At 54.7% G+C, this 230,686-nt stretch carries 217 protein-coding genes, 7 tRNA genes and 6 pseudogenes (1 of these 230 cut by a window edge); 117 read left to right on the top strand and 113 right to left on the bottom strand.

All coding sequences use genetic code 11. The annotated features are described in order from the left end of the window. From rnd to F0319_RS07600, 5 genes are all read right to left on the bottom strand, one after another. A protein-coding gene (rnd, locus tag F0319_RS07620; RefSeq protein WP_149366621.1) for a ribonuclease D crosses the window boundary here: on the bottom strand, nt 1–570 show its 5' portion. It extends 558 nt beyond the left edge of the window; 570 of the gene's 1,128 nt are visible here — the first part of the coding sequence; its start codon is at nt 568–570; its stop codon lies beyond the left edge, outside the window. Between the two features lie 71 nt (nt 571–641). Beyond that, nucleotides 642–2,327 carry a long-chain-fatty-acid--CoA ligase FadD gene (gene fadD / locus F0319_RS07615; RefSeq protein ID WP_072253790.1) on the bottom strand — a complete coding sequence of 562 codons (1,686 nt, stop codon included), beginning with the start codon at nt 2,325–2,327 and terminating at the stop codon, nt 642–644. A 203-nt stretch (nt 2,328–2,530) separates the two neighbouring features. After that, the gene (locus tag F0319_RS07610) at nt 2,531–3,112 is read right to left on the bottom strand and encodes a Slp family lipoprotein (RefSeq protein WP_111964786.1); all 582 of its coding nucleotides are present in this window, start codon (nt 3,110–3,112) and stop codon (nt 2,531–2,533) included. Between the two features lie 37 nt (nt 3,113–3,149). Then, the gene (gene tsaB, locus F0319_RS07605) at nt 3,150–3,845 is read right to left on the bottom strand and encodes a tRNA (adenosine(37)-N6)-threonylcarbamoyltransferase complex dimerization subunit type 1 TsaB (protein WP_149366594.1); all 696 of its coding nucleotides are present in this window, start codon (nt 3,843–3,845) and stop codon (nt 3,150–3,152) included. Nucleotides 3,846–3,911: 66 nt separating this feature from the next. Beyond that, complete coding sequence (locus F0319_RS07600) at nt 3,912–5,822, bottom strand: DNA repair helicase YoaA (RefSeq protein ID WP_023293935.1); 1,911 nt, start codon at nt 5,820–5,822, stop codon at nt 3,912–3,914. A 133-nt stretch (nt 5,823–5,955) separates the two neighbouring features. On the opposite strand from F0319_RS07600, the gene F0319_RS07595 reads away from it, so the two are divergent. Next, nucleotides 5,956–6,300 (top strand): RidA family protein, encoded by a 345-nt coding sequence (locus tag F0319_RS07595; RefSeq protein WP_008500498.1) that lies wholly within the window; start codon nt 5,956–5,958, stop codon nt 6,298–6,300. Nucleotides 6,301–6,306: 6 nt separating this feature from the next. Here F0319_RS07595 and F0319_RS07590 read toward each other — a convergent pair whose 3' ends face one another. After that, nucleotides 6,307–6,489 (bottom strand): YoaH family protein, encoded by a 183-nt coding sequence (locus F0319_RS07590; RefSeq protein ID WP_008500497.1) that lies wholly within the window; start codon nt 6,487–6,489, stop codon nt 6,307–6,309. Between the two features lie 61 nt (nt 6,490–6,550). On the opposite strand from F0319_RS07590, the gene pabB reads away from it, so the two are divergent. The 4 genes from pabB (at nt 6,551) to F0319_RS07565 (ending at nt 11,739) form a co-directional block, all read left to right on the top strand. Further along, nucleotides 6,551–7,876 (top strand): aminodeoxychorismate synthase component 1, encoded by a 1,326-nt coding sequence (gene pabB, locus F0319_RS07585; RefSeq protein WP_149366620.1) that lies wholly within the window; start codon nt 6,551–6,553, stop codon nt 7,874–7,876. 6 nt (nt 7,877–7,882) lie between these two features. Next, on the top strand, nt 7,883–8,461 hold the full coding sequence (locus F0319_RS07580; RefSeq protein ID WP_111964789.1) for a CoA pyrophosphatase: 579 nt from the start codon (nt 7,883–7,885) through the stop codon (nt 8,459–8,461). Nucleotides 8,462–8,645: 184 nt separating this feature from the next. Further along, a complete protein-coding gene (sdaA, locus tag F0319_RS07575; RefSeq protein ID WP_149366593.1) occupies nt 8,646–10,010 on the top strand; it encodes an L-serine ammonia-lyase in 1,365 nt (454 codons plus the stop codon). A 130-nt stretch (nt 10,011–10,140) separates the two neighbouring features. Then, the gene (locus F0319_RS07565; protein WP_149366592.1) at nt 10,141–11,739 is read left to right on the top strand and encodes an EAL domain-containing protein; all 1,599 of its coding nucleotides are present in this window, start codon (nt 10,141–10,143) and stop codon (nt 11,737–11,739) included. A 6-nt stretch (nt 11,740–11,745) separates the two neighbouring features. Here F0319_RS07565 and yoaE read toward each other — a convergent pair whose 3' ends face one another. Further along, the gene (yoaE, locus tag F0319_RS07560; protein WP_111964792.1) at nt 11,746–13,305 is read right to left on the bottom strand and encodes a CNNM family cation transport protein YoaE; all 1,560 of its coding nucleotides are present in this window, start codon (nt 13,303–13,305) and stop codon (nt 11,746–11,748) included. Nucleotides 13,306–13,768: 463 nt separating this feature from the next. Here yoaE and manX point away from each other — a divergent pair, with 463 nt between their 5' ends. The 5 genes from manX (at nt 13,769) to mntP (ending at nt 17,924) form a co-directional block, all read left to right on the top strand. Beyond that, complete coding sequence (gene manX / locus F0319_RS07555) at nt 13,769–14,734, top strand: PTS mannose transporter subunit IIAB (RefSeq protein ID WP_111964793.1); 966 nt, start codon at nt 13,769–13,771, stop codon at nt 14,732–14,734. A gap of 46 nt (nt 14,735–14,780) precedes the next feature. After that, nucleotides 14,781–15,581 (top strand): PTS mannose transporter subunit IIC, encoded by an 801-nt coding sequence (gene manY, locus F0319_RS07550; RefSeq protein ID WP_008500490.1) that lies wholly within the window; start codon nt 14,781–14,783, stop codon nt 15,579–15,581. Nucleotides 15,582–15,593: 12 nt separating this feature from the next. Next, the gene (locus tag F0319_RS07545; protein ID WP_028018668.1) at nt 15,594–16,445 is read left to right on the top strand and encodes a PTS mannose transporter subunit IID; all 852 of its coding nucleotides are present in this window, start codon (nt 15,594–15,596) and stop codon (nt 16,443–16,445) included. Between the two features lie 55 nt (nt 16,446–16,500). Beyond that, complete coding sequence (locus tag F0319_RS07540) at nt 16,501–16,959, top strand: DUF986 family protein (protein WP_149366591.1); 459 nt, start codon at nt 16,501–16,503, stop codon at nt 16,957–16,959. A 398-nt stretch (nt 16,960–17,357) separates the two neighbouring features. Next, entirely contained in the window at nt 17,358–17,924 is a 567-nt protein-coding gene (gene mntP, locus F0319_RS07535; protein ID WP_047074362.1) for a manganese efflux pump MntP, read from the top strand. Here the strand turns inward: mntP and rlmA are convergent. From rlmA to mgrB, 7 genes and pseudogenes are all read right to left on the bottom strand, one after another. Then, nucleotides 17,921–18,736 (bottom strand): 23S rRNA (guanine(745)-N(1))-methyltransferase, encoded by an 816-nt coding sequence (rlmA, locus tag F0319_RS07530; protein WP_149366590.1) that lies wholly within the window; start codon nt 18,734–18,736, stop codon nt 17,921–17,923. The two genes, mntP and rlmA, sit on opposite strands and share 4 nt — an antisense overlap. Before the next feature lie 65 nt (nt 18,737–18,801). Next, nucleotides 18,802–20,508 (bottom strand): peptidoglycan glycosyltransferase FtsI, encoded by a 1,707-nt coding sequence (ftsI, locus tag F0319_RS07525; RefSeq protein ID WP_149366589.1) that lies wholly within the window; start codon nt 20,506–20,508, stop codon nt 18,802–18,804. A 231-nt stretch (nt 20,509–20,739) separates the two neighbouring features. Continuing rightward, nucleotides 20,740–20,949 carry a transcription antiterminator/RNA stability regulator CspE gene (gene cspE, locus F0319_RS07520; protein ID WP_001062678.1) on the bottom strand — a complete coding sequence of 70 codons (210 nt, stop codon included), beginning with the start codon at nt 20,947–20,949 and terminating at the stop codon, nt 20,740–20,742. 13 nt (nt 20,950–20,962) lie between these two features. Further along, a pseudogene (locus F0319_RS07515) lies at nt 20,963–21,107 on the bottom strand (DUF2627 domain-containing protein). A gap of 525 nt (nt 21,108–21,632) precedes the next feature. After that, nucleotides 21,633–22,622 (bottom strand): MBL fold metallo-hydrolase, encoded by a 990-nt coding sequence (locus F0319_RS07510; protein ID WP_149366588.1) that lies wholly within the window; start codon nt 22,620–22,622, stop codon nt 21,633–21,635. A gap of 23 nt (nt 22,623–22,645) precedes the next feature. Further along, nucleotides 22,646–22,936 carry a YebO family protein gene (locus tag F0319_RS07505; RefSeq protein ID WP_111964798.1) on the bottom strand — a complete coding sequence of 97 codons (291 nt, stop codon included), beginning with the start codon at nt 22,934–22,936 and terminating at the stop codon, nt 22,646–22,648. A gap of 74 nt (nt 22,937–23,010) precedes the next feature. Next, nucleotides 23,011–23,154 (bottom strand): PhoP/PhoQ regulatory lipoprotein MgrB, encoded by a 144-nt coding sequence (mgrB, locus tag F0319_RS07500; RefSeq protein WP_013096124.1) that lies wholly within the window; start codon nt 23,152–23,154, stop codon nt 23,011–23,013. Between the two features lie 161 nt (nt 23,155–23,315). On the opposite strand from mgrB, the gene F0319_RS07495 reads away from it, so the two are divergent. After that, a complete protein-coding gene (locus F0319_RS07495; RefSeq protein WP_111964799.1) occupies nt 23,316–23,555 on the top strand; it encodes a YobH family protein in 240 nt (79 codons plus the stop codon). 61 nt (nt 23,556–23,616) lie between these two features. On the opposite strand, the gene kdgR is transcribed toward F0319_RS07495, so the two are convergent. Next, nucleotides 23,617–24,408, bottom strand: a complete 792-nt coding sequence (gene kdgR, locus F0319_RS07490; protein ID WP_111964800.1) for a DNA-binding transcriptional regulator KdgR — start codon at nt 24,406–24,408, stop codon at nt 23,617–23,619. A gap of 179 nt (nt 24,409–24,587) precedes the next feature. On the opposite strand from kdgR, the gene F0319_RS07485 reads away from it, so the two are divergent. After that, nucleotides 24,588–25,961, top strand: coding sequence for an MFS transporter (locus F0319_RS07485; RefSeq protein ID WP_149366587.1), 1,374 nt, complete (start codon nt 24,588–24,590; stop codon nt 25,959–25,961). A gap of 50 nt (nt 25,962–26,011) precedes the next feature. Here F0319_RS07485 and htpX read toward each other — a convergent pair whose 3' ends face one another. The 4 genes from htpX to F0319_RS07465 all read right to left on the bottom strand — a co-directional run bounded on the left by htpX (nt 26,012) and on the right by F0319_RS07465 (nt 30,435). Beyond that, entirely contained in the window at nt 26,012–26,893 is an 882-nt protein-coding gene (htpX, locus tag F0319_RS07480; protein WP_014884290.1) for a protease HtpX, read from the bottom strand. A gap of 193 nt (nt 26,894–27,086) precedes the next feature. After that, nucleotides 27,087–29,135 (bottom strand): carboxy terminal-processing peptidase, encoded by a 2,049-nt coding sequence (gene prc, locus F0319_RS07475; protein ID WP_149366586.1) that lies wholly within the window; start codon nt 29,133–29,135, stop codon nt 27,087–27,089. Nucleotides 29,136–29,154: 19 nt separating this feature from the next. Beyond that, nucleotides 29,155–29,841 carry an RNA chaperone ProQ gene (proQ, locus tag F0319_RS07470; protein WP_028018656.1) on the bottom strand — a complete coding sequence of 229 codons (687 nt, stop codon included), beginning with the start codon at nt 29,839–29,841 and terminating at the stop codon, nt 29,155–29,157. 96 nt (nt 29,842–29,937) lie between these two features. Then, on the bottom strand, nt 29,938–30,435 hold the full coding sequence (locus F0319_RS07465) for a GAF domain-containing protein (protein ID WP_149366585.1): 498 nt from the start codon (nt 30,433–30,435) through the stop codon (nt 29,938–29,940). A gap of 132 nt (nt 30,436–30,567) precedes the next feature. Between F0319_RS07465 and yebS the strand changes: the two genes are divergently transcribed. The 4 genes from yebS (at nt 30,568) to F0319_RS07445 (ending at nt 36,320) form a co-directional block, all read left to right on the top strand. Continuing rightward, nucleotides 30,568–31,851, top strand: coding sequence for a membrane integrity lipid transport subunit YebS (gene yebS / locus F0319_RS07460; protein ID WP_045908227.1), 1,284 nt, complete (start codon nt 30,568–30,570; stop codon nt 31,849–31,851). Continuing rightward, nucleotides 31,820–34,453 carry a PqiB family protein gene (locus tag F0319_RS07455; protein ID WP_164850633.1) on the top strand — a complete coding sequence of 878 codons (2,634 nt, stop codon included), beginning with the start codon at nt 31,820–31,822 and terminating at the stop codon, nt 34,451–34,453. The genes yebS and F0319_RS07455 overlap by 32 nt, the downstream gene beginning before the upstream one ends. A 77-nt stretch (nt 34,454–34,530) precedes the next feature. Then, a complete protein-coding gene (rsmF, locus tag F0319_RS07450; RefSeq protein ID WP_149366584.1) occupies nt 34,531–35,973 on the top strand; it encodes a 16S rRNA (cytosine(1407)-C(5))-methyltransferase RsmF in 1,443 nt (480 codons plus the stop codon). Nucleotides 35,974–36,080: 107 nt separating this feature from the next. Continuing rightward, the gene (locus tag F0319_RS07445; protein WP_008500472.1) at nt 36,081–36,320 is read left to right on the top strand and encodes a YebV family protein; all 240 of its coding nucleotides are present in this window, start codon (nt 36,081–36,083) and stop codon (nt 36,318–36,320) included. A gap of 34 nt (nt 36,321–36,354) precedes the next feature. Here the strand turns inward: F0319_RS07445 and pphA are convergent, their stop codons facing one another. Beyond that, nucleotides 36,355–36,999 (bottom strand): protein-serine/threonine phosphatase, encoded by a 645-nt coding sequence (pphA, locus tag F0319_RS07440; RefSeq protein WP_149366583.1) that lies wholly within the window; start codon nt 36,997–36,999, stop codon nt 36,355–36,357. A 167-nt stretch (nt 37,000–37,166) separates the two neighbouring features. Here pphA and F0319_RS07435 point away from each other — a divergent pair, with 167 nt between their 5' ends. Next, the gene (locus F0319_RS07435) at nt 37,167–38,108 is read left to right on the top strand and encodes a VirK/YbjX family protein (protein WP_133294682.1); all 942 of its coding nucleotides are present in this window, start codon (nt 37,167–37,169) and stop codon (nt 38,106–38,108) included. A 173-nt stretch (nt 38,109–38,281) separates the two neighbouring features. Continuing rightward, on the top strand, nt 38,282–39,178 hold the full coding sequence (locus F0319_RS07430; protein ID WP_149366582.1) for a glycosyltransferase family 17 protein: 897 nt from the start codon (nt 38,282–38,284) through the stop codon (nt 39,176–39,178). Nucleotides 39,179–39,618: 440 nt separating this feature from the next. Here F0319_RS07430 and F0319_RS07425 read toward each other — a convergent pair whose 3' ends face one another. The 3 genes from F0319_RS07425 to yobA are packed head-to-tail and all read right to left on the bottom strand — an operon-like array spanning nt 39,619 to nt 41,216. Next, nucleotides 39,619–39,957, bottom strand: a complete 339-nt coding sequence (locus tag F0319_RS07425) for a YebY family protein (RefSeq protein ID WP_111964807.1) — start codon at nt 39,955–39,957, stop codon at nt 39,619–39,621. A gap of 16 nt (nt 39,958–39,973) precedes the next feature. Continuing rightward, entirely contained in the window at nt 39,974–40,843 is an 870-nt protein-coding gene (copD, locus tag F0319_RS07420; RefSeq protein WP_149366581.1) for a copper homeostasis membrane protein CopD, read from the bottom strand. A gap of 1 nt (nt 40,844) precedes the next feature. Further along, complete coding sequence (gene yobA, locus F0319_RS07415; RefSeq protein ID WP_111964809.1) at nt 40,845–41,216, bottom strand: CopC domain-containing protein YobA; 372 nt, start codon at nt 41,214–41,216, stop codon at nt 40,845–40,847. A gap of 137 nt (nt 41,217–41,353) precedes the next feature. Here yobA and F0319_RS07410 point away from each other — a divergent pair, with 137 nt between their 5' ends. The 3 genes from F0319_RS07410 to exoX all read left to right on the top strand — a co-directional run bounded on the left by F0319_RS07410 (nt 41,354) and on the right by exoX (nt 43,032). Then, nucleotides 41,354–41,584, top strand: a complete 231-nt coding sequence (locus F0319_RS07410; protein ID WP_008500465.1) for a DNA polymerase III subunit theta — start codon at nt 41,354–41,356, stop codon at nt 41,582–41,584. 110 nt (nt 41,585–41,694) lie between these two features. Further along, nucleotides 41,695–42,345, top strand: coding sequence for a carbon-nitrogen hydrolase family protein (locus F0319_RS07405; RefSeq protein WP_149366580.1), 651 nt, complete (start codon nt 41,695–41,697; stop codon nt 42,343–42,345). Between the two features lie 24 nt (nt 42,346–42,369). Beyond that, entirely contained in the window at nt 42,370–43,032 is a 663-nt protein-coding gene (exoX, locus tag F0319_RS07400) for an exodeoxyribonuclease X (protein WP_010432611.1), read from the top strand. Here the strand turns inward: exoX and ptrB are convergent. Then, nucleotides 43,029–45,089: an oligopeptidase B gene (gene ptrB / locus F0319_RS07395; protein WP_111964811.1), complete on the bottom strand. Its 2,061-nt coding sequence runs from the start codon at nt 45,087–45,089 to the stop codon at nt 43,029–43,031. The genes exoX and ptrB overlap by 4 nt on opposite strands. Before the next feature lie 85 nt (nt 45,090–45,174). Continuing rightward, entirely contained in the window at nt 45,175–45,822 is a 648-nt protein-coding gene (locus tag F0319_RS07390; protein ID WP_111964812.1) for a tellurite resistance TerB family protein, read from the bottom strand. A gap of 171 nt (nt 45,823–45,993) precedes the next feature. Here F0319_RS07390 and purT point away from each other — a divergent pair, with 171 nt between their 5' ends. Beyond that, nucleotides 45,994–47,172, top strand: coding sequence for a formate-dependent phosphoribosylglycinamide formyltransferase (gene purT, locus F0319_RS07385; RefSeq protein WP_149366579.1), 1,179 nt, complete (start codon nt 45,994–45,996; stop codon nt 47,170–47,172). 41 nt (nt 47,173–47,213) lie between these two features. Here purT and kdgA read toward each other — a convergent pair whose 3' ends face one another. The 3 genes from kdgA to zwf all read right to left on the bottom strand — a co-directional run bounded on the left by kdgA (nt 47,214) and on the right by zwf (nt 51,415). Continuing rightward, nucleotides 47,214–47,855, bottom strand: coding sequence for a bifunctional 4-hydroxy-2-oxoglutarate aldolase/2-dehydro-3-deoxy-phosphogluconate aldolase (gene kdgA, locus F0319_RS07380; protein WP_063409039.1), 642 nt, complete (start codon nt 47,853–47,855; stop codon nt 47,214–47,216). Between the two features lie 39 nt (nt 47,856–47,894). Next, nucleotides 47,895–49,706 (bottom strand): phosphogluconate dehydratase, encoded by a 1,812-nt coding sequence (gene edd, locus F0319_RS07375; RefSeq protein ID WP_115875686.1) that lies wholly within the window; start codon nt 49,704–49,706, stop codon nt 47,895–47,897. Nucleotides 49,707–49,939: 233 nt separating this feature from the next. Further along, the gene (gene zwf / locus F0319_RS07370; RefSeq protein WP_008500457.1) at nt 49,940–51,415 is read right to left on the bottom strand and encodes a glucose-6-phosphate dehydrogenase; all 1,476 of its coding nucleotides are present in this window, start codon (nt 51,413–51,415) and stop codon (nt 49,940–49,942) included. Between the two features lie 356 nt (nt 51,416–51,771). Here zwf and F0319_RS07365 point away from each other — a divergent pair, with 356 nt between their 5' ends. Continuing rightward, entirely contained in the window at nt 51,772–52,641 is an 870-nt protein-coding gene (locus F0319_RS07365) for a MurR/RpiR family transcriptional regulator (protein ID WP_115875687.1), read from the top strand. A 140-nt stretch (nt 52,642–52,781) separates the two neighbouring features. Beyond that, nucleotides 52,782–54,224 carry a pyruvate kinase gene (gene pyk / locus F0319_RS07360; RefSeq protein WP_008500455.1) on the top strand — a complete coding sequence of 481 codons (1,443 nt, stop codon included), beginning with the start codon at nt 52,782–52,784 and terminating at the stop codon, nt 54,222–54,224. Nucleotides 54,225–54,269: 45 nt separating this feature from the next. Here pyk and lpxM read toward each other — a convergent pair whose 3' ends face one another. The 3 genes from lpxM to znuA form a co-directional block, all read right to left on the bottom strand. Further along, nucleotides 54,270–55,241, bottom strand: a complete 972-nt coding sequence (gene lpxM / locus F0319_RS07355) for a lauroyl-Kdo(2)-lipid IV(A) myristoyltransferase (protein WP_029741765.1) — start codon at nt 55,239–55,241, stop codon at nt 54,270–54,272. Between the two features lie 121 nt (nt 55,242–55,362). After that, a complete protein-coding gene (gene mepM / locus F0319_RS07350; RefSeq protein WP_045326742.1) occupies nt 55,363–56,682 on the bottom strand; it encodes a murein DD-endopeptidase MepM in 1,320 nt (439 codons plus the stop codon). Between the two features lie 15 nt (nt 56,683–56,697). Beyond that, nucleotides 56,698–57,642 carry a zinc ABC transporter substrate-binding protein ZnuA gene (gene znuA, locus F0319_RS07345; protein ID WP_127732807.1) on the bottom strand — a complete coding sequence of 315 codons (945 nt, stop codon included), beginning with the start codon at nt 57,640–57,642 and terminating at the stop codon, nt 56,698–56,700. 77 nt (nt 57,643–57,719) lie between these two features. On the opposite strand from znuA, the gene znuC reads away from it, so the two are divergent. After that, nucleotides 57,720–58,475 (top strand): zinc ABC transporter ATP-binding protein ZnuC, encoded by a 756-nt coding sequence (gene znuC / locus F0319_RS07340; protein ID WP_023312233.1) that lies wholly within the window; start codon nt 57,720–57,722, stop codon nt 58,473–58,475. Next, nucleotides 58,472–59,257: a zinc ABC transporter permease subunit ZnuB gene (znuB, locus tag F0319_RS07335; RefSeq protein ID WP_149366578.1), complete on the top strand. Its 786-nt coding sequence runs from the start codon at nt 58,472–58,474 to the stop codon at nt 59,255–59,257. Before znuC ends, znuB begins: the two co-directional genes overlap by 4 nt. 58 nt (nt 59,258–59,315) lie before the next feature. Here znuB and ruvB read toward each other — a convergent pair whose 3' ends face one another. The 6 genes from ruvB to aspS all read right to left on the bottom strand — a co-directional run bounded on the left by ruvB (nt 59,316) and on the right by aspS (nt 64,571). Continuing rightward, nucleotides 59,316–60,326 carry a Holliday junction branch migration DNA helicase RuvB gene (gene ruvB / locus F0319_RS07330; protein WP_045372540.1) on the bottom strand — a complete coding sequence of 337 codons (1,011 nt, stop codon included), beginning with the start codon at nt 60,324–60,326 and terminating at the stop codon, nt 59,316–59,318. 8 nt (nt 60,327–60,334) lie between these two features. Continuing rightward, nucleotides 60,335–60,949: a Holliday junction branch migration protein RuvA gene (ruvA, locus tag F0319_RS07325; RefSeq protein WP_023617042.1), complete on the bottom strand. Its 615-nt coding sequence runs from the start codon at nt 60,947–60,949 to the stop codon at nt 60,335–60,337. A gap of 80 nt (nt 60,950–61,029) precedes the next feature. Continuing rightward, on the bottom strand, nt 61,030–61,551 hold the full coding sequence (gene ruvC, locus F0319_RS07320; RefSeq protein WP_003859749.1) for a crossover junction endodeoxyribonuclease RuvC: 522 nt from the start codon (nt 61,549–61,551) through the stop codon (nt 61,030–61,032). A 34-nt stretch (nt 61,552–61,585) separates the two neighbouring features. Continuing rightward, the gene (locus tag F0319_RS07315; protein ID WP_008500447.1) at nt 61,586–62,326 is read right to left on the bottom strand and encodes a YebC/PmpR family DNA-binding transcriptional regulator; all 741 of its coding nucleotides are present in this window, start codon (nt 62,324–62,326) and stop codon (nt 61,586–61,588) included. A gap of 27 nt (nt 62,327–62,353) precedes the next feature. Then, nucleotides 62,354–62,797, bottom strand: a complete 444-nt coding sequence (gene nudB, locus F0319_RS07310; RefSeq protein ID WP_008500446.1) for a dihydroneopterin triphosphate diphosphatase — start codon at nt 62,795–62,797, stop codon at nt 62,354–62,356. Between the two features lies 1 nt (nt 62,798). After that, on the bottom strand, nt 62,799–64,571 hold the full coding sequence (gene aspS / locus F0319_RS07305) for an aspartate--tRNA ligase (RefSeq protein ID WP_149366577.1): 1,773 nt from the start codon (nt 64,569–64,571) through the stop codon (nt 62,799–62,801). 263 nt (nt 64,572–64,834) lie between these two features. On the opposite strand from aspS, the gene F0319_RS07300 reads away from it, so the two are divergent. Genes F0319_RS07300 through cmoB form a run of 5 tightly spaced genes read left to right on the top strand, consistent with a single transcriptional unit; the run spans nt 64,835 to nt 68,415 of the window. Beyond that, entirely contained in the window at nt 64,835–65,401 is a 567-nt protein-coding gene (locus F0319_RS07300) for a hydrolase (protein WP_121932053.1), read from the top strand. Beyond that, nucleotides 65,398–66,216, top strand: coding sequence for a DUF72 domain-containing protein (locus tag F0319_RS07295; RefSeq protein WP_127731456.1), 819 nt, complete (start codon nt 65,398–65,400; stop codon nt 66,214–66,216). The genes F0319_RS07300 and F0319_RS07295 overlap by 4 nt, the downstream gene beginning before the upstream one ends. A gap of 51 nt (nt 66,217–66,267) precedes the next feature. Further along, nucleotides 66,268–66,663, top strand: coding sequence for an MAPEG family protein (locus F0319_RS07290; protein WP_021240443.1), 396 nt, complete (start codon nt 66,268–66,270; stop codon nt 66,661–66,663). 40 nt (nt 66,664–66,703) lie between these two features. Continuing rightward, a complete protein-coding gene (gene cmoA, locus F0319_RS07285; RefSeq protein WP_111964821.1) occupies nt 66,704–67,447 on the top strand; it encodes a carboxy-S-adenosyl-L-methionine synthase CmoA in 744 nt (247 codons plus the stop codon). Next, complete coding sequence (gene cmoB, locus F0319_RS07280; protein WP_111964822.1) at nt 67,444–68,415, top strand: tRNA 5-methoxyuridine(34)/uridine 5-oxyacetic acid(34) synthase CmoB; 972 nt, start codon at nt 67,444–67,446, stop codon at nt 68,413–68,415. Before cmoA ends, cmoB begins: the two co-directional genes overlap by 4 nt. A 205-nt stretch (nt 68,416–68,620) precedes the next feature. Here cmoB and cutC read toward each other — a convergent pair whose 3' ends face one another. Together cutC and F0319_RS07270 are read right to left on the bottom strand one after the other, a co-directional pair. Then, on the bottom strand, nt 68,621–69,364 hold the full coding sequence (cutC, locus tag F0319_RS07275; protein WP_111964823.1) for a copper homeostasis protein CutC: 744 nt from the start codon (nt 69,362–69,364) through the stop codon (nt 68,621–68,623). Between the two features lie 78 nt (nt 69,365–69,442). Further along, a complete protein-coding gene (locus F0319_RS07270; protein ID WP_111964824.1) occupies nt 69,443–70,003 on the bottom strand; it encodes a VOC family protein in 561 nt (186 codons plus the stop codon). A 239-nt stretch (nt 70,004–70,242) separates the two neighbouring features. On the opposite strand from F0319_RS07270, the gene argS reads away from it, so the two are divergent. Further along, on the top strand, nt 70,243–71,976 hold the full coding sequence (gene argS, locus F0319_RS07265; RefSeq protein ID WP_111964825.1) for an arginine--tRNA ligase: 1,734 nt from the start codon (nt 70,243–70,245) through the stop codon (nt 71,974–71,976). A 56-nt stretch (nt 71,977–72,032) separates the two neighbouring features. Here argS and flhE read toward each other — a convergent pair whose 3' ends face one another. The 14 genes from flhE to F0319_RS07195 all read right to left on the bottom strand — a co-directional run bounded on the left by flhE (nt 72,033) and on the right by F0319_RS07195 (nt 87,408). Then, on the bottom strand, nt 72,033–72,425 hold the full coding sequence (gene flhE / locus F0319_RS07260) for a flagellar protein FlhE (RefSeq protein ID WP_111964826.1): 393 nt from the start codon (nt 72,423–72,425) through the stop codon (nt 72,033–72,035). Then, on the bottom strand, nt 72,425–74,503 hold the full coding sequence (flhA, locus tag F0319_RS07255; protein ID WP_111964827.1) for a flagellar biosynthesis protein FlhA: 2,079 nt from the start codon (nt 74,501–74,503) through the stop codon (nt 72,425–72,427). Before flhA ends, flhE begins: the two co-directional genes overlap by 1 nt. Then, nucleotides 74,496–75,644: a flagellar biosynthesis protein FlhB gene (gene flhB / locus F0319_RS07250; protein ID WP_048992249.1), complete on the bottom strand. Its 1,149-nt coding sequence runs from the start codon at nt 75,642–75,644 to the stop codon at nt 74,496–74,498. Before flhB ends, flhA begins: the two co-directional genes overlap by 8 nt. Nucleotides 75,645–75,791: 147 nt before the next feature. Then, on the bottom strand, nt 75,792–76,436 hold the full coding sequence (gene cheZ, locus F0319_RS07245) for a protein phosphatase CheZ (RefSeq protein ID WP_111964828.1): 645 nt from the start codon (nt 76,434–76,436) through the stop codon (nt 75,792–75,794). A 10-nt stretch (nt 76,437–76,446) separates the two neighbouring features. Beyond that, a complete protein-coding gene (gene cheY / locus F0319_RS07240) occupies nt 76,447–76,836 on the bottom strand; it encodes a chemotaxis response regulator CheY (RefSeq protein WP_008500431.1) in 390 nt (129 codons plus the stop codon). Between the two features lie 17 nt (nt 76,837–76,853). Next, a complete protein-coding gene (locus tag F0319_RS07235) occupies nt 76,854–77,903 on the bottom strand; it encodes a protein-glutamate methylesterase/protein-glutamine glutaminase (RefSeq protein WP_149366576.1) in 1,050 nt (349 codons plus the stop codon). Then, a complete protein-coding gene (cheR, locus tag F0319_RS07230) occupies nt 77,900–78,766 on the bottom strand; it encodes a protein-glutamate O-methyltransferase CheR (protein WP_111964829.1) in 867 nt (288 codons plus the stop codon). The genes F0319_RS07235 and cheR overlap by 4 nt, the downstream gene beginning before the upstream one ends. A 19-nt stretch (nt 78,767–78,785) precedes the next feature. Further along, nucleotides 78,786–80,387 carry a methyl-accepting chemotaxis protein IV gene (gene tap, locus F0319_RS07225; RefSeq protein WP_149366575.1) on the bottom strand — a complete coding sequence of 534 codons (1,602 nt, stop codon included), beginning with the start codon at nt 80,385–80,387 and terminating at the stop codon, nt 78,786–78,788. Nucleotides 80,388–80,431: 44 nt separating this feature from the next. Continuing rightward, the gene (gene tar, locus F0319_RS07220) at nt 80,432–82,099 is read right to left on the bottom strand and encodes a methyl-accepting chemotaxis protein II (RefSeq protein WP_111964830.1); all 1,668 of its coding nucleotides are present in this window, start codon (nt 82,097–82,099) and stop codon (nt 80,432–80,434) included. An 84-nt stretch (nt 82,100–82,183) separates the two neighbouring features. After that, a complete protein-coding gene (locus F0319_RS07215; RefSeq protein ID WP_149366574.1) occupies nt 82,184–83,146 on the bottom strand; it encodes a Csu type fimbrial protein in 963 nt (320 codons plus the stop codon). Further along, complete coding sequence (locus F0319_RS07210; RefSeq protein WP_149366573.1) at nt 83,143–85,527, bottom strand: fimbria/pilus outer membrane usher protein; 2,385 nt, start codon at nt 85,525–85,527, stop codon at nt 83,143–83,145. Before F0319_RS07210 ends, F0319_RS07215 begins: the two co-directional genes overlap by 4 nt. Further along, nucleotides 85,503–86,258, bottom strand: coding sequence for a fimbrial biogenesis chaperone (locus F0319_RS07205; RefSeq protein ID WP_149366572.1), 756 nt, complete (start codon nt 86,256–86,258; stop codon nt 85,503–85,505). The genes F0319_RS07210 and F0319_RS07205 overlap by 25 nt, the downstream gene beginning before the upstream one ends. Before the next feature lie 16 nt (nt 86,259–86,274). Continuing rightward, a complete protein-coding gene (locus F0319_RS07200; RefSeq protein WP_149366571.1) occupies nt 86,275–86,823 on the bottom strand; it encodes a Csu type fimbrial protein in 549 nt (182 codons plus the stop codon). A gap of 12 nt (nt 86,824–86,835) precedes the next feature. Continuing rightward, nucleotides 86,836–87,408 carry a Csu type fimbrial protein gene (locus tag F0319_RS07195; protein ID WP_149366570.1) on the bottom strand — a complete coding sequence of 191 codons (573 nt, stop codon included), beginning with the start codon at nt 87,406–87,408 and terminating at the stop codon, nt 86,836–86,838. A 429-nt stretch (nt 87,409–87,837) separates the two neighbouring features. Here F0319_RS07195 and F0319_RS07190 point away from each other — a divergent pair, with 429 nt between their 5' ends. Next, the gene (locus F0319_RS07190) at nt 87,838–89,103 is read left to right on the top strand and encodes a dicarboxylate/amino acid:cation symporter (RefSeq protein ID WP_111964836.1); all 1,266 of its coding nucleotides are present in this window, start codon (nt 87,838–87,840) and stop codon (nt 89,101–89,103) included. A 104-nt stretch (nt 89,104–89,207) separates the two neighbouring features. Here the strand turns inward: F0319_RS07190 and cheW are convergent, their stop codons facing one another. From cheW to flhD, 6 genes are all read right to left on the bottom strand, one after another. Further along, entirely contained in the window at nt 89,208–89,711 is a 504-nt protein-coding gene (cheW, locus tag F0319_RS07185; protein WP_023312262.1) for a chemotaxis protein CheW, read from the bottom strand. Nucleotides 89,712–89,730: 19 nt separating this feature from the next. Continuing rightward, nucleotides 89,731–91,770: a chemotaxis protein CheA gene (gene cheA / locus F0319_RS07180; RefSeq protein WP_149366569.1), complete on the bottom strand. Its 2,040-nt coding sequence runs from the start codon at nt 91,768–91,770 to the stop codon at nt 89,731–89,733. A gap of 4 nt (nt 91,771–91,774) precedes the next feature. Next, entirely contained in the window at nt 91,775–92,704 is a 930-nt protein-coding gene (gene motB / locus F0319_RS07175; RefSeq protein WP_109845187.1) for a flagellar motor protein MotB, read from the bottom strand. After that, complete coding sequence (motA, locus tag F0319_RS07170; protein WP_008500417.1) at nt 92,701–93,588, bottom strand: flagellar motor stator protein MotA; 888 nt, start codon at nt 93,586–93,588, stop codon at nt 92,701–92,703. The genes motB and motA overlap by 4 nt, the downstream gene beginning before the upstream one ends. A gap of 122 nt (nt 93,589–93,710) precedes the next feature. Then, nucleotides 93,711–94,289: a flagellar transcriptional regulator FlhC gene (gene flhC, locus F0319_RS07165; RefSeq protein WP_013096051.1), complete on the bottom strand. Its 579-nt coding sequence runs from the start codon at nt 94,287–94,289 to the stop codon at nt 93,711–93,713. A 2-nt stretch (nt 94,290–94,291) separates the two neighbouring features. Further along, complete coding sequence (gene flhD / locus F0319_RS07160; RefSeq protein ID WP_008500415.1) at nt 94,292–94,642, bottom strand: flagellar transcriptional regulator FlhD; 351 nt, start codon at nt 94,640–94,642, stop codon at nt 94,292–94,294. A 794-nt stretch (nt 94,643–95,436) separates the two neighbouring features. Between flhD and uspC the strand changes: the two genes are divergently transcribed. Beyond that, nucleotides 95,437–95,862, top strand: coding sequence for a universal stress protein UspC (uspC, locus tag F0319_RS07155; protein ID WP_149366568.1), 426 nt, complete (start codon nt 95,437–95,439; stop codon nt 95,860–95,862). 19 nt (nt 95,863–95,881) lie between these two features. Here uspC and otsA read toward each other — a convergent pair whose 3' ends face one another. From otsA to araF, 5 genes are all read right to left on the bottom strand, one after another. Beyond that, complete coding sequence (gene otsA, locus F0319_RS07150; protein WP_111964839.1) at nt 95,882–97,306, bottom strand: alpha,alpha-trehalose-phosphate synthase; 1,425 nt, start codon at nt 97,304–97,306, stop codon at nt 95,882–95,884. Next, the gene (otsB, locus tag F0319_RS07145; protein ID WP_149366567.1) at nt 97,281–98,084 is read right to left on the bottom strand and encodes a trehalose-phosphatase; all 804 of its coding nucleotides are present in this window, start codon (nt 98,082–98,084) and stop codon (nt 97,281–97,283) included. The genes otsA and otsB overlap by 26 nt, the downstream gene beginning before the upstream one ends. Before the next feature lie 175 nt (nt 98,085–98,259). Further along, nucleotides 98,260–99,246 carry an L-arabinose ABC transporter permease AraH gene (gene araH / locus F0319_RS07140; RefSeq protein ID WP_023312268.1) on the bottom strand — a complete coding sequence of 329 codons (987 nt, stop codon included), beginning with the start codon at nt 99,244–99,246 and terminating at the stop codon, nt 98,260–98,262. 14 nt (nt 99,247–99,260) lie between these two features. Beyond that, on the bottom strand, nt 99,261–100,775 hold the full coding sequence (gene araG, locus F0319_RS07135) for an L-arabinose ABC transporter ATP-binding protein AraG (RefSeq protein WP_149366566.1): 1,515 nt from the start codon (nt 100,773–100,775) through the stop codon (nt 99,261–99,263). Nucleotides 100,776–100,846: 71 nt separating this feature from the next. Then, nucleotides 100,847–101,836, bottom strand: a complete 990-nt coding sequence (gene araF / locus F0319_RS07130) for an arabinose ABC transporter substrate-binding protein AraF (RefSeq protein ID WP_003859687.1) — start codon at nt 101,834–101,836, stop codon at nt 100,847–100,849. Nucleotides 101,837–102,624: 788 nt separating this feature from the next. Here araF and F0319_RS07125 point away from each other — a divergent pair. Next, entirely contained in the window at nt 102,625–103,128 is a 504-nt protein-coding gene (locus F0319_RS07125; RefSeq protein ID WP_111964842.1) for a non-heme ferritin-like protein, read from the top strand. A 157-nt stretch (nt 103,129–103,285) separates the two neighbouring features. Then, the gene (locus F0319_RS07120; protein WP_111964843.1) at nt 103,286–104,629 is read left to right on the top strand and encodes an anaerobic C4-dicarboxylate transporter; all 1,344 of its coding nucleotides are present in this window, start codon (nt 103,286–103,288) and stop codon (nt 104,627–104,629) included. Between the two features lie 42 nt (nt 104,630–104,671). On the opposite strand, the gene F0319_RS07115 is transcribed toward F0319_RS07120, so the two are convergent. Beyond that, nucleotides 104,672–104,923: a DUF2766 family protein gene (locus F0319_RS07115; RefSeq protein WP_008500405.1), complete on the bottom strand. Its 252-nt coding sequence runs from the start codon at nt 104,921–104,923 to the stop codon at nt 104,672–104,674. 109 nt (nt 104,924–105,032) lie between these two features. Then, complete coding sequence (azuC, locus tag F0319_RS07110; protein WP_014884364.1) at nt 105,033–105,116, bottom strand: stress response protein AzuC; 84 nt, start codon at nt 105,114–105,116, stop codon at nt 105,033–105,035. A 234-nt stretch (nt 105,117–105,350) separates the two neighbouring features. On the opposite strand from azuC, the gene yecR reads away from it, so the two are divergent. Further along, nucleotides 105,351–105,689, top strand: a complete 339-nt coding sequence (gene yecR, locus F0319_RS07105) for a YecR family lipoprotein (RefSeq protein WP_111964844.1) — start codon at nt 105,351–105,353, stop codon at nt 105,687–105,689. A 204-nt stretch (nt 105,690–105,893) separates the two neighbouring features. Then, nucleotides 105,894–106,391: a non-heme ferritin gene (gene ftnA, locus F0319_RS07100; protein WP_111964846.1), complete on the top strand. Its 498-nt coding sequence runs from the start codon at nt 105,894–105,896 to the stop codon at nt 106,389–106,391. 36 nt (nt 106,392–106,427) lie between these two features. On the opposite strand, the gene F0319_RS07095 is transcribed toward ftnA, so the two are convergent. Then, nucleotides 106,428–106,769: a hypothetical protein gene (locus tag F0319_RS07095; RefSeq protein WP_111964847.1), complete on the bottom strand. Its 342-nt coding sequence runs from the start codon at nt 106,767–106,769 to the stop codon at nt 106,428–106,430. A gap of 229 nt (nt 106,770–106,998) precedes the next feature. On the opposite strand from F0319_RS07095, the gene tyrP reads away from it, so the two are divergent. Beyond that, nucleotides 106,999–108,210, top strand: a complete 1,212-nt coding sequence (gene tyrP, locus F0319_RS07090; protein ID WP_111964848.1) for a tyrosine transporter TyrP — start codon at nt 106,999–107,001, stop codon at nt 108,208–108,210. 31 nt (nt 108,211–108,241) lie between these two features. On the opposite strand, the gene F0319_RS07085 is transcribed toward tyrP, so the two are convergent. Next, nucleotides 108,242–108,910 carry a YecA/YgfB family protein gene (locus tag F0319_RS07085; protein ID WP_149366565.1) on the bottom strand — a complete coding sequence of 223 codons (669 nt, stop codon included), beginning with the start codon at nt 108,908–108,910 and terminating at the stop codon, nt 108,242–108,244. Between the two features lie 425 nt (nt 108,911–109,335). On the opposite strand from F0319_RS07085, the gene F0319_RS07080 reads away from it, so the two are divergent. From F0319_RS07080 to F0319_RS07060, 5 genes are all read left to right on the top strand, one after another. Continuing rightward, nucleotides 109,336–110,457: a branched-chain amino acid ABC transporter substrate-binding protein gene (locus tag F0319_RS07080; protein WP_023312277.1), complete on the top strand. Its 1,122-nt coding sequence runs from the start codon at nt 109,336–109,338 to the stop codon at nt 110,455–110,457. Nucleotides 110,458–110,556: 99 nt separating this feature from the next. Then, a complete protein-coding gene (locus F0319_RS07075) occupies nt 110,557–111,471 on the top strand; it encodes an ABC transporter permease subunit (RefSeq protein ID WP_149366564.1) in 915 nt (304 codons plus the stop codon). An 11-nt stretch (nt 111,472–111,482) separates the two neighbouring features. Beyond that, nucleotides 111,483–112,757, top strand: coding sequence for a high-affinity branched-chain amino acid ABC transporter permease LivM (gene livM, locus F0319_RS07070; RefSeq protein ID WP_149366619.1), 1,275 nt, complete (start codon nt 111,483–111,485; stop codon nt 112,755–112,757). Then, the gene (locus tag F0319_RS07065) at nt 112,754–113,629 is read left to right on the top strand and encodes an ATP-binding cassette domain-containing protein (RefSeq protein ID WP_149366563.1); all 876 of its coding nucleotides are present in this window, start codon (nt 112,754–112,756) and stop codon (nt 113,627–113,629) included. Before livM ends, F0319_RS07065 begins: the two co-directional genes overlap by 4 nt. Beyond that, entirely contained in the window at nt 113,626–114,342 is a 717-nt protein-coding gene (locus F0319_RS07060) for an ABC transporter ATP-binding protein (RefSeq protein WP_033145889.1), read from the top strand. The genes F0319_RS07065 and F0319_RS07060 overlap by 4 nt, the downstream gene beginning before the upstream one ends. A gap of 280 nt (nt 114,343–114,622) precedes the next feature. On the opposite strand, the gene F0319_RS07055 is transcribed toward F0319_RS07060, so the two are convergent. The 7 genes from F0319_RS07055 to uvrY form a co-directional block, all read right to left on the bottom strand. Beyond that, nucleotides 114,623–115,300 (bottom strand): DUF2076 domain-containing protein, encoded by a 678-nt coding sequence (locus F0319_RS07055; RefSeq protein WP_149366562.1) that lies wholly within the window; start codon nt 115,298–115,300, stop codon nt 114,623–114,625. A gap of 302 nt (nt 115,301–115,602) precedes the next feature. Next, nucleotides 115,603–115,689, bottom strand: a tRNA-Leu gene (locus F0319_RS07050). 11 nt (nt 115,690–115,700) lie between these two features. Then, nucleotides 115,701–115,774 (bottom strand) — tRNA-Cys (locus tag F0319_RS07045). A 46-nt stretch (nt 115,775–115,820) separates the two neighbouring features. Continuing rightward, nucleotides 115,821–115,896: transfer RNA gene (locus F0319_RS07040), tRNA-Gly, on the bottom strand. Between the two features lie 152 nt (nt 115,897–116,048). Continuing rightward, on the bottom strand, nt 116,049–116,597 hold the full coding sequence (pgsA, locus tag F0319_RS07035) for a CDP-diacylglycerol--glycerol-3-phosphate 3-phosphatidyltransferase (protein WP_149366561.1): 549 nt from the start codon (nt 116,595–116,597) through the stop codon (nt 116,049–116,051). Nucleotides 116,598–116,653: 56 nt separating this feature from the next. Then, a complete protein-coding gene (gene uvrC / locus F0319_RS07030; protein WP_149366560.1) occupies nt 116,654–118,486 on the bottom strand; it encodes an excinuclease ABC subunit UvrC in 1,833 nt (610 codons plus the stop codon). Then, complete coding sequence (gene uvrY / locus F0319_RS07025; protein ID WP_111964857.1) at nt 118,483–119,139, bottom strand: UvrY/SirA/GacA family response regulator transcription factor; 657 nt, start codon at nt 119,137–119,139, stop codon at nt 118,483–118,485. Before uvrY ends, uvrC begins: the two co-directional genes overlap by 4 nt. Before the next feature lie 372 nt (nt 119,140–119,511). On the opposite strand from uvrY, the pseudogene F0319_RS22515 reads away from it, so the two are divergent. Both F0319_RS22515 and F0319_RS07020 read left to right on the top strand, forming a co-directional pair. Continuing rightward, nucleotides 119,512–119,580 (top strand): annotated as a pseudogene (locus tag F0319_RS22515) (hypothetical protein); the annotation flags it as partial. 25 nt (nt 119,581–119,605) lie between these two features. Next, complete coding sequence (locus F0319_RS07020) at nt 119,606–119,830, top strand: DUF2594 family protein (protein ID WP_008500345.1); 225 nt, start codon at nt 119,606–119,608, stop codon at nt 119,828–119,830. 66 nt (nt 119,831–119,896) lie between these two features. On the opposite strand, the gene sdiA is transcribed toward F0319_RS07020, so the two are convergent. The 9 genes from sdiA to F0319_RS06975 form a co-directional block, all read right to left on the bottom strand. Beyond that, nucleotides 119,897–120,619: a quorum-sensing transcriptional regulator SdiA gene (sdiA, locus tag F0319_RS07015; RefSeq protein WP_127731506.1), complete on the bottom strand. Its 723-nt coding sequence runs from the start codon at nt 120,617–120,619 to the stop codon at nt 119,897–119,899. A 221-nt stretch (nt 120,620–120,840) separates the two neighbouring features. Continuing rightward, nucleotides 120,841–121,593 carry an L-cystine ABC transporter ATP-binding protein TcyN gene (gene tcyN, locus F0319_RS07010; protein ID WP_149366559.1) on the bottom strand — a complete coding sequence of 251 codons (753 nt, stop codon included), beginning with the start codon at nt 121,591–121,593 and terminating at the stop codon, nt 120,841–120,843. Beyond that, nucleotides 121,590–122,258, bottom strand: a complete 669-nt coding sequence (gene tcyL, locus F0319_RS07005; protein WP_014884380.1) for a cystine ABC transporter permease — start codon at nt 122,256–122,258, stop codon at nt 121,590–121,592. Before tcyL ends, tcyN begins: the two co-directional genes overlap by 4 nt. 21 nt (nt 122,259–122,279) lie before the next feature. Next, on the bottom strand, nt 122,280–123,266 hold the full coding sequence (dcyD, locus tag F0319_RS07000) for a D-cysteine desulfhydrase (RefSeq protein WP_111964859.1): 987 nt from the start codon (nt 123,264–123,266) through the stop codon (nt 122,280–122,282). 106 nt (nt 123,267–123,372) lie between these two features. Continuing rightward, a complete protein-coding gene (tcyJ, locus tag F0319_RS06995) occupies nt 123,373–124,173 on the bottom strand; it encodes a cystine ABC transporter substrate-binding protein (protein WP_111964860.1) in 801 nt (266 codons plus the stop codon). Nucleotides 124,174–124,259: 86 nt separating this feature from the next. After that, a complete protein-coding gene (gene fliZ, locus F0319_RS06990) occupies nt 124,260–124,811 on the bottom strand; it encodes a flagella biosynthesis regulatory protein FliZ (protein WP_008500339.1) in 552 nt (183 codons plus the stop codon). A gap of 54 nt (nt 124,812–124,865) precedes the next feature. Further along, entirely contained in the window at nt 124,866–125,585 is a 720-nt protein-coding gene (locus F0319_RS06985) for an RNA polymerase sigma factor FliA (protein ID WP_008500338.1), read from the bottom strand. A 129-nt stretch (nt 125,586–125,714) separates the two neighbouring features. Beyond that, nucleotides 125,715–126,920, bottom strand: a complete 1,206-nt coding sequence (fliB, locus tag F0319_RS06980) for a flagellin lysine-N-methylase (protein ID WP_149366558.1) — start codon at nt 126,918–126,920, stop codon at nt 125,715–125,717. A 62-nt stretch (nt 126,921–126,982) separates the two neighbouring features. After that, on the bottom strand, nt 126,983–127,807 hold the full coding sequence (locus tag F0319_RS06975) for a flagellin N-terminal helical domain-containing protein (protein WP_045354265.1): 825 nt from the start codon (nt 127,805–127,807) through the stop codon (nt 126,983–126,985). A 401-nt stretch (nt 127,808–128,208) separates the two neighbouring features. Between F0319_RS06975 and fliD the strand changes: the two genes are divergently transcribed. From fliD to amyA, 4 genes are read left to right on the top strand one after another with little or no spacing between them, the layout of a single operon-like run. After that, nucleotides 128,209–129,633, top strand: coding sequence for a flagellar filament capping protein FliD (gene fliD / locus F0319_RS06970; protein ID WP_127731510.1), 1,425 nt, complete (start codon nt 128,209–128,211; stop codon nt 129,631–129,633). 21 nt (nt 129,634–129,654) lie between these two features. Further along, entirely contained in the window at nt 129,655–130,059 is a 405-nt protein-coding gene (gene fliS / locus F0319_RS06965) for a flagellar export chaperone FliS (RefSeq protein ID WP_033145898.1), read from the top strand. A 5-nt stretch (nt 130,060–130,064) separates the two neighbouring features. After that, nucleotides 130,065–130,439 (top strand): flagella biosynthesis regulatory protein FliT, encoded by a 375-nt coding sequence (fliT, locus tag F0319_RS06960; protein ID WP_033145899.1) that lies wholly within the window; start codon nt 130,065–130,067, stop codon nt 130,437–130,439. Between the two features lie 52 nt (nt 130,440–130,491). Further along, nucleotides 130,492–131,979 (top strand): alpha-amylase, encoded by a 1,488-nt coding sequence (gene amyA, locus F0319_RS06955; protein ID WP_111964881.1) that lies wholly within the window; start codon nt 130,492–130,494, stop codon nt 131,977–131,979. Between the two features lie 102 nt (nt 131,980–132,081). On the opposite strand, the gene yedD is transcribed toward amyA, so the two are convergent. Both yedD and fliE read right to left on the bottom strand, forming a co-directional pair. Further along, nucleotides 132,082–132,495: a lipoprotein YedD gene (yedD, locus tag F0319_RS06950; protein ID WP_039263781.1), complete on the bottom strand. Its 414-nt coding sequence runs from the start codon at nt 132,493–132,495 to the stop codon at nt 132,082–132,084. 74 nt (nt 132,496–132,569) lie between these two features. After that, nucleotides 132,570–132,884, bottom strand: coding sequence for a flagellar hook-basal body complex protein FliE (gene fliE, locus F0319_RS06945; protein WP_008500329.1), 315 nt, complete (start codon nt 132,882–132,884; stop codon nt 132,570–132,572). Between the two features lie 228 nt (nt 132,885–133,112). On the opposite strand from fliE, the gene fliF reads away from it, so the two are divergent. From fliF to rcsA, 14 genes and pseudogenes are all read left to right on the top strand, one after another. After that, on the top strand, nt 133,113–134,792 hold the full coding sequence (fliF, locus tag F0319_RS06940) for a flagellar basal-body MS-ring/collar protein FliF (RefSeq protein WP_149366557.1): 1,680 nt from the start codon (nt 133,113–133,115) through the stop codon (nt 134,790–134,792). Beyond that, the gene (gene fliG, locus F0319_RS06935) at nt 134,785–135,783 is read left to right on the top strand and encodes a flagellar motor switch protein FliG (protein WP_023312301.1); all 999 of its coding nucleotides are present in this window, start codon (nt 134,785–134,787) and stop codon (nt 135,781–135,783) included. The genes fliF and fliG overlap by 8 nt, the downstream gene beginning before the upstream one ends. Then, nucleotides 135,776–136,483: a flagellar assembly protein FliH gene (fliH, locus tag F0319_RS06930; RefSeq protein WP_111964865.1), complete on the top strand. Its 708-nt coding sequence runs from the start codon at nt 135,776–135,778 to the stop codon at nt 136,481–136,483. The genes fliG and fliH overlap by 8 nt, the downstream gene beginning before the upstream one ends. Then, nucleotides 136,483–137,853 carry a flagellar protein export ATPase FliI gene (gene fliI / locus F0319_RS06925; RefSeq protein ID WP_023336182.1) on the top strand — a complete coding sequence of 457 codons (1,371 nt, stop codon included), beginning with the start codon at nt 136,483–136,485 and terminating at the stop codon, nt 137,851–137,853. The genes fliH and fliI overlap by 1 nt, the downstream gene beginning before the upstream one ends. A 21-nt stretch (nt 137,854–137,874) precedes the next feature. Further along, nucleotides 137,875–138,318: a flagellar export protein FliJ gene (fliJ, locus tag F0319_RS06920; protein ID WP_023312304.1), complete on the top strand. Its 444-nt coding sequence runs from the start codon at nt 137,875–137,877 to the stop codon at nt 138,316–138,318. Beyond that, a complete protein-coding gene (fliK, locus tag F0319_RS06915; RefSeq protein ID WP_149366556.1) occupies nt 138,315–139,544 on the top strand; it encodes a flagellar hook length control protein FliK in 1,230 nt (409 codons plus the stop codon). The genes fliJ and fliK overlap by 4 nt, the downstream gene beginning before the upstream one ends. Nucleotides 139,545–139,650: 106 nt before the next feature. Then, the gene (gene fliL / locus F0319_RS06910; protein ID WP_023312306.1) at nt 139,651–140,121 is read left to right on the top strand and encodes a flagellar basal body-associated protein FliL; all 471 of its coding nucleotides are present in this window, start codon (nt 139,651–139,653) and stop codon (nt 140,119–140,121) included. A 4-nt stretch (nt 140,122–140,125) separates the two neighbouring features. Beyond that, the gene (gene fliM / locus F0319_RS06905; protein WP_008500320.1) at nt 140,126–141,130 is read left to right on the top strand and encodes a flagellar motor switch protein FliM; all 1,005 of its coding nucleotides are present in this window, start codon (nt 140,126–140,128) and stop codon (nt 141,128–141,130) included. Continuing rightward, nucleotides 141,127–141,540, top strand: coding sequence for a flagellar motor switch protein FliN (gene fliN / locus F0319_RS06900; protein ID WP_008500318.1), 414 nt, complete (start codon nt 141,127–141,129; stop codon nt 141,538–141,540). The genes fliM and fliN overlap by 4 nt, the downstream gene beginning before the upstream one ends. Before the next feature lie 2 nt (nt 141,541–141,542). Then, complete coding sequence (gene fliO / locus F0319_RS06895) at nt 141,543–141,917, top strand: flagellar biosynthetic protein FliO (protein WP_032658659.1); 375 nt, start codon at nt 141,543–141,545, stop codon at nt 141,915–141,917. Beyond that, nucleotides 141,917–142,654: a flagellar type III secretion system pore protein FliP gene (fliP, locus tag F0319_RS06890; RefSeq protein WP_023619313.1), complete on the top strand. Its 738-nt coding sequence runs from the start codon at nt 141,917–141,919 to the stop codon at nt 142,652–142,654. The genes fliO and fliP overlap by 1 nt, the downstream gene beginning before the upstream one ends. 9 nt (nt 142,655–142,663) lie before the next feature. Then, complete coding sequence (fliQ, locus tag F0319_RS06885; RefSeq protein WP_008500315.1) at nt 142,664–142,933, top strand: flagellar biosynthesis protein FliQ; 270 nt, start codon at nt 142,664–142,666, stop codon at nt 142,931–142,933. Nucleotides 142,934–142,940: 7 nt separating this feature from the next. Beyond that, a pseudogene (gene fliR, locus F0319_RS06880) lies at nt 142,941–143,733 on the top strand (flagellar biosynthetic protein FliR); the annotation flags it as partial. Between the two features lie 287 nt (nt 143,734–144,020). Next, complete coding sequence (gene rcsA / locus F0319_RS06875; protein WP_008500313.1) at nt 144,021–144,644, top strand: transcriptional regulator RcsA; 624 nt, start codon at nt 144,021–144,023, stop codon at nt 144,642–144,644. 101 nt (nt 144,645–144,745) lie between these two features. Here the strand turns inward: rcsA and dsrB are convergent, their stop codons facing one another. Then, nucleotides 144,746–144,934 (bottom strand): protein DsrB, encoded by a 189-nt coding sequence (gene dsrB / locus F0319_RS22240; RefSeq protein ID WP_008500312.1) that lies wholly within the window; start codon nt 144,932–144,934, stop codon nt 144,746–144,748. A gap of 136 nt (nt 144,935–145,070) precedes the next feature. On the opposite strand from dsrB, the gene yodD reads away from it, so the two are divergent. Together yodD and F0319_RS06860 are read left to right on the top strand one after the other, a co-directional pair. Then, the gene (yodD, locus tag F0319_RS06865; protein WP_008500310.1) at nt 145,071–145,298 is read left to right on the top strand and encodes a YodD family peroxide/acid resistance protein; all 228 of its coding nucleotides are present in this window, start codon (nt 145,071–145,073) and stop codon (nt 145,296–145,298) included. A 301-nt stretch (nt 145,299–145,599) separates the two neighbouring features. Further along, entirely contained in the window at nt 145,600–146,400 is an 801-nt protein-coding gene (locus F0319_RS06860) for a mannosyl-3-phosphoglycerate phosphatase-related protein (RefSeq protein ID WP_149366555.1), read from the top strand. Here the strand turns inward: F0319_RS06860 and dgcQ are convergent. The 3 genes from dgcQ to F0319_RS06845 form a co-directional block, all read right to left on the bottom strand. After that, nucleotides 146,385–148,085, bottom strand: a complete 1,701-nt coding sequence (gene dgcQ, locus F0319_RS06855; protein WP_149366554.1) for a cellulose biosynthesis regulator diguanylate cyclase DgcQ — start codon at nt 148,083–148,085, stop codon at nt 146,385–146,387. The genes F0319_RS06860 and dgcQ overlap by 16 nt on opposite strands. A 73-nt stretch (nt 148,086–148,158) precedes the next feature. Next, a complete protein-coding gene (locus F0319_RS06850; RefSeq protein ID WP_008500307.1) occupies nt 148,159–148,341 on the bottom strand; it encodes a YodC family protein in 183 nt (60 codons plus the stop codon). A gap of 78 nt (nt 148,342–148,419) precedes the next feature. Continuing rightward, nucleotides 148,420–149,331, bottom strand: a complete 912-nt coding sequence (locus F0319_RS06845) for a DUF808 domain-containing protein (RefSeq protein WP_008500306.1) — start codon at nt 149,329–149,331, stop codon at nt 148,420–148,422. Between the two features lie 178 nt (nt 149,332–149,509). Here F0319_RS06845 and yedA point away from each other — a divergent pair, with 178 nt between their 5' ends. Then, entirely contained in the window at nt 149,510–150,424 is a 915-nt protein-coding gene (gene yedA, locus F0319_RS06840; protein WP_149366553.1) for a drug/metabolite exporter YedA, read from the top strand. Here yedA and F0319_RS06835 read toward each other — a convergent pair. The 3 genes from F0319_RS06835 to F0319_RS06825 all read right to left on the bottom strand — a co-directional run bounded on the left by F0319_RS06835 (nt 150,396) and on the right by F0319_RS06825 (nt 153,046). After that, a complete protein-coding gene (locus tag F0319_RS06835; RefSeq protein WP_111964871.1) occupies nt 150,396–150,887 on the bottom strand; it encodes a very short patch repair endonuclease in 492 nt (163 codons plus the stop codon). The two genes, yedA and F0319_RS06835, sit on opposite strands and share 29 nt — an antisense overlap. Continuing rightward, nucleotides 150,868–152,283 (bottom strand): DNA cytosine methyltransferase, encoded by a 1,416-nt coding sequence (locus F0319_RS06830; protein WP_149366552.1) that lies wholly within the window; start codon nt 152,281–152,283, stop codon nt 150,868–150,870. The genes F0319_RS06835 and F0319_RS06830 overlap by 20 nt, the downstream gene beginning before the upstream one ends. A gap of 61 nt (nt 152,284–152,344) precedes the next feature. Beyond that, complete coding sequence (locus F0319_RS06825) at nt 152,345–153,046, bottom strand: phosphohydrolase (protein ID WP_111964873.1); 702 nt, start codon at nt 153,044–153,046, stop codon at nt 152,345–152,347. Between the two features lie 284 nt (nt 153,047–153,330). Here F0319_RS06825 and ompC point away from each other — a divergent pair, with 284 nt between their 5' ends. Further along, nucleotides 153,331–154,437 (top strand): porin OmpC, encoded by a 1,107-nt coding sequence (gene ompC / locus F0319_RS06820; protein ID WP_149366551.1) that lies wholly within the window; start codon nt 153,331–153,333, stop codon nt 154,435–154,437. Between the two features lie 53 nt (nt 154,438–154,490). Here the strand turns inward: ompC and F0319_RS06815 are convergent, their stop codons facing one another. Continuing rightward, the gene (locus tag F0319_RS06815; RefSeq protein ID WP_149366550.1) at nt 154,491–155,354 is read right to left on the bottom strand and encodes an N-acetylmuramic acid 6-phosphate etherase; all 864 of its coding nucleotides are present in this window, start codon (nt 155,352–155,354) and stop codon (nt 154,491–154,493) included. A 164-nt stretch (nt 155,355–155,518) separates the two neighbouring features. Between F0319_RS06815 and F0319_RS06810 the strand changes: the two genes are divergently transcribed. Both F0319_RS06810 and dcuR read left to right on the top strand, forming a co-directional pair. Beyond that, entirely contained in the window at nt 155,519–157,135 is a 1,617-nt protein-coding gene (locus tag F0319_RS06810; protein WP_115875739.1) for a sensor histidine kinase, read from the top strand. Next, the gene (gene dcuR, locus F0319_RS06805) at nt 157,132–157,851 is read left to right on the top strand and encodes a two-component system response regulator DcuR (protein WP_045908149.1); all 720 of its coding nucleotides are present in this window, start codon (nt 157,132–157,134) and stop codon (nt 157,849–157,851) included. The genes F0319_RS06810 and dcuR overlap by 4 nt, the downstream gene beginning before the upstream one ends. Here the strand turns inward: dcuR and F0319_RS06800 are convergent. Together F0319_RS06800 and F0319_RS06795 are read right to left on the bottom strand one after the other, a co-directional pair. Then, nucleotides 157,832–158,794, bottom strand: coding sequence for an FAD:protein FMN transferase (locus F0319_RS06800; protein WP_149366549.1), 963 nt, complete (start codon nt 158,792–158,794; stop codon nt 157,832–157,834). The two genes, dcuR and F0319_RS06800, sit on opposite strands and share 20 nt — an antisense overlap. A 94-nt stretch (nt 158,795–158,888) precedes the next feature. Continuing rightward, the gene (locus tag F0319_RS06795) at nt 158,889–161,669 is read right to left on the bottom strand and encodes a flavocytochrome c (protein WP_149366548.1); all 2,781 of its coding nucleotides are present in this window, start codon (nt 161,667–161,669) and stop codon (nt 158,889–158,891) included. Nucleotides 161,670–162,278: 609 nt separating this feature from the next. Between F0319_RS06795 and F0319_RS06790 the strand changes: the two genes are divergently transcribed. Both F0319_RS06790 and fumA read left to right on the top strand, forming a co-directional pair. Further along, nucleotides 162,279–163,787 carry an anion permease gene (locus tag F0319_RS06790; protein ID WP_023325580.1) on the top strand — a complete coding sequence of 503 codons (1,509 nt, stop codon included), beginning with the start codon at nt 162,279–162,281 and terminating at the stop codon, nt 163,785–163,787. Between the two features lie 56 nt (nt 163,788–163,843). Further along, nucleotides 163,844–165,493 (top strand): class I fumarate hydratase FumA, encoded by a 1,650-nt coding sequence (gene fumA / locus F0319_RS06785; protein WP_149366547.1) that lies wholly within the window; start codon nt 163,844–163,846, stop codon nt 165,491–165,493. Here fumA and F0319_RS06780 read toward each other — a convergent pair. Further along, the gene (locus F0319_RS06780; protein ID WP_094943114.1) at nt 165,482–166,375 is read right to left on the bottom strand and encodes a LysR family transcriptional regulator; all 894 of its coding nucleotides are present in this window, start codon (nt 166,373–166,375) and stop codon (nt 165,482–165,484) included. The two genes, fumA and F0319_RS06780, sit on opposite strands and share 12 nt — an antisense overlap. Before the next feature lie 106 nt (nt 166,376–166,481). Between F0319_RS06780 and F0319_RS06775 the strand changes: the two genes are divergently transcribed. The 3 genes from F0319_RS06775 to F0319_RS06765 all read left to right on the top strand — a co-directional run bounded on the left by F0319_RS06775 (nt 166,482) and on the right by F0319_RS06765 (nt 170,160). Continuing rightward, nucleotides 166,482–167,780 (top strand): serine hydrolase domain-containing protein, encoded by a 1,299-nt coding sequence (locus tag F0319_RS06775; RefSeq protein ID WP_149366546.1) that lies wholly within the window; start codon nt 166,482–166,484, stop codon nt 167,778–167,780. A 281-nt stretch (nt 167,781–168,061) separates the two neighbouring features. Next, a complete protein-coding gene (gene tcuC, locus F0319_RS06770; RefSeq protein WP_149366545.1) occupies nt 168,062–169,375 on the top strand; it encodes an MFS transporter in 1,314 nt (437 codons plus the stop codon). Continuing rightward, on the top strand, nt 169,372–170,160 hold the full coding sequence (locus F0319_RS06765) for a substrate-binding domain-containing protein (protein WP_111966037.1): 789 nt from the start codon (nt 169,372–169,374) through the stop codon (nt 170,158–170,160). Before tcuC ends, F0319_RS06765 begins: the two co-directional genes overlap by 4 nt. On the opposite strand, the gene psrA is transcribed toward F0319_RS06765, so the two are convergent. The 3 genes from psrA to F0319_RS06750 all read right to left on the bottom strand — a co-directional run bounded on the left by psrA (nt 170,135) and on the right by F0319_RS06750 (nt 172,799). Beyond that, a complete protein-coding gene (gene psrA / locus F0319_RS06760; protein WP_111966038.1) occupies nt 170,135–171,034 on the bottom strand; it encodes an L-proline-binding transcription factor PsrA in 900 nt (299 codons plus the stop codon). The two genes, F0319_RS06765 and psrA, sit on opposite strands and share 26 nt — an antisense overlap. Nucleotides 171,035–171,126: 92 nt before the next feature. After that, on the bottom strand, nt 171,127–172,656 hold the full coding sequence (locus F0319_RS06755) for a cryptochrome/photolyase family protein (RefSeq protein ID WP_149366544.1): 1,530 nt from the start codon (nt 172,654–172,656) through the stop codon (nt 171,127–171,129). Further along, nucleotides 172,653–172,799 carry a DUF2256 domain-containing protein gene (locus F0319_RS06750; RefSeq protein ID WP_071530926.1) on the bottom strand — a complete coding sequence of 49 codons (147 nt, stop codon included), beginning with the start codon at nt 172,797–172,799 and terminating at the stop codon, nt 172,653–172,655. The genes F0319_RS06755 and F0319_RS06750 overlap by 4 nt, the downstream gene beginning before the upstream one ends. Nucleotides 172,800–173,014: 215 nt before the next feature. Between F0319_RS06750 and mtfA the strand changes: the two genes are divergently transcribed. After that, on the top strand, nt 173,015–173,812 hold the full coding sequence (gene mtfA / locus F0319_RS06745; protein WP_111966040.1) for a DgsA anti-repressor MtfA: 798 nt from the start codon (nt 173,015–173,017) through the stop codon (nt 173,810–173,812). On the opposite strand, the gene F0319_RS06740 is transcribed toward mtfA, so the two are convergent. Then, nucleotides 173,809–175,020, bottom strand: a complete 1,212-nt coding sequence (locus F0319_RS06740) for an MFS transporter (RefSeq protein ID WP_149366543.1) — start codon at nt 175,018–175,020, stop codon at nt 173,809–173,811. The two genes, mtfA and F0319_RS06740, sit on opposite strands and share 4 nt — an antisense overlap. A 138-nt stretch (nt 175,021–175,158) precedes the next feature. Between F0319_RS06740 and F0319_RS06735 the strand changes: the two genes are divergently transcribed. The 6 genes from F0319_RS06735 to F0319_RS06710 all read left to right on the top strand — a co-directional run bounded on the left by F0319_RS06735 (nt 175,159) and on the right by F0319_RS06710 (nt 183,371). After that, nucleotides 175,159–176,901 carry an IucA/IucC family protein gene (locus tag F0319_RS06735; protein ID WP_149366542.1) on the top strand — a complete coding sequence of 581 codons (1,743 nt, stop codon included), beginning with the start codon at nt 175,159–175,161 and terminating at the stop codon, nt 176,899–176,901. Beyond that, nucleotides 176,901–177,848, top strand: a complete 948-nt coding sequence (locus F0319_RS06730) for a GNAT family N-acetyltransferase (RefSeq protein ID WP_149366541.1) — start codon at nt 176,901–176,903, stop codon at nt 177,846–177,848. The genes F0319_RS06735 and F0319_RS06730 overlap by 1 nt, the downstream gene beginning before the upstream one ends. Further along, nucleotides 177,845–179,587, top strand: a complete 1,743-nt coding sequence (gene iucC / locus F0319_RS06725; RefSeq protein ID WP_149366540.1) for an IucA/IucC family protein — start codon at nt 177,845–177,847, stop codon at nt 179,585–179,587. The genes F0319_RS06730 and iucC overlap by 4 nt, the downstream gene beginning before the upstream one ends. Beyond that, the gene (locus F0319_RS06720) at nt 179,584–180,909 is read left to right on the top strand and encodes a lysine N(6)-hydroxylase/L-ornithine N(5)-oxygenase family protein (protein ID WP_136195823.1); all 1,326 of its coding nucleotides are present in this window, start codon (nt 179,584–179,586) and stop codon (nt 180,907–180,909) included. The genes iucC and F0319_RS06720 overlap by 4 nt, the downstream gene beginning before the upstream one ends. A 26-nt stretch (nt 180,910–180,935) precedes the next feature. After that, a complete protein-coding gene (locus tag F0319_RS06715) occupies nt 180,936–183,131 on the top strand; it encodes a TonB-dependent siderophore receptor (RefSeq protein WP_149366539.1) in 2,196 nt (731 codons plus the stop codon). Nucleotides 183,132–183,295: 164 nt separating this feature from the next. After that, nucleotides 183,296–183,371: transfer RNA gene (locus F0319_RS06710), tRNA-Asn, on the top strand. Nucleotides 183,372–183,563: 192 nt separating this feature from the next. On the opposite strand, the gene F0319_RS06705 is transcribed toward F0319_RS06710, so the two are convergent. After that, the gene (locus F0319_RS06705) at nt 183,564–183,953 is read right to left on the bottom strand and encodes a RidA family protein (RefSeq protein ID WP_111966047.1); all 390 of its coding nucleotides are present in this window, start codon (nt 183,951–183,953) and stop codon (nt 183,564–183,566) included. 141 nt (nt 183,954–184,094) lie between these two features. Here F0319_RS06705 and F0319_RS06700 point away from each other — a divergent pair, with 141 nt between their 5' ends. Further along, complete coding sequence (locus F0319_RS06700) at nt 184,095–185,015, top strand: LysR family transcriptional regulator (RefSeq protein ID WP_149366538.1); 921 nt, start codon at nt 184,095–184,097, stop codon at nt 185,013–185,015. A 249-nt stretch (nt 185,016–185,264) separates the two neighbouring features. Beyond that, entirely contained in the window at nt 185,265–185,762 is a 498-nt protein-coding gene (locus F0319_RS06695; RefSeq protein ID WP_240168081.1) for a hypothetical protein, read from the top strand. A gap of 130 nt (nt 185,763–185,892) precedes the next feature. On the opposite strand, the gene F0319_RS06690 is transcribed toward F0319_RS06695, so the two are convergent. Then, nucleotides 185,893–187,026 (bottom strand): cytoplasmic protein, encoded by a 1,134-nt coding sequence (locus F0319_RS06690; RefSeq protein ID WP_149366537.1) that lies wholly within the window; start codon nt 187,024–187,026, stop codon nt 185,893–185,895. Between the two features lie 132 nt (nt 187,027–187,158). Here F0319_RS06690 and F0319_RS06685 point away from each other — a divergent pair, with 132 nt between their 5' ends. The 3 genes and pseudogenes from F0319_RS06685 to F0319_RS22330 form a co-directional block, all read left to right on the top strand. Continuing rightward, nucleotides 187,159–188,712 carry a bifunctional metallophosphatase/5'-nucleotidase gene (locus tag F0319_RS06685; protein ID WP_111966050.1) on the top strand — a complete coding sequence of 518 codons (1,554 nt, stop codon included), beginning with the start codon at nt 187,159–187,161 and terminating at the stop codon, nt 188,710–188,712. A gap of 194 nt (nt 188,713–188,906) precedes the next feature. After that, the gene (locus F0319_RS06680) at nt 188,907–189,788 is read left to right on the top strand and encodes a nucleoside-specific channel-forming protein Tsx (RefSeq protein WP_149366536.1); all 882 of its coding nucleotides are present in this window, start codon (nt 188,907–188,909) and stop codon (nt 189,786–189,788) included. A 19-nt stretch (nt 189,789–189,807) separates the two neighbouring features. Continuing rightward, a pseudogene (locus tag F0319_RS22330) lies at nt 189,808–190,080 on the top strand (glutathione S-transferase family protein); the annotation flags it as partial. A gap of 43 nt (nt 190,081–190,123) precedes the next feature. Here the strand turns inward: F0319_RS22330 and cbl are convergent. Beyond that, nucleotides 190,124–191,074 (bottom strand): HTH-type transcriptional regulator Cbl, encoded by a 951-nt coding sequence (cbl, locus tag F0319_RS06670; protein WP_111966052.1) that lies wholly within the window; start codon nt 191,072–191,074, stop codon nt 190,124–190,126. A 96-nt stretch (nt 191,075–191,170) separates the two neighbouring features. Then, the gene (gene nac, locus F0319_RS06665) at nt 191,171–192,088 is read right to left on the bottom strand and encodes a nitrogen assimilation transcriptional regulator NAC (protein ID WP_149366535.1); all 918 of its coding nucleotides are present in this window, start codon (nt 192,086–192,088) and stop codon (nt 191,171–191,173) included. 320 nt (nt 192,089–192,408) lie between these two features. Between nac and F0319_RS06660 the strand changes: the two genes are divergently transcribed. Beyond that, nucleotides 192,409–192,484 (top strand) — tRNA-Asn (locus tag F0319_RS06660). An 80-nt stretch (nt 192,485–192,564) separates the two neighbouring features. On the opposite strand, the gene ldtA is transcribed toward F0319_RS06660, so the two are convergent. The 3 genes from ldtA to F0319_RS06645 all read right to left on the bottom strand — a co-directional run bounded on the left by ldtA (nt 192,565) and on the right by F0319_RS06645 (nt 196,695). Then, on the bottom strand, nt 192,565–193,461 hold the full coding sequence (gene ldtA, locus F0319_RS06655) for a L,D-transpeptidase (RefSeq protein ID WP_149366534.1): 897 nt from the start codon (nt 193,459–193,461) through the stop codon (nt 192,565–192,567). 61 nt (nt 193,462–193,522) lie between these two features. Further along, nucleotides 193,523–196,216, bottom strand: a complete 2,694-nt coding sequence (locus F0319_RS06650) for a cation-transporting P-type ATPase (protein WP_149366533.1) — start codon at nt 196,214–196,216, stop codon at nt 193,523–193,525. Nucleotides 196,217–196,263: 47 nt separating this feature from the next. Next, nucleotides 196,264–196,695: a universal stress protein gene (locus tag F0319_RS06645; RefSeq protein ID WP_127731568.1), complete on the bottom strand. Its 432-nt coding sequence runs from the start codon at nt 196,693–196,695 to the stop codon at nt 196,264–196,266. 396 nt (nt 196,696–197,091) lie between these two features. Between F0319_RS06645 and F0319_RS06640 the strand changes: the two genes are divergently transcribed. From F0319_RS06640 to F0319_RS06630, 3 genes are read left to right on the top strand one after another with little or no spacing between them, the layout of a single operon-like run. After that, nucleotides 197,092–198,177, top strand: coding sequence for an efflux RND transporter periplasmic adaptor subunit (locus F0319_RS06640; protein WP_188035086.1), 1,086 nt, complete (start codon nt 197,092–197,094; stop codon nt 198,175–198,177). Then, a complete protein-coding gene (locus F0319_RS06635; protein WP_149366532.1) occupies nt 198,177–201,239 on the top strand; it encodes an efflux RND transporter permease subunit in 3,063 nt (1,020 codons plus the stop codon). The genes F0319_RS06640 and F0319_RS06635 overlap by 1 nt, the downstream gene beginning before the upstream one ends. Further along, complete coding sequence (locus F0319_RS06630; RefSeq protein ID WP_149366531.1) at nt 201,236–202,201, top strand: acyltransferase; 966 nt, start codon at nt 201,236–201,238, stop codon at nt 202,199–202,201. Before F0319_RS06635 ends, F0319_RS06630 begins: the two co-directional genes overlap by 4 nt. Here F0319_RS06630 and pagP read toward each other — a convergent pair. Next, the gene (gene pagP, locus F0319_RS06625) at nt 202,198–202,773 is read right to left on the bottom strand and encodes a lipid IV(A) palmitoyltransferase PagP (protein WP_149366530.1); all 576 of its coding nucleotides are present in this window, start codon (nt 202,771–202,773) and stop codon (nt 202,198–202,200) included. The two genes, F0319_RS06630 and pagP, sit on opposite strands and share 4 nt — an antisense overlap. 253 nt (nt 202,774–203,026) lie before the next feature. On the opposite strand from pagP, the gene shiA reads away from it, so the two are divergent. The 3 genes from shiA to F0319_RS06610 all read left to right on the top strand — a co-directional run bounded on the left by shiA (nt 203,027) and on the right by F0319_RS06610 (nt 207,653). Next, a complete protein-coding gene (gene shiA / locus F0319_RS06620) occupies nt 203,027–204,340 on the top strand; it encodes a shikimate transporter (RefSeq protein ID WP_111966060.1) in 1,314 nt (437 codons plus the stop codon). A gap of 73 nt (nt 204,341–204,413) precedes the next feature. Next, nucleotides 204,414–205,868 (top strand): AMP nucleosidase, encoded by a 1,455-nt coding sequence (locus F0319_RS06615; protein WP_111966061.1) that lies wholly within the window; start codon nt 204,414–204,416, stop codon nt 205,866–205,868. Between the two features lie 18 nt (nt 205,869–205,886). After that, the gene (locus F0319_RS06610; RefSeq protein ID WP_149366529.1) at nt 205,887–207,653 is read left to right on the top strand and encodes an aminopeptidase P family protein; all 1,767 of its coding nucleotides are present in this window, start codon (nt 205,887–205,889) and stop codon (nt 207,651–207,653) included. A 142-nt stretch (nt 207,654–207,795) separates the two neighbouring features. On the opposite strand, the gene F0319_RS06605 is transcribed toward F0319_RS06610, so the two are convergent. Both F0319_RS06605 and emmdR read right to left on the bottom strand, forming a co-directional pair. Beyond that, nucleotides 207,796–207,871: transfer RNA gene (locus F0319_RS06605), tRNA-Asn, on the bottom strand. Nucleotides 207,872–207,974: 103 nt separating this feature from the next. Continuing rightward, the gene (gene emmdR / locus F0319_RS06600; RefSeq protein WP_149366528.1) at nt 207,975–209,429 is read right to left on the bottom strand and encodes a multidrug efflux MATE transporter EmmdR; all 1,455 of its coding nucleotides are present in this window, start codon (nt 209,427–209,429) and stop codon (nt 207,975–207,977) included. 161 nt (nt 209,430–209,590) lie between these two features. Here emmdR and F0319_RS06595 point away from each other — a divergent pair. Continuing rightward, nucleotides 209,591–209,666, top strand: a tRNA-Asn gene (locus tag F0319_RS06595). A gap of 161 nt (nt 209,667–209,827) precedes the next feature. Then, on the top strand, nt 209,828–211,090 hold the full coding sequence (locus F0319_RS06590; protein ID WP_040220314.1) for a tyrosine-type recombinase/integrase: 1,263 nt from the start codon (nt 209,828–209,830) through the stop codon (nt 211,088–211,090). A 191-nt stretch (nt 211,091–211,281) separates the two neighbouring features. Here F0319_RS06590 and F0319_RS06585 read toward each other — a convergent pair whose 3' ends face one another. After that, the gene (locus F0319_RS06585) at nt 211,282–212,163 is read right to left on the bottom strand and encodes a LysR family transcriptional regulator (protein ID WP_032699293.1); all 882 of its coding nucleotides are present in this window, start codon (nt 212,161–212,163) and stop codon (nt 211,282–211,284) included. A 178-nt stretch (nt 212,164–212,341) separates the two neighbouring features. Next, nucleotides 212,342–213,259, bottom strand: coding sequence for a zinc-binding dehydrogenase (locus F0319_RS06580; RefSeq protein WP_079451573.1), 918 nt, complete (start codon nt 213,257–213,259; stop codon nt 212,342–212,344). 259 nt (nt 213,260–213,518) lie between these two features. Between F0319_RS06580 and F0319_RS06575 the strand changes: the two genes are divergently transcribed. The 21 genes and pseudogenes from F0319_RS06575 to F0319_RS06480 form a co-directional block, all read left to right on the top strand. Next, on the top strand, nt 213,519–214,703 hold the full coding sequence (locus tag F0319_RS06575) for an MFS transporter (protein ID WP_149366527.1): 1,185 nt from the start codon (nt 213,519–213,521) through the stop codon (nt 214,701–214,703). Nucleotides 214,704–214,724: 21 nt separating this feature from the next. Then, nucleotides 214,725–215,834 carry a GNAT family N-acetyltransferase gene (locus tag F0319_RS06570; protein ID WP_149366526.1) on the top strand — a complete coding sequence of 370 codons (1,110 nt, stop codon included), beginning with the start codon at nt 214,725–214,727 and terminating at the stop codon, nt 215,832–215,834. 4 nt (nt 215,835–215,838) lie between these two features. Then, on the top strand, nt 215,839–217,281 hold the full coding sequence (locus F0319_RS06565) for an FAD-binding oxidoreductase (protein ID WP_050500304.1): 1,443 nt from the start codon (nt 215,839–215,841) through the stop codon (nt 217,279–217,281). 60 nt (nt 217,282–217,341) lie between these two features. Continuing rightward, entirely contained in the window at nt 217,342–218,514 is a 1,173-nt protein-coding gene (locus F0319_RS06560) for an acyl-CoA dehydrogenase family protein (protein ID WP_032699289.1), read from the top strand. A 12-nt stretch (nt 218,515–218,526) separates the two neighbouring features. Then, nucleotides 218,527–219,285: an SDR family NAD(P)-dependent oxidoreductase gene (locus F0319_RS06555; RefSeq protein WP_032699281.1), complete on the top strand. Its 759-nt coding sequence runs from the start codon at nt 218,527–218,529 to the stop codon at nt 219,283–219,285. 24 nt (nt 219,286–219,309) lie between these two features. Further along, complete coding sequence (locus F0319_RS06550; protein ID WP_052453876.1) at nt 219,310–219,810, top strand: cupin domain-containing protein; 501 nt, start codon at nt 219,310–219,312, stop codon at nt 219,808–219,810. A gap of 161 nt (nt 219,811–219,971) precedes the next feature. Next, a pseudogene (locus F0319_RS06545) lies at nt 219,972–220,839 on the top strand (hypothetical protein). A 138-nt stretch (nt 220,840–220,977) separates the two neighbouring features. Beyond that, the gene (locus tag F0319_RS06540) at nt 220,978–221,172 is read left to right on the top strand and encodes an AlpA family transcriptional regulator (RefSeq protein ID WP_032699280.1); all 195 of its coding nucleotides are present in this window, start codon (nt 220,978–220,980) and stop codon (nt 221,170–221,172) included. Between the two features lie 14 nt (nt 221,173–221,186). Beyond that, complete coding sequence (locus F0319_RS06535; protein WP_149366525.1) at nt 221,187–221,774, top strand: DUF2857 domain-containing protein; 588 nt, start codon at nt 221,187–221,189, stop codon at nt 221,772–221,774. Continuing rightward, complete coding sequence (locus F0319_RS06530) at nt 221,764–221,973, top strand: TraR/DksA family transcriptional regulator (protein WP_032699278.1); 210 nt, start codon at nt 221,764–221,766, stop codon at nt 221,971–221,973. Before F0319_RS06535 ends, F0319_RS06530 begins: the two co-directional genes overlap by 11 nt. Before the next feature lie 395 nt (nt 221,974–222,368). Beyond that, nucleotides 222,369–222,590 carry a hypothetical protein gene (locus F0319_RS06525; RefSeq protein ID WP_032699271.1) on the top strand — a complete coding sequence of 74 codons (222 nt, stop codon included), beginning with the start codon at nt 222,369–222,371 and terminating at the stop codon, nt 222,588–222,590. A 77-nt stretch (nt 222,591–222,667) separates the two neighbouring features. After that, nucleotides 222,668–223,333, top strand: a complete 666-nt coding sequence (locus F0319_RS06520; protein ID WP_079451576.1) for a lytic transglycosylase domain-containing protein — start codon at nt 222,668–222,670, stop codon at nt 223,331–223,333. Further along, entirely contained in the window at nt 223,314–223,592 is a 279-nt protein-coding gene (locus F0319_RS06515; RefSeq protein ID WP_032699349.1) for a TrbC/VirB2 family protein, read from the top strand. Before F0319_RS06520 ends, F0319_RS06515 begins: the two co-directional genes overlap by 20 nt. Nucleotides 223,593–223,603: 11 nt before the next feature. After that, the gene (locus tag F0319_RS06510) at nt 223,604–226,351 is read left to right on the top strand and encodes a VirB4 family type IV secretion/conjugal transfer ATPase (RefSeq protein WP_149366524.1); all 2,748 of its coding nucleotides are present in this window, start codon (nt 223,604–223,606) and stop codon (nt 226,349–226,351) included. 23 nt (nt 226,352–226,374) lie between these two features. After that, nucleotides 226,375–227,094, top strand: coding sequence for a TrbJ/VirB5 family protein (locus F0319_RS06505; RefSeq protein WP_149366523.1), 720 nt, complete (start codon nt 226,375–226,377; stop codon nt 227,092–227,094). Between the two features lie 10 nt (nt 227,095–227,104). Beyond that, on the top strand, nt 227,105–227,380 hold the full coding sequence (locus tag F0319_RS06500) for an EexN family lipoprotein (protein WP_149366522.1): 276 nt from the start codon (nt 227,105–227,107) through the stop codon (nt 227,378–227,380). 73 nt (nt 227,381–227,453) lie between these two features. Continuing rightward, nucleotides 227,454–228,485, top strand: coding sequence for a TrbL/VirB6 family protein (locus tag F0319_RS06495; RefSeq protein WP_149366521.1), 1,032 nt, complete (start codon nt 227,454–227,456; stop codon nt 228,483–228,485). An 89-nt stretch (nt 228,486–228,574) separates the two neighbouring features. After that, complete coding sequence (locus F0319_RS22235; protein WP_015696803.1) at nt 228,575–228,715, top strand: hypothetical protein; 141 nt, start codon at nt 228,575–228,577, stop codon at nt 228,713–228,715. After that, nucleotides 228,708–229,391 carry a VirB8 family type IV secretion system protein gene (locus F0319_RS06490; protein WP_110219581.1) on the top strand — a complete coding sequence of 228 codons (684 nt, stop codon included), beginning with the start codon at nt 228,708–228,710 and terminating at the stop codon, nt 229,389–229,391. Before F0319_RS22235 ends, F0319_RS06490 begins: the two co-directional genes overlap by 8 nt. Continuing rightward, a complete protein-coding gene (virB9, locus tag F0319_RS06485; RefSeq protein WP_149366617.1) occupies nt 229,391–230,278 on the top strand; it encodes a P-type conjugative transfer protein VirB9 in 888 nt (295 codons plus the stop codon). Before F0319_RS06490 ends, virB9 begins: the two co-directional genes overlap by 1 nt. Continuing rightward, a pseudogene (locus tag F0319_RS06480) lies at nt 230,275–230,686 on the top strand (VirB10/TraB/TrbI family type IV secretion system protein); the annotation flags it as partial. The gene virB9 and the pseudogene F0319_RS06480, both read left to right, overlap by 4 nt.

The following is a 230,686-nucleotide window of genomic DNA, read 5'->3' as shown; positions in this document are numbered from 1 at the left end:
ACGGCGCTGCTGGGTCATTCGGCACTCGTCCAGCGCAGCAGCGAGCCATCCGGAGGCTTCCGCCTCTTTCATCAGCTGTCCGGCGATCGGCAGCAGGTAAAACACGTCTGCCACCGCATATTCCAGCTGGCGTGCGGTTAGCGGACGCGCCAGCCAGTCGGTGCGGGATTCACTCTTATCCAGCGTCAGGCCCGTATACTCCTCCACCATGGCGGCAAAACCCCACGACAGCGGACGACCGCTGAACGCCGCGAGGATCTGCGTATCAATCAGCGGCTGAGGCATGATGCCAAAGGTGTTCAGAAAGACTTCCAGATCTTCACTGCCCGCGTGCAGGTATTTCGTCACGGCGGTATCGAGCAGCAGATCGCGCATCGGCGTCCAGTCGGTAATGCCGAGAGGGTCGATCAGCGACACGTGTTTACCGTCGTACATCTGAATCAAACCCAGCTGCGGATAATAGGTTCGGGTACGGACAAACTCGGTATCCAGGGCAATGGCAGGAAAGTCGCGCGTCACTTCGCACAGCGAAGCCAGCTCGTCGTTGGTCGTGATCATCTGGTAATTCAAATCGGATTCTCTTTTGTTTGCGCCCATAAAAAACGCCGGCTTAACCGGCGTCTGGACGATTAACGTGAAGCTCAGGCCTTATTGTCTACTTTGGCACGGGCTTCGTCACGTAATTCTCGTCGTAATATCTTCCCGACGTTGGATTTCGGCAGCTCGTCGCGGAATTCCACCAGCTTCGGCACTTTATAGCCCGTCAGCTGACGACGACAAAACGTTATCAGCGCTTCCTCGGTGAGAGAAGGATCTTTCTTGACCACAAATATCTTCACCGCTTCACCACTGCTGCCGGAAGGCACGCCGACCGCTGCCACTTCGAGTACGCCGCTGTGCTGCATAACCACGTCTTCGATCTCATTCGGATAGACGTTGAAGCCGGAGACCAGAATCATATCTTTCTTGCGATCGACAATACGCAGGAAGCCTTCCTCATCCATCACCGCGATGTCACCGGTATGCAGCCAGCCGTCTTTGATGATTTCGTCGGTCGCGTCGGGACGCTGCCAGTAGCCCAGCATCACCTGCGGACCTTTGACGCACAGCTCACCCGGCTCACCCGGCGCAACTTCATTATCGTTATCATCGACCAGTTTCGCTTCAGTGGAAGGAACGGGCAGACCAATGCTTCCGCTGTGATAGTCGATATCATGCGGGTTAACGCTGACCAGCGGCGCGCATTCCGTCAGGCCATAGCCCTCCAGCAGATACTGACCGGTGAGCTTCACCCAGCGCTCGGCAACCGCCTGCTGGACCGGCATGCCGCCGCCCGCAGAGAGGTGCAGCGTGGAAAAATCCAGCTGCTGGAACTCTTTGTTATTAAGCAGCGCGTTGAACAGAGTATTTACCCCGGTCATGGCGGTGAACGGGTATTTCGCCAGCTCTTTCACCAGCCCTGGAATATCGCGCGGGTTGGTGATCAGCACGTTTTGACCGCCCAGCTCAATAAACAGCAGGCAGTTCATGGTCAGTGCGAAAATGTGGTACAGCGGCAGCGCCGTAATGACCAGCTCTTTGCCTGGATGCAGCAGCGGCCCGTAGGTTGCGTTGACCTGCTCAAGGTTCGCCAGCATGTTGCGGTGGGTCAACATAGCGCCTTTCGCCACGCCGGTGGTGCCACCGGTATACTGCAGGAAGGCGAGATCTTCTGAGACCACTTCCGGCTTGACGTACTGCATACGATAGCCCGCATGCAGCGCCCTGCGGAAGGAGATAGCGTCCGGCAGGTGGTATTTTGGCACCAGACGCTTGACGTATTTGACGACAAAGTTAACCAGCGTGCCTTTGGCGGTAGAGAGCTGGTCACCCATGCGCGTCAGGATGACGTGTTTCACCTGGGTTTTGTCGACCACTTTTTCCAGCGTATGGGCAAAGTTAGACACAATGACAATCGCAACCGCGCCGCTGTCGTTCAGCTGATGCTCAAGCTCGCGCGGGGTGTACAGCGGGTTGACGTTGACGACAATCATCCCGGCTCGCAGGATACCGAACAACGCCACCGGGTATTGCAGCAGGTTTGGCATCATCAGCGCGACGCGGTCCCCTTTTTGCAGCCCCAGCCCTTCCTGAAGATACGCCGCAAACGCCCGGCTACGCTCTTCAAGCTTACGGAACGTCATGACCTCGCCCATATTCACGAATGCGGGCTGGTCCGCGTAGCGCCTTACCGAGTGCTCAAATAATTCCACCAGGGATTGATAACGGTCAGGATTGATCTCAGCAGGAACATCTGCGGGATAACGGTTAAGCCAAACCTTCTTCAATGCATCACCTCTGAAATGAGTGTTCGTCGTCATCACAACCCCGATAATAAACAGTTTGTTAACATTATATTAACTCAGCGTACCAGTTTATTAATTGTTCAGATTTAAGGTTGCGAAGCGCGTCACTCTTTTTTTTCGTTTTATCCGTAAAAAAACAGAGACAGCGGCTGAGCCGCTGTCTCTTTTCTAGCAATAACAGTAAGTTACTCAGTAACGATCGTCTGTACCTGTGCAGGTCCCGGGTTATACCAACCCCAGCCCGGGTAGCCGTAACGATAAGGATGCGGACCCCACATCCACGGATCGATCGGCTGAGGCGGCATGATCACCTGCTGTGCTAACCGCCAGCGCTTATACCCGTTGACCTGCATGGTCATAAATTTATACGGCGTGCTGCCGATTTTACCCTGCACGGCGCCGGTAATCGGCCCGACGACGGTGACCAGTTGTCCGCGAAAATCGACAGGATCGAGGAAACCACTCACGTCCGCGTAGATACGCCCGCGAGAGGCCTCACCCAGTACAGGCCGCGCGCCGCTGTCCAGCGGAACGGTTGCGATCTCGAGGCGGGTTTTCCCCTGCTGGTTTTGTACGTCTATCACCTTACCGCCAAAGCGCGCTTCCTGGCCGACGTACAGCTCAGGGGCATTCATCACCCGAACCAGATCCTGCTGTGGCGTCGGGCTGGTGCCCTTAATCGCATCAGGAACGGAAACGCATCCGCTCAGTGCTATGGCAACTGCGCCTGCCATAATAAGGCGTACTACTTTAGTCTGGACCGCCATGATGCGACTCCTTTTTCTCAGTTCCTGTTACTGAGATTCACTCGCGGCCCGGAAGTTTCTTCCACGCAACGGTGTTTCGCAAATAAACCGGCTCCGCGTGTTCAACGGCCACGGTTTTGCCTGCTGCGAGCAGCTGGCAGGCAATCGGAAGCATATCTTCCGCAGCAGGCAGCAGCATGTTGCCGTCCACCAGCGTCAACCCGGTGTCGTTCGCCATGTCTGGCCACGCCGGCCAGCCGGTGCCGACGGTCGCCCACTCGCCTGAAAGCTGTTGCAGTCTTTCAGTGACCGCTTCCGGCTTAAGCACGGCTTCAGTCTCTTCACCGTGCCACACGCCCTGCTCGTCGCGGGTGTATTCGGCCCAGTAAACTTCGCCCATGCGGGCATCAATCGCGGCCAGAACGCGCGTTGCCCCGGTCATGCGCCATGCGCCCTGCGCCATGGTGGCGAGGGTAGAGACGCCGATCATCGGCAGTTCGGCGCCCAGCGCCAGGCCCTGCGCAATGCCAATCCCGATACGTACGCCCGTAAAGCTGCCGGGGCCGCGGCCAAAGGCCAGCGCGTCGAGGTCGGTTAAGGAGGTGTTGCCCTGGGTTAAAATGGCTTTTACCAGGGGCAGAATGCGTTGGGTGTGTTCCCGGGGGCACTCTTCGAAATGAGCAGAAACAGCACCGTCGTTCAACAGAGCGACAGAGCAAGCCTCTGTCGCGGTATCAATAGCCAGAATTCGCATCAGTCGTCGCGCTCTCGCAAGGGTCAGTCACAAAATGGCGCGCATCTTAGCATACTCCGGGGTAAATTACTCCGCCGTTGGGTTTGCCAGGAAACGCACCGCGCGTTTTATGTCCCGCGTCCGCGGCGCGGGCGGCAGGCTTGCAAGGAAGGTTGCTCCGTAAGGGCGCATCACCAGTCGGTTATCGCAGATGACCAGCACGCCGCGATCGGTAACGTCGCGGATTAATCGCCCTACCCCTTGCTTAAGGGTAATGACCGCATCCGGCAGCTGAACCTCGTCAAACGGATCTCCCCCGCGCAGACGGCAGTCCTCCATCCTCGCCTTGAGCAGCGGATCGTCCGGGGAGGTAAACGGAAGCTTATCAATGATAACCAGCGAGAGCGTATCGCCGCGCACGTCCACCCCTTCCCAGAAGCTGCTGGTGGCTACCAGCAGGGCATTTCCGGCGCTGACAAACTGCTGGAGCAGCTGGCCTTTGCTGGTTTCGCCCTGCAGCAGCACCGGCAGCGTCATGGTGGCGCGGAACTGCTCGGCGAGGTCGCGCATCATAGCGTGAGAGGTGCAGAGCATAAAACAGCGGCCGTTGTTGGCCTCGATCATCGGTTTTAACATCGCGGCCAGATGGCGTGCCGCACCCGGCTGGTTCGGCAGCGGCAGATTGCGGGGAACGCAGAGCAGCGCCTGCTTCTCGTAATCGAACGGGCTGGGCAGGAGCAAGGATTCCGCCTGCTCGATGCCCAGACGTTCCGTGAAGTGATGCAGATCGTCATTCACCGACAGGGTTGCCGAGGTGAAGATCCAGCTTCCCGGCTTTTGCGCCATCACCTCTTTAAATTTATCCGCCACCGTCAGCGGCGTGAGCGCCAGCGTGAAATGCCGCGAAGTGCATTCGTACCAGTAGCTGTACCCCGGCTGATTGATCTCTTTAAGCCGTTTGAGCCGCCCGCGATACAGCGTGGCGCGCTCAAAGGCCGCGTCCAGCAGGGCGGAACGACCAAGCGACAGTTTCGCCACGTCGTAGCAGAGTTCAAGGGCGTCATCGAGCAGCAGCAGCGCGCGCTGGATATTTTTGTCCGCCAGCAGCTCGCGCAGGTTGCCGCGATAGCCCGGCTCGCCGAGCTGTAAACGGAAATCCTGCGCGCTCTGCGCCAGGCGGTCGGCGCACTTCTGCAGCTGCTGGGTATCTTTGAGTTCGGTCCGGTAAGCGATGGTGAAATCTTTCGCCAGATCCTGCAGCTGGCGGCTGGAGAGCGACTGGCCGAAATACTGGCTGGCGATATCCGGCAGCTGGTGGGCTTCGTCGAAGATCATCACGTCCGCCTCCGGAATCAGCTCACCAAAGCCGCTGTCCTTTACCACCATATCCGCGAGGAACAGATGGTGGTTCACCACCACCACATCCGCATCCATCGCCGTTTTGCGCGCTTTCACTACAAAGCAGTCTTTATACAGCGGACAGTCGCTGCCGAGGCAGTTGTCGTTAGTGCTGGTCACCAGCGGCCAGGCAGGTGAGTCTTCCGGCACGCTCGCGCAGGTGCTGATATCGCCCTCTTCCGTCTGGTTCGCCCAGGCGCGAAGGATAATGACGTCGCTGAGGGTTTGCACCGGCAAGTCGCCGCCCGCCAGCGCCTGCTGCTCAAGGCGTTCCAGGCAGAGATAGTTGGATCGCCCCTTCAGCAGGGCCAGACGGCCTTTGTATTTCAGCGCCTTGGCCACCGTGGGCAAATCGCGGCTGTAGAGCTGATCCTGCAGCGCTTTCGAACCGGTCGAGATAATCACCTTTTTTTTCGCCCGCAGCGCTGGCGCAAGGTAAGCATAGGTTTTACCCGTGCCGGTACCCGCTTCGACCACCAGCGGCTGAGCCTTATCGATGGCGCGTGCAACGGCGTGCGCCATCTGGCGCTGAGGTTCACGGGGTTTGAAGCCGGGAATAGCCTGCGCTAATTGACCTTCAGGGGAAAAATCGTCTGCCACGGTGCTCTCTCACTGTATTTTTGCACAGGGATTATGTCAGCCCATCCTCTCCTGTGCCACCCCAAATAGTGACGACACGAGAACAATATGGCAGTCTTGCCGCCTGACGACGAAAAATAACGAGGAAACGTTTATGACAATTGTGCGCATTGATGCCGAAGCCCGCTGGTCTGATGTGGTGATCCATAACCAGACGCTCTACTACACCGGCGTACCGGCTAACCTGGATGCGGATGCGTTCGAGCAAACGGCTAACACTCTGGCGCAGATTGATGCGGTGCTGGAAAAACAGGGCAGCGACAAATCCCGCATTCTGGATGCGACGATTTTCCTGGCAAACAAAGATGATTTCGCGGCAATGAACAAAGCCTGGGATGCGTGGGTTGTGGCGGGTCACGCGCCTGTACGCTGCACCGTACAGGCCACGCTGATGAAGCCGGAATACAAGGTAGAGATTAAGATTATCGCGGCGGTTTAAGCACGATTACTCTTCATCTTCATCCTCGAAACGCGCCACGATCCGCTCGCCGGTATGCGTGGCGCGCAGTTCTTCCGCCACCTGGGAAATCGCCTGTCCGCTGCTCATCCCCTGGGACATCAGTTCCTGAATTCGCTCAACCGCTTTCTGCTGCTGTTCATGGCTCAGAGAAGGTAAACCTGCAAACATCGTCAACTCCTGCTAAATTATTCGCGCTAATTATTTCACGCTGCCCGGTAGTATGCCACACATGAACATGCGCTTCCCCACTGTTATTACTCTGCCCTGGCGAACAGACGCCGCTGAATACTGGTTTGCCCGCCTGAGCCATCTTCCGTTTGCGATGCTGCTGCACTCCGGCCATGCGGACCACCCCTACAGCCGCTTCGACATTCTGGTGGCCGATCCGCTAAAGACGCTGACCACCGATGACCTGTCCTTAACTGGCGATCCGCTGGCGCAGCTTCAGCAAGCCATTAACGCGCTGGGCTTATCTGCCACACCAAACCCCGACCTTCCCTTTCAGGGGGGCGCGCTGGGCCTGTTTGGCTACGATCTGGGTCGCCGTTTCGAAGCGCTGCCCGAGCATGCGCAGGCTGATATTCCCCTGCCCGACATGGCCGTGGGGCTGTATGACTGGGCGTTAATTGTCGATCACAAGAAAAAAACGGTTTCCCTGCTGAGCCATCGTGACGTGCAGGCGCGTCTGGCGTGGCTTCAATCGCAGCAGCCTGCACCGGCACAGACGTTCACATTGACCTCCGGCTGGCGCTCAAATATGAGTGCCGCGGAGTATGCCGAAAAATTCGCTCGCGTTCAGGCGTACCTGCAAAGCGGTGACTGCTATCAGGTTAACCTCGCCCAGCGTTTCCAGGCGACCTATGAGGGGGACGAGTGGCAGGCGTTTACCCGTCTTAACGCCAGCAATAAGGCGCCGTTTAGCGCGTTTGTGCGTCTGGAACAGGGTGCAATACTCAGTCTTTCACCCGAGCGATTTATTCATCTGGCCGAGGGCACGATTCAAACCCGTCCTATTAAAGGCACCTTGCCGCGTCTTGCCGATCCCGACGCCGATCGCCAGCAGGCGGAAAAACTTGCCGCCTCGCCGAAAGACCGCGCCGAGAACCTGATGATTGTGGATCTGATGCGTAACGACATCGGCCGCGTCGCCGAACCGGGCAGCGTGCGCGTGCCGGAACTGTTTGTCGTCGAGCCTTTCCCGGCAGTGTATCATCTGGTCAGCACCATAACCGCGCGTCTTCCCGCCTCTCGCACCGCCTGCGATCTGCTCCGCGCCGCGTTTCCGGGCGGCTCCATCACCGGCGCGCCCAAAATTCGCGCCATGGAAATCATCGACGAACTGGAACCGCACCGCCGCAACGCCTGGTGCGGCAGCATCGGCTATATCAGCTTGTGCGGCACCATGGATACCAGCATCACCATTCGCACGCTGACCGCCTGCAGCGGAAATCTCTACTGTTCGGCCGGGGGCGGTATTGTTGCCGACAGCCAGGTCGACGCGGAATATCAGGAAACCTTTGATAAAGTTAACCGTATCCTGAAACAACTGGAGTAATCACGGGTGGAAAAAGAGAACCTGACGCTGGATGATTTTTTATCTCGCTTTCAGCTACTAAGACCGCAGGTCAACCGCGAGGCGCTGAATCAGCGTCAGGCGGCCGTGCTGATCCCGGTCGTACGTCGCGCGCAACCGGGCCTGCTGCTCACCCAGCGTTCTCCCCATTTACGCAAGCACGCGGGTCAGGTCGCCTTTCCTGGCGGCGCAGTAGACAGCTCCGACGCCTCGCTGATTGCCGCCGCGCTGCGGGAAGCGCAGGAAGAAGTTGCCATTCCGCCTGAGACGGTGGAGGTCATTGGCGTGTTGCCGCCCGTAGATAGCGTCACCGGTTTTCAGGTCACGCCGGTGGTAGGTATTATCCCGCCGGACCTGCAGTATCACGCCAGCGTCGATGAAGTCTCTGCAGTGTTTGAAATGCCGCTTGAAGAGGCGCTCCGGCTAAGCCGTTATCATCCGCTGGATATTCATCGACGAGGGCATGACCATCGGGTCTGGTTGTCCTGGTATCAGCATTATTTTGTCTGGGGCATGACGGCGGGCATTATTCGTGAACTGGCGTTGCAAATCGGCCTGAAGCCTTGACTATACTTTACATTCCATCCTTTTTCGCAGGTTTGCGATCCGCGTCGCGCTATTAGCAAAACCCATCGTCAACCATTAGTTTAATTCATGTGAATAGTTAAGCCGAGGTCGGTGTTCCCTCTTACACTATGCGCAGTTATAACATCGTTACTGGAACCCCGGTAACCCTGTCAGGAGTGTGAAAGTGATTAGTATATTCGACATGTTCAAAGTGGGAATTGGCCCTTCGTCTTCCCATACTGTTGGCCCGATGAAGGCCGGTAAACAGTTCGTCGATGATCTGGTCGAAAAAGGATTACTGGAAAGCGTTACCCGTGTCGCCGTGGATGTTTACGGCTCGCTGTCATTAACGGGTAAAGGCCACCACACCGATATCGCCATTATTATGGGTCTGGCAGGCAATATGCCGGATACCGTTGATATTGATGCCATCCCGGCATTCATCCGCGACGTGGAAACACGCGGCCGCCTGCTGCTGGCAAACGGCCAGCAGGAAGTCGATTTCCCGCAGGATGACGGCATGCGTTTCCGTAGCGACAACCTGCCGCTGCATGAAAACGGCATGACCATTCACGCTTACAGCGGTGAAAAAGAGATTTACAGCAAAACGTACTACTCCATCGGCGGTGGCTTCATCGTGGATGAAGAGCATTTTGGCAAAGATAGCGTCGGCGACGTCAGCGTACCGTACCCGTTCAAATCGGCTACCGAGATGCTGGGCTACTGCAAAGATACCGGTCTTTCACTGTCCGGCATGGTGATGCAGAACGAACTGGCCCTGCACAGCAAGAAAGAGATTGAAGACTATTTTGCCAACGTCTGGCAAACCATGCGCGCCTGTATCGACCGCGGGATGAACACCGAAGGCGTTCTGCCGGGTCCACTGCGCGTGCCGCGTCGTGCCTCCGCCCTGCGCCGTATGCTGGTGACCACGGACAAGTTTTCCAATGACCCGATGAACGTGGTCGACTGGGTAAACATGTTTGCCCTGGCGGTTAACGAAGAAAACGCCGCCGGTGGACGCGTCGTGACGGCGCCAACTAACGGCGCGTGCGGTATCGTTCCGGCAGTGCTGGCGTATTACGATCACTTTATTGAGCCCGTGACGCCTGATATCTACATCCGCTATTTCCTGGCGGCAGGTGCAATCGGTGCGCTGTACAAAATGAATGCATCCATCTCCGGTGCTGAAGTAGGCTGTCAGGGTGAAGTCGGCGTGGCCTGCTCCATGGCGGCGGCGGGTCTGGCAGAGCTGCTGGGCGCAAGCCCTGAGCAGGTCTGCGTGGCGGCTGAAATCGGTATGGAGCATAACCTCGGTCTGACCTGCGATCCGGTCGCGGGCCAGGTGCAGGTGCCGTGCATCGAGCGTAACGCAATTGCTTCCGTGAAAGCCATCAACGCCTCACGCATGGCGATGCGCCGTACCAGCGAACCTCGCGTATCGCTGGATAAGGTGATTGAAACCATGTACGAAACCGGTAAAGACATGAACGCGAAATACCGCGAGACGTCCCGTGGTGGCCTGGCCATTAAGGTGCAGTGCGACTAATACTGCCTTTCGCCCATCTGCAACGGATGGGCGAATTTCCCTCTTCTTCCTCGTCTCCTTCAGCTTTCCCCACTACACTTTCACTGTTGCGTCCGGCTTTTGTGGCTGGTGGCTTATCAGGCGACCGTTCATGCAAACTGCACAAACGATCATTAAAAACTATCGCCGAAAACGCGTTATCGTCTGTGTGACGGTTGCGCTCCTCACGCTCATCCTGACGTTAGGCATTCGCTTTATTTCGCAGCGCAATGTTAACCAACAGCGGATCCTCGATTTTACCAGCCACACCGTTCGCGCCCTTGATAACGTCCTGCTTTCTTTAGAGAACCGCCGCAGCGTGCTGCAGCCCCTGGTGGGGCAGCCCTGCCCGCAGGCGCACCTCGCGCTGCGAAAGCAGGCAGCCATTTTGCAGACGGTACGCTCCATCGCCCTGATTAAAGACGGTATTCTGTACTGCTCGAGTATTTTCGGCAGCCGCAATGTGCCCGTTCGCGACTTCCTGAAAGAATTACCCGCCAGCACAGCGAAGCTGATTTTATCGAGCGACCAGTGGCTGCTTAAGGGTAGCCCGATATTGATCCAGTGGTATCCTGTTTCTCAGGACGGTGAAGCAGGCGTCATCGAGATCATTAATATCGATCTGATCGCCAAAATGATTCTGGAGCCCCAGCGCCCGCTCATCAATGACGTGGCGCTGACCGTAGGCGATCGCTTTCTGCGCTATGGACAACGCGTCAGCGACAGCCTGACGTTTGATAAGGAAGGCTCGCTTTTCCAGCAATCATCAACCCGAAATCCTTTCACCATTACGGTCAGCGGGCCAGGCCCTGGAGAGTTAGCCTTAAACAGCCTGCCAGCCCAGCTGCCTCTCGGGCTTATGCTGAGCCTGCTGCTGGGCTATCTCGCCTGGCTGGCAACGGCAAACCGGATGAGCTTCACGTGGGAGATCGATATGGGGATTGCGGGCCGGGAATTTGAGCTTTTCTGCCAGCCGCTGGTGAATGCCCGTACCCAGGCGTGCACGGGCGTGGAGATCCTGCTGCGCTGGAATAATCCGCGTCAGGGATGGATCTCCCCGGAAGTGTTTATTCCTCTGGCAGAAGAACATAACCTGATTGTTCCTCTGACCCGCTATGTGATCGCCGAAACGGTGCGCCAGATAGGCTACTTTCCCGCCAGCGCCGGTTTTCACATCGGCATTAACGTCGCCGCCAGCCATTTCCGTGACGCGGTGTTGATACAGGACCTGAACCGCCTCTGGTTCAGCGCCCGTCCGCGCCAGCAGCTGGTGATTGAGCTAACGGAACGGGATGCGCTGCTGGATGCGGATTATCGCATCGTGCGCGAACTGCATCGCAAAGGGGTGAAGCTCGCTATCGACGATTTTGGTACAGGAAACAGTTCCCTATCCTGGCTTGAAAAGCTGCACCCGGACGTGCTGAAAATTGACCAGTCCTTTACCACCGCCATTGGTACAGACGCCGTGAATTCAACGGTGACGGATATGATTATTGCGCTGGGCCAGAGGCTGAATATTGAACTGGTTGCTGAAGGGGTCGAGACAGAGGAGCAGGCGCGCTATTTGCGTCGCCATGGCGTGCCTGTTCTGCAGGGTTTTTTCTATGCGCGGCCTATGCCGCTACGGGATTTTCCTAAGTGGCTGGCGGGAAGCGCGTCCCCGCCAGCGCATCATAACGGGCACATCGTGCCCTTAATGCCGCTGCGCTAAGCCGGCTTACTCATCTTCGTCGTGGGCAGATTGTTCTTTAACAATGCGCACCATATCAACGCGATAGTCGTTGGCTTCAACGATCGTAATGTGCAGCGGCGAAAGCTCGATCACATCTCCGACGCGCGGGATTTGCCCGTTAACCGCGATAACCAGACCGGCAACGGTCGCGATGTCTTCTTCATCGTTGATGACGTTTTCCAGCCCCAGCGTATGCGAGAGCGCGTGCAGGTCGGTGGTACCTTTAACCAGCCAGCCTTCACCGTCGGCAACGATCTCTGGCGTTTCGTCTTCATCCGGGAATTCACCGGCAATCGCTTCCAGCACGTCCAGCGGCGTGACCAGCCCCTGCACCACGCCAAACTCGTTGGTAACGATAACAAAGCTACCGCGAGCGCGGCGCAGCACCCCGAGAAGGTTGATCGGATCCAGCGTTTCCGGTACGACAATCGCAGGCGATGCGGCAGCAACGGCTTCCACGTTGACGCCCTCTTCCAGGGCCACCAGCATCTCTTTCGCCCGCACGACGCCGATGATCTCATCCAGCTCACCGCGACAAACCGGGAACAGGCTGTGCGGTGAAGAGAGCAGCTGCTGGCGAATTTCATCCACGCTCAGGTTAGCATCGACCCAGCTGATTTCACCGCGCGGCGTCATGATGCCGCGCAGCGAACGGGAGGCCAGAGAGAGCACGCCGTTAATCATGTAGCGTTCCTGTTCCACAAATGCCCCTTCAGGCACCGGAACCGGGTTGTGGTTTTCGGAATCAGACTGAACGTTCACCTGACGGCGACCGCCCATCAGGCGCAGAATGGCATCTGCGGTACGGGCGCGCAGCGGCTGATTCGACTGCTGCTTAATAAAGTTACGACGCGCAATCTGGTTGAACAGCTCGATCAGGATCGAGAAGCCAATCGCGGCGTACAGGTAGCCTTTTGGAATATGGAAGCCAAAACCTTCCGCCACCAGGCTCAGGCCGATCATCAGCAGGAAGCTCAGACACAGCACGACCACCGTCGGATGCTGGTTCACGAAGCGCGTCAGAGGCTTTGAGGCCAGCAGCATGACCGCCATCGCAATGACGACAGCCGCCATCATTACCGGCAGATGATTCACCATGCCGACCGCCGTGATCACCGCATCCAGCGAGAAGACGGCATCAAGCACCACAATCTGCAGCACCACTACCCAGAAGCTGGCATAACCTTTACCGTGCCCATCATCGTGCTGACGGTTTTCCAGCCGCTCATGAAGCTCCGTCGTCGCTTTGAAAAGCAGGAATATCCCCCCGATCAGCATGATTAAATCACGCCCTGAGAAGGTGTAATCCATGACGGAGAACAGCGGTTTGGTCAACGTGACCATCCAGGAGATGACGGAGAGCAGTCCCAGTCGCATGACCAGCGCCAGCGAGAGACCAATCAGACGCGCTTTATCACGCTGTTTTGGCGGCAGTTTGTCCGCAAGGATGGCGATAAACACCAGGTTATCAATGCCGAGAACAATCTCGAGCACTACCAGCGTGAGCAATCCCACCCAGATTGACGGGTCCATTAAGAATTCCATGACAAGCTCCTGCTAAAGGAATGACGAAACGGTGCCCCACTCAACGTGGGCAAAACAGAGGTAGACAGAGTCGATACGTGGCGAGGATCGCCGGTGAATAAGGCGCGAAATGGCCTGGCAGATGACTGACGTCGGTGACGGTCCATATAGTGGGCTGTAGCCCTATACTCCTGAACAATTAAACGGAGGCTAAACATATCAGAGACAATGTGTTTTTAGCAAAGATTTACGTTCCTTTGCAAAGTTCTGTAACACAGCGGCTTTACTCTACGGATAAATCTCTAACGCGAGGCTAAATTACGGATCTTCATCACATAAATTATTTTTTCACTATCTAAAATAATTCGCGGAAGTCTTAGTTTTTTTGAACTCTAACCCTTATCTGAATCGATTCGGTTCGCCAATACGATTCTCAGTACGGCTGCCTGGCAGGCGTATTAATGATAATAAAAGGAGGTAGCAAGTGACCATTGCTATTGTCATAGGCACACATGGTTGGGCTGCTGAGCAGCTACTCAAAACGGCAGAGATGCTGTTGGGCGAGCAGGAAAACGTCGGCTGGATCGATTTCGTTCCCGGTGAAAACGCCGAGACGCTGATAGAGAAATACAACGCTCAACTCGCGAAGCTGGATACCAGCAAAGGCGTGCTGTTTCTCGTTGATACATGGGGCGGCAGCCCGTTCAACGCCGCCAGCCGCATTGTCGTCGATAAAGAGCATTATGAAGTCGTCGCCGGGGTTAACATCCCCATGCTGGTGGAAACCTTTATGGCGCGCGACGATAACCCAGGCTTCGATGAGCTGGTGGCGCTGGCCGTTGAAACCGGTCGCGAAGGAGTAAAAGCCCTGAAAGCACAGCCGGTTGAAAAACCTGCCCCTGCGCCTGCTGCGGCACCAAAAGCAGCTGCACCGGCAAAACCAATGGGCCCGAACGATTACATGGTGATCGGCCTTGCGCGTATTGATGACCGCTTAATCCACGGTCAGGTTGCCACGCGCTGGACCAAAGAGACCAACGTTCGACGCATCATCGTGGTCAGCGACGAAGTGGCCGCCGATACCGTACGTAAAACCCTTCTGACTCAGGTTGCTCCTCCTGGCGTTACCGCGCACGTCGTGGATGTCGCCAAGATGATTCGCGTTTACAACAACCCGAAATACGCGGGTGAACGCGTGATGCTCCTGTTCACTAACCCGACAGACGTTGAGCGCATTGTTGAAGGCGGCGTGAAAATCACCTCCGTGAACATTGGTGGTATGGCATTCCGTCAGGGCAAAACGCAGGTCAACAACGCCATTTCAGTCGATGCGAAAGATATCGAGGCATTCAACAAGCTGAATGCGCGCGGTATTGAACTGGAAGCCCGTAAGGTTTCCACGGATCAAAAACTGAAAATGATGGATTTGATCGGCAAAGTTGGGAAATAAGCCCCCGCCGGTTCTCATATAAAGTTTATGTAATAGGAGAAGTGCAATGGAGATTACCACTCTTCAGATTGTGCTGGTGTTCGTTGTCGCATGTATTGCGGGTATGGAATCCGTACTTGATGAATTTCAGTTCCACCGCCCTCTGGTAGCCTGTACGCTGATTGGGGCCGTTCTGGGTGACATGAAAACCGGTATCATCATCGGTGGTACCCTGGAAATGATCGCCCTGGGCTGGATGAACATCGGCGCGGCAGTTGCGCCCGATGCAGCACTAGCCTCTATCATTTCGACCGTTCTGGTTATTGCCGGTCACCAGAGTATTGGTGCCGGTATCGCCCTGGCGATACCGCTGGCTGCAGCAGGCCAGGTTCTGACTATCATCGTTCGTACTATCACCGTTGCCTTCCAGCACGCGGCGGATAAGGCGGCCGAAAACGGCAACCTCACGGCACTGTCGTGGATCCACGTTTCATCCCTGTTCCTGCAGGCGATGCGTATCGCGATCCCGGCGGTTATCGTGGCGATCTCTGTCGGTACCAGCGAAGTGCAGAGCATGCTGAACGCCATTCCTGAAGTGGTCACCGGCGGTCTGAATATCGCGGGCGGTATGATCGTGGTCGTCGGTTATGCGATGGTCATCAACATGATGCGCGCAGGCTACCTGATGCCGTTCTTCTACCTCGGCTTCGTGACCGCTGCCTTCACCAACTTCAACCTGGTTGCACTGGGTGTTATTGGTGCGGTAATGGCAATTCTCTACATCCAGCTCAGCCCGAAATATAACCGCGTCGCGGGTGCCCCAGCGCAGGCTGCTGGTAACAACGATCTCGATAACGAACTGGACTAACAGGTGAGCGAAATGGTTGATATGACAAAAACTACCACCGAGAAAAAACTCACTCCGGGTGATATTCGTGGCGTGTTCATCCGTTCTAACCTGTTTCAGGGTTCATGGAACTTCGAACGTATGCAGGCGCTCGGCTTCTGCTTCTCCATGGTTCCGGCGATCAAACGCCTGTATCCGGAAAACAACGAAGCGCGCCGTCAGGCGATCAAGCGTCACCTGGAATTCTTTAACACTCATCCTTACGTTGCGGCTCCGGTTCTGGGCGTAACGCTGGCGATGGAAGAACAGCGTGCAAACGGCGCAGAGATCGACGATGGTGCCATCAACGGTATTAAAGTCGGCCTGATGGGTCCGCTGGCCGGTGTCGGTGACCCTATCTTCTGGGGTACCGTGCGTCCGGTCTTCGCAGCGCTGGGGGCAGGTATCGCGATGAGCGGCAGCCTGCTTGGCCCACTGCTGTTCTTCATCCTGTTTAACGCCGTGCGTCTGCTGACCCGTTACTACGGCGTGGCCTACGGCTACCGTAAAGGGGTGGACATCGTTAAGGACATGGGCGGCGGCTTCCTGCAGAAACTGACTGAGGGGGCGTCAATCCTGGGCCTGTTTGTCATGGGAGCACTGGTTAACAAGTGGACGCACGTGAACATCCCGCTGGTGGTATCGACCATCACCGGTCAGGATGGTCAGACCCGCGTCACCACCGTGCAGACGATTCTGGATCAGCTGATGCCGGGCCTGGTGCCGCTGCTGTTGACCTTCGCCTGCATGTGGCTGCTGCGTAAGAAAGTGAACCCGCTGTGGATTATCGTTGGCTTCTTCATCATCGGTATCGCGGGCTACGCTGTCGGCCTGCTGGGTCTCTAAGTTTCAACGCTATAGGCCGGGGGCTTGCCCCCGGTTTTTTTTATCTGGAGGATGAATGACTGTCACGGACATCGTACTGGTTCTATTTATTGCTGCCCTTCTGGCTTACGCGATCTATGACGAGTTCATCATGCCGCGCCGTCACGGCGAGACGCTGCTCTCCCTTCCCCTTCTGCGACGCGGGCGCGTGGATGCGTTTATCTTCGCGGGTCTCATCGTTATTCTTATTTACAATAACGTCAACAGCAATGGTGCAATATTAACCACATGGTTATTATGTGCGCTGGCATTAATGGCTGTTTATCTGTTCTGGATCCGTACGCCGAAAATCATTTTTAAATCACGCGGATTTTTCTTCGCCAATGTATGGATAGAATATAACCGTATTAAAGAGATGAATTTATCAGAAGACGGCGTGCTGGTGATGCAATTAGAACAACGCCGCCTGCTTATTCGGGTGAAGAATATTGACGATCTGGAAAAGATATACAATTTACTCTTGAAAACTCAATAGCTTAGATATATAGCAACGGCTATATTCTGCGTTTGTCTTGCGCAAAAAATATAGCCGAAGCTATATCCCATTCGTTAATTTGATCTCTATTTGTTAACGATAGCTTCACGCTTAAAGACAAATGAAAATCGTTATCAACAAACGTTTTAAATAATGCCTCCTCATTGTTGTTTTATATTCTCAAAATATGTTAAGGTTGCGCCCGTCGTTGGGGAGTAGCCGATTTCCTGTTTACAGGAAATGTACGTGTCAACATACTCGTTGAAAAACGTGGCGCGTACGGATCGCTTACTGCACATCTTATGTGCATTGGGATCAGGCGAGACCATAGATACATCAACTGCTGTTTACTGGGGGCAGTGATGTGTCATATGGATATCCCCGGTCTGGACGCTGTTATGAATATCTCCGCTACGATCCTCCTCGCTTTTGGCATGTCCATGGACGCATTTGCTGCATCCATCGGAAAAGGCGCCACGCTTCATAAACCTAAATTCTCAGAAGCACTGCGTACCGGCCTGATTTTCGGTGCTATCGAAACGCTGACCCCGCTTATCGGCTGGGGACTTGGCATGCTCGCCAGCCAGTTCGTGCTGGAGTGGAACCACTGGATTGCCTTCGTCCTGCTGGTGTTCCTCGGTGGCCGAATGGTGATAGAAGGTTTTCGCGGCGGTGATGATGAAGACGAGGAGCCGCTGCACCGCCACGGGTTCTGGCTGCTGGTCACCACGGCAATTGCCACCAGCCTTGATGCGATGGCTGTCGGCGTCGGTCTGGCATTCCTGCAGGTCAATATTATCGCCACAGCGCTGGCTATTGGCTGCGCAACGCTGATCATGTCCACGCTGGGCATGATGGTCGGTCGGTTTATCGGCCCGCTGTTGGGTAAACGCGCCGAGATCCTGGGCGGGATTGTGCTAATTGGCATTGGTGCCCAGATCCTCTGGGCACACTTCGCCGGTTAATCTTCGCGCTGCCAGACGTGGATGCTGAAATCCGTCTGGCAGTGAAATATTGTGTGTGCAGCTAACGTTCCCCATACTTCCGGTTTTGCCCGCCATGCGAACGGCGTCATCTGCAGCAACGCGGTGGCCTCTTCCCCTGTGAGCGACATATCATACGCCACGGTTTGCTCCTGCTTCAGGCTAAAACCGGCCAGCTGTTCAGAATGAGGGGCATGCAGACGTACTTCGTCGTAGATCAGACCTTTCAGCTCCATCAGATGGCGCGGGCCCGGCGTCACGGTGATAACCCATCCGCCCGGTTTCACCACGCGAGCCAGTTCTTCCGCTTTGCAGGGCGCGTAAATGCGGATAACAGCGTCCATGCTGGCATCATTAAACGGCAGTCGGTGGCTGGATGCCACGCAGAACATCACGTCCGCGTAACGCTTTGCCGCCGCACGAATGGCCACTTTCGACACGTCCAGACCGAATGTGTTTGCCCCCTTCTCACGGGCAACCTCTGCAAATCGTGCGGTGTAGTACCCTTCCCCACAGCCAATATCCAGCATGGCGGTGGCTGAAGCAGGCAGGATGTCATTCACCATATGCGCGACGGCCTCCCGCAGCGGCAGATAGTGCCCGGCATCAAGAAACGCGCGACGCGCCTGCATCATCTCTGCACTGTCGCCTGGATCGCGGGAACGCTTATGCTGCACCGGCAGAAGATTCACATAGCCTTCTTTTGCCATATCAAACTGATGCCCCTGCGGACAGGTATAACTTTTATCTGAGTGCGTCAGGGGTGCGTGGCAAAGAGGACAGCTGAAGGACATGGTGACTCCGGAGCATAATCAAAGGGCGAAGTGTACCGCTATTCGCCCTGGTTATAAACGCCCGGTTAACGCATAACGATCAGGTGATCGGAACCCGCCGGTAGCCCGTCAGGTTTCACATTTTCCAGACGCAGCACGTTACCCATAATTTCACTGAAGACAGGCGCGGAGACGGCCCCGCCGTAGTAGGCGCCATTTTGCGGATCGTTAATGACCACCACCAGGGCAAATCGCGGATCGCTGGCAGGCGCAACGCCGGCAGTATAGGCGACGTATTTATCGACGTACTTCCCGCTATCGTCAATTTTCTTCGCCGTGCCGGTTTTCACCGCCACCCGGTAATCACGAACGGCCGCCTTCACGCCCCCGCCGCCGGGCAGCGCGACGCTCTCCATCATGTGCTCCACCTCGTGCGCAATCTCTACCGGCATGACGCGGTGCCCGATAACGGGTGGATCGATACGCGTAATCGAAAGAGGTCGCTCGAGCCCGAAGCCGCCAATCGTGGCGTAGACGTGAGCCAGCTGGAGCGGCGTTACCATCAGCCCGTAGCCGAATGCAAAGGTCGCCCGGTCGAGCTGGCTCCAGTATTTACGCTGGGGCAGTAGCCCCGCGCTCTCCCCCGTTAAGCCAAGCCCCGTATTCGTACCAAAACCAAAGTTTCGATAGGTATCAATAAGATGCTGGACAGGCATCGCCAGCGAAAGTCGGGACACCCCGGTGTCGCTCGATTTTTGCAGGATCCCGGTCATCGTCAGTTCAGGATAATAGCCCACATCGCGGATACGATGCCCGTCAAGGGTATACGGATGAGTGTCAATCACGCTGTCGGGCTGAACCAGACCCTGCTGCAGGGCCGTCATCAGTACCAGCGGCTTGACGGTCGAACCGGGCTCGAACGTGTCGCTGATCGCGCGGTTGCGAAAATCATTTATCGTCGCACCTTCCCGATTATTGGGATTGAAATCTGGATAGCTCGCCATCGCGAGTATTTCCCCGGTTGGGATATTAATGAGCACCGAAGCACCCGACTCGGCCTTGTTCCAGGCCACGGCATTATCGAGCGCATCTTCAGTAATGGTCTGCAGCCGCTCGTCAATACTCAACTGAATGTTATGCGCTGGCGAGGGTGCCACTTCCGTCAGGTTTTCAACCACGCGACCGTAGCGGTCTTCCCTTACCTGCCGAACTCCGGCCTTGCCGATCAGCTGCGCGTTAAAGCTTTTTTCCACACCTTCAATGCCCTGCCCGTCAATATTGGTGAAACCAATCAGGTTCGCTGCCACATGGCCTGCAGGATAAAAACGGCGGGATTCATCGCGTAAATTGATGCCGGGCAGATTCAGCTTATCGATCCACTTTGCCTGTGCGGGATCGACCTGGCGGGCAAGATAAATAAAACGCCCCTGCGGGTTGGCATTAATTCGCGCCGAGAGTGTGCCCAGGGAGAGATGCAGCGCATTTGCCAACGCCTGCCAGCGTTCATCAACGCCAACTCCCCCTTTTGCCAGCACCGTTTTAGGATCGGCCCAGACGGCCCGGACGGGCACGCTCACCGCCAGGGGTCGACCTGCGCGATCCATTATCATGCCGCGCGGCGCATCAATCGTCAGCTGGCGGAGGGATCGCATATCTTCCTGCTTTACCAGATTGTCAGGCTTGATGATTTGCAGCCAGGCAACACGGCCCAGCAAAAAAGCCAGACTACAAAAAATCGCTAAGCAGAGCAGTGCAAAACGCGCCGGCGTGAAATTGCCAGCGGTCGTAATCATTTTCTTCTTCACCTGAACCCCAGGACTGTAAAACAACGCCCTGATTTAACGGGAAAAGATGCCTTATGGGTGGCAAAACAGTGCTACTAACCTCGCAGCTTTGCAACAAGTTACTAACAAGACCGCGAATGGTAATATTTTGAAAGATAAGGGACATAAAAAAGCCCCGCGGTATGCGAGGCTTTATGTCTGAGAGTGAAGTGCTAAGCGCTTCAGTCAGCAGCGGTTCGATCAGATAGCAGTTACGTTAACTGCAGCTGGGCCTTTCTGGCCGTCCTGAATTTCGAACTCAACGTTCTGGCCTTCAGCCAGAGTTTTGAAGCCGTTACCCTGGATTGCAGAGAAGTGTACGAACACGTCTTTGCTGCCGTCAGCAGGAGTAATGAAACCAAAACCTTTAGACTCGTTGAACCACTTAACTTGACCTTTAATCTTTGCCATTTTGCAAAATTCCTTAGAGTGTTTTCTTAGCCCGCAGGCATTAACTGAGATAAAACTGAGACATTACTGCATGAGGCACTAATATAAGGTTCGGCAGAGAAGCGGTATTCAACGACAACGTGTTTACTCAGGACTTCTTTACTGAAAATGCCACACATAAACAGAACTGTACCTCGTTTGACCCAAAACGTGTTATCACACACTATGTTTAATATGGCAAGCCATTTTTAAACATGTCTCGATCCGCCGCACAAATTCGAACAGTGCCTGTCAGGTTTTGCACAATTATGCGCATCACGTACAGACAGCCCTGCTGCGTAACAAAGACCCAGCATTGCTTGCACAACCGCTGTAATCTAAGACTTTTTTAACATAGCTCAATCATTACGAACCGTCCAGCAACCGGGAAAAGAAATCTTACGTCTTGATTGAGTTAGAACAATTTGTGAAAACTTATGCTTAAATCATTGTAACGCTACCAAATTGTTTCAGAGAAAAAACACTGTTAAAAAACCACTTGCGTCTGTATTAAAATGCACCAGTTAATAAACAGCGTTATGCACCAAAATAATGAAATTTTTATGACTCTGCATCAAAAGAAGGCAAGCAAAACGTTTCGATAAAAATAAAACATTCCTGCGAGCGTTTACATCAAGAATATATGCAACAATTTAACGCTTCGTTTATAAGGATAAATATTCACCAATTTTCAGTATCCTGAAAGAATGATTAACTGGTGCTAAATTATCGAGCGCGTTAGTTAACTCCTGCACAGGTTCATCTAGCGCTTCATCTGCCAGTTCAAATACGCCCCAGTGGATGGGAAACGTCAGTGGACAGCCCAGCTGCTGCCACAATGCCACCGCAGATTGCGGATCCATATGATGGACAGCCATGAACCATCGTGGGGCATAGGCACCAATCGGTAACGCGGCAGCATCTATCTGGCCCAGGCGTTCAGGAATCAACAGCAGCTCAGGTGAATAGCCGGTATCACCGCTGAACCAGAAACGGTGATGCCGTCCTTCCATCACCCAGCCGCACCACAAGGAACGATTGCGGTTCCATGGCGTGCGCATGCTCCAGTGCTGTGCAGGTACGGCGGTCAGCGTCATCCCCTGCCAGGTGAAACTCTGCCACCAGTCAAGCTCAACTACGCGCTTTGCTCCCCGACGACGAAACCAGTCGGCCAGACCCAGGGGAACAAAAACACTAACGTCGGGAAAGCGCTTGAGAATTCGGCGGATGGTCGCGTCATCAAGATGATCGTAATGATTATGGGAGATGACGACCGCATCAAGCTGATGAAGTTGCTCGACAGACAGTACGGGAGGCGTTTTGCGCTGTGGTCCCAGGAAAGGGAGCGGAGAAGCGCGCCGTGAAAACACCGGATCGGTAAGGATGATATTACCGTCCAGCTGCAGCAACACGCTCGCGTGTCCGAGCCACCACACCCCATCTCCATGAGGTTGCGTGAGATCTACAGGTTGCCACCAATGTTGGATAAAATCTTCATAACCCAGCGCAGGTGGTTTCGGTAAACCGGCCTCTTTACGCGCTTTACGCCAACGGTCAATGTCGCCGCGTTGATGTCCGACAGGGAGGGTATTACGAAAACCGTTCGGGGAGTGATGTTTCAGGGAGGGGTCATACCAGGGGTTTTTCCAGACCACAGCCACCTCCCAGGACAAAAAGATTAACGCTCAGCCACCAGGCGGATAAAGTCATCTTCGTCTTTGTTTTCTTCGACGACCGCGTCTTTCGGCGCGTCTTTCTCTTCCGGTTCGTTAGCCTCACACAGACGGCGTAGCAGCGCATTCTGACGTTTTTGCTGATCGAGCAGCGCTTCAAGCAGTTCGATCTGCTCGTTAGTCCGGGAGCTGGCTCGGTTCACGAAAAACCAAATGACCAGACCCACGAGTAGAACAACCAAAGAAATCATCAGGGATGCTATATTCAGCAGCCCTGAATTCAGTAACTCACCCATTTCACCACCTCAATAAAAACATCTATTTTACCACTGGCGCGAAGGAAGGAAATCACGTTGAGAAAAAATGTCTCTTACCACGGAATAAACTTGTTGATTGCGCAAACGCCGCTAAAAAACTGTACATCCTGATCGCACATCACATTGATCGTCTGCGTCCATAACACCACGCACGCTATCAGCACGATAACCAGAATCACCCAGCGTATTTTTTTCACTCCACACTCCGTCTTAAAACCTGATGTAGCGAGGTTATCACGCTTATCTTAAACAAGGACTAACTGTGCCTCTATCACGCTTTTTTTCAGAATCATGCACTTGTTTCATCACGTAAACACATTACGCTAGCATTACGATAACGACGATAAAAGAGGTAATGATGCGCTTTATTGTTCGAACAATTATTGTACTCGCCCTTGTCTGGATTGGCCTTCTGTTATCGGGCTATGGCGTGCTCGTGGGGAGCACCGAAAACGCAGCCGGGTTAGGCATTCAGTGTAAATATTTAACAGCACAAGGAATGAGCACAGCCCAGTATCTGCATACTGACAGCGGGATCGTTGGCTTAACCCACTGCCCTGTACTGCGTAAAACATCCGTCGTGATTGATAATGGCTAATCAGTCTGATTATGACGCAAAAAAACGCCGCATCTGATGCGGCGTTTTTTACGAAGAGGGATTAAAACGGGTATTCGTGATATCCCATCTGTGCAGAAATTTTACGTGCGGCAGTGTGCAGAATAGCCACATACTCATGCAAACGCTCTTCAGAGAAGCGTAAAGTCGGGAAGGAGATACTTAAGCCCGCAATCACCACGCCAAAGCGGTCAAACACCGGAACGCCGATGCAGCGCAGCCCTTCTTCCTGCTCTTCATTATCTTCGCCATACCCCTGCTCGCGTACGTGATCCAACACCGTTAACAGCGCGTCTGTGCTGGTAATGGTTCGTGAGGTACTTTGCTTGTATTCCACCCCTTCGAGGATCTGCTTCACTTCCTCACGATCGCGCCACGCCAGCAGAACCTTACCAATCGCGGTACTGTAGAGTGGGTTGCGACGACCAATGCGCGAATACATGCGCAGATTGTACATGGAGTCGATTTTATGGATGTAAACAATACTGTCTTCATCCAGCGCACCGAGATGGATGGTCTCTTTAGTCAGACGAGAGATTTCGCGCATCTGAATATCAGCGCTGCGGATCAGGTCAACATTTTGTAGCGCGCGGGCACCCAGTTCAAACAGCTTCAGCGTCAGAGAATATTTTTCAGATTCGCCTTCCTGGGCGACATAGCCCAGCGACTTCATGGTTTGCAAAAAGCGATATACGGTGCTTTTAGACATCATCACGCGCTGCGACAACTCTGTAATACCTATTTCACGCTCTTCTCCCAGCGCCTGTAAGATGCCAAACACCTTCAGCACGGAAGAAACAGAATCTGGCTGTTTATCCAAATCCGCAATAGCCATTTACCACCTCATAGAGAGTGTTTTATAAAAATCAGAACCGGTTTTTATTATAAGTTCCCGTCATGTCACCTGCAATCAATCCGCGTTTACTTCGTTACAAATCTGCGACATATCGCGGCTGTAACAATGCTAAAATAGTTATCCTGAGAATAATTTCACGCTGAGCTTTTTTAATCTTAATGGAAAAGATCCTTTCCGATGGCCTGCCTTTACCCCAGCGGTATGGCGCGATAGCCACCATCATTATCGGTATCTCAATGGCCGTCCTTGACGGCGCAATCGCAAACGTCGCCCTGCCAACCATCGCCAGCGACCTGCACGCCTCTCCCGCCAGTTCGATATGGATCGTTAACGCCTATCAGATTGCGATCGTGGTTTCCCTGCTCTCGTTCTCTTTCCTGGGCGATATGTTCGGTTACCGTCGGGTGTATCAGTGCGGTCTGGTGGTTTTCACCTTCACGTCGTTGTTATGCGCCCTTTCAGATTCACTGCATACCCTGACGCTTGCCCGCATTGCGCAAGGTTTTGGCGGCGCGGCGCTCATGAGCGTAAACACGGCGTTGATCCGCTTAATTTATCCGCAACGCCATCTGGGGCGCGGCATGGGGATAAACTCGTTTATTGTCGCCGTCTCTTCCGCCGCCGGACCAACCATTGCGGCGGCGATCCTTTCCGTTGCGTCATGGCAATGGCTGTTCGCCATTAACGTGCCGCTGGGTATTGTCGCCATCTTCTTTGCCCTGCGCTTTCTACCCGCTAACGGTCCCAAAAGCACCATGCCGCGCTTCGACGTGGCAAGTGCGGTGATGAATGCCCTGACCTTTGGCCTGCTGATTACGGCGCTGAGCGGCTTTGCGCAGGGACAGTCCCTGATGCTTACCGGTGTGGAGCTTATCGCTCTGCTGGCGATCGGCTTCTTCTTTGTTCGCCGCCAGCTCACTCTCCCCGTGCCTTTACTGCCCGTTGACCTGTTGCGTATCCCCCTCTTTTCCCTCTCCATTTGCACGTCCATCTGCTCCTTCTGCGCCCAGATGCTGGCCCTGGTTTCTCTGCCCTTCTTTTTGCAGAGCGCGGTAGGCCGTTCAGAAGTGGAGACTGGCCTGCTGTTAACCCCCTGGCCGCTGGCGACAATGGTGATGGCGCCGCTGGCAGGTTGCCTCATTGAACGCGTCCATGCCGGTTTATTGGGCGCTTTGGGGCTGGCGGTGATGGCGACAGGCCTTTTCGCGCTGGCTCTGCTGCCGTCATCGCCAACCGATCTGGACATCATCTGGCGCATGATCCTCTGTGGCGCGGGGTTTGGCCTGTTCCAGTCCCCTAACAATCACACCATCATCACCTCCGCGCCGCGTCATCGCAGCGGGGGTGCCAGCGGCATGCTGGGGACCGCTCGACTTCTGGGGCAAAGCAGCGGTGCGGCGCTGGTCGCCCTGATGTTTAACCTCGCAGGCCAGAACGGCAACCATGTTGCACTCCTCACCGCCGGTGTACTTGCCACCCTCGCAGCTATCGTCAGCGGCCTGCGGGTGACCCAGCCCAGGGTTCAGGCATAAAAAAAGCCGGACGGAGTGCTCTCCTGCCCGGCTTAGTAGGGTTCTTTGCCTTACTTCAGGTATTCCCCACTGCGCAGCGCTTCAATACGTTTATCCAGCGGCGGGTGAGACATAAACAGCTCGCTCAGCGATTTGGACTTACCGTTAATGCAGAAGGCCATCATGCTGTTCGCTTCCTGTGGCTCATAGCTGGTTTTCAGACGCTGCAGCGCGGCAATCATCTTCTCGCGACCAACCAGCTTCGCCGAGCCGGCATCCGCGTGGAATTCACGGTGACGGGAGAACCACATGGTGATGATGCTGGCCAGAATACCAAAGACCAGTTCCAGAACCATTGAAACAGCGAAGTAGATCAGCGGGTTGCCGTTGCTCTCTTCACCTTCGTCACGGTTTCCGCCCATAAAGCCTGCCGCGATCTGCGCCAGAATACGGGAGATGAAGATTACGAAGGTGTTTACCACGCCCTGAATCAGGGTCATGGTCACCATGTCACCGTTGGCGATATGGCTGATTTCGTGGGCGATAACCGCTTCGGCTTCATCACGGCTCATGTTCTGCAGCAAGCCGGTGCTGACGGCCACCAGCGACGCATCGCGACGGGCGCCCGTGGCAAAAGCGTTGATGTCCGGGGCATGGTAAATCGCCACCTGCGGCATAGCAATCCCGGCCTGACGGGATTGCTGAGCCACCGTATTCATCAGCCACTGTTCCATATCGTTACGCGGCTGTTCAATAACCTCACCACCCACCGATTTCAGTGCCATCCACTTCGACATCAGCAGGGAGATGAACGAGCCACCAAAACCAAACAGCAGCGCCATAATCAACAGACCCTGAACGCTGCTCGACTGAATTCCTGTCAGGCTTAGCACGAGCCCGAAAACCACCATAACCGCCAGGTTGGTGAGCAGGAAGAGCGCGATTCGCATCATAATTTTCTTTTTACCTCAGTTTAACAAAACGCACTATGCGATTACCCACATCGTATGGGTATTGCGGCTATTTTCAAGCATCCGATGGGCGTAAGTCACCAGAAAGACACAACTTTACACAATTGGAAATCAGGCTGACGGAAGGATGCAGAACAAAAAGAAACAGGCACAATTTCTTGTGCCTGTCAGGAGGTTATTTTGCCGGAGCGGGCTGTACGGCAGGTTTCTCTTTTTCCTGATTCGCCAGGTCGAGAGCGATATGCACCGTCTCGTCCAGATACGGATCCGGCTCCTGGTAATCTTTTGGCAGATCGTCCAGTTTCTTGAGTAGAGGCTTACCTTCGCGCTTGAAGCGATCGTTGATACGCGCCAGGCGAGTTGCATCGTCTTCGTTGTTCTCTTTCTCACGCTGTGCGTAATTCAGAGAAACAATATTCCGCTTATCTTTCAGGGCATTGAATCGTGCAATATCCTTCATGATGTACTGGAATTCCGGATCCTTCGCGATGCGGTCGTTATGCGCTTTCAGCAGTTCAGGGCCAAACTGGGTCATATCACCCGCTTTCACGTAGGTCGCGGCATTGATGCTGTCCCACGGCAACGCGTTATCTTCAAACTTCTCGCCGGTTTCCGTCTCCTGGGAGCCAGTCGGCATGATGATGTCCGGCGTGACGCCCTTACGCTGCGTACTGCCGCCGTTTACGCGGTAGAATTTCTGAATGGTGTACTGAACCGAGCCCAGCGCAGGCCATTCCGGACGCAGCATCTGATCGTAAATACGATTCAGAGAGCGGTACTGCTGAACGGTACCTTTCCCGAAAGTTGGCTCACCGACGATAAGCGCGCGGCCATAGTCCTGCATTGCAGCGGCAAAGATCTCAGACGCGGAGGCACTGAAGCGGTCAACCAGGACCACCAGCGGGCCTTTGTAGTAGACAACACCGTCGTTGTCGGCATCTTCACGGACTTTACCGTTGTTATCTCGCACCTGAACCACCGGGCCAGATGGGATGAACAGGCCAGAGAGTGAAACCGCTTCCGTCAGCGCACCGCCGCCGTTACTGCGCAAGTCGATGATGATGCTGCTAACGTTCTGCTTTTCAAGCTTCTGCAGCTGAACTTTCACATCGTCAGTCAGCCCCACGTAGAAGCCAGGAATATCCAGGACACCTACCTTCTCTTTACCCACGGTTTTCACCGACATTTTCACCGCGCGGTCTTCCAGACGGATACGCTCGCGGGTCAGGGTAACAATACGGGTTTTGGTGCCTTTACCGGCAGGCAGAATTTCCAGACGTACCTTGCTGCCTTTCGGACCTTTGATCAGCGCAACCACGTCATCGAGACGCCAGCCGATCACATCGACCATGTTCTGGCCGGTTTGTCCAACACCCACAATGCGATCGCCTACGCTAATCGCTTTGCTTTTGGATGCCGGGCCACCCGCGACCATTGAATTGATCACCGTGTAATCATCGTCCATCTGCAGAACCGCGCCGATACCTTCCAGAGACAGGCTCATTTCGGTATTGAACTGCTCAGTGTTGCGCGGAGAGAGGTAGTTGGTGTGCGGATCGATTTCGTGCGCAAAGGCGGTCATCGCGAGTGAGAAAACATCCTCGCTGTTGGTCTGCGCCAGGCGACGAATAGCAAATTTATAACGACGCGTCAGCGTGTCACGGATCTCTTTTTCGTCTTTGCCGGTCAGCTTAAGGCTCAGTTCGTCGTATTTAACTTTGCCGTCCCAAAGCGCATTCAACTCGGCTTCATCTTTTGGCCAGGGCGCTTTGCTGCGATCCAGATTAAAGGTGTCGTTGCCGGTGAAGTCCATTGGACGTTCCAGCACTTTCAGCGCGTACTGATAGCGTTCAAAACGGCGCTTTTGCGACAGGTTGTAGAGATCGTAGAACAGATCCAGCTTGCCTGAACGCAACTCGTCACCCACCTCGGATTTGCGCTTAGCGAACTGCTCGACATCGCTGGCGAGCAAAACGTTATGGCTGTAATCCAGCAAGTTCAGATAGCGGTCAAAGATTTTGGCCGAAAAGGCCTGATCGAGATCGAACTGACGATAGTGCGAGCGGGTAAAACGTGAGGTCACGCGCTCGCTCACCGTCGCGTGCTGCGTCTCTTCCTTGAGTACCGGAATTTGATCAACACGCGTGATATCGTCCACTGCAAAAGCGTGACCTGTTATAGCAAACAGACCCGCCAGCGCGGTGAGCTTAAAAAAAGTGTTCATGCCAGGCTTGGCCTCCGTTTCAGAACAACAAGTGTTCTGCGCGTACAATCATTGACATACCAGAAGTCAGCTGTACACGAACGCCATCTTTGGTGATTTCCAGTACGGTGGCGTCCATAGCATTGTTACCCGCTTTTACCTTCAGCGCCTGACCCACGCTCAAAGCGTTAATGTCAGAAACCGGCGTATGGCGCGGCTCTTCACGAGGGGCACGCGGGGCTTTTGCTGCTGGTTTGTCTGCACGCGGTTTGCGATCGTTATTATCGTTACGGCGCGGCGCAGGGCGCGGTTTACGCTCACGACGAGGCGCTTCTTCCTGGCCGTTTGCCGCGGCGGCTTCGCGTTTTTTCGCCTGCTGTTCTGCACGTTGTGCCTGAACGCGTGCTTTGGCTTCTTCAAGCTGCTTGCGCGCGTGCTCAACGTGCTGCTCGTCCAGCTCACCGCAAGGGTTGCCGTCGAGGTCCACGCGGGTAGCGCCTGGTTTGATACCGTACAGGTAACGCCAGCTCGAAGTATAAAGACGTAAGGCGGAACGCAGCTGAGTTTTGCTGAGGTTCATTTCCCCTTCAACACGCGCCACCAGATCCTGAAAAATACCGACTTTCAGGGGACGAGCTTCACCTTCCGCGCTGAAGCACTGCGGGAAACGCTCGGCCAGAAATGCGATAACTTCTTTACTGCTATTCAACTTAGGTTGATTTTCCATGAAATTTCCTGATTACAACGGACGTTGCCAACAAGCGCAGGCATGAACAGGCGTCATTATAATGACGCTATCAGTAAATGCTACGTTATCCGTTGATTATCCTGCGACGCTCGCAAAGAATTTTTGATAATCGGTTGCAGCGAGTACGTTTTCCAGAATCGCCACCAGCTCGCGCAGCCCCTGTTCGTCCTCGGTTGTAAAGCGACTGAAGACCGTACTGTCGATATCCAGAACGCCAATAATCTGATTTTTGACCACCAGCGGCAAAACGATTTCAGAATTACTGGCGGCATCACAGGCAATGTGTCCGTCAAACGCATGGACATCTTCCACACGCTGGACCTGATTCTCTGCCACCGCCGTGCCGCATACGCCACGCCCTACCGGAATACGCACGCAGGCCAGTTTGCCCTGGAACGGACCGAGCACCAGCGTTTCACCTTCCAGAAGGTAAAAGCCAGCCCAGTTTACGTCAGAGAGACGTTCAAACAGCAATGCGCTAGTATTTGCCAGAGTGGCTAAGAAGCTGGTCTCACCCGCCATCAATGCCTTAAAATCGCGGTTCAGATCCGCGTAGAATTCTGTTTTGTTCATTATTCAATCACTTAGTTGTCTTACAAATTTACCGCATAGCCTATTAAAATAAGCATTAAATGCGCTCATGCTCAAGATGAATCCGTTCATGAGTTATTATAACTTTCAACAATACTTATTTGTGCGCAGCTGATGGCCTTAAAAACAACCAAAATTACGCCGACGAGAAAGATAACTGTCCATACGGTAAGCGAAGCTTTGCCTCGTGCACATTATCAGCGTTGCCCCCAGTGCGATACGCTTTTTATGTTGCCGAAGATGAAATCGCACCAAAGTGCCTTTTGTCCTCGCTGCGACGCTAAAATTCGCGATGGTCGCGACTGGTCGTTGACCCGCCTCGCCGCCATGGCCGTCACCATGCTGCTGCTGATGCCCTTCGCCTGGAGCGAACCGCTGCTGAAACTCTACCTGCTTGGCGTGCGCATTGACGCCAACGTGCTGCAGGGTATCTGGCAGATGACCCGTCAGGGCGATCCCATCACCGCCGCCATGGTGCTGTTCTGCACCGTTGGCGCTCCGCTGGTGCTGGTCGCCGCCATTGCCTATCTTTGGTTTGGCAATATTCTCGGCATGAACCTTCGCCCGGTGCTGCTGATGCTGGATAAACTCAAAGAGTGGGTGATGCTGGATATTTATCTGGTCGGCGTGGGCGTTGCGTCAATAAAGGTACAGGACTATGCCTTTTTGCAGCCCGGCATCGGACTCTTTGCCTTCATCTGTCTGGTATTGCTGAGCATCCTGACGCTGATACACCTGAACGTTGAGCAGCTCTGGGAGCGATTTTACCCGCAGCGCCCCGCCACCCGTCCCGATGAAAATCTGCGCGTCTGTCTGGGTTGCCACTATACCGGGTTACCCGACCCGCGCGGACGCTGCCCGCGGTGCCACATTCCATTAAGGCTGCGTCGAAACAACAGCCTGCAAAAATGCTGGGCGGCGCTGATCGCCTCCCTGGTGTTTCTGATCCCCGCCAATATGCTGCCTATTTCCATCATTTACGTGAATGGCGGACGTCAGGAGGATACTATCCTCTCCGGGATTATCTCCCTTGCGCACAGCAATGTCGGGGTGGCGGCGATCGTTTTTATTGCCAGTATTCTGGTTCCCTTTACCAAAGTGGTGGTGATGATTACCCTGCTCATCAGCATTCACTTAAAGTGTGAACAAGGCTTACGAACCCGCATTCTGCTTCTGCGATTCGTCACCTGGATTGGCCGCTGGTCAATGTTAGATTTGTTCGTAATTTCGCTGATGATGTCTCTCATCAATCGCGACCAGTTACTTGCTTTTACAATGGGACCCGCGGCTTTTTATTTCGGCTCTGCGGTGATATTGACTATTCTTGCTGTGGAATGGCTGGATAGCCGCTTACTTTGGGATGCACATGAGTCAGGAAACCCCCGCTTCGCCGACTGAAGCGAGAATTAAAACAAAACGCCGCATTTCGCCATTCTGGTTGCTGCCCGTCATCGCCCTGATGATTGCAGGCTGGCTTATCTGGACGAGCTATGAAGATCGCGGTAGCACCGTCACCATTGATTTCCAGACCGCCGACGGCATCGTCGCCGGGCGAACGCCCGTTCGCTTCCAGGGGGTTGAAGTGGGTACGGTTCAGGACATCTCTCTTGGAAAAGGGCTGAACAAGATTCAGGTGCGGGTCAGTATTAAATCTGACATGCAGGATGCCCTGCGCAGCGAAACGCAGTTCTGGCTGGTGACGCCAAAAGCCTCTCTGGCAGGTGTGTCCGGGCTGGATGCGCTCGTGGGAGGTAACTATATTGGCATGATGCCGGGTAAAGGAGAGCCGCAGGATCACTTTGTTGCCCTGGATACACAGCCGAAGTACCGTCTCAATAACGGCGATTTAATGATCCATCTGCAGGCGCCGGATCTCGGTTCTCTGAACAGTGGCTCACTGGTCTATTTCCGCAAAATCCCGGTTGGCCGTGTGTACGATTACGCGATCAACCCAAATAAACAGGGCGTCACCATTGACGTGCTGATCGAGCGTCGCTTCACCAATCTGGTGAAAAAAGGCAGCCGCTTCTGGAACGTGTCCGGCGTGGACGCGGATCTCAGCCTGAGCGGTGCGAAAGTGAAGCTGGAGAGTCTGGCCGCGCTGGTTAATGGCGCCATCGCCTTTGACTCGCCGGAAAACTCAAGCCCTGCCACCGCTGATGATTCATTTGGATTGTACGCTGACCTGGCGCACAGCCAGCGCGGCGTGATCGTCAAACTCGCCCTGCCCGATGCTAAAGGGCTAAAAGCGGGTTCAACACCGCTGATGTATCAGGGATTGCAGGTTGGTCAGCTCACCAAAATGACCCTCAACCCGGGCGGCTCGGTCACCGGCGAAATGACGGTCGACCCGAGCGTGGTCGATCTCCTGCGCGAGAAAACGCGTATCGAAATGCGCAGTCCAAAGCTCTCTCTGAACGATGCCAGCCTCAGCACGCTGTTGACCGGCAATACGTTTGAGCTCATCCCCGGCGAGGGTGAACCCAGCAATAGCTTCGTGATTGCCCCGGCTGATAAAGCCCTGCTGCAAAAGCCGGGCGTAGTGACGGTCACGCTGAATGCGCCAGAAAGTTACGGTATCGAAGCCGGACAGCCGTTAATTTTACACGGCGTGCAGGTCGGTCAGGTGCTGGAGCGTAAGCTCTCAGCGAATGGCGTGACTTTCTCGGTCGCTATCGATCCGCAATACAGCGACCTGGTGCATGGCGACAGCAAATTCGTGGTGAACAGTCGCGTCGACGTGAAGGTGGGTCTGGACGGCGTGGAGTTCCTCGGCGCCAGCGCCAGCGAATGGGTTAACGGCGGTATCCGCATTTTGCCAGGGAATAAAGGCCCCGTGCGCGACAGCTATCCGCTGTATGCCAACCTGGAGAAAGCGGTTGAAAACAGCCTGAGCGATCTTCCTACCACCACGCTGACCTTAAGCGCCGAGACGCTGCCGGACGTACAGGCGGGTTCCGTGGTGCTGTATCGCAAGTTTGAAGTCGGGGAAGTGATCACCGTTCGCCCGCGTGCGGACGCGTTCGATATCGAACTGCATATCAAGCCGGAGTACCGCAAGCTGCTGACGCCAAACAGCGTCTTCTGGGCCGAAGGCGGCGCGAAAGTTCAGCTTAACGGTAACGGGCTAACCGTACAGGCCTCTCCGCTGTCACGCGCGCTGCGGGGGGCGATTAGCTTCGATAACCTCAGCGGTGCGGGCGCGAATCTGCGTAAAGGCGATAAGCGTATTCTCTTCCCATCCGAGACCGCCGCCCGCGCGGTGGGTGGGCAGATTACCCTGCACGCCTTTGATGCCGGCAAGCTGGCGGAAGGCATGCCAATCCGCTATCTGGGCATTGATATCGGGCAGATCCAGAAGCTGACGCTGATCACCTCGCGCAACGAGGTGCAGGCCACTGCCGTGCTCTACCCGGAATATGTGCAGACCTTCGCCCGCACTGGCTCGCGCTTCTCGGTGGTCACGCCGCAAATCTCGGCCGCTGGCGTTGAGCACCTCGACACCATTTTGCAGCCGTACATCAACGTTGAGCCAGGCCAGGGCAATGCCCGCCGTGATTTCGAGCTGCAGGAAGCCACGATCACCGACTCGCGGTACCTTGGCGGTCTGAGCATCGTGGTGGAAGTGCCGGAAGCGGGCTCGCTGAACATCGGCACTCCGGTACTATTCCGCGGTATTGAAGTGGGTACGGTCACGGGCCTGACGCTCGGTACGCTCTCCGACCGCGTGATGGTGGCATTACGTATTAGCGAACGTTACCAGCACCTGGTTCGAAATAACTCGGTGTTCTGGCTGGCATCCGGCTATTCGCTGGACTTTGGCCTGACGGGAGGCGTGGTGAAAACCGGCACCTTCAACCAGTTCATTCGCGGCGGTATCGCGTTTGCCACGCCGCCGGGAACGCCGCTGGCGCCAAAAGCGCAGCCGGGTAAACACTTCCTGCTGCTCGAGAGCGAACCAAAAGAGTGGCGCGAATGGGGAACCGCCCTGCCGCGTTAATCTGACAGGCTCCGGTGTCAACGCACCGGAGCCTTTATGCTACACTGCGCACCTGAATTTTTCCCTGTGGTGTGCCCGTGGCTCAAAACTCCGTATTTCTTCCTGAACAATTCCTGGCGCAGATGCGCGAGGCGCTTCCTTCTCACCTGTCGTTAGACGATTTTATCGCCGCCTGCCAGCGTCCGTTACGCCGGAGTATTCGCGTCAACACGCTGAAAATCAGCGTCGATGATTTTCTGGCGCTGGTCGCTCCGTACGGCTGGCAGCTTACGCCGGTACCGTGGTGCGCTGAGGGGTTCTGGATAGAACGCGATGACGAAGCTTCACTGCCGCTGGGCAGTACCGCTGAACATCTGAGCGGTCTGTTCTATATTCAGGAAGCCAGCTCGATGCTGCCGGTTGCCGCCCTGTTTGCCGATGGCAATTCGCCAGAGCGCGTAATGGATGTTGCCGCCGCGCCCGGCTCAAAAACCACCCAAATTGCCGCCCGTATGGGTAATCAAGGGGCGATCCTCGCCAACGAGTTTTCCGCCAGCCGCGTGAAGGTGTTGCATGCCAACATCAGCCGCTGCGGTATTCATAATGTTGCCCTGACGCACTTCGACGGACGCGTGTTTGGCGCCGCCCTGCCGGAAGCCTTCGACGCCATTCTGCTGGACGCCCCCTGCTCAGGCGAAGGGGTGGTGCGTAAAGATCCCGATGCGTTAAAAAACTGGTCAGTTGAGAGCAACCTTGAGATCGCGGCCACGCAGCGAGAGCTGATCGACAGCGCATTCCATGCCCTGCGCCCCGGCGGCACGCTGGTTTATTCGACGTGCACCTTAAACCGCGATGAGAACGAAGATGTCTGCCTGTGGCTGCAAGCGCAATATCCGGATGCGGTCGAGTTTCTGCCGCTCGACGATCTGTTCGCCTCAGCACAGGAGGCTGTCACCCCGGAGGGGTTCCTCCATGTTTTCCCGCAGATTTACGACTGCGAAGGGTTCTTTGTGGCGCGTCTGCGTAAAACGCAGGCGGTGGCTCCCCTGCCCGCACCTAAATTCAAGGTCGGTAACTTCCCGTTTTCCCCCCTTAAAGGTCGAGAAACCGCACAGCTTGAAGCCGCCGCTAAAAAAGCGGGACTGGTCTGGGATGAGAGCCTGCGCCCCTGGATGCGTGATAAAGAGATATGGCTGTTCCCCGCACAGATCGAGCCGCTCATCGGAAAGGTCCGTTTTTCCCGAATCGGGATCCGCCTGGCGGAAGTGCATAATAAAGGGTATCGCTGGCAGCATGAGGCCGTAATCGCCCTTGCCGGACGCGAGAATACCTTTGCCCTGACGCATCAGGAAGCCGAAGAGTGGTACCGTGGTCGCGATGTCTATCCGGAGAGCACGCCATCAGGCGATGAAGTGATTGTGACGTATCAGGGATACCCGCTGGGCCTGGCAAAAAAGGTCGGCTCAAGGCTGAAAAACAGCTATCCACGCGAGCTGGTTCGGGACGGTCGGCTTTTTACCGGTAACGATCGCACGGATTGATAAAAAGCGCATTTTTTTACTGGCGATTTTGCTCTCTTTGTCTACGATCAAAAATGGGTGGCCACACTGGTCATACCAGATTTTTGACAACCGACCCGGAGAGCACTATGACGAAAACCAGCGTGCGTATTGGCGCTTTTGAGATCGACGACGCAGAGCTGCGCGGCGAAGCACAAGGCGATCGAACGTTAAGTATTCCCTGCAAATCCGACCCGGATTTGTGCATGCAGCTTGATGCATGGGATGCAGATACCAGCGTCCCGGCAATACTTGATGGCGAACATTCAGTCCTTTACCGTGAGCATTACGATAGTAAAACCGATGCCTGGGTCATGCGTCTTGCCTGACCTAAAGAGAACCCGCCCGAAGGCGGGTTATTTATTACTGCAGCTGAGCCAGCGTAAAGTAACCGTCAAATACGGCACCCGTATCAATGTAGTGGAGATTGTCAAAATCATACCTTCTGTCGACGGGCGTATGTCCGAACCAGAAATGATCCGCGCCGCTGATGCCCTCTCCTTTACCCACCATAAACCCCATCAACCGATCGCGGTTCCATAAGACGCGCTGGTCACTGACCGGTTTTTGCCAGCGGTATTCCGCGGCCGGATAATCAGCATGGGCAATCACATTAAGACCGTTCGCACAGGTTATCTCGATGACATGCGGTAAGTCGCGACAGGCGTCGAGCAACGACAGCGCAAGCCGTTGCCGATCGCGTTCAAGATGCGAAAACCACATTCCGCCATTCATCATCCAAAGAGAAAAATCTTTATTATCCAAACCGTCGAGCGCCATTTGCTCATGGTTTCCCCGCACGGCACGAAACCATTTTTCATTAATTAACTGCAGGCATTTAACGCTATCAGGGCCACGATCGATCATATCCCCGACAGAAATAAGTAAATCCTCATACGGATTAAAATGACGGCGTTTAAGTTCATCCATAAGCCACTGGTAGCAACCGTGTATATCGCTGACAACCCAGACGTGACGCCACATTCCACCTTCAATTCGCTGATACATAGCACCTCCTTTAAACAGTATAGCTGCCGCAGAAAAGTCGACAGACAGGCGTAGTCATCACGAAATCAAACAAACGGTAAACCAAACAGAAATAAAGATCCTCGCGCTATTAATCCCCTTTTCCTGGCTCTTTAGAATAAGGGCAGAAAAAAAAGAGGGGTCTTCACGTGTCTAATACGCACCTGCATAACGATGTTTTCTATCCGCATCGCACAAATATTATTTCCGAGCTGGTGAACGGCAAACGCGTTCCGGGGCCGATCTGGCGCAAACGCGAATATCGCCTGAAGTTCCTGTTACGTTCGCTGGTGTTCTGGTCTTCTACACATCGCATGCTGGAAACCCTTTCGGGTCGCGACGATTTTGACAGGCTGCTGGCCTCTCAAATTACATTGCCGAGCAAGACCCACCGGCAGTACCTGATGCGCGGCCTGACGGCTAACGATCGCGCCGACGCTATCGTTAATCATTATTACTGGATTGACAGCCTGAAAGAGAGCGGTCTCGCCCAGGCCCTGACCAGCCCGCAGGAACAAGCCGTTGCGCAGTTCCATGCAAAAGACGGTGTAACCTATACGGTCAATGCTTCCTCTGCGGGGAAAGCCGAGCGCGAAGGCGAAAGCACGTTGTGGCTACGCGACAACGAGGACACGCTGCTGGCCAGCCTGACCTTTAGCGTCGCGCGCAGCAATGGTCAGCAAGTCATGGTGATTGGCGGGCTTCAGGGACCCCGCCGCTGCGTATCGCGAGACGTCATTAAACAGGCCACCCGCGCCTGTCATGGTCTTTTCCCCAAACGGGTATTGATGGAAGTCCTCTTCCAGCTGGCTGCGCAGTCATCCGTCCGGGCGATTTTTGCCGTCAGCGATGAGGGTCACGTTTTCCGCGCGTTGCGGTATCGCCTGAGCAAAGGTCGCCATTTCCATGCCAGCTACGATGAATTTTGGGCATCGCTGGACGGTAAAAAGCTCTCGGCCTTCTGCTGGCAGCTGCCGCTACAGATGGAGCGTAAATCGCTTGAAGAGATCGCCAGTAAAAAACGTGCCGAATACCGCCGCCGCTTTGAGCTGCTTGATGAAATAGAGGTATCCGTTAAGTCCCACTTTTAGCCTGGCTGGCGTCTTCGCTCACTGCATAGTGGATGCAATCTATTTATAGGATGAATAATAAAGCAGCGTACTATTGCGCAGGGCGAGTGCGCTCAGTTAGCATTGCGCGAAATGATACCGGCGAATGCGTTGGAAAAAGCGCAATGTGGGCGCAAAAATGAGGGACTTCGGTAATGATCTATGACTGCTTCTTATATTACGATGAAGATATGCTTCTCGAAATCAGGCTGAACACGCTAGCGGACGTTGTCGATCGCTTCGTTATCGTTGAGTCAACGCATACCTTTACCGGTAAAAAGAGGCAGCTGCATTTTGACATTAATAAATACAGTCAGTTTAAAGATAAAATTATCTACGTTGTGCATGATAAAGAACCGATTACGAAAGCCGCTGAAGAATCACATCCGGCCCGAGAGGTGATCCCGGGTTTGCCAGAGGGAATGGTAGTGGATGCGTGGGCAAATGAAGCCGCGCAGAGGAATGCCATCATGCAGGGTTTGTCCCATGCCAGCGATGATGATTTGATTTTAGTTTCCGATGTGGACGAGATATTTTCACCTCAGGTAGTAGCATCGATAAACCCCAAAAAGCTCTGCACAACTATTTATCAGAATTTTTATAATTATCAGTTTAACCTGCAGGTTTTTAATACAGATAACACGCCAAGAAAATGTAAATTACCGAGAGCCACCCAGTATAAAAATCTCGTTAACTTCTTTGGCGGTGAACCTGAATCATTCAGGAATCTTAAACGCACCCGAAGTGTTAAAAACTGGTCCTGGCTAAAGTGGAACTGGTTCAAGATTAACAACCGCATCATTGAAAATGGTGGGTGGCATTTCTCATGGGTGATGACACCCGAGCGCATCTCAGAAAAAATGTCGACCATTTCCCATACTGAATACGATCTCCCTGAGTTTAACAACCCGGAACACATCATGAAGGTCATTAAAAACGCGGAAGATATCTGGGGGCGGGACAGGACGTTAATCAAGCAAGAGCTAACGGTTGAAAACTTCCCTGAGTACATTGTCCAACACAAAGACAAATTCAGCGCGTTCATTATTTAACTTAAGGGTTGCCCTTTCGAACGTCAGAAGGCGTTTGCTCAGCGGTCGCTCGGCCACAAAATTTTAACAAAGATCCCAAAAAACCCTGGACGCACGCGGTCCTGAGTATGTTATGGTTTAGAGAGGATATGGAAAGTTCGAGAAAGTTTCGGGTGATGTCGAGTCAGTACCGAAAAATGCTTTGAAAAACATACAGATAAAAAGAGACCGAATACGATTCCTGTATTCGGTCCAGGGAAATGGCTCTTGGGAGAGAGCCGTGCGCTAAAAGTTGGCATTAATGCAGGCTAAGTCGCCTTGCCTTTTAAGAATAGATGACGACGCCAGGTTTTCCAGTCCACAGCTAAAGCGGTCGGAAAAAAAGCGCCAGAGCATCATTAAATGTGAAAAACCGCAGTGCTTTCGCAAGCATCTGCGGTTTTTTATTGGAAACCCGAACGTTAGCAGAGCTTGTCGGCGCGCTCGATAAACGGTGCCAGACTCATTTTTTGTCCCGGATGCGACGGGTCATCGATCTGAATAATGCTAATCGGCTGTCCGCTGCTTTTACCGCTGGCTACCTGCTGCTCTGCGATATCATTCAGCGGATATTGCACCAACGTGCTCGGGTTGATCGCATACAGCGCATGGCCCGGACGGCAGGTCAGCATCACCTCTTCGCGATTGAAAGCCCATTTGTCCTTACCCACTTCAAAACGGCTGACGGTGATAACCTGCGGTGCGGCAAGCGCGCTCCCCGTACAGGCCAGCAAGATGAGAGAAAGTACTGTCTTTTTCATATGATATTTAACCTTATCAGAAGGGTTCCCAGGTGGCGAACAGACTGACCGTTGCCAGCACCAGCGCTCCCAGCACCACTTCTGCCTGCGTCATCCTGATAAAAATCTGTTGTGCTCGCCCGCTCTCCGGACGAAACCGTGGCACCAGAAAATACCGATTTGCCAGCGCAATTACCACCATCAACGCCACCAGCGCACATTTGAACAACAAAAACTGTACGTAACCAGCCTGCCAGGGAATATGGACACCCAGTATCATGAGCGCATTGATCGCTCCGCTGAGCAGCACGCCCGCGACAGCGTAATGGCCCACGCGCGAAAAGCGCATCATGGTATAAATGGCGGCATTCTGCCAGCGTCCTTTAGCCAGGCGCATGCAGAACAGCAGAGGCAGTAATCCGCCAAGCCAGGTTGCGGCGCAGATCAGGTGAAAAGCATAATTAAGACGCTGCAACGCCCCTATCGGACCGTCGTTCATTGCCGCGTGCCCTACCCCAGCCAGCAGGATAAGCTGGCCCATCGTAAGCAACAGCAGCCGCGAACCTTTCAGCGGTGCGAGCCATGCTGCGCCGACCGTGATCGCAGCGAGTATGATTTGCCACAGCCAGACGCCGCCAAACTGCGTCCTCATTACGCCGTACCAGACCTGCGGGGCAAACACATCTCCCCAGCCGTTACCCATCAGTCCGCCCTGAAGCATAAACATCAGGAGCGCAGCGGCCAGACTCATTAAGGCCGCAACTTTCTGCTGCAGCTGAAATCGCCGGGACATCAGGCGGTGGAGAGAGGAAGGCGCAAACCAGACGCTGTAAAGCGCGTTGCCAAAAACAAGCATCAGCGCCCCGAAATGGATAAAGCGCAACCCGATATAACACAGCGCCAGCATGCTATTTCACGCTAAAGTGATAGCTGCCTTTGGTTTTATGGCCGTCTACGGAGACGACATGCCAGTCTACCTGGTACGTCCCTGACGTCAGCGTTTGTTCCAGCGGAACGGTGAGTTGCGCCTTGTTCTTTTCGTCGCGCGTGGCGGTTCCCGTTTTGATGACCTGCTTTTGCGCATCCGTTACCACCACACCGCTAAACCCCGGTTCGATGCCTTCTGAAAAATTCAGCGTAAGTGCCTGCGGAGCGCTCACCACGCTGTCCGCTGCCGGTCTCTGCTGTTTAAGATGTGCATGTGCCAGCGCGGAGGGCGCCATCATTGTCGAGGCCACAAAAACCAGTGCGCATACCGCGCGGGAGGCGGAGAAACCCATCGCAATCATTCCTTTTTGTTATGTCTGTATGCTAAAGAATAACGCTGTATAATAAACGAGTCGAGGATCATCCTGCCTCCGCTTGTCATCGTCGTGCAATCGCGGTAACGTTGCCGCCGCAGAAAAAGGAGAAGGTAATGAAGATCAATCTGGCCGCCCTTCCGCAGGACGAGATGGATAAAGTGAATGTCGATCTCGCTGCCGCTGGCGTCGCGTTCAAAGAGCGTTACAACATGCCTGTCGTGGCTGAAGTCGTTGAACGGGAACAACCCGCCCATCTGCGCGACTGGTTTCGCGAAAGATTAATCGCCCACCGTCTCGCCTCGGTTAACCTCTCCCGTTTACCGTACGAACCTAAAGTTAAATAAGCTTAACGAGTCGTTACACTTCCTTACGCGGAATCTGGCAGGATAAGAAAACCCTGATAAATTTAGGTGTATTCTTAAATCCCTGCGACTCAGTGTATAAGGAAGTCACGATGTCACATTGGAACATAGCGGCAGCCCAGTATGGCGGGCTGCATCAGAGTGTGAATGACCATGTTACGCACCACCTGCGCTTCATCGCCGAAGCCGCACGGCAGGGGTGCGATCTGCTGGTCTTCCCTGAACTCTCCTTAACGGGCTCTGGCGCGCCGACGCTACCTCCCCCACCCGATGACGCACAGCTGGAGCCGCTGCTTAACGCGGCACATTTTTACCAGATTACCGTTATTGCAGGACTCCCTCTGGAACAGGATGGGCAGAGACAGAAAGGTCTTGTGCTGTTTTCGCCTGCTTGCCATCGCATTTTGCGCTATCCGCAAGGGCGCGGAGCCAGCCTGGTGCCGGGGGACAAGCACCTTAGCATCATTGATGCACATCCCGATTCTCCCAATCTCGATCCCAGAGCAACGCTTGTTACCAGCTGCCAGTCGGTGGGGGAAAATCGCTGGCGGCAGTCCATCAGTAACCTGCAGCGCTTCGCGCATAAATATGCTATCGCGGTGCTGATGGCGAACGCCTGCGGCGGCAGCGCGCTGTGGGATGATAAAGGCCAGCTGATCGTCCGCGCGGATAAGGGCGAGCTTCTGGTGACCGGCAGGCTCGGCGGCGAGGGTTGGCAAGGCGATATCATTCCTTTAGGCTAGGCGTTTTAAGCTCAGGAGTTTTCAATGCTGCGCGTCATCGATACCGAAACTTGCGATCTTCAGGGCGGAATAGTGGAAGTGGCCTCTGTCGACGTGGTTGATGGTAAAATCGTCAACCCAATGAGCCATCTGGTGCGTCCCGATCGCCCCATCAGCCCCCAGGCGATGGCTATCCATCGCATTACCGAATCGATGGTGGCGGATAAGCCGTGGATCGAAGAGATCATTCCGCACTACTACGGTAGCCCGTGGTACGTCGCGCATAACGCCAGCTTTGACCGCCGGGTCCTACCTGAAATGCCGGGCGAATGGATTTGCACAATGAAGCTGGCGCGTCGTCTCTGGCCGGGCATTAAATACAGCAATATGGCGCTGTACAAGTCCCGCAAGCTCAGCGTTCGTACCCCTGAGGGGCTTCACCATCACCGCGCCCTGTATGACTGCTATATCACCGCCGCGTTGCTGATTGATATTATGAATATCTCAGGCTGGACACCGGATGATATGGCGACGATCACCGGACGCCCCGCGTTACTGACCACATTTACCTTTGGTAAATATCGCGGGAAGCCGGTGTCCGAGGTAGCGGACAAAGACCCGGGCTATTTGCGCTGGCTGTATAACAACCTCGACAGAATGAGTCCGGAACTGCGCTTAACGCTGAAACATTATCTGGGCGACGCTTAACCCTCCGCACGGCCTGGCAGCGTGTCCTGCGCCAGGCCAATCAGGAAGGCATATTCCAGGGCAACCCCTTCGTAGGATTTAAATCGTCCCGATTTCCCGCCGTGTCCGGAGTCCATATCGGTACACAGCAGCAGCAGATTGTCATCGGTTTTCAGCTCCCGCAGCTTTGCCACCCATTTTGCCGGCTCCCAGTACTGTACCTGAGAATCATGCAAACCGGTGGTGACCAGCATGTGCGGGTAGGCTTTCGCCTCCACGTTGTCGTACGGGCTGTACTCTTTCATATAGCGGTAGTACATCTCATCCTGCGGATTCCCCCACTCCTCAAACTCCCCGGTGGTAAGAGGGATAGATTCATCGAGCATGGTCGTGACCACATCGACAAACGGTACCTGCGCGACAATCCCCTTAAAGCGGTCGGGACGCTGGTTGATAACCGCCCCCATCAGCATGCCGCCCGCGCTGCCTCCCATGCCAAAGCAGAGTTGCGGATCGCCATAGCCCTGCTCAATTAGCGCATCGCAGACGTCGAGATAATCATTGAAGGTGTTTTTCTTTTTCAGGAATTTCCCGTCTTCATACCAGTGTTGGCCCAGCTCACCGCCGCCGCGAATATGGGCTATGGCGAAAACAAAACCGCGATCGAGCAGGCTTAATCGGCTGCTGCTGAAATCGGCGTCCATGCTTGAGCCATACGACCCGTAGCCGTAAACCAGGATCGGGTTTTTGCCTTTCTGGAAATGGGCTTGGTGATAGACGAGCGAGACGGGGACCTCAACGCCATCCCGGGCGGTGACCCAGAGGTGCTCGCTGCGGTAGTTTTCAGACTCAAAACCTTTTACCTCGGTCTGTTTAATCACCTGGCGCTGCCCGGTATCCATGTCCAGCTCAAACAGGGTGTCCGGTGTGGTCATGGATGAGTAGCCGTAGCGCAACCGCGATGATTCGGGTTCGGGATTGAATCCAATCCACGTCACATAGGCCGGGTCGTCGAACGCAATCCCCACCACTTCCCGCGTTTTGCGGTTGATTTGCCGGATACTGGTCAGCCCGCGCTGGCGCTCTTCCACCACCAGCCAGTCGGTAAACAGGGTGAACCCTTCCAGCATCACCTGATCCCGCGCGGGGATAAGCACCTCCCACTTGCGCTCATCGCGCACTTTGGTTTTATAGAGACCAAAGTTTTTGCCCTCACGATTGGAGCGCAAATAAAAGCTGTGCTGGAAATGATCCAGGCTGTACTCGTGATCCTTGCGGCGCGGCAGGAAACAGAGCGGCTGGGCGTCAGGCAGTTCGGCATCCAGCAGCAGAACTTCCGACGTCGTCGCGCTGGCAAGGAAGATAATCACATAGTGGCGCGAGGAGGTTTTATGCAGGCTGACATAGAACGTTTCGTCTTTCTCTTCATAGACCAGCTCGTCGTCTGCGGAGTCCGTTCCCACGGTGTGCCGCCATACCTGATAAGGCAGTAGCGTCGAGGCGTGCTTTTTGACGTAGTAAACCGTCTCGGAATCATTCGCCCAGACAAAATCCGGGGACACATTTTCCAGCATTTCCGGATACCAGTTGCCGCTCTCCAGATTGCGAAACCGCAGGCCGTACTGACGGCGGGAGAGATAATCCTCCGCAAGCGCCATCACCGCATTGTCAGGCGAAATGGACATGCCGCCCAGGGTATAAAACTCGCTGTGGGCCGCGCGCTGGTTGGCATCCAGCAGAATATCCCACTCGTCCCATTCGGCGCTTAACACCGACTGACGCTGGTAGATGGGATACTCATTGCCGGGCTCGTAAATATGGCGATAGCGATAGCCGTTTTTGGTCCAGGGCGCGGAGATATCGCGCTGAGGAATACGCTGCACCATTTCATTCAGCAGCTGGTCCTGAAGCGTCTGCTGGCTGGACATGACCTTGCGGCCATAGTCGTTTTCCTCGTGCAGGTAGTCGAGCACCTCTGGCCGGGAGCGCGAATCGTCCCGTAGCCAATAATAGTTGTCTATACGCGTATCGCCATGCGTGGTGATCGCATAAGGTATACGTCGGGCTTTCGGTGGCATGTCATCATTCTTTTTCGTTTTACACCCTATAAGGTTGGCAAAACCCACGCATGATGCAAGCGAAACAGGGTCGCAACGGCGAGAACTATCCCTGTAACGCCTGTTTTTGTTCCCGGATATCCCGCTCAATGCCTTCGCGCACGTCTTGTGGGATCTTTAACGCATCGCCCAGGGCATTAAGGTAGCTCCGCTCCATAAAGTGATCGATATCGATGGCGGCACAGCTGAGGAAATAGAGTTCAAGCGCCTCTTCCTCATTTTTCACGCTTTGCGCCAGACGCTGCGGCTCCAGAGGCTGTTCGATGGCCTGCGCCACCAGCGTTCTGCCCTTCTCTTCAACGCCGGCTTCACGCAGTTGCTGCTCGATCGCCAGTCGTTCCTTATCGTCGATATGTCCGTCACTTTTCGCGGCAAAGACCAGCGCCAGGATCAGCCGTTCGGTACGCAGATCCAGCGGCGAGGTGTGCTCGCCGTAGTGTGGTTCATCACTGTGCGCGGTCCTAACCCTGTCCTTGTATTTGTTCCACAGGACGGTACCCGCAATGGCGCCCCCACCGGCCAGCAGTGCGCCTGTCCCGTACTTTGCCAGCAGCTTGCGCGAGGATTTATTCGCGACCAGCAGGCCTGCCAGCCCGCCGAGCGCCCCGGGTACCAGCAGTTTGCTCAGGTCCCGCTCGCCAGACGATGTTTTCTGCCCTAACAGGGATTGCAATTGATTTAGCCAGCCAGACATGATTTCCCTCACTTAACGGTGAACATGATCCACAGCGTAAGCGAGCAGGCGTCAGGAAATGTCTGGACGGGCTAAAGAAGCGCAAATTTCTTCTCCCCTCACCTGGCCGTGTACAAGACAGACGCAAACGTTTTCGTTTATACTGCCCGCAACTTTTTCAGGGGGATTGTTATGATTCGTTTAGGAACTGCGCTGCGACCTGCGGCGACGCGAGTGATGCTGTTGGGATCGGGCGAGCTGGGGAAAGAAGTCGCCATTGAGTGCCAGCGTTTAGGCGTGGAAGTGATTGCCGTGGACCGTTACGCCGACGCGCCAGCCATGCACGTCGCCCATCGTTCTTATGTGATTAACATGCTGGATGGCGATGCCCTTCGCGAGCTGATTACGCGCGAGAAACCTGATTTTGTCGTGCCGGAAATTGAAGCCATTGCCACCGATACGCTGATCGCGCTTGAGCAGGAAGGCCAGCGCGTGGTGCCCTGCGCGAAAGCCGCAAAGCTGACCATGAACCGCGAAGGCATTCGTCGCCTGGCGGCCGAAGAGCTGGGATTGCCCACGTCGAGCTATCGTTTTGCAGGCGATAAGGCGGCATTCCTGCAGGCCGTTGAGGAGATTGGTTACCCGTGCATCGTTAAGCCGGTGATGAGCTCCTCCGGTAAAGGACAGAGCTTTATTCGCGACAGCAGCACGCTGGAAAAGGCGTGGGAGTACGCCCAACAGGGGGGCCGCGCAGGCGCCGGTCGCGTCATCGTCGAAGGCGTCGTGAAGTTTGATTTTGAGATCACCCTGCTGACCGTCAGCGCCGTTGACGGCGTCCATTTCTGCGACCCGATTGGCCACCGCCAGGAAGATGGCGATTATCGCGAATCCTGGCAGCCGCAGCAGATGAGCGCCCTGGCGCTGGAGCGTGCGCAGGCGATCGCCCGTAAAACCGTCCTGGCGCTGGGCGGCTATGGCCTGTTCGGCGTGGAGCTGTTTGTGTGCGGCGACGAGGTGATTTTCAGCGAAGTCTCCCCTCGCCCGCATGACACCGGCATGGTCACGCTCATTTCGCAGGATCTCTCCGAGTTCGCCCTGCACGTACGCGCCTTCCTCGGCCTGCCCGTCGGCGGTATCCGTCAGTACGGCCCGGCCGCCTCGGCGGTGATCCTGCCGCAGCTAGCCAGCCAGAACGTTACGTTTGATAACGTTGACGCGGCGGTGGGTGCCGGGTTGCAGGTACGTTTGTTCGGTAAGCCGGAGATCGACGGAACCCGCCGTCTTGGCGTGGCGTTAGCCACCGGGGATAACGTTGACGACGCCGTGGCGAGAGCCAAAGCGGCCGCTGCGAGCGTCAAGGTTGCAGGATAAAAAAACGGGCCGTAAGGCCCGTTTTTCATGCGACGAGAGACTTACTGCTTCGCGCCTTCCACCGCTTCGCGAGCAAGTTTTGTGATGCGATCCCAGTCGCCCGCTTCCAGCGCATCCGCCGGAACCAGCCATGAGCCACCGATGCACAGGACACTTTTCAGTGCCAGGTAGTCACGGTAGTTGGCAGGAGAGATGCCGCCCGTCGGGCAGAAGCGTACCTGAGAGAATGGACCCGCAATCGCCTGCAGCGCTTTGGTGCCGCCATTCGCTTCAGCCGGGAAGAATTTGAACTCTTTCAGACCGTAGTCCATGCCCAGCATCAGTTCGGAGACGGTGCTGATACCCGGGATCAGTGGAATAGTGCCTTCGGTCGCGGCTTTCAGCAGCGACTCGGTCAGACCCGGGCTGATGGCAAACTGTGCGCCCGCTTCGGTCACTTCAGCCAGCTGTTTTGCGTTCGTCACGGTACCCGCACCGATGATGGCGTCCGGCACTTCTTTGGCAATCGCGCGAATGGCATCCATTGCGCAGGCGGTGCGCAGGGTCACTTCCAGAACGCGAACGCCACCCGCAACCAGCGCTTTCGCCATCGGTACAGCGTGCTCCAGCTTGTTTACCACGATAACCGGCACGACAGGGCCAGTGGTCAGGATTGATTCTGCACTTGTTTTCCAGTTTTTCATCAGAGTTTTCTCTCGCCAGATCGTTAAAATCAAGTCGTCTTAAAACGTAATACAGGTTGCGCCCTGCTCCGCACCGGAGAGTTTCTCACGCAGCGCGCTGAACATTTCGCGTCCGGTCCCCACGCGCGATGCGCTCAGGTCAGGAATATGGGGCTGACGTGCCGCCAGCTCGGCGTCATCGACCAGCAGGGTTAACTCACCTGTCTGACCGTTCACGCGGATCGTGTCACCGTCACGCACTTTCGCCAGTAAACCGCCGTCGTAAGCTTCAGGCGTCACGTGGATGGCTGAAGGCACTTTACCGGATGCCCCAGAGAGGCGTCCATCGGTTACTAACGCAATTTTGAAACGGCGGTCCAATAATACACCAAGTGGGGGCATAAGTTTATGTAATTCTGGCATCCCGTTGGCTTTAGGCCCCTGGTGGCGCACCACCACCACGCAGTCTTTATCAAGCAGGCCGGCGTCAAAGGCGGGTAATACGTCGTGCTGGCTTTCAAACACCACCGCCGGCGCTTCGATAATCTGGTTCTCTTCCGGTACGGCAGAGGTTTTCATCACCGCGCGACCGAGGTTGCCGCTCAGCACTTTGGTGCCACCGTGAGGAGAGAACGGTTTGTCGATAGTGGCGATAACCTGCGCATCAAGAGACGCGCTCGCCCCATCACGCCAGTCCAGCTCGCCGTTGTTCAGCCACGGCTCCTGGGTGTAGCGCTGCAGGCCAAAGCCAGCCACGGTATTCACGTCTTCATGCAGCAGACCGCCCTTCAGCAGCTCGCGCATCAGCAGCGGTACGCCGCCAGCGGCCTGGAAGTGGTTAATATCCGCCGGACCGTTCGGGTAGAGGCGTGCCATCAGCGGCACCACGGAAGAGATCTCGGAGAAGTCATCCCAGTTAATCAGAATGCCCGCCGCACGCGCCATAGCCACCAGGTGCATGGTGTGGTTGGTTGACCCCCCGGTTGCCAGCAGCGCGACAATCCCGTTGACGATGACTTTTTCATCGACCATTTTACCCATCGGCATCCATTCGTTGCCGTTTCCGGTCAGACGCGTAACCTGACGGGCCGCGGCCTCGGTCAGCGCCTTGCGCAGCGGCGCATCCGGCTGGATAAAGGACGAGCCCGGAAGCTGCATCCCCATAAACTCCACCACCATCTGGTTAGTGTTAGCCGTACCGTAGAACGTACAGGTCCCCGGCGCATGATAGGACGCGGCTTCCGCCTCCAGCAGCGCCTGACGGTCTGCTTTCCCTTCCGCGTACAGCTGGCGGATACGCACTTTTTCTTTGTTCGGCAGACCGCTTGCCATTGGACCGGACGGCACGAAGATAGCAGGCAGATGCCCAAACGACAGCGCCGCCATCACCAGACCCGGGACAATTTTGTCGCACACGCCGAGATAAAGCGCGCCATCAAACATGTTGTGTGACAGGCCAACCGCTGCGGACATGGCAATCACTTCGCGGCTCAGCAGGGAGAGCTCCATACCGTCCTGTCCCTGGGTTACGCCGTCGCACATGGCGGGTACCCCACCCGCGACCTGGCCCACCGCATTCACGCTGTGCAGCGCTTTACGGATGATGTCCGGGTAAACCTCATAGGGCTGGTGAGCGGAGAGCATATCGTTATAGGCAGTAATGATGGCGATATTGTTACGCAACATGCTTTTCAGCGATGCTTTATCGTCAGGCTGGCAGGCGGCGAAGCCGTGCGCCAGATTCCCGCAGGCCAGCTGAGATCGGTGAACGGTGTTGCTCTTTGCCTGTTCAATCCTGGCGAGGTAGGCCGAACGGGTCTCTTTCGAGCGCTCAATAATGCGTTGTGTTACGCGTAACAATGTCGGATTCATAAAAGCTCCTCTCATTTATCTGTCCGGGCTCGGGAGTTTACAAAGTCGCTGGCAGTTGTTAACAACGCTGAAACGCTTGCTGTCCGGAGCTCAGGGGCAAAATCACTTCCGGCAGTGTAATAAAAAAAGCTCCGCGGGTGAATCCACACGGAGCTTAAAAGTTGAAAATTGTGCCACTAGCTGTGTTAGATCATGTTACCGGTAAAATAACACTTTCGGGCTAGCTGATTATCTTACTCAAACTCGTTCCAGGAGCGGCCATCGCGGGTGATCATCGCCACCGACGCGACAGGTCCCCAGGTGCCCGCCTGATACGGTTTTGGCGCATCCTGATCGGCAGCCCAGGCTTCGGTGATGGAGTCGACCCATTTCCATGCTTCTTCCACTTCATCGCGGCGCACGAACAGCGCCTGAATACCGCGCATGGTTTCCAGCAGCAGACGCTCGTAAGCATCGGCCAGGTGCGTCTGGTTGAAAGTTTCGGAATAGCTCAGATCCAGCTTGGTGGTCTGCAGGTTGTGTTTATGATCCAGGCCCGGCACTTTGTTCAGGATCTGGATATCCACGCCCTCGTCCGGCTGCAGACGAATGGTCAGTTTATTCTGCGGCAGTTCCTGCCAGGACTCTTTGAACAGGTTCAGTTCCGGGTTCTTAAAGTAGACAACCACTTCGGAACATTTGGCCGGCAGACGCTTACCGGTGCGCAGGTAGAACGGAACCCCCGCCCAACGCCAGTCGTCGATATCCACGCGGATCGCCACGAACGTCTCGGTGTTGCTGGACTTGTTCGCGCCCTCTTCTTCCAGGTAGCCTGGCACTTTTTTGCCTTGCGCAAACCCGGCGGTGTACTGGCCGCGAACGGTCTTCTCGCGCACGTTGGAGCGGTCGATGCGGCGCAGCGACTTCAGCACTTTCACTTTGGCGTCGCGGATGCTGTCAGCCGTCAGGTCAGACGGAGGAGACATGGCAATCATGCACAGAATCTGCAGCAGGTGGTTCTGGATCATGTCGCGCATCTGACCGGCCTGGTCAAAGTAACCCCAGCGACCTTCAATCCCCACCTCTTCCGCCACGGTGATTTCCACGTGGTCGATAGTGCGGTTGTCCCAGTTATTCACAAACAGGGAGTTAGCAAAACGTAGCGCCAGCAGGTTCAGAACCGTCTCTTTACCGAGGTAGTGGTCGATACGGTAGACCTGGCATTCTTCAAAGAACTCGCCCACCTGGTCGTTGATTTCGCGCGAGGTTGCCAGCGACGTACCCAGCGGCTTCTCCATCACGACGCGCGCCGGTTTGGCGTTCAGTTTGGCTTCGCCCAGACCTTTGCAAATGGCGCCGAAGGTGCTTGGCGGCATGGCGAAATAGTTAATGGTGACACGGTTTTTCTGATCCAGCATCGCGCCCAGGCGGGCGAATGCGCTGACGTCATTCACGTCCAGGTTGCAGAAATCGAGGCGTCCACTCAGGGTATCCCACAAACTTTCATCAATTTTTTCTTTCATGAAAGTTTCGAGCGCCTCGCGGACGACTTTGGTATAAGCGTCCTTGTCCCAGTCGGCGCGCCCAACACCCAGGATACGGGTATCCGGATGAATTTGGCCCGCTTTCTCCAGTTGATACAGGGAAGGCAGCAATTTTCGGCGTGCAAGATCGCCTTTCGCGCCGAAAATGACCAGGTCACATGCCTGGGCTGTTTGCGTTACCGCCATGTCATTCTCCTCAGTTGGATCACCTGGTGCTTCTGCCAGGTATCGTTGTAATTTTATTACAATGCACTGTACTGCTTTTACGTCATTCCCGAAACCATTAGCGCTTATCGTCGCGTGCGATACCGCGATTTTTCACCCTTCGGATGATTTCGACGGCTTAATGACGCAACAACCGTCGTTTCTTTGCGCAACAGGGTCATAGCAAAACCCGACATCGATCAAGTAATGAAAAAAAACAACAACATTATCTTGTCGATTGTTACCCTTAATGGAAGCCACAAGGGTAATATCGGCTAAATCGAATCTCGATTTCATCAATTTATGAAATCGTTTACACCCATGAGCGTCCTGTTAACATGAACATGCTGGAAAAAATCCAGTTTCAACTGGAACACCTTAGCAAATCCGAGCGAAAAGTGGCCGAGGTCATTATGGCCTCCCCCGCTCAGGCGATTCATTCAAGCATCGCCGCTCTGGCACAGGAAGCGGGTGTTAGCGAACCCACGGTCAATCGTTTTTGCCGCAGTCTGGAAACGCGCGGCTTTCCTGATTTTAAACTGCATCTGGCACAAAGTCTGGCTAACGGCACCCCTTATGTTAATCGTAATGTGGATGAAGACGACAGCGTTGATGCCTATACCACGAAAATTTTTGAGTCGGCCATGGCTTCGCTTGACCACGTCCGTCAGTCTCTGGACATGAGCTCTGTAAATCGCGCGGTGGATTTACTCACCCAGGCCAAGCGAATTGCGTTCTTTGGGCTCGGGTCGTCGGCGGCCGTAGCGCATGACGCCATGAACAAATTTTTCCGCTTTAACGTTCCGGTTATTTATTCCGATGACATTGTGCTGCAACGCATGAGCTGTATGAATTGCAGTGAAGATGACGTCGTGGTACTGATTTCGCATACCGGCCGCACCAAAAGTCAGGTTGAGCTGGCGCAACTTGCCCGTGAAAACGATGCCATGGTGATTGCCCTCACTACAGCCGGCACGCCGCTGGCGCGAGAGGCAACGCTGGCAATCACCCTCGACGTGCCGGAAGACACAGACATTTATATGCCGATGGTCTCCCGACTGGCCCAGCTCACCGTGATTGACGTGCTGGCGACCGGTTTTACCCTACGTCGCGGGGCAAAATTCCGGGATAACTTGAAGCGGGTCAAGGAAGCGCTGAAGGAATCGCGTTTTGATAAAGAATTGCTTATAAAGAGCGATGTTCCCTGATAGTTGATAACGAATACGTCACGAATAATGACGATGTAACGATTTACGGCATTCGGTCCCCTCGCCGCTGCCTTGCAGCAGATGAAGGCCGATTCAATGTTCACGCAACACCAAAGTTGTTTCAGTCAACGGAGTATTACATGTCCAGAAGGCTTCGCAGAACCAAGATCGTAACCACCTTAGGCCCGGCCACCGATCGCGATAATAATCTCGAAAAAATTATCGCCGCCGGTGCCAACGTGGTGCGTATGAACTTCTCTCACGGTACGCCAGAAGACCATAAATTACGTGCCGATAAAGTGCGTGAAATTGCAGCAAAATTGGGCCGCCACGTTGCTATCCTCGGCGATTTGCAGGGTCCAAAAATCCGTGTATCGACCTTTAAAGAGGGTAAAGTTTTCCTCAATATCGGCGACAAATTCCTGCTTGATGCCAACCTGGGCAAAGGCGAAGGCGATAAAGAGAAAGTTGGTATCGACTATAAAGGCCTGCCGGCTGACGTGGTGCCTGGCGATATCCTGCTGCTCGACGACGGTCGCGTACAGCTGAAAGTGCTGGAAGTTCAGGGCATGAAAGTGTTCACCGAAGTCACCGTTGGCGGCCCGCTCTCCAACAATAAAGGCATCAACAAACTGGGTGGCGGCCTCTCAGCAGAAGCGCTTACCGATAAAGACAAAGCGGACATCGTAACTGCCGCGCTGATCGGCGTTGACTACCTGGCCGTCTCCTTCCCGCGCTGTGGCGAAGATCTTAACTATGCGCGTCGCCTGGCACGTGATGCAGGCTGCGATGCTAAAATCGTCGCTAAAGTTGAACGCGCGGAGGCCGTTTGCGATCAGGATGCCATGGACGATGTGATCCTCGCCTCTGACGTTGTCATGGTTGCGCGTGGTGACCTGGGCGTGGAAATCGGCGACCCTGAGCTGGTCGGTATCCAGAAAGCGCTGATTCGTCGCGCACGTCAGCTGAACCGCGCGGTGATCACCGCCACTCAGATGATGGAATCGATGATCACCAACCCAATGCCAACCCGTGCGGAAGTTATGGACGTGGCCAACGCCGTGCTGGACGGTACGGATGCGGTGATGCTCTCTGCGGAAACCGCTGCGGGCCAGTATCCGGCAGAAACCGTGGCCGCCATGGCGCGCGTCTGCCTGGGCGCTGAAAAGATCCCAAGCATCAACGTCTCTAAACATCGTCTGGACGTGCAGTTCGACAACGTGGAAGAAGCGATTGCGATGTCTGCGATGTACGCGGCAAACCACCTGAAGGGCGTTACCGCGATCATCACCATGACCGAATCTGGCCGCACCGCGCTGATGACCTCTCGTATCAGCTCTGGCCTGCCAATTTTCGCCATGTCCCGTCACGAACGTACCCTGAACCTGACGGCGCTGTACCGCGGCGTGACGCCGGTTCACTTCGACAGCACCAATGATGGCGTAGCTGCAGCGCACGATGCCGTAAACCTGCTGCGCGACAAAGGCTATCTGGTGTCCGGTGATATCGTTATCGTGACCCAGGGCGATGTGATGAGCACCATCGGCTCAACCAACACCACGCGCGTTATGACCGTCGAGTAATAACGTTTGTGTTAAAAAGCCCTCTCCGTCTGGAGAGGGCTTTTTTTATTTCCTCGGATAAAGCTCTTTGCGTTTGTAGGGCTCTGTTTCACCCGGTTTACGCGTTTTAAGCAGCTTCAAAATCCACGTGTACTGTTCGGCATGCGGCCCCACCAGGATCTCCACCTCTTCGTTCATTCGACGCGCGATGGTGTGGTCGTCCGCGGTGAGCAGATCGTCCATCGGCGGACGGACCTCAATACTCAGGCGATGCGTTTTGCCGTCATAGACCGGGAATAGCGGGATCACGCGGGCACGACAGACTTTCATCAGTCGACCAATCGCGGGAAGCGTCGCTTTATAGGTCGCAAAGAAATCGACAAACTCGCTGTGCTCTGGGCCGTGGTCCTGATCCGGGAGATAGTAGCCCCAGTACCCCTGACGTACCGACTGAATGAAGGGCTTAATGCCATCGTTACGCGCATGCAAACGTCCGCCAAAACGACGACGCACCGTGTTCCAGACAAAATCGTAGATTTTATTTCCCTGGTTATGGAACATCGCCGCCATTTTCTGGCCCTGAGACGCCATGAGCATCGCCGGAATATCAACGCCCCAGCCGTGGGGGACAAGGAAAATCACTTTCTCGTCATTGCGACGCATCTCCTCGATGATGTCCAGCCCTTTCCAGTCAACGCGATCGACGATTTTATCCGGCCCTTTCAGCGCCAGTTCCGCCATCATCGCCATTGCCTGCGGGGCAGTGGTATACATCTCATCAATAATTGCCTCACGTTCGGCGTCGCTTTTCTCAGGAAAACAGTAGTAGAGGTTAATCTGCGCGCGGCGGCGAGCGCTCTTGCCTAAACGCCCGGCCAGACGGCCAATTTTCCCCAGAACTGGGTCTCGGACGGAAGCCGGCAGCAACGCCATCCCCGCAAAGGCGTAAACACCAAGCCAGGCGCCCCAGTTGCGCGGATGGCGGAAGGACTTTTCAAACTCAGGAATGTATTCAATATTGTTTTTTTTGGTTTCCATGCTGGATCCAGGGTCTGATGACGCAAAATTTTATTCAGATAGTGTAGCGAGGCAGTCGTCCCCGCACAAAAGAAAAAGCCGGCGTCAGTGTGCGCCGGCTTTTTTAACAAAAACAGAGGGCTTAGTTCAAGCTCAGCTGCGGTATCACCTCTTTCACCTGCGCCAGATAATCAGTACGATCTTTACCTGTCAGGCCTTCGGTGCGCGGCAGTTTCGCCGTCAGCGGGTTTACTGCCTGTTGGTTGATCCACACTTCATAGTGCAGATGCGGGCCGGTGGAGCGTCCGGTATTGCCGGAAATCGCGATACGGTCACCACGCTTCACCTTCTGGCCCGGTTTGACCAGCAGCTTGCGCAGGTGCATGTATCGGGTCGTATAAGTACGACCATGACGTACCGCGACATAATATCCGGCGGCACCGCTACGCTTGGCCACCACCACTTCGCCATCCCCTACCGCCAGTACCGGCGTACCCTGCGGCATGGCAAAGTCAACGCCACGGTGCGGCGCGACGCGCCCGGTTACCGGGTTCAGACGACGCGGGTTAAAGTTAGAGGAGACGCGGAACTGTTTTGCCGTCGGGAAGCGCAGGAAGCCTTTCGCAAGGCCCGTACCGCTGCGATCGTAGAACTTACCGTCTTCGGCACGAATCGCGTAATAATCTTTACCCTCAGAGCGCAGTCGGACGCCCAGCAGCTGGCTTTGCTCGCGCTTGCCGTCCAGCATCTCGCGTGACATCAGGACGGAGAACTCATCGCCCTTCTTCAGCTTGCGGAAATCCATCTGCCACTGCATGGCTTTGATCACCGAACTGATTTCAGCGCTGGTCAAGCCTGCATCGCGCGCGCTGGAGACAAAGCTCGCACCCACGGTGCCTTTCAGAACGCTGTTAACCCAGTCACCCTTCTGCATTTCGCTGGTCATCTTGAAACCGTTTGCAGTGCGATCGTAGGTGCGGGTTTCGCGGCGGGACATTTCCCAGGTCAGACGCTGGAGATCGCCATCCGCCGTTAATGTCCATGAGAGCTGCTGTCCGATTTTCAGATTACGAAGATCTTTATCCGCAGCCGCCAGCTGGCTGATATTGCCCATGTCGATGCCGTACTGGTTCAGCACGCTGCTCAGCGTGTCACCGGTAGACACTACATATTCGTGGATACCCGCTTCGTTCTCGGTTTTATCGTCCAGTTCATCCTGCGGGATAGCTTCATCTTCCTGAGCCGCCTGGTCGATAGGCTCACTGGCTTCAGGCAGCAAAGAACGGATTTCGCTCTTTTCAAGCTCAATGGTTTTGATGATAGGGGCAGAACTCGGGTGGTACACATAGGGCCGCCAGACGGCGACCGCTAAGGTGAGTACTGTAAGCGACCCCAGCATAACGCGGTGGGGTCGAGGCAGATTGTTAAATGCCAGGGCGACAGAGCGGGCTATCTGTTGCACGTATTCACTTCCTCGTTATTCTCCTTTCAGGCAGCTCGCATACTGGTTCGCCAGTTGGCTGAGGAACTGCGAATAGCTCGCTTTGCTCAACTGGATATTCGTACCTAGCGGGTCAAGGGTTCCCATGCGCACGGATGTTCCCCTGGCCACGGCTTCTACGACCGCTGGCCTGAACTGTGGCTCAGCAAAAACGCATGTCGCTTTCTGCTCAACCAGCTGTGTTCTGATTTCATGTAAACGCTGCGCACCAGGCTGAATTTCAGGGTTGACGGTGAAGTGGCCCAGCGGGGTCAAACCGTAGTGTTTTTCGTAATAGCCGTAGGCGTCATGAAAAACGAAATACCCTTTTCCTTTCAACGGTGCGAGCTCATTACCCACCTGCTTATCGGTTGCGGCTAATTGTGCCTCAAAATCCTTCAGGTTGGCGTCTAGTTTGGCTCGACTTTGCGGCATAAGTTCCACTAATTTGTCATGGATTGCAACCGCTGAAAGCCGCGCTATCTCTGGGGATAACCAAAGATGCATGTTGTACTCGCCGTGATGGTGATCTCCATCACCTTTTTCACCGTCTGCAGCATGGTGGTCATGTTCGTCGCCGTCGTCATCCGCCCCTTTCATGAGCAACGGTTTCACGCCGGGGAGGTCGGCAATCGCGACCTGTTTTTCACCCGCCACCTGTTTTGCTGACTTCTGCATGAACGCTTCCATTTCAGGACCAATCCAGACGACTAAGTCCGCGTTTTGCAAGCGTTTTACATCTGACGGGCGCAGGGAATAGTCATGCTCAGATGCACCATCAGGGAGCAGAACCTGGGTCTCCGTTACGCCGTCTGCAATGGCGGACGCGATGAATCCAAGTGGCTTAAGCGAAGCGACAACCGCAGCGTTAACATCTTGTGCGGTTGTCCCCCAAAGGGCAGCAGATAATGCTGCGAAAAGAAGCGTATTTTTATGTAACATAATGCGACTAATCATCGTAGTGAATGCGTGGAATGTGATATTATAACATTCGTTGACTTCTTCAAGCTTAAAATGACATGACGACATTGGTTTCTCTTGAAAATATTTCGGTCTCATTTGGCCAGCGCCGCGTCCTCTCTGACGTGTCGCTGGATCTGAAGCCCGGCAAAATTCTGACGCTTCTCGGCCCCAATGGCGCAGGTAAATCCACCCTGGTACGCGTGGTGCTGGGTCTGGTCGCACCCGATGAAGGCGTGATTAAGCGCGAGGAAAAATTGCGTATTGGCTATGTACCGCAAAAACTTCATCTCGACGCCACGCTGCCGCTGACGGTCAGCCGTTTCCTGCGTCTGCGCCCCGGCACGCGTAAAGCCGATATTCTCCCGGCACTGAAACGCGTGCAGGCGGGCCATCTTGTCGATGCGCCCCTGCAAAAACTCTCCGGCGGTGAAACTCAGCGTGTTTTACTTGCCCGCGCGCTGCTGAGCAGCCCGCAGCTTCTGGTTCTGGATGAGCCGACTCAGGGTGTGGATGTTAATGGTCAGGTTGCGCTTTATGATTTGATCGACCAGCTACGTCGAGAGCTCGATTGCGCAGTGCTGATGGTGTCTCACGATCTCCATCTGGTGATGGCAAAAACCGACGAAGTGCTGTGCCTCAACCATCATATCTGCTGCTCAGGTACGCCTGAAGTCGTCTCCATGCATCCGGAATTCATCTCTATGTTTGGCCCTCGCGGCGCCGAGCAGCTTGGCATTTATCGCCATCATCATAATCATCGCCATGATTTGCAGGGACGAATCGTACTGCGTCGGGGAAATGGACACTCATGATTGAACTGTTACTGCCCGGCTGGCTGGCCGGGATTATGCTTGCCTGTGCCGCGGGCCCGCTCGGCTCGTTTGTGGTATGGCGCAGAATGTCTTACTTCGGTGATACCCTGGCCCACGCGTCCCTGCTGGGCGTGGCTTTTGGCCTGCTGCTTAACGTCAACCCGTTCTATGCGGTGATTGTAGTCACGCTGCTGCTGGCGGCCGGTCTGGTCTGGCTGGAAAAACGCCCTCACCTCGCCATCGATACCCTGCTTGGCATCATGGCGCACAGTGCCCTGTCTCTGGGCCTGGTGGTGGTCAGCCTGATGTCGAACATCCGCGTGGATCTGATGGCCTACCTCTTCGGTGACCTGCTGGCTGTGACGCCGGAGGATCTCATCGCTATAGCCATTGGCGTGCTGGTGGTGCTCGCTATTCTGCTCTGGCAGTGGCGGAATTTACTGGCCATGACCGTCAGCCCGGACCTGGCGTTTGTCGACGGCGTGAAGCTGCAGCGCGTTAAGCTGCTGCTGATGCTGGTGACGGCGTTAACCATTGGCGTAGCGATGAAGTTTGTCGGCGCGCTGATTATTACGTCGCTGCTGATCATCCCTGCCGCTACGGCGCGTCGTTTTGCCCGTACGCCTGAGCAGATGGCCGGTGTGGCCGTGATCGTCGGGATGATTGCGGTAACGGGTGGACTCACCTTCTCGGCGTTCTATGACACGCCTGCGGGGCCGTCCGTGGTGCTGAGTGCGGCGGTGTTGTTTATTTTCAGTATGATGAAAAAGACCGTAAATTAATATGGAGGGCACTGAGCCCTCACCCTGCCCCTCTCCCACCGGGAGAGGGAATTAAGGATTACGGCATTGCTGGTGGAGTAATGCCGAAATGATTCCACGCCCGCACCGTTGCCATACGTCCACGCGGGGTGCGCTGCAGGAAACCCTGCTGAATCAGATACGGCTCCAGCACATCTTCAATCGTCTCACGCTCTTCCCCGATTGCCGCCGCCAGATTATCCAGCCCGACCGGGCCACCGAAGAACTTGTCCAGCACCGCCAGCAGCAGCTTGCGGTCCATGTAGTCAAAACCTTCGGCATCGACGTTCAGCATGTCCAGCGCCTGGGCTGCAATCTCGGCGGAAATCGAACCGTTGTGCTTCACCTCAGCAAAGTCACGCACGCGGCGCAGCAGGCGGTTGGCGATACGCGGCGTACCGCGGGAACGCTTCGCCACTTCAAACGCGCCCTCTTCGCTCATTTCCAGCCCCATATAGCGGGCGCTGCGGCCAACGATGTGCTGGAGATCGGCAACCTGATAAAATTCCAGACGCTGCACGATCCCGAAACGGTCGCGCAGTGGAGAGGTCAACGACCCGGCTCGCGTCGTTGCGCCAATCAGGGTAAACGGCGGCAGATCGATTTTGATGGAGCGCGCGGCCGGACCTTCGCCGATCATGATATCCAGCTGGTAATCTTCCATCGCCGGATAGAGCACCTCTTCTACCACCGGTGAGAGACGGTGGATCTCATCGATAAACAGCACGTCATGCGGCTCGAGGTTGGTCAGCATGGCCGCCAAATCGCCCGCCTTCTCCAGCACCGGGCCGGAGGTGGTGCGCAGGTTAACGCCCATCTCATTGGCGACGATATTCGCCAGCGTGGTTTTGCCTAAACCGGGAGGGCCAAAAATCAGCAGGTGATCGAGCGCATCGCCGCGCAGCTTTGCCGCCTGGATGAAAATCTCCATCTGGGAACGAACCTGCGGCTGGCCAATGTACTCATCAAGCAGTTTTGGGCGAATCGCGCGATCCACCACATCCTCTGCCTGAATAGTGCCTGCCGAAACCAGGCGGTCTGCTTCAATCATCCTTTACCTCACAATGCAGCGCGCAGCGCTTCACGAATCAGGGTTTCACTGCTGGCGTCCGGTTTGGCAATTTTGCTCACCATACGGCTGGCCTCCTGAGGTTTATAGCCCAGCGCCACCAGCGCGGCAACCGCTTCCTGCTCGGCATCATCATCCGTCGCAGGCGCACCTGGAGAGGTCAGTACCAGATCGGCCGCCGGCGTGAAGAGATCGCCATGCAGGCCTTTAAAGCGGTCTTTCATCTCGACAATCAGACGCTCTGCCGTTTTCTTACCGATGCCCGGAAGCTTAATCAGCGCCGCAGGATCTTCGCGCTCAACGGCATTCACAAACTGTGGTGCAGACATGCCGGATAAGATCGCCAGCGCCAGCTTCGGCCCGACGCCGTTGGTTTTAATCAGCTCGCGGAACAGCGTGCGTTCCTGCTTGTTGTTGAAGCCGTACAGCAGCTGGGCATCTTCACGCACCACAAACTGAGTAAAGACAATCGCCTCTTTGCCCGCGTCCGGCAGCTCGTAGAAGCAGGTCATCGGCATATGGACTTCATAGCCCACGCCACCCACTTCCAGCAGCACTAACGGGGGTTGTTTTTCAATGATGATGCCTCTGAGTCTGCCTATCACGTGACGCTCCTGCGTTCTGGAAGAAATTAACTGCCGACATAATAAAAAAAGGCTGGATAAACATCCAGCCTGATTTGTCATTATCGTAACCTGCCTCGCGCCAGATTGAGCCGCGACTCGCTCATTTGCATCGCGTTCTGGCTCACGTGACAGTGGGTAATCGCAATCGCCAGCGCATCCGCGGCATCGGCCTGCGGGTTCGCAGGGAGCTTCAGCAGGGTACGCACCATGTGCTGCACCTGACTTTTCTCCGCGCTACCAATACCCACCACCGTCTGCTTAACCTGACGCGCCGCGTATTCAAATACCGGCAAATCCTGGTTCACGGCAGCGACAATGGCAACGCCACGCGCCTGGCCGAGCTTCAGCGCCGAATCGGCGTTTTTCGCCATAAAGACCTGCTCGATGGCGAAATAGTCCGGCTGAAACTGGGTGATGATCTCCGATACACCCGCATAAATGAGCTTCAGGCGCGACGGCAGATCGTCCACTTTGGTGCGGATACAGCCACTGCCCAGGTAGGTTAACTGGCGTCCCACCTGACGGATAACGCCATAACCGGTGACGCGTGAGCCTGGGTCAATCCCGAGAATAATCGACATCACGCGTCTCCTGTAACGGATTTACGCGCTCTCATCAGAGAGTCGCTGCAACCTCATCAGAGATTTCACCGTTGTGGTACACTTCCTGCACGTCGTCACAGTCTTCGAGCATGTCGATCAGACGCAGCAGTTTTGGTGCGGTTTCCGCATCCATGTCCGCTTTGGTGGACGGGATCATGGAGACTTCAGCGTTGTCCGCTTTCAGGCCTGCCGCTTCCAGCGCATCGCGCACGGCACCCATCTCTTCCCACGCGGTGTAAACGTCGATAGCACCGTCGTCAAAGGTCACCACGTCTTCCGCACCGGCTTCCAGCGCCGCTTCCATGATCGCATCTTCGTCGCCTTTCTCGAAAGAGATGACGCCTTTTTTGCTGAACAGGTAAGCAACGGAACCGTCAGTGCCCAGGTTGCCACCGGTTTTGGTGAACGCGTGGCGCACTTCCGCAACGGTACGGTTACGGTTGTCGGACAGGCACTCAACCATCACCGCCGTACCGCCAGGACCGTAACCTTCATAAATGATGGTTTCCATGTTCGCGTCTTCATCACCGCCCACGCCACGTGCGATAGCACGGTTCAGGGTGTCACGCGTCATGTTGTTAGACAGCGCTTTATCTACCGCCGCGCGCAGACGCGGGTTAGACGCCGGGTCGCCGCCGCCCAGACGCGCTGCCGTCACCAGCTCGCGAATGATTTTGGTAAAGATCTTACCGCGCTTGGCATCCTGTGCCGCTTTGCGGTGTTTGGTGTTGGCCCACTTACTATGACCTGCCATAAAAATATCCTCAAAGAGCGCGCCTTTTCAGGCAGCGTTAATTACAAATTCTTCAATCGCCTGCCGGTTGCTCCACGACTTGGTCAGCGCGGCGGCATCCGCCGCATTCACCCAGCGGTAGGTCAGGTGTTCGGTAAACACGATCTCCCGTTCATGGGGGAGCGCGAGACAGAACCACGATTCCGTATTGCGCTCGGTACCCGGCGCGTAGCGATGACGTAAATGGCTAAAAATTTCGAACTCCACCGTGCGCTGACAGTCCTTCAGGGTCAGTTGCTCGCGGGCAACGTCAATGGCGACCTCTTCCTTTACTTCACGCGCGGCGGCCTGCGGCGCGGTCTCCCCCTCTTCCAGACTGCCGGTAACCGACTGCCAGAATTCAGGGTCATCGCGCCGCTGCAACATCAGCACCCGCTTCGTGTCTTCTGCATAAATGACCACCAGGACCGAAACGGGGAGCTTATATGTCATATCAGTTTTTCTCTTCCTTCTTCACCACCTCAATGCCCAGCTCAGCCAGTGCGGCCGGGTTGGCAAAGCTTGGCGCTTCGGTCATCAGACACGCTGCGGCAGTGGTTTTCGGGAAGGCGATAACATCACGGATGTTATCGGTGCCGGTCAGCAGCATGGTCAGACGGTCAAGACCAAAGGCCAGACCCGCGTGCGGAGGCGTACCGTACTTCAGCGCGTCCAGCAGGAAGCCGAATTTCTCGCGCTGCTCCTGCTCGTTGATGCCCAGGATGCCGAACACGGTCTGCTGCATTTCACCGCTGTGAATACGCACGGAACCGCCGCCCACTTCGTAGCCGTTAATGACCATATCGTAGGCGTTGGCGACGGCCTCTTCCGGTGCCGCTTTCAGCTCTGCCGCCGTCATCTCTTTTGGCGAGGTGAACGGGTGGTGCATCGCGGTCAGGCCGCCTTCACCGTCGTCTTCAAACATTGGGAAGTCGATAACCCACAGCGGCGCCCATTTGCTCTCGTCGGTCAGGTTCAGGTCTTTGCCGAGCTTCAGACGCAGCGCGCCCATCGCATCCGCAACAACTTTCTTGTTATCTGCGCCGAAGAAGATCATGTCGCCGTCCTGCGCGCCGGTGCGCTCAAGGATCGCTTCCACAATTTCAGCGTTCAGGAATTTCGCGACCGGGCTGGTGATACCTTCCAGGCCTTTCGCACGCTCGGTCACTTTAATATAGGCCAGACCTTTCGCGCCGTAGATCTTGATGAAGTTGCCGTAATCGTCGATCTGCTTACGGCTCAGTGCTGCACCACCCGGTACGCGCAGGGCCGCCACACGGCCTTTAGGATCGTTAGCCGGGCCAGCGAAGACGGCAAACTCAACGGCTTTCACCAGGTCTGCAACGTCCACCAGCTCCATCGGGTTACGCAGGTCTGGTTTGTCAGAGCCATAGCGACGCTCGGCTTCAGCGAAGGTCATGATCGGGAAATCGCCCAGCTCAACGCCTTTAACGTCGTTCCACAGGCTACGCACCAGGGCTTCCATCACTTCACGCACCTGCTCGGCGGTCATGAAGGAGGTTTCCACATCGATCTGGGTAAATTCAGGCTGGCGGTCAGCACGCAGGTCTTCGTCGCGGAAGCATTTCACGATCTGATAGTAGCGATCGAAGCCGGACATCATCAGCAGCTGTTTGAACAGCTGTGGAGACTGCGGCAGCGCGTAGAATTTGCCTTTATGAACGCGGGATGGGACCAGGTAATCGCGCGCGCCTTCCGGCGTGGCTTTGGTCAGCATCGGGGTTTCGATATCGAGGAAACCGTGGTCATCCATAAAGCGACGCACCAGGCTGGTGATTTTCGCACGGGTTTTCAGGCGCTGAGCCATTTCCGGGCGACGCAGATCCAGGTAGCGGTATTTCAGACGCGCTTCTTCAGTGTTGACGTGGTTGGAGTCCAGCGGCAGCGCTTCAGCACGGTTAATGATCGTCAGATCGGACGCCAGCACTTCAATGGCACCCGTCGCCATGTCGGCGTTAACGTTTTTCTCGTCACGCGCACGCACGGTGCCGGTGACCTGAATGCAGAACTCATTACGCAGCTCAGAGGCCAGCTTCAACGCATCAGCGCGATCCGGATCGAAGAACACCTGAACGATACCTTCGCGGTCGCGCATATCGATGAAGATAAGGCTACCAAGATCACGACGACGATTGACCCAACCACACAGGGTTACCTGCTGTCCGACGTGGGACTGACGCAGCTGCCCGCAATATTCTGTACGCATGAGATATCCCTTAATTAGCCGCAGGCTAAATGTCGCCTGGTATGCAGGCTACTATGTCGCAGCTTTCTGTATGTCACAACTGGATGAAAAAAGGCGGCTATTATACTGGAAATTCCGCCGGACGATAAGAGCGAACCACGGCCTGGCGGTCGTTTGCTGCACTCTTATTGCGCATTCTCACAAAAATTAACAAAATTATCCGCCCAGGAACAGGCCATCACGTCGTATGGTGTCCGGAAGTGATTCATTTAACGGGAGTAACGATGTTAACACTTGATGCCAGTAAAACCGCGCTTGTCGTGATTGATTTACAGGAAGGCATTCTGCCCTTCGCCGGCGGCCCGCATACCGCGGATGATGTGGTCAGCCGCGCCGCTCGCCTGGCGGAAACATGTCGTGCCAGCGGTGCGCCTGTTGTCATGGTGCGCGTCGGCTGGTCTGCGGATTACGCCGAAGCGTTAAAACAGCCCGTTGATGCCCAGGCTCCTGCACGCGCCCTGCCGGAAAACTGGTGGACATACCCGGCCTCACTGGGTAAACGCGACAGCGATATTGAAGTGACCAAACGTCAGTGGGGCGCATTCTACGGCACCGATCTTGAACTGCAGCTCCGCCGTCGCGGCATTGACACCATTATCCTGTGCGGTATTTCCACTAATATCGGCGTGGAGTCGACCGCCCGCAACGCGTGGGAGCTGGGCTTTAACCTGGTGATCGCCGAAGATGCCTGCAGCGCGGCCTCCGCGGAACAGCATCAGGGCAGCATGACCCACATCTTCCCGCGCATCGGCCGCGTGCGCAGCACGGATGAGATTGTCAGCGCGCTATGATGTATGTCGGTTTACCCCAGTGGTCGCACCCGAAATGGGTGCGCCTTGGCATCACCAGCCTTGAGGAATATGCCCGGCACTTCAACTGCGTCGAGGGTAACACCACCCTGTATGCGCTCCCGAAAGCCGAGATTGTTGCGCGCTGGCGGGAACAAACGACCGATGACTTCCGCTTCTGCTTTAAGTTTCCGGCGACCATTTCTCACCAGGCCGCACTGCGAAACTGCGGTGAGTTGACTGACGAATTCTTTGCCCGGATGGCGCCTCTGGCAAACCGCATCGGCCAGTACTGGCTGCAGCTTCCGGCCGTCTTTGGCCCGCGCGACCTGCCCGCGCTGTGGACGTTTCTGGACGCCCTGCCCCGGGAGTTTACCTACGGCGTTGAAGTCAGGCATCCTGAGTTTTTTGCAAAGGGCGAAGCGGAAAAAGCGCTCAATCGCGGCCTGCTTGAGCGTTCCGTTAACCGTGTCATCCTTGATAGCCGTCCGGTGCACAGCGCTATCCCACATAGCGAAGCCATCGTTGAAGCTCAGCGTAAAAAACCGAAAGTGCCGGTCCACGCCATCGTGACCGCACAGAACCCAATGGTCAGGTTTATCGGCAGCGATAACATGCAGCAAAACCAGGCGCTGTTCACCGTCTGGCTGGAAAAACTGGCAGCGTGGGAACACACCACCACGCCGTATCTTTTTTTGCACACGCCGGATATTGCCCAGGCCCCGGAACTGGTCGATGCTCTATGGCAGGCCTTGCAGGCTGCGGTGCCGTCCGTGGGAAGCGCCCCTTCCATCCCACAACAATCTTCTCTTTTCTGATATCACCCCCTATCATAGTGAAGTGCCATCTGCCAAAAACAGGGAGTTTGTATGGTCAGCGCGCTGTATGCGGTGTTAGGTGCATTACTGCTGATTAAGTTTTCATTTGATGTTGTGCGCCTCAGAACGCTCTACCGCGTCTCTTACGGTGACGGCGGGTTTTCAGAGCTACAAAGCGCTATCCGCATTCATGGCAACGCGGTCGAATACATCCCTGCAGCCTTAATCCTGCTGCTGTTTATGGAGATGAATGGCGCAGAAACCTGGATGGTGCACATCTGTGGCCTACTGCTTATTGCTGGCCGCCTGATGCACTATTACGGCTTTCACCATCGCTTAATTCGCTGGCGTCGTTCCGGCATGAGTGCAACCTGGTGTTCACTTTTGCTGATGGTGCTGGCTAACCTGTGGTATATGCCGTGGGAGTTGGTTTTCTCCCTCCATTAGCGCACAATACGCCACTTTATTTTTCCCGGATTTTTACGTTATGTCAGATCGCGACACGCTTTTTTCCGCGCCTATCGCCAGCCTGGGCGACTGGACCTTCGATGAACGGGTAGCCGAAGTCTTCCCGGATATGATCCAGCGCTCTGTTCCCGGTTATTCCAATATTATCTCTATGATCGGCATGCTGGCTGAGCGCTTCGTTCAACCCGGCACGCAGGTCTATGACCTGGGCTGCTCGCTCGGCGCGGCAACGCTGTCGGTTCGTCGTAACGTTCACCATGAAGGCTGCCGAATTATTGCCGTCGATAACTCTCCGGCCATGGTGGAACGCTGCCGCCGCCATATTGACGCCTACAAAGCCCCTGTTCCGGTGGACGTGGTGGAAGGCGATATCCGCGAGATTGAGATCAACAACGCGTCGATGGTGGTGCTGAATTTCACCCTGCAGTTCCTGGTGCCGGAAGACCGCCAGCTGCTGCTGGATAAAATTTATCAGGGGCTGAATCCTGGCGGCGCGCTGGTGCTCTCGGAGAAATTCAGCTTCGAAGATGCCGAGGTTGGCGAGCTGCTGTTCAATATGCACCACGATTTCAAGCGTGCGAACGGCTACAGCGAGCTGGAGATCAGCCAGAAGCGCAGCATGCTCGAAAACGTAATGCTGACGGACTCCGTAGAAACCCACAAAGCGCGTCTGAGTAAAGCCGGTTTTGAGCACAGCGAACTGTGGTTCCAGTGCTTTAACTTTGGTTCGCTGGTGGCGCTAAAAGCGGGGAAACCGGCATGATCGAGTTCAGTAACTTCTATCAGCTGATTGCCAAAAACCAGCTCTCCCACTGGCTGGAAACCTTGCCCGCGCAGATTGCCGCCTGGCAGCGGGACCAGCAGCACGGCCTGTTAAAGCAGTGGTCAAATGCTGTGGAGTTTCTGCCCGAACTGACCCCGCATCGTCTGGATCTTCTGCACAGCGTCACCGCAGAGAGTGAAGAACCGCTTCCGCCAGGGCAGATCAACCGCATCGAAACGCTGATGCGTAACCTGATGCCGTGGCGCAAAGGGCCGTTTTCACTTTACGGCGTGAACATCAATACCGAATGGCGCTCGGACTGGAAATGGGATCGCGTTCTGCCCCACCTTTCCGACCTGACCGGGCGCACCATTCTGGACGTGGGCTGCGGCAGCGGTTACCACATGTGGCGCATGATTGGCGCGGGCGCGCATCTGGCGGTAGGCATTGACCCGATGCAGCTGTTCCTGTGCCAGTTTGAAGCGGTACGTAAGCTGCTGGGTAACGACCAGCGCGCGCACCTGCTGCCGCTGGGCATTGAGCAGCTGCCAGCTCTGAAAGCGTTTGATACCGTGTTCTCCATGGGCGTGCTTTATCACCGCCGCTCCCCGCTTGAACACCTGTGGCAATTGAAAGATCAGTTGGTCAGCGGCGGCGAGCTGGTGCTCGAAACGCTGGTGATTGAAGGCGATGAACACGCCGTTCTGGTGCCGGGCGATCGTTACGCGCAGATGCGCAACGTTTACTTCATCCCTTCCGCGCTGGCGCTAAAGAACTGGCTGGAGAAATGCGGGTTTGTGGATGTGCGGATTGCCGATGTCAGCGTGACCTCAATCGAAGAGCAGCGCCGCACCGACTGGATGATCACCGAATCGCTGGAGCAATTCCTCGACCCAACCGATCACAGCAAAACCATCGAAGGCTATCCGGCCCCGATGCGTGCGGTGTTGATTGCGACTAAGCCGTAGTCTTTTAGTCGGGTGGCGGCTGCGCCTTACCCGGCCTACTCGTAGCACGTTTTCTCCGAAATAGTTCAAGTTGCAGCAAGGCGGCCAACGCAGCTGCGGCTTGAAATATGAAGGAGAAAAAAAGGCCCCTGTGTAATTGGCAGGGGCCTGGTACAAGCAAGCATCATATTGGGCGACATGATGCGCGGTAAAAATCGGTACGTTGCTACACGTGATGGCGCTCAATCAGCGACTTCATTTCCGCAACCGACTCTCCCTCTACGCCATAGCGTGAATACTCATCCGCTTCAGCATCCGTCGACATTGACAATCCTGTATTGCGATAACGCATGGGCGAAGGTATCCATTTCCCCGCGGAGCTGTGCAGCTCTTCTACCCCGGCGTTTAAAAACCGTTCCAGATTGCTGGCGCGGACTCCCGCACCCGCCATTATTATTGGAACACCAGAATGTGCTTTTAGTTCCGTAATTAATTGCAGTCCTTTTTCAGCTGACGCCTGCTGACCCGATGTCAGGATGCGCGCCACGCCAAGTTCTCCAAGCGTTTCAAAGGCCTGAAGCGGATCTTTACACATATCAAATGCGCGATGAAAAGTGACGGCCATCCCCTGCGCGGCGCTCATAATCTGACGCATACGCGGTATATCGATATTGCCGTCTTCATCCAGCAGCCCGGTCACCAGCCCTGGAAACCCCAGGTCCCGAACGAGGGCGATATCATCAAGCATGGCACTGAACTCGCCCGCCGTGTAACAAAAATCACCGCCGCGCGGACGAATAATTGGGTGAACGGGAATAGTGACGGCCTGACGGGCTGACTTCAACACGCCGTAAGACGGCGTCAACCCGCCCTCCTTGGGTGCCGCGCACAGTTCAATGCGGTCAGCCCCGTGCTTTTGCGCGGTCACGGCACACTCCACGCTGTAACAACAAATCTCCAGCAGCGCCATTTAATCCTCCTGAAATTCCACTAAGCGAAACATCATGACACGCCGTTCGTTTTCGGTCCCGGCGTGAACTCACATCTCTTATGCTTCACTGGCAACGATCTGCTCAATGGTCCACGGATGAAACTTCACCGTAACCTGTCCGTCAGTAACGGCCAGCGTCGGGTTAGGTAACCGCTCGCGCTCGCCTTTGGGAGAACTGGTCTTCACAAAAATTCCCGGCTGGCTTAAGCCTTCGTCCGCTAACAGGGCCAGCGCGCGCGCGTTTAACGTCTCCGGCTCACCCGGCAGGACAATCTCGATATGTTCCCAGCCTTCGTGCGGATAGCGTTTCTCGCCTGGCCACGGCAGTTCAACCACGCTGAACTGCCAGTGCGCCACGTTCACCGGCTCATGCAGTTTGAACAGGCAGATGGGGCGGCTATTAATGATATTCTCGGACAGTAACTCGCCGCACTGTTCGAACCCGCGACGCCAGCGCTCGGCGGTGGCATTCTGATGACAGCGCAAAGAGATGTGATCGGCCTCAAGCGGCGCAATATCCAGACCCAGACGGGTGGCAAGTTCTGTGAACGCCTGGGTGAAGCGCGGTAAATCTGCGGAAATATCATGCAGTTCGTCAATGGATTGCCAGTTCGCCATAAGTCATTCTCTTTTCATGTCGCAAAGCCGCTAATTTACTCTGTTGCCCTGTTTTGACCAACCTCAGAAACCGGCTTTTTGCGACTGCATGATTATGCACACCTTCACTGCCTGGATTCTGAGCAATCTTCAGGCCCCGCACTGCTGACGTCAGAAGGCATTTGCAGTATACTCCCGCCCTAAATTCTTTAACTGGCGCGGGCGGTTGTAAGCCCGCATCAAAAACGTAAGGTATCCAGGTGAATATTCAGGCTCTTCTCTCCGAAAAAGTCAGTCAGGCACTGATTGCCGCAGGTGCCCCTGCGGATTGCGAACCGCAGGTTCGTCAGTCAGCAAAAGTACAGTTTGGCGACTATCAGGCTAATGGCGTGATGGCAGTGGCTAAAAAACTGGGCATGCCGCCGCGACAGCTCGCTGAGCAGGTACTGACGCATCTGGATCTTTCCGGCATTGCCAGCAAAACCGAAATCGCCGGTCCGGGCTTTATCAACATCTTCCTTGAGCCTGCTTTCCTGGCAAGCCACGTTGACGCGGCGCTGAAATCCGATCGTCTGGGAGTGTCCCAGCCGGAAGCGCAGACCGTCGTGATCGACTATTCTGCGCCGAACGTGGCGAAAGAGATGCACGTTGGCCACCTGCGCTCCACCATCATCGGTGATGCCGCAGTGCGCACGCTCGAGTTCCTCGGTCACAAGGTGATCCGCGCCAACCACGTGGGCGACTGGGGCACCCAGTTTGGCATGCTGATCGCTTACCTGGAAAAACAGCAGCAGGAAAACGCGGGTGAAATGGCGCTGGCGGACCTGGAAGGGTTCTATCGCGAAGCCAAAAAACACTACGACGAAGACGAAGCTTTTGCCGAACGTGCGCGTAGTTACGTGGTTAAACTGCAGGGCGGCGATCAATACTTCCTCGAAATGTGGCGCAAGCTGGTTGACATCACCATGTCCCAGAACCAGCTGACCTATAACCGTCTGAACGTCACCCTGACCCGCGATGACGTAATGGGTGAAAGCCTGTACAACCCAATGCTGCCCGGCATTGTGGCTGACCTGAAATCGAAAAACCTGGCGGTGGAGAGCGAAGGCGCAACGGTTGTGTTCCTTGATGAGTACAAAAACAAGGAAGGTGAACCGATGGGCGTGATCATTCAGAAAAAGGATGGCGGTTATCTCTACACCACGACCGACATTGCCTGCGCGAAATACCGTTACGAAACGCTGCATGCCGACCGCGTGCTGTACTACATCGACTCCCGTCAGCACCAGCACCTGATGCAGGCGTGGACCATCGTGCGTAAAGCCGGTTACGTGCCGGACAGCGTTCCGCTGGAACACCACATGTTCGGCATGATGCTGGGTAAAGACGGCAAGCCGTTCAAAACCCGTGCGGGCGGTACGGTGAAGCTGTCCGACCTGCTGGACGAAGCGCTGGAACGCGCCCGTCGTCTGGTGGCCGAGAAGAACCCGGACATGCCGGCCGACGAGCTGGAAAAACTGGCCAACGCCGTGGGTATCGGTGCGGTGAAATACGCGGATCTCTCCAAAAACCGTACCACCGACTATATCTTCGACTGGGATAACATGCTGGCGTTTGAAGGTAACACGGCGCCATACATGCAGTACGCCTATACCCGCGTGCTCTCGGTATTCCGTAAAGCCAATATCGACGAAAGCGTGCTGGCGAATGCCGCCGTGACCATCACCGAAGATCGTGAAGCACAGCTGGCGGCGCGTCTGCTGCAGTTCGAAGAGACGCTGACGGTTGTCGCGCGTGACGGCACGCCGCACGTAATGTGTGCTTACCTGTACGACCTGGCGGGTCTGTTCTCCGGCTTCTACGAGCACTGCCCTATTCTGTCTGCGGAAAACGAATCGGTTCGCAACAGCCGCCTGAAGCTGGCGCAGCTGACGGCGAAGACCCTGAAGCTGGGTCTGGATACCCTGGGTATCGAAACCGTAGAACGCATGTAATACAAAAAACCCGGCAATCGCCGGGTTTTGTTTTTGCAGTCCTGGTAATCCAACCGTCAGCGATAGTTCACGATGACGGAATTGCTTTGCACCTTCAGCGCCGGAATCAAACGCCCCCCACCCGGCACTTCCCAGATGAAACGCAAAGGTTCAATAGCCGGTACGCCGTTGAACGCCTGCGTTGTCCCATTTTCGCCGTCGATTTCGGTACAGCGCGTCTGAGAGCAGAGGCGCACCCGCAAGCCCGCTGGCGTAGGGCCAATCAGCCGATAGTTCCAGACCACAAGGCCCATCTGACCGGAGACCTCTTCTGAAGGCGCCAGCGGGTTAGACGACATAGCAACACCGCGATTGCTGAGGGTCACCCCCATGCTGCTCGCCTGCCAGGTGCCCCCCCCGGCAGCCTGCGCCGCCAGCGGGAAGAGCAACATCCAAAGCCATTTACGCATTATTTTCCTCCAATCGTCGCGGTCATGCGGATATGACGGTTATCCGACAGCTCCAGATTCGACAGCACGACCAGCTGGTTCAGGCTACGACGCAGGAAGCGGGACAGCAGCGGACGCAGCGCGTGGTTCACCAACAGCACCGGCGGCGCGCCGAGCATCTCCTGACGCGCCAGCGCCTCCTGCGTTTGCGCAAGCAGACGGTCCGCCAGGCCCGGCTCCAGACCGCCTCCGCCCTGCAGAGCCTGCAGCAGCAGACGCTCAAGCGGCGTATCGAGTCCGATCACCTGCACTTCCCCGGTTCCCGGGAACCACTGCTGGGTAATGGCGCGTCCCAGCGCCACGCGCACCACCGCCGTCAGCTCGTGCGGATCGCTTTGTATCGGCGCGTGTTCGGCAAGGGTTTCCAGAATGGTGCGCATATCGCGGATCGGCACCTTCTCGTCGAGCAGGTTTTGCAGCACCTTGTGCAGCGTGGTTAAGGTCAGCACGCCCGGGACCAGATCTTCCGTCAGCTTCGGCATCTCCTGCGTGACGCGGTCCAGCAGCTGCTGCGCTTCCTGACGGCCAAACAGCTCCGCCGAGAATTGCCCAATCAGGTGATTAAGATGGGTCGCCACCACGGTACTGGCTTCAACAACCGTATACCCCTGGATCTGCGCCTGCTCTTTCAGGGCGCTTTCAATCCAGATAGCGGCCAGGCCAAAGGCCGGATCGATAGTTTGCTCGCCCGGCAGCGTGCCTGCGGCGGTGCCGGGGTTAATCGCCAGCCAGCGGCCCGGATAGGCATCACCGCTGCCAATTTCGACACCTTTCATCAGGATGCGATAGCGCGCGGGCGGCAGGTCCATATTGTCGCGGATGTGTACCACCGGCGGCAGGAAGCCCATATCCTGCGCGAATTTTTTACGGATACTGCGGATACGGCCGAGCAGCTCGCCGTCCTGCTGGAAATCGACCATCGGGATCAGGCGATACCCGACTTCCATTCCCAGGGAATCTTCCAGCTGAACGTCGTTCCAGGTCGCTTCGACGGCCTGGGTATTCTCCGGCATTTTGACCTGAACAGGTTCCGCTGCCGGTTTGGTTTCACGGCCACGCATCCACCAGGCAAGCCCCAGCAGCCCCGCCGTAAACAGCAGGAAGACGAGGTTTGGCATCCCCGGCACCAGGCCGAGCAACCCGAGAACCGCAGCGGCCAGCAGCATCACGCGCGGGTTGCTGAACAGCTGGCCCACCATCTGCTCGCCAACGTCCTGATCGGTGCTCACGCGGGTCACAATCACACCCGCCGCAGTGGAGATAACCAGCGCCGGGATCTGCGCGACCAGACCGTCACCGATAGTCAGCAGCGTATAGCTTTCCGCCGCGTGGCCCATGTCCATCCCATGCTGCAGCACGCCCACCAGCAGGCCGCCGACCACGTTAATCACCATGATCAGAATGCCCGCGATGGCGTCACCGCGCACAAACTTACTCGCACCGTCCATTGAGCCGTAGAAGTCCGCCTCCTGCGTCACCTCCGCACGGCGTTTTTTGGCTTCATCTTCGGCGATAAGACCGGCATTCAGGTCGGCGTCGATCGCCATCTGCTTGCCCGGCATTCCGTCGAGCACAAAGCGCGCGCCCACTTCCGCAATACGCCCTGCACCTTTGGTGATGACCATAAAGTTGATGATCACGAGGATGACGAACACCACGATACCGATAGCGAAATTGCCACCCACCAGGAAGTGGCCGAACGCCTCCACCACTTTACCTGCAGCTGCCGCCCCGGTGTGACCTTCCATCAGGATGATACGCGTGGACGCCACGTTCAGCGCCAGTCGCAGCAGGGTGGTAAACAGCAGAATGGTCGGGAACGCGGCGAACTCCAGAGTACGCTGGGTGAACATCGCCACCAGCAGCACCATAATGGAGAGCGCAATATTGAAAGTGAAAAGCAGATCGAGGATGAACGCCGGAAGCGGCAGTACCATCATCGACAGAATTAGCAGGATCAGAATCGGCCCGGCCAGAATCTGCCATTGGGTCGATTTCAGGTTGCCGGGCAGGCGCAACATTGCCACCAGATTAGCCATCAGTGTCCTTCTCGTTCATAAAATCCAGCGCGGCAGGCACCGGAAGGTTCTCAGGTTTCACAGGCCGTTGACCGCCGGCCAGACGCCAGCGCTTCAACTGCCATACCCAGGCCAGCACTTCCGCCACGGCGGCGTAGAGTTGTCCCGGGATCTGTTGTCCAATATCCGCATGGCGGTACAGGGCACGCGCCAGCGGAGGGGCTTCCAGGATCGGCACGCGGTGTTCCGTGCCAATTTCCCGGATGCGCAGCGCGATCAGCCCTGCCCCTTTTGCCACCACTTTCGGCGCGCTCATTTTGTTTTCGTCATAGCGCAGGGCAACGGAATAGTGCGTCGGGTTGGTGACGATGACGTCGGCCTTCGGCACATCCTCCATCATGCGGCGACGGGCGGCGGCACGCTGCATCTGGCGGATACGCCCCTTCACGTGCGGGTCACCTTCCATCTGCTTATATTCGTCACGGATGTCCTGACGTGACATGCGCAGCTTTTTGAAGTGGGTATAAAGCTGGAAGATCACGTCAAAACCCACCATCGGGATAATGCTGAGCACCACCAGCAGTGCGCAAAGCCCGACCAGATTCAGCGCGTTGCTCATCGCGGTGAGCGGCGATTCGCTGATAAGACGCATCATTTCCGGCCAGTGGTACCAGAGGTAAAACCCCGCGGAACTGCCCATCAGCACCGATTTGAGAATGGCTTTGAGCAGCTCGGCCCCGGTCTGAGCAGAGAACATTTTCGCAATGCCCGGCAGCGGGTTGAGTTTGGAAAATTTCGGCTGCAGCGATTTGGCACTAAAAACCAGACCGCCGAGCATCACCGGCGAGACCAGCGCGACCAGCACGACCCCGGTAATCAGGGGCAACAGCGCGACCATGGCCCCTTTAATCAGTTGAATAATCTGGCTGAGGATCAGATTCGGATCGTTGACCATGCTGTGGTCAAAACGCAAGCCGGTTGACAGCATTCCCGCCAGCTTGCGGGCGAGCGACTCCCCGCCCCACCAGATAATGCACACGCCTACGATAAGGATCAGCAGGGAGGTCAATTCTCGGGATCGGGGGATTTGCCCTTCCTCACGCGCCTTTTCTAGTCGGTGGGGTGTGGGGGCTTCCGTTTTGTCGTCGTTCTCTTCTGCCACAGTGCATGCTCAGCCCATTACGTCACGGGTATCATGCCAGCGCAGCGGAAATCCAATGGCGGGAAAAGCCCGTTTATTCGGGCTCTTTTCGGTGATTTTGTCGCAAACCGCCTCAGGCGGCGTAACCTCCTGAGGCGGAAAGGACTATCAGAAGCCGAGGCTGTCCAGCAGGTCGTCTACCTGATCCTGGCTTGCCACAACGCCTGCCTTGGTGGCGTCGAGCTGTGGACCATTGAGCAGGCTTTCGTTCTCGCGTTTTGGACGGGCTGCCGGTTCCGGAATGTTCTCCAGCAGAACCATCAGCAGCTGGCGCTCAATCTCCTGGATAACATCCATCATGCGCTTGATGACCTGACCGGTCAGGTCCTGGAAATCCTGCGCCATCATGATGTCCAGTAGCTGGGCGTTGGTGAAGCTGGTGTGGCCCGGCACATCGCCAAGATACTGACGAGTATCCGTTACCAGCTCGCGGGCATCAGCCAGCTCGATAGGGTTTTCAAACCACTCGTCCCAGCGTTTGCTCAGGGCTTTCGCCCCCTTTTCCATCGCATCCTGGTGCGGCTGTGATGCTTCAACGCTGTTCAGCGCACGTTCCGCAGCCTGAGCGGTCATCTGCACGACATAGTCCAGACGATCGCGGGCATCAGGAATAGCTTCCGCCGCTTCGGCAATCGCCTGATCCAGACCCAGCTCGCGCAGGCTGTCACGCAGCATGCGCGTCAGGCTGCCGATGCGGACGATGATATCGCTCGGCGAGTGTTCTTCAACGGGTTTCATAGCAGGTTGCAACATTTCCATCACCTCACATGCCGAGTTTCTCGAAGATCTTACCGAGCTTCTCTTCCAGGGTTGCCGCGGTGAATGGCTTCACCACATAGCCGCTTGCGCCCGCCTGTGCAGCGGCAATGATGTTCTCTTTTTTCGCTTCTGCAGTGACCATCAGAACCGGCATAGAGGCCATTCCCGCATCGGCACGAATAGTTTTCAGCAGTTCCAGACCGTCCATGTTTGGCATGTTCCAGTCGGAGATAACAAAACCAAACCCGCCAGCCTGCAGTTTGTTCAGCGCATCAACGCCATCTTCTGCTTCTTCAACGTTGTTGAAGCCCAGCTCTTTCAGCAGGTTGCGTACGATGCGACGCATGGTGGAAAAGTCATCCACAACCAAAAACTTAAGCTCTTTATCCGCCATAAAATAATACTCCTGAGTCAAATACGTATTGCCTGTCCGGCACTGATTTTCGCCAGCATCTGCTGGCTTACCTGGCTAAGATCGACCACTTCGCTCACGCCACCCATATTGATGGCCTCGCGCGGCATGCCGAACACCACACAACTTGCTTCATTCTGCGCAATCGTCCAGGCGCCAGCCTGGTGCATTGCAAGCATTCCGGCGGCACCGTCGTTGCCCATCCCCGTCAGGATCACCCCTACGGCGTTGCGCCCCGCATGTTTCGCCACCGAATGAAACAGCACATCCACCGACGGACGGTGCCGGTTGACCGGCGGTCCGTCATGAATTTTGATTTGATAGTTAGCGCCGCTGCGCGCTAGCTCCATATGCTTGTCGCCCGGCGCGATATAGGCATGCCCCGGGAGCACGCGCTCGCCGTCTTCCGCCTCTTTCACGCTGATCTGGCACAGCTTGTTCAGACGTTCGGCGAACGAACGGGTAAAGCCTGGCGGCATATGCTGAGTGATCAGAATACCCGGACTTGAAAGCGGCAATGGCTGGAGTACATGACGAATTGCCTCTGTTCCTCCGGTTGACGCTCCAATGACCAGCAGTTTTTCCGAGCTGAGTAATGGACCGGCCTTCAGGGTCGCCGGCGCGGCCATCGGCGTGTGTGCGGCAAGCTTCGCACGCGAAGCGGTGCGGATCTTCTCGGCGATCATCTCGCTGTAGGCCAGCATCCCTTCGCGAATGCCAAGCTGCGGCTTGGTGACAAAATCCACCGCCCCCAGCTCCAGCGCGCGCAGGGTGATTTCAGATCCTTTCCCGGTCAGGGAGGAGACCATCACCACCGGCATAGGCCGCAGCCGCATTAATTTTTCGAGGAAATCGATGCCATCCATGCGCGGCATCTCGACATCCAGCGTTAGCACATCGGGGTTATATTTTTTAATTAAATCCCGCGCTACCAGCGGATCGGGCGCGGTTGCCACCATAACCATGTCGCTGTGGCTATTGATAATTTCAGTCATGATCTGACGCATCAGCGCTGAATCATCGACTGACAACACCCTGATTTTACTCATGCTTTTTCCTTACTCAGCGCATATACCGTTTGCCCACGCAGGCTAAACTCACGCACGAGGTTGCTGAAGTTTTCCGAGTGCCCGGCAAACAGTAAACCGTCAGGCTTGAGCAACGGAACAAACCGACGCAGAATGTCCTGTTGCGTCGTTTTATCAAAATAGATCATGACGTTACGGCAAAAAATGGCGTCGAACGGCCCCGGCACGTTGTACTGCTTATCCAGCAGGTTAACGGGCGCGAATTCGACGCAGTTCGCCAGCTCCTGGCGTACGCGCACCAGGCCTTCATGCGGGCCCGTCCCGCGCATGAAATAACGCTGCAGCTGCTGCGGCGACAGCGTTTTCAGTTCATCCTGGCGATAAACGCCGTTACGCGCCTTCTCCAGCACTTCAGTATCGATATCGCTGGCGTAGACCTTCCAGCGTCCCGGCGTCATTCCCAGCGTATCGGCAAGGGTGATCGCCAGCGAGTACGGCTCTTCACCCGTCGAGGCGGCCGCACTCCAGACGCGATACTCCCCGGTGCGACGGCGCGCATGCTCGGCCAGAACCGGGAAGTGGTGAGCTTCACGGAAAAACGCCGTCAGGTTGGTGGTTAACGAGTTAATAAAAGCCTGCCACTCGGCGCTGTTCTGGTTCGCCTCGAGCATGCTCAGATAGCGGCCAAAATCATCCAGTCCCAGCGTACGCAAGCGCCGCACCAGACGGTTGTAGACCATGTCCCGCTTATGATCCGCAAGCACGATCCCCGCACGCTGGTAGATTAACTGACATATCCGACGAAAATGCGCGTCGGACAGCGCGAGGCGCTGTGTCATCTGCAACAATAATGACGTTTGCCCAGGGGGCATTGGTGATGTCATAGCGCCTTCTTAATTACATTCAGGATACAACTGGCACGGCCTGCGACCGCCCGACTTCTGTTACTGCTTCAACGTGCTCTTTCACATTAAATACCGCGACCAGTCCGGTAAGACGATCCGCCTGGCTGGCCAGCTGATCGGTTGCCGCTGCCGCTTCCTCAACTAACGAGGCGTTCTGTTGCGTCACCTGATCCATCTGGCTGACCGCCTGGGCAACCTGCTCAATGCCGCGACGCTGTTCATCCGACGCCGAGGCAATTTCGCCCATAATGTCGTTAACCCGCGTCACGGAGGTGACGATCTCGTGCATGGTTTTCGCCGCCGTATCCACAAGCGTTGAGCCCTGCTGAACGCGCGAGACCGACTCTTCGATCAGGACCTTGATTTCTTTCGCCGCGTTGGCGCTGCGGCTCGCCAGGTTACGTACTTCCCCCGCCACCACCGCAAACCCGCGCCCCTGCTCCCCGGCTCGCGCCGCTTCCACAGCGGCATTCAGCGCCAGAATGTTGGTCTGGAACGCGATACCGTCAATCACGCTGATGATGTCACCAATTTTCTGCGAGCTGGTGGCAATCTCCTGCATGGTGCTGGCGACATGGGACGCCTGGTCACCGCCTTTCTTCGCCGTCATCGCCGCCTGTTTTGACAGGTCAGACGCCTGACGCGCGTTATCGGCGTTCTGGCTTACCGTCGCCGTCAGCTGCTCCATGCTGGCCGCCGTCTGCGCCAGCGAGGCCGCCTGCTGCTCTGTGCGGGATGAGAGATCGTTGTTACCCGCAGCAATCTCTGAGATCCCGGTGTGCATGGCATAGCTGCCCTGCCGCACGTCGCTCACCGTTTCCCGCAGCGATCCCTGCATCGCCTTCAGGCTGGCAAAAATCGCCGAAATTTCGTTTTTGCCGAACACCGCCACCGGACGCGCCAGGTCGCCTTTTGCAATACTGTCGAAATGGCTGCTGACGATCGCCAGCGGCTGCACAATCATTCTGCGCGACCAGAGCAGCGCCCCACCGGTCAGCAACCCTGCCAGAATCACCATCACGCCGAAGATGACGCCCGACATGTGATAGCTTTGACGGCTCTGGTCACCGGCACGCTGTACAGACTGGTTAATATCCTGCTGCCAGGCGTTGAAGCTGCCGTCAAACGCTGCCTGAGACGCCTGGACCGGTGCGGTCATAAAGTCCGACAGCTGGTTGTTCTCAAGCCACGTCGCCTGGTGGTCCAGATCGCTGTACCACTGCTCAAAGTTCGTCTTCATGGCGGCCTTCAGCGCTTTCTCTTTCTCGCTGTCGGCGGCCTGCGCCGTAAAGGCTTTAAACTGTGCGTCAGCCTGTTTCAGGCTGTCGCGCGCGGTTGCCATCAGCGCTTTAATGTCATCCGGTGGATAGCTCAGCGCGGTTAAGGTTCCCGCCTTGTTCAGCGCAGTGCTTGCCTGCAACAGCACGGCACGCGTTTGTGCCAGTGCGGAGCGCTGCTGATTACTCGCCTCAACTTCCTGCAAATTCTGATAGCCATCGCGAAACGCCCAAAAAGACAACCCGTTACTGCCAACCTGCAACACACCGCAAAGGATCAGAATCAAAAACAGTGTGGTCGAGATACGAATACGATTTAACATCCACGCTCCCATCAAGCGGCAAGCAGCCGCGGTTTAATTGTCAGTCAAAATGTTTCCCAGTTTTCATCTTGTCCGGTCGTCGCGGTACGCGTACGGAGTGCAGCCGGTTCAGCGGCTGGCGCGCGGTACGTCGCCTGCGGAGTGACCGTGTTTCCAGCGAGTGAAGCGAGACGAAACGCCGAGACGGCCATCTTCAGACGGCTCGCCTGGTCTTCCAGGGCAGCGGCCGCCGCAGCGGACTCCTGCACCAGCGCGGCGTTTTGCTGTGTCACGCGATCCATTTCCGATACCGCCAGGGCAACCTGGTCGATACCACGACTCTGCTCATCAGACGCAGAGGCGATTTCCCCCATGATGTCCGTCACGCGGGTAACGGCATTCACGATGTCATTCATGGTCTCCCCGGCGCTTTCCACCAGCACGGAGCCGGTATCCACGCGGGAGACAGAGTCTTCAATCAGCGACTTGATCTCTTTTGCCGCGTTGGCGCTGCGGCTTGCCAGGTTGCGCACTTCCCCGGCCACCACGGCAAAACCGCGTCCCTGTTCGCCCGCTCGCGCCGCTTCCACGGCGGCGTTCAGCGCCAGAATGTTGGTCTGGAAAGCAATGCCGTCGATGACGCTGATGATGTCGGCGATTTTCTTCGAGCTGTCGGCGATTTCGTGCATGGTTTTAACCACGCCATCCACCACGCGTCCGCCGCGCTGCGCCGTCTCGGAGGCGCTTTCTGCCAGCTGAGACGCCTGGCGAGCGTTATCGGCGTTCTGCTTCACGGTCGCGGTGAGCTGCTCCATGCTGGCGGCCGTCTCTTCCAGGGCGGAAGCCTGCTGTTCGGTACGGGATGAGAGATCGTTATTCCCCATCGCAATTTCGCTGGTGCCGGTATAGATAGCCTCCGACCCGTTACGCACGTTGGCGACGGTTTCGATTAACGAACGCTGCATATGGTCAACGCTGTTTGCCAGCTCGGTGATCTCATTGCGCCCGGAAACGGTCAGCGTTTTAGTCAGATCGCCTCCGGCAATTTCACGAATGTGGGCAATGACGCGCCCAAGAGGATTCAGCAGGATATGGCGAATGCCGTACCAGACCGCGACCAGCACGATGACCAGCGCCAGCGCCATTACGGCCATCTGCCATTTCGCAAAGCGGTAGTCATTCTGACTTGCCGTAAAGGCCGAGTGATAGAGATCGCCACTGGCCTTCGCGTATTCCCCCAGCGCCGCGCCGAGTGCGTTTTGCATCCCCTGCGTCGGCTGCGCGAAATAGGCGTCCATATTTCCGCTCTCCAGGAACTGAATGAGCTCTGTCAGACCGGTATGGTAGGCATTGTATTTTTCATCGATATTCTGGCTCACCTGCTCCATAGCAGGCTGCGGGGCGATCTTTTTGAAGGCGTCGTAATGTTTCGCGGCGTCAGCGAGGGTGGCACGGGCATTTTTCAACAGATCGGTTTTCGCGCTGCTCTGCTGATTGTTAGGGTCCATCATCATGCGCGCGGACGAGCGGCTCAGGTTGATACGCGTTTGCAGCATTAGATCCCACGTCGACGTGAGTTCACTCTGCTGCAGGCGGAGATCGTTCGAGGCCGCGAAACTGTCCTGGTTCTGTTTTAATGACGAGAAAAAAAGCCCGCCGGAGATGAGCTGAAGAAGTGCGAAAATGACCAGCACCATCATGAGCATTGTGACAACGCGGATACGGTTCAACATACAACACCTTCTCATAGATTTATTAACGGTGTTATCGGCACAGCCCACAGGAACTTTACATTTGCGAAAGGGAAAAGCGCGGGGTTAAAACGCCACGTCGACAATAAGCGTGTCGGTGTAGGTTCCGGCAGGAGGCATGGCCTGACTGGTCAGGACTTTCGCGGTGTAGTTGTAGGTGCGCAGTAAACCGTCGGCACTTACCTGCGACGACGTCGCGCTGGACCAGCGCTCGCTGCCGCTGCCGCCCCAGCGGTTACCGGTGGCTTCCTTATAGATGTCGTAGCTCATGGCGTTACTGCCGCTCACCATGCGCCGCACGTTGTTCAGCGCGTTGGCACCGTTATTAATGCCGATGGTATACGTACTGCCTTTGGTACAGGTGACGGCAATCGCCTGCGAGACGGTAGGGAAACTTTGCACCAGCGGCGCGCTGTTGAAGTTGACGTCCGGCGTGGTCATGGCGCTGCAGTCGTTGGTGACGGTCATATCTAACAGGATGGTGGTTGTCGCGGTACCCGTCTGATTGATTGAGCAAAGGCCGAGCGCGCCCACGGAGCAGACGCTGTAGTTAACGCTGAAGGTTAACTGCACCTGATATGGCCCGGCAGTCACGTTTTGCCCGGCGACGGTGCGGAAATAAAGTGGAATGTTGTACTGCTTTGACCCCAGTAACCCCAGCAAGGTATTCCCGCTCCAGGTATACGATTTACTTATCTGTATCTCGCTGCTGCTCGCGCACCCCGATAGCCCGCACAGCCGGGTGGGGATCACGTCCGTGATGGCCGCATTATCCGTGCGTTTCATGGTGGCCCGACTGTTGCCCGAAACCGATGCCGCGGTGTAGGTCAGCGTTACCGAGTCGCTGGTCAGCAGATTCAATACGGCATCACAGGCCACCACCAGCGTGCCGGTGGTTTGAACTTCCCCGGTTCCGCTGAGCGCGAACGAAGTGACGCTGCCAAACGACGCATTAACCGTACTGACGGTACACGCCGCCCAGCCGCCGCCGGAAAAAAGCAGCAGGATCAACAGCAGCAGGCGCGTCATGGCTCCTCCCGACAAATCAGCGGCCCGTAGGTTTTTAGCTTGTGCTCCGGATTGGCCCCCACGGTCAGAGTGGCCTTGCAGCGTTTACCGTCAGGTGCAATCACCTCGAGCGGGTTCACATCGCTGAGATTTTCCAGCCATGCGATGCCGTCATACCCCACCACCGCATTGCTGCGCGAGACGCGTCGGACCTGGCTTCCCACCGGCAGCGCCTGGCCGCGCGCATCATGCAGAATGACGCTTGCCACCCGCTCCTGCTCCATCGGGAAATCGACCAGATAGCCGCTGTGACGGCGGATCGCGATCCGCCGTTCGGTCTCTTTCAAACGGGTATCCGCCGGCAGATTCAGGGTATCAATCCGGTAGCTTGCCGGATAATACGCCGACACCCCGCTGATCAGCAGGTAGCCGTTATTATTGGTTTTACCGACGGGCTGGTTCTCATAGCTGACGGGCACGTCCGGATGGCCGTCGGTACTGATAACCACAAATGCATCGTTGATCTTATTCGCCGCAAACAGCTCGCCGTCCATCAGCACAATTGCGCCCATTGCCTCGCCCCACCATGTCATGGTGTCCCTTTCGCCATAGCCGCCGCCCTGCAGCTCTATGTTGTTATTGCGCCAGCCCAGCGTAGCCTGTTGATAATCGCTGGATCTTGACTGGTTGGCCCAGGCCATGTTCCAGCTGAAACCGCCGTCAGAAGGCATAGAGTGGTTGTAGTTAATGCGCTGGGTACTGCCGGCATCCGGGGTATTTTCAACGGTGACGGCAGCGCTGTCGCGTGCCCCCAGCGGCACCTGCAGCGACAGCGCGACCGTCCAGTCTCCCCGCTGCTGGTCCCGGCTGCCGGCCAGGTAAATGCTGCTCGCCCCCCACAGGTTGCGGCTCCAGGAGAGATTGAGCAGTTCGGTTTTTTGACTGTCAAAACTCTCCACCCCAATCCAGGCCGCGCCGATATTTCCATACCGTCCCAGATTGAAGGTCAGAGAATACTGATCCGTATTACGGCTAAAGCTGGCGATGGGCTTATCGTTTTCGTCATACACCGTCGGCTGGTCGTAGAGGGCCAGATTGCCAAAGCCGCGGTCGCGACGCGTGTGTTGAGTGGCGACGCTAAATTCGCTGGTACTGTACTGGTAACCCCAGTTGATTTGCCCGCCCGCATCCCCGCGCATGCGGCTCTGCGAGTAAGAGGTATTTACCACGCCAAACTGGCCGAGTTTTATTACCGTTCCCGCACCACCCAGCGCCAGCTCCTGCGCCCCTTCTGCATGCCCTTCCAGCGTTAGCCAGTCCGTCACCCCGTAGCGATACGATCCGGTGCCTGCCGCCGAGCCGTAGTCAAAATTCTTGATACCGTAATTACGCCGCAGGCTGCCGAGCGTCACGGCGCCGTCGCTCAGCCCTTGTTTAAGTAAGTCACTGGTGACGTAAAACGGGAGCGTGGTGCTGACCTGGCGTCCCAGCGCATCCGTTGTGACCAGAACCGCATCCCCGGCGCCGTTGATATAGGGTAAATTAGTCAGGGTGAAGGGGCCGGGCTGAAGCTGGGTCGAACCGGAGCGATAGCCGTTGATAAAAAGATCGACCGAGGTGGGTACCGCGGCTTCCCCTGCGAACTCGGGCAGCGGCCATGTCACCAGGTCAGGTCGCAGGGAGAAATCCCGCCCTACGCTTACGCCCCCCATCCGCACGCTGGAGCTCCAGCTCAGGGCATCGCTGATCACGTCCCCGACGCTCCAGCTCATCGCGTCATCTTCGTGAGTGAACAGCAGGGTCGTATCATAGCGGACATACCCTTCCTGCTGGCCGTCATTACCGATGAAATTTTCCCGCGCGTAACCGGTGGAGGAAAACGAGCCGTTCTCGTTGAAGTAGCGGAACTCATGCCAGAGCGACGCCTGACCGCCGATATGTTCCGTGTGGTTAGTGTAGAGATCGTAATTCAGCAGCGCCCCGCGGCCAAAGTGCGGTTTGGCCTGCGCCGTTTGCCCACTAAAAGACGTCACGCGGGCCGTCACCCAGTCACGGGGCACGGTCAGCAGCAGGCGCTGCGCGGCGCTGTCATACTCGACCCGAACCTGAGCAAGCGAGGAGAGATTCACCTCTCCGGTGGGAACATGCGCCGGGGGCAGCCCCGCGCGCAGCAAATCGGCGCTTGAGATAAAGAAAGCGCCTTTACGCTGCGTCACGGGCACGACCAGACCGGTATCGTAGTGGTTCAGCACGAGGGCAAGCTGGAAAACCGCTTCATCATTTATCGTCTGCGCCTGGGGAGGTGGCGGCAAACTGTCGTCGCCGGGCTCGGCCAGGGTCGCGGAACTGACGCAAAGCAGTATCATCATCGCCGGCTTCAGTTGACGGGCGTCGACTGCCATTGTGCGTCCCTGGCATTAATCTGTGCGCTCATCCGCTCTGGCTGACGAACGCCAGCGGGTATGGGCCAGCTGCGGCTGCTGCCCGGGAGGACGTAACCCAGTAGTCCTTCCGCTACCGTGCGTTTCTGCCCTCCCTGCTCCAGCGTCACCTGGCTCAGCCTGACATGGACATCCCCCCGATTTCTGACCTCCAGCACAGGCTGCCCCTCCGCGCGCGTCACACGCCAGCTCAGGTTTTGGGTTTCCGCCAGCGCGTGATGCGCGCCCTCTTTCATGGTTCGGATCCCCTGTCCATACACGAACAGAGGGATGGAGTAACGCATCTGCAATTTGAGGCCGATGGCAGGTTCGGCTTTTGCATCAGGCTGGGGGATTTCATCCACGATAATGCGGTAAGCCTGTTCGACGCCCGCGGGAACCGCAGCCTGTTTGATAAGGCGAATAAGCTGCTTGCTGCCTGTGCCAATCGTGACGATGGGCGGGCTGGCGACCACGTCCTGCTGCGAGGTATATCGCTCGTGTCCGTCCTCCTGCTTCCAGCGCACGATGCGGACCTGCATCGTCGTGGCGCTGTTTCCCTGGTTCTGGATCCACAGTTCAGTGGCGTTGGCGTCCGCAGCAAGCCACGGGTCGATAGGCCAGAGCAGAATGGTGGCTGCCGCCTGCGCCTGGCCGGCAACCGCCATTCCCAACGCGCCCGCCAGACAAACGGGTCTGAAAAATGGCTTCATCAACACTCTCCCTTTATTACCATGACAAGGTCACGGTGAGCTGATCGGAATAGGTTCCCGCCGGGCTAAACCCGGTCAGTAGCGCTACGCCAAAAAGCGGTAGCGCGATGTTATTGCTGTTGGTATAGGTCACCGGTATCGCCTGGTTGACGCCAATTTCACTGTTTGCGGCCAGCGAGCTGCTGCTGTAGAGCCGGTATGGCACCAGCTCTGTTCCACCGGACCGCTTCATGCGGCGAACGGATGAATAATTCTGCCCGCCATTAATGCTCATGCTCAGCGACACGCCCGGCGTACAGGCGATAGACAACGCCCCGTTTGGCACAAAGCTGGTGCTGACCGGCGCGCTCTCGACGCCGTTATGGCTGCCAAAATCCAGCATACCGAGAAGCCCTCCGCTACCGGTGGCCACCGCGCACCCTGGAACAATCGTCGCGCTGACCTTAAAGGACTGGGATGTCACCGCATCCGCTGCGGGCATCATGAGCAATCCGGCGATCAGCGCGAAAAAAGGCTGCACGATTCCCTCTGCGAGATTGCGCAGACCAGTAAGAGTTGCCTTCATGGCGGTGCAGGACTAATAAGTGACGCTGACGTTTATCGTGTCGGTGTAGGTGCCCGGGACGACCGTCACGCTGTTACCGCCGCCGGTAATCCGTCCGTAGAGGGTGTAACTGTCCACCCCTCCGGCCGTTGAGGCGATGGGCAGCGCGGCATTATTGGCAATCACGCTGTTAAACCCGCTGTCGCTGTACAGGCTGTATGCCACACCCTGAGCCGTGTTGGCGGTGTTAACCAGATAGCGCGCAGGTGTTCCCGGAGTGCCGACAACGGTGCCGGGGGCGGTAGAGTTGGTGTTGCCGGTGATCGCCACCGTATAGCTGGCGGTTGTACATTGAATGGTGAAGGTGTTTCCGCCGCTGGCGCCGGTTAGCTGCGTGGTCAGAGTGGAAAACGTTGCGGGATGGGTGCCGAAATCCAGTGTCCCGAAGTTAATGCCGTTTTGCGTGGGCGATCCGTTTATCAGACAACCATTCGTGAGCGTCAGCGTCGCCCCGATGGTGCCGCTGCTGGTAACGGCCAGCGCCTGATGGACCGTTGTCGCAGTCAGTAAAGTGCCTGCGCAGATCAAAAGGAGTTTTCTTTTCATTTACCACCCTCCAGAAGACGTCTCCGTTCCCTTGCCACGTTTTATTTTTGTCGTTCAAGATGTTAGCCCCGCTTAATGTTCCTCTGAGGGGGTTATTGAGAATTTAGTTTACGGATATCGCTTCGACCACCTGCCCCGCAACGCATAAGCCATATGTCTTATTGACTAAATTTTCACATAAATAACAGAGAGTTAAATTAAAACAGCCAGCAATTTTATTATATCTGAGGAGAATATATCCATTAAAGTGTGACGGAGATCACAATATATCGTCTGCACATTAACAACAAATTTAATAAAACTTAAAAAGGAGTTGTATCCCCCTACACTTTGCGTCAATTTATGTGCCGAATAATTTCCTGCGTCGTAATAAAAAATTTATATGTATCGATGCGGGCTACATCTGAAGCGCATAGAGGGTCTTTTTTCGTGGCAAGTGCAAACAAACTCACACTCTTCATCGTGATATTCATGCTGGCGGGTATTCTTTCAGGGGCAGCAATTCATGAGTATGCATCTGCGGATGCCATCAAAGCCTGGTCGGATAATATTACCCTTCTGACCGATATTTTCCTCCGTCTGATCAAAATGGTCATTGCACCGTTGGTCTTTAGTACGCTCACCGTTGGCATTATGAAGCTGGGCGAAACTTCCACCATTGGCCGCGTCGGCGGTAAAGCGATGGTGTGGTTTATCAGTTCATCCGTGCTTTCTATTCTGGTCGGACTGTTTATCGTCACGCTGGAGCATCCGGGGAGCGGTCTGAACCTGACGATCCCAACCGAGGCGGTAGATACCGGTCTGGCCGTTGGAGGCATGACGCTGAAAGCGTTCCTGTCGCACACCATTCCAACCAGTATCGCAGGGGCGATGTCAAACAATGAGATCCTGCAGATTGTGGTGTTCTCGATGTTCTTCGGCATCGGCGGCGCGTCGCTGGGACAGAAATTCAACGCTCCGCTGGTAGCCGCGCTGGATGTGGTTTCCCATATCATGCTGAAGGTAACAGGTTACGTGATGTACGTTGCGCCGCTGGCCATTTTCGCGGCGATTTCCTCCGTCATTGCCACGCAGGGTCTGGGCATTCTGCTAAACTACGCCTCGTTTATTGGTGGCTACTATGTTGCCATTCTTCTTACCTGCATGGTGCTGCTGGCCGTGGGTTACATGGTGCTGAAAAAAGAGGTGTTTCGCCTGGTCAGCATGCTGAAAGACCCTGTTCTGGTGGCGTTTACCACCAGCAGCTCTGAAGCCGCCTACCCTAAAACGCTGGAACAGCTGGAGCGCTTTGGCTGCTCGCGCAACATCGCCTCTTTCGTTCTGCCGATTGGCTACTCCTTCAACCTGGTGGGTTCGATGGTGTACTGCTCATTCGCCTCGATGTTTATCGCGCAGGCATACAACATTCACCTGAGCTTCTCTGAAGTGACGGTGCTGATGCTGACTCTGATGCTGGCGTCGAAAGGGATTGCAGGCGTACCGCGTTCTTCCCTGGTGGTGCTGGCAGCAACCATTCCGAGCTTTAATATTCCGGTGGCGGGTATTCTGCTCCTCATGGGGATCGACCACTTCCTGGATATGGGCCGTTCCGCAATTAACGTACTGGGGAATGGTATTGCGACCGCGATGCTGTCGCAGAATGAAGGTGCGCGGGAAGCGGACGCTGAAGCTGAGCTGGTAAAGCAGGAAGCGTAAGGTGAAAAAAAGGGTGAGGCCTGATGCCCTCACCCCAGCCCTCACCCTGTGAGTGAGGGAGCAAATACAAAAAACGGCAACCCCGGTTGCCGTTTTGCATTTACTTACGCGACGTGACTCGCGGCGATGTCCAGCAGCGCCATCTCATCGCTGTTCAGCAGCTTCTCAATGTTCACCAGAATCAGCATACGCTCGCCGAGCGCGCCCAGTCCGGTCAGATATTCGGTCGACAGCGTGACCGCAAACTCCGGTGCAGGACGAATTTGGTCAGAGGTCAGGGAAAGCACATCAGATACGCCATCCACCACGATACCTACCACGCGCTGCCCCAGATTCAGAACGATCACCACGGTGTTGTCGTCGTAGTCAACGTCGCCCTGGCTGAACTTCACGCGCAGGTCCACGATTGGCACAATGACGCCACGCAGGTTGGTGACACCTTTAATAAACGCAGGCGTATTAGCGATGCGGGTAACCTGGTCGTAACCACGGATTTCCTGCACTTTAAGGATATCGATGCCGTACTCCTCATCGCCTAAAGTGAATACCAGGAATTCCTGCCCTGATGGCTCGCCCGCCAGTTTCGTTACATTACTCATACCGGTCATGTTATTACCTTCTACTTAATCAGGCGGCTGTGTACGCCACACGTTGTTCACGATTTAATCCCTGAAGCGCCGACACGTCGACGATCAGCGCCACGCTACCATCACCCAGAATGGTGGCGGCAGAAATACCCGGCACTTTGCGGTAGTTGCTTTCGAGGTTCTTCACCACCACCTGGTGTTGACCAATCAGCTGATCGACCAGCAGCGCGTAGCGGCGGCCCGCGCTTTGCAGGATCACAACGATGCCCTGCGTGGCCTCGGTCTTCGCCCCGTCCACTTCGAACACTTTCCACAGTTCCACCAGCGGCAGGTACTCACCGCGCACTTCGAGGACGCGCTCGCCGCCCGCCAGCGGATGCAGATCTTCTTCACGCGGCTGCAGGGATTCCATCACGGCGTTCAGCGGCAGGATAAAGACTTCGTCCGCCACTTTGACGGACATGCCGTCGAGGATCGCCAGCGTCAGCGGCAGTAGGATGCGAATGGTGGTGCCGGAACCCTGTTTAGACTGGATCTCAACGTGGCCGCCCATCTCCTGGATGTTACGTTTCACCACGTCCATGCCAACACCGCGTCCGGAGACGTCGGTCACCTGCTCCGCGGTAGAGAAGCCCGGCGCGAAGATCAGCATGCCCACTTCTTCGTCGGTCATGTTTTCATTGACCGCCATCCCCTGCGAAATCGCTTTTGCCAGGATGCGCTCGCGGTTAAGACCCGCGCCGTCGTCGGTCACTTCGATGCAGATGTTTCCGCCCTGGTGTTCCGCAGAGAGGATCAGGTTGCCGACCGGGGATTTACCGGCGGCAATGCGGTTTTCCGGCAGTTCGATCCCGTGGTCGAGGCTGTTACGCACCAGGTGCGTTAAAGGGTCAATAATGCGCTCGATCAGGCTCTTATCCAGTTCGGTTGAGCTGCCCATCAGGGTCAGTTCAATTTGTTTGTTCAGCTTGCTGGCAAGATCGCGGACCAGACGCGGGAAGCGGCTGAAGACATATTCCATCGGCATCATACGGATGGACATGACCGATTCCTGCAGGTCGCGGGCGTTACGCTGCAGCTGACCCATGCTGGTAATCAGGTCGCCGTGCGTGACCGGATCCAGTTCGTTAGAACGTTGCGCCAGCATCGACTGGGTGATCACCAGTTCGCCAACCAGGTTAATCAGCTGGTCAACCTTCTCAACGGCAACGCGGATACTGGTTGACTCGCTGGAGCGAGCGGCAGGTTTCTCACCACGTCCACCTGGTGCCGCAGCCTCTTTTGGTACGGCCTTCAGCGCCGGGGCCGCAGGTGCCACAGCCGGTGCGGCAGCCTGAGCCACAACAGCCACCTCTTCCGCAGCGGCAGGGGCGTCAACCGCAGCAGTTTCGGTTTCGAAGGCAATCTGGTCAGCTTCAATCACGAAGCACAACACCGCTACGATATCGTCCTGGCCAATACCGTCATCAAGCGTCGCGGCCAGGCTGTCTTTGCCTTTTACCACGTTGCTTAACTTCGCCAGGTTGCCCAGCTCTTCTTCCAGCAGGTTAACTTCATTCTCTTTGAGGCGTGACAGCACACCGCGCAGTTTCCCCGCCTGTGCAGCGGCTGGCGCGGCCTCATCGACAGCAACCGCATCGACAACGCTCAGTTTCGCCGCAGGGACAACGGCTGCAGCGACCTCACCTTTTACTTCCAGGGCGAGCTGGCGCAGCGCATTGCAGATATATTCAAAGCTGGCGGCATCAGGCTCTGCCGAACTTTTATAGGCGTCGAGCTGTTCCTGCATAATATCTTTGGTTTCCAAAAACAGGTTGATAATGTCGGTATTGAGCTGCATCTCACCGCGTCGCGCTTCATCAAGCAGGTTTTCCATTAAATGGGTCGTTTCCTGCAGGATGGTAAATCCAAACGTTCCGGCTCCGCCTTTAATAGAGTGCGCCGCACGGAAGATGGCATTGAGCTGCTCGGAGTCCGGTGCTTCGGGCACCAAATCGAGCAAGTGTTGCTCCATATCGGCCAACAATTCGTCGGCTTCATCAAAGAATGTCTGGTAAAAATCGCTAATATCCATGCTCACGCTATCACCTCGGATTGGCTGGTGGCGATGTTGGAACGGCAGCCGAAGGAACGGCCCCAGGCTGTTTTAAATCGTCCAGTGACTCATTCTGACTTTCGGCGTTTTCATGCAGGATGGCCTGCTCCGCCTGCTGGTTCAGCACTAAAAGACTGATACGACGGTTGATGGCATCATCCGGCCCGCGGTCGGAAACGCGCATGGTTGCGGCCATGCCGACTACGCGCAGTACCTTGCCATCATCAAGCCCACCTACCACCAGCTCGCGACGCGAGGCGTTGGCACGATCGGCAGAAAGCTCCCAGTTGCTGTATCCCTTCTCCCCACTGGCGTACGGGAAATCATCCGTGTGTCCTGACAGGCTGATTCGGTTAGGAATGCCGTTCAGCACCGGTGCAATGGCACGCAGAATGTCGCGCATATACGGTTCGACTTCCGCACTCCCGGTTTTAAACATTGGGCGGTTCTGGCTGTCGATAATCTGAATACGCAGGCCTTCCTGCACCAGGTCGATCTTCAGATGCGGGCGCAGCGCGCGCAGTTTCGGATCTGCTTCAATCAGCTGATCGAGATCGCCACGCAGTTTCTTCAGACGCGCCTGTTCCATCTTTCTTTTCAGCTCGTCGATGTTCGGCTCTTTTTTCACCTCACCCTTCTGCTGGGTGTAATCATCGCCGCCGCCCGGGATCGGGCTATCGCTGTTAGAAATACGCGGCCCGCCGGCTACTGCCGTTGCCAGCGGCGTACGGAAATATTCTGCAATCTGGATCAGTTCTTTTGGGCTGGAGATGGAGATCAGCCACATCACCAGAAAGAACGCCATCATTGCCGTCATAAAGTCGGCGTACGCAATTTTCCACGAGCCGTGTGCGCCATGCCCGCCGCCCTTGTGCTTGCGTTTTTTTACGATGACGATCGGATGGGACTGGTTTTTCATGCGTCCTCAGTTGTCGTCTGTTGGTTTGGGTTTTTCACCGCACGCACGTGTTCTTCAAGCTCGATAAACGACGGACGCTCGCTGGAGTAAAGCGTTTTACGGCCAAACTCAACCGCGATCGGTGGCGCATAACCGTTGAGGTTAGAGAGCAGCGTAATCTTCACGCACTGCATCATTTTGGTGGTTTCGGCGCTCTTCTGGCGCAGAACGCTTGCCAGCGGAGAGATGAAGCCGTACGCCAGCAAAATACCGAGGAAGGTTCCCACCATCGCGTGGGCAATCAGCGCACCGAGCTCGGCTGCCGGACGGTCTGCCGAGGCCAGGGCGTGAACCACCCCCATCACCGCTGCAACGATACCGAATGCCGGAAGCGAGTCGCCCACCAGCGCCAGGCTATTGGCCGGAACTTCTGATTCGCTTTCGTGGGTTTCGATCTCTTCGTCCATCAGCGCTTCGATTTCGAAGGTATTCATGTTGCCGCTGATGATCAGTCGCAGATAGTCGACGATGAAATCCAGCATCATCGCGTCAGCAAGAATACGCGGATAGCTGGCAAATATTTCGCTCTCTTTCGGGTTTTCGATATCCCGTTCAAGCGAGAACATGCCCTGTTGACGTGACTTCGCCATCAGGCGATAGAGCAGTGCCAGCAGATCCATATACATGCTTTTGGTGTATTTCGAGCGACGGAACAGCAACGGAATTGCTTTCAGCGTGCCCTTGATCGATTTACCGTTGTTACCAACGATAAAAGCCCCTACCCCTGCGCCGCCGATGATAATAAGTTCAGCCGGTTGATAGAGTGCTCCAAGGTGCCCGCCGGTCATCATGTAACCGCCGAAAACTGTACCGAGAACTACCAGGTAACCTAATAAGATAAGCACGACATCATCCTTCCGCTAGTGACTATGGCAAGGATGTCCAGCTCGCAGCGTTGACCGATTGCGGGAAAAAAAAAGCAGCGGTAATTGCTTACCGCTGCTGGAATCTTTCCCACACGTTCGGGTTAAACAGCCTGTTCGATCTGTTCATCCAGCAGTTGTGGAATAATATCGGCAGCATCCCGGGAAAGTTTACGTCTTTTTACTGCGCGGGATGGAGGCTGACATAAACTACAGGCGAAGCTGCCTGCAGGTTGATGAGCATGGGTAATAAAATTGCCATCGCAGCAGTTGCAGCGCGACAGCTCAAGCATTCCGCTCTCAACAAAACGCACCAGCGTCCATGCGCGGGTCAGCGCCAGCAGAGGGCCTTCTTCCTGCTGTGGGCATTGTTCAAGGTAAAGTTTGTACGCTTTGATCACGGCGTCAACGCCGCTACACAAACCGGTTTTGAGAAGATACTGCCAGGCATTACAGAACATGGAAGCGTGAATATTCTGCTCCCACGTCATAAACCAGTCGGTAGAAAACGGCAGCATGCCTTTCGGCGGGGGACTACCACGTAACTCTTTGTACAGTTTGATGAGACGACCACGGCTCAGCTGAGTCTCGCTTTCCAGCATTTGTAAACGAGCACCCAGTGTAATCAGCTCCATGGCCAACTGTATGTCACGCGCTTCCTGAACAATGCTTTTCTCGCTCATTGCTAGGCCCTTTTCTTACGGGCTACGTCATCAGGCTGGCTGATTTCGTTAAGCAAGCGAGTGGAGAGAAGAATACCGGTATGGATCTGTTGAAGATCGTCCACACGGGACTCCTGCGTCAGACGCGTTATTGTCTGTGAATCATCGAAACGGAACTGGCAAACCAGTTGATTCGTTTCAGCCAGTTTAACCATCTGCGGGAGGGTTAAGCCGCCCAGCATGGTTGCCATTTCTTCGTTAATACCCAGACGAAACATCGCGGACGCCTTGTCCTGACTAATCAAACGCTGCGCGAGCAGTAAATACGACAAATTGATGTCATAGATATGTTTTAGCAACTCGGATGTATGCATTGTTCCCATCCCGAATAACCAACTATTATTTTTATGCGGAAAGACCGCACCCCGTGATGTCGCCGGGAAATCACCCGGTATAAAAAAGAAAAGGCTAAATGCATAGTTGAATTTAGGTTTGTATTCACTGAAACCGTAAGAGAGAAACCGCGAATGCGTCTCTTACATGATTTATCATTTCTTACAAATAACTAAGATTTTTCCTAATTCGACGCAAACTCTACTCGTCAGTTTTGCCACATACAATCCAGCTACCCTCAAATTTAAAAAAAATGTGATCTGCGTCACACAATTTAAGTGAATATGACCCATAAATCCATCAGTATGACTTGTAATTTGTTCAATATTTCGCCAATCAGTACTGTTTTGTATTCTTAATTGACGAATACTCATGCAGACGGGTGATCCAAACTGGCATACAGCGTGCTTTTCCTGCCTTAAGCGACACGCTGAAACATTTACAACAACCCCCTCTTCGGTAAACATTTTTCTTACCGTGAAAAAACATATAGTTATGCAGGAAGTACAAAAAAGATGTTTCAGGACGTGATCATTCGAAATGAGTTTGTAACGCATCAAAACGATTTAACAGTGAAAGCGCGAATTTGTGTGATTTACGTTAAGTTGTTAATTTTTTTCATTTAGACACATTTTTCAGTTATTCTTCTTATAAGAATAATTAATGAATAATTATGATAAGCTTCACACTAATGTCGTATTCAGCTCTTGCAGAAGTGGAGATTTCGCGGTAAAGGTGGTTAAACGCTGTCTTTCAGACATCTAAGGAGTGCGCCATGAGTTACTCCCATCTTCTTGTTTCCGTAGCAGTTTCCCCCGAAAGTCATCAACTCGTCGCCAGAGCCGTTTCCATTGCCAGGCCCCACAATGCCCGCATCAGCCTTGTTACACTGGCCGCAGAGCCTGAGATGTATAATCAGCTGGCCGCCCCCATGCTGGAGGATATTCGTGAGGTTCTTCAGGAAGAAACGCAGCAATTTATGCGTGAATTAGTGGAAAAAGCACAATATCCGATTTATGAGACAATTATTGCGACCGGGGAGCTTAACGCCCATATTCTCGACATGTGTCGCAAACAAAATATTGATTTAGTGATTTGCGGGAATCATAACCACAGCTTTTTTTCGCGCGCAGCCTGCGCTGCGAAATCTATTGTCGCATCAAGCCAGGTCGATGTGCTGTTAGTGCCGCTTGGGGGGTAATTAACCCCCCAGCGGAAAATCAGGCAAGTTTAGGGAAGGTCGCGATCTTTTTTTGCAGATCGCCTTCATGGCTTTGCGGGGCGATATCCCGGAGATCCTGAATAAAACGCGCCTGCCAGTGGTTAATGTCGTTCTTCCGGATCGTCTCCATCATGTCGGCATGGCGGGAAATACGTTCCGTGAGCGGCATTGTCAGGGCACGATTCAGCGCGTTAGCCACGTCATCCCTGTCGTAAGGATTAACAATAAGCGCAGACGTGAGCTCATTTGCAGCCCCGGCAAACTGGGAAAGCACCAGAACACCCGGGTCGGCAGGATCCTGGGCCGCCACATACTCTTTCGCCACCAGGTTCATCCCGTCGCGCAGCGGCGTGACCAGCCCAACGTCCGCATAGCGGAAAACCTTCATCAGGATCTTACGATCAAAATGCTGATTCAGGTAAAAGAGCGGCGTCCAGCCCAGCTGCCCGTAGCGGCCATTAATGCGCCCTGCCTCTGTTTCCAGCTGGTGGCGAATATCCTGATAGGCCTGAACCTCACCGCGCGACGTCGGCGCGATCTGGGTATAGCGGATTTTACCGTGATGCTGCGGATATTTATCCAGCAGCGTTTCATACGCCAGGAAGCGTTCCGGCAGCCCTTTGGAATAATCAAGGCGCTCAACCGAGAAGATATTTTTCACGTGCTTAAGTTCATTCTTAAGCTGCGCAAGCTTCGGCGGCAGCGGACCGGAGGCCTGCTCCGCGATCTCGTCTGGTTCAATTCCTATTGGATACACCTCGGTGTGGAAGGTTTTCCCCCAGGCCGTGTGAGTTTTCCCGCCTTTTGTCACCAGACGGGCTTTCCCTGACACGGAGTCAAGGAATGCCAGGCGGTCATTTTCGGTCTGAAAGCCCAGCAAATCGTAATCACACAGCGCCTCCAGCAGCTCTTCATGCGGCGGCAGCGCGGTAAAAATTTCCGGCGTCGGAAAAGGAATGTGCAGGAAGAAGCCAATCCGGTTATTCACCCCCCTCTTTCGCAGCTCTCTCGCGAAGGGCAGCAGGTGATAATCGTGGATCCATAAAATATCGTCTTCTTCTATTAAAGGCAGCAGTTTATCCGCCAGCAGCGCATTCACGCGCGCGTAGCCTTCGAAGGATTCACGCTGGAATTTGACCAGGTCAAGACGATAGTGAAACGCAGGCCACAGGACGGCATTCGAGAACTGCGAGTAATACTCGTCATAGTCTTTCTCTTTTAATGCAAATGAAGCCCACGTAATGTTACCGCGCGTCACCTTTTTAAGCGGCTTCTCTTCTTCACTGATTTCCCCACTCCAGCCAAACCACAGCCCGCCAGCGGCTTTCAAGGCACCTAACACCCCTACCGCCAGGCCACCTGCACTGGCTTTTTTGTCATCAGGCGGTGCGATTCGGTTAGAGACGACGACTAAGCGACCCATAATAGTTTCCCCCTTTGCTTTGCGCTATTTGTTGTTGTTGCTGGTTAGCGATGTCAGATATCCACTGCCAGACGCTGGCGACATCCGCCAGTCGCCATTCGGCAACGGTGTCACCAGGCCCCACCTTGACGGCGATACCTCCGGCCTGATTCACCACGCGAAACCCGGCCTCATCGGTCAGGTCATCCCCTAAGAAAACAGGCGTCCGGCCCTTAAATGGTGCCTCCGCCATAAATGCGGCGATGGCTGCACCTTTATTAATCCCCTTCGGTTTTAACTCGACTACGCATTTGCCCGGCTGCAGCGCCAGCTGTGGATGCGCATCCGCAACCGTATGAGCAAGCGCGAGCACGGCATCTTCGTGCTGCGGCGCCTGACGATAATGCAGGGCAAAGGCCATGCCTTTGGCTTCCAGCTCGGTGCCGGGCAGTACGGCCAGCGCTGCAGAGAGCTGCTTATGCAGCGTTTGCGTGAGTGCGTCGGGGAGTGAAACGATATGCGTGTGATCATGGATGTCGCGGCGCTCCGCTCCGTGTACACCGGCCAGCGGAAAGTGGTAAGGACTGGCGAGCATATCCAGCTCGGCCATTGAGCGCCCTGATATCAATGCCAGTGCTCCCTCGTTCATGAGCGAGAGCTGATGCAAATTCTGTAACACCGCCTCCGGAATAGACACCTGATCGGGGTGCGGTTTTATCCCGGCGAGCGTGCCGTCGAGATCAAAAAAGAAAGCATAATGTCCGGGCAGTACAGGCGGTGCGGTTAACATGTCAGCCACCCTTTTCCTCCTTACGGTTTACGAGAGGTAAACGCCTTTACCTCTTTCATAGCCATGTAAGTATAGACAGTGTGACGTGGCTCGCCATTTGACAACCGCCCCGCCAGTTTTACTGGCGGGGCGGTTCAGGGGTCAACTATGGTTATAAGTTGAGCAATAAAAGACGGGAAAAGGGTTACACGGTACGCTTCGCTTTTTGCTTGTAACGGTCGAAAATCACCGCTGCCAGCAGGATCAGGCCACGTACCACGTACTGAGAGAACGGCGAAATATTCAGCAGGTTCATGGCGTTCTCCACCGTGCCTAAAATCAGGATACCGGCCACAACATATGAGATTTTTCCGATGCCGCCCTTGAGGGAAACGCCCCCTAAAACGCAGGCTGAAATGACGATCAGCTCATAACCGATAGAGGTCATCGGCTGGCCGCTAGTCATACGCGAAGCCAGAATAATCCCCGCGGCGGCAGAAACCAGCCCTGAGAGCACAAAGATAATAATCTTGGTTCGCACCACCGGCACCCCTGCCAGACGAGCGGCCTCTTCGTTACCGCCAATCGCCAGCGTGTTACGGCCAAAGGTGGTCCGGTTAAGCAGGAAGCCGAACAGGATCAGGCAGGCCACGGTCAGCCAGATAGGCGCGGGCAGACCCAGCCAGTTGGCGTAACCCAGGGTAAAGAAGCGCTCGTCTTCAATCCCCACGGCTTTACCGTCGGAGATGATATAGGCCAGCCCGCGGACAATTTGCATTGTCGCAAGCGTGGTTATCAGGGCGTTAATCTTCAGGCGAGCGATAACAAAACCGTTCACCAGACCGCTGATGACGCCGAGCAGCAGTCCGGCCAGGACGCCAATCCACAGGCTCTCCGTCATGTTGATTACCACGGCCGTCGTGACGCCCGCACAGGCAATCACCGACGCCACCGACAGGTCAAAATCGCCGGAGGCCAGACAGAACAGCATACCGCAGGCCACCATCCCGGACATGGAAATAGCCAGCCCCAGCCCCTTCATATTAATGAAGGTGGCAAAATTAGGGACGAAAATAGCACAGGCGAGGAACAGCGCGGCAAAGACGACCAGCATGCCGTACTGATCCCAGATACGCCCAAAACTCAGCGCCGATTTCGATTTCGGCGCCCCGGATGTAGTAACAGAGGACATCATTAACTCCTTACTCAGGCGACAGCCTGGCTGACTTTAGGCATGGCGAGATTCAACGCCTGTTGTTCATTCGCCTGTTCATGAAGTAATTCACCGGCAATTTCGCCTTCACGCATCACCACAATGCGGTCGGCCACGCCAAGCACCTCCGGCAGATCGCTGGAGGCGAAGAGCACCGCCACGCCGCGTTTTGCCAGTTCATAGATCACGTTATAGATCTCGTGTTTTGCCCCCACATCGATACCGCGCGTCGGCTCGTCCAGCAAAATCACCTTCATATCCTCTGACAGCCAGCGGCCTAAAATGGCTTTCTGCTGATTTCCGCCGGAAAGATTCATGATCAGCTGTTCCGGACCCGGCGTTTTGATATTCAGCGAGCGAATATGGTGGTCGGCGTTGCTCGACTCCCAGCTTTCGTTTATCAGGCAGCCTGCGCGAATAAACTTGCGGCGAGCGGAAATATTGATGTTGTCGCGTACCGAATGCACCGGAATGATCCCCTCTGCTTTACGGTCCTCCGGGCAGAGCATCATGCCCGCCCTGATCGCGTGGGCCGGTTTCTGAATATCTATCCGCTCGCCGTCAATGGAGACCTGCCCATCGGTAATACGAGTGCCGCCGAACAAGCCTTTCATTAATTCACTACGCCCCGCGCCCACCAGACCAAACAGGCCGACGATTTCGCCGCTACGAACCGATAACGAAATCGGCGTTCTGACGCCCGGTGCTTTTACGCTATCCAGGCGCAGGCGTTCCGGACCGTACTGGCGCGGCTGCCAGTGATAGATGTCACCCAGCTCGCGTCCGACCATTGCCTGAACCAGCTGGTCATGGTTCACCTGCGCCATGTCGGTAAAGGTGCGCACATAGCGTCCATCTTTAAACACGGTGATGGCATCGCTCAGGGCAAAAATCTCTTCCATTCGGTGCGAAACGTACAGGATCGTACGGCCTTCCTGACGCAATTCGCGGATCACGCGGAACAGATTTTCGATTTCACGCTTAGAGAGCGAACTGGTGGGTTCATCAAAGGCAATAATTCTGGCGTTACGCGCCAGCGCCTTGGCAATTTCAACCATCTGCCACTGGCCGATGGAGAGATATTTCAGCGGCGTCTGGGGATCGACGTCCAGACCCAGGTGTTTAAGCTGCAGCCCCGCTTCATAATTAAGTAGCGAACGATTCACCACGCCGCCTTTATGCGGGAGCTGTCCTAGATAGATATTTTCCGCCACGGTCATCTCAGGGATGAGGTGCAGCTCCTGATAGATAATGGCAACCCCTGCATTGAGCGCCGCCGTGGTATCTGCAAACGCCAACTCTTCGCCGCGAATGGCCAGCGTGCCGGTAGTGGGCGCGTAGTTGCCGCTGAGGATCTTCAACAGCGTGGATTTTCCCGCACCGTTTTCCCCCATCAGGGCGTGAACCTGGCCGGCATAGCAGTCGAAGCTGATATCGGTCAGCGCGTTCACACCGGGGAAAGTTTTCCCGATGCCGCGAAAAGAGAGATACGGATCAGACTGTTGCATAACGTCTCCGTGATTCCTGTAGTGTGCACGTCTGGCCCCTCACGATGTATGAGGGGCGCAATCACAGCGTATTACTTACCGCCCAGTCCTTTTTTCGCCAGCTCCTCTTTGAAGTTGTCGCGGGTGATCAGCACCACGTCGGTCACTTCGGTAAATTTCGGCGGTTCGGCCCCTTTGGTGACCCAGTTGTAGAGCATCTCACTGGATTTGTAGCCGTGAACGTCCGGGCTTGGCAGCAGAGAACCGTAGAAACCGGTAGCCTGCGCTTTGGACAGCTCGCTGACGGCGTCAACGCCGTTGATGCCAATCCCGATCACGTCAGGCGCTTTGAAGCCCTGGCCTTCCGTCGCGCGTACCCCGCCCAGCACGGTGTTGTCGTTCATGCCGACCACCAGCCAGTGTTTGACCTCCGGATGCTGGACGAGCATAGAGTTCGCGGCGTCGAAAGCGCCTGGGATATCGTTGGATTTGGTTGGGACCTTATAGATCTGTTTTTCCGGGAAGCCGGCCGCTTTCAGCGCATCCATTGAACCGGTAGTACGACGACGTGCGGTGTCCAGCTCGTCAGCCGTGATAGCCATCACCGCGGTCTCTTTGACATCCCAGCCGCGCTTTTGCATCTCTTTATAGAGCTCCTGGCCCTGGCGTTCGCCGATTTTTGTCGCCGCCATCATGACCAGCGGGACGGTATCCATCGGCTTGCCTTTAGCGTTAACGAACTGATCGTCAACCGCGATGACCTTCATGTCGTAACCGCGCGCCTTCGCCGCAATCGCCGATCCCAGCTTTGGATCAGGGGTACAGATAACGAAACCTTTTGCACCGCTGGCCGCAAGGCTGTCGATGGCGTTCAGTGTTTTTTCGCCGTCAGGCACGGCGATTTTAATGACTTCAAAACCTAAATCTTTCCCGGCTTTATCAGCGAATTTCCACTCAGTCTGGAACCAGGGCTCTTCGGGCTGTTTTACCAAAAAACCGAGTTTTAAATTCTCAGCGATAGCGGATTGTGACATAACGGCAGCCAGACCGATGGCCGCCAGCGCTTTAGTAAATTTGTGCATGGTAAACTCCAGCTTTAGCATTCTTTTCTGTAGGGAATATGTGCGTGCTTCTAATTTAATCGGACTTAAAACAAGGCATTAGCGCTTACCTCGTCATAAGCGTTATTGCTGGTGATAGTTTTAGCGGGAAATTAATCATCCATAAGAGAGCCCCATCACACCGCAGAATTACAGTAATTGCGTACATAAATTCAGCGAAAAATGACATAAAAAAGGCAGGATTTGTCAGACAAATGGAAGGGGGTTAAGCAGAATTATCCATAAGATTAGCTAAGATATCCCTGATGCTCCTCAGCGGGCAAAACGGCGCCTGGCCTTAAACGGGTTCACATGCTGTTTTATCAAGAATGTATAACGCACCAGGAAAAACGTTATTCCGCAGAATTTGATTTAGCGCAATTTTATTGGCGCATCATATATTCGAAACGATTAAGCCGTATTTCTCTTTTTCACGGAGCATTATTCCAACTTAATATTTTCGAAAGAGTAACAGTGTGTCACTTCAGTAAAAAACCTTAATATTTAGCTATTTAAGAAACGCTCACTTCATGGCGAGCTAATTGCTTTTCTGTACTATATTAAGCTTTGTAATGTATGGTAAACACAGCCTAATTAAGAGTTTTCTTAGACCGCAGACAAGGGTATGCTTATTTATATCGAACACAGGAAGTGTATTTCGGTCGACTTCGGTCACGGCAGAATGTGTATTTCTGCTTTTTTCTTCGTATTTGCCTGGCGCTCAGGTTAAGCAACGGACATCACGTCCCACAGTCAATAAGGATATGAGTATGGCTACCCAAACGATGATGCAAAAACTTAACGCGCAGATGAACCTTGAGTTCTACGCCTCGAATCTGCACCTTCACTTAAGTGCATGGTGTGCCGAGAATAGCCTCACGGGATCTGCCACATTCTTTCGCTCTCAGGCGCAAAGTAACGTCACTCATATGATGCGTGTCTTTAACTTCCTGAAAGCCGCAGGGGCAAATCCTGTCGTTAAAGCTCTTGATGGGATCAACGAGAACTACTCTTGCCTGGAAGAACTGTTTCAGAAAACGCTTGAAGAGTATGAACAACGCTGCAGCACCCTCAGCAAACTGGCCGATGAAGCCAAAGCGCAGCAGGACATTACGACGCTCAGATTCTTACGCGATATGGATAAAGAGCAGCAGCAGGATGGCCTTCTGCTGAAGACGCTGGCGGATGAGATCCATAATGCGCAGCAGGCGGGTTTATGTCCTGAGCAAACCGACCGTCATCTGCTCGACATCGTGGCGGTGCAGCACCACTGAGTTTTTTGGCCTGCTCCCATCCGGAGGAGCAGGCTCCCTTCCCCTCTCCAACCTTCTGCTTTTGCTGAAATTTAACAAATCAGATCTGGCTCCCAATGATTAACCACACAACGTGTGATGATTTATTTAGTTACATAATCATTGACGAGGGAGCATCATGATCACCATTGAGTTTGTTGTCATTCTCCTCTGCCTGCTGACGGGTACGCGTTTCGGCGGAATGGGGCTTGGGTTAATCAGCGGTATTGGTCTTTTTATTTTATGTTTTGTCTTTGGTCTGCAGCCGGGTAAACCGCCGGTTGACGTTATGCTGACCATCCTTGCGGTGATTGGCTGTGCCGCTACCCTGCAAACGGCGGGCGGTCTCAACGTCATGATGCAGTTTGCTGAACGTCTTCTGCGCAAACACCCGCAGCACATCACCCTGCTCGCCCCTTTCACCACCTGGATGCTAACCTTTCTGTGCGGCACCGGGCATGTGGTCTACACCATGTTCCCCATCATTGCGGATATCGCCCTGAAAAAAGGGATCCGCCCGGAGCGCCCTATGGCCGTGGCATCGGTCGCGTCGCAGATGGCGATCACGGCCTCCCCCGTTTCCGTTGCCGTCGTGTCGCTGGTCTCCATCCTGGCGGCCCAGCATGGGCTCGGCCACGCGTGGGGGATCCTGGAAATACTCGCCGTCTCGGTTCCCGCTTCACTTTTTGGCGTGGCCATTGCGGCCCTGTGGAGCTTACGCCGTGGGAAAGATTTGGCAGACGACATGGAGTTTCAGGAAAAGCTGAAAGATCCTAAGCAGCGCGAATTTATCTACGGCGGAACGGAGACGTTAATGAATCAACGTTTTCCTAAACAGGCCTACTGGTCCACGTGGATTTTCTTTGCCGGTATTGCCGTGGTCGTTTTGCTGGGGGCATTCCCTGAACTGCGCCCTGCCTTTGAAGTGAAAGGTAAAATGACGGCGCTGTCGATGAACCTTGTCATTCAGATGATGATGTTAATTGCGGGCGCGGTGATGCTGATGGCCTGCAAGGTCAATGCGTCGGCCATTTCCAACGGCGCGGTGTTCAAAGCCGGTATGGTCGCGATCTTCTCGGTGTTCGGCGTGGCGTGGATGAGCGATACCTTTTTTCAGGCACATCTCGAGGAGTTAAAGCTGGCGCTGGAAGGCGTGGTGAAAAGCCACCCGTGGACGTATGCCATTGTACTGTTTCTGGTGTCGAAACTGGTGAACAGCCAGGCGGCGGCGCTGACGGCCGTTGCGCCTATGGGCCTCATGCTGGGCATCGACCCGAAAATGCTGATCGCCTTTTTCCCGGCATCATACGGCTATTTTGTGCTGCCAACCTATCCAAGTGATTTGGCCTGCATCGGTTTTGACCGGTCAGGCACGACCCGCATCGGGAAATTTATCATCAACCACAGCTTCATTTTGCCAGGGCTGATTGGCGTGAGCTGCGCGTGCGCGGCGAGCTACCTGCTGGTCCAGACGTTCTTCTGACAGCATCAAAGGGCGACACGTACCGTCGCCCATTTCCCTGCTTTAGTGGGATTCACCCTGCGGCGTGAATCGCAGTTCGATCAGCGCGATGGCTTTCTGGATCGCACGAAGCGTTACCGGATCTGCGGCAGCAGGGTGGCTGGCGAAATCGATGTTTTTGAGCTGGGTAGACATCTTCTCGCGCACTTCGACTGGCGCAATCACGTCCAGAACATCAAGGATTTGTTTGATAACCAGCTGACAGGCGACAACGTCAGAGACAAGTTCCTGATCGGCGCTCAGGTTTTGTGACATGGGGGCTTTCTCCTTATTTAAAGGCCGCCATAGTACCAAAACACGCCCCCTGACATCTTCCCTTCAACGCCTGCAGATATAAAAAAACCTGCCGAAGCAGGTTTTTTTATCAGAACATGGCGCCCGGCGGCACGTCTTTGAACGTGCGGCAGTAATTGGCCCACATGCTTTTCAGGATTTTGCGCAGTTTCACGATGAGGCTCCATTAACTTGTTATACAACTTTATTGTCAATGCGCCTATAATATGACCATTGTCTCAAAAATCAATATTTTTGTGATTCACATCACAATTTTCTTAGCGTGTGGCCTGACAGCGTTCATCCCGGACCCGTTGCAAAGAGTGAGGGCAGATTGTCCGGCTATTCCAGGCATTGCAGCGGACATCTGCGGGTACGATAACGTATTTCCATCCACTCAGAGCGAACCATGAAAAGAGTCATTGTAGCCGGCACACTCCTGCTGCTCGCGGGGTGCAGTATTAACCGCCAGGCTGAAGTCAGCAGCCTCGACGCGCCGAACGGCATCGTCCGCCTCGACTACGGCCAGGCAGCGCTGCAAAATGCGTATTCCGATGAGTATGTGAATAACGGCACGGCGGCAAAAGCGTGTCAGAGCATGGGGTATGCCACCGCCTCAGCCTATGGTCAGCCCATTAAAACCTGTACCCTGACAAGCGGTTCTCTGTGCCTGAACGAGAGCGTGACTATCCAGTACAAATGTATGGGTTACGCCGTTAATCCTAAGTCAAATAATCCGTGGTATTAATCGAAGCTGCCAGCGTGTGCTGGCAGTTTATTTCATTATGAACAAAAATAATTCTCATTAATACATTATAAAAATCGCCAATGCGTTTTATTCCCATTCGTATTTTGAATAAATAAAATAATAATTTTACGTTTTGCAAATAATTAAATAACAAATTATAGTGTCGCTCATTGTGGACCAGAAATAATAATCCGGAGCGTCAACATGCTGAAAACTGAAATGATCGACAAGCTCAACGCACAAATGAATCTTGAGCTTTTTTCATCCCTGCTCTACCAGCAGATGAGCGCCTGGTGCAGCTACCACAGCTTCGAAGGTGCGGCCGCGTTTCTGCGTCGTCACGCTCAGGAAGAGATGACCCACATGCAGCGTCTGTTTGATTATCTGACAGATACGGGCAGCCTGCCGCGCATTGACACCGTGGCCTCACCGTTTGCTGAGTATAATTCTCTCGATGAACTGTTCCGCGCCACCTACGAGCACGAGCAGCTGATCACCCAGAAAATTAACGAACTGGTTCATGCTGCGATGACCAGCCAGGATTATCCAACCTTTAATTTCCTGCAGTGGTACGTCGCTGAACAACACGAAGAAGAGAAGCTGTTTAAATCCGTGCTGGATAAATTATCTCTGGTGGGGAAATCTGGCGAAGGTCTTTACTTTATTGATAAAGAACTTTCCACTCTCGATACTCAGAATTAATATCAGCGCGGTGCGGGTTCCCTGCACCGCGTTAATTTACATACACCCCGCACAGCTGGTGCAGCGCCAGTCGTGGGGATTCACGGCCTGGTAAAAATAGCGGTAGCTGGCCGTCTCGAGCGGAATACCCACCTCGAAGAACATATCCGTTAACCAGTCGACATTCTCGATTATCCACTCATCTTCCTGTAAGCCTTGCGCAAAGGTTTCATCTTCAGGATCAATAACCGAATAGATCCCCCAGGTGCCCATATCCTTTTCGCAACGGGACTCGGGAAGATTCAGGGGCTGGTTCTGCCAGCTGATTATCCAGTGGCCATGGCACAACAGGTTACCTCCCCGACTCCACGCCGCGGTAAAAGGATTCTCACCTGCCATAAAACCCTCACTTAATTTGATAATTTATACTTATTGTTTACGTTACGCCGGAACGTCGCGCAGCAACATTGCCCTTATGAAGTAGGCAGAGGCCTATAAAGGATCAGAGGGTCATTATTTCGTAAATCATTCATTACACTACTTGTAACGGTGATTTGACGAATTACGGCTTTTCCCTTACTCTGCGCCGCAGATTTTGTCGCGGTTAAGCATCGTTGTAGAGGAAAGCGTGAAAAACAGAACCCTGGGAAGTATTTTTATCGTCGCCGGAACGACGATTGGCGCAGGAATGCTGGCAATGCCACTGGCGGCCGCGGGCGTGGGATTTGGCATGACCCTGCTGCTGCTAGGAACGCTCTGGGCGCTGATGTGTTACACCGCCCTGCTGCTGCTTGAGGTTTACCAGCACGTGCCCGCTGACACCGGTCTGGGTTCGCTTGCGGCGCGCTATCTGGGACGCTACGGCCAGTGGATAACCGGCTTTAGCATGATGTTCCTGATGTACGCCCTGACCGCCGCTTACATTAGCGGCGCTGGGGAATTGATTGCCTCCAGCGTCAACGACTGGTTTGGCTCTGACATTACCCCTGCAACGGGCGCCATCTTCTTTGCACTCATCGGCGGCGGCGTGGTCTGCGTGGGAACGTCGCTGGTCGATCTGTTTAACCGCTTTCTGTTCAGCGCCAAAATTCTCTTCCTCATTATCATGCTGGTGCTGCTGGCCCCGCACGTGCACAAGGTCAACCTGCTTACGCTGCCGCTGGAAAAAGGTCTGGCGCTCTCCGCTATCCCGGTCATTTTCACCTCGTTTGGCTTCCACGGCAGCGTGCCGAGCATCGTCAGCTATATGAACGGCGATATCCGCAAGCTGCGCCGCGTTTTTGTTATCGGCAGCGCGATCCCGCTGATCGCCTATATTTTCTGGCAGCTGGTAACGCTGGGCAGCATTGACTCTTCAACCTTTATTGGGCTTATGGCGCAACACGCTGGCCTGAACGGTTTTCTGCTGGCCCTGCGCGAGGTCGTCACCTCCCCGCACGTTGAGCTGGCGGTACACCTGTTTGCCGACCTGGCGCTGGCAACCTCGTTCCTGGGCGTGGCGCTCGGCCTGTTTGATTACCTGGCCGACCTGTTCCAGCGTCGTAATACCGCCGCGGGACGGTTACAGACGGGCGCAATCACCTTCCTGCCGCCGCTGGCGTTCGCGCTGTTTTACCCACGCGGGTTTGTGATGGCGCTGGGGTACGCAGGGGTAGCGCTCTCGATCCTTGCCCTCCTCCTCCCCTCCCTGCTGGCATGGAAAAGCCGTCAGCAGCACTCTCAGCAGGGGTACCGCGTGGCGGGGGGAAAACCGCTGCTGTGCGTTGTGTTTGGCTGCGGGGTGGTGATTATTCTGGTGCAGGTGTTGATTGCAGCAGGGATGCTGCCGGAAGTGGGTTGAATAAAAGGGGCTGTCATCAGCCCCTTTTTTATCAGTGCAAACAGCAGCTCTTAAACTTCTTCCCGCTGCCGCAAGGACACGGATCGTTACGCCCGACTTTCGTGCCGTTCACAATCGGCTTCTTCGCTTCCGGCTGCTGCGGGTTGTTTACCCAGTAATTATACAGGCGCAGCGCCGCAGGCTGGATGCTCTCGATGCTGGCGATATATTCCTCTTCGGACAGTTCATCCAGCTTTTCGCTGTTCTCTTCCGTCCCGTGCAGCGCAATCACATCAAGATCGGCCTTCAGGGCTTCCGGCAAGGCAGACCAGTCCGTCAGCGCCACGCCGCGCATGTAGCCATAGCACCACTCTTCCACCACGGTATAGCTCTCGCCGTTCACGTCGTTATAGCCAAACATCGGTTCAAACTGATCCGGGTATTCGCTCAGGCGCTCGGCAATATCGTTCATGTGCTTAAAGCAGAGATCGATAAAACGGTTCATCTCACGATCGTTTTTCCAGCGCGGAATGTACTTTTCGCCACCCCACACCGCCACCAGCCAGGCATCTGGCTCAACGACAACAGGACCGGAAAGCACTGCGGTAAGCATGCCGTCCAGTTCGGACACGTCAATCACGGACGCGTCATCATGACCGTAAGACATTAACGTCTCTTCAAGCCACGCCATTTCGCTTTCATTCAATGGGCCTTCAGTCATCGCTGATACTCCTGCAAAAAAGGAAACGATCCTAACACATATCTCACCCCTCTCCGGGCTGAAGTTTAGGTCTTTATTGCTGCAAAAACGTGCAAACCGTGACCTTTGCACAACTTATGGGCTTTATTGTTAACGATATGTGATCTCCGCTGTAATTTCTTCTCCTCCCCTAAGGCGGCATAACGCGGCGCTCTATACTCAAACATGTCACATGCCCGTCAATGGGTTAGCCATTCTGGCAACGTTTTTGCTTAACGTTCTTCGCGCGTCTCTGCGCAGGGAAATCTCGCCGTAATATGCAGGATGCCGTCTGTATCTTGTTCGTTTAGTGCATTTTGTTCTTGCTCGTGTTTCGGATTGGCTGCGCCGTCGGGCGTTCGGGTTTACGCCGTGGTGCAAAAACCTCTTTGCTAAGGAACATAATAATGTCGCTGAAATTTATCAGAACTCCTCTTTCTCTTGTGTTGGCCGGTTGCCTGGTGACGGCGTTTTCCGCCCGGGCAGATATTGTGATTGGCGTGGCCGGGCCGTTCACGGGTCCGAATGCCACCTATGGCGATCAGTACTGGCACGGCGCAACGCAGGCCGCTGAAGACATTAATGCCGCAGGCGGCATTAACGGCGAGAAGATCAAACTGGTTCAGGGGGATGATGCCTGCGAGCCCAAGCAGGCCGTGGCCGTCGCTAACCGTTTAGTTGACCAGGATAAAGTCAACGCCGTGGTCGGCCATTTCTGCTCCTCTTCCACCATGCCCGCCTCCGAGGTGTATAGCGATGCGGGCATTATTGCGATTACCCCCGGCTCCACTAACCCGCTGATTACCGAACGCGGTATGAGCGACATGTTCCGCATGTGCGGCCGCGACGACCAGCAGGGCCAAGTTGCCAGCGACTTCATCATCGACAAGCTGAAAGCCAAGCGCGTGGTGATTATTCACGACAAAGACACCTATGGTCAGGGTCTGGCTGACGCCACCAAAGCGGCGCTGGCGAAACGCGGGGTTCAGGATGTGATGTACGAAGGGTTATCCCGCGGTGAAAAAGACTTTAACGCGCTGGTCACCAAGATCGGCGCGCAAAAACCGGACGTCGTATTCTTCGGTGGCTGTCACCCGGAAGCCGGTCCGCTGGTTCGCCAGATGCGTGAACAGGGCGTGCAGGCCAAATTCTTCTCCGGCGACTGTATCGTCAACGAGGAGATGGTGACCGCGGCGGGCGGCCCGCAGTACACCAACGGCATTTACATGACCTTCGGTAAAGACCCGCGCCTGATCCCGGACGGCAAAGCGGTTATAGAGAAATTCCGCGCCGGTAAATTCGAGCCGGAAGGTTACACCCTTTACTCCTATGCCTCCGTACAGGCCATTGCCGCGGCCTTCAAGGCCACCGGCGGCAAGGACTCTGCCAAAGCCAGCGAGTGGCTAAAGGCCAATTCCGTCGACACGGTGATGGGCAAAAAAGCCTGGGACAGCAAAGGCGACCTGAAGGTCTCTGACTACGTGGTTTACCAGTGGGACGACAAAGGAAAATATAAGGAAGTGCAGTAACGGGACGGAGTCACGCTCAACGTCGGCGGGCCTGCCCGTCGGCGCGTAATAAACATCAGGCTGCGCGTCTCGCGCGGCCCATAAAACGAGCGCGCTAAGATGAGTACATTCTTCCTGCAACAGTTAATCAATGGCTTAACGCTGGGTTCCGTCTACGGCCTGATCGCCATCGGCTATACCATGGTGTACGGCATTATCGGCATGATTAATTTCGCCCACGGCGAAGTGTATATGATTTCCGCCTATCTCTGCGCCATTGGCCTGGCGCTGCTCTCGTTCTTCGGACTGCAGTCCTTCCCGCTGCTGATCCTCGGGACGCTGGTGTTCACGATTGTGGTCACCGGGGTGTACGGCTGGACCATCGAGCGTATCGCCTACAAGCCGCTGCGTAACTCCACGCGCCTGGCGCCGCTGATCTCCGCCATCGGGATGTCGCTTATCCTGCAAAACTACGCGCAGCTGAGCCAGGGCCCGCGCCAGCAAGGGGTGCCGACCATGCTGGACGGCGTGATTCGCCTGCATCTGGGCGACGGGTTCGTGCAGATAACCTACACCAAAGTGTTTATTCTGGTGGCCTCGTTTGCCGGCATGCTGGTGCTCACCTGGATAATCAATCGTACCCGGCTGGGGCGAATGTGCCGCGCGGTCCAGCAGGATCGTAAGATGGCCTCCATTCTGGGGATTAACACCGACCGGATTATTTCGCTTGTCTTTGTTATCGGCGCGGCGATGGCGGGCCTGGCGGGGGTGCTGATCACCATGAACTACGGCACCTTTGATTTCTACGTCGGGTTCGTGATCGGTATAAAAGCCTTTACGGCGGCGGTACTCGGCGGCATCGGCTCCCTCCCTGGCGCCATGCTCGGTGGCCTTATCCTGGGCGTGGCGGAAGCCCAGTTTTCGGGCATGGTGAACTCGGACTATAAAGACGTCTTCTCGTTCAGCCTGCTGGTCATGATCCTTATTTTCCGTCCCCAGGGACTGCTCGGGCGCCCGGTTGTGGCCAAGGTGTGAAGGAGAGAATGATGACATCACACGGCTTTTCACTTAAACGCTGCATGCTGGACGCGATTTTTTCCGGGCTGGTTGCGCTGATAATCTTCGGCCCCATTGCGGGCGTGGTGCTGGACGGGTACAGCTTTACCTTCGCCGGGCAGCGCCTGGCCTGGATGGTTGGCACCGTAATGCTCGGACGTTTTCTGTTGAGCGCCTTTTTAGGTACCGCCGCGGGCGCCCGTTTCCAGGCACGCTTCGAAGCCGATAGCGCAGGCGTATATGTCCGGCCACCGGAATACAAAAGCCGCATGCGCTGGATTATTCCTCTGGTGATTGCTCTTGCGATTTGCTTTCCGTTTGTTGCCACTAAATATGTGCTGACCGTCGCCATTCTCGGGCTGATCTACGTGCTTCTCGGTCTGGGGCTTAACATCGTCGTGGGTCTGGCCGGTCTGCTGGATCTGGGATATGTCGCGTTCTACGCGATTGGGGCGTACGGTCTGGCGCTGGGGTACCAGTATCTCGGCTTAGGCTTCTGGAGCATGCTGCCGCTGGCGGCGATCATGGCCGCCGCCGCAGGCGCCCTGCTCGGTTTCCCGGTACTACGCATGCATGGTGACTATCTGGCCATCGTCACCCTCGGGTTCGGGGAGATTATTCGCCTGATACTGAACAACTGGCTGACCTTCACCGGCGGACCCAACGGCGTGTCGGCCCCTCCCCCCACTTTTTTCGGCCTGGAATTTGGACGACGCGCGAAAGAAGGCGGCGTGCCCTTCCACGAATTTTTCCACCTGACCTACAACCCGAACATGAAGTTTATTTTTATCTACGCGGTGCTGTTCCTGGTGGTGATGCTGGTGCTCTACATTAAGCACCGCCTGACGCGAATGCCGATTGGTCGGGCGTGGGAAGCGCTGCGTGAAGACGAAATTGCCTGCCGCTCAATGGGGCTGAATCATGTTCTGGTTAAGCTTTCCGCCTTTACGCTGGGCGCGTCGACCGCGGGCATTGCCGGGGTGTTCTTCGCCACCTATCAGGGGTTCGTGAATCCTACCTCGTTTACCTTCTTTGAATCGGCACTGATCCTCGCCATTGTGGTGCTGGGCGGTATGGGCTCTACGCTTGGCGTGGTGCTGGCCGCCTTTGTGCTCACGGTAACGCCGGAACTGCTGCGCAGTTTTGCCGAGTACCGCGTCCTGCTGTTTGGCATGCTGATGGTGGTGATGATGATCTGGCGTCCACGCGGTTTGATCCGCATCAACCGCAGCGGGTTTGCCGTGCGTAAGGGCGTCGCACCATGAACGGAACGATACTACGCGTTGAACATCTGATGATGCACTTCGGCGGGATTAAAGCGCTAAACGACGTCAACCTGAACGTGCAGCGTGGCTCCATTACCGCCCTGATTGGGCCAAACGGAGCGGGAAAAACCACCGTGTTTAACTGCCTGACGGGCTTCTACAGAGCCTCCGGCGGCAACATTTTATTTAATACCCGCCATAAAACGACCAACGTCATTCAGGTACTCGGGCAAAAATTCCAGCCCGGCGACTGGATTAACCCCGCGCAGTTCGGGCAGCGTCTGTTCTACAAAATGTTCGGCGGCACGCATCTGGTTAACCGAGCCGGGCTGGCGCGCACGTTTCAAAATATCCGTCTTTTTCGTGAGATGTCGGTCGTTGAAAACCTGCTGGTCGCGCAGCATATGCGCGTTAACCGCAATCTGCTTGCCGGGATCCTGAATACGCCGTCCTACCGGCGGGCAGAAAGCGACGCCCTGGACAGAGCCTTTTACTGGCTTGAAGTGGTGGATCTGGTGGAGTGCGCCAATCGCCTGGCGGGAGAGATGTCGTACGGCCAGCAGCGGCGTCTGGAAATCGCGCGGGCAATGTGCACCGGGCCGGAAATGATCTGTCTGGATGAACCCGCCGCCGGGCTTAACCCGGTTGAAACGCATAAGCTCAGCAGCATTATTCGCTTTCTGCGGGATCATCATGACATCACGGTATTGCTGATTGAGCATGATATGGGGATGGTGATGGAAATTTCGGACGACATTATCGTGCTCGACCACGGCGATGTGATTGCAAGGGGGAAACCCGAGCAGATCCAGCATGATGAAAAGGTCATTGCCGCCTACCTGGGTACGGACGAAAGTGAGGTCTCCCTATGAGCGAACCGCTGCTGGCTTTTCGCGAAGTGGATGTCTTTTACGGCGTCATTCAGGCACTGAAGCAGGTCTCCCTCGAGGTGAATAAGGGGGAAACCGTGGCGCTGATCGGCGCAAACGGCGCGGGAAAATCGACATTGCTGATGTCCATCTTTGGCCAGCCGCGTATCCGCAGCGGGCAGATCCTTTTCGGCGGTGAAGATATCAGCCATAAATCCACCCACTACGTCGCGTCCGGCGGCATTGCGCAGGCGCCTGAAGGCAGACGAATTTTTCCGGATATGACCGTTGAAGAGAATCTGCTGATGGGGACTATCCCCATCGGCAGCCAGTTTGCGGCTGAAGATATGCAAACCATGTTTGACCTTTTCCCTCGCCTGAAAGAGCGTCGCAAGCAGCGCGCGATGACCATGTCCGGTGGCGAACAGCAGATGCTGGCGATCGCCCGGGCGCTGATGAGCCGTCCGAAGCTGCTGCTGCTGGATGAACCGAGCCTCGGTCTGGCGCCGATTGTGGTGAAACAGATCTTCCAGACTCTGCGCGAGCTGGCCCGCAACGGCATGACTATCTTTCTGGTGGAGCAGAATGCGCATCACGCGCTGAAGCTCTCTGACCGCGGGTATGTGATGGTGAACGGACAGATCCGGCTGAGCGGCAGCGGCGAGGAGCTGCTGGGGAATCAGGAGGTGAGGAAGGCGTATTTGGGCGGGGTGTGATTTGATACCTGCCTAATGCGCTTATACAGTGATGGACCATTTCGGCACATACGGAATAGAAGAATTAGAGGATATCTTAGTCGATATCGCCTCTTTATTTAGATTGCTTCCGGCAATTCTTACAGGTTTGCTAGTAAGGAAAGTAGTAAAACGAATCTCATTTATGAGCCTTCAGGGGTAGCGTCGAAGGATTCTTTTGACCCGGAAACGCAAAACCCCTAATCGTTGGATGTCCAACTTTCGGGGTTCACTTCATTTCGGTGGTCACACGATAACGTCGTTAAATAAAACTGTCGTCGTCATTGCTGTAGTCGTCATCTACATCGTCGTTCAGCCAGGCGTCGTTATTATTGCCGAGCGGATCGTTCTGGTTGAGGAAACGGGTGTCAGAGACGTTATTGAAGTCGCCGTATTGATTACCGACAAACGGTTCACCACCGACGGGTATTGTCGGTTCTTCGATGATGTTCACTATCTCTTCCGGCCGCGACTGATGGAACATGCTGGTAAGCATCTCAGCAAGCGCGATGCCACCGGCCACGCCAGCCGCTGTCTTGAGCGCGCCAGCCATAAAACCGCCGCCGCGAGTAGCCGGCACTGGCGCCCGAGAGTAATCCTGCGCCGGCGGCTGTTGCGGCTGGGCATTCCAGCTGTTGTCAGGCTGCGGGTTACTTTTCCCGCCACCAAACAGGCCGCCGAGGAAACTGCCGCCCGTCGAGGGTTTGCTTTTTTGCGCGGCTAATTCGCTTTCCAGCTCCTGAACCCTGGACTGCAGGCGTTTCAACGCCGCTTCCTGAATCAAAATCGATTGCGCCATATAGTAGGGGGCCGCAGGCTGCTGTCTGACGAATTCAGCGATCTGACGCTCCGCATCTGCATCCCGTTGGCTGTTTTGTTGTCCGGCCTGTTTAAGACGCTCGAAAAGGCCGTTGATAAGCTGCTGTTCTTCATATTGCATGACAATAACCTTCCGCTCTCCGGGGTGGATACCAACCAGTTTATCAGCGGCGGCAACCTGTGTCTGACCAGTGAAATGTTTGTTTAAGATTGGTTGCAGGTTATCTGAAAATCGCCCTGCTTTCCGGGCTTGATATTAGAAAGTTAGGCTTACCGTTCTGGTATGGCAGCAAATCCTTGGGCACAGCAGGATCGGGATGATGATGAGATATGATCACTTCGCGCTAAGCCAGAGGCACAAAAAAACCACCTTTCGGTGGTTTCACGACACTGCTTATTGCTTTGATTATTCTTTGTTTCCCATGGTAGCCGGAGTGGGACTTGAACCCACACAGCGCGAACGCCGAGGGATTTTAAATCCCTTGTGTCTACCGATTCCACCATCCGGCCAGGGAAGAAAGTGGAGGCGCGTTCCGGAGTCGAACCGGACTAGACGGATTTGCAATCCGCTACATAACCGCTTTGCTAACGCGCCGTAAAACTTTTCAAACTGACACCCGCTATTGCGCATGTCTTTAATCTGGAGCGGGAAACGAGACTCGAACTCGCGACCCCGACCTTGGCAAGGTCGTGCTCTACCAACTGAGCTATTCCCGCATGTCATCAAGTAAATGTCTAACTACTTGATTTCATTATCGTCCGGCTGACTGTGCCGCCGTTCGATGCGTTGCATTCTACTGATATGACGTTATGAGTCAACGTTATTTTTTGCATCCCCGGATCGTTTGCTGAAAATTACGGCGAAACGATCACTGATCAAGCAAATCCCCTCGGGCAGCGTTCAAATATTGCAGCATTGACCACAGCGTCAGCACTGCCGCTACCCACAGCAGGACAATTCCCGCCCACTCAACCCAGGCGTTCGGACGCCAGAGCATCCAGACCAGCGCCGCCATCTGCGCCGTCGTTTTCACTTTACCAATCCACGAGACCGCCACGCTGCTGCGTTTTCCCAGTTCCGCCATCCACTCGCGAAGCGCAGAGATAATAATCTCACGGCCAATCATGGTTGCCGCAGGCAGCGTCACCCACCAGGTATGATAGTGCTCGGCCACCAGCACCATGGCAATCGCGACCATCACTTTATCCGCCACCGGATCGAGGAAGGCGCCGAAACGGGTGCTTTGATTCCAGCGGCGCGCCAGATAGCCATCAAACCAGTCTGTTACCGCTGCGATAAGGAAGATCAATGCGCACGCAAAGGGTGCCCAGACAACCGGCAGGTAAAACGCCAGCACAAAGAACGGGATGAGTACAACACGAAAAAGAGTGAGCAACGTAGGGATATTATATTGCATAGTGACGGTAACTATTTGTTGTCAGTAAAATTTAGCTCTATGTTGCTACAGAGCCCTCAATGTTTCAACGAGTAGTAGATCTTTTCTGCCAGCCCTTGCGAAATACCCGGCACTTTTGCAATTTCCTCCATGCTGGCGTTGAGTAATCCTTGCAATCCGCCCATATATTTCAGCAGCATCTGGCGACGTTTTGGCCCCACGCCTTCAATCGTTTCCAGGCTACTGGTATTTTTCACCTTCGCCCGTTTTTTGCGGTGACCGCTGATGGCATGATCGTGTGATTCATCGCGAATATGCTGGATGACGTGAAGCGCCGGCGAATCCGGCGGCAGGCTGAAGCCCTCACCTTCCGGCTCGAAGAACAGTGTCTCCAGCCCGGCCTTACGATCGGCCCCTTTTGCGACACCCAGCAGCAGCGGATGTTTTTTATCCCAGCTGACATCAAGCGATTCAAATACCGCTTTCGCCTGGCCGAGCTGCCCTTTCCCACCGTCAATCAGGATCACATCCGGGATTTTGCTCTCCTCAATGGCTTTACCATAGCGACGACGCAGCACCTGATTCATCGCCGCATAGTCATCGCCCGGCGTGATGCCTGTGATGTTATAGCGACGATACTCGGCGCGCAGCGGGCCGTTAGCATCGAACACCACGCAGGAGGCCACCGTCTGTTCCCCCATCGTATGGCTGATGTCGAAACACTCCATCCGTTTCACTTCCGGCAGCTTCAGCAGCGTTGCCAGGGCCGTTAAACGCTGGTGCACCGTCGACTGCTGCGACAGCTTAGTGGTGAGCGCCGTCGCCGCGTTGGTGCGTGCCAGCTTCAGATAACGCGCACGATCGCCGCGCGGTTTGGTTTGTACATTGACCCGACGCCCCGCCAGCTCAGAGAGCGACTCGCCCAGCAGGGTTTTATCGTCAAGATTAAAATCGAGCAGGATCTCAGAAGGCAGCGTGCGCATCTGGCTCCCCTGCAGATAGAACTGGCCGACAAAGGTTTCCACCACTTCACCCAGTTCGGTACCGCCAGGCACTTTCGGAAAATAGCTGCGGCTGCCGAGCACTTTGCCCTGGCGAATAAACAGCACGTGCACGCAGGTCATCCCGGCGTCAAAGGCTACGCCGATAACGTCGAGATCGTCACCGGTATTCGAGACAAACTGTTTCTCAGTGACTCTGCGCACCGCCTGGATTTGGTCGCGGATCCGTGCGGCCTCTTCGAACTCGAGTGCGGCACTGGCTTTTTCCATCCGCGCGATAAGCTGCGTTAAGACCTGATCGTCTTTACCGGCCAGGAACAGGCGCACATACTCCACCTGCTGAGCATACTCCTCTTCACTCACCAGCCCGGCTACACACGGCCCCAGGCAGCGACCAATCTGGTACTGAAGGCACGGGCGCGAGCGGTTACGGTAAACGCTGTTTTCACACTGGCGGATTGGGAAGATTTTTTGCAGCAGCGCCAGCGTTTCACGCACGGCATAGCCGTTAGGGAACGGCCCGAAATATTCACCCTTTGCATGTTTCGCACCGCGGTGCATGGCGAGGCGCGGATGGGTGTCGCTGCTCAGAAAAATAAACGGGTAGGATTTATCATCACGCAACAGGACGTTATAGCGCGGCTGGTAGAGCTTAATATAGTTGTGCTCTAACAGCAGCGCTTCTGTCTCCGTGTGCGTGACGGTGACATCAATATTCTGAATGAGTGAGACCAGCGCTTCGGTCTTACGGGAGGCCAGGTTGCTGCGAAAATAGCTGGAGAGACGTTTTTTAAGATCTTTTGCCTTCCCCACGTAGATAACCGTACCGCCAGCGTCATACATGCGATAGACGCCAGGCTGGCTGGTTACGGTTTTCAGAAATGTTTTTGAATCGAACACATCACTCACTGACTTAACAACGTCTCCGCATTACACAAACCATGCCGGATGGCCAGATGCGTCAGTTCCACATCACCATGAATGTTCAGTTTACTGAACATACGGTAACGATAGCTGTTGACCGTTTTCGGGCTGAGATTCAGCTGTTCCGAGATCTCATTCACCTTCTGACCTTTAGTGATCATCAGCATAATCTGCAATTCACGCTCGGACAAACTGGCAAACGGTGATTCGGTTTTCTCGGGCTCGATCTGGCTCAGGGCCATCTGCTGTGCGATGTCGGAAGCAATGTAACGCTGTCCTGCATACACGGAACGGATCGCATTGACGACTTCCTGCGGCGCCGCTCCTTTGCTCAGATAGCCCGCTGCGCCCGCCTGCATCACTTTCGCGGGCAGTGGGTTTTCGGTATGCACGGTCAGCATGATGACTTTTGTATCAACAAAAGTACGCGCGATTTTGCGTGTTGCTTCAAGACCACCGATACCGGGCATGTTCATATCCATCAGTACCACATCTGCCGAGTTTGTGCGGCACCATTTTACCGCATCTTCGCCACAGCACGCCTCACCGGCAACTTTAATACCTTTAATATCTTCAAGAATGCGTCGTATCCCTGCGCGCACCAGTTCGTGGTCATCAACAAGAAGGACGTTGATCAAAGGAAATGTCTCCAGAATAGGGATAACGCTACTGAGTGATAATTTGGTTTATATTAACGGTTTTCCTCACAAGATTAAAACGTTAAAAAACCGGCTATTCGATTTTGCTCTCGTTTTTGGAAATTAGGCTGTACAGTCCGTGGAAAGAGAGACCATGCAGTCAGGGCTTTTGCAGCTTTTTTTAAGCATCTGTATTCAAAAAGTTACAAAAAACTAGCAGGCTTTTTCTGCAAAAAAACAGATCTCAAATTTTTGTAACAATAATTAACGGCAAGCGAACCGGGCATAAACAATTAATAGCCTTTAACGGCGGTTAAGTTTACCGGTACGTTCTGTTTACGCAATTAAACATCCACGTAAAAGTACAAAAAACAACCACTGCATTTTTTGCTTCAGCTTGTGGTATACTCCGCCGCCTTGACTTTCGTCGTCGCGCTTTAGCGCCGTTTAATAATGAGGAAAATAAATGAGCACACCTGAATTTGCCACTGCGGAGAATAACCAGGAACTGGCACAGGAAGTAAACTGCCTGAAAGCATTGCTAACGTTGATGCTGCAGGCGATGGGCCAGGCTGATGCCGGTCGTGTGATCATTAAAATGGAAAAACAAATCGCGGAGATGGAAGACCAGGCTGAATCTGCGGTATTTGCTAACACCGTTAAGCAAATCAAACAAGCCTATCGCCAGTAACAAAAAACGGCTGGATGCAGTGCATTCAGCCGTTCCCTCGTCTGTCACGCAGAACGTATTATCCTGTCAGATCAGCCCCGTTGCCGCTGCGTAACACGCAATCTGGGTTTTGTTAGGCGCATTGAATTTCTTCTGCATATTTTTCTGATGGAAGTTAACGGTATTCTCTGAGATAGAGAGAATGATCGCTATTTCCGCTGACGTCTTCCCTTCCGCAGTCCATTTCAGAATTTCGCGCTCGCGTTTACTGAATTTCATTTCTGGCGGCATGACCATCTCATCTTCAAAACGCGTCAGAGAGGTTAAAGCCATTTGCACCAGCATTTGCAACCGCAGTTCTATTTCCTCACGGGCAAATGGCCCTTCCTTAAGACTCGTACGAGATACTGACAGGAAGCCGAGCGCGTGGTTAGGCAGCATCAGACACTGCGTTATTCCCGCGCGTAAACCGTGGTCCTGGGCGCTATGCCATAATTCCTGCGCCTCGGCAAATAATGCGTCTGTCCAGGGTAGATGACCCTGGATGAAATTTTCCGCTTTTAAAACCGGATCGATAGCGAAATAGTTCGCGGAATGATATTGCGCCATCCACGGCTTTGGATAAGTAGTCTGCAAAGAGATTTTAGGGCGCGTAAAGGGCACGGGATGCCGCACGCAGAGCGCGTAATAATCGAATTCCAGCGCCTGAGTTTGCCGCTCTAGCTCCTGATATACCTCATCGGTACTCGTCAATTGCTGAAACCGGAGTGAGCAGTCCCGTCGCCAGTTGAAAAAGTCTGAATCCTTCATACTTACTAAATGAAGCCTCTGAAAAGATAATCATTATTATGGTGAATATAAACTAACACATAAAACTTTTTTCTAACTGCAAAATATCGGCAATAGCCCAATTAACTTTAGTATTCATAAGGTTTATCCGAGCTGGGCGGAATAAAAAATCAAAGGACGGCGCCCGTAGGGAGAATAATTTGCTCCAGCCTAAATTTCTGGAGCAAATTAGTGCATAAATGCTACTGCATGAGGAATTTTTCAAGGAACTGACGGGTTCGCGGCTGTTGAGGATTGGCGAACAGACTTTTCGCCGGCCCCTGCTCAACAATCCGACCCTGATCCATGAAGATGGCTCTGTCAGCAACATCGCGTGCAAAGCTCATTTCATGCGTTACGATCACCATCGTCCTTTTTTCCTGCGCCAGCTGGCGAATGGTGTTCAGCACTTCACCCACCAGTTCAGGATCGAGCGCAGAGGTCGGTTCATCAAACAGGATCACGTCAGGACGCATCGCCAGCGCGCGCGCTATCGCCACGCGCTGCTGTTGGCCGCCCGACAGACGGCGCGGATAGCTGGTCTCTTTCCCCGCCAGCCCGACTTTGGCGAGCAGTTCGCGCGCGCGCGCCGTCGCCTCCTCTTTTGGCTCACCTTTAACGATAACCGGCCCTTCGATAATGTTCTCCAGCACCGTACGGTGCGGGAAGAGATTAAAGTTCTGGAAAACGAAACCGACATGCTGGCGCAGGCGGCGAATTAAACCTTTCTGCTGGCTGATGGATTTCCCGGTATCAATCATTATCTCGCCTACCCGGATGGTGCCGCCTTCCGGCTGTTCAAGCAGGTTAATGCTGCGCAGCAGCGTCGTCTTTCCCGAACCGCTCGGTCCGATAATCGCCACCACTTCCCCCTGCTCTACTTCCAGATCGATCCCGTGGAGCACCGTTTGACCGTGGAATTTTTTCACCAGGTTTTTGACGTCGATAGCACTCATTTTGGATCACGCTCCTGGCGATTAAGCTGGTTTTCGAAGTAGTTTTGCAGAGCAGACAGTACCGTCGCCATCACCCAGTAAATTAGCGAGGCGGCCAGATACATGGTAAAGACTTCAAGCGTGCGCGAAGTAATAAGCTGTGCCTGACGGAACAGTTCCGGAACCTGAATCGTTGCTGCCAGGGAAGTATCTTTCACCAGGCTAATAAAGCTGTTGCTGAGCGGCGGTAGCGCCACGCGCGCCGCCTGAGGCAGAATGGCCCGGCGCAGCGTCTGCCATGGCGTCATCCCGATACTGGCCGCCGCTTCCCACTGCCCTTTGTCAATGGAGGAGATGGCCGCACGCAGGGTTTCAGAGGTGTACGCCGCGGTATTGAGAGACAGACCAATCATCGCTGCCGGAATCGGATCCAGCTCGATACCAAACTGCGGCAAGCCGTAGTAGATCATAAAGAGCTGGGCGATGAGCGGCGTACCGCGAAACACGGAGATATAAAAACGCGCCAGCCAGCGCACCGGCAGGATGGGCGACATGCGCATTAAGGCCAGCACAAATCCCAGAACCAGCCCAAAGAACATCCCGCCGATACTGAGCTGTAACGTAAATACCGCACCTTTCAGCAGATACGGCAGAGAATCAATAACCAGTTGAATACTTTCTTGCATTATTATTTTTCGACCTGATTTTTAGACATGAGGATGGTAGGCAAACAGCGCAGGCGCCCCGCCGGTATGGACAAATAAAATCGGCCCTTCATCCTTAAAGCGTTTCTGTGCAATGCCGTCAATCAGTCCGGCCATCGCTTTGCCGGTATAGACCGGATCGAGCAGTATCCCCTCGAGGCGCGCCAGCAGCTTCACCGCTTCCATGCCCTCTTCGTTAGGCGTACCGTAACCCGGCGCAAAATAGTCATCCCAGAGCAAAATATCGGCCTTGGCCTTCAGCTCCAGCTGCTCTGCAACCGCCTGCTGTAAAGTGACCACTTTCGGCTTTTGATCCGCGACGCTGCGGGACACCGTCACCCCAATAAGCTCGACGTCCGGCAGCAATTGTTCGAGCCCCACCGCCAGCCCGGCATGCGTGCCCGCGCTTCCGGACGCGACAACCACGGAGGAGAGGCTCACCGCACCCTCGCACTGCTGCGCAATTTCCAGCGCACTTTCCACATACCCCAGCGCGCCCAGCGCGTTCGAACCGCCGACGGGGATAACGTAGGGGCGGAACCCCTGCGCTTCCAGACGCGTCGCCAGCTCGTCGAGCTGGGCGGCCGGATCGGTCAACGCATCCACCATTTCTACCTGCACATTAAACAGATCCAGCAGCAGACGGTTACCGTTGGTGAGATAGTTTTCTGCCCGCGTGCCAATCGGGTTTTCCAGCAACGCCACGCAGTGGAGCCCAAGCTTTGCCGCCACGGCCGCCGTCTGGCGAACGTGGTTGGACTGGATGGCCCCGGCAGTAATGAGCGTATCCGCGCCTTCGCGCAGGGCGTCAGCAGCCAGAAACTCCAGCTTGCGCAGCTTGTTGCCCCCCATCGCCATCGGCGTCACGTCATCACGCTTAATAAAAATATCGCGCCCTAAATAATCAGAAAATCGCGGCAGGTACTCCAGCGGCGTCGGCGCGCCGATGAACTCCAGGCGGGGAAAGCGCGTTAAATTCTGTAGTGACATGGGTTCTCCGGTAACTCTGACAAAATGTGATATTTTTCATTATGCACGCAGACGCGAAAGAAATAAAAAAGGCGCTTTTAAAAGCGCCTTTTTTTACGGCAGAAACTTATTTCGTGACGTCTGCACCGAACCACTTCTCGGAGAGCGCTTTCAGGCTGCCGTCTTTTTGCATGTCAGCAATCGCGGAATCAATCGCTTTGACCAGGTCTTCGTTACCTTTACGAACGGCAACGCCTGATTCCTGACGAGAGAACGCATCACCCGCTACCGCCAGGGTATTGTTGGTTTTCTTCACCAGATCCAGCGCGGCCAGGCGGTCAACCAGAATGGCGTCGATACGGCCCACGCGCAGATCCTGGTATTTCGTCGGGTCGTCATCATAGGTGCGGATATCCACGCCCTGCACGTTCTTGCGCAGCCACTCTTCATAGTTAGTACCCAGACCGACACCGACTTTCTTCCCTTTCAGGTCCGCGGCAGTTTTAATCCCGCCTTCGTTGCCTTTCTTCACCAGTGCCTGAATACCGGACACGGTATACGGGGTGGAGAAGTCATACTTCTTCTTACGCTCGTCAGAGATGGTGACCTGGTTGATGACCACGTCAATACGTTTCGAATCCAGCGACGCCAGCATACCGTCCCATTTGGTCGGTTTCAGGGACGCTTTCACGCCGAGGTGTTTTGCCAGCTCTTCAGCAAACTCCACTTCAAAACCGGTCAGCTTACCGTCATCGCCCTGGAAGCTGAACGGAGGATAGGTACCTTCCAGCCCGACCAGCAGCGTACCGCGCTCTTTTACTTTATTCAGCAGGTTTTCTGCGGCGAACGTTTTCACGCTCATGCCCGCAACCAGCGCAACGGCCATAACACCCATCAGCGCCTGACGACCCAGAAGTGCAAATTTCATAAATACCCCGATATAGTGGAATTTTTACGTAGTGTAGAGAAATCGCCTGCAACGTCAAAGGCGACTGCGCTACATCTTATTCTTTTTTAATATATATCAGAAGTTGTTCCGGCGTGGGCTTTCTGCTTTATGGCACCCGGCATTTGTACCTTATATTGTGCGTACTTGCGCAGCGCAATCCGGTAGTTGTTGGTGCTGGTCGCAGGCAGCCACGGCTCCAGGTTCTCGTCGAGATAACCGGTTTTGAGCAGATCGCGAGAAATGTTGTTCACGGTCAGATGTTGCCCGAGGCGGCGCAGGCGAACCACGTATTCGCGAACGGTGCCGTGGCTCATCTCCGTTTGTTCAAACAGGAACTGCTTGAAGCCGATAATGTCGAAGAAGTCGCTTTGCTCTTTGCAGTGGAGATCGCCACAGAAACGGCAAAGCGCCACCCACTCTTTTTGCTCTTCGAGCCATGCTGCTTCGTCCATCAACGTGTCGAGGCGAGAAATCGCGATCTTATTGACGATTTCGCCGCGGCGAACCAGCGTGATACGATCGAGTAGCTTGTTACAGTGGGCGCAATGCGTCTGGCTGTGTTTAAAGTCTTTCAGGTAGCGGCTTAAAGGCCGTCTTTTAGATTGCTGCACCGTCATGATAACTCCTGGTTGTCAATACGTTGTGCGGCATTTTTAAGGTGAATCAATCACCTATAACTTACCCAGCTTGGTTCGTAAGCGTTTAATGGCCTGGCTGTGCAGCTGGCTCACCCGCGACTCTCCCACCTCCAGAACAGCGCCAATCTCTTTGAGGTTAAGCTCTTCCTGGTAATAAAGGGTCAATACCAGCTGTTCGCGTTCAGGCAGAGCTTCAATAGCTTCCATGACGCGCTGGCGTAAATTCCCTTCCATTAAATGGTGTAACGGGTTCTCCTGCTGGTGCTCGTCCGTCACCAGCTCGATGCTATCGCCATGCTCTTCGCGCCACTCATCATAAGAGAAGAGTTGGCTATTATTGGTATCGAGCAACATCTGACGATACTCTTCAACAGCAATGCCAAGACGATCCGCCACTTCGGTTTCCGTTGCGTTGCGTCCCAGTTCCTGTTCCAGCTGCCCCATCGCATGCGCCACTTCGCGTGCGTTGCGGCGAACACTGCGCGGCACCCAGTCACGGCTGCGCAGCTCATCCAGCATCGCACCACGAATACGCTGAACTGCGTAAGTCGTAAATGCCGTTCCTTGCAGAGCGTCGTATCGGTCAACTGCATTCAATAACCCGATACCGCCCGCCTGTAGCAGATCGTCGAGTTCCACGCTCGCCGGCAAGCGCACCTGGAGGCGCAATGCTTCGTGACGCACCAGCGGGACATAACGCTGCCACAGCGAGTGTTTATCCATTACACCTTCAGCGGTATAGAGTGAATTCACGATAAACAGCCCTGCGTTAGTTGAGTTATCGGCATGATTATCCGATTCTGCAGGGCGTTCAATTGGATGAAAAAGGGGGATAAAGTGAGGTTATTCTGAGGTTGCCCACAACAGGGGCAACTTTTCTGCCTAAATTAACAGTTGTAACAATGAAAGATCGTCGCCGAGTTTGACGCTATCTATATGTTGATGAAAGAGCTTTCCCGCTTCCTGATTATGCTGGCTAAGGGAGTGGAAGCTGTAAATAACATCAATGATATTATCTTGTTCAATTTTTCCCGCCACGAGTGCCTGACCGGCAAGTAACGTTTTAAGGAAATAGAACTCCGCGACGATTAAATAAAGGTTATTCAACATGCTGCGGCCATTGTTCTGCGGAAAGGCCTGCTCCCAGAGTTTGTATTTAAAAAAGTTCTTAAATAAATGGTCATTGGTCGCCAGGTAACCGCTTGCCACATCGCGCCAGACGGACTCGATGTTTTCCATGACCTTCTCTGCCGGAACGGTGTCACCAGTAGACTCAAACTGTTGATAAAGCTGGGTAAAATAACGATTTAATACCGCACCGCCGCGGGCTGTCGCTTTCTTCGTAAAATAGCTCTGGATGAGCGAAATTAGCGCGAATTTCAGGCTGTAGTTCTGATTAAACCCGCCAAGCTCCGTCTTGATTTTACCGCTCACCAGCTCGTTAACCAGCGAGAAATAGACCGTTTCGAGCGTGCCGATATTCTCTTCGAGATTATCGAGCTTTTCAGCCACCATGAGGAATTTCACCATGGCGTAAACCTGTTCTTCAACGCTAACACCTTCAACGCTGAATATATTCTGGCAGAAGAGATTGATGACCTTGGCCTTCAAATCAATCATTGGCGCGTTATTGACGTCCTGCTGGACAATAACCGATTCCATCATCGACATAGACTCCCGATCGTTCAACAGAAGTCGGGTCACTTCCGGACACGAGAGGTTCAGCGATTTTTCGATTTCATTTTTATAGACCCGGCTTGTCCGTGGAAATGTCGAACAGGTTGGGCTTAAGGCCTGGACGCCCATGGCGCCATGAACAGAACAGAGTTTTTCCGTATCCATAAACGGGCAGTTTTTACTTTCCGTATGGAAAATCACTTCACCCCAGTGGTCATAGTTTTTTTTGGTGACTTTTATCGCCGTTTTTGCGGTCTGACGAATGGCGGCATTTTTACTGTTCAGATAGCGATTAACGGAGGATTTATCAAACGCGATGGTCCAGCCCTGACAACAATGTTCACGGCATTCCCCACCGACACATGAAAAATCTGCGACCAGCTTTGGTTGAGTGACACTGATTTGTTTCACAGGCGGATTCTCAAATAGCAGAGATAAAAAAACCCCGCCGAAGCGGGGTTTCGTGCGTAAAATTAACGCAGCAGAGACAGAACGGTCTGTGGAACCTGGTTTGCCTGAGACAGAACAGAAGTACCAGCCTGCTGCAGGATCTGCGCGCGAGACATGTTGGAAACTTCAGTTGCGTAGTCAGCGTCCTGGATACGGGACTGAGCAGCAGACAGGTTGTTAGAGGTGTTGTTCAGGTTGTTGATTGCAGAAGTGAAGCGGTTCTGCACAGCACCCAGACCGGAACGAGCGGTATCAACTTTAGCGATAGCATCGTCGATAGTTTTCAACTCAGTACCAGCCAAGTTTTTCAGGTCGATAGCTGCAACACCAAGAGTGGCCGTGTCAGCTTTCGCAGTAGTCAGATCCAAGTTGATAGTGTCACCATCGTTTACACCAACCTGAATTTTAACCACACCAGCTGTACCAGCAGTGCCATCCAACAGTTTGATGCCGTTGAAGTCAGTTTTGCTTGCAACACGGTTGATTTCAGCCAGACGTGCGGTAACTTCATCCTGCAGAGAAGCCAGGTCAGAGGCGCTGTTGGTGCCGTTTGTTGCCTGAACAGCCAGTTCACGAACGCGCTGCAGGTTGTTGTTGATTTCGTTCAGAGAGCCTTCAGCAGTCTGCGCCATGGAGATACCGTCGTTGGCGTTACGTGCTGCCTGATTCATCCCCTTGATCTGGGAGGTCATGCGGTTTGCAATCGCCTGGCCAGCAGCATCGTCTTTCGCGCTGTTAATACGCAGACCGGAAGACAGACGCTCGATAGCAGTGCCCAGAGAAGACTGAGATTTGTTCAGGTTGTTCTGAGTGGTCAGGGACAACAGGTTAGTATTGATAACTGCCATAATTTTCTTTCCTTCAAAAATTGGGTTTTAGGTCCGGTGCCTAACACTCACAGCGTCTCTCACCGTCAACAAGGTTATCGACGGGTCCCCAAAAGACTTTAGAATCAATTTTGAAAAAATTACAACCAGCTGATTATTAACAGATTTATTTTTAAAAAATCAATTAAGGTCCAACAGAGCGTTATTATTTATGCTTTTTTAACGCGCAAAGAGATGACTAAAAAGGCACACACTTATTCGTGTTTTCAAAGCGCAGATAATGATCCTAAAGTGCAATCCTTTCATTTACCCCGCCAGGACGCGTCTATTCTTTGGATTATTTTTTTCTCACCATCGTAAACTTTTACGTTGAGAGGCCGATAAGAGTCCTGAACTACTTTCGTATTTTAAGGAAAATATGCATGGCTACTATCAGTAACCTCGGGATAGGTTCTGCAGGACTCGGGGATTTATATAATCAGTTGGATGCAGCAGAAAGAACCAAGCTGACGACGATTACTTCCCAGCAATCAACGTATAACGCGCAGTTAAGCGCTTACGGCAAGCTGCAGAGCGCCATGACATCGCTGCAGACCGCGACCGCTGCGCTGGGTAAAGCAACCACCTGGAACTCAACGTCCGTTAGCAGTACCAATACGGCCTTTACCGCCACGACAACGGCTGACGCATCTGTCGGTTCCTTTGTTGTAAACGTCAACCAGGTTGCCAAGGCACAGGCACTCACTACCGGCTCCTATGCAAACAACACTGATCTGCTGGGCGATACGACAGGTACAACGCGTAAAATCACCATCACCCAGCCGGGCACGAAAACGCCTTTAGAGGTCACCCTGGCGGATGGCGATACGTCTCTGGCCGGGATCGCGAGCGCCATTAATAAAGCGAACGGCAACGTCACCGCCAGCGTCATTAAAGCGAAAGACGGTGATTACCGCCTGATGCTGTCATCTAAAACCACCGGTACGGATGGTGCGATGACGGTAAGCGTCACTGGCGACGCCAAGCTGCAAAGCGCCATTGGCTACGACTCAACCACCAAAACGGGCGCGCTGACGGTGAACACCGACGCGCAGAACGCGATTGTGGTAGTGAACAACATCTCCATCGAGCGCCAGTCGAATACCATTACCGATGCCCTGCCCGGCGTGACTTTCTCGCTGAAAGCAGAAAGCAAGGCAGATGAAACATTAGAGGTGACTCGCGCAACGGATGCTAACCAGAAAGCGATCACGGACTGGGTCACGGCGTATAACTCGCTGCAGTCCACCATTAACAGCCTGACGAAATATGTTCCGGTTGATGCTGGCTCCGGCAGCCAGTCAGCTAGCAACGGGGCACTTGTTGGTGATGCGAACGTGCGCGGGATCCAGTCTCAGCTGCGCGGTCTGCTGACCGAAGTGCAGAGCGGCTCGGTACAGATCATGGCCCAGCTGGGAATTACCCAGGACCCGGTAAAAGGTTCTGACGGTACCGTCGGTAACCTGAAAGTCGATACCGATAAGCTGAAAAAAGCGCTGACCGATAACCCGAACGCCGTACAGCAGTATTTTGTCGGTGACGGAAAGAAAACCGGTATGGCCACCCAGATGAACAACACGCTGACCACCATGCTCAGCACCAGTACCGGCAGCGCCGGGGTGATCCAGAACGCGAAAGACGGGATCAACAAAACGCTAAAAACGCTGGGTGAGCGTTACGATGCTATGGAAGCCACTATTGATGCCACCATGGCACGTTACAAAACCCAGTTCACCAGTCTGGACGTATTAGTCACCAAAATGACCAGTACAGCCAACTACCTGACCCAACAGTTCTCACAAAAGTAGTCGTAGCCTTCAGGAGTGGATATGTATAAGACCTCTGGTGTTCAATCCTATCAGCAGATAGGAGTCGAAAGCGCAGTCATGAATGCCAGTCCACACCAGCTGATTGTCATGTTATTCGACGGGGCGCATAGCGCCCTTGTTCGCGCGCGTTTGTTCATGGAAGCCGGACAAATTCGTGAGAAAGGCGAAGCGTTAACGAAAGCCATCAACATCATCGACAACGGTTTAAAAGCAGGACTGAACATGGAGGTTGAGAGCGAGTTGTCCGGTAATCTTGCCTCCTTGTACGAATATATGGTTCGACGTTTGTTGCTGGCGAATGTCAGTAACGACGTAGACGCAATTGTTGAAGTCGAGGGTTTATTAAACAACATTGCGGATGCGTGGAAGCAAATCGGCCCCAATGCGTCCTCTATTTCAGGATAATTTTGATGAATAATCCCAGCGCAGCGCTTAGCCACTGGCAGGCGTTACATGCTCAGAGCATTGCTATGCTCAATCTCGCACATTCTGGTCAATGGGATGCGCTTATCGAGCAGGAAATGCATTACGTTCAACTGGTGGAAAAAATTTCGCAAACACCCATCATGTCATGCCCTCCGGCTCAGGTTGAGCAAGCGCGTGCGCTGCTGGAAATGATCCTTGAAAATGAGAATGCGCTAAAGGCTCTGCTGAAAGTCCGGATGGACGAACTGCGTAATCTGATTGATCAAACCGGTAAACAGCAATCCATCACGTCTACCTATGGAAAGCTGTCCGGGAATATTCTTTACCCAGAAAGTTTGACCCGCGACACACAACTATGATTTCTTCATCCATACTCCAGAAGTCTGCCAACTGGCTTCTGGAGCAAGGATGATGAAAAACCCCACCCTGTTACAATGTTTTCACTGGTACTACCCTGCTGGCGGTGAATTGTGGCGAGAGGTCACGGCGTTAGCTCCCAATCTTAACGAAATCGGCATCAACATGATCTGGCTGCCGCCCGCCTGTAAAGGGGCATCCGGCGGGTATTCTGTCGGCTATGACACCTATGACCTGTTCGATCTTGGCGAGTTTGACCAGAAAGGCAGTATCGCCACGAAATATGGCGACAAAGCACAGCTGCTGGAAGCCATTGATGCCCTCAAGAGCAACGACATTGCCGTGCTGCTGGACGTGGTGGTCAACCACAAAATGGGCGCCGATGAAAAAGAGCCCGTGCGCGTTCAGCGCGTGAACGAGCAGGACCGCACGCAAATTGATGACGAGGTCATCGAGTGCGAAGCCTGGACCCGCTACACCTTCCCTGCCCGCGCCGGGCAGTATTCACAGTTTATCTGGGACTACAAATGCTTCAGCGGCGTCGACCATATTGAAAACCCCGATGAGGACGGCATCTTTAAAATCGTCAACGACTACACCGGCGAAGGCTGGAACGATCAGGTTGATGATGAGATGGGTAACTTCGATTATCTGATGGGCGAAAATATCGACTTTCGCAATCACGCCGTGACCGAGGAGATCAAATACTGGGCCCGCTGGGTCATGGAACAGACGGGCTGCGACGGTTTTCGTCTGGACGCCGTCAAGCATATTCCCGCCTGGTTCTACAAAGAGTGGATTGAGCACGTCCAGGAAGTTGCCGACCAGCCGCTGTTTATCGTGGCGGAGTACTGGTCCCATGAGGTGGATAAACTTCAGGCCTATATTGACCAGGTCGAAGGCAAAACCATGCTGTTTGATGCCCCCCTGCAGATGAAATTCCACGAGGCGTCACGTCAGGGCCGGGATTACGACATGAGCCAAATCTTCACCGGTACCCTGGTGGAAGCCGATCCGTTTCATGCGGTCACCCTCGTCGCGAACCATGACACCCAGCCTTTGCAGGCGCTGGAAGCGCCGGTCGAAGCCTGGTTTAAGCCACTGGCTTACGCGCTGATCCTGCTGCGGGAAAATGGCGTGCCGAGCGTCTTTTATCCGGATCTCTTCGGCGCCAGCTATGACGACGCGGGAGGTGACGGTGAAACGTACCATATTGATATGCCGGTCATTGAGCAGCTTCACGAGCTGATTCTCGCGCGCCAGCGTTTTGCCCACGGCGTGCAAACGCTGTTTTTCGACCATCCAAACTGCATCGCCTTCAGCCGCAGCGGTACGGAAGACGATCCCGGCTGCGTGGTGGTGATGTCGAACGGGGACGACGGTGAAAAAGTGATTTGTCTTGGGGAAAACTACGGCAACAAAACGTGGCGGGATTTTCTCGGCAATCGCGAAGAAACCATCACCACGGCGGCGGATGGCGAAGGGACGTTTACATGCAAAGGCGGAAGCGTGAGCGTGTGGGTAATAGAGGAAGCGCTGTAGAACGGGAAACGTGCGGCCTGATGCCCTCACCCCGTTCCTCTCCCACAGGGAGAGGGCGTAAAAACCAAAAACGGCAACGAGGTTGCCGTTTTGCTTTTACCCTTAGGGCAGTTTACTCTCCAGCGGATTCTTGCTCAGGTAATCGGCACACTCAACCGTTGGGCGATCGACCTTCTGCAGCTCCAGCCCGTCGTACTCAAGCGTCGAGCCATCGCGCTCCAGCGGATAGATATCCAGCTTACGCGTCACGTTGTAATAACTGTCTGAACGCAGCATGATTTTACCCGGCACGGCAATCACGCGCTGCCACTGACGGCAGTCCAGCGTATCGCCCTCCTCCGTCACCACCAGCGTGGCAATCGCCTTCGGACTGACCATGTTGCTCTGCGGCCCTTTCGACTGCCAGTATCCCGCCAGGTGCGCCGGGACAGGGTGCTTGATCACGTCTTTATAATTATCGACCTGAACGCACCCGGTCAGTGCCAGCAGCGCGCCAGCAATTGCTATTTTTTTCATCATCTTTCCTGCATTCGAAGAAAAAAATATTGTGGCATTAAAGCGCTGCGGCTGCCAGCGGAGATCGACAGGTCTTAAACCTGCATCCCCATCACTTCCTGATAGGCCGACACCAGCTTATTACGCACCTGGATCCCCATCTGCAGGGAAACCGAGGCTTTTTGCAAATCGGTCATCACATCATTCAACGCTACGCCCGGCTCGCCGAGGGTGAACTTCTCGGCCTGAGTGCGCGCTGCGGTCTGGGTATCACTGATACGGTCAAGAGCGGCATGCAGCTGCCCTGCGAAGCTGATGCTCGGCTGCTGATCTGCCACATTCTGATTACGGGCCGTCATTGCCGTTGCCTGCAGCTGACTGATTACCCCTTCAATGCCCTGTATAGCCATGACTCTCCCCTGGATGGTTTTTTACGCGGTCAAGACTAACAGCTTGTCAATAAGATAATGGCGGTAAATAGCATGAAAAAACCAGGTTATTTGACGCATAGAAAATCACGAATCATCAAATAATGGCAGGGCCATCAATATGGAACTTTTGTCGTGTTTGCCGACCCGGGAGTCAGTTTTGTTTCTCTACACGAATAACGTAAACCACCAGGATTTAAGAGGTGCGCAATGAGTGCAACAGCATCGACAGCGCCGCAGAATAAATCACTCGAGTGGATGAACCGCCTTCGCGCGAATCCTAAAATCCCGTTGATCGTGGCAGGCGCTGCCGCAATTGCGATCCTTGTAGCGATGGTCCTGTGGGCGAAAAGCCCTGATTACCGGACGCTCTACAGCAATCTTTCCGATCAGGATGGCGGCGCCATCGTCACCCAGCTTACCCAGATGAACATCCCTTATCGCTTTGCCGATAATGGCGGTGCGCTTGAGGTACCGGCAGATAAGGTGCATGAACTGCGTCTGCGTCTGGCTCAGCAGGGCCTGCCGAAAGGCGGCGCGGTAGGCTTTGAACTGCTGGATCAGGAAAAATTCGGTATCAGCCAGTTCAGCGAGCAGGTGAACTACCAGCGTGCGCTGGAAGGTGAACTGGCCCGCACCATTGAAACATTAGGCCCGGTGAAGAGTGCCCGTGTGCATCTGGCGATGCCTAAGCCTTCCTTATTTGTCCGCGAACAGAAATCACCTTCGGCTTCCGTTACCGTGAACCTCGAACCCGGCCGCGCGCTGGACGAAGGGCAAATCAGCGCGGTGACGCACCTCGTCTCCAGCGCCGTGGCCGGTCTGCCGCCGGGTAACGTGACGCTGGTTGACCAGAGCGGTCACCTGCTGACGCAATCCAATACCGCCGGTCGCGATCTGAATGACGCACAGCTGAAATATGCCGCCGATGTCGAAAGCCGTCTCCAGCGTCGTATCGAAGCGATCCTGGGCCCGGTAGTGGGCAACAGCAACGTGCACGCGCAGGTTACCGCGCAGATCGACTTCGCGAATAAAGAACAAACTGAAGAACAGTACAGCCCGAACGGCGATGCGGCTCAGGCGGTGATGCGTTCGCGCCAGATCAACACCAGCGAACAGATTGGCGGTGCAAACCCGGGCGGCGTGCCGGGCGCGCTGTCTAACCAGCCTGCCCCGGCTAACGCGGCGCCGATCTCTACGCCGCCGGCCAATCAGCAGAACGGTCAGCAGACTAACCAGCAGACCACCTCTACGACGAATAACAGCGGCCCACGAAACACCAGCCGTAATGAAACCACGAACTACGAAGTGGATAGAACGATTCGCCACACTAAACTGAACGTGGGCGATATTCAGCGTCTTTCCGTTGCGGTAGTGGTGAACTACAAAACGCTGGCGGATGGCAAACCGTTGCCGTTGACCGCCGAGCAGATGAAGCAGATTGAAAACCTGACCCGTGAAGCGATGGGTTACTCCGAGAAGCGCGGCGATACCCTCAACGTGGTGAACTCACCGTTCAACTCGGTTGATGAGACCGGCGGCGAACTGCCGTTCTGGCAACAGCAGGCGTTTATCGATCAGCTGATGTCCGCAGGACGCTGGCTGCTGGTGCTGATTGTCGCGTGGCTGCTGTGGCGTAAGGGCGTTCGTCCGCAGCTCCAGCGCCGTGCTGAAGCCGAAAAAGCGGCTCGCGAGCAGATGAATGCGCGTCAGGAAACGGAAGAAGCGGTTGAAGTGCGCCTCAGCAAAGATGAACAGATGCAGCAGCGTCGTGCTAACCAGCGCATGGGCGCTGAGGTTATGAGCCAGCGCATTCGCGAAATGTCAGATAACGATCCGCGCGTCGTGGCGCTGGTCATCCGCCAGTGGATGGGTAACGAACATGAGTAATACGCTTACGGGCACCGATAAAAGCGTCATCCTGCTGATGACCATTGGCGAAGATCGCGCGGCAGAGGTGTTTAAACACCTCTCCCAGCGAGAAGTGCAAATTCTCAGTGCGGCCATGGCCAACGTGCGTCAGATCTCCAACAAGCAGCTGACTGAAGTGCTGGCAGAGTTTGAACAGGAAGCCGAACAGTTTGCCGCGCTGAACATCAACGCCAACGACTACCTCCGTTCCGTGCTGGTCAAGGCGCTGGGCGAAGAGCGTGCCTCCAGCCTGCTGGAAGACATTCTGGAAACCCGCGATACCGCCAGCGGTATCGAAACGCTCAACTTTATGGAACCGCAGAGTGCCGCCGACCTTATTCGCGACGAGCACCCACAGATTATCGCCACCATCCTTGTCCACCTCAAACGTGGTCAGGCGGCCGATATTCTGGCGCTGTTCGAAGAGCGTCTGCGTCACGATGTGATGCTGCGTATCGCCACCTTCGGCGGCGTCCAGCCGGCCGCGCTGGCGGAGCTGACCGAGGTGCTGAACAACCTGCTCGACGGTCAGAACCTCAAGCGCAGCAAAATGGGCGGCGTGAGAACGGCGGCGGAAATCATCAACCTGATGAAAACGCAGCAGGAAGAGGCCGTCATTACGGCGGTTCGCGAATTCGACGGCGAGCTGGCACAGAAAATCATCGACGAGATGTTCCTGTTCGAAAACCTCGTCGAAGTGGACGATCGCAGCATCCAGCGCCTGCTCCAGGAAGTGGATTCCGAGTCGCTGCTTATCGCCCTCAAAGGCGCCGAGCAGCCGCTGCGCGAGAAGTTCCTGCGCAACATGTCTCAGCGCGCGGCCGATATCCTGCGCGACGACCTTGCCAACCGCGGCCCGGTTCGTCTTTCTCAGGTGGAAAACGAACAGAAAGCCATTCTGCTTATTGTTCGTCGTCTGGCGGAAACCGGCGAGATGGTGATTGGCAGCGGAGACGACACCTATGTCTAATGAGCTGCCGTGGAAACGCTGGACGCCGGACGATCTGGCTCCTCCCCTCTCCGAGTTCACGCCAGCCGTGATACCGACCGAGGAGCTTGACCCGGACGTCGAGCAGCCCGAGCTGAGCGAAGAAGAGCAGCAAGCTCAAATGCTGGCTCAGCTGCAAATGCAGGCGCACGAGCAGGGTTACAATGCCGGTCTGAACGAAGGCCGGCAGAAAGGCCACGAGCAGGGATATCAGGAAGGTCTGGCGAAAGGGTTAGAGCACGGTATCGATCAGGCGCGCCAGCAGCAGGCGCCGATCCATGCCCGCATGCAGCAGCTGGTCAGCGAGTTCCAGCACACTCTTGACGCGCTGGACAGCGTGATTGCCTCGCGACTGATGCAGATGGCGCTGGAAGCCGCGCGTCAGGTGATCGGCCAGACGCCCGTGGTGGATAACACCGCACTTATCAAACAAATTCAGGGTCTGCTTCAGCAGGAGCCGCTGTTCAGCGGGAAACCTCAGCTGCGCGTCCATCCGGACGATCTGCAGCGCGTTGAAGAGAGCCTGGGCGCGACGCTAAACCTGCACGGCTGGCGTCTGCGCGGCGACCCGTCGTTACATCATGGCGGCTGCAAAGTCTCTGCCGATGAAGGCGACCTGGATGCCAGCGTTGCTACCCGCTGGCAGGAACTGTGCCGCCTGGCGGCACCGGGAGTCGTCTGATGACCGCTCGCCTCACCCGCTGGCTCACCACGCTCGACAACTTTGAGACGAAGATGGCGCAACTGCCATCTGTTCGTCGTTATGGACGACTCACGCGCGCCACCGGGCTGGTTCTCGAAGCCACCGGCCTGCAGCTGCCGCTGGGCGCGACCTGCGTGATTGAGCGTCAGGACGGTCTGGAAACGCGCGAAGTTGAAAGCGAAGTGGTTGGGTTTAACGGCCAGCGCCTGTTCCTGATGCCGCTTGAAGAGGTGGAAGGCATTCTGCCCGGCGCGCGCGTCTATGCCAAAAACATTTCTGGCGATGGGCTGCAAAGTGGGAAACAGCTGCCGCTTGGCCCTGCCCTGCTGGGCCGCGTGCTGGACGGCAGCGGTAAACCGCTCGACGGCCTGCCCTCCCCCGACACCACCGAAACCGGTGCGCTAATCACCCAGCCGTTCAACCCCCTGCAGCGTACCCCTATCGAGCATGTGCTTGACACCGGCGTGCGCCCGATTAACGCCCTGCTCACCGTGGGTCGTGGACAACGTATGGGCCTGTTCGCCGGGTCTGGCGTGGGTAAATCCGTTCTGCTCGGCATGATGGCGCGCTATACCCAGGCCGATGTGATCGTCGTGGGGCTGATCGGCGAACGTGGTCGTGAAGTAAAAGACTTTATTGAAAACATTCTGGGTGCGGAAGGCCGCGCCCGCTCGGTGGTGATCGCCGCACCGGCAGACGTGTCGCCGCTGCTGCGCATGCAGGGTGCCGCGTATGCCACCCGCATCGCTGAAGATTTTCGTGACCGCGGCAAGCACGTGCTGCTGATCATGGATTCCCTGACCCGTTACGCGATGGCGCAGCGTGAAATCGCGCTGGCCATCGGTGAGCCACCGGCAACCAAAGGCTACCCGCCTTCGGTCTTCGCCAAACTTCCTGCGCTGGTGGAACGCGCGGGGAACGGCATCAGCGGCGGCGGCTCCATCACCGCGTTCTACACGGTTCTGACGGAAGGCGATGACCAGCAGGACCCGATTGCCGACTCCGCGCGCGCAATTCTTGACGGTCACATTGTGCTGTCGCGTCGTCTGGCCGAAGCCGGGCACTATCCGGCCATTGATATTGAAGCGTCTATCAGCCGCGCAATGACGGCGCTGATAACCGAGAAGCACTACGCTCGCGTGCGTAACTTCAAACAACTGCTTTCCAGCTTCCAGCGCAACCGCGATCTGGTCAGCGTGGGGGCGTATGCCAAAGGCAGCGACCCTATGCTCGACAAGGCGATTAGCCTGTGGCCGCAGCTGGAAGCATTTTTGCAACAAGGCATTTTTGAACGCGCCGACTGGGAAGATTCAATTCAGGCACTGGAGCTGATTTTCCCGCAGGTGTAACACAGGTGGAGGGCGAAGGTCATGGCGCAAAACAGCGCGTTATCAACGCTGAAAGATCTGGCTGAGAAAGAAGTTGATGATGCCGCATTGCAGCTTGGCGCAATGCGACGCGGGTGCCAGCAGGCTGAAGAACAGTTGAAGATGTTAATCGACTATCAGCATGAATATCGCACCAACCTCAATACCGATATGACACAGGGCATTGGAAGCCAGCGCTGGATTAACTATCAGCAGTTTATCCAGACGCTGGAGAAGGCGATAGATCAGCATCGCCAGCAGCTTAACCAGTGGACCCAGAAAGTCGATACCGCGCTGAATTTCTGGCGCGAGAAGAAGCAGCGGCTGCAGGCCTGGCAGACTTTACAGGACCGACAGATCGCGGCAACGACCCTGGCGGAAAACCGTCTGGATCAGAAGAAAATGGATGAGTTTGCCCAGCGCGCATCAATGAGGAAACCGGAATGATCACACTGCAACAACTGCTGATGAGCGACAGCGACCTGTCAGGCGGCACGCAAACAGGGAAAGGCACCGACGGTGCTCAGGACTTTCTCTCTCTGCTGGCGGGCGCCCTGTCGGACGCAACGGGCAAGGGCAAAGATGCGCCGCTGACCCTGGCTGACCTGAAAGCCGCCGGCAGTAAACTGTCAAAAGTGGCCCAGGACGCAAAAGGTGATACCACCCTGCAGGCCAAAATTGCCGACCTGCTCTCGCGCCAGACGGCGCTCAATGGCGATGAAACGTCGCCCGTCACGTCGCTTGATACGCTGGTTTCGGGGCTGGTGCCGCTGTCTAAGGGCGACGCGCTGAAGACGCTCAATGCGGCGAACAGCAAAGATGACGGTAAAAGCGAGCTGAGCGAAGCAGAACTGGCCGGATTAAGCGCCCTGATGGCGATGCTGCCTCACCAGCAAACTACCGCTTCTCGCGCGGCAGGCAGTGAGGGCGTTTCCGCCACCTCAACGCTGAGTTCCGCGACGCTTTCGCAAAACGGCGTGGGCCAGCCGTCCCTGAACGCGTCCGCGGGAAGCCACGATAAAGCGCAGAGTTCTACGCCTTATCAGAGCCAGGCGAAAACCAACGAACCCGCTCTGTCGGGCAACGTGCCTGCTACACCGGCCGTGGCCGCAGCAGCAGAGAAGCAGGAGCTCGCCAGTTCGTCTTCATCATCTCCAACGGCCACCCTGGCACCGATTATGTCCAGCCATGCGACCAGCCAGACGGCCGCTACCGTTGCCACCGCGCCGGTGTTAAGCCAGCCTCTGGGAACCCACGAGTGGCAGCAGTCTCTGAGCCAGCACATCACCCTGTTCACTAAGCAGGGCCAGCAGACGGCAGAGCTGCGCCTGCACCCGGAAGATCTGGGTCAGGTGCAAATTTCACTTAAGCTGGATGACAACCAGGCCCAGCTGCAGATGGTCTCTGCGCACAGCCATGTTCGTGCAGCGCTGGAAGCCGCGCTGCCGGTACTGCGGACCTCACTGGCGGAAAACGGCATTCAGCTTGCACAGAGCAGCGTCAGCAGCGAGAGCTTCGCCGGGCAGCAGCAGTCCTCATCCCAGCAGCAGCACCAGGCTTCGCGTTCCGGCAATACCGGCGGTTTTAATGAAGAGAGCGATGAGTTGCTGCCTGTTCCTTCCGCCCTGCAGTCCGCAGCGCGTGGTAACAGTGCCGTAGACATCTTCGCCTAAACGCCAGAGGTAGCGTGATTATCCCCGTCTTTTCCACGCTTTGACGACAGCAGGACACGGGATAATCACCTTATTAAGCTGTACCGAAACAGGAAGCTCGTATCAGATGACTGACTCCGCTATCACCAAAAAAAGTAAGCGTTCCATCTGGATCCCGCTGCTGGTGTTGATCACGCTCGCCGCCTGCGCTACCGCGGGCTATAGTTACTGGCGTATGCAGCAGGAACCGACCACCGCTGCGGCCAAAGCTGAAGCACCTCCTCCGCCGGCTCCAGTGTTCTTCCCGCTGGATACCTTCACCGTCAATCTCGGTGATGCGGATCGTGTGCTTTATGTTGGCATTACGCTGCGCCTGAAAGATGAAGCCACCCGTTCACGTCTGAACGATTACCTTCCTGAAGTGCGTAGTCGTCTGTTGCTGCTGTTCTCTCGTCAGGACGCTTCGGCGCTGGCCACCGATGTGGGTAAGCAAAAGCTGGTCGACGCTATTAAACAAACGCTGGCGACCCCGCTGGTAAACGGCCAACCTAAGCAGGAAGTCACTGACGTTCTGTATACAGCATTCATTCTGCGGTAACGACATGGGCGACAGTATTCTTTCTCAGGCAGAAATCGATGCGCTGCTCAACGGCGACAGCGATAAAAGTGATGATCCGCAACCGGGTATTGGCGGCGATAGCGATATTCGTCCCTATGACCCGAATACCCAGCGTCGCGTGGTACGTGAACGTCTGCAGGCGCTGGAGATCATTAACGAACGTTTTGCACGTCAGTTCCGTATGGGGCTGTTTAACCTGCTGCGTCGTAGCCCGGATATTACGGTCGGTGCGATCCGCATTCAGCCTTACCATGAGTTTGCCCGCAACCTGCCGGTGCCAACCAACCTTAACCTGATTCATCTGAAGCCGCTGCGCGGCACCGGTCTGGTGGTGTTTTCGCCAAGCCTGGTGTTCATCGCGGTGGATAACCTGTTCGGCGGCGACGGGCGTTTCCCGACCAAAGTAGAAGGTCGTGAATTCACCCACACCGAACAGCGCGTCATTAACCGCATGCTGAAGCTGGCGCTGGAATCATACAGCGACGCGTGGAAAGCGATTAACCCGCTGGAAGTGGAGTACGTCCGTTCTGAGATGCAGGTGAAATTTACCAATATCACCACCTCCCCGAACGATATCGTTGTTAACACGCCGTTCCACGTGGAGATCGGTAACCTGACCGGCGAGTTCAACATCTGCCTGCCGTTCAGCATGATCGAACCGCTGCGCGAGCTGCTGGTTAACCCGCCGCTGGAGAACTCCCGCAACGAAGACCAGAACTGGCGTGAAAACCTGGTCCGCCAGGTCCAGCATTCGCAGCTTGAACTGGTGGCGAGCTTCGCCGATATCCCGCTGCGGTTATCTCAGATCCTGAAATTACAACCCGGCGATGTTTTGCCGATAGAAAAACCCGACCGCATTATTGCCCATGTGGATGGTGTCCCCGTGCTGACAAGCCAGTACGGCACGATTAACGGTCAGTATGCGTTACGCGTTGAGCACTTGATCAACCCGATTTTGAATTCGCTGAATGAGGAACAGCCCAAATGAGTGACATGAACAATCCGTCCGATGAAAACAGCGGAGCACTGGACGATCTGTGGGCTGACGCGTTAAACGAGCAAAAAGCGACCCCGGCCAAAAGCGCAGCGGATGCCGTATTCCAGCAGCTCGGCGGCGGTGACGTCAGCGGCACGCTGCAGGACATCGACCTGATCATGGATATCCCGGTTAAGCTGACCGTTGAGCTGGGACGCACCCGTATGACCATTAAAGAGCTGCTGCGCCTGACGCAGGGTTCCGTGGTGGCCCTTGACGGTCTGGCCGGTGAGCCGCTGGATATCCTGATCAACGGCTATCTGATTGCCCAGGGTGAAGTCGTAGTGGTTGCCGATAAATACGGCGTACGCATCACCGACATCATTACCCCGTCTGAACGTATGCGTCGTCTGAGCCGTTAAGCATGAAAACCCAGGCAACAATATCACAGCCTTCTGCCGTTCCCGGCTCACCTCTGCTCCAGGTGAGCGGGGCGTTGTTCGGTATTATTGCCTTTATTCTTATCGCCGCCTGGCTGGCAAAACGCTTTGGCCTGGCGGGTAAAACCGCCGGTGCCCGCGGCCTGAAGGTCAGCGCCAGCACCACCCTGGGTCCACGCGAACGCGTGGTCATCGTCGAGGTGGACGATGCGCGTCTGGTTCTGGGCGTAACGGCCTCAAACATCAGCGTATTACACAAGCTGCCGCCCGCCCCTGTTGTGGTGGACGAGCGCGCAGAGGCCCCTGCGGATTTTCAGTCCGTCATGAAGAGTTTGCTTAAGCGTTCCGGGAGATCCTGATGCGCCGTTTGTTATCCCTGACGCTTGCGGGCGTTGCCCTGTTTGCTCCCGCGGTCTATGCACAGCTGCCCGGTCTGGTCTCAACCCCTCTCGCGGGCGGCGGACAAAGCTGGTCACTTCCCGTTCAGACGCTGGTGTTCATCACCTCGCTGACGTTTATTCCGGCCATCCTGCTGATGATGACCAGCTTCACCCGCATCATCATCGTTTTCGGTCTGCTGCGAAACGCGCTGGGCACCCCTTCCGCTCCGCCAAACCAGGTTCTGCTCGGGCTGGCGCTGTTTTTGACCTTTTTCATTATGTCGCCGGTGATCGATAAGATTTATACCGACGCCTATCAGCCGTTCAGCGAAGACAAAATCTCCATGCAGGAGGCGCTCGACAAAGGCGCACAGCCGCTGCGGGAATTTATGCTGCGCCAGACGCGCGAAGCCGACCTGGCCCTTTTCGCCCGCCTGTCCAACACCGGCGAGCTGCAGGGACCGGAAGCGGTGCCAATGCGTATTCTGCTGCCCGCCTATGTTACCAGCGAGCTGAAAACCGCGTTCCAGATTGGCTTTACCATTTTTATTCCGTTCCTGATTATCGATCTCGTGATCGCCAGCGTCCTGATGGCGCTCGGGATGATGATGGTGCCGCCCGCGACCATTGCCCTGCCCTTTAAGATCATGCTCTTTGTACTGGTCGACGGCTGGCAGCTGCTGGTCAGCTCGCTGGCGCAGAGTTTCTACAGTTAAGGAACGGCAATGACACCCGAATCGGTCATGATGATGGGCACGGAGGCGATGAAAATCGCGATTGCCGTTGCCGCTCCGCTGCTGCTTGTCGCGCTGGTTACCGGTCTGATTATCAGTATTCTGCAGGCCGCCACCCAGATAAACGAAATGACGCTGTCATTCATCCCGAAAATCATCGCCGTGTTCGTGGCGATCATCGTAGCCGGGCCGTGGATGCTGAACCTGTTGCTGGACTATATGCGCAACCTGTTTACCAACCTGCCGTACATCATCGGCTGACCTGACGATGCTGCACTTCACCAGCGACCAGTGGGTTCAGTGGCTCGGCGTCTACTTCTGGCCGATGCTGCGCATCATGGCGCTGATCTCCACCGCCCCTATTCTCAGCGAGAAATCGATACCCAAACGCGTCAAGGTGGGACTGGGGATTATTATCTCCATTATCGTCGCGCCCTCTCTGCCCCCCGTGGATATTCCGATCTTCTCGGCGAATGCGGTGTGGGTGGCCTTGCAGCAGGTGATGATTGGCGTCGCCGTCGGCTTTACCATGCAGCTCGCTTTTGCCGCCGTGCGTACCGCGGGGGAACTGATTGGCCTGCAGATGGGGTTATCTTTTGCCACGTTTGTCGATCCCGGCAGTCATCTCAACATGCCCGTGCTGGCGCGCATTATCGATCTGCTCGCCATGCTGCTGTTCCTGTCGTTCAACGGCCATCTGTGGCTTATCTCCATGCTGGTGGACACGTTCCATACCCTGCCGATTGGCGAAAACCCGGTGAACAGCAACGCTTTCCTGGCGCTCACCCGAGCGGCGGGGCTGATCTTCCTGAACGGGCTGATGCTGGCGTTACCCATCATCACCCTGCTGCTGACCGTCAACCTGGCTTTAGGTTTACTCAACCGAATGGCGCCGCAGCTTTCGGTGTTTGTCATTGGTTTTCCGCTGACGCTGACGGTCGGAATTTTATTAATGTCATTACTGATGCCACTGATCGCTCCCTTCTGTGAACATTTATTCGGCGAGATATTCAACCTGTTAGCGGATATTGTCAGCGAGCTGCCACGTAAATAATAGCCCTCACTGTTGCTATTGTCTTTCTGAGGATATTCCTAAAATAAAATGCGAAAAACATCTTCCAGGATATATCTGACGCGGTTTAATTGTTTCTAACCACCTCACAATACTTAATATTTACTTTACTTTAAGAAGATTCCTGGCAAATTATACGTAACTTTACGGGATAGTGAGTCCGCCTGAAAGTCTTTGTCATGCTCACAGGTTTATTATTTTTTTCCATCCCGTATGGCTGTTTTGAGCTCTCAGGCAGATGGTGAATTATCGTTACGCATTGAGTGAGGGTATGCCATGTCAACGATCATTATGGATTTATGCAGCTACACCCGGCTAGGGTTAACCGGGTACCTGGCAAGCAGAGGGGTAAGAAAGAGAGACATCAACGATGCACACACCGTTGACGAACTCGCAGCCGCTTGTGACGAACTAAAACCAGGCGTGGTGTTTATTAATGAGGACTGTTTCATTCACGATCCAGCCAACAGTCAGCACATTAAGCAAATCATTAATCAGCATCCAAAAACCCTGTTTATTGTTTTTATGGCGATCGCGAATATCCATTTCGATGAGTATTTGTTGGTCCGTAAAAATTTATTGATCAGTTCTAAATCGATTAAACCCGAGTCGCTGGATGACATTTTGGGTGATTATTTGAATAAAGAAGTTAAAAATGTAGGAGCGGTTAACTTACCCACCCTATCATTAAGCAGGACTGAATCAAGTATGCTGCGAATGTGGATGGCGGGACAAGGAACTATTCAGATCTCCGACCAGATGAATATTAAAGCGAAAACCGTTTCGTCACACAAAGGAAATATTAAACGGAAAATTAAAACGCATAATAAGCAAGTGATCTACCATGTGGTACGCCTGACCGATAATGTGACGAACGGGATTTTCGTCAACATGCGTTAGTCGCTTAAGACCCTGTGCACCCTACCTTTGATCTCTGGCCTGGCCAGAGATTTTTGCTTCTGCAGAGGATGTCGGGCCGCAATGCGCTACCCGACGCCGTGTTAGTCTGCTTTCTCAACAAAGATACCGTCAGGATGCCCCAGTTCGTTAAAAAACCAAATGCCGAGCGGGTAGTCTTCCAGTGATACCAGGTACATTGTCCCTTCACTAAACTCTTCAATTGCCAGCACCACACCCGGGCGGCGCGGCCCACCGTCCGTTTTAACGGTTACCCGATCGTTGACCTTCATACATTCCTCCTCTGGTTTTGAGCCAGTGTAGAACAAAACGCAAAAACGCACATCGCCGCCCGGCGTGAATGGCGTTTTTATACACAGGCTATACTTAACCTTGGACACGTTTGCAGGTTGAAAGAGGAGTCCCGCAATGAAGACCGATAAAGAGTACAGCGACACCATCAAGCGCGAAGTCGAGGTGGATGTCGATGCCCTGCTGGCCGCCATCAATGAGATCAGTGAGTCAGAAGTCCGCCGGTCGGACGACAATTCGGACCGCGTCATTGTCAACGGAAGGGATTATCACACCTATCGTGAGCTGGCGGAGGCCTTCGAGCTCGATATTCACGACTTTAGCGTGTCTGAAGCCAATCGTTAGGGCGAAAAAAATCCCGGTCATGGGGATGACCGGGATCAAAACTTGCTTATGCAAGAAGCACTTGAAAATTCGTTACACCAGGAAATCTGATGTACAAGCCACACTATCCCCAACGAATTTGTCTGACAAGCATATATTCTTATGATGAATATAATATTTTTAACATAATGCTTTTCGCAATGAGCAATAACATACGCCGAATGCGGGTTTGCCAGGGAATACTCTCATTTCTCCTGTTAACAATTCGGTTATTTTTTAGGAATTTTCTTAGATAAGGGCACAGCCGTTACCGGGAGCCACTATGCCTTCACTGCGGGATAACTTGCTGATTTTTTCTGACCTGGACGGCTCGTTGCTGGATATTCATACCTATGAGTGGCAACCCGCCATGCCCTGGCTGGACAAACTGCTGAATAATCAGATTCCGGTCATTCTCTGCAGCAGCAAGACCGCGGCAGAGATGCTGGATATCCAGCAGGATCTTGGGCTTGAAGGCTTGCCTTTTATTGCCGAGAACGGCGCGGTGATTCAGCCTGACGTGCGCTGGGATAAGGTTCAGCGCCAGACCAGAGGGATGACGCACCGGGATATTCGTCCTCGGATCGAGCAGATTCGTCTGCAGACGTGCTCTAAATTCACCACCTTTGACGATGTGGATGAGCATGTTATCAGCGAGTGGACCGGGCTGACGCGCTACCGTTCGGCGCTTGCCCGCAAGCATGAAGCGTCCGTCACGCTCATCTGGCGCGATACCGACGAGAAAATGGTTCAGTTTGAAGAGGAACTGGCGAATATCGGCCTGAAATGCCTGCAGGGTGCGCGGTTCTGGCATATTCTGGACGCCCGCTGCGGCAAAGACGTAGCGGTGAACTGGCTGATTGAACAGTATCGCGAGCAGGACGAGATCGAGCCCACCACGCTGGGGCTCGGCGACGGCCCTAACGATGCGCCGCTGCTCGACAGCGTTGACTTCGCGGTGGTCATCAAGGGGATTAACCGCCAGGGCATCACGCTACGGGATGATAACCCTGCCCGCGTTTATCACACCCAACAGCCCGGCCCGGCAGGCTGGCGGGAGGGGCTGAATCACTTCCTGTCCTGATCTCGCCACACGACCCGGTTACGCCCGCTCTGCTTGGCCTCATAGAGCCGGACGTCCGCCACGGATTGCAGCTGCTCAAAATCATAGTTACCCGCTTCATCCGCGCTGCTGACCCCCAGTGACGCGCTGATACGCAGGGTCGTGCTCTTCTTCACCAGGATCTCCTTATTGTTGATTCGGCAACGAATGCGATCCGCGACGCCTCTCGCCTCCTCCAGACCAATCCCCGGCAGGACGACGCAAAACTCTTCTCCGCCTACACGCCCTGCCACATCATTCTTGCGTAACGCGCTGGCAATCAGTCCTGCCGTGTGGGAGAGCACCTTATCACCGGCCTGATGGCCGAACCGGTCGTTGATGTTTTTAAAATGGTCGAGATCGATCTGAATCACCGAGAACGGCAGCGACTGCTGGCGGCAGGTTTCTGCCAGCATTTTTGCGCGGTCGAACAGCGCGCCGCGATTATTCAACCGCGTAAGCGGATCGTGCCAGGCCTGCCACTGGAGGGAGTGCTGAAGCGTATACATGTTACTCACCATCCGGCGGATCACCAGCCACGAGATCAACAGCATGGCGGTAAAGAGCGCCCACAGCAGCGCCAGTACGATACTGATGCTACCGAAGTCGTCCTGTACCCCTTCATGCAGAGTGTGGATCCGCAGGACGACGCCATCGAAGTGATCGAGCCGCTCCCAGGTAATAAACCGGCTCCCGAGGCGGATACCGCCGCCGGTATCATGCTCAATCGCCTGGGCAATCTGCGCCGCTTCGCGTTCGTCAAAATGGTTAACCGGGCTTCCCGCATGGGCTGAGGTGGCGATCATATTTAGCCGGGTATCGTACAGCTGATACTCTCCCTCCGTTCGGTCTTCCGTCGCATCGGCCAGCAGACGCTGCATCGTGCTCAATGTAAAGTCCATCGCCACGACGCCGTACCAGTAACGATCGAAATAGATGGGGACGCTGGCGGTGATCGTTCGTTCATCCCCGGTCCAGGATGAAGGCGTGGAGATAAACCAGCGCACGGCGCGGGCGCGGTTGTTACGTTCTGACTGCTGGGTAAACCAGGACTGCGTGACCAGATTATAATAGCGGGCGGTAATATCACCCGCCCGATCCGGCGTATCCGTGGAAAGGAAAAATCCGGCGCGGGAGACGTAGATCACTCGCGCTTCCGTTTGCGCTCTCGACGACGCCAGTCTGAGCAAATAGCCCACTTCGAGCGCGGCAGAAATTTCATGGCTTATGCGTTCAGCGTCCCGATTGAGAAGCGTGGTTTTTTCGACAAAGGCGTCCGAGACCCCGTTAATGGGAAGGGTACGTTTTTTATCAACGGCAAGCTGCCAGGTGGAGAGCATGCGGACGGTATTGAAGCGTGACACCGCATCCTGTAAGACTTCAAAGGCCAGCGGCGTCTCGATTGCATCATGCATGCCCTGGCGAAATAACAGCAGCCTGTCGATGCTGTTCTGTAACTGCCTGTCCAGAGAGCTGGCCACCGTATCCAGATGATTGCGCTGGCTGGAGATGTATGCCTCTTCCAGCACCACCACCTCACGCCAGGTAAGTAGAGTGGAAAATACCAGAACGATCAGAAAACAGAGATTAACAATCCGCCCCGGATTGCTACGCTTATGCAGCCATTGCAAAAAAGATTGTCTTACAACAAAGGTATCGCGCTGCACACACACTCCATGATCGCTACCTAACACCCAGTACCAGAGATAAAAACGCCCGGCAAAGCCGGGCGTTATGTGATTAAGCCTTGTCCCGCTTGTGCTGCCCGTCACCCGGCTGAAGCTCATCTTCACGAAATGCTTCCCGCTTGATGCTATAGCCATCGTGCCACCGGCATTCCACCATTCCGCTGGAATACCCGGTGACGATCATACGTGGGCCGCCCTTTTTAGGCTTAACTTCATCACTGACCAAAAAGACCATACCTGCCTCCTGTATCAGGGTGAAACTGTTTCAATTTAGACGAGGAATGGTCTTTTTGCATCCTGCCGCGGGTAACAATTAGTGCGACGTGCCGCGAATTTTCTCAACCAGCTTCACCGCCGCAACGACGATAGCGCCAATGATAAAGCCCAGCACCAGATTCAGCAGGGTGGGTAGAATCGCCGCGATAACGGCCCCCTGCGTGGAGGAGAAATGTTCGATGGCATGGTGCAGCGGCGCGATGCCGTGAACCACAATTCCGCCGCCTACGAGGAACATCGCCAGCGTGCCCACCACAGACAAACTCTTCATCAGCCAGGGCGCCAGCACCAGCAGGCTTTTGCCGATGCCTCTTGCTACCGCGCTCGACTTTTCTTCCAGCCAGTAGCCAATATCGTCCAGCTTGACGATCAGTCCCACCAGACCGTACACGCCCACGGTGACCAGAATCGCAATGCCGGAGAGGATCAGCACCTGGTTCAGAAGCGGCGCGTCAGAGACAATCCCCAGCGTAATCGCGACGATTTCCGCAGACAGGATAAAGTCGGTCCGAATGGCGCCTTTGACCTTATCACGCTCGAAGGTTTTCGGATCCTGAGCGGCCAGCGCTTCAAGACGCTGCTGGCGCACCTCCGGCGTATCGCTCTGCTTGCGCGCGCTAAAGGAGTGGAGCACCTTCTCCACACCCTCGAAGCAGAGAAATGCCCCACCAATCATCAGTAACGGCGTGATGGCCCAGGGGATAAAGGCGCTGATCAGTAGCGCCAGCGGCACCAGGATCACCTTATTCAGGAAAGAGCCTTTCGCCACGCCCCACACCACCGGCAGTTCACGGTTTGCCCTCACCCCACTCACCTGCTGGGCGTTCAACGATAAATCATCGCCCAGCACGCCTGCGGTTTTTTTCGCCGCCAGTTTCCCCATCACTGAAATGTCGTCCAGTAAGGTGGCAATATCATCCAGCAATGTTAATAAGCTACTTCCTGCCAAAATCTTAATCCTTCATTTTTTGGTAATTAAGTGAATAGTATGGAGCAAAAGCGCCAACCCGGAAACAGGCACCTTACGTCAACAAAAAATTCACATCTGCCACACAATTAAAGGGCTCGCCAGCGAGATAGTTTTCGCGTTTACTATCAGCGAACTTTTTATTTCGTCGTGAGGGATTATGCGTTTCCGGCAATTGCTACCGCTCATCGGGGCACTCTTTTCGCTGTACATCATCTGGGGGTCAACCTACTTTGTCATTCGCATCGGCGTGGAAAGCTGGCCGCCATTGATGATGGCGGGCATTCGCTTCCTCTCGGCGGGCATCCTGCTGCTGGCCTTCCTGCTGCTGCGCGGGCATAAGCTTCCCCCGCTGCGTCCGATGCTGAATGCCGCCCTGATCGGCCTGCTGCTGCTGGCTGTGGGGAACGGATTTGTGACGATTGCCGAGCACCAGAACGTACCGTCCGGGATCGCCGCCGTGGTCGTTGCCACCGTACCGCTGTTTACCCTGTGCTTCAGCCGCCTCTTTGGTATCCGCACCCGCAAGCTGGAGTGGCTGGGTATTGGGATTGGCCTTGCTGGCATCATTCTGCTGAATAGCGGCGGTAACCTGAGCGGGAATCCGTGGGGTGCAGTCATCATCCTGATTGGCTCGATGAGCTGGGCGTTTGGTTCCGTGTACGGTTCGCGTATCGAACTGCCTACCGGCATGATGGCGGGCGCAATCGAGATGCTTGCCGCCGGGATTGTACTGCTGCTCGCCTCCATGCTTACGGGAGAAAAGCTGACAACCCTGCCGCCGCTGTCGGGCTTGCTGGCGGTAGGCTACCTGGCGCTGTTCGGCTCTATCATCGCCATTAACGCCTATATGTTCCTGATCCGCAATGTCTCTCCGGCTGTCGCCACCAGCTACGCTTACGTCAACCCGGTCGTGGCCGTGCTGCTCGGGACAGGACTGGGGGGAGAAACGCTCTCTCCAGTGGAATGGATTGCATTAGGGATCATTGTGTTTGCCGTCGTGCTGGTCACGCTGGGCAAATATTTGCTGCCGGCAAAACCGGTGGTCACGCCTTGCGAGGCGGAGAAATCGTAAGCAGGTGAATGCCCTGCGTGTCGATCTGCGCGGTCTGGCCGCCGCCGCAGATCCACTCTTCAAGCCGTTCGGTCAGATCGGTATCATTCAGCTTTAATCTGCCTCTCAGCGCACACTCCCAGACAATCAGCACCCGCCAGCCCTGCTCAATAAGCGTCGAGAGGTCCCGCTCGTCGCGCTCGACGTTTTTAGCAATCTTATCCAGCCAGAAATCGGTGCGCGTCGCGGGGACTTTAAACAGGTAGCAGTCGTGATGGTGCCAGAAACAGCCGTGAGTAAAGATGATGCACTGCCAGGCGTCGATGACGAAATCGGGACGCCCCGCCAGGGCGGGATCCTGGACGCGGAAGTCAAACCCCGCCTGCGTCAGCAGCGCGGCCAGGCGCTTTTCAATCGCGGTGTCACGCGTGCCGATGGCACGCATGTTTTTACTGCGCGTCGCCTTATCGTGAACGTCCGTCATTGACGGCCTCACTCTGGCGGAGCGCCACCGCCTGTCTGATGCGCGAGGCCAGCAGCTTTGCGACCGCCGCAAACGCGGGCACCACCACCGAGTTACCAAACTGCCGGTACGCCTGGGTATCCGAAACCGGAATGCGGAAACCGTAGCCTTGCGGCGTTTCAAAACCCATCAACCGGGCGCATTCCCGCGGCGTTAAGCGTCGCGGACGGTGACGCTGGTTGTGCGGATCGTCGAAATCTTTTTCACCCAGCGCTTTGTCCCAGCCTCTGTCGATCAGGATTTCCGCGCCGTCTTTGTAGTAGCGAGCAGACAGCGTGCGGGTGACGCTGTGCGGATCGTTAGGGTTTACCATCCCAAAGCCGAAGCCGTTGCCTTTCGCCTGGTGCTTCTTGGCATAGCGGTAGAGGTATTTCCACAGCACCGGAGTCAGGATAAATTTCGCGTCGACGACCGGTTCCAGTAGGTCCGCCACGGTGGGACGCCGCTCGGGATACAGAGAGGGAATATCCCGCAGGGTAAAATCGCCTTTCAGATTGAGATCGCGTCGGAAGCCCACCAGCACGATACGTTCGCGATGCTGGGGCAGGAAATGTTTCCCATCAATAATTTTAGGATCGTCCGCCCCCATGTCCTGTGAATCGGCCACGTCATAACCCAGCTCATCCAGGGTTTGCATGATAATGCGGAAGGTTTTCCCGCCGTCGTGGCTTTTTAAGTTTTTGACGTTTTCCAGCACAAAGATGGGCGGGCGGCGAGCGTCAATGATGCGCGCCACATCAAAAAAAAGCGTTCCCTGCGTATCGCAGGCGAAACCGTGGGCGCGTCCAAGGGCATTCTTTTTGGAGACACCCGCCAGCGAGAAGGGCTGACAAGGGAAGCCTGCCAGCAGCACGTCATGCGCCGGGATCGTCTGACGAATGTGCTCGGCGGCCTGTTCATCGCTCACGCCGCTTTTATGGCTCAGGGTCACATCGCGGATATCCGCGTTGAAATGATGCTCGTTCGGATCGCAGTACCAGTTAGCCTTGTAGGTGCGTACGGCATGTTTGTTCCACTCGCTGGTAAACACGCACTGTCCGCCGATGGCTTCAAAACCGTGCCGGATGCCGCCGATACCGGCAAAAAGATCGATAAAGCGGAAGGCATAGTTCGGGTGCGCGGCAGAAGGTCGCGGAAGCAGGTTTTGCAGATAACGATACTCGCCTTCACTCAGGCGACGCCCTGCTCGCTCGCTGGTCAGCAGGCGTTTAAGGATCGCCGGGCTCCAGTGGCTCTCGCCGTGCGCCATCAGCAAACTGGCCAGCGTTTTAGCATCATAGATATCCAACAGCTGACGCAGTAAGGCCTGCACCGTTGCCGTTGATTTCTCAGCCTGCGCGGGCGCGGGCTCTGTCACTGATCGATTTTCCTGCATTCTTTTAACCGGAGAATAAAGACTGGGAACAGATTACCACAGTTCAGTTGCGCAAACTGCGACGGAAGCGGCCCAGCACCTGGCTATCCAGCCCGAGGCAGTCGCCGTGTAATTCGGCGCTGAGTTTCGCCATAAACTGGATCAGGAAATCGGCATTGTGACGTGCCAGTTCGCGGCCCATGTCCGTTTGCATTGTATCAGGCAATCGCAGCAGCTTGGTCTGAAAATGGTCGAGGGCAAACGCACGGTCGTCGAGGGGACGCGCATCGGCAAAGGGATCGTTAGCATCAAAAAGCGACACGCCCAGCGCGCCCGAGACGGCAAAAACGCGCGCCAGGCCGATAGCGCCTAACGCTTCCAGCCGGTCTGCATCCTGCACAATTTTGGCCTCCATACTCTGCGGCGCAATCCCGGCGCTGAAGCTGTGCGCCTCAATCGCGTGCCCGACGGCGGCAATATGCTCTGGCGGAAAGTCAGGGAAGTCGCGGCGCAGAATGTCGCTCGTCTTAAGCGCCGCGAGCCGTGACGACTGGCTGCGTTCAGGATGGTTTTTCGGCAGGCTGACAATATCGTGAAAATAGCATGCGGCCAGAATCACCAGCGGCTCGACCATGTGGTGAACCATGATTTTTTGCGCCGTCATCCAGACCCGACGAAAATGCGAAATATCATGTGCGGTATCGTCGGTGCTGTGATTCTCCTCGAGCCAGTGCTCAAATCGTTGCTGCCACCGGGCAAGTTCCATCGTCATGTCCTGTTGTTTAAAAGAGGATGAATTATAACACAGCCGAATTAAACCAATCTAAAAATAGAACCACGAAATACTTAATAATAATTACACCATATAAATTCAATGAATTAATTCACGAGAAAAATAAAGAGACTTATAGAAACATTTGGAAATATTACAAATAATTTAATTACACTTATTTCTGAAACTAAATTACATCTATTGAAATAGTATCAACCCAGTAACCACGGAGGGTGGTTACATATATTCATATAATTTATCCTTTAAGGGAATATATAATGAAAAGAAAAGTTTTGGCAATTCTTGCACCCGCGTTATTAATGGCAGGCTTAGTAAACGCGGCTGAAATTTACAACAGCAATGGCAATAAACTCGACCTGTACGGTAAAGTAGATGGTCTGCATTATTTCTCTGACGACACGGGTTCAGATGGCGACGTAAGCTACGTTCGTCTGGGCTTCAAAGGCGAAACGCAGATCAACGACCTGCTTAGCGGCTATGGCCAGTGGGAATATAATATTAAGGCTAACAAAACTGAGAAATCAGGCAATCAGTCATGGACACGCCTTGGCTTCGCTGGTCTGAAATTTGGTGAATACGGTTCATTCGACTACGGTCGTAACTACGGCGTGGTTTACGATGTTGAAGGCTGGACCGATATGCTGCCTGAGTTCGGCGGAGATTCCTATAGCTATACCGATAACTTTATGACCGGCCGTACAAACGGTGTTGCAACCTACCGTAATAATGATTTCTTTGGTCTGGCTCAGGGCCTGGATTTCGCTATTCAGTATCAAGGCAATAACGAAAGCGCCTCTAACGATCAGGAAGGTACCAACAATGGCCGTGATATCCGCAAAGAAAACGGAGACGGTTGGGGTATTTCAACCTCCTACGATTTCGGTATGGGATTCAACGCCGCCGCGGCATATGCTTCATCTGACCGTACCAACGACCAGGTTACCAAAACAACAGCCGGTGGTGACAAGGCTGACGTCTGGACTGTTGGCTTGAAATACGATGCCAACGATATCTATCTGGCAACCATGTATGCAGAAACCCGCAATATGACGCCTTACGGTGACTTCGGCGTTGCTAATAAAACTCAGAACTTTGAAGTGACAGCGCAGTATCAGTTTGATTTCGGCCTGCGCCCTGCGGTCTCTTTCCTGATGTCTAAAGGTAAGGATCTGAATTCCTTCTACGGAAGTGATAAAGATCTGGTGAAATATGCTGACGTGGGTGCGACCTATTATTTCAACAAAAATATGTCCACCTATGTTGACTACAAAATCAACCTGCTGGATGAAGATGACAATTTCTACAACGCGAATGGCATCAGCACCGATGACATCGTAGCAGTCGGTCTTGTTTATCAGTTCTAATCCCCAAAATACCAAAGGCCGCAATTGCGGCCTTTTTTATTTCTTCATTTTTATTATGGCGCTTCCTGCAGCGCCACCCGAATAAACCCGTTATTCTGCGCCAGCAGTTCATGGGCCTTCCACGCATCCAGCCCTGTGAGCACCATCAATACCGCCGTTTTACAGTGATGGTTACAGCTCTCCAGCGCGGCTTTTGCTTCAGCCCGGGAGCATCCCCCCGCTTCCATCACGATGGCGATTTGGCGTTCGGCCCATTTGGTGTTGCTTGCCTCAAGATCCACGCGCAGGTTGCTATAAACCCGTCCGGTCCGAACGGCCAGCCCTGTAGCGATCATTGAGAGGATCATTTTCTGCGCGATCCCCGCTTTGGTGTTGATATAGCCTGCGACAACATCCGCACCCAGCTCCGGAGCGATAACCATGCTCGCCAGATGCGCGGCTTCACTTTGCGCATCGCCGGTAATGATGGCCACCGGCGAACCCAGCGACCATGCATGGCGCATTGCCCCCCAGACCCACGGCGTTTTTCCGCTGACGGTCACGGCCAGCATCATATCGTGTTCACCAAACTTAATGGCCTGCAGATCGGCAACGCCGCGCTCGTAGCTCCCTTCCCCTTCCTGTGCCGTAACGGCAATCACCGGGGTTTGGCCCGGCGCATACTCATCGGTAACCTGTTGCGCAACGCGCCCAGACGGCCCCGCGCCAACGATGACCAGGCGACCACCGTGGCTGAGCGCCGCGGCGGCGTTGTCCACCACGCGTGCAATAGTATCTAAACAGGGGGTAATGGCAGCAGAAATGAGTGCATCATCCTGGTGAATGACATTCAGCATGTCCAGCGTGGACAATCTATCAATATTCATCGTGCTGGCGTGCCGTCTTTCCCTGACCGAACCGGTAAGCATAACGCTCATAAACAGCCTCCTTATTATGAGTACCCATACACTATAAAGTGTTTTATATAGATGACCTGCGAGGAGAGTCACGAAAAGAGGACCAAATCCACGCCTTTACATGGCTTTAAGAAAAGCGCGTCATAGGCGATAATTACCCCTTTCTTAATCATCGCGGAGTGTTGATGAGCGATTTGCAGCCTTTCCTTCCGACGCGCAAGCGCCCCATGAAACTCAATACGCTGGTCACGCTGATGGTGTGCGCGATTATTGCCTCTGTGCTGCTGGTGGTCTTTGCGCTCTACTCCGTACAAATCACCCGGGCGACCCGCGATGATGTTAAAGATACTGCGCTCGGCATTGCCCGCACCCTCGCCGACAGCCCCGAGATACAGCGCGGCCTGATGCAGGCACCGCAGGAGAATATTATTCAGCCTATCGCCCAGGCGGTGACGAAGCGAAACGATCTGCTGTTCACCGTGGTCACCGATATGCGCGGGATCCGCTATTCACACCCGAACGAGGCGCTGCTGGGGCTGCATTTTATCGGCGATGATTTAACCCCTGCGCTGGAAGGCAAAGAGAACGTATCGGTTAACCGGGGCGCGCTCGCCGAAGCGCTGCGCGTTTTTACGCCCGTCTACGACGGCCAGCACGAGCAGATCGGCGTGGTGGTGGTCGGTATCTCCCTGAATAAGGTTGAAGAGCAGATTGCCCGCGGGCGGCTAAACGCCGTCTGGACCATTTTATTCAGTATTTTTATGAGTTCGATGGCAATTTGGGGTCTGGTGCGGGTACTGAAACGCATCCTGTTCGGACTCGAACCCTATGAAATTTCCGCCCTTTTCGAACAGCGCCAGGCGATGCTGCAGTCGCTTCGCGAAGGGGTTCTGGCCGTCGATATTCACGGGCGCGTGACGATGATCAACCAGACCGCCAGAGAAATATTGCTTCTCCCCTCCGGCAAGCAGACCGAAAACGCCAGCGCGCCCCTGCTGGCCAGCCTGCGTGACGTCTCGAAGACGGGCGTTGCGCGCCAGGATCAGGAGATCAGCTGCAACGGTAGGCTATTGCTGTGCAACATGGTCCCCGTGAAAAGTCAGGATCGGGTGATCGGCGCCATCACCACCTTTCGTGATAAAACGGAAATCAGCCAGCTGATGCAGCGTCTGGACGGCATGGTTAACTACGTCGATGCCCTGCGCGCCCACACCCACGAGTTTATGAATAAACTGCATGTGATACTCGGCCTGCTGAATATTAAGCGCTATGACAAGCTGGAAGAGTACATTCTCCAGACGGCACATCATTACCAGACGGATATCGGTACGATACAGAGCAAGGTAAAATCCCCGGTGGTTGCCGGGTTCCTGCTGGGTAAAATCAACCGGGCGAAAGAAGCGGGCGTCACCCTGACGCTGGCGGATGAAAGCCAGATACCGGATACCGCAAGTGAAGAGCAGGTCGCGGTGCTGATCACCGCGCTGGGCAACCTCATTGAAAACGCGCTCGACGCGATGGAAGGACAGCAGGAGGGCGAGATCGGCCTGCTACTTCATTACCAGAACGGCTGGCTCAGCTGTGAAGTCAGCGACGATGGCCCCGGCATTGATCCCACTCAGCTGGAGTCTATTTTTACAAAGGGCTTCTCAACAAAAGGTGAAAACCGCGGCGTTGGGCTGTTCCTTGCTCGCCAGCAGATTCAGAACCTCGGCGGCGATATCTCCGTCGAGTCTGAGCCCGGCGTATTTACCCAATTTTTTGTTCACATCCCCTGGGATAGCGAGAGGAAAATCGCGTGATAAATGTGTTAATTGTCGATGATGACGCCATGGTGGCCGACCTCAACCGTCTGTACGTCAACCGTGTTGAAGGCTTTACCTGCTGTGGCGTCGCCTCCACGCTAAACCAGGCCGAGGCCATCATTAATGACCCCAGCCATCCTGTCGATCTGGTGCTGCTGGATGTCTATATGCAGCAGGATAACGGGCTGGATCTGCTGCCCGTCATTCGCGCATCCGGCCGCCCAATCGACGTGATCATGATCACCTCGGCCGCCGACGCCGCCACGATCCAGACCTCCATTCACTACGGCGTGGTGGATTATTTGATCAAGCCTTTCCAGTTCCCGCGCTTTGAAGAGGCGCTGAACGGCTGGAAGGCAAAGCATAGCCTGATGGGTTCGCACCAGTATTACGAGCAGGCCGACGTCGACCGGCTGATCCACGGCGGGGCACCGGAACTGGCGGACAGCAAAAAGCTGCCGAAGGGATTAACGCCGCAAACGCTGCGCACGATTTGCCAGTGGATTGACGCTCATCCGGAGACGGAGTTTTCTACCGATGACCTGGCAAATGCGGTCAATATCTCCCGCGTGTCCTGTCGCAAATACCTGATTTGGCTTGCCCAAATCAACATTCTGTTCACCAGCATTCACTACGGCGCCACCGGGCGTCCGGTGTATCGCTACCGCCTCCAGCCGGAGCAGACGGGCCTGCTCAAACAATACTGCCAGTAACGCGGTAGGTATCATCCAGCAGGGTAAAGCGGAAGTGGTGTGCTGAAGAGAACACCACTTCTTTTGTTTTGGTCACAAAGATCGCTTCTATGTCGGGACGCGCGCGCAGCGCAGCGCGGCCCTTCTCCACGCCCATGCCGTACATCAGCGTGGTCCAGATATCGCCGTCGATGGAATCTTTTGAAATGATGGTCACGCTGTCCAGTTCGTTATCCAGCGGATACCCGGTGCGCGGATCGAGAATGTGGTGATAGCGTTTGCCGTCTTGTTCAAAATAGCGCTCGTACGTTCCCGACGTCACGACGGACAGGTTCTCTACGGTCATAGTGCCGATCAGCGCGTCACCGGCGAACGGTTTTTTCAGCCCGACGCTCCAGCCCCCTTCCGGCGAGCCTAACGTCTGAATGTTTCCGCCGAGGTTAATCAGCCCCAGCTCAGCGCCCTCTTTATGCAGGTAATCCCGCACCCTGTCGGCAATGTAGCCTTTGGCAATCGCCCCCAGATCGATCTCCATCCCCGCTCTGGTCAGAAACACACTGCTGCTGGCCTCATCAAGGAGAACATCCTCGGGGCGGGTAATCGCCAGCAGCGACGCGATTTCATCGGCAGGCGGAACGCTGTCCCCCTGAAAGCCAATCTTCCAGCGCTTCACCAGCGGACCGATCGCCAGATTAAAGGCGCTGTCCTTGAGCAGGCTTGCCGCTTTTGCACAGCGGATCAGATCAAACACCGGCCGACTGACGGTGACCGGATGCTGGCCCGCCGCATGGTTAATGTCCATCACCTGCGAGTGCGCGCGGTTAACGGTGAGCAGATCTTCGTACTGTTTGATCAGACGAAACACGCGGGACGCGAGGGCTTCGTCATGGGAGAAGAGTTTCAGGAGGATGGGCGAGCCCATCAGAACGGCGGAGTAGCTGTAAACGCGATGGCTATCAGGCATGGCAGGAGTCCTCAGAAGTAGCCCCGGCAAGCTCCGCGCCGCCGGGGAAAATGCCGGATATCGCTGCGCGTATCCGGCCTGGGAAGCAGGTGCCTTACATCTTTTTCGAACGCAGAGCCGCCTGATGTCCTGCAAGGGTACCAAAAATGATGATATCTGCCACTGCGTTACCGCCGATACGGTTGCCGCCGTGGATCCCGCCGACCACTTCACCGGCCGCAAACGCACCTGGCAGCACGTTGTGGTTGCTGTCCAGCACGCAGGTTTCGGTGTTGATGGTCACGCCGCCCATGGTGTGGTGCACGCCCGGCGCAATCTGAATGGCGTAGAATGGCCCTTCATTGATTGGCGCACGCAGCGCGGTGGTACGTCCAAAGTCGTCATCGTGCTGTTTTTCAACGAAACCGTTGTAACGTTCCAGGGTCGCCAGGAAAGCGTGGTAATCCATGCCGAGCGCTTCCGCCAGCGCTTTTGGCGAGCTGGCGCTGGTCACGAAGCCTTTAGCGATGTACTCATCCGCGGCTTTGTTTTTGGCGCGAACATGCTCGTCAAAGACGATGTATGCGTATTTCTCCGGCAGCGCGATGATTGACGCCGAGACTTTATCGCGGGTCGACATTTCGTTGTAGAAGCGTTCCCCTTTCTGATTGACCAGAATCGCCCCGCCGCCGCGGATGGATTCGGAAATCAGGTACGAGGTTTTCTGCTCAACGGTTGGGTGGATCTGGATCTCGCCCATATCGACAGTGCCAGCCCCGATGCGCTCCAGTAGCGCGATACCGCCACCGGTCGCCCCTTTGTGGTTGGTGGTGACGAAACCTTCCAGATCCGGACGGTATTTCACGACCATCTGGCTGTTGGCGCTGAAGCCGCCTGTGGCGACAATCACGCTTTTCGCTGCCACGGTGACGGTTTCATTCTCTTCGGTGGTCAGGCGCACGCCGGTGACTTCACCGTTTTCGAAGATAATGTCGCTGACGGAGGTATCCAGCATTACCTCGATGTTGCGTTTGTTGACGTTACGCACCAGGCCGCTAATCAGGTAACCGCCCACCGCAGAACCGTCTTTTGGACGGTGAGTACGGTCGATGCTCATCCCGCCGGTGGTGGTGATGTCGTTCAGCATGATGCCGCGGGTTGCCAGCCACTCAATTGCCTGCGGCGCGTTCTCGACGAAGCGGCGCAGCAGTTCAGGGTTGTTCTTGTTGCCTCCGCCTTTCAGGCTTTCCTGGTAGAACAGCTCTTTGCTGTCCTGAATGCCCTTCACGCGCTGGAAGCGGGTTTCGGCGGCGTTCATACCGGCAGAAGCTTTAATGGTGTTCCCGCCGATGGTTGGCATTTTCTCGACGATTAGCACGCTCGCGCCTTCGTCGTGAGCCTGAATCGCCGCCGCCAGACCGGCGCCGCCGCTGCCGACAACCACCACGTCCACGCTGCGGGTTTCGTTCGGGTCAACGCCCTCTTCCGCTGCCAGCGCTTTGCTGGATTTCAGCATCGCTTTAGAGACCGCTTTCTTCACCGCTTCACTCTGGCTGGTTGCGCCGGTGATGGCATCCACGTGCGGGGTATTGGCATCCAGAATGCGGGTACGGATCTCTTCAAAGCTGGTCACAAACTCAACGTCTTCGCTCGGGCCGGAGGCCAGCTCGATGTCCGCAATGCGGTCGGTTTCCAGGCTGACGTTAATCACCAGTTCGTTAGCGTCGTCCTGCACCTTCTCAGTAAACATGCCCGGTTTGAATTTCGATTCGCCCATGCTCATGTCGCGGATCATCGCTTCCACCAGCGAGAAGCGCCACAGCGGCTCAGGAATGTTCAGCGCCTCGCGCTGGGTGCTGTCCATAAACAGCTCCAGGTTTTCCCCGGCCGCGATGCGGTCTGTCCAGTCCGGATAAGCGATGGTGGCGCGGCCAACGGCAATCAGGTCGTAGCCGTGTTCAAGCGCTTCATTGGCATCGGCGGCATTCACTACGCCGCCCACGCCCATCACCGGAACCTGCGCCAGCGTTTCAGAACGCATCGCGCAGTATTTTTCGATAAGCGGCGTCGGGTCCTGGGTGTCAACAATGGAAGGACGCAGGGTCGCGCCGACGGAGAAGTGGAGGTAGTCCACGCCGCGAGCCGCCAGTTTTTCCAGCAGGTACATGGTGTCTTCAAAGCGAATGCCCGGCACTTCAAGCTCTTCAGGAGAGAAGCGGTAGCCAATAATAAAGGCGTCGTCCGCGTACTGGCGCACCATTTTGTGGGTGATATCCAGAACCGCCAGCGGGAACTTCGCGCGGTTATCGCGGCTGCCGCCCCACTCGTCGTCACGCTGGTTAGAGTTTGGCGAATAGAACTGCTGAATCAGATAGGTATTCGCCCCGTGGATTTCCACGCCGTCGAAGCCGGCCTGGATCGCGCGGCGCACCGCTTCACCAAACTTGCCGATCATGCCTTCGACTTCTTCGCCAGTCAGCGCCACTGGCGTTGCTGCGCCCTCACGCGGCGCGGCAACAGCGCTTGGGCCAACCGGCGTACGGCCACCGATCAGTTTCGGGTCAACCATGCGGCCGCCGTGGTAGATCTGCAGCAGGGCCTTAGAGCCTTTAGATTTAATCGCCTCTGCGATTTTCGCCAGCCCGGCAATTTTCTCGTCATTATCAATCCCGATCGCGCCCGGGAAGGCCAGACCGAGATCGTCGACGAAGCAGCACTCCACAATGATGGTGCCGATACTGCCGGAGCGGGCACGATAGTACTCCACCAGTTCGCTGGTAACGGTGCCGTCGTAATAGCCGGTGCAGGTGGTCATAGGGGCCATTAACAAACGGTTTTTCAGTTCAGTGCCATTCGGTAATGTGAAGGGGCTAAGAATGCGTTCGTTAGTGCTCATAATAGAAACTCCAAACTTTTAAAAAATTAAGAATTCGTTATCGGATTGATTTTTTAGTTCGTCGTTATTTGCCGATGTCATGATATTAATATAATGATTTTTTTAGTTTCTAAAGTTATTACGTTAGTTAAAAAACTATTTAATCCCCGCAATAACACAAATAACACATTGGTGTTAGCGAATGTAATTCAGTCATTCACAATAATTTAAAATTCGTTAAATAAAAATTGGTAAAACCAATTTCCATATCACATACAAAACCATAAAAAACAAGAATATAAAAAAACAAAGAAAGCATAAATGTTACGAAAATGATAAAACAAACCAATAAAACAGGTAATACCCACATACGCCTGAGTGGTTATTAATAAAAGCATAAAAATAACGCTGCAATTCTGTTTTTTTGATCGCGATCAATAGTTATGGCATCCAAAGGCGCAATATAAAAACATCATCAATTTTTAATTTAGCGCATCTACAAAAGCGTTAAATTGCTATTACTGAAAATACAAAATTGCACCTTTAATAACTAAAAAAAGCAAAGAAACTTAAGAAAGTGATTTTGTTTTTCAGTTCGACCGAATCTTTGACAACTTAAGACGTGAAACTATGAATACAAAAACTGCTGTAACGCCCCCTGTGGCGAACCAGGCATCAAATGGAAACGCAAAACGTCTGCTGATGATGGCACTGCCCGTCATCGTCGCCGTACTGCTGCTGTTTGTTCCGGTACCGGAAGGCCTGCCTCCTTACGCATGGCACTACTTCGCAATCTTTGTCGGCGTGATCGTCGGTTTGATCTTCGAACCGCTGCCAGGTGCGGTGATCGGTCTGACCGGCGTGGTCGCCATTGCCCTGTGCAGCCAGTGGGTGCTGTTTAGCCCTGAACAGCTGGCCGATCCTAAATTCAAGCTGGCTGGCGCCTCCTTTAAATGGGCGGTAAGCGGGTTTGGTAACTCTACCGTCTGGCTGATTTTCGGTGCCTTTATGTTCGCCGCAGGCTATGACAAAACCCGCTTCGGCCGCCGTCTGGCGCTGATTCTGGTGAAATACCTCGGCCGTCGCAGCCTGACGCTCGGTTACGCAATTACGTTTGCTGACCTGCTGCTGGCACCGTTCACCCCGTCCAACACCGCGCGCAGCGGCGGGACCATCTACCCGATCATCGCTAACCTGCCGCCGCTGTACGGTTCAAAACCTAATGACCCAAGCGCGCGTAAGATTGGTTCGTACCTGATGTGGGTGGCGATCACCGCGGCCTGTATCACAAGTTCAATGTTCCTCTCCGCCCTCGCGCCAAACCTGCTGGCCCTGGCGCTGGTGAAAAGTACGGTTGGGATTGATATCTCCTGGGGCACCTGGTTCCTCGCCTTCCTGCCGCTGGGTATTCTGCTGATTCTGACCATGCCGCTGCTGGCCTACTGGTTCTACCCGCCTGAAGTGAAGGTCAACAACGAAGTGCCGCTGTGGGCGACCCGCGAACTGGAAAAACTCGGCAAACTGTCCCGCAATGAAATTCTGCTGCTGGTGTTCGTGTGCTGCGCGCTGCTGATGTGGATCTTCGCCGCCGCGTGGATTGAACCGGCTATGGCTGCCCTGCTCATCGTCGGCCTGATGCTGTGGACCGGCGTGCTGGAGTGGAACGACATCACCGGTAACAAAGCCGCGTGGAACACCTTCGTCTGGTTCGCCACCCTGGTGGCGCTGGCGGATGGTCTCTCCTCTACCGGCTTTATCAGCTGGCTGGGTAAAGAAGGCGGTCTGCTGATGAGCGGTATCTCTCCGGGCGTGGCGACCATCGTCCTGCTGCTGGCGTTCTACCTGCTGCACTACCTGTTTGCCAGCACCACCGCGCACACTACGGCGCTACTGCCAGCGATGTTGACCATCGCTTCCACCATCCCGGGCATGAATATGGAAGTGTTTGTTCTGCTGATGGTGACCTCGCTGGGTGTGATGGGGATCATCACCCCGTACGGTACTGGCCCAAGCCCGATCTACTACGGTAGCGGCTACCTGCCAACCAAAGACTACTGGCGCCTCGGCACCATCTTCGGTGCCATCTTCCTGGCGGCCCTCCTGCTGATTGGCTATCCGTGGATGTCCATGATGTTCTGATTCCTGACCGCCGGACTTCTCCTCCGGCGGTTTTATTTTTTGTGGAGCAATACGCTATGTCAAACAAACCGTTTATCTACCAGAACCCCTTCCCTCTTTCGCATGACGACACCGAATACTACCTGCTGACCAAAGAGCACGTCTCCGTTGCCGAGTTCGAAGGCCAGGAAATCCTGAAAGTGGAGCCGGAAGCCCTGACCCTGCTGGCGCAACAGGCCTTCCACGACGCCGCGTTTATGCTGCGTCCTTCCCATCAGAAGCAGGTTGCCGCCATTCTCAACGACCCGGAAGCCAGCCAGAACGACAAATACGTTGCCCTGCAGTTCCTGCGTAACTCTGAGATCGCGGCCAAAGGCGTGCTGCCGACCTGCCAGGATACCGGCACGGCCATTATCATGGGTAAAAAAGGCCAGCGCGTCTGGACCGGCGGCGGTGACGAAGCGGCGCTGAGCCAGGGGGTTTACAACACCTACATTGAAGACAACCTGCGCTACTCCCAGAACGCTGCGCTGGACATGTATAAAGAGGTGAATACCGGCACCAACCTGCCCGCGCAGATTGACCTCTACAGCGTGGACGGTGACGAATACAAATTCCTGTGCATGGCAAAAGGCGGCGGTTCTGCCAACAAAACCTATCTCTACCAGGAAACCAAAGCGCTGATCACCCCGGCTAAGCTGAAAAATTACCTGGTTGAGAAGATGCGTACCCTGGGGACAGCAGCCTGCCCGCCGTACCACATTGCCTTTGTTATCGGCGGAACCTCGGCGGAAGCCACGCTGAAAACCGTGAAGCTGGCCTCCACGCGCTACTACGACGCGCTGCCAACGGAAGGCAACGAACACGGCCAGGCGTTCCGCGACGTTCAGCTCGAACAGGAGCTGCTCCAGGAAGCACAGAACCTCGGCCTCGGCGCGCAGTTTGGCGGTAAATACTTCGCCCACGACATCCGCGTGATCCGCCTGCCGCGCCACGGCGCGTCCTGCCCGATTGGCATGGGCGTCTCCTGCTCCGCGGACCGCAACATCAAAGCGAAAATCAACCGCGACGGGATCTGGATTGAGAAGCTGGAGCACAACCCGGGCCAGTATATTCCTGAATCGCTGCGCCAGCAGGGCGAAGGCGACGTGGTCAGCATCAACCTGAACAAGCCGATGAATGAGATCCTGGCGCAGCTTTCTGCGCACCCGGTCTCTACCCGCCTGTCGCTGAACGGGACCATCATCGTGGCGCGCGACATCGCCCACGCGAAGCTGAAAGAGCTGATCGACAACGGTGAAGAACTGCCGCAGTACGTCAAAGATCACCCGATCTACTACGCGGGCCCGGCCAAAACGCCGGAAGGCTACGCGTCTGGCTCACTTGGCCCAACCACGGCGGGACGCATGGATTCATATGTGGACCTGCTGCAGTCCCACGGCGCGAGCATGATCATGCTGGCAAAAGGCAACCGCAGCCAGCAGGTAACCGACGCCTGCCATAAGCACGGCGGCTTCTACCTGGGCAGCATTGGCGGCCCGGCGGCGGTGCTGGCGCAAAACAGCATTAAGAGCCTGGAGTGCGTCGCGTATCCGGAGCTGGGCATGGAAGCTATCTGGAAGATCGAAGTCGAGAACTTCCCGGCGTTTATCCTGGTGGATGACAAAGGCAACGATTTCTTCCAGCAGATCCAGAACCAGCAGTGTAAAGGCTGTTCACAGCGCTGATTGCTTCCATACGTCCGGCAAGAGCGACAGCGTTTCAGCGATTGTGCTGCGCTTGTCGCTCCCCGGCTTCCAGATGGTGACCATCGTCTGACCAATTCCCTGGCTGCCCACTTCGGTGTGCAGCCTTTTTACGTTTTGCCACTGACCGGCGTGAAAATGCGTCGGTAAGAATCCCCAGCCGCAGCCGCGCTCCAGCAGACCGCGCAGCATCTCCGGCTCATTGGTAAAGAGGGTATGCCCGGAAATCTGCAGGCGGCGCGCCACCGGCTCGTCCGAGGCGGGGTGCATTACGACCTGAGGTACCAGGGAGAGATCGAGCAGCGACAGAGGGGAAGCACTGTCCGCAAACAGCCCGCTGGCGGCATAAAAATCCATCTCGATGGCCCCCAGGGCCCGCCACTCCATATCGTTGCCCACGCTGCGGTTGCGTGCCTGGCAGATGGCCAGATCCGCGTCGTTATTCGCCAGCAGCCGTTCCGATTCATCCCGCGAGGCGCAGATAAGGCTCAGGCGGATTTTTCGCACCGCCATTTCAGCAATCACCCCATGCAGAAAGGCTCTGGGCGTAAAAGGATCGTAGACCAGCGTCAGGTCCTGCGTGGCACCGTGCGGCACCTCTCTGGCAAACGCCTCAAAGGCTTTTACCTGCCGCATCAGGAGGTGCGCCTGGCGCTGAAGCTGTTCCCCTTCGGGCGTGAGCCGCAGGGTGCGGCCGTCGCGAATAAACAGCGCGTAGCCTAACCCATCCTCAAGAAAATCAACCAGATCGCGAAGCGTCGTTCGGTCCTTCTTCAGCGCCACCGCGGCTTTACTCAGGCTCCCGTTCTCGGCCACGGCGGTAAATGCCTCGAGCTGTGCAAAAGAGTAAATCAGTCCCGCCACGCTACGCTCCCTCTGTTTTTTAGGGGGATTTTCCCCCGCTACGCGTTTTTTATTATAGCCCCGGGGTTTTTAAACTGAAGCCGTTCCTAACCTGTAAGAGACGGATATGAAAAACAGAAAAGTAAACCATGCCCTGCTGGCGGGCCTTATCTTCAGCACCCTGATCTCCCCTGCGGCAGTGGCCGCCTGTATAGGCACCGACCTCAGCGCTTGCCCTGCCCCCTTCGACACCACGCTGCCTGACACCCATAAGATGCTCACCTGGAGTCAGGCCGATCGCGTGGTGGGCTTTCGCAATGACTACCGCAACTACCCCGGGGATGTTTTCCGCCACGGTAGCGCCGTGCCGCTGGAAATGTCGGACAAGCCGCTCACGGACGCACACTATCAGGTTAACGGCAGGCGCTACGGCCTTAAGGACTACCTCCAGCGGCAGAACGTCAGCGGCATGCTGGTGCTGAAGGACGGCAAAATCGCCTGGAAGTATCTTGGAGAGGGCAATACCGACTCGACGCTCTGGACCTCGCGCTCGGTTGGGAAATCGGTGGTATCGGCGCTGGTGGGCGTAGCCCTCAAAGAGGGAAAGATCCACTCGCTTGACGATCGGATCACGCGGTATGAACCCGATCTGAAAGGCACCGCGTGGGACGGCGTGACGCTCAGACAGCTGATCACCCATACGTCCGGCGTGGCCTGGAACGAGGATTACACCAACCCCCACTCCGACTTTGCGCAGCTCACCGAGTGCGAGGCGAAGCCGGGTACCTATGACTGCGTGCGCAAGCTGGTGAAGGGGCTGCGCAGAGCGCATCCGGCCGGAGAGAACTGGTCTTACTCTTCGGGCGGTGCCTGGCTGCTGGGTGACGTGCTGGAGCGGGCCACCGGCATGACGCTCGCAGCCTATCTGGAGAAAAGCATCTGGCAGCCTTACGGCATGGCGAGCGACGGCGTGTGGCATGCCTACAGCAAAGGCCAGCACGACGTCGGCGCGCACGGCTTTAACGCCACGCTGGAGGACTGGGGACGCTTCGGGCAATTTATCCTGAACAACGGTACGTTACCGAACGGTAAGACCGTACTGCCGGAAAACTGGATCAGGCAGTCGTCAGACTGGACGAAGGCCAAAGGCTCGGTGTCAGACGCCCATCCCGAGGGGCTGTATGGCTATCAGTGGTGGAACAATGAAGTGCCCGCCAACGCCACGGGCGTAGAGCCGACGGCACAGGATTCGCTGAAAGGTTCGCTCTGGGCGCTGGGCATTTTCGGGCAAATGATCGTGGTGAACCCAAAGGAAAATCTGGTCATCGTCCAGTGGTCTACCTGGCCGCAGGCGGAACCGTCCTTCAGTGCCCAGCCGCTGGAAGCCTCTCTGATGTTTAGCGCGATTGCCAGGGCGCTGCGCTAAATTGCATCAGCCGGGTAATGAAGCGGTTACCCGGCTCATTCTGAAACGCGCCTCTGCGCCACATCACAAAATCGCAATATCAGAGACTTACAGAATATTGGTGAATAAAAAGCCAACCGTTTGTTAAGTTATTGTTGCCATTAATTGTATTTATTCGTCGGATTATATTCATGCAAGAAATGCATCAGTCGATGCGGCATTTGCGCTTATCTAATTCCTCATCCTGATCCAGTTTTCAGAAACAGACGCGTAAAACGTCAACAATAAAACTGGAGATAACCATGTTTTCCTCAACCTCACCTGCAACCGTACGCTCGAAAGCGGGCGCCATACTTCGCGTGACGTCCGGCAACTTTCTTGAGCAGTTCGATTTCTTTCTGTTCGGCTTCTATGCCACATATATCGCCCACACGTTCTTCCCGGCGAGCAGTGAATTTGCGTCGCTGATGATGACCTTCGCCGTCTTCGGCGCGGGCTTTTTGATGCGTCCCATCGGGGCCATCGTGCTTGGCGCCTATATCGACAAGGTGGGGCGCAGAAAGGGACTGATCGTCACGCTCTCCATCATGGCGGCGGGGACGTTTCTGATCGTGCTTATCCCCTCTTATCAAAGCATCGGTCTGTGGGCGCCGCTGCTGGTGCTGACGGGCCGTCTGCTGCAGGGCTTTTCCGCCGGTGCGGAGCTTGGGGGCGTCTCGGTCTATCTGGCTGAAATCGCCACGCCGGGCCGCAAAGGGTTTTACACCAGCTGGCAGTCCGGCAGCCAGCAGGTCGCCATTATGGTCGCCGCGGGGATGGGCTTCGCTCTGAATGCCCTGATGGCGGAGATCGCCATTCGCGAATGGGGCTGGCGCATCCCATTCCTGTTCGGCTGTTTAATCGTGCCGTTTATCTTCTTCCTGCGCCGCAAGCTGGAAGAGACGGAAGAGTTCAGCGCGCGCCGCCAGCATCTGGAGATGCGTCAGGTCTTTAAAACGCTGCTTAGCAACTGGCAGGTGGTGGTCGCGGGCATGCTGATGGTAGCGATGACCACCACCGCGTTCTACCTGATCACCGTCTACGCTCCCACCTTTGGCAAAAAAGTGCTGATGCTCAGCGCGTCAGACAGCCTGCTGGTCACGCTGCTGGTGGCGATCTCTAACTTCATCTGGCTGCCGGTGGGCGGTGCCCTGTCGGACCGTTTTGGCCGCAAGCCGGTGCTGATTGCCATGACCCTGCTGGCGCTGGCGACCAGCTACCCGGCTCTGACGCTGCTGGCGAACTCGCCCAGCTTCTCCATGATGCTGAGCGTGCTGCTGTGGCTCTCCTTCCTCTACGGCCTGTATAACGGCGCGATGATCCCGGCCCTGACGGAGATCATGCCTGCCGAAGTGCGCGTGGCAGGGTTCTCGCTGGCTTACAGCCTGGCAACGGCGGTCTTTGGCGGCTTTACCCCGGTGATGTCCACCGCGCTGATTGAATACACCGGTGACAAAGCTTCGCCTGGCTACTGGATGAGCTTCGCCGCGGTGTGTGCCCTGCTGGCCACGCTCTACCTCTACCGCCGCCGTGCGGTATCGCTGCAAAACACCGTCAAGTCACAGGGGGCAGTATGAAACGCACTTATCGCTATACCGCCAGCGCGCTGGTGCTGATGTTCCTGAGCGTCAATGCCTTTGCCCAGGACGTAAAGGTTATGATCTCAGGCGGCTTCAAAGCCGCCCTTGAAAAACTGGCTCCGGAATATGAACGCCAGACCGGGGATAAAATCGTGATCATCCCCGGCCCCTCAATGGGCGCTACGCCGCAGGCGATCCCAAACCGTCTGGCGCGCGGCGAGAAGGCCGACGTGGTGATTATGGTGGGCGATGCGCTGGAGAAACTCGAAAAAGCCAGCCAGACCCAGCCGGGTTCGCGAACGGAACTCGCGGACTCTCCCGTTGGCATGGTGGTGAAAAAAGGTGCGGATGTCCCTGATATCAGCAGCGATGCGAAACTGCGTGAAACGCTGCTGCAGGCCAGCTCCATCGCCTACTCTGACAGCGCCAGCGGTAGGTACGTCAGCCAGACGTTGTTCAAAAAGCTGGGGATTGAAAAAGAAGTGGCGGGTAAAGCGACAATGGTCGAGCGTATCCCGGTCGCCTCTGAAGTGGCGAAAGGAAAATACGCCGTGGGCTTCCAGCAGGTTAGCGAGCTGCTGCCCGTTCAGGGCGTCACCTTTATCGGTAAAATCCCGGATAATCTGCAATACATCACGCGCTTCGCGGGTGCGGTCACCCGTCACGCTGAACATCCTGACGAGGGGAAAGCGCTGCTGACCTATCTCGCCTCACCGCCCTCACGCGCCGTCATCGAGAAGACGGGGATGATCCCCGTTACGTCCGGCGATACTGCTCGGTGATCTGCTTTTCCAGTTCAGCCGCGATATAAGACTGGATGCGCCCCCGGCGCCGGATAAGCCCTACGGTGCGTTTGACCTCCGGCGCCACCAGCGGCAGATGCGTCAGCAGCGTGTGCTCTGAGGTCGGCATCGACATGGCGGGAACGGCAGCGATGCCGATCCCCGCCTCAACCATACCGAGCATCGTGGTAACGTGACGTGTTTCGCAGACGCTGGGCCGCTCGGGAACGATATCCCCCAGCATCCGATCGAGCAGATTGCGGTTACCTGACGTTTTATCGAGAGAGATATAATCCTGCTGATAAAATGCCTGCCACGTCAGGTGACTCTTCTGCGCCAGCGGATGATCCTTTCTGCACGCCGCGACGTAGACATCCTCCACCAGCGGGAAAAATTCGATTTCAGACGGCAGGTTTCCTGCGAAGCAGATACCAAAATCCGCCTGGCTTCGGGCCACGGCGTCAATCACATTCCCCGCGCTGCTGTCGATGAGCTTAATGCGCACGCGCGGATAGCGAGACTGAAAGCGACGGATCACATCAGGCATAAAGTAACAGGCGGCGGAAGGTACCGTGGCAACCGTGATCAGCCCCGTCCGCTCTTCGCTGGCTTTATCGACATCCGCCAGCATTGACTCAACGTTGTCGAGCAGCTGCGCGGAGCGCTCGGCAAAGTTTTGCCCGTATAACGTTAAGGCCACGCGGCGGGTGGTACGATCGAACAGCCGGTTTCCCAGCGCGGCTTCCAGCTTTTCAATCCTGCGGCTCAGGGCCGACTGGGATAAGCAGATAGATTCAGCAGCGACACGGAAGTTACCGTATTCCACTAACGCTCTGAAAGCATAAAGATCGTTAAGGTCAAAATTCACGGGCATAGCGTCTGGATGTCCTGTCAGGGAATACGCAACAAAGTCAAAAATAATAGCGTCTTACGGAACCACCGCAACCTGTACGGCGATGAAATAGGTCAAAGGTCGTTGAGATGCAGGCGAACATACCCTGCACGATCGGCAATGGCCTGCCGCTCCTCTTCCTTCATGTCCGCAAGCTGTTTAAAGACAATGCCCAGGCGGGGATTGTTACCCAGACGCGCCTGATTGCGCGCAAAGAAATCCCAGTAAAGGGCATTAAAGGGGCACGCCAGCTCCCCAGTGCGCTGGTTATGTTGATACCGGCACCCCTGACAGTAATTACTCATCTTATGAATATATGACGCGCTCGAGACGTAGGGTTTACTCGCCAGTAACCCGCCATCGCCAAACTGGCTCATGCCGAGGGTGTTGGGCAGCTCCACCCATTCGAAGGCATCAATATAGACCCCCAGATACCATTCATGAACCGCCTGCGGCGACAGGCCGCTGAGCAGGCTAAAGTTCCCGATGACCATCAGGCGCTGGATATGGTGGGCGTAAGCCTCGGTGAGCGACTGTCCAACGGCATGCGCCAGGCAGCGCATCTGCGTCCTGCCGGTCCAGAACCAGTCCGGCAGCGGAACGTGCTGGTCTAAGGCATTCAGATCCCGATAGCCCGGCATCTGCGACCAGTAAATCCCACGCACGTACTCCCGCCAGCCGAGAATTTGTCGGATAAACCCTTCAACGGCGGGCAGCGGCGCATGGCCCGAACGCCATGCCTGCTGGGCGGCTGCGACCACTTCCCGCGGATTAAGCATTTTGGTGTTTAGCGCGAATGAAATTAACGAGTGGAAAAGAAAAGGTTCCTCCGCGTGCATCGCGTCCTGCCAGGCGCCAAAATGGGGGAGCACGTGAGTGATAAATTCCTCCAGCCTGGCTTTGGCTTCCGAACGGTTAAGCGGCCAGCGAAAATTGTCGGCCTGCGATTCGCCGAAGGTCTTTACCCCACAGCGTTGGATCTCCGCCCATAAGGCTGAATAATCGTGGCCGGGACGCGAGTCGCCCGGCGCGGGCGGCTCGCCGGACCAGCGCTTGCGGTTTTCAGCATCGAAGTTCCATTTCCCCCCTTCCGGATCGCCTTCAGAGGTTAACAGCACGCCGTGCTGACGACGCATTTCCCGGTAAAAGTATTCCATTCGCCAGCTTTTGCGTGACGCAAAGAACGCGCTGACCTGTTCCCGCACGGTGAAAAAATGCTCGCTGCTGACGCAGGCCGTTTCAACGGAGACCGTTTTCGCCCACGCCTGCAGCTGCGTATCCAGACGCCATTCGTCGGGCTCCTGCCATATCACCCTACCCGCGCCGTAATGCGCGACAAGCGCGTTGAGATTGTCTTCCAGCGCGCCGCGGTTTGAGCCGTCAGAGAGCCGGACATACCTCATCCGATGCCCCTTCTCCTTTAATGCAGAGGCAAACGCGCGCATGGCGGCGAAGATAGCGATAACTTTCTGGGCGTGATGAAGCACATAGGCGGTTTCTGCCCGGAGTTCCAGCATCACGTAAATGACGTTCGGACTGCAGGTATCAAACCAGCTGTGATGCGGATTAAGCTGATCGCCCAGGATCAGACGCAGCTCGGTCAACGGTGGCTCCTGCGGCAACGCTCGGAACAGTATTTAACCTCATTCCAGCATTTCGCCCATTTCTTGCGCCACGTCATAGGCCGCTGGCAGTGCACACACAGTCGACTGGGCAGGTCCTGCTTGTTACCTTTGAAATCGCTCATCTTTTCAATACCGTACTGATTTTTTCACTGAACCTGTGGATGAAGGCTACGACAGACTTCACAAAATGAAGGTGATGCCCGCAAACCGCTACCCACCGCTACGTACGAATGATAGTTTATTCAGGCTGGAATTGTCGCAGTGCGCGATTTTCTGGCATCTTAACCGAACCTGACTTTCCCATTTTTGTTCAAGTGACGAGTTTGCGAGCAAAGCGATGATAAAGTGGCCCTGGAAAACGAATGAAGCTGGCCGGGATATGGCGCTGCCATGGAATGACGCGCTGACAATCCCTGTTCTGGCTAATCTTAAGCCGGATGAACAAGCGAAACTGGTTCAGCTTGCGGATCGTTTTTTACAGCAAAAACGCCTGGTTCCACTGCAGGGTTTCGAGCTCGATCCGCTTAAAAACGCCCGCATCGCCCTGCTATTCTGTCTGCCGGTGCTTGAGCTCGGCATTGAGTGGCTGGACGGTTTCCACGAAGTGCTAATCTATCCCGCACCGTTCGTAGTGGATGACGAATGGCAGGACGATATCGGGCTGGTGCACAACCAGCGCGTGGTGCAGTCCGGACAAAGCTGGCAGCAGGGGCCGATTATCCTCAACTGGCTCGATATTCAGGACTCGTTCGACGCCTCCGGTTTTAACCTGATTATCCATGAGGTAGCGCATAAGCTGGATACCCGCAACGGCGATCGCGCCAGCGGCGTTCCATTTATCCCGCTTCGCGAAGTGGCGGGCTGGGAGCACGATCTGCACGCGGCGATGGATAACATTCAGGATGAAATAGACCTTGTAGGCGAAAGCGCGGCCAGCATTGACGCCTATGCGGCAACCGACCCGGCCGAGTGCTTTGCGGTGCTCTCGGAGTATTTCTTCAGCGCGCCCGAGCTCTTCGCGCCCCGCTTCCCGGCGCTGTGGCAGCGCTTCTGCCAGTTTTATCAGCAGGATCCCCTGCAGCGTCTGCGGCAAAATGAGGAGTCTGGCGGCCATTCCTCCCGTCAGATCCATTAAGGTTTTTCAGCAGGGGGACGCTCGGTTGACCGTACCCCTATGCTCAACGCTAAAAACAGCAATGCCATTCCCCATGCGGCTACCGTTAAAGACTGCTCGCCGTAAAAACGCGTCACCACGGGCACCAGCAGCGCGCTGACGCCGTAGCCTAACGTGTGGCTGGTGGCGATGACGCCCGCCCCTTTCCCGGTGGTCAGCCTGTCGTTAAGCAGCAACTGGTAGCCCGGCGTGGCCATCGCCGCCCCGAGTGACGTGATAACAATCCCCACGTAGAACAGCGCTAAACCGGCGACAGTCATCAGCCCTAGTCCTGCCACCATCAACACCGCCGCGATGCAGAGCAACGTCATCGGGGTGAAATGCTGCGGGCGGACCACCAGAAACTGTGCCGCGAGCGTGGCCAGCGCGGCAAGGCTCAGCAGGAGCGCGACATGATGGCTGATCTCCCGGGCGTTGCCGTCCAGCAACGGGCTAAGATGCGGCGACAGGCCAAGCTGCATCAGGCTTACCAGCGCCGCCAGCAGCAGCGCTAGCAACAGGAACGGCAGCATGGAGGCCTGCAGGCGGGTTGCCTGGTGGGCTACCGGCGGTAGCGGCGGATCAGCGACTTCGCGAAGCACCAGCAGCAGAGCGATAAGCGGCGCAACCGCCATCAGCCAGAGCGGCGCCACCGGATTAACGCTGAGCATCAGCGCCGCCAGCGGCGGGCCGAGCAAACGCCCGCAGCTCAGGCCGGAGCTTATCGTCGCCAGCGCGGCCATTCTTTTCTCCAGTCCCGCACGCTGAATTGCCCACGTCTGGGCTGCAGGCACCAGCCCCGAGACCGTCAGTCCGTAGAGCAGGCGCGAGAATATAAGCCCCCCCAGTCCCCAGACGGTATCCAGCCTTCCGGCTGCCATCGCCCAGACCACCAGCGCCATCACGACAAAACTGGCCAGATAGCCGCCCAGCGAGGCGAGCATCACGTACTTACACCCCTTTCGCTCGCTTTGACGCCCCCACCAGGGCGATGCGGGTAAAAAGAGCATGGATCCAAACATCAACAGTCCGGCCCAGACCGAGAGCGACAGCCCGGTCAGGTTCACCAGCTGCGGGAGCATCACCAGCAGGCCGTTTTGCCCGACACCTAATAAACCCGCACATAACGCCAGGGGCCAGTTGGCTTTTGAGGTGACGTTTTCGGTCAATATTTCAGAGTCAGCGCGCATGAGAATGTGAACATAGTGTCAATAAATGTGTGGAAATTATGAAATTTATGAAAACAAATATTGCAAAAATGGTTGCGACTGTAAACAGAATGAATATCATAACGAGAATTATTATCAATCATGGAATGAGGTACATCTATGCGTGCTCTGCCCCGCTCAGCCGGTACAGACGTTGCAGCCCAGTGTTTTTTAAACGCCCTGTTGCGCGAAACGAAGGACTGGCGCTATCTCCCCGCTACCGATGCGGATGCGCTATCTGAGATCCATATCCCGCTTTCCCAGACCCAGGCGCTTCGGGTGCCGGTATGCTATTTCTCTCCCACCCAACACCATCAGTACCGTTTACCGGCAACGCTTATTCAGAGCAACCAAGATCGTAGTGACGCTGTCACATTCTCTCAACTGGTTGATTTAATTCTCGAAAAACCGTCCGTAAAAGGCTCGCTGGATGCCGACACGCTGGCGCGTTTTAAGCAGCGCGTTCTCGAAAGCCATTCCCACACCTGGCAGGCGATTGATTTACGCCACAACTGGGCAACCCTGCGCGATAAGCCGCTGACGTTTGCCGACGCGGAACAGGCGCTGCTGGTCGGCCACGCGTTTCACCCGGCACCAAAGTCGCACGAGCCGTTTAACGAAACCGAGGCGCGCCGCTACCTGCCCGATTTCGCCTCACGCTTCCCGCTGCGCTGGTTTGCCGTTGAGAGCACGCTCGTTGCCGGCGACAGCCTGAACGTCTCCCTGCGCGAACGTCTGCTGCGCTTCGCGGCCCAGAGCGCGCCCGAGCTGCTCAGCCACTTCACCGACACCCGCTGGCTGCTGCCCATGCATCCGTGGCAGGCCGACTATCTGCTGGAGCAGGACTGGTGCCAGCGTCTGGCAGAAAACGGTTCACTGCAGGACCTGGGTGAAGCGGGCGCACAGTGGCTGCCCACCAGCTCCTCCCGCTCGCTGTACAGCGAAACTAACTGCGACATGATTAAGTTCTCCCTCAGCGTGCGCCTGACCAACTCCGTGCGCACGCTGTCGGTCAAAGAAGTTAAGCGCGGCATGCGCCTGGCGCGCCTGGCGAAAACGGAACGCTGGCAAGATTTACAGGCACGCTACCCGACCATGCGCGTGATGCAGGAAGACGGCTGGGCGGGGCTGCGCGACGAAAGCGGCGCTATTCAGGAAGAGAGCCTGATGGCCCTGCGCGTCAATCTGCTGTTCGATACGCCAGACACCCAGACCAACGTGCTGGTCAGCCTGACGCAGGCCGCGCCGGACGGCGGCGACAGCCTGCTGGCCGCGGCGGTGCGCCGTCTGAGCCAGCGTCTCGATTTACCGCTCGCCCAGGCCGCCCGCTGCTGGCTGGACGCCTATTGCGACCGCGTATTAATCCCGCTGTTCAGCGCCGAGGCGGACTACGGCCTGGTCCTGCTGGCGCACCAGCAAAATATCCTCGTTGAGATGCAGCAGGATTTCCCGATCGGACTTATCTACCGCGACTGCCAGGGCAGCGCGTGGACCGAAGGCGCCGATGCGTGGCTGAAAGAGGCTGGCGAAACGGAGGTGGAAAACCGTTTCGGTGAGAGCCAGCTGCTGCGCTACTTCCCTTACTACCTGCTGCTGAACTCTACCCTTGCCGTCACCGCCGCCCTCGCTGCCGCCGGTTTCGACAGCGAGGAGAACCTGATGTCCCGGGTGCGTGCTGCGCTGGCCCAACTGCGCCGCACGGCGAAGCAGACCCGCTGCCTCGACTACGTTCTCGACAGCCCGACCTGGAACTGCAAAGGCAACTTCTTCTGCTACCTGCACGATCGCAATGAAAACACCATCGCCGATCCGGCGGTGATCTATTTCGACTTTAGCAACCCGTTTTACAAGGAGAAGGCGTGATGGCCATCGCGAATATTGTCCATTCCGGCTACGGCTTTCGCTGCACCGCAACGGATCGCGCGCTGCCGCTGACGTTGGGTCTCGACGGCAGCGCGGTGCTGGAGCGTCTGAAGGAGCTCCCGGACGGCTGGCTGGTGCAAGCGCTGGATCAGCTGTTTGTGGCCGCCCCCGCGCTGACCGGCATTACGTTACCGTGGGCGGACTGGCAGGATGAACCCCAGGCTGGGGCGCTGTTTGGCCTGGCCCACGGAGATTATCTGGCGCGCGACGCCTTCTGGCAGCTGCCGCTGTGGCTGAAAGGCGAACGGCCGCAGGCGAGCGGCGGAATGCAGTTTGACGAGAGCCGTCAGCTTTACTTCCCGCTGCGCCCTCGCCGCCCGCAGGGCGAAGTGTATCGCCGTTACGATCCGCAGATTAAGCGCACCCTCAGCTTTCGCGTGGCCGACGTGGCGCTGGACGGCGAGCGTTTTACCCGCTGGATGAACAACCCGCGCGTGAACGCCTTCTGGGAGATGGCGGGCCCGCAGGCCGAGCAGGAAAACTACCTGCGCCGTCAGCTTGACTCGACCTACTGCTACCCGGTTATCGGCTGCTTCGACGACCAGCCGTTCGGCTATTTTGAACTCTACTGGGCGGCGGAAGACCGCATTGGTCGTCACTACCGCTGGCAGCCGTTTGATCGCGGGCTGCACATGCTGGTGGGCGAAGAGAACTGGCGCGGCGCGCAGTACATCCGCAGCTGGCTGCGCGGCCTGAGCCACTATCTGTATCTCGATGAACCGCGCACCGCGCGCATCGTCGCCGAGCCGCGCTTCGACAACCAGCGCCTGTTCCGCCATCTGGCCTCTGCCGGTTTCGACACCGTGAAAGAGTTCGACTTCCCGCACAAGCGCTCGCGCCTCATCATGAGCCAGCGTCACCGCTTCTTCAGCGAGGTGGGCCTGTGAACGCGCTCTGGGAGAAAGTGAACCGCGAGATGGTGGCGAAGATCCTCGCCGAGCTGGAGTATGAACGCACCCTGAGCGCCGAGCCAGTTTCGTCTGACGCCTGGCGCATCACCATGGGCAACGAGTCCTGGCAGTTTTGCGCCGCGCGCGGGATCTGGGGCTGGCTGCATATCGACCCGGACAGCCTGACTACCGCCAGCGGTGCCGCCGTGGAGGCGGAAAGCGCGCTGCTGCAGCTGGCAGCGGTGCTGGAGATGAGCGACGCGCAAACGGCGGAGCACATGGAAGATCTCTACGCCACGTTGCGAGGCGACATACAGCTGCTGCAGGCGCGTGAAGCGCTGGACGCGGACGCGCTGATCCACCTCGACCCGGACGAATTACAGTGTCTGATGCGCGGCCACCCGAAGTTTATTTTCAACAAAGGCCGCCGCGGCTGGGGTCTGGACGCGCTGCGTCAGTACGCGCCTGAGTACCGCGGGCGTTTTCGTCTGCACTGGGTTGCCGTTCAGCGGGAGCATCTTGTCTGGAGCAGCGACGTCGATTGCGATATCAGCGCCCTGCTGGCCAGCGCCATGGACAACGCCGAGCGCACCCGCTTTGACGCCCGCTGGCAGGCGCTGGGTCTCAACGACGGCTGGCTGCCCGTACCGCTGCACCCGTGGCAGTGGCAGCAGAAGATCGCTATTCATTTCCTGGCGCAGCTGGCGCGCGGTGAGATGGTTGAGCTGGGCGAATTTGGCGACGAGTATCTTGCCCAGCAGTCCCTGCGCACGCTCACAAATGCCAGCCGTCGCGCGCCTTATGACATCAAGCTTCCGCTGACTATTTACAACACCTCCTGCTATCGCGGTATTCCCGGCAAATACATTGCCGCCGGGCCGCTGGCCTCGCGCTGGCTGCAGCAGCAGTTCGCCAGCGACGCCACGCTTGCGCGCTCTGGCGCGCAGGTGCTTGGCGAACCCGCCGCCGGATACCTGTCACATCCGGGCTATGCGGCGCTGCCGAAAGCGCCCTATCGCTATCAGGAGATGCTGGGGGTGATCTGGCGCGAGAACCCATCCTGTTATCTTCAGGATGGCGAAGAGGCTTTGTTGCTGGCGGCGCTAATGGAAACCGACAACAACGGGCGCCCGCTGATCGACGCGTGGATTAAACGATCGGGGTTAAGCGCCGAAGCGTGGCTGGAAAAGCTGTTTGAGGCATCGGTGATCCCGTTCTATCACCTGCTCTGCCGCTACGGCGTGGCGCTGATCGCCCACGGCCAGAACGTGACGCTGGTGATGAAGGATTATGTCCCGCAACGCATCCTGCTGAAGGATTTCCAGGGCGATATGCGCCTGGTGGACGAGGATTTCCCGCAGGCCCAGAGCCTGCCGGAACAGGTGAAGGCCGTCACGGCGCGCCTGAGCGCGGATTACATCATTCACGATCTGCAAACCGGCAACTTTGTGACGGTGCTGCGTTTTATCTCGCGCCTCACGCTGCAAAGCGGCGTCAGCGAAACGCGTTTCTATCAGATCCTCGCCGGGGTTCTGCACCGCTATATGGCCGCGCACCCCGAGCTTGCGGAACGCTTCGCCAAATTCGATCTCTTCAAGCCGCAGATTATTCGCGTGATCCTCAACCCGGTCAAACTGACCTTCTCCGAACACGACGGCGGCAGCCGCATGCTGCCGAACTACGTCACCGACCTAGACAACCCTCTTTTTCTGGCCTCCAGGGAGTCAGCGCAATGAAAACCTATGATTTCATCGGCATTGGTATCGGCCCTTTTAACCTCAGCGTCGCCGCGCTGGCGGAAGGGCTGGACGGCTTTAGCTCGCTGTTTCTTGAGCGTAAACCGCACTTCTCCTGGCACCCGGGAATGATGGTGCCGGACTGCCACATGCAGACCAGCTTCCTGAAGGATCTGGTCAGCGCCGTTGAGCCGACCAACCGCCACAGCTTCCTGAACTACCTGGTGCAGCGCAAAAAGTTCTACCGCTTCCTGACCACCGAACAGCGCACCGTCTCCCGCGAAGAGTTTGCGGACTACCTGTGCTGGGCGGCAGACAACCTCACCAACCTTGCCTTCAGCCAGCAGGTGCAGCAGGTGAACTTTGATGAGAAAAGCGGCCTGTTTGAGGTGGTGACCCAGCGCGACCGCTTCCTGGCGCGCCACGTCTGCGTGGGGATTGGCAAACAGATTAACCTGCCGGACTGCGTCACGACGCAGGACGATACCTGCTTCCACGCCAGCGAGATGATGCTGCGCACGCCGGACCTTACGGGCAAGCGCGTTACCGTCGTCGGCGGCGGCCAGAGCGGCGCCGACCTGTTCCTGAATATTTTCCGTGGCGAATGGGGCCAGCCGCTGAGCCTGAACTGGGTCTCGCGCCGCAACAACTACAACGCGCTGGATGAAGCCGCCTTTGCTAACGAGTATTTCACGCCGGAGTACGTGGACAGCTTCTCTACGCTCGGTGAAGAGGCGCGTCGTCAGATGCTGCACGAGCAGAAAATGACCTCCGACGGCATCACCACCGAGTCCCTGCTGGCGATTTACCGCGCCATGTACCACCGCTTTGAAGTGCTGCGTGAAAAACCCTGGGCGCACCTGATGCCGTCCCGCTCGGTGACGGCCCTGACGCGCCTGGAAAACGGACAGCGCCTGAGCATAAAGCATCACCTCGACGGCGGCCGCGAGCAGCTGGAGAGCGACGTGACGATCTTCGCCACCGGCTATCGCGCCGTGCAGCCTGCGTTCCTCGCGCCGCTGTCTCACCGCCTGCATCTGGATACGGACGAAGCCTTCTGCATCAACAACGATTTCACCCTCGAATGGGACGGCCCGCAGAGCAACCGCCTGTTTGCCGTGAATGCCGGGATGCACCGTCTCGGCATTGCCGAACCCCAGCTCAGCCTGATGGCCTGGCGTGCGGCGCGAATTTTGAATCGCGCGCACGGCGACGAGCCGTTTGAGCTGGCTACCACCCCTGGCGTTATCCACTGGCGAAGCACCACCAGCCCGGAGAACAGTCAGGTTTTTAAATCCTTAGCAAAAACCACCGAGTACTGACACACACAATCAGGGTCAACATAACAATGAAACGTTCTCATCTTTGGGTTTTAAATCCTTGCTTGCTTGCAATGCTTTCTACCTCTGCGTGGGCGGAAGAACAAAAGGAAGAAAATATCGTAGTCTCCGCCAGCCGCGCGCACCGCAGCGTGGCGGAGATGGCGCAGACCACCTGGGTCATTGAGCGGGCTGAAATTGAACAGCAGGTTCAGGGCGGGAAAGAGATTAAAGAAGTGCTGGCGCAGCTGATTCCGGGCATGGACGTCAGCAGCCAGGGGCGTACCAACTACGGCATGAACCTGCGCGGCCGCTCCATGATGGTGATGGTGGACGGCGTGCGCCTGAACTCGTCCCGCAGCGACAGCCGCCAGCTGGACTCTATCGATCCGTTCAACATTGACCGTATCGAAGTCATCTCCGGCGCCACGTCACTCTACGGCGGCGGCAGCACCGGCGGCCTGGTGAACATCGTCACCAAAAAGGGCCAGCCGGAGACCGAGGTCGAGTTCCAGACCGGGACAAAGAGCGGGTTTAACAGCCATAACGACCACGATGAGAACGTGTCGGCAGCGGTCAGCGGCGGCAACGATAACGCTTCCGGTCGTCTGTCGGTGTCGTATCAGCGCTACGGCGGCTGGTATGACGGCAACGGCAACGGCAACGAGGTGATCATCGATAACACCCAGACCGGATTACAGTATTCTGACCGTATTGACGTGATGGGCACAGGCACCATTAACATCGACGATCATCAGCAGCTGCAACTGACTACCCAGTACTACAAGAGCGAGTCCGACGGCAAGCATGGTCTCTATCTCGGGAAGAACTTCTCGGCGGTCACGGGGGATGCGACCGCGTACAACAAAGGTAACCTGGACTCTGACCGCGTGCCGGGTACCGAACGCCATCTGATTAACCTGCAGTACTCCAATACCGACTTCTGGAGCCAGGATCTGGTCGCGCAGATTTACTATCGCGACGAGAGCCTGACCTATTATCCGTTCCCGACCCTGACCAAAGGCGTGGTGAGCAGCATCGGCGCATCCCAGCAGAAAACCGATTTTTACGGCGGCAAGCTGACGCTGAACAGCAAGCCGGTGGACGATTTAACGCTGACCTGGGGTGTGGATGCCGACCACGAAACCTTCGACGCCAACCAGCAGTTCTTTAACCTGAGCAAGGCCGCGGCGAGCGGCGGCATGGAGCTGGATAACGCCTACAACGTGGGTCGCTACCCGGGTTATAGCATCACCAACCTCGCCCCGTTCCTGCAGGCCAGCTATGACATTGACGCCATCACCCTGAGCGGCGGCGTGCGCTACCAGTACACCGAGAACAAGGTGGACGACTTTGTCGGTTACACCCAGCAGCAGGCCATTGCCACCGGGAAAGCAGCCTCCGCCGACGCGGTGCCGGGCGGGAAAACCGATTACAACAACTTCCTGTTTAACGCCGGGATCCTCGGTCGCCTGACCGAACAGCAGCAGCTGTGGTTTAACTTCTCCCAGGGCTTCGAAATTCCGGACCTGGCGAAGTACTACGGCTCCGGCACCTATCAGCTCAACAACGGTCACTATCGCCTGCTGAACAGCGTCAACGTGAACGACTCAAAGCTGGACGGTATCAAGGTCAACGCTTATGAGCTGGGCTGGCGCTACACCGGGGATAACCTGCGCACCCAGGTCGCGGCATATTACTCGCTCTCGGATAAAACCATCACCATCAACAAGACGGATATGACCATCAACCTGGAAGACGACAAGCGTCGTATCTACGGGGTGGAAGGTCAGGTGGACTATTTCTTCACCGACAGCGACTGGAGCACGGGCGCGAACTTTAACGCCATCAAGTCAGAAACCCGCGAAAACGGGAAATGGGAGAAGCTGACGGTTGACAGCGCCAGCCCGTCGAAAGCCAGCGCGTGGGTCAACTGGGCGCCGGGCGACTGGACCCTGCGCGTGCAGAGCACGCAGACCTTTGACGTCTCTGACGCCGACGGCAAGAAGATTGATGGCTATAACACGGTCGACTTCCTGGGCAGCTACGCCCTGCCGGTGGGTAAGGTCAGCTTCAGCGTGGAAAACCTGCTGGACAAAGACTACACCACCGCCTGGGGCCAGCGCGCGCCGGGGCTGTATAGCCCAACCTACGGTGCACCGGGTCTGTATACCTATAAAGGCCGTGGACGGACGTTTGGTCTGAACTACTCCGTACTGTTCTAATCCTGCGCGCCGCCTGCGGGCGGCGCATTTTGCTGTGTAATTTCAACGCGAATTTGCTATAAAATCAGCGATTTGCTGAAATTCTCGGCAAACGAAAGAAAAGTGCGTTTTCACCCTTTGACAAGGCGTACCGAGGTCGTTACTATGCGCCTCGTTCACACAATTCCTCTGTAGTTCAGTCGGTAGAACGGCGGACTGTTAATCCGTATGTCACTGGTTCGAGTCCAGTCAGAGGAGCCAAATTTGAAAAGCCTGCTTTTGAAGCAGGCTTTTTGCTTTTCTGAATTCGGAAAATTTGCCGGGTGGCGGCTTCGCCTTACCCGGCCTAGGGGACCCTGGGGCACGGTAAGCGCAGCGCCTCCAGGCAATAAACCGCTGCTCTCATCATTTTTCCTCTGTCTTATTTTCGACTGGCGGAAAGACCAGTAATACTCAGGGCAGCCTGGCAATCACCTTAATTTCAAACTGGAACCCGTACAGCCACGTCACGCCGACCCCGGTCAGCGTAGGGTAAGGCGCTTCTCCCCAATATTCAGGCAGAATACTCCAGATAGCGTCGAGGTTTGACTCGGGATCGACGACAAAGAGGGTCACGTCAACCACGTCATCGAACGTGCAGCCCGCAGCCGCGAGGACAGCAATAAGATTATCGAAGGCCAGCCTGACCTGCGCTTTCAGATCGGGCTCAGGCGAACCATCCTCGCGACTACCCACCTGCCCCGAAACGAACAAGAAACCGTTGGATTTAATGGCCGGTGAATACCGATTGCGCTCATAGAGCGCCTGGCGTCCGAGGGGAAAAACAGCTTCGCGTGTTGTCATGTTTGTTCCTTTGCAATAGGGCGAAATCAGCCCGTTGAACATAAAGACACTTTACAGGTGCGGGTTCGGGCGGATAAACAAGCGACTTTGTCCATCATTGTTTGTAATATCCAAACAATCGGTGAAAAGAGAGGATAAGGAATGGATCGTTTCGACGCGATGCGCGCCTTTGCTCGCGTGGTGGAGGCAGGTAGCTTCACAAAGGCTGCCCAAACGCTTCATATGAGCAAAACCACGGTGACGCAGCTCATTCAGCAGCTGGAAGCGCGCCTGCGCGTAAAATTGCTCCATCGCACCACTCGCAGGCTTGGCGTTACTCCTGATGGCGCGGTCTACTACGAGCGCGTCATCCGCCTGCTGGCGGACATGGAAGATGCTGAAAACAGCCTTTCCAGTGCGACGATGACGCCCAGGGGACGCCTGCGGGTAGATGTGCCGACGCCTCTCGCCCGCCTGGTGCTGGTGCCGGCGCTACCGGCTTTTCACGCGCGCTACCCTGATATCCAGTTCGACATGGGCGTGAGTGACCGGGTGGTGGATCTGATCGGCGACAACGTGGATTGTGTCGTTCGGGGCGGCGAAATCAACGACCAGTCCCTGATCGCACGCCATGTCGGCGATTTGCAAATCGGTGTTTACGTCGCACCGAGCTATGTGCAACGCCTCGGCGCCCCTGCGCACCCGCGAGAGCTGGAAAATACCGACCATCGCATAGTGGGATTCTTATCCTCACGCACCGGTAAGATTGATCCTCTGGTACTGCACGATGAGAGTGAACATATTGAAATCACGGGCAACTATGTACTTGCCGTGGATGATGGCAACGCCTACCTCGAGGCTGGGCTAGCGGGATTAGGCGTGATTGCGCTCCCCGTCTATATGGCGGCAGCGCATCAGACTGCTGGCTCTTTAATTCCGCTATTTGAAGACTGGCGTATTAAGCCAATGCCCCTGTACCTGGCATTTCCGCCTAACCGCCATGTCAACGCCAGACTGCGCGTTTTTATTGATTGGATCGTTGAATTGATGCAGCAGCATGTCCCAAATTCCAATAATAAGTAGCAATATCCCAGCCTCTGATACGCTTTTCTGAATATTGTTTTATCTCCTGCCGTCACCAAATAAAAATCACTTCCCCGCTCTGCCACCGGAGCGAAATCATCTCGGGTAAGACCACGAACGCTGAAGGCCAGAGCGTCACGGTTACAGCATACTTTCTTTACTGAATCCGTTAATTACCGTGCTACCGTAATATCCCCTCTCCTACTGGTTCCTCTTATATATTCCATTGCTAAAAATGATGCTCACACTGTGTGCATCACGAATAATAGTGCATTTGCAGAATATATCGACCCGACAGTAGGAAAATTCGTTTTATCTGTCTTTGATAATCGATCTTGTCTTGATGCAAATGAAAATCCTGTTATTCGTCCGATGAATGACAATGCAACAAGCGATGCTTATTCAACACCTCCGGCTCGCATTCTTTTCTATGCAGTAGACTTTGCTGCCAAAACAGCTGTGGAAATTCATGCACCGATTGAACTGCCCACAAAACCTATCGTCCAGTGGAATGATTTTATGGGTGGCGTTTTTGACCATGATGATTACTTCGCTATTTTTACCTGCCACGCTCGTTCATTCTTTATTAGCGATGTGAATGGTAATATGATTGCAACTATCTACGATGTAATTTCTTTACCTGATGGTGCGCCTCAATTCCCTGGGGAGGCCTATCGTGCAAGATTGTTTAACGAAACGGAGCTTACTGACGTAATCACTACGGCATCCATTCATGCAAATTTGTAAAAAAGTATAATTATAATAAATAGATGCAATTGATCATCAGACTTTTATAAACAATTGACTTCTCTGCATAAATTAAAAGGGTTCATGTATCTACATGAACCCTTGACGAAATAGACCACGTATTGAGAACCTATCCCGCAATTTTATCGTTATAGTCATGCATCAGGGAAAGAAGAACCTGCGTTACACGACCTGCAGATAGTTTGGCACTATGGGTAAAATTCGTTTGTTTGTATAGCCAATCGATAAAGTGCCTGCTGGCCGTTAAAGAGAGCATTTCAGCATTATTGATATCACCACCGGTTAACGGGCAAACCATCTTGAAATTTTTGCCCTGCCTCCAAAGCTGCCACTGAGTTTGCCACCAGCCGTGCTGTGTTGTTCGCTGAAAAGTCCAGGGTATATCGCACTCCTCCTCATTGATCTCCTCTTCTATAAACCAAAGCTCACCTTGCCCCTCGCGAAACAGATCTGCCCAGGCGGTAATGGCGGCTCCACGAAGAAAGCATTCGTGTGAAAAAACGTGCATTTTTACCTCAGGAAAAAGGATGTTCAGCACGCGAAAATGCCCGTGAGCGGCGATGACGGGACGCAGTATCGCACCTCTGGCATTACGCTTGAGGGCCGCACTGCCATATTGAATTTCATCAAACTGGCTCCGACGTAGAAATTGCATTTCACGCATATCAACACGACTGACAATATCATGTTGATGCAGATCGGGCTCACGCTTCCCTCGCCAGCGATAACGCAGAGTCTCACCAATATCATGCTGAGTAAAATTTGTGGAAATATGAAGAATATGACCACTGTCAGCATCGAAGCTAAGCAGAACATACAGTTTCTGTTCTGCACAACTTCCCTGGAACGGCACAATAAGTGGAACCGTTTCAATGCATGCAGGGGTTACTCTTTTTCTTTTTCTTTGTTTTTGCTGTTTGGGTGTCCAGACTTTCCTGCAAATTCGGCACTGAACGCGCTGTGTTCCCTGCGGGTTATAACCATAACAAATAATTTCTTGCCTATAACATTCAGGACAAAAATAACCGTTTTCTGAAGCATAGGCGCGTAAGTGCGCAGACAACCATTCATTAAAGTGTTGCTCATCAAAAAGCGGGGGATAACTCCCGCATGCCCGACAGTGTAATGCCGGAAATCCCAGCCTGTAGTCTGGCCAGCTGTAGTCTGCAGAGGCTGATATGGGTAGCCCTAAATTTCGGCAACCAAACGATTTGCAGGTATTAATCGTAAATTGAGCCAATATGCGTCACCAACGATTTCAAGAGGTCGCTGATTTTGCCTCATCTCCTCAGACTAATTGTGTGAGCAGACTCGCATAATAAACCCTTTCAGAATGTAAAGTAACGCATCTTTATATAACTGAAAGGAACAGGTTATGAATATAAAAGCGATTACCGCAGGTATTTTGTTGGCGTTACCATTTTGGTCCTGCGCCAGGGATATCACCCTTATTTACACCAACGATCTCCACGCGCATGTGGAACCTTATAAAGTCCCATGGATCGCGGAAGGTAAACGTGATGTTGGGGGTTGGGCTAATATCACTACCTTGGTAAAAGAGGAAAAACAAAAAAGTAAAGCAACATGGTTTTTTGATGCGGGTGACTATTTTACGGGGCCTTATATCAGTAGCTTAACGAAGGGAAAGGCTATTATTGATATTATGAATACTATGTCGTTTGATGCTGTCACGATGGGTAATCATGAATTTGATCATGGCTGGGATAACACGTTATTACAGCTAAGCCAGGCGAAATTCCCTATTGTACAGGGCAATATATTCTATCAGGACAGCAACAAATTATTCTGGGATAAGCCCTATACTATCATCGAAAAAGATGGCGTAAAAATAGGCGTCATTGGTTTGCACGGCGTCTTTGCCTTCAATGATACCGTTTCTGCGGCAACCCGCGTAGGTATTGAAGCTCGGGATGAAATTAAGTGGCTACAGAGCTATCTCGATGAACTGAAAGGAAAAGTCGACTTAACCTTATTGCTGGTTCATGAAGGCACGCCGGCGCGCCAGTCCAGCATGGGGGTAACCGACGTACGCCGTGCCCTGGATAAAGATATTCAAACGGCAAGTCAGGTGAAAGGTCTGGACATTCTGATTACGGGACATGCCCATGTTGGTACGCCGGAACCGATCAAAGTAGGCAAGACGCTTATCCTCTCGACCGACAGCGGCGGCATTGATGTGGGGAAACTGGTACTGGATTATACGAAGCCGCATCAGTTTACGGTGAAAAAATTTGAACTTAAAACTATTTATGCGGATGAATGGAAGCCCGACCCGCAGACGAAACAAGTAATCGACGGCTGGAATAAGAAACTTGATCAAGAGGTTCAAAAAACGGTGGCGCAGTCTCCGGTAGAATTGACGCGTGCGTATGGTGAATCAGCCTCTCTGGGTAATCTGGCTGCGGATGCTTTGCTGGCAGCAGCAGGTAAAAATACGCAGCTGGCCTTAACCAACTCAGGGGGTATTCGTAATGAAATCCCGTCTGGTGCGATTACAATAGGCGGCGTCATTAGTACGTTCCCATTCCCTAACGAACTGACCACGATGGATCTCACGGGTAAACAGTTACGTACTTTGATGGAACATGCCGCAAGCTTAAGCAATGGTGTCTTGCAGGTATCGAAAGGCGTGGAGATGAGGTATGACAGCAGTAAACCAATCGATCAGCGGGTCGTCGCATTAACCCTTAATGGCAAGCCGATTGAGGATGCGATAGTTTACCACATTGCCACCCAGAGCTTCCTTGCTGACGGCGGTGATGGTTTTACTACCTTTACCGAAGGTAAATCGCGCAATACAACAGGCGGTTACTACGTTTCTAATGCTGTAATCGATTACTTCAAGGCAGGCAATAACATCACGGATGAACAGCTCAAAGGCATGCGCGTTGTTGATGTGAAAAAATAATAGTTTATTCGACTGTGCATATTAAAAGGGTTCATACATTTACATGAACCCTTATTTAAACCATTGTTTTTTTAAAGGGATAACCCATTGAAACCCAATCTTTAAATGAGAGTGGTAGATGTAAGCGCAGCTAAGTAGTTTCAATAAGATAAAGAGTCTTAATTAATAAATCTCTGTGGAAGGAATCCCTACATATGAAAAAAGTAAAAATTATATTATCAGGCGCATTTATGCTTTTACCCACGGTAGCATTGGCAGACGTCGGGAATAACGAATATCTATCAGACTGGTGGCATCAAAGTATTAATATCGTAGGGAGTAACTCAACTCGTTTTGGGCCACTAAAAAGAGCGGATTTATATCCCGAGTATCGTGCGTGGACACATGTAGATTGGTTTGATTTCTATGGCTATGCGGACTTACCTAAGTTTTTTGGTATGGGCAATGATAATGATATCGGCATTTGGGATAATGGCTCTCCATTTTTTACGGAGATAGAACCGCGTTTTAGCATCGACAAGTTGACGGGAATCGACCTAAGTTTTGGTCCATTCAAAGAATGGTATTTTGCCCACAACTATATCTATGACGCAGGAACGAATTCAGGACAGCGTCAGAGCACATGGTATATGGGGATAGGAACCGATATTGATACTGGGCTACCGATGACGTTATCTGCAAACATCTATGCCAAATATCAAGGAAACAACTATAATGCAGCCAACGAAAACGAATGGGATGGATATCGCTTCAAAGTCAAATATGTCATCCCAATTACAACAATATTTGGTGGAAAACTAAATTACGTCGGCTTTACCAATTTTGATTTTGGTTCAGATCTTAAAGACGAGTCAGGCGGTGAGCAGAAGTTTTACTCCCGTACCAATAGCTCTATTGTTTCCACCAACGTACTCAGCTTAGTTTATCCCCACTGGAACTATGGCGCGACACTTCGCTATTTCTATCATGGTGGACAATTTGACGAAGGTAGCAAAGCATTTAGCAGCGACGGAGACTTCATCTCTATAGACTCAACGGGATGGGCATACTATTTAACTGTTGGCTACGCCTTTTAAATATAGCATCAAGGGGTAACACAATCTTCGCCCGCCGGAAAAGCAGCACGATTCATGGGTCGAACGCATTACAACCCAGCTGCTGGCGGCCTGCAGGGAATGGAATAGATTACTGAAGGCACGTCCGGTCACCACAGTGCCCAATCAGGTGGCCATTACCAGCACGATTGTCTGGACGTTTATTCAGTCGATGATCCCGCACGTTGTTAACGCAGAGGATTTTAGAGAGATTCAGGCGGTTGTCGAATCATTCGAATCACAGGCGGTCTTTAGAAAATATCCGTTCAAGTAAGTAACTAGCCCGGTCAGCGCAGCGCTGCCGGGCAAGCCAGCAGCTATATCTGATAATCAATCGCCACTTCTTCCGGCTCCATGACCTGACGTTTAATCTCATCCACCGACAGCCCGGCATTGCACAGCTCGATAAAGCGCCACACATAGTTGCGCTGCAGCTGTCCGCGCTTCAGGCCAAGCCATACGGTGTTGGCGTCAAACAGATGACGCGTGTCAAGACGCACCAGGTTACCGTCTTCGCGTTCTCCGCTGGACTGTTCCGCCACCAGACCAATGCCCAGACCCAGCTCGACGTAAGTTTTGATCACATCAGAATCCTGCGCGCTCAGCACGATGTCCGGCGTTAACCCTTTACGGTTGAAGGCTTCATCAATACGCGAGCGTCCGGTGATCCCCTGGCGGTAGGTAATGAGCGGCCATTTCGCAACGTCTTCCAGCGTCAGGGGAGAGACCTGATTGAGCGGATGATCGACCGGAAGTAACAAGCTGTGGTACCAGCGGAACCAGGGGAACGCCACCAGCAGCGGGTCGTTGCTCAGGCGTTCGCTGGCAATGCCGATATCCGCCCCACCGTTTTGCAGCAGCACTTCAATTTCCTGCGGCGTGCCCTGGATAAGCTCCAGACGGACGTCAGGGAAAAGTTCGCGGAACGCTTTGATCACCGGCGGCAGGCTGTAGCGCGCCTGGGTGTGGGTGGTGGCGATGGTGAGCACGCCCGAAGCGTCATTGGTGAAGAGATCCGCCAGACGACGCACGTTGCTGGCCTCGTTGAGGATCCGCTCTGCGATGGTGAGCAAAGCCTTACCCGGCTCCGTCATGCCGAGCAGTCGCTTGCCGCGACGGATAAAGATCTCTATGCCCAGTTCCTCTTCCAGCTCGCGGATATGGCGGCTGACGCCGGACTGAGAGGTATAAAGCATATTGGCGACCTCGGTCAGGTTGTAGTCCCGCCTGGCCGCCTCACGGATGATTTTAAGTTGCTGGAAATTCACGATTCACTCCGGCGCATCTGACATAGCTCTATTGTTAGAGTCTGTCGCGCTGCAGAACAAATAATAAAAACCAGCATCTTATGCTTTTATGGAATATCAGCTCACGAGCTGGAGTTCACGGTTCTCAAGCGACGGCTTGCTGACCAGCGACATCAAAATCTCTTTTACCGCCTGCGCCTGCGGCGACAGCGAACCGCGAGCAGACATGTTCAGCGACAGCGGCAGGCTCATGGAAGGCGTGGTGATCCGCGCCATCCAGCCGTTTGCCGCGCTGCACAGCGAGCGGGCTGCGGATTCCGGCAGCACGGTCACCCCCATCCCGCTGGCAATGGCTGCGGTGAGCGTGGAGATTGAGTCAATTTCACCGATGATTTTGGCCGTCAGGCGGCGCAGGGAGAACGCTTCGTCCACGCGCACGCGCACGGCGCTGTAGTCGCGCGGCAGATAGAGGTTCATCTCTGCCACGGCGGTAAGGTCTACGCTCTTACCCGGACAGTCGCGGGTGCCCACGAGGTAGAGATCTTCTTTCAGCAGCGGCTGGCTGGTGATCCCGGCGACCGGGGAGCGATCGTAAAGAACCGCCATATCCAGCTGGCCGTTGAGCAGTTTTTCATTCAGTACGGAACCGCTGTTTTCGTGCAGATAGACCAGAACTTCAGGCAGCTCGGCGCGGACGGCCTGCAGCAGCGGCATGGTAATAGAGGACGCGGCCGTTCCCGGCGCCAGGCCGATAGAAACGTGCCCGCTCAGTGTCTGGCCTACGTTGTTCACCGCCAGCTGCGCCTGTTCACACTGGCGAAGAATGGTGCGTGCGTGGGTATAGAGAATTTTGCCTGCTTCCGTTGGCGTAACGCCGCGTTTGGTACGAATCAGTAGCTGCTGATCCATCTCGCCTTCCAGAGTAGCCACCTGCTGGCTCAGCGCAGGCTGTGCGATATGCAGCACTTCTGCCGCTTGAGTCAGGCTGCCGATATCGACGATTTTTACGAAGTATTTCAGTCGTCTTAAGTTCATTTTGCCCCCTGTTCGAAATGCTGTGCCGGAACCGGCTGTCGTTGTTGAACAGGTTTTGCAATATGAATGCCACTTTTACCAGGCGGTCTGAATTGGGCGCTAAGCGCCTGAAAATAAGGAAACCTAATCATGGAGGGGGGTTTTATTACCGAAACAGCAGTTTATGATCTGCCCCATTAGGGGTATACCCGCACCATGACGGTGCATTCCGCTGCCAAAAACATCACTTTGCCGATTTTGTCAGCAAACGATCAAAAGGCGTTGATCCACCCTTTGACAAGGCGAACGCAGGTCGATAATATGCGCCCCGTTCACACGATTCCTCTGTAGTTCAGTCGGTAGAACGGCGGACTGTTAATCCGTATGTCACTGGTTCGAGTCCAGTCAGAGGAGCCAAATTTGAAAAGCCTGCTTTTAAAGCAGGCTTTTTGCTTTTCTGCGTCGGGTAAAATTGTCGGGTGGCGGCGAAAATGTCCTCAATTGCCGAGCTTCACCGGCATCCCGGACCGCCGTTCCAGTTCGGCTCCTGCCCCCTCGTTTATCAGCTGCGTCCGCTGCGCGGCGGAGATGGGCAGCGGCACTTTCCGGGTCGATTCAAATTCCGCGCGGTTGCGTGATAATGGCTCGTGAACTTCCACCCAGCGGCTGCCGTCCGGCTCGGTGGTGACTTTAACCGGCCTGTCGATAAGCTGCACGCGGGTTCCTACGGGAACGTTATCGAAAAGGTATTTGATGTCGTTATTGCGCAGACGGATACAGCCCTGGCTCACCCGCAGCCCGATGCCGAAATTCGAGTTTGTGCCGTGAATGGCATACAGCCTGCCAATATAAATCGCATACAGGCCCATCGGGTTATCCGGCCCGGCGGGTACGAATGCCGGAAGCGTTTTCCCTTCTGCCGCATAGGCACGACGCGTGTTCGGCGTCGGAGACCAGGTTGGTCCCTCCTGCTTACGCTCAACGGCCGTCACCCAGTTACGCGGAGTTTCGCGTCCGGCCTGACCGATGCCGATGGGCAGAACTTCAACGGTATTACCGCCAGGCGGATAATAGTAGAGACGCATTTCCGCAGCATTCACGATAATGCCCTCGCGGACGGTGTCGGGCAGAATCAGCTGCTGAGGGATCGTCAGCCGGGTGCCGGATTTAGGCAAAAAAGGATCTACGCTCGGGTTCGCTTCCAGCAGATTGCTCAGCCCCTGCCCGTACTGCGCGGCAAAGGCTTCCAGAGGCAGCGTGTTACCTTCAGGAACGGTGATGATAATCGGGGTTCCCACCAGACGACTGCCTTCCGGCGGTAGGGTATAGGTTACGGCAAACGCGCCGGGTATAGCGGCACACAGCGCAAGGACGAACCAGGTAAGTCGCATCATAATTTCCTGTGCTCAAAAAAGAGAAAGCCCGGGCTCAGGCAGGCTTTCTCAGTTTACGCTATTACGCTTCGGTTTTGCGCCACCTGCGCGTCAGCACTTTCTCCGCCTCGACAATAAGGAACATCACAAAACCAATCAGCAAGGTGATGACCCAGTAGCGGAACGGCAGCGCTTCGGTGCCAAACAGCATCTGCATGAACGGTGCGTAAATGATAAGAAGCTGTAGCGCCAGCAGTACGCCGCTCACGATCCAAATCCCTTTATTCGCCAGCAGGCCTTTGCTCAGCGAAAAGCCATCATTAACGCGGCAGTTAAGCATGTAGAACCACTGCGCGGTCACCAGGGTTTGCAGCAGCACGGTGCGGATAAATTCCGCCGAATAGCCGCGCGGCTGTAGCCACGCTTCCAGCACGAAGGCGCTAATGGCAATCATCAGACCGACAAACACCACGCGCCAGATGGCATAGCCATCCATCACATGCAGACTCGCCTTACGCGGTGGGCGGTTCATGATGTCCTTCTCACCCGCTTCAAACGCCAGGCCAAACGACAGCGTTGCCGACGTCGCCATGTTCATCCACAGGATCAGGACCGGGGTCAGCGGGATCAGGTTTCCCGCCAGCAGCGCGATGATGATCAGCAGGGCCTGCGCGATGTTGCTCGGGATAACGAACAGAATCGTTTTTTTCAGGTTATCGTAAACCCGACGACCCTCGTGCACCGCACTGGCAATGGTGGCAAAGTTGTCATCCGTTAACACCATGTCGGCGGCCTCCTTGGTGACTTCCGTCCCCTTAATCCCCATAGCGATACCCACATCTGCACGCTTGAGCGCCGGGGCGTCATTTACGCCATCCCCGGTCATGCCCACCACTTCCTGTTTACTTTGCAGGGCCTGCACGAGGCGGAATTTATCCTCCGGGCTGGTTCGGGCGAAAATATCGTACTGCTGCGCGGCGTCGCTCAGCTGACTATCGTCCATCGCCTCCAGCTCGCGTCCGGTGATAGCGCTTGCGGCGTTACCAATCCCCAACATTTGCCCAATGCTCATGGCCGTTTGCGGGTGGTCGCCGGTGATCATTTTCACGCGGATCCCGGCCTGCAGACAGTCGGCAATCGCGGTTATGGCCTCCGGACGCGGCGGATCCATCATCCCTGCAATACCCAGCAGGATCACGCCATCATGGAGGTCCGGGTGATCCAGCTCGCGCTGTCCCTCGCGGGCAGGTTTCCAGGCCGCAGCCACCATACGCAACCCTTCCCGGGCATACTCTTCAATCTTTCCTTCCCAGTAAGGCTGATCGAAAGGCTGCAGTCCGTCATTCGTCTGCTGGTACTGGCAGAGGCGGAACAGGACGTCCGGCGCGCCGGTGATTAAAATCGCCTCTTCTTCGCCCAGCCGGTACAGGGTGGACATGTATTTATACTGCGAATCAAACGGGATTTTGCTGCGCATTTCGGTATCAAGCGGTGGAAGCGGAATTTTCGCCGCCAGCACCTTCAGCGCGCCCTCGGTCGGACCGCCGGTGATTTTCCACAGCCCCTGCTCGTCTTTGATCAGTTGGCTGTCATTGCAGAGGTCGATTGTTCGCAGGTAGCGTTCCAGCAGGGAACCCTGCGTCACGCTGACGGGCGTCGGGTCATCTACGGGGTGAATATTCCCCACCGGTTCGTAGCTGTCGCCCTCCACGCGATAGGTCGTGTCAGCGGTAATCACCGCTTTGACCGTCATTTCATTCATCGTCAGGGTGCCGGTTTTATCCGAGCAGATGACCGTCATTGCGCCCAGCGTTTCCACCGTAGGCAGCTTGCGAATAATGGCCTTGCGGCGCGCCATGGCCTGTACGCCAAGCGAAAGGATGATGGAGATGATGGCCGGCAGGCCTTCCGGCACGGCGGCAACGGCGAGGCTGATAAGCGACAGCACCAGTTCAGAAACCGGCATATCCCGGAACAGGAGGCTAAAGACGAACAGCGCCACCATCATGACCAGGATAGTAATAAAGATGGTTTTACCGAGCTTATCCATCTGCACCATCAGCGGCGTGCGGTGCTTTTCAATGTCGGACATCATCTGATTGATGTGGCCAAGCTCGGTCTCGCCCCCGGTTGCCACCACCACGCCTTTACCGCCGCCGGAGCTAACGGTGGTGCCTGAGTAGAGCAGATTATACCGGTCACCTAACGGCAGTTCCCCGCTTAACGCATCGCTGTTTTTCTCAACAACGGTGGATTCGCCGGTCAGGATGGCCTCCTCCACGCGAAGGTTATGCGCTTCAATGACGCGCAGGTCCGCAGGGATACGATCCCCGGCACGGATCACCACGATATCTCCCGGCACCAGCGCCGTGGTGGGGATCGTTTCATGATTCCCCTGTCGTACCACCACGGCTTCGCTGGAGAGCATATTGCGAATACTCTGCAACGATTTTTCAGCATTGCTCTCCTGGATATGGCCAATCAGCGCGTTAATGATGGCAACCCCAAGGATCACAAACATGTCTACCCAGTGGCCCATAAAGAGCTTAAGCAACGCGGCCACCAGCAGAACGTAAATCAATACATCGTTAAAATGCGCCAGGAAGCGCAGCCAGGCGGGTTTGCCCTTTTTTTGCGGCAACGCATTCTCACCATGCTGCTGAAGTCGGGCTGATGCCTCAGTGCCGCTAAGTCCTTCCAGAGTGGAGTGGATATTCGACAGGGTTTCGTCAACGGTTTGTTGATAATACGGACGTTCAGGTTTTCCTGTTTTCATCGTTCCTTCCTCAGGTTCTATTCAGAAATCACCTTGCTTTCATGTAATTAACGAATAACGAAAACAGGAACATGGGCGTAACGGACAATACTTGCCGCCTCCGAACCTAACAAATGGGTTTGAATATTGGGATTTCGAGAGCCGACAATAATCGCGCCAGCAGCAAGTTCATCCGCCAGCTTAATAACCTCATCACGAACATTTCCGCTACGAACGTGGAGATGAACACGATCTTCCGGCAGATTCAATTTTTTGACCAGGTCAGACAGTTTTTCTTTCGAATTATTAATCATATATTCATCCATCTTGCGCGCATCTGAAATAAAACCGCGCGTCAGTTCGGCTGAAAATTTGGGCATGACGTGCAGCAAATGAATGTCACCCGATGCACTTTGCGCCAGAAAATGTGCATGCTGCAACGCTTTATCCGCCAGGCTTGTCTCGTAGACATCCACCGGAACGAGAATGTTTTTATACATATCGAGCATCCTTTTTATAACCAACACGAGAGTGAATGAAGCAAAAAAACGCATTAAATGCAGGGGGTTGCCCTTAATGCCAGTTACGGTAAAAAGAGATGGATGATATTAAACGTAGCACAGGAATATCAGGTTTAGCGCTTGCCCACTGATAATGGTTATTTAACATTTATCTTTTCGCAGACTATGCTCATAGTCAGCCACCGCTTCCGGCTCATGGAGGAATTTATGTATGGTTTAAGCCTGATCCGCCTGGGTATGTTTATCGCGCTTGCTATTATCGCCAGCACGGCGATTGGTTTATTTACCTATATGGTCGTCACTGTTCTGGCTGAATAGTGTCACCCCTGTCCAGGTTATGGAATAAATAAAACAGTTATTTATTAGGGGAATACAGTGAACCGCTACCTCTCTCTTTTACCGTTCGTTTTGTTAACGCTCACGGCGTGCGACCCGAAACCCAAGCAAGCGTCCCCCCTGCCCAGGATGGTAAAAGTGGCGGAGGTGACGGTTCCCGGTCATGCCCAGCAGCGCGTTTTCCCCGCCCGCATTGAATCGGGCGATGCTACAGACCTTTCCTTCAAGCGCGCAGGTCAAATTGAAGCGCTCGATGTGCGTCAGGGCGCAACCATCAAACAGGGGCAACAGCTTGCCAGACTGAACGCCAGTGAAGCCCAGCAGCGGGTTAACGACAGACAAACGGCGGCGACGCTGGCCCAGAGGCAATTCGATCGCTTCCAGACGCTGGCGGGCCGCCAGGCGATTTCGAAAGCAGAAATGGACGTGCAGCGCGCGAACCGCGATTCGGCGAATGCGGCGCTGCAGATTGCCCGAGAAGAGCTGAATCAGATGACGCTCGTCGCCCCCTTCAGCGGGACGGTGGCCAGCGTACATGTCCGAAACCATCAGGTGGTGTCAGCCGGTCAGCCTATCGCGACGTTAACCCGCACCGACCTGCTGGACGTTGTGTTTAGTATTCCTGAGAACCTGTTTAAGACCTTTGATATCCGCAACGCGCAGTATCGCCCCGTGGTAAGAATTAACGCCATTCCGGATCGGGAATTTACCGCCGTCTACAAAGAGCACTCGGGCAGCAGCGACAGCAATACCCTGACCTGGCAGGTGATACTGACCATGCCGCGACCAGATGATTTTCCCGCCGTCGGTGGCGTAAGCGGTACTGTGACCATCAATTTAACCAACCTCCCTGCTGGCGCAGGCGCTCAGGCGCTGGTCGTACCGGTTGAGGCCGTCTTTAACCCGGACAACAGCCCGCGCAATGAGCCGCACGTCTGGGTCGTGGCGGGAGAAGGCGACGCGCTCCATCTTGAAGACCGCAAGGTCAGCGTAGGTCAAGTGAGTAGCGAAGGCGTGACGATCGTCAGCGGGCTTAAAGCGGGCGAACGCGTGGTTGCCGCAGGCGTTGGGGAACTCCATGCTAACCAGCCGGTGCGTATCTGGACGCGTGAACGGGGACTGTAATGGATATTTCTCGTCAATTTATTAATAACCCCGTTCGCGTCTGGCTAACGATTCTGCTGCTGGGCATCGGGGGTATTTTCGCCCTGTTAAATATCGGCAGGCTGGAAGATCCCGCCTTTACCATCAAAACCGCAGTGGTGGTCACCCACTACCCCGGCGCATCCGCTCAGCAGGTTGAAGAAGAGGTGACGCTTCCGCTGGAGAATGCCCTTCAGCAGCTGCCTTATCTGGACAACGTGAGCTCTATCTCTTCAAACGGTCTGTCGCAAATCACCGTTAACATCGCGTCACGCTATCACTCGAACGAACTGCCGCAGATTTGGGATGAACTGCGCCGCCGCGTGGGCGATGCCTCGCGTCAGTTTCCGCCCGGCGTCGTCACGCCCTTTGTAAATGACGATTTCGGCGACGTATTCGGCTTCTTCTTCGCCATTTCCGGGGATGAATTCAGTAATCCTGAACTGGTGAGATATGCGGAACAGCTGCGCCGCGAGTTAATTTTGGTTCCCGGGGTTGCGAAGGTCGCCATCGGCGGGGCCATTAGCCAGCAGGTCAACATCGATATCTCTCTGACCAAAATGGCCGCGCGCGGCATTACGCTGAACCAGCTTTCCGCTCTGCTCAGCAGACTTAACGTCGTTTCCAGCGCCGGAGAAATCACTTCCGGCAGCGAATCCATTCGTCTGCACCCGACCGGCGAATTCGAGAATCTTGATGAACTGGCGGATCTCATCATCACGCCTTCCGGCACCGGGGCGGCGACGCGTCTGCGGGACATCGCCACGCTGTCGCGCGGGCTAAACGAATCGCCGGCCAGTATCTACCATGCCAACGGCAAAAAAGCCGTCACCATGGGCGTCTCGTTTATTCCCGGCGTGAATGTGATCGACGTGGGCCACGCGCTGGAGGCGAAGCTAAACCAGATGTCGGCGGAAAAACCGGCAGGCATACAGATAGCCCTGTTTTACGATCAGGCAGCCGAAGTGGGCCACTCTGTTAACGGTTTTATTATTAACTTCCTGATGGCGCTGGCGATCGTCATCGGCGTGCTGCTGATCTTTATGGGGGTGCGCAGCGGGATAATCATCGCGGTTTCTCTGGCCCTTAACGTGCTGGGTACGCTGCTGATTATGTATCTCTGTGGCATTGAGCTGCAGCGGATCTCGCTCGGGGCGCTGATTATTGCCCTCAGCATGCTGGTGGATAACGCCATCGTGATTGTCGAAGGGGTGTTGATTGCCCGGCAGCAGGGCTCACCGCTGTTAACCGCCGTTAATAATATCATCCGCCGCTCCGCCCTGCCGCTGCTGGGGGCGACGGTGATCGCCATCCTGGCGTTTGCGCCTATCGGGCTGTCGCAGGATTCCACCGGGGAATACTGTAAATCCCTTTTCCAGGTGCTGCTGATTTCCCTGATGCTGAGCTGGTTTTCGGCGCTCACCCTCACCCCGGTGCTGATTAAGTGGTGGTTGTTTAAAAACGACAGCGCGCCGGACAACGCCGACGAGTCAGATCCTTACGACAAACGTCTCTACCGCCTCTACCAGCGCCTGCTTAACACGCTGCTGCACCATAAGGCACCGACGCTGGTAGTGATGGCCGCCCTGCTGGCCGCGTCTGTCTGGGGGTTTGGCGCGGTGCGGCAAAACTTTTTCCCGTCGTCCAATACGCCGATTTTCTTTGTCGACCTGTGGTTACCCTACGGGACGGATATCAAATGGACCGAGAAAATGACCGGCGATATTGAGAAAACCATCACGGGCCAGCCCGGCGTGGAAACCACCGTCTCTACCATCGGTCAGGGGAGCATGCGCTTTATTCTGACCTACAGCGGACAGCGGCAGTACAGCAACTACGCGCAGATCATGGTGCGCATGGATGACCAGCGCAACATCTCCGCTCTGACGCGCTACGTGGATGAGTACATCGCGCGAAACTACCCGCAGGTCAACGCCAGCACGAAGCGGGTGATGTTTGGACCCTCCGGCGACAGCGCCATTGAAGTGCGTATTAAAGGCCCGGATCCTGACAGGCTGCGCCTGATTGCCAGCCAGGTGGACGATATTCTGGCGCGCGACCCGGCCACGGGGAGCGTCCGAAACGACTGGCAAAACCGCAGCAAGGTGATCCGTCCGCAGTACGTCGCCGCGCTGGGACGCGAGCTTGGCGTGGATAAGCAGGACGTCGACAACGCGCTGGAAATGAATTTCTCCGGCAGCCGGGCGGGGTTGTATCGGGAAGGCAGCGACCTGCTGCCCGTGGTGGTGAGGCCCCCGGAAAGTGAAAGGCTGGATGCCAGTCACCTGAACAACGTGCTGGTGTGGAGCCAGGCGCGGCAGCAGTATATCCCGCTGAGTAACGTCGTCAGCAGCTTCTCGCTGGAGTGGGAAGATCCGCTCATCCTTCGACGCGACCGCTCGCGGGTACTGACGGTTCAGACGGACCCGGACCCGCTGAGCCAGCAAACCTCCGGCGATATTCTCGCCCGCGTCAAGCCGCAAGTGGATGCCCTTCCCCTGCCACACGGCTACAGCATCGAGTGGGGAGGCGATGCGGAAAACTCCAGCGAAGCGCAGCAAGGGCTATTCACTACGCTGCCTCTCGGGTATCTGGTGATGTTTGTCATTACGGTGCTGATGTTCAGCTCTGTAAAAAATGCCGTCGCAATCTGGCTGACCGTACCGCTGGCGCTGATTGGCGTCACGCCAGGATTTTTAATTACCGGCATTCCCTTTGGCTTTATGGCGCTGATAGGTCTGCTGAGCCTGAGCGGAATGCTCATCCGCAACGGCATCGTGCTGGTTGAAGAGATTGAACAGCAGAAAATGCAAAAGGATCAGCATCGCGCGATCGTTTATGCCGCCACCTCGCGCCTGCGCCCTATCCTGCTCACCGCGTTCACTACCGTACTTGGCCTGGCTCCGCTGCTGCTGGATGTTTTCTTCCAGAGCATGGCCGTTGTGATTATGTTTGGACTGGGGTTTGCTACAATCCTGACGCTGCTGGTACTCCCCGTGATCTACGCGTGTTTCCATCGTAAGGACGAAGCCAAACAACAATGAATGCGACAGGGCTGAACATTATCAAGACGCTGGGCTGTATGACGGCGGTGACCTTCTTTACCATCTACAACACCTGGGATCATTATGATTATGACTATCACTGGATCCTGGGGTTTTTAACCTTTATCTCGACGATTGCCACACCGCTGTTTTTTGTGGTGTCGGGCTATCTCGACGGACAATCGCGGCACGGCACGCGCTGGCAGCTGGGTAAAATTAAAAGTCTGGTGATTGTTTTTCTGTTCTGGATAACGATCTACTACCTGTGGGAACCTTATCAGCGCGGGTATTTAATCCAGCCCTGGTTCGTGTTCGCCTTTGTCGTAATTTACACCTTCCACCCGGTGGTTGAGTGGCTTAGCCAGCGAAGAGCGCTGTTCAGCGGCGTAATTGCTGCCCTGCTGTTCTTTTCTTACGGCTACGATCTGCTATCGGCGCTTTATCCTGAAACACACGTCCTTTCTCTTTCACCGCAGTATCGGCTGTGGACGTGGCTGCTGTTTTATCTGACGGGGCAACTTTTCTGCGACCCTAAAATCGCCGAGTGGATAAGCCGCAAAAATGTAGTCAGGGCGGCGGTTATCGCCATCCCGTTTATCTATCTTTTCACCTGGTTTTACGAGCGCCACTTCTTTTTTGCCCTGTTTAAGGCCGACAGAAACGCCTTTATTCTCACCGGCTCGCAGATCTACATCCTGATTATTGCCCTGGTGATTGCGGCGAACGGCGTGCGCTTTCGCCGCAATGCTGAATTCAAGGAGTCCATTCTGGCCGCCATCAGCAAAACGATGACCGGCGTATATATTGTGCACTACTCGGTGTTTCATCTGCTGACGGCGCTGATACCGATGACCTCTCTCGGAATGAAGCTGGCGCTGATTGTGCTTACGTTCGTCACCTCTGTTCTCTTCTCCATGCTGGTATTGTCTAACGCCGTGGCAAAAAAGGTGATCACCCTTTAAAAGCCTAAGCGCAGCCAGGCAAAAAGCACGTTGCCGTTGTTATAGGTTCCAGGAATATAGGTGAACTGGACGGTAACGCGCTTGTAGCCGGCAGAGAACAGCGGGAAAATGAAGGGTAGCGGTATATAGTTTGCAAAATCATCTCGCGCCGTGATGCCCGCTGCAGCACCGAGCCCAAGGCGGAAATCTTTGGCATTATCCAGATACCAGCCCTTCTCCCAGCCATAGCCCATCGCGGGCTGCCATTCGTTGTGCGAGTCCTTGAACATCATCGCGAAAAGCGCGCTCCAGTTGCCCTCTTCGTTATAGCGGGAAACGCCCAGGCCACCGCCCCACGGCATTTCGTTGTACTTATCGGTTTTTTCTTTGTCGTACATAAAGCGAGCGTGCCAGCTCAGAAACGGCAGGTACAGATCGTAACGTTGAGGCTGCTCCCAGGTTTGCGAAATATCGTCAGTGAGCGCGTTCCACCAGCCGCTGATACGCTGTTCACCATAGACGTTGGGCTCCGCATGAAGCGGTGCGACGAATAAAAACAGAATCATCCAGAATGCCGAAAAGGTGCGTTGCATCGTTATTCCCTCAGCTTAACTCACGCGCGGTCACTATTACTGTAAACCATTCAGCCTGTAACGGAGCCAGAAGACACAATTATCTCGCTGCAGGCGAAGATGAAATTTATTTATTCAGCACCTTCAGGAAAGATAAAAACGTTTTCTCAGGCGTTTTGTCGCGGTAGTCTCATAGGTTCCGTTTATATGACGGCGCAATGTGAGTGACCTTTTCTTATACCAATAATTAAAAATTAGTACGGACAGGACAACTATGGACTCCACCCTCATCTCCGATCGTCCCAACGAGGAGACCCCTTCGCTCAATCGTGCCCGCCGCGCCGCACTCGGCAGCTTCGCGGGTGCCGTCGTCGACTGGTATGATTTTCTGCTTTACGGCATTACCGCCGCGCTGGTGTTTAACCGCGAATTCTTCCCCCAGGTCAGCCCTGCGATGGGCACGCTCGCCGCGTTTGCCACCTTCGGCGTTGGCTTTCTGTTTCGCCCGCTGGGGGGTGTGATCTTCGGCCACTTCGGCGACCGTCTCGGCCGCAAGCGCATGCTGATGCTCACCGTCTGGATGATGGGGATCGCCACCGCGCTGATTGGCATTCTCCCTTCGTTTTCCGCCATTGGCTGGTGGGCACCGGTGCTGCTGGTGACATTACGCGCTATTCAGGGCTTTGCCGTGGGCGGCGAATGGGGCGGCGCGGCGCTGCTATCCGTTGAGAGCGCGCCAAAAAATAAGAAAGCGTTTTACAGCAGCGGCGTGCAGGTCGGGTACGGCGTAGGGCTGTTGCTTTCCACAGGGCTGGTGTCGTTAATCAGCCAGCTCACCACCGACGAGCAGTTCCTGAGCTGGGGCTGGCGCATTCCGTTCATCTTCAGCATCGTGCTGGTCATTGCCGCGCTTTGGATCCGTAACGGAATGGAGGAGTCGGCAGAGTTCGAAAAGCAGCAGGAAAAACCGGCTGCTAACAGAAGACTTCCTGTCATGGAAGCCCTTGTCCGGCACCCTGGCGCTTTTCTGAAAATTATCGCCCTGCGCCTGTGCGAGCTGCTGACGATGTATATCGTCACCGCCTTTGCCCTGAACTACTCGACGCAGAATCTCGGCCTGCCGCGCGAACTGTTCCTGAATATTGGCCTGCTGGTCGGCGGGATCAGCTGTCTGACCATCCCCTGCTTCGCCTGGCTGGCGGACCGGTTTGGCCGCCGTCGCGTTTACATCACCGGGGCGCTGATTGGGACCCTCAGCGCCTGGCCGTTCTTTATGGCGCTGGAGGCGCAGTCTGTTTTCTGGATTGTTTTCTTTGCCATCATGCTCGCGAACATCGCTCACGATATGGTGGTCTGCGTGCAGCAGCCGATGTTTACCGAGCTGTTCGGCGCCAGCTACCGATACAGCGGCGCGGGCGTGGGCTACCAGGTCGCAAGCGTGGTTGGCGGCGGGTTTACGCCGTTTATTGCCGCTGCGCTGGTGACCTTCTCCGGCGGCAACTGGCACAGCGTGGCGATTTATCTTCTGGCCGGTTGCCTGCTGTCGGCGGCAACGGCGCTGCTGATGAAAGAGACGAGCCACCGCTGATCTCACTTTTGTTTCACAGGCGTGTGACATACTATCGGGTAGAGTCGCACACCTGTGGAACAAGGAGACAGAGATGAATAATAAGGGCTCCAGCCTGACCCCGGCTCAGGCGCTGGAAAAACTCGACGCGCTGTATGAACAGTCCGTCAACGCGCTGCGCAGCGCCATTAGCGAATATATCGAAACAGGGAAACTCCCCGACCAAAAGGCCAGAACCGAGGGCCTTTTTGTTTATCCATCGCTCTCTGTGACCTGGGACGGCAGCGCCAGCAGTAATCCCAAAACCCGCGCCTACGCCCGTTTTACCCACTCCGGCTGCTACAGCACCACCGTCACCCGCCCTGCGCTGTTCCGCCCGTATCTTGAAGAACAGCTTACGCTGTTGTATCAGGATTACGGCGCGCACATTTCCGTTGAGCCCTCGCAGCATGAGATCCCTTATCCGTACGTGATTGACGGTTCGGCGTTAACCCTTGACCGCTCCATGAGCGCGGGGCTGACCCGCCACTTCCCGACCACCGAGCTTTCGCAGATTGGCGATGAGACCGCGGACGGGATTTATCACCCGGCCGAATTTTCTCCTTTGTCGCACTTTGACGCCCGCCGGGTCGATTTCTCCCTGGCGCGCCTGCGCCACTACACAGGTACACCAGTCGAACATTTCCAGCCGTTCGTGCTCTTTACCAACTACACCCGCTACGTTGACGAATTTGTCCGCTGGGGCTGCAGCCAGATCCTCGACCCCGAAAGCCCGTATATCGCGCTCTCCTGCGCGGGCGGGATCTGGATCACCGCGGAGACCGAAGCGCCCGAGCAGGCTATCTCCGATCTGGCGTGGAAAAAACACCAGATGCCCGCCTGGCACCTGATCACCGCCGACGGTCAGGGCATTACGCTGATCAACATCGGCGTCGGCCCGTCAAACGCCAAAACCATCTGCGACCATCTGGCGGTACTGCGCCCGGACGTGTGGCTGATGATTGGTCACTGCGGCGGCCTGCGTGAAAGCCAGCTGATTGGCGACTACGTGCTCGCCCACGCCTATCTGCGCGATGACCACGTGCTTGATGCGGTGCTGCCGCCGGATATTCCAATCCCGAGCATCGCCGAAGTGCAGCGTGCGCTGTACGACGCCACCAAAGAGGTCAGCGGCATGCCGGGAGAAGAAGTTAAGCAGCGGCTGCGCACCGGTACGGTCGTCACGACGGATGACCGCAACTGGGAGCTGCGTTACTCCGCATCGGCGCTGCGCTTCAACCTGAGCCGCGCGGTGGCGATCGATATGGAGAGCGCCACCATCGCCGCACAGGGCTATCGCTTCCGCGTTCCGTACGGCACGCTGCTGTGCGTCTCCGATAAGCCGCTGCACGGCGAAATTAAGCTGCCCGGCCAGGCCAACCGTTTCTACGAAGGGGCTATCTCAGAGCATCTGCAAATCGGCATTCGCGCTATCGACCTGCTTCGGGCGGAAGGTGACAGGCTCCATTCCCGCAAGCTGCGCACCTTCAACGAGCCGCCGTTCCGCTAATAACGATAAGGAAAAACAATGTCCAGCACATCACCGCTCTCTGCCCTGCGCCACTGGCTTGAGGCCAGCCATCTCGACGGGATGATCGTCCCGCGCGCGGATGCATGGCAGAGCGAATACTGCGCGCCGTACGACGAAAAGCTGGCCTGGCTGACGGGCTTTGACGGCTCTGCCGGCGTCGCGCTGATACTGAAGGATAAAGCGCTGCTGTTCGTTGACGGGCGCTATCAGGTCCAGGCCCGCGTTCAGGTGAATCTGGACGAGATTGAAATCCACCACCTGCACAACGAGCCGCTGGCTGAATGGCTGGCAGAAAACGTTGAGTCAGGCACGCGCATCGGTTTTGACCCGCTGTTGATGACCCACTCGGAGTTTGAGCAACTGTCCGCCACGCCTTGCGAGCTGGTCCCGCTGAAAGCCTCGCCGTTTGACACCTTATGGACCGATCGCCCTGCCGCGCCGGCGGGGCTTATCCGGAATATGCCGATTGAACACAGCGGCGAACGCAGCGCGGACAAACGCCAGCGCGTCGCTGCCGTGCTGGCCGCGAACAATGCCGATTATCTCGCCGTTACGCTGCCGGATAATATCGCCTGGCTGTTAAACGTGCGTGGCGCGGATATCCCATACAGCCCGGTACCGCTCTCCTTTGCCCTTCTTGGACGTGACGGTCACGTTGAGTGGTTTGTTAACGACAACAAGCTCGGCGCCCTGCCTGAATACGTCCGCAGTGCGTTCACCATTGCGCCACAGAAGGCCTTTGTCGAACGCTGCCAGCAGATTGCTGAAGGCAAACGGGTGATGGTGGATGCCGATTCCGCGCCGGTTGCCCTGCGCTTCGCCATTGAACCACGGGGGGAGATTGTCTGGCGGACCGACCCCATCACCCTGATGAAAGCCACCAAAAACCCGGTAGAACTGGCAGGCTATCGCGATTGTCATTACCAGGACGGTGCCGCGTGGGTCAACTTCCTCGCCTGGCTGAGCCGCGAAGTGCCGCTTCGCGAGGCGGCAGGAAATCCGCTCACCGAGCTGGAAGTCCAGGCGCAGCAGCTGGCGTTCCGTAAACAGCAGCCGGGGTTCATCGAGCAGAGTTTTGCGACCATCTCCGCCTCTTCGAGCAATGCGGCGATGTGCCACTATCATTCGAGCGAGGCCAGCAATAAGCCCATCGGCCATGACCATTTTTACCTGAACGATTCCGGCGGTCAGTACGTTAATGGCACCACTGACGCCACGCGCACGCTGGCATGGGGTCAGGTCGAGCCGGAGCAGCGCCTGCACTACACTGCCGTGCTGAGAGGCTTCCTGTCGCTGATTACCCTGCAGTTCCCTTCCGGGACTCAGGGACATCAGCTGGATGCATTTGCGCGTCGCCCGCTGTGGGAGATGGGGCTGGATTACGATCACGGTACGGGGCACGGTGTGGGGCACCAGCTGCTGATCCATGAGAACCCGCATCGCATCGCGAAAAAGGTCAACCCGTGGCCGCTTGTGGCGGGCAATATCATGACGATTGAACCGGGATACTATCTGGGCGATAGCCACGGTATTCGTATTGAAAACCAGGTGGAGGTTGTGGAGAGCCGACCGGGATTCTGCAAATTTGCCTCGCTGACGCTTATCCCGATCGACTTAAGTCAGGTTGAGCTGCATCTGTTGAGCGAGCAGGAAAAACAGTGGCTGGATGCATATCACCAGCAGGTGCGTGAGGCGCTGTCACCGCTGGTGAACGGCGATGCGCGTTCGTGGCTGGAAGAGGCGACAGCACCGGTTCGCGTGTAATTTGGTGCGACCTGGTGCCCTCACCCCTTCCCTCTCCCACGGGAGAGGGAGTTAACACTAAAAACGGCAACCTGGTTGCCGTTTTGCATTTACCTTGCGCAGAAAAGCAAAAAGCCTGCTTCAAAAGCAGGCTTTTCAAATTTGGCTCCTCTGACTGGACTCGAACCAGTGACATACGGATTAACAGTCCGCCGTTCTACCGACTGAACTACAGAGGAATCGTGTGAACGGGGCGCATATTATCGATGCTCCCCCGGGATGTCAAAGGCAGAATGCATATTTCCGATCGTTTGCCGAATTATTCTCCACTTCGCGCAATTGTCAGGCATTTTTCCGCGGATATTTCCACAGCCAGCGCCCGCTGACCATTCGCCAGTAGAACAGCGCCCCACGTACGGCCCAGTCGAGGAACATCCCCAGCCAGACGCCGACCACTCCCCATCCGAGCATTACCCCGAGCGTATACCCCGCCACAACGCGACATCCCCACATGCCGAGCATCGAAACCCACATCGCAAAGCGGGCGTCGCGCGCCCCCTTCAGCCCGGCGGGCAATACCCATGAGGCCGCCCAGATGGGCATAAAGGCCGCGTTGAGCCAGATGAGGATCTTAACGACCTCTTTAACGTCGTCTTCGTGGGTATAAAACGAGGCCATCAGCCCGGCAAAGGGCGCGGTTCCCCAGGCGATCAGCGTCAGTCCAATGGTCGACAGCCAGAAAACATGCCGCAGCTGCCGCTCCGCCTGGCCTATCTGCCCTTTCCCGAGCCGTTTACCGGTGATGATGGTCGATGCCGACCCCAGCGCGTTACCCGGCAGGTTAATCAGCGAGGCGATGGAAAAAGCGATAAAGTTACCGGCGATCACGTCGGTGCCCATCCCGGCGACAAACATCTGCGTCAGCAATTTCCCGCCGTTAAACAGCACCGACTCAATGCTCGCAGGAATACCGATCCCCATCACTTCCCAGATAATGGCGAAATTAAAGGGGCGGAAATAGCTTTTCAGCGTAAGGCGTAGCGAGGGGGTGATCCCCGCCATCAGTACCCCGATGATGGCTGCCGCACCGATATAGCGTGAAATGGTTAAACCCAGTCCGGCGCCGACGAAGCCGAGCCCGTCCCACGAGAACACGCCGTAGATCAGCACGCTGCTGATAATGATATTGAGGATATTCATCCCGCCGTTGATCAGTAGCGGAATTTTGGTGCTGCCCGCCCCGCGCAGCGCGCCGCTGCCAATAAGGGCAATGGCCGCTGCCGGATAGCTTATGACGGTCATCTCCAGGTAGGTCAGCGCCAGGTCTTTAACCTCGTTCGTGGCCTCCCCGGCGACAAAGTCGATAATCTCTTTACCAAAATAGTGGATCACCGCCGCCAGGACGATCGAAAAAATGGTCATGATCATCAGCGACTGGCGGGCCGCCTCGCGTGCACGTTTGGGATCCAGCTTGCCGAGGCTAAAGGCCACCACCACCGTCGTCCCGAGGTCTATGGCGGCAAAGAACGAGATCACCACCATGTTAAAGCTGTCCGCCAGCCCAACCCCAGCCATCGCCTCTTTACCCAGCCAGCTCACCAGAAAGGTGCTCAGAACCCCCATCAGCAGAACGCAGGTATTTTCCAGGAAGATAGGCACAGCAAGAGGGGTGATTTCACGCCAGAACAGGACACGATAGCTTTTACGTTTTGCATACCATGGCGTGCGCGTTATCGCCTGGCGTAAGGAGGCAGTGACGTTCAAAATGGACCTTAGCGAGAAAAGTTGAAACTCCATTTCAAATGATGGGGGACAAATGCTAATCCTGCAAAGTATTTTCCAGAAAAAGATGTGTGGATTTACAACAAACTGACGACAGAATCAGCAATCGGTCGATTTTCCCTAAGATCAGGTTTGACAAAACTTTTTTCGCCGCTAAGATAAGCCTCCACAACGATTCCTCTGTAGTTCAGTCGGTAGAACGGCGGACTGTTAATCCGTATGTCACTGGTTCGAGTCCAGTCAGAGGAGCCAAATTCTTGTTTTCATGCCTCTTTGCGAATCCTTATGTGATTTAGATTCAATAAGTTAGCGTGAAAAGTCTTCCCGATGCATTTTCATTTCCCCCTCCGCATCGGGCAAGATTGGTGGTCTGATTTGGGGTCATTTCAGTTCGATTATGGAGTGACCACCATATGTCTCTGAACGACGCTAAAATCCGTAGCTTAAAACCATCCGCAAAACCCTTCAAAGTTTCTGATTCTCATGGACTGTACCTTTTAGTCAATCCAGGCGGTTCACGTCTCTGGTATCTCAAATATCGTATCAATGGTAAAGAATCTCGCCTCGGCTTAGGTGCCTATCCCGATGTTTCTCTGGCTTACGCTCGTCAGCAACGTGATGGTATACGCAAGCTGCTAACGCAGAATATCAATCCATCACAACAACGTATCGCAGAGAAAGCTGCCCGCTCACCGGAAAAAACATTTAAGCACGTTGCATTGAGCTGGCATAAAAGCAACAGAACATGGTCTGAGAACCACGCCTCCCGTCTGCTTGCCAGCATGAACAATCATATATTTCCTGTGATTGGACACTTGCCAGTAGCTGAACTGAAACCTCGTCACTTTATCGACCTGCTGAAAGGCATTGAGCAAAAAGGTCTGCTGGAAGTCGCAGCACGTACCCGGCAGCATATGTGCAACATCATGCGGCATGCGGTGCATCAGGGGATGATTGAGAGCAATCCAGCATCGAATCTCGAAGGTATCATCGCAGCACCGGTTAAACGACACTACCCCGCCCTTCCCCTTGAACGACTACCCGAATTGTTGAGTCGCATTGATGGCTATCATCAGGGACGGGAATTAACCCGGCTGGCTGTTTCTCTTACCCTGCATGTCTTTATTCGCTCCAGCGAACTGCGGTTTGCCCGCTGGACGGAGATAAGTTTCACAAATAAAATCTGGACGATCCCCGCCACACGAGAACCGCTCCCAGGCGTCCGCTATTCCAGCAGGGGGGCGAAAATGCGCACGCCGCACATTGTGCCGCTGTCACAACAGACCATCGACATACTGAAGCAGATAAGAGAAATCTCCGGTGATCAGGAGTTGCTGTTCCCCAGCATCCATAATCCATCCAGACCAATGAGTGAAAATACGGTTAATAAGGCGCTGCGGCTGATGGAATATAATACTAAAGAGGATGTCTGCGGCCACGGATTCCGGGCAATGGCCTGTAGTGCCCTGATAGAATCAGGTCTCTGGTCACAGGATGCAGTTGAGCGTCAGATGAGCCATCAGGAGCGCAATAGCGTTCGGGCAGCCTACATCCACAAGGCGGAGCATCTGGAAGCCCGTAAGGCGATGATGCAGTGGTGGTCAGATTATCTGGACAGGTGCAGAGAGGAATTCGTGCCATCCTATATTTTGGGCCATCAGCAGTCCAAAGTCTGAACTACGGTATAAACCGATTGATAAGCTTGAAAAAGGGCTCAGCTAATGAGCCCCGTTTAAGGCTAAATACTTCGCATATATACTTAAAACACCATCAGCTTCATACAAAGCTTGGTTTTTAGTCACAGAATTGAGCAGGATGTTGAATTTGGCCCCTCACAAATCAAGCACAATTGCATCTGTGTTGGGGGTCAAGTATTTATTCCTAACGCCGCCAGCAATGTACTGATTTTAGGCGAACGATGGCGCGATTTTGCATAAATTAATGAAAGCGGAATCGAAGCCTCGGAGTATTCTTGTAGTAGCTCGACAAGTTTACCGTTTTCCAGATATTTACCGACCGCAAAGTCCATTATTTGAACAACTCCCATCCCGCTGAGTGCCGCCTCTAACAGTACATCCGCAGTATCGACGACCAGATTACCCTTAATATCAAAAGCCTGCTGTTCTCCCGCAATAGAATAAAACCACTTTGTGCTACGCCCAGTTCTCTGTGCTTTAACAGCCAGACAGTTATGCTGTACCAGTTCCGCTGGCTCTTTTGGAATTCCGTGGCTGTTTAAATATTCCGGTGACGCAACGGTGACAAAGCGTAAATGCTTAATAGTTCTGGCGATAAGCCGTGAGTCCTGTACGCTGCCAATTCTAATCGCCGCGTCAAAGCCTTCTTCCACCAAATCAACCAATCGGTCAGTCATAACCGCGTCAATTGTTAATGCCGGATATCTGTCCAGAATCTCTTTGAGCATAGGAATAATTACCAATCGGCCATAGGCAGAAGGTGTCGTTATTTTTAGTTCGCCTTCAGGGAATACCGTTCTGCCGGTAATCGAATGCCCAACCTCATCCATTTCATGAATCAGGCTTTTTGAGGATTCATATAAAAAAACGCCATCGGTAGTCAGACTTACAGAGTGGGTATTGCGGTTAAGCAAGGTAACACGAAGGTCGAGCTCAAGCCTGGTAATTGCACGTGAGACCCCTGATTGGGTGAGGCCCAATGCCTGCGCAGCTTTGGTAAAACTCTGCGTTTCCCCTACCTTAATAAAGATTTTAAGCGCGTTTAAATCCATAAGTCTTCTCTTACATCTCTTACACGAACATCTATGCCTCGTGGAGGTATCAAGATACAAAAAAACTGACAGAAGTTAAATATCAATGTGTTATTAGTTAAAAGATAACGCTATGTCGCCACAATTATTGCAATATCCTTGCGTGGCGACAGCATAGAGGACTATGTACGAGTTGAGCTTAGTCCTGAGGTACGTTGAGCGTGACTTTGCCTGGAGCGAGAAGATGCATGAAATCCTGTTTAATGACTTTATCCCAACTACCAATATTATCCGCGTATACTTTAATGATCTTCTCGTCAACGAGAGTGAGCAAGGTGTTTAAATCTTCTCCAGCCGGGGAATAATCCTTATAAGAAATCAGATCGATTCCTCGTGATACCAAAATTGTGGTGTCTATGCTCGCCACCTGTCCCGAGGCAACGCCCAGAATGAGAACTGTGCCATTAGGGACAACATTGTCTAATAGATGAGCCAGTAAATCGCCACCGACGGTATCGACCAGTGCATCAAAGGCTCCCTCAAAAGGGTATTCTTTAGCCAATAGTACCTCGTTGGGTTTAACGTCGCTGGCTTGCAGCCAATCGAATCCACGCTGACTGTGCACCACCGCCGAAACTTTAATACCGGCATGCATAGCCAACTGAACCAACAAATGCCCGACTCCGCCCGTTGCACCGGTAACGGCCAGAGACTGGCCCGGCTGCAAATGAAGGGATCGCAGAGAACGCAGCGCCGTTAATCCTGCCACCGGCAACGCTGCTGCAACCGCTGCTGATACACTCTCTGGCACGATAGCGACATTGGCACGATCGACAACGCGATATTGGCTCCAGGCACCCGAAAAACTCCATGTTAATACCCGCTCCCCAATTTTTGGTCCCTGACCGTCGGTGCTGGTCTCGATCACAATACCAAATGCATCCCATCCGGCAGGCTTATCCGATTCCCAGGGAAAGTCTAATTCTCCCCGATTAAGTGATATATTGGAAACTCTGATTAAAATATCACTTTCCGTCCTTCTGACTGGCCGCTGTACATCGGTAAATCTAAAACCACCAGTATCTGATTTCACAATTGCTTGCACGTATTCACTCATTGTTATTTTCCTTTTCGATATTTACACATTCAGAAAAATCAATTAAATAAATAACATTATCTATTTTTAAGATAAGCCGATGACAATTTAATTACCTAAATTCGATATCTTAACCTCCTAACCTAACACGACAACTCGATAAACCAGCAGATTATATTGGTGAAAAATGTCATAACAATTATGATTCATATTCTGTTTACAAAAACTGATGATCGAGGGTATTAGTTTCATTACTGTTAATCACATTGAGTGAACTTTTATGAATAAACCACTTCCAGCGGCAATATATGTTTTAGGTTTTACTCTATTTGCCATGACAACATCTGAATACATGGTCGCAGGATTAATCACATCCATGTCATCTGATTTAGGTGTTTCCATTCCTAAAGTTGGATATTTAATTACCATTTATTCATTAGGTATGGTTTTCGGTGGTCCCTTGCTTGCTACATTTTTAGTTAAACTTAGCAATAAAGCAGCATTATTGACTATTACTGGCATATTTCTTGTCGCCCAAGTAGTCGCAACCGTTTCTGCAACTTATGATCTTTTAGCAGTAGCGAGGTTTGCGACCGGATTATCTTCGGCAGCCTTCTTCGGTTTTGCGCTGTTGACAGCGGCAAAAATGGTTCCACCGGAACGCTTTGGCGTTGCAGCCTCCATCGTATTGGGCGGGATGATGATAGCGACGGTGGCGGGACTGCCACTATCAGCAATACTTGACCAGTATTATGGCTGGAGAGTTTCCTTCGCATTAATTATTGTCCTTACATCTTTAGCTGGAATAGGTATTATACTGATTGTTCCTAAATTCAAAGCGGAGGCTAAGGGTAGTATTAAGGCTGAATTTGGTTCAATTATAAACAGATCAATCTGGGGGGCTTTTATTACAAGTTTCTTTATTATTGCTGCTACATTCGCGACATTCAGTTACTTCGTTCCCTATTTTGAAAACACTGTCGGTTTCGATACTCCATATATCCCGGCTATTCTCTTCGCTTACGGTGTATTCACGGTAATTGGTAACTTTCTTGTAGGTCGACTAGCAGATAAATCGCCGATTAAAGTTGTTTTCACCGGAAGCGTCGTGCTAGTACTTGCACTGTTTGGGCTTTATACCTTCTACGAAAATAAAATATTAGTGCTGATTTCTGTAATGATTTTAGGACTTACTGGTATTACTCTCACTCCTGCCATGTCCTCACGCGTGTTTAAAGCAGCCCCTAATACTTCATTAATTAACACTATGCATACCTCCGTTATTTGTCTTGGAGTAGTTATTGGTTCATGGGCCGGTGGCTATGCAATCGACCAAGGTTATGGCTACCGTGCACCAACTCTCATCGGTATTTTTTTAGCAGGATTGGCGATTGTCACCCTACTCCCTGTTTTGAGAAACAACCGTTACGATACTCCTGCTGTTAATCCTCAGACAAATATCTGACTGTACCAATAGGAATAGACCATGAACAGTGAAACTAATTCATTAGGCTATGAAAATAACATTCAAACTATTCCGGAATCGCACTCATTTCCCGAAAACAAATACAAGCATGAGATCCCAATCATTTACCACAGCGAGAGTGATAAAATTATCGACCAAAGTTGCGAGGCAAGGTTATCAAATGACACGCCCAATAAAAAATCATTCACACATAAAATATTTGTTATACGAAAATGCAAGCCGGAGCATATAGGAGACATTTTCTTGCGGCCATCAGAAAATGATTATAGCAGCATAATTCTAGACATTAACATTCATACGCCATTAGGAGAAAAAATAAAAACCGGACTATTCCGTAAACTTTCAGTTTTTTTATTTGAAAAATATAAGACACTGAGAGTTGAGACTCACATTCTGATTGATCATCGTAAAATCATTAATAGCCTTATATTGAGCGGGTATACTTTTGAAGGTATTACACAAAAATTTAATGTAAGTTCAGAGTTAGAGGAATTTGCAGTATTTTCATTATTGAAGGATCAAACTAACACGGGAAAAAGCCTATTATTCCCTGCAGTGGATAGTAATATTTATCGCGATGAAAAAATTGCACTACGTTTAGCCGAAACAAAAGACACATTTTGTATATGGTTAGAGCAATCAAATCCTGAATCATCGAAGTGGGGTTTATTCGATACAGCATCACTTGATGAAATAAAACAAAAAGTCAGGCGTTGCGGGATTAATTCAGCCGTAGGCCCTAATATATTACTAACTATTATAGAATGCTCAACTGGTAATGCTGTAGGAAAAATTGTTATCCGCAATGTTGTCCCACCTCATGTAGGTGATGTGGGTTACGGGATATTGCCGGAATATCGTGGTTTAGGCTACGCCGTAAGGGCACTGAATCTTTTGAAAAAATGGGCCTTTAATGAAGCTGGTTATGTACGTTTAGAACTTGGTGTCAAAGAAGGCAATATCGCGTCAGAAAGAGTCGCGCAAAAGGGAGGGTTTGAATTTGAGGGGATGCGTCCGGGGCGATTGAAAAATCACGATGGTTCATACAGTAATGAAATGCACTATTTCTTTCTGAACCCGAATATTAGCTATCGCAAAATAGAGGATTGATTAAATGAGCAAAAAGTTCATCTCCTTTCTCGAACAGCATTTAGATCATAAAAACGTCGTCGCCTATGTAAAAACACCGAATGATGTTGGTGAATATACTTCCCCATCGGTTTCTGGCCGAGTGGATGTTTCCAGTATTGAACAAGTAATTCGTATTGTTAAGCTAGCAGATCAATTTGACGGAGAAACAGCGCTTTATCCCTACTCAACTGGATACAATTGGGGGCTAGGTTCAACAAAACCTCCGTCAGACAACGCCGTGCAGTTGAAGCTGACCGGATTAAATAAAATTCGCGAGATTAATATCGCAGAGGGTTATGCTGTCATTGAGCCAGGTGTGACGCAGGGAATATTATCGCAAAAATTACTGAACACCCATCGCTTTATTAATGTGACAGCCTCATCTGCAGAAACGAGTTTTTTAGGTAATGCTCTCGATCGGGGCGTCGGGTTGAGGCACCAGCGTACAGAAGATCTTCTCGGCCTGGAAATTGTTCTCGCCAACGGGACACTGCACCGAGTGGGCTGGTGGCCGGAACAGGGAAAACATAGCGCATTATACTCCCACGGGATTGGCCCTTCACTGGTGCAATTATTCACCCAATCGAATCTCGGAATTATAACCGGTGGCGTTGTACGTCTACTTAATCGACCAGAAAAATCTCGCGTCGCCTATATTTCCTTTTCTCCCGAAAACCTAGAGTATGCTATCAATACTTTCCAGCGTTGGTCAGCACAAGGGTTAATTCACGGTGTACTTAAGGTTTATGATGAAACCTCAACACTGACGTATGGTGCGAATAAGGGCGAGTTTCTCGTTCATTTGCCTCTTTCGGGAGCTGCCTCAGTAGTATCGGCACTTTCCACCGCGCTGGAAACCGAGTTTGTAAAAGCTGGCGAGAAATTCATCTCTTTGATCTGGAACGACAGCCCTACGAATCCTTATCAAGATGATATCGTCGCCAATCTAGTCAACGCTGCCTATCAAGGGGATACTAAATATCATGATATCCTTCTGGAGAAGACGCTCGGTACTACACCGGCTGAAATAGATGCCGAAGGCAAAGGCTGGATATTTTTCTTGCCTCTGCTTCCTTTTACCGGTCAGGCTATTAAACAGGCTTATCTACATTTCGACGATATCTTCGAGTCTACTGGCGTGCGCTGCGGCGCCACAATTAATACGCTGAGTGATCAGATTATTGATCTCGTTGTATCCATTCGTTTTGAACGCGTAGAAGAGGAAATAAGAAAAGCTCATCGTGCTCTGAAACTTCTTCATGAAAAATTTAGTGCTTCCGGTTTTTATCCTTATCGTTTGGACGTCGAACATCCTCTCGCCAATAGTCGTAATGCCAGAACGCTTCGTGAAGGTGAAATCATTAGAAGCTTGCAAAAAACTTTAGACCCAAAGGGAATTTTCGCATCCGGGCGATATAGTTATTAATAATAACCAATATGTACTTTTAAGATTTAATCTTATAGGTTCATTTATTGAGGCACATCCATGATAACTCATGAAGAAAATACATTTAGCAATATATTAGTTAATCTAAGAGATTTACGTGGCAAATTACGTAACTCCGCTCGTGAAATAGAAGAGCATCGCAGGATACCACTCAATATTATTGAAAGGCTACGTGGCATTGGGATATTTGGAATGTGTTTCCCGCAATCATGGGGCGGTGCCGGACTGACGTCGATTGAGCAAATCCTTGTACTGGAAGAACTCGCCCGGGGCGATACGGCTACCGCCTGGTGCGCCATGATTGGTTGTGACTCAGGTATTTATTCAGGTTTCTTGGAAGAAAAAAGCGCCAAAGAGATCTTTCCACACGCCAATCTGGCCGTGGCGGGTTGGATACACCCGCAGGGAAAAGCCGAGATAGTTGATGGCGGCTACATTGTCACTGGCAAATGGCGTTTTGCCAGCGGATCGCCTCATGGCGATGTCATCTCGGCAGGTTGCTTCCTCTACCGTAACGGCAATCTTATACTGGATGATAACGGCAAGCCCCTTTGGCGAGTCATGCTGGCGCGTCCTGCCGACTACCTTTTTTCCGACACCTGGTTCACCACCGGCCTGCGGGGAAGCGGCAGTCAGGACTACTCCACGCAAGGATTGTTCATTCCCGAACAGCACGCGTTCAATTTCTCGGAACCAAAACGTCAAGGGCCACTGCACAAAACGCCGGATGCAATTTTACGCAAAATGGCCGGTATCCCGCTGGGACTTGCGAGAGCCTGTCTGGACTATATCTACGACGTCGCCGACGACCGCACAGACAGAATCAATGATGTGAAATGGCGAAACTCAAAGCGCGTACAGACGGCGGTGGCTAACGCAGAGAATCAGTTATTTATCACTAGAAACGCGGCGCTCACCAGCGTAAGTACATTATGGCAGGCGCTCGAAGCCGATGCCGCTCATGACGATATTACTCATTGGCGCGTGCAGTCAGCTTTGAGTCGAAGAAATGCCTTTCAAACCGCACGAACCATCGTTTCAAGCTTGTATGACCTACAGGGTGGGGGTTCTATCTACACCCATGAAACACCTTTTGATCGCGCATTACGTGATATCAACACTATTTGCCAGCACGCTGTCGCGCAGGAAAAAGTCCTGCAGGTGTGCGGCGATATTCTCCTTGGTGGCAAAGTCGAAGATTACTTTATATAAGGAAGAGAACCGATGAGTGGTATTTTTTCGCAAAAGAAAATTCTTGTAACCGGCGCAGGCAGTGGACTTGGCAGAGAAATAGCCTTGGCATTTTCACGACTTGGCGGAACCGTTATTCTTGCAGGTCGAAATAAGCAGAAACTAGAAGAGACAGCGCAAGCGATCTCCGAGACTCCTGGCAAATCATGGGTTATTCCTTTCGACGTAAATAATAATCAATCAATAGATAACCTGTTTGATGAAATTAAAAATAGAGTCGGTACTCTTGATATTGCCGTTAATAACGCCGGAGTATTTTCTTTTGGTTTTGTCGATGAAACCTCCAGTGAAGACTTTAATCACGTATTCACTACTAATGTCATTGGTTTGTTTGAAAGTCTGAAGCGCGAACTTCAGTCGATGAAAGAAAACCGGGCCGGGACTATCGTTAATATTTCATCAAATATGTCTATCGGGCTGAATATTCCGGGCACGGCAGCCTACACCGCTTCAAAGGCTGCCGTCGATGCATTGACCCGCGTTTCGGCAAAAGAGGCTATCACGCACGGCGTGCGAGTTTTCTCAATAAACCCAGGTCCATTGGCCACCGAAATGACCCAACTTCCCGGCGAATCGGCGGCAGACCGTGACAAAAGATGGCGCGATTTGATCCCCATTGGGCGTATTGGCGATGTTAAAGAGATCGCTCAAGCCATTATTTGGTCCTGCTCAGGCCAGTCTGACTACTTAGTGGGTACACGAATAGTTATTGATGGCGGCCACTCTCTTTAAATTCATAACCGTGAGGTACAAATAATGCAACCATTTATTATTAGAGATAATGAAGGCGTTCCGCTTTGGTTAAATAATGACACCTATACTATCAAGCTTGACAAAGAAAATACCGGCGGCAGCATTTCTATTATTCAGGGATTTGTTGGGCCTGGTGGTGGTCCGATCTGGCATCTTCATGAAGACGCTGATGAGATATTTTATGTACTAGACGGCCAATTAACCGTAAGAGCCGGAGAAAATACCTTTCAGGCAAACCCTGGCGATTTTGTTTATGTACCAAAGGGCATTTATCACCAATTTAGAAATAACAGCATTAAACCTATCAAGATATTGTTGATGTTCTCTCCCGCAGGTTTCGAAGGGTTCTTTAGAGAAACAGGCATTGTAGCGAAAGAGGGTGTTACCCCACCGTTACACATTCATGATGCAGAAGCAAACAGACGGGCTATAAAGATTGGAGGAAAATATCTTTCTTTTGTTCCTGATTTTGAAAATCCCGACATCAATCCAAATTTAAAATAAACCAAAATGCCGCGAATTTTTTGCGGCATTCTTATATTGCAAATCAATACGAATGGATAATACTGAAAAAAATATCCAACCTTCCATCAACAGTCATTCTTTATTCACCTTATGAGAGGGCATTATATTTATCAGCACGGATATGTAAAAGGAGATATGTTATGTCAGACAGACTCGCTTTTTTTAAGAATAAAAATGTAAACTCAGACTGGTTAACTATCAAAGAAGCAGTTAAAGCATCAAAGAAAAACGGCATTAGAAAAATACAAGAAAGTGATATCTATCGATATGCTCTGCAGGGAAAAATCCTCCTTTCGATATACTTTCAGTCTCCAATTACCTTGAGGAAAATAAAATCCTATAACCATAAATTAAAGCTAAAACCTAAAGATAATAACTTACCTGACGGCAAAATTACGTCGGATGACATCGTTTTTTTTAGCGAGAGTAATTTAACTTTCAGCACCGAAGGTAAATATTTTCACACTTCTCATGGCGTCATTGATACAAGTCTTTTTGGATATGAATATTTTCTCATACAATGCCTACTTGCTCACAATCTAAAAATACCATCACCTGTACTTAGAGGGAACAATAACTATGGCATCACTGTTTCCTTATCAGGGGAAAACTTTCTAGTTCACAATAGAATTTCATTACGCAATGGAATCTCATTAAATGGCATAGATTTAAGTTTTAATGATGCCTACTTACCTATTTATAACTTACCGAAGGATGCATGTTTTGTTATCAGGCAAACTGAGTTAAATAAAATAGTCAACTGGCTGGCTGGAAAAAAAATCACTCTCGGATTCTTCCACACGCATATCATCCCCACTATCAAGACTATTTTGGCTTGCCTGTAGAAATAATGAAACTATCAGCCCTTTGATAGGAAAACCTTACAAGTTGCTATCCATTTTTGAGCAATGGGCATCAGAGGAAGGCATTACCGATCGATTCAGTGGCGACACGCTCAAAACTGCGCTTGAGCGCGGCTCGCCCCCTTCCCTACCAACACAAAAGTAAGATGATGCCCTTCGCTATGAAAACCCGTATTAAGGATTGGATTTTCCGTAATACGGGTTCATCAACTTTCTCCGCACCACGACTTTGTGTTGTCGTGTTATCTCCCGGCTAGCGCAACATCTGCCACAGGAGAATACCGTGACATCTCATCAGTTATTACGTCTGAAACAGGTTGAAGAAAAAACGGGCCTGAAGCGCTCTCAAATCTATCTGTATATGAAAGACGGCACCTTCCCTCGCTCAATCAAGATTGGCCCAGCCAGTGTCGCCTGGCTCGAATCGGAAATTGACGAATGGATCAATATTAAATTAGCCCGCCGCTCAATAAGCTGAAGGGAGAAAACACCATGATTATCCCGTCACTGAATTACGCCGTTTTAACCGATGCCTTGCATGCATTGAAGGATGGCAACATTCGCTACTGTGAATCGCTCGGATTCACTTTCGACGAAATGAATGCCCTCAACCAATTATCACTAGACGAGCTGTTTATCATCAGTCGGGAGTCTGCGCAGTTTTTGGCTGTGACGGTTCATCACGACGCATTACACCTGCTTCTGGCTAAATCCCGTAAGGAGGTTCTGCAGCAGCAACATATCAATCATGCCATCCGGCTCGGCGGGTCAATTGCGCTACTCAACAAATATTTTGGCCTCACCTCCAACGAAGTCTGCCTTCGCCGCCGGTTACTGGGCGTCCGTGTGCCTTATGGCCGGACGCCAGAGCCGAACGAAGAGACGGATGCGGCCATCTGGCGGCAATGGCAACAATGCCGGGTGGCCAACCTGGACTCGGCCGATGCGCTGGCCGCCATGATGCAGGTAACGCAAACCCTGCTGCCGAAAGTCGAAGGGTTGTCACTGACCATCGTTTGGAAGCGGATCGCACTTTGTGAACAGGAGACATCAGACCGGAGGGTCGCACATGCCAGATGAGATCGACCGCGATCAGGAATTTAATGAGCAACGACTGGAGGATATGATTGAACAGAGTCGTTTTAAGCCAGGGTCTACGCCATCATTTTTCCATTGTCGTCTATGCGGTAAGCCCATTCCTGAAAAGCGACGGCAGGCACTCCCGGGCATAACCACCTGCACAGAATGCCAGAAAAAACTTGAACGTCGAACACGTTAATAATGGTCATAAAGACATGCAGGAATATTTCCCCTGCATGTCTTTATCATTAACTATGAATATACAGTCGTCTTTATTAACTATTTCACTTACTTTTATTTTTCGCAGAGCTTACCCCCTCCGCCACTAATTTATCTCTCTCATTTTAACTTTGAATTTATAGTTTATATACCGCCCCGGATATCTGATCCTGAAAACCTCATTACATAATAGCTACCCGAATGGACGTTAATTTCCCCGGGTCGGGTATTGCTCTTTAAAAATAAGTTTCGGGCTGTCACGAAACCACAATTCAGGGTGCCGCTGAATGTTCTCGCTGACCCGTTAAAACCGGAATGCAGAATTGGGATGTGACATTCATTTAACTCATTGTTGTTTTTATTAGAGGAGGCGTCATGCGAAAACCCATTTATCACGTATTTGTCACCCAGGAAAGTCAGCCCGACCCACAGGGTGAAAAAAACACCTGGTGGACGAAAGTCGGCGTCGCTTTCGCCCATCACGATAAACCCGGACTGAACGTGGTACTGACACCCGGCATTGCCGTTTCCGGAAAGCTGGTGCTCCTTGAGCCCCGGGATGACGGCGACACAATACAGGATACTCATCCCGTTTAACCACCCTTCCCCCTTTTTCCGGCCCTGTGCCGTCTGATGGCGGTACGCGTTGCCCGGTTTATCATTCCGAGGCCATCATGCTTTCCACCACCGTATTTCTGGCGGCGGCTATGCAGTGCGCCCCCAGCATTCACCCGTCTACGGCACTTGATGTGGCGCGGGTCGAATCCGGTTTGAATCCGTATGCCATCGCTGAAATTCTGCCCGGTGGCAAAGGCGTGATTTCACATTTCCCCACGAGCAGGGATGAGGCCGTCAGCCTCACCGGACGGTTGGCAGCACAGGGCCGACGCTATTCGGTCGGGCTGATGCAAATCACCAGCACCAATTTCCGTCATTACCGCGCGAGCGCCCGTGACCTTCTTAACCCCTGTACCAACCTGTCCGTGTTTGAGCACATCCTCACCGACTGCTACCGCCGCGGCGGTTCCCTCAAACGTGCGCTCAGTTGCTACTACTCAGGAAATTTCACGACCGGCCAACAGCCGGAATCTGCGTTTAACCAGACCAGCTACATCCAGCGCATCGGCTACGCCGTGCCGTCAACGCGGGAAGACCGGCAGCGACTTCCCGCCGAAAAGCTCGTGCCGACAATCCGTTACCCCGCCGCCGTCATGCGTGGCGAGCTTACCGATAACGCCACGCCAGTTCTGACATCCCTGCACTACCCCAACGCCTTGATACGCGGCGCGTTACCCATTCCCGACCCCAGGAGGAACAATGATGAAACGAAAACAGACTGACTGGCCCGCCCTCTCTTCCTTGTTAATGGCAAGCCCGGTGCTGGCAGCAGACAGCGGATTTAATAAAGCCAATGAGACGCTGAGTAACACCTCCACTGGCCTGCTCGGGCTGGCCGCCGTCACCATCACGCTGGCCACCATGTGGGTGGGATACAAAGTCTTGTTTGACGGCAAGAGCCTGCACGACATGCGCAACGTCATCATTGGCGCCATCCTTATCGTCGGTGCGTCAGGTTTCGGTGCCTACTGGGCGTCATAAGGGAGGTAACGATGGCTACGCTGAACAAAGCGCTGACGCGGCCTGCCGCCATAGCCGGTATTCCCCTCGTGCCGTTCGTGATGGTCAGCGGGGCTATCGTCCTGCTGGCGGTTTATGTCAGCTATTACCTGGTATTACTGCTTATTCCCGCCTGGCTGGAGATGAAGGCAAAAGCCAGAACCGATATTCACTATTTCGGGCTGCTCTGGCTGGCCTTTAAAACCCGTGGCCGGTTTGGCACCAATAAACATTTTGGTGCCAATGCCCTGCTGGCAAATCGCTATGACGCTGTCGACGTCTCGGAGTTTATTGAAAAAATGAAGTTAAACGAGCGCGTTACGCTGGAGAAATACATTCCGTATTCCTCCCATATTCACCCGTACGTCATCAGAAACCGCCAGGGTGATTTGGTTGCCAGCTGGGAGCTGGAGGGCACCATTTTTGAATGCGAGGACGAACACCATCTGACGTTAATGGCGACGCATCTCAATAACGTTATTCGTTCATATGAAGGCCTGCCGGTCACTTTCTATCTTCACCGTATCCGGGAAAAATACCACGATGCCTTTGACGCGAATTCAGGTATTCCCTTTTCTGATGAAGTGACCCGGCGGTATTACCAGCCGATCAACGAAAAGCCGTTCTGGCGGCATCGGCTGTTTTTCACCGTCTGCTACGCGCCCTTCTCTCCGCTGGGGAAAAAGGCCATGAAGGCGCAACCGTACGGTAAACGCAAAGCGGCGCTGGATGATGCCCTGAAAGTGATGCTGGAACACCGGAATGCGCTGGCTTCGACGCTGTCCCGCTATACGACGACGCCGCTGGGGATGTATGAAGAAAACGGGCGGGTATATTCCGCCCAGTTGTCCTTTTACCACCGTCTGCTCACCGGCCAGTGGCAAAAGGTGGCGGTCACGCCTGCGGCGTTTTATGAAACGTTAAGCACGCCGGATGTCTTTTTTACCACCGACACCGCCGAGTGCCAGACCGTCGGCGGCTCCCGCTTTTTTCGAAGTCTGGAAATCAAAGACTACTCGCCGGAGACCGCGACCGGCCTGCTGGACGCACTGCTGTATGCCGAAAGCGAGTATGTGCTGACGCAGTCCTTCACCTGCATGGCCCGCGATGAGGTGCAGAAGCATATTCGCCTGGCGGAAAAGCGCCTGACTTCGGCAGATGACGACGCCATTTCACAGCGCGAAGAGCTGATTGTGTTGCGTGACCTGCTCCAGTCCGGGCATGTCTCCTGCGGAAAATACCACTTTTCCCTGCTGGTATCTTCAGACAGCGCCGACCAGGTGGTCAAGGACACCAACGCGCTGGCGCAACCCTTCGCCGACCTCGGCATCATGACGACGCTGTCCACGCTGTCGCTGCCCGCCGCGTACCTGGCGCAACTGCCGGGGGTGTATACGTTGCGCCCCCGTCTGGTGGCCGTCAGCAGCCAGAACTTTGCCGACCTGGCGAGCCTGCACAATTTTCATCCTCATAAACGAAACGGCAATCCCTGGGGCGATGCCATCGCGATACTCAAATCCCCTGGCAGTGGCGGGTATTACCTGAACCTGCACGACAGCCAGAGCGGGCGGGATGACTTCAACGAAAAAACGCCGGGTAATACGGCGATTATCGGTAAAACCGGCTCAGGGAAAACGATGCTGATGACCATGATGCAGCAACTAATGCAGAAGTACCGCAATCCGGCGACGTTCTCTGAATCAGCCCCCCTTAAGCAGCTAACCACCGTGTATTTCGACAAGGACCGGGCGGCGGAGATGGCGATACGCCAGATGGGCGGACGCTACTTCCGTATCCGCACCGGCACGCCCACCGGGTTTAACCCGTTTAAGCTTGCGCCGACCCGGCGGAATATCAGCTTTAACAAACGACTGGTGCGCATGCTGTGCGGCCGCAACGGCAAGCCGCTCGATCCGCGCGATGAGGAGCGGATCAGTGCCGCCGTAGATACCATTATGCTCGACTACCCGCCGGAATACCGCAAGTTCGGTATCACCCGGCTGCTGGAAGTCCTGCCGGAGCCGCCAACCCCCGACGCCCGCATCAACGGGCTACGTATTCGCCTTAAACAGTGGGCGCAGGGCGGCGAGTTCGGCTGGGTATTCGACAATGAGGAGGACACCTTCAATATCAGCGACGTCGAAAATTTTGGTATCGACGGTACGGAATTTCTCGATGATGACGACATTCGCGGCCCCATCACGTTTTATCTGCTTTACCGCGTCACCAGCCTGCTGGACGGTCGCCGGCTGGTGATGTTCATGGACGAGTTCTGGAAATGGCTGGCCGATGTCGAATTCTCCCGCTTCTCGCTCAATATGCTGAAAGTGATCCGCAAACTGAACGGCATCTTCATCCCCGCCACGCAGTCGCCTGACGAAATCGTCAAGCACCCGATTGCCCCGGCGATTATCGAGCAGTGCAGCACGCAGATTTTTCTCGCCAACCCGAAGGCCAGCAGGGCGGATTACGTGGAAAAGATGAAAGTGCCGGAAAGCGTGTACGACATCGTCAGAAACCTCGATCCGGGTGAGCGATCTATGGTGGTCCTGAAAACGCCGTTACGCGCGGGTGAAACCCGGCCTTTTGTGGCGATGGCGAAAATGGATTTATCGGGCCTCGGGAAACTTACCAAAATGCTCAGCGGCAGCGAAGACAACCTGAAGCTGTTCGACACCCTGTATCTGGAAGGAATGCAGCCTGATGACTGGAAAGCCGCCTTCCTTGAACAAGCCCTGTAATATTCATGACGGAGGTAATAAAAATGCGGTTCAGATATACCATACTGGCATTATCACTGTTTATTTCCACCCAGGCGATGAGCGCCGGAATACCGGTATTCGACGCCGTACAGAATACCGAATCCATGAATCAGTGGATCCAGAAACTCCAGCAGTGGCAGGAAACCGTTACCCATTACAGAAGTGAACTTGATGCCTACAAGCAGCAATTAGCCACGGCAACGGGCGTGCGTGACGTTCAGGAATTTCTCCGCGAGGCCAAAAGTCTGAAAACCGATATTGATAATCTTCGTCAGCACGGTATTTCACTGGATGACCTGCTGAGCAACCAAAGCGGGTCATATTCGTCTGAACTTAATAGCTTGTATAACAAATATAAAACGTTCGATACCTGTAACCCGTCCAGCGCTTCACAACGCTATCTGGACAGCTGCAAACAGATGATCCTGAATCAGGCCGTAGCGATAGAAAATACGTCCGAGGTTGAAAACAAGATCACGGGCACGCTCGGCGATATATCAGATTTATCAGACCGTATTGCTAATGCGCAGGATTCGAAAGAGTCGCAGGACCTGGCTAACGCCATCGCGGCCAAAAGCGTACAATTAAATGCGCTGACCAGCCAGTGGGAAATGTCAGTCAAACAGGCTGAACAGCGAACAACGCTGCTGGAACAGCAAAAACAGAAAGCCTTTGAGCAACAGCAATTAACTGCGCCCGTTGCCGATCTGAACTCTCTATAGGGAGGTTAACATGTTAAAACCCGTATTAACCTTATGCATCATGTCAGGCATTCTCGTCTTATCCGGTTGTAAAGAGACGAAATCAGAAGCCTGGTATAAAGAACATCCCGATGAAACCTATAAAGTCTATACGCAATGCCTCATGGATGATGAGGCAAGCGACAACTGCGAGTTTGCGCACCGGGCAGCACTCATGTTTGCCCAGACAGGCAAACCCGGCATCAGGGAAAAATTCGAGACACTGTTTCAGCAGGAAGCCCAAAAAAGAAAATCCGTCACTCAGTAAGATCCCCACCAACAAAAACAGGGGTCCTTCCCTGTTTTTATCCCCTGTCTGTTCCTGACTAATGAGAGGCACCATGTCCGGTGGTATTTTTGTTGGTATGGACAAAAACATCATGGATGGATTCAATGCCGTGTTAGAAGGTCAGTCTTCTACCTACGGCACCCTAATCAGTGTGATTATCGTCAGTTCCTTTACCGTATTTATTACGTATCGCGGGTATCAGACCCTTGGCGGCAAACTCCAGACACCTGTTGAAGATGTTGTCTGGGATGTGGGCCGCATGTTGTTGATCACCACCTTTGTTTTAAACCGCGATGGCTGGCTGGATGCCATCATTGCGGCCATTGAAGGGCTTAAGGACGGCATCAGTGGCGATGATAATGTCTGGGCGCTGCTCGACACGGTGTGGGAAAAGGCACAAGCGCTGGGGCAAACGCTGTTCAATTTGGACACTTCTACCTACGTTAAAATGAATGGCGGCTTTGCCGAGGTGCTGGTCTGGGGCGGTGCAATCGTTCTGTTACTGGCTGCAACCTTTGTCAACCTGCTCGCCGAAATCACCATTCTGTTAATGACCACCACCGCCCCACTCTTTATTTTCTGCCTGCTGTACGGTTTTCTTAAACCCATGTTTGATAACTGGCTGAAAACACTATTTACCGCAATCTTAACGATCATGTTCTCTGCCCTGTCTGTCCGGATCGCCATCAACTACCTGAATAAAATACTGGATGCCGCCACAGCAACGTCTGCAGAAAGCAATATGGTGACCCTGGCGGCGCAATGTTTGCTGGCCGGGATTGCCGCAGGCGTCTTGGTGTATTTTTCAGCGAAAATAGCCACTGCGCTGAGCGGTGCCGCCGTGCAGGCCGTGTTACAGGGTGCAGCTATGAGCGGACTGAGCGGGCTGGCGAGCAAATCTGCCGACGTCTCCAAACCCGGTATAAAGACCGGGGGCCGACTGACCGCCAAAGGTGGCATGGCCGCAGCAGCGACAACCGGCAGGTTCATTGCCGCAGGGGCGGGCAAAACCGTGAGCACCTGGCAGAAACGTGCCACCGCCATTGAAAGCATGAAACGCCAGAATCAGCAGCGTCATCGTTAATCCTCCCGACCGCTAATTTCTTTTCTCCGTCACGCCGTGGCCTCTGCCAGCGGTGAGGCCTTCATGCATTTATCCGATAAGAGGCTTCCATGAAATTCAGCATCTTGCTTCTGGTGCTGTGCGCGCTTACGGGCTGCGCGCAGCATCAGGGCGACCTCCCACCGGTGTCCGGCGATCCCCAGCCGGTTAATTCCCCCGCCATAATTCAGGAGCTGACTCACCATGTCTGATATTCAGCGCATCATCGATGTCTCGCGCTCTTTTGAATCCATCCTGCTGGAAAAGGAAGAGCGCTCCCGCAAAACTGCCTGGCGGGTGGCCGCTGCCGGGCTGATTCTGGCTGCACTGGCGGTCGCAGCCATTATTATTCTGCTGCCGCTGAAAACCACTGACATTGAATTGTGGTCGGTGGACAAACAGACCGGTCGTTATGAGTATATGACCCGCCTTAAAGAGCGGGATATTGCGTCTGAAAAAGCACTGGCCCACTCACTGGCGGCACACTATGTCAGTCTTCGCGAAGGGTATAATTACTTCTCCCTCCAGCGTGATTACGACGACGTACAGTTATTTAACAGCGACACTGTGAACCGGGATTATCTGGACAGGTTTAACGGCGACCAGGCTCCGGACGTTATTTTTAATAAAGCCGAATATGTCGTCTATATCGACATTATTTCTAATGTGCATGCACCTGCCACCGGACCCGATAACCTGGCAACACTGCGTATTAAGCGCACCCTCCGTCGTATTTCTGATAATTCAGTGAAAACGGACTTCTGGAATATCCGCCTCACTTACCGCTATGTCCCGCATCAGCAACTGACGGACAGCCAGCGGGAAGTGAACCCGCTGGGCTTTATCGTCACCAGCTACCAGCGCGATAAAGAACTGAGGAGCGAATGATGCTGAAAAACATCCTGCTCCTGACGGGCTTAATGGTGTCATGCGCGACATGGAGCGCCGCCACCCCGCGCGGCAGCGGCTATGACAGCCGGATACAGAACGTATCGTATAACAGCCAGAACGCCACCGTGGTGAATACCCGTCCCGGCTACGTCACCACGCTGCTGTTTGACGACGATGAAACTGTGATTGATGCACAAGCGGGTTTTCCAAAAGGCTGGACGGTCACGAAAAGTGATAACCGGGTCGGCGTCAGCCCGAACCCCATAACCCAGCCGGTGACGGACGCCAGCGGCAACAACGTCAGCCAGGTGTTCCTGCCCACGGCAAAGGACTGGAAGACCAACCTCTTCGTGGTGACCTCAAAGCGTGATTACAGCCTGGAGCTGAACGTGCTGGACCACGATTCCCACGCGCAGGCGTTCGTTATCCGTTACCACTATCCGGCCGAGGTTCGCCAGCAATCCGCCGCCGCCAGCGCCGAGCGTCAGACGCAGCAGCGTGAAAGACAGGAGAAGCAGCAGATAGCGGCGGCATTCGGACAGGCCAGCACGCCGCGCAACTGGCGCTACACCAAACGGGTCGCCGCCGGTTCGGCCTCCATCGCACCGGATTTTGCCTGGGATGATGGTCGTTTTGCTTATATCGGTTTTTCCCCCATCAAAACCCTGCCGTCTGTTTTCCGGGTGGTTAACGGACGGGAGCAGGCGCTCACGCCCCGGACAGTTAAGCAGGGTAATTACATTGTGATGGTGGTGCCGGCAGCGCCACAACTGGTGTTGCGTTACGGCACCTCGGTGGTAGGGATCGAAAACGACGGGTTCGGGCGCATCGCGATAACCCGCAGCGACACCGTTTCACCGTCCGTTACGCTGGAGGCCAGATGACCGATAAACCTGTGCCGGACAAGCCGGAAAAAACTACCGCAGAGCGGGAAGCGGAAGCCCGCGAACGCGCCCGTGCGGCAATGGCGTATCATGAGCCGGAGCAAAGAACACCGCCCGGCCAGCCGGAAGTGACCCGTTTTCGCAAGGCATCCGGTCGCCGCACGCTGACCGTCAGCCTGCTGAGTCTGGCGCTGGTGATCGCCCTGGCATCCGGCGGCGATCGTCTTTTCAGTGCATTGAAAGGGGGTAATGAGAAAGAAGCCGACACCTCGCCGCCGACCTCCGCCGGGAAGACGCTGCATGAGCGTCAAAATCTGGGCATGGACAGTAACCCGTTTGGCCTGTTCGGGCCACACACACAGGACGAAACAGACCCTGCCCGCCAAGCCGTCACTCCCGCCCCCACCC

It is taken from the genome of Enterobacter vonholyi, assembly GCF_008364555.1.
In the GTDB taxonomy this organism is placed as follows: domain Bacteria; phylum Pseudomonadota; class Gammaproteobacteria; order Enterobacterales; family Enterobacteriaceae; genus Enterobacter; species Enterobacter vonholyi.
Note: the sequence above shows the minus strand (reverse complement) of the source record. Positions and strands in the feature narration are given on the sequence as shown.

Bases quoted from the DNA above. Each gene is read 5' to 3' on its own strand.
- fliH (WP_111964865.1), top strand. From the start codon at position 135,776: ATGTCTAATGAGCTGCCGTGGAAACGCTGGACGCCGGACGATCTGGCT.
- pgsA (WP_149366561.1), bottom strand. From the start codon at position 116,597: ATGCAATATAATATCCCTACGTTGCTCACTCTTTTTCGTGTTGTACTC.
- fumA (WP_149366547.1), top strand. From the start codon at position 163,844: ATGTCAAACAAACCGTTTATCTACCAGAACCCCTTCCCTCTTTCGCAT.
- fliL (WP_023312306.1), top strand. From the start codon at position 139,651: ATGACTGACTCCGCTATCACCAAAAAAAGTAAGCGTTCCATCTGGATC.
- emmdR (WP_149366528.1), bottom strand. From the start codon at position 209,429: ATGGAGTTTCAACTTTTCTCGCTAAGGTCCATTTTGAACGTCACTGCC.
- F0319_RS07065 (WP_149366563.1), top strand. From the start codon at position 112,754: ATGAACGGAACGATACTACGCGTTGAACATCTGATGATGCACTTCGGC.
- amyA (WP_111964881.1), top strand. From the start codon at position 130,492: ATGAAAAACCCCACCCTGTTACAATGTTTTCACTGGTACTACCCTGCT.
- F0319_RS06590 (WP_040220314.1), top strand. From the start codon at position 209,828: ATGTCTCTGAACGACGCTAAAATCCGTAGCTTAAAACCATCCGCAAAA.
- F0319_RS07485 (WP_149366587.1), top strand. From the start codon at position 24,588: ATGGAAAAGATCCTTTCCGATGGCCTGCCTTTACCCCAGCGGTATGGC.
- F0319_RS06795 (WP_149366548.1), bottom strand. From the start codon at position 161,669: ATGAGCACTAACGAACGCATTCTTAGCCCCTTCACATTACCGAATGGC.
- F0319_RS07060 (WP_033145889.1), top strand. From the start codon at position 113,626: ATGAGCGAACCGCTGCTGGCTTTTCGCGAAGTGGATGTCTTTTACGGC.
- F0319_RS07540 (WP_149366591.1), top strand. From the start codon at position 16,501: ATGACTGTCACGGACATCGTACTGGTTCTATTTATTGCTGCCCTTCTG.
- F0319_RS06705 (WP_111966047.1), bottom strand. From the start codon at position 183,953: ATGACAACACGCGAAGCTGTTTTTCCCCTCGGACGCCAGGCGCTCTAT.
- rcsA (WP_008500313.1), top strand. From the start codon at position 144,021: ATGTCAACGATCATTATGGATTTATGCAGCTACACCCGGCTAGGGTTA.
- F0319_RS07390 (WP_111964812.1), bottom strand. From the start codon at position 45,822: ATGTCTGGCTGGCTAAATCAATTGCAATCCCTGTTAGGGCAGAAAACA.
- tcyL (WP_014884380.1), bottom strand. From the start codon at position 122,258: ATGCAAGAAAGTATTCAACTGGTTATTGATTCTCTGCCGTATCTGCTG.
- yebS (WP_045908227.1), top strand. From the start codon at position 30,568: ATGGCCTTAAAAACAACCAAAATTACGCCGACGAGAAAGATAACTGTC.
- cutC (WP_111964823.1), bottom strand. From the start codon at position 69,364: ATGGCGCTGCTGGAGATTTGTTGTTACAGCGTGGAGTGTGCCGTGACC.
- fliG (WP_023312301.1), top strand. From the start codon at position 134,785: ATGAGTAATACGCTTACGGGCACCGATAAAAGCGTCATCCTGCTGATG.
- flhA (WP_111964827.1), bottom strand. From the start codon at position 74,503: ATGGCTAATCTGGTGGCAATGTTGCGCCTGCCCGGCAACCTGAAATCG.
- ldtA (WP_149366534.1), bottom strand. From the start codon at position 193,461: ATGATGCGACTTACCTGGTTCGTCCTTGCGCTGTGTGCCGCTATACCC.
- F0319_RS07290 (WP_021240443.1), top strand. From the start codon at position 66,268: ATGGTCAGCGCGCTGTATGCGGTGTTAGGTGCATTACTGCTGATTAAG.
- htpX (WP_014884290.1), bottom strand. From the start codon at position 26,893: ATGATGCGAATCGCGCTCTTCCTGCTCACCAACCTGGCGGTTATGGTG.
- F0319_RS07295 (WP_127731456.1), top strand. From the start codon at position 65,398: ATGATGTATGTCGGTTTACCCCAGTGGTCGCACCCGAAATGGGTGCGC.
- flhC (WP_013096051.1), bottom strand. From the start codon at position 94,289: ATGAGCGAGAAAAGCATTGTTCAGGAAGCGCGTGACATACAGTTGGCC.
- dsrB (WP_008500312.1), bottom strand. From the start codon at position 144,934: ATGAAGGTCAACGATCGGGTAACCGTTAAAACGGACGGTGGGCCGCGC.
- lpxM (WP_029741765.1), bottom strand. From the start codon at position 55,241: ATGGAAACCAAAAAAAACAATATTGAATACATTCCTGAGTTTGAAAAG.
- F0319_RS07215 (WP_149366574.1), bottom strand. From the start codon at position 83,146: ATGACGCGCCTGCTGCTGTTGATCCTGCTGCTTTTTTCCGGCGGCGGC.
- fliS (WP_033145898.1), top strand. From the start codon at position 129,655: ATGTATAAGACCTCTGGTGTTCAATCCTATCAGCAGATAGGAGTCGAA.
- otsA (WP_111964839.1), bottom strand. From the start codon at position 97,306: ATGGGTCGCTTAGTCGTCGTCTCTAACCGAATCGCACCGCCTGATGAC.
- yobA (WP_111964809.1), bottom strand. From the start codon at position 41,216: ATGGGTTTCTCCGCCTCCCGCGCGGTATGCGCACTGGTTTTTGTGGCC.
- tar (WP_111964830.1), bottom strand. From the start codon at position 82,099: ATGTTGAACCGTATCCGCGTTGTCACAATGCTCATGATGGTGCTGGTC.
- virB9 (WP_149366617.1), top strand. From the start codon at position 229,391: ATGCTGAAAAACATCCTGCTCCTGACGGGCTTAATGGTGTCATGCGCG.
- kdgR (WP_111964800.1), bottom strand. From the start codon at position 24,408: ATGGCTATTGCGGATTTGGATAAACAGCCAGATTCTGTTTCTTCCGTG.
- F0319_RS06615 (WP_111966061.1), top strand. From the start codon at position 204,414: ATGAATAATAAGGGCTCCAGCCTGACCCCGGCTCAGGCGCTGGAAAAA.
- ruvC (WP_003859749.1), bottom strand. From the start codon at position 61,551: ATGTCGATTATTCTCGGGATTGACCCAGGCTCACGCGTCACCGGTTAT.
- cheW (WP_023312262.1), bottom strand. From the start codon at position 89,711: ATGACCGGTATGAGTAATGTAACGAAACTGGCGGGCGAGCCATCAGGG.
- fliE (WP_008500329.1), bottom strand. From the start codon at position 132,884: ATGGCTATACAGGGCATTGAAGGGGTAATCAGTCAGCTGCAGGCAACG.
- F0319_RS07545 (WP_028018668.1), top strand. From the start codon at position 15,594: ATGGTTGATATGACAAAAACTACCACCGAGAAAAAACTCACTCCGGGT.
- F0319_RS07315 (WP_008500447.1), bottom strand. From the start codon at position 62,326: ATGGCAGGTCATAGTAAGTGGGCCAACACCAAACACCGCAAAGCGGCA.
- cspE (WP_001062678.1), bottom strand. From the start codon at position 20,949: ATGGCAAAGATTAAAGGTCAAGTTAAGTGGTTCAACGAGTCTAAAGGT.
- F0319_RS07125 (WP_111964842.1), top strand. From the start codon at position 102,625: ATGGCTACCCAAACGATGATGCAAAAACTTAACGCGCAGATGAACCTT.
- F0319_RS07075 (WP_149366564.1), top strand. From the start codon at position 110,557: ATGAGTACATTCTTCCTGCAACAGTTAATCAATGGCTTAACGCTGGGT.
- F0319_RS06550 (WP_052453876.1), top strand. From the start codon at position 219,310: ATGCAACCATTTATTATTAGAGATAATGAAGGCGTTCCGCTTTGGTTA.
- dcyD (WP_111964859.1), bottom strand. From the start codon at position 123,266: ATGTCACTACAGAATTTAACGCGCTTTCCCCGCCTGGAGTTCATCGGC.
- F0319_RS07205 (WP_149366572.1), bottom strand. From the start codon at position 86,258: ATGAAGCCATTTTTCAGACCCGTTTGTCTGGCGGGCGCGTTGGGAATG.
- motB (WP_109845187.1), bottom strand. From the start codon at position 92,704: ATGAAAAACCAGTCCCATCCGATCGTCATCGTAAAAAAACGCAAGCAC.
- pphA (WP_149366583.1), bottom strand. From the start codon at position 36,999: ATGTATCAGCGAATTGAAGGTGGAATGTGGCGTCACGTCTGGGTTGTC.
- fliZ (WP_008500339.1), bottom strand. From the start codon at position 124,811: ATGACGGTGCAGCAATCTAAAAGACGGCCTTTAAGCCGCTACCTGAAA.
- uspC (WP_149366568.1), top strand. From the start codon at position 95,437: ATGAGTTACTCCCATCTTCTTGTTTCCGTAGCAGTTTCCCCCGAAAGT.
- F0319_RS06585 (WP_032699293.1), bottom strand. From the start codon at position 212,163: ATGGATTTAAACGCGCTTAAAATCTTTATTAAGGTAGGGGAAACGCAG.
- F0319_RS07080 (WP_023312277.1), top strand. From the start codon at position 109,336: ATGTCGCTGAAATTTATCAGAACTCCTCTTTCTCTTGTGTTGGCCGGT.
- F0319_RS06835 (WP_111964871.1), bottom strand. From the start codon at position 150,887: ATGACGGACGTTCACGATAAGGCGACGCGCAGTAAAAACATGCGTGCC.
- tcyN (WP_149366559.1), bottom strand. From the start codon at position 121,593: ATGAGTGCTATCGACGTCAAAAACCTGGTGAAAAAATTCCACGGTCAA.
- F0319_RS06740 (WP_149366543.1), bottom strand. From the start codon at position 175,020: ATGCGCGCTGACTCTGAAATATTGACCGAAAACGTCACCTCAAAAGCC.
- F0319_RS07465 (WP_149366585.1), bottom strand. From the start codon at position 30,435: ATGAACAAAACAGAATTCTACGCGGATCTGAACCGCGATTTTAAGGCA.
- fliF (WP_149366557.1), top strand. From the start codon at position 133,113: ATGAGTGCAACAGCATCGACAGCGCCGCAGAATAAATCACTCGAGTGG.
- rlmA (WP_149366590.1), bottom strand. From the start codon at position 18,736: ATGTCCTTCAGCTGTCCTCTTTGCCACGCACCCCTGACGCACTCAGAT.
- fliO (WP_032658659.1), top strand. From the start codon at position 141,543: ATGAAAACCCAGGCAACAATATCACAGCCTTCTGCCGTTCCCGGCTCA.
- F0319_RS07095 (WP_111964847.1), bottom strand. From the start codon at position 106,769: ATGGCAGGTGAGAATCCTTTTACCGCGGCGTGGAGTCGGGGAGGTAAC.
- F0319_RS07405 (WP_149366580.1), top strand. From the start codon at position 41,695: ATGTCACATTGGAACATAGCGGCAGCCCAGTATGGCGGGCTGCATCAG.
- F0319_RS07200 (WP_149366571.1), bottom strand. From the start codon at position 86,823: ATGAAGGCAACTCTTACTGGTCTGCGCAATCTCGCAGAGGGAATCGTG.
- flhE (WP_111964826.1), bottom strand. From the start codon at position 72,425: ATGCGTAAATGGCTTTGGATGTTGCTCTTCCCGCTGGCGGCGCAGGCT.
- F0319_RS06730 (WP_149366541.1), top strand. From the start codon at position 176,901: ATGGCCATCGCGAATATTGTCCATTCCGGCTACGGCTTTCGCTGCACC.
- F0319_RS06680 (WP_149366536.1), top strand. From the start codon at position 188,907: ATGAAAAAAGTAAAAATTATATTATCAGGCGCATTTATGCTTTTACCC.
- edd (WP_115875686.1), bottom strand. From the start codon at position 49,706: ATGAATCCGACATTGTTACGCGTAACACAACGCATTATTGAGCGCTCG.
- prc (WP_149366586.1), bottom strand. From the start codon at position 29,135: ATGAACACTTTTTTTAAGCTCACCGCGCTGGCGGGTCTGTTTGCTATA.
- purT (WP_149366579.1), top strand. From the start codon at position 45,994: ATGATTCGTTTAGGAACTGCGCTGCGACCTGCGGCGACGCGAGTGATG.
- copD (WP_149366581.1), bottom strand. From the start codon at position 40,843: ATGCTGGCGCTGTGTTATATCGGGTTGCGCTTTATCCATTTCGGGGCG.
- ptrB (WP_111964811.1), bottom strand. From the start codon at position 45,089: ATGCCACCGAAAGCCCGACGTATACCTTATGCGATCACCACGCATGGC.
- znuC (WP_023312233.1), top strand. From the start codon at position 57,720: ATGACGACATTGGTTTCTCTTGAAAATATTTCGGTCTCATTTGGCCAG.
- F0319_RS06500 (WP_149366522.1), top strand. From the start codon at position 227,105: ATGTTAAAACCCGTATTAACCTTATGCATCATGTCAGGCATTCTCGTC.
- shiA (WP_111966060.1), top strand. From the start codon at position 203,027: ATGGACTCCACCCTCATCTCCGATCGTCCCAACGAGGAGACCCCTTCG.
- F0319_RS06850 (WP_008500307.1), bottom strand. From the start codon at position 148,341: ATGGTCTTTTTGGTCAGTGATGAAGTTAAGCCTAAAAAGGGCGGCCCA.
- F0319_RS07195 (WP_149366570.1), bottom strand. From the start codon at position 87,408: ATGAAAAGAAAACTCCTTTTGATCTGCGCAGGCACTTTACTGACTGCG.
- F0319_RS06630 (WP_149366531.1), top strand. From the start codon at position 201,236: ATGAATGCGACAGGGCTGAACATTATCAAGACGCTGGGCTGTATGACG.
- mntP (WP_047074362.1), top strand. From the start codon at position 17,358: ATGAATATCTCCGCTACGATCCTCCTCGCTTTTGGCATGTCCATGGAC.
- cheY (WP_008500431.1), bottom strand. From the start codon at position 76,836: ATGGCGGATAAAGAGCTTAAGTTTTTGGTTGTGGATGACTTTTCCACC.
- tsaB (WP_149366594.1), bottom strand. From the start codon at position 3,845: ATGCGAATTCTGGCTATTGATACCGCGACAGAGGCTTGCTCTGTCGCT.
- F0319_RS07120 (WP_111964843.1), top strand. From the start codon at position 103,286: ATGATCACCATTGAGTTTGTTGTCATTCTCCTCTGCCTGCTGACGGGT.
- F0319_RS06775 (WP_149366546.1), top strand. From the start codon at position 166,482: ATGAAAAACAGAAAAGTAAACCATGCCCTGCTGGCGGGCCTTATCTTC.
- pagP (WP_149366530.1), bottom strand. From the start codon at position 202,773: ATGCAACGCACCTTTTCGGCATTCTGGATGATTCTGTTTTTATTCGTC.
- F0319_RS06800 (WP_149366549.1), bottom strand. From the start codon at position 158,794: ATGCCTGATAGCCATCGCGTTTACAGCTACTCCGCCGTTCTGATGGGC.
- znuB (WP_149366578.1), top strand. From the start codon at position 58,472: ATGATTGAACTGTTACTGCCCGGCTGGCTGGCCGGGATTATGCTTGCC.
- exoX (WP_010432611.1), top strand. From the start codon at position 42,370: ATGCTGCGCGTCATCGATACCGAAACTTGCGATCTTCAGGGCGGAATA.
- sdiA (WP_127731506.1), bottom strand. From the start codon at position 120,619: ATGAAGGATTCAGACTTTTTCAACTGGCGACGGGACTGCTCACTCCGG.
- F0319_RS06635 (WP_149366532.1), top strand. From the start codon at position 198,177: ATGGATATTTCTCGTCAATTTATTAATAACCCCGTTCGCGTCTGGCTA.
- cmoA (WP_111964821.1), top strand. From the start codon at position 66,704: ATGTCAGATCGCGACACGCTTTTTTCCGCGCCTATCGCCAGCCTGGGC.
- F0319_RS06715 (WP_149366539.1), top strand. From the start codon at position 180,936: ATGAAACGTTCTCATCTTTGGGTTTTAAATCCTTGCTTGCTTGCAATG.
- fliP (WP_023619313.1), top strand. From the start codon at position 141,917: ATGCGCCGTTTGTTATCCCTGACGCTTGCGGGCGTTGCCCTGTTTGCT.
- F0319_RS06495 (WP_149366521.1), top strand. From the start codon at position 227,454: ATGTCCGGTGGTATTTTTGTTGGTATGGACAAAAACATCATGGATGGA.
- F0319_RS06535 (WP_149366525.1), top strand. From the start codon at position 221,187: ATGATTATCCCGTCACTGAATTACGCCGTTTTAACCGATGCCTTGCAT.
- F0319_RS06765 (WP_111966037.1), top strand. From the start codon at position 169,372: ATGAAACGCACTTATCGCTATACCGCCAGCGCGCTGGTGCTGATGTTC.
- kdgA (WP_063409039.1), bottom strand. From the start codon at position 47,855: ATGAAAAACTGGAAAACAAGTGCAGAATCAATCCTGACCACTGGCCCT.
- F0319_RS06700 (WP_149366538.1), top strand. From the start codon at position 184,095: ATGGATCGTTTCGACGCGATGCGCGCCTTTGCTCGCGTGGTGGAGGCA.
- zwf (WP_008500457.1), bottom strand. From the start codon at position 51,415: ATGGCGGTAACGCAAACAGCCCAGGCATGTGACCTGGTCATTTTCGGC.
- ruvB (WP_045372540.1), bottom strand. From the start codon at position 60,326: ATGATTGAAGCAGACCGCCTGGTTTCGGCAGGCACTATTCAGGCAGAG.
- F0319_RS07590 (WP_008500497.1), bottom strand. From the start codon at position 6,489: ATGTTTGCAGGTTTACCTTCTCTGAGCCATGAACAGCAGCAGAAAGCG.
- pabB (WP_149366620.1), top strand. From the start codon at position 6,551: ATGAACATGCGCTTCCCCACTGTTATTACTCTGCCCTGGCGAACAGAC.
- cheR (WP_111964829.1), bottom strand. From the start codon at position 78,766: ATGACATCACCAATGCCCCCTGGGCAAACGTCATTATTGTTGCAGATG.
- F0319_RS06650 (WP_149366533.1), bottom strand. From the start codon at position 196,216: ATGAAAACAGGAAAACCTGAACGTCCGTATTATCAACAAACCGTTGAC.
- F0319_RS07610 (WP_111964786.1), bottom strand. From the start codon at position 3,112: ATGGCGGTCCAGACTAAAGTAGTACGCCTTATTATGGCAGGCGCAGTT.
- nudB (WP_008500446.1), bottom strand. From the start codon at position 62,797: ATGACATATAAGCTCCCCGTTTCGGTCCTGGTGGTCATTTATGCAGAA.
- F0319_RS06975 (WP_045354265.1), bottom strand. From the start codon at position 127,807: ATGGCAGTTATCAATACTAACCTGTTGTCCCTGACCACTCAGAACAAC.
- F0319_RS07235 (WP_149366576.1), bottom strand. From the start codon at position 77,903: ATGAGTAAAATCAGGGTGTTGTCAGTCGATGATTCAGCGCTGATGCGT.
- tap (WP_149366575.1), bottom strand. From the start codon at position 80,387: ATGTTAAATCGTATTCGTATCTCGACCACACTGTTTTTGATTCTGATC.
- fliJ (WP_023312304.1), top strand. From the start codon at position 137,875: ATGGCGCAAAACAGCGCGTTATCAACGCTGAAAGATCTGGCTGAGAAA.
- yedA (WP_149366553.1), top strand. From the start codon at position 149,510: ATGCGTTTCCGGCAATTGCTACCGCTCATCGGGGCACTCTTTTCGCTG.
- F0319_RS06810 (WP_115875739.1), top strand. From the start codon at position 155,519: ATGAGCGATTTGCAGCCTTTCCTTCCGACGCGCAAGCGCCCCATGAAA.
- F0319_RS06530 (WP_032699278.1), top strand. From the start codon at position 221,764: ATGCCAGATGAGATCGACCGCGATCAGGAATTTAATGAGCAACGACTG.
- manY (WP_008500490.1), top strand. From the start codon at position 14,781: ATGGAGATTACCACTCTTCAGATTGTGCTGGTGTTCGTTGTCGCATGT.
- F0319_RS06565 (WP_050500304.1), top strand. From the start codon at position 215,839: ATGAGCAAAAAGTTCATCTCCTTTCTCGAACAGCATTTAGATCATAAA.
- yoaE (WP_111964792.1), bottom strand. From the start codon at position 13,305: ATGGAATTCTTAATGGACCCGTCAATCTGGGTGGGATTGCTCACGCTG.
- F0319_RS06860 (WP_149366555.1), top strand. From the start codon at position 145,600: ATGCCTTCACTGCGGGATAACTTGCTGATTTTTTCTGACCTGGACGGC.
- F0319_RS07055 (WP_149366562.1), bottom strand. From the start codon at position 115,300: ATGCAATATGAAGAACAGCAGCTTATCAACGGCCTTTTCGAGCGTCTT.
- F0319_RS07115 (WP_008500405.1), bottom strand. From the start codon at position 104,923: ATGTCACAAAACCTGAGCGCCGATCAGGAACTTGTCTCTGACGTTGTC.
- fliK (WP_149366556.1), top strand. From the start codon at position 138,315: ATGATCACACTGCAACAACTGCTGATGAGCGACAGCGACCTGTCAGGC.
- F0319_RS07505 (WP_111964798.1), bottom strand. From the start codon at position 22,936: ATGGGTGAGTTACTGAATTCAGGGCTGCTGAATATAGCATCCCTGATG.
- F0319_RS06790 (WP_023325580.1), top strand. From the start codon at position 162,279: ATGAATACAAAAACTGCTGTAACGCCCCCTGTGGCGAACCAGGCATCA.
- mtfA (WP_111966040.1), top strand. From the start codon at position 173,015: ATGATAAAGTGGCCCTGGAAAACGAATGAAGCTGGCCGGGATATGGCG.
- F0319_RS07425 (WP_111964807.1), bottom strand. From the start codon at position 39,957: ATGAAAAAGACAGTACTTTCTCTCATCTTGCTGGCCTGTACGGGGAGC.
- F0319_RS07595 (WP_008500498.1), top strand. From the start codon at position 5,956: ATGACAATTGTGCGCATTGATGCCGAAGCCCGCTGGTCTGATGTGGTG.
- cheZ (WP_111964828.1), bottom strand. From the start codon at position 76,436: ATGTTGCAACCTGCTATGAAACCCGTTGAAGAACACTCGCCGAGCGAT.
- araH (WP_023312268.1), bottom strand. From the start codon at position 99,246: ATGTCCTCTGTTACTACATCCGGGGCGCCGAAATCGAAATCGGCGCTG.
- F0319_RS07430 (WP_149366582.1), top strand. From the start codon at position 38,282: ATGATCTATGACTGCTTCTTATATTACGATGAAGATATGCTTCTCGAA.
- yodD (WP_008500310.1), top strand. From the start codon at position 145,071: ATGAAGACCGATAAAGAGTACAGCGACACCATCAAGCGCGAAGTCGAG.
- F0319_RS06520 (WP_079451576.1), top strand. From the start codon at position 222,668: ATGCTTTCCACCACCGTATTTCTGGCGGCGGCTATGCAGTGCGCCCCC.
- F0319_RS06735 (WP_149366542.1), top strand. From the start codon at position 175,159: ATGCGTGCTCTGCCCCGCTCAGCCGGTACAGACGTTGCAGCCCAGTGT.
- F0319_RS07270 (WP_111964824.1), bottom strand. From the start codon at position 70,003: ATGGCGAACTGGCAATCCATTGACGAACTGCATGATATTTCCGCAGAT.
- F0319_RS06570 (WP_149366526.1), top strand. From the start codon at position 214,725: ATGAACAGTGAAACTAATTCATTAGGCTATGAAAATAACATTCAAACT.
- F0319_RS06490 (WP_110219581.1), top strand. From the start codon at position 228,708: ATGTCTGATATTCAGCGCATCATCGATGTCTCGCGCTCTTTTGAATCC.
- F0319_RS06645 (WP_127731568.1), bottom strand. From the start codon at position 196,695: ATGTATAAAAACATTCTCGTTCCGGTGGATGTCTACGAGACAAGCCTG.
- ftnA (WP_111964846.1), top strand. From the start codon at position 105,894: ATGCTGAAAACTGAAATGATCGACAAGCTCAACGCACAAATGAATCTT.
- yedD (WP_039263781.1), bottom strand. From the start codon at position 132,495: ATGAAAAAAATAGCAATTGCTGGCGCGCTGCTGGCACTGACCGGGTGC.
- F0319_RS06610 (WP_149366529.1), top strand. From the start codon at position 205,887: ATGTCCAGCACATCACCGCTCTCTGCCCTGCGCCACTGGCTTGAGGCC.
- F0319_RS07445 (WP_008500472.1), top strand. From the start codon at position 36,081: ATGACGAAAACCAGCGTGCGTATTGGCGCTTTTGAGATCGACGACGCA.
- proQ (WP_028018656.1), bottom strand. From the start codon at position 29,841: ATGGAAAATCAACCTAAGTTGAATAGCAGTAAAGAAGTTATCGCATTT.
- tcuC (WP_149366545.1), top strand. From the start codon at position 168,062: ATGTTTTCCTCAACCTCACCTGCAACCGTACGCTCGAAAGCGGGCGCC.
- F0319_RS07085 (WP_149366565.1), bottom strand. From the start codon at position 108,910: ATGACTGAAGGCCCATTGAATGAAAGCGAAATGGCGTGGCTTGAAGAG.
- F0319_RS07495 (WP_111964799.1), top strand. From the start codon at position 23,316: ATGCGCTTTATTGTTCGAACAATTATTGTACTCGCCCTTGTCTGGATT.
- araF (WP_003859687.1), bottom strand. From the start codon at position 101,836: ATGCACAAATTTACTAAAGCGCTGGCGGCCATCGGTCTGGCTGCCGTT.
- nac (WP_149366535.1), bottom strand. From the start codon at position 192,088: ATGAACTTAAGACGACTGAAATACTTCGTAAAAATCGTCGATATCGGC.
- F0319_RS06525 (WP_032699271.1), top strand. From the start codon at position 222,369: ATGCGAAAACCCATTTATCACGTATTTGTCACCCAGGAAAGTCAGCCC.
- F0319_RS06825 (WP_111964873.1), bottom strand. From the start codon at position 153,046: ATGGAACTTGCCCGGTGGCAGCAACGATTTGAGCACTGGCTCGAGGAG.
- znuA (WP_127732807.1), bottom strand. From the start codon at position 57,642: ATGTTACATAAAAATACGCTTCTTTTCGCAGCATTATCTGCTGCCCTT.
- F0319_RS07020 (WP_008500345.1), top strand. From the start codon at position 119,606: ATGAGCACACCTGAATTTGCCACTGCGGAGAATAACCAGGAACTGGCA.
- yecR (WP_111964844.1), top strand. From the start codon at position 105,351: ATGAAAAGAGTCATTGTAGCCGGCACACTCCTGCTGCTCGCGGGGTGC.
- F0319_RS06580 (WP_079451573.1), bottom strand. From the start codon at position 213,259: ATGAGTGAATACGTGCAAGCAATTGTGAAATCAGATACTGGTGGTTTT.
- flhD (WP_008500415.1), bottom strand. From the start codon at position 94,642: ATGCATACATCCGAGTTGCTAAAACATATCTATGACATCAATTTGTCG.
- fliI (WP_023336182.1), top strand. From the start codon at position 136,483: ATGACCGCTCGCCTCACCCGCTGGCTCACCACGCTCGACAACTTTGAG.
- aspS (WP_149366577.1), bottom strand. From the start codon at position 64,571: ATGCGTACAGAATATTGCGGGCAGCTGCGTCAGTCCCACGTCGGACAG.
- F0319_RS07455 (WP_164850633.1), top strand. From the start codon at position 31,820: ATGAGTCAGGAAACCCCCGCTTCGCCGACTGAAGCGAGAATTAAAACA.
- fliT (WP_033145899.1), top strand. From the start codon at position 130,065: ATGAATAATCCCAGCGCAGCGCTTAGCCACTGGCAGGCGTTACATGCT.
- fliD (WP_127731510.1), top strand. From the start codon at position 128,209: ATGGCTACTATCAGTAACCTCGGGATAGGTTCTGCAGGACTCGGGGAT.
- F0319_RS06560 (WP_032699289.1), top strand. From the start codon at position 217,342: ATGATAACTCATGAAGAAAATACATTTAGCAATATATTAGTTAATCTA.
- ompC (WP_149366551.1), top strand. From the start codon at position 153,331: ATGAAAAGAAAAGTTTTGGCAATTCTTGCACCCGCGTTATTAATGGCA.
- F0319_RS06555 (WP_032699281.1), top strand. From the start codon at position 218,527: ATGAGTGGTATTTTTTCGCAAAAGAAAATTCTTGTAACCGGCGCAGGC.
- tcyJ (WP_111964860.1), bottom strand. From the start codon at position 124,173: ATGAAATTTGCACTTCTGGGTCGTCAGGCGCTGATGGGTGTTATGGCC.
- psrA (WP_111966038.1), bottom strand. From the start codon at position 171,034: ATGCCCGTGAATTTTGACCTTAACGATCTTTATGCTTTCAGAGCGTTA.
- araG (WP_149366566.1), bottom strand. From the start codon at position 100,775: ATGCAACAGTCTGATCCGTATCTCTCTTTTCGCGGCATCGGGAAAACT.
- F0319_RS06685 (WP_111966050.1), top strand. From the start codon at position 187,159: ATGAATATAAAAGCGATTACCGCAGGTATTTTGTTGGCGTTACCATTT.
- livM (WP_149366619.1), top strand. From the start codon at position 111,483: ATGACATCACACGGCTTTTCACTTAAACGCTGCATGCTGGACGCGATT.
- fliN (WP_008500318.1), top strand. From the start codon at position 141,127: ATGAGTGACATGAACAATCCGTCCGATGAAAACAGCGGAGCACTGGAC.
- F0319_RS07365 (WP_115875687.1), top strand. From the start codon at position 51,772: ATGAACATGCTGGAAAAAATCCAGTTTCAACTGGAACACCTTAGCAAA.
- F0319_RS06750 (WP_071530926.1), bottom strand. From the start codon at position 172,799: ATGAGCGATTTCAAAGGTAACAAGCAGGACCTGCCCAGTCGACTGTGT.
- F0319_RS06510 (WP_149366524.1), top strand. From the start codon at position 223,604: ATGGCTACGCTGAACAAAGCGCTGACGCGGCCTGCCGCCATAGCCGGT.
- cmoB (WP_111964822.1), top strand. From the start codon at position 67,444: ATGATCGAGTTCAGTAACTTCTATCAGCTGATTGCCAAAAACCAGCTC.
- F0319_RS07410 (WP_008500465.1), top strand. From the start codon at position 41,354: ATGAAGATCAATCTGGCCGCCCTTCCGCAGGACGAGATGGATAAAGTG.
- F0319_RS06815 (WP_149366550.1), bottom strand. From the start codon at position 155,354: ATGAGCGTTATGCTTACCGGTTCGGTCAGGGAAAGACGGCACGCCAGC.
- F0319_RS06515 (WP_032699349.1), top strand. From the start codon at position 223,314: ATGAAACGAAAACAGACTGACTGGCCCGCCCTCTCTTCCTTGTTAATG.
- pyk (WP_008500455.1), top strand. From the start codon at position 52,782: ATGTCCAGAAGGCTTCGCAGAACCAAGATCGTAACCACCTTAGGCCCG.
- F0319_RS07210 (WP_149366573.1), bottom strand. From the start codon at position 85,527: ATGGCAGTCGACGCCCGTCAACTGAAGCCGGCGATGATGATACTGCTT.
- F0319_RS06720 (WP_136195823.1), top strand. From the start codon at position 179,584: ATGAAAACCTATGATTTCATCGGCATTGGTATCGGCCCTTTTAACCTC.
- F0319_RS07565 (WP_149366592.1), top strand. From the start codon at position 10,141: ATGCAAACTGCACAAACGATCATTAAAAACTATCGCCGAAAACGCGTT.
- ftsI (WP_149366589.1), bottom strand. From the start codon at position 20,508: ATGATTACGACCGCTGGCAATTTCACGCCGGCGCGTTTTGCACTGCTC.
- F0319_RS07300 (WP_121932053.1), top strand. From the start codon at position 64,835: ATGTTAACACTTGATGCCAGTAAAACCGCGCTTGTCGTGATTGATTTA.
- fliQ (WP_008500315.1), top strand. From the start codon at position 142,664: ATGACACCCGAATCGGTCATGATGATGGGCACGGAGGCGATGAAAATC.
- fliM (WP_008500320.1), top strand. From the start codon at position 140,126: ATGGGCGACAGTATTCTTTCTCAGGCAGAAATCGATGCGCTGCTCAAC.
- F0319_RS06505 (WP_149366523.1), top strand. From the start codon at position 226,375: ATGCGGTTCAGATATACCATACTGGCATTATCACTGTTTATTTCCACC.
- F0319_RS06575 (WP_149366527.1), top strand. From the start codon at position 213,519: ATGAATAAACCACTTCCAGCGGCAATATATGTTTTAGGTTTTACTCTA.
- F0319_RS22235 (WP_015696803.1), top strand. From the start codon at position 228,575: ATGAAATTCAGCATCTTGCTTCTGGTGCTGTGCGCGCTTACGGGCTGC.